Consider the following 230,686-nt stretch of genomic DNA (forward strand, 5'->3'; position numbering starts at 1 on the left):
CTGCTCAATGAGGGAAATGGTGGCGTTGGTGACACCGGCGCGCTTGGCCATCTCCCGCTGGGACCAACCGTGCATCTGACGCACAGATTTTAGCCGGGCGCCCACATCGTCACCGGTGGTACCGGTAGTGGGCGGCGGCGTTTCATCCTTTTCGGTCATCCGATTCTACCTGCTGAGGGAAACCTGCAGGGAGTCTACCGCCTGAACCTCGTGCTCGAAAGTACCCCGCACCGCGAGCCCAATTCCGAGCCCTTCACAACCGCCGCGCGTCACACCATATCGGCGAAGGGGTTTTCGTCCGGCAGAGACACAGAGCCCGCCACACCGGGCAGGGTCATGCGACCACCTTCCAGGGAAATGCCGGTTTCATCGATCAGCCCCTCCCCAAATCGGTAGATCGCATTCAGGTCGCCGCGGCTTGCGCGGGCATCGTATTCCGCAGCGCGTTCAGCGGGCGCTTCACTGCGCTTGCGGTAGGCCGTCATCGCCTGCTCGCCGTGGCGCTTGGCGAGCATTTTTTCGGTAATGTGCGGTGCCAGCACGCTGGCGGTAGCATTGTTACCGCCAAAGCCTTTGGAGTTCAGGAAGGCGACGTCCAACGACTCTGGATCACGCTCAATATGCGCCATGGAAAGACTGAGGTTATCGTGGTGCACATCATCGGCCACCCGATCAATAGTGGTAATACCCGGCAAAATGCCACGATTGAAGATGCCAAGACTGGAAATCAGCTGATCACCGCTGGCCGCGGCTACGGTATGGCCGACAAAGGCCTTGACCGCGCACACCGGCCAGCCTTCGATGCCAAAGGCGCCAGCAAGGCGATCAAAAATTGCAGACTCCGTCACTCGATTCTGCGGGGTACTGGAACCGTGCGCCTGAACGAAGCTGCGTTGGCGCAGACTTTCTTCACCGAGAATCGCACGCGCCTCTGACATGGCGCGCGCCACCGTTAGGTAGTTACCCGGCCCGGGGGCAGAAATCGATTTTTTCGGCCCATCAGCGTTAACAAACACGTTCGCCACTGCGCCGTGAATCGGCGCTCCCAGCTCCAGTGCCAGCTCGTCGTCCATCAACACGGCCCACTGGGTACCTTCACCTAGGGTAAAGCCACAGTTATCGCCAAACGGGCGGCTGGCACGACGGAAATCGATATCATCACCGAAAATTTTCCGTAACCCATCCAGGTTGGCGAGCGCGCCCATGGTGGTATACCCATCCACCACTTCGGGAACCAGCGGCGCTTCCGCGGCGCCCACGACGGCGACCCGCGCACGACCACAGCGAATATCTTCCACCGCAGCACGCAGGTTGTACAGGTAGGTGGCGCAGGCGCCGGCCACAGCCCCGGTGGTGCCCACGCTGCCAAGTACATAGGCATTCACAAAGTCCGCCGGCATACTGGTGAGCCCCAGGGCCAGCTGCTTGGAACTGACCCGCCCGCCGCGCAGCCGGGATTGCAGCAGCCCGCCGTTGCCGTTGACATCCAGCTGACTCATGGCGGAACTGGCATACACAGAAATTTTTTCCGGCCCCGCCTTCTGCGCCACCAGGTCCCAGTCGATTCCCAGAGACTGAACGGCATCCGATGCGCCGAGAATCGCCAGCTGCAATCCACGAGGATGGAAGCGGGAGTTGTACTGCTGCCCTGGCTCAAAGCCGGTAGGGAGCTGTCCCGCCGACGCAACGGAGATCTCTCTGTGGCTATCCAGCATCACAGACAGGCTGGCGGCGTGCACACGCACACGCCCGCTGTCGAGCGTTTCGACCGACCAATCCTCTGGCAGCGGCGCGGGAAGCTGGCGCGCAGACATCTCGAAGGTAAATCCGTTGTCGTTTTTGAGATCCGCGGCCTGATGAAAGTGACAGCGACGGTAGTCATAGAACCGCGACTCCAATTCCCGCACCAGAGTCCCCTGCAGAACCTGCTGCTCTAGCTCTACACTCAAAGGACCTTGAGCGGCATCACCGGTGCGCAGGCCCATCAGTGCGGCGAGGTCAGACAACACATCCGTACGTTCGGATGCGCGGAGGCTGTCGAGCACCAGCCGCTTGTAGCCGCGATGGAACGAACTGCGACCGGCGGGATTAAATCCACCAAACGCGGTAATTACGGGTAGGCGCTGCATCCTGACCTCCAGCCTGATTCAGAAACGGGGCGAATTTCTTGAGTAAATCCGATGGTGCGCCAGTGTATGGGCTGGCGATTCGGCCTTGTTATGGGCATACTGGCCAGCAAATTTGATCATCTGGCCAAGCAGGCCGATATCCGACCTGTCGCCCCTGACCACAGCGGATTCAGCGGGTCGACATCACGTCCGCGCAGCGGCCGCTAGACGTATGCAGAGAGTTACCCAATGCCCACCGTCACATTTATGCTCCTCGACCAGATGCTTTCCACCGGAACGGTGTTGCCGCTGGAAATGCTGCGCGGCGCCGACAGCCGCGCGCGGGTTGAACGCAAACGCCGTGATGGCGCGAAAGCAGAGAAAACGGGCGGTGCCGAGAATAAGCCAGACAGCAACAACGGGGCTCTGAACCTGATTACCGTCAGTGCTGACGGCAAGCCAGTGCAGTCCCGCTCCGGCTTCTCACTGGCACCGGATATGGCTCTGGCCGATGCACCGGATAGCGACATCATCTACCTGCCCGCCCTGTGGCGAAACCCGCGCCCGGCACTGCGGCGCAGCAAACCGCTGCTGAAGTGGCTGCGTGAGCAGGCCGAAAAAGGCGCAGCCATCAGTGCGGTCGGCACCGGCGTCTGCTTTCTGGCGGAAGCGGGCTTACTGGACGGTAAACCCGCCACGACGCACTGGCACTACTTCGACCAGTTTGCGGCAGATTACCCGGACGTAAAGCTCAAACGGCAGTACTTTATCACCCAGGCGAACAAACTATTCTGTGCCGCCAGCGTCAACGCTCTGGCCGACGTCACCGTACACCTGATACGCCAGCTGTATGGCCCTGCGATCGCCAGCCATGTAGAACGCAACTTCTCCCATGAGATCCGCCGTCCATTTGAGGAAATTGCCTATTCGGAAGGCGCGGTCCACCTCCATCCAGACGAAGAGGTGGTTCAGGCACAGACCTGGCTAAAACAGCACTGCAGCGAAGATGTAAAGCTCAGTGAAGTGGCAAAATACTTTGACATGAGTGTGCGCTCATTCAACCGTCGCTTCAAACTGGCAACCGGCCAGACGCCACTACAGTATTTGCAGAATGTACGTATCGATATGGCACGCGAGCTGCTTCAGTCGAGCAATTTGTCGGTCAACGAAATAGCCGAGAAGGTCGGCTACCAGGATATGGGCCACTTCACAGCCCTGTTCAAGAAGTTTCTGTCCACCACACCGAGCGAGTATCGCACCACCGTGCGCGCGAAACTGTTCAGGGTCAACACATAATTCAGCCAGCCATCTGGCTGCGCGTCGTCGTACTGATTTAACGCCGGTGTCACGCTGGTCGGCTCAGAAAAATGACGTCGTTACCGCTGAATTCCAACTTTGCGGACCAGTGCCCGGCAAGCCAGCGGAACGTCTCGCGGCTAAAGAAAATGACATGGGTCGGATCGCGGATGTAATGCCAGCTGGCAAAGCGCTCCTGCGAAGCGACCAGTTTGGTCATTATCGCCAACACACCACCCGCGTTGATCCGGCACCATAACATTTCCAGGGTTGCCATCGGATCCGCCAGATGCTCGACAACCTCCGTACTGACCACAAAATCAAAGCGATCATCCAGAACAGACGTATCCGGCTGAAAGAACAGGTCGTAGATCGCCATTGGGTGCCCGTGCTCCTCCAGCATTCTGGCAAGCAGCGGCGCGGGACCGCATCCAAAATCAAGCCCGCGGGCCCCCGGCGCCAATCGGCTCAGCAAGGGAGTTGCACAGCGCTGCAGGAATCGCCGGTATCCGGCATCCTCGAGATGGTTCTCGTGCAGTTCGTAATAGGCCTTTTCGGCCTGCGCGGAAAGATGAAACTCGGAAGGGACGAACACCAGAGCACAACGAGTGCATTGGTGATACTCGCGAAACTGATCGCGATGATACGGCTGTGCCGCCTGATGGCGGCACAGTGGGCATGAACCCGGTTGCCCGGCCACTACAGGGCCGGGCTTAACGGAAGACGATGCACGCTCAGGCAGCTTGCTCACCTACAGGCACGCTTTTTTTACTTGTCTCACGCTCGCCTGTCTGGGCTTCGTCGGCCTGGCTTGACTGCAGCAGGTTGCCACTGGAAATTTCGATTTTCCGCGGCTTCATCGCCTCCGGGATTTCGCGCACCAGTTCAATATGCAGCAATCCGTTGACCAACTGTGCGTCAGTCACTCTGACGTGATCGGCAAGCTGGAAGCGTCGTTCGAAATTACGCGCGGCAATGCCGCGATGCAGAAAATTCCGCTTTTCTTCGTCAGCGACTTTTTTGCCACTGACAGTCAGGCGGTTCTGCTCCATGTGAATATCCAGTTCAGACTGGTCAAAGCCTGCAACGGCCATAGAAATTCGATAGGCATCCTCACCGGTCAATTCGATATTGTACGGGGGATACGCGGGCTGATTCTGCTCACTGGTGGTCATGGTATCCAGCAGGCTGGCCAGACGGTCAAAACCAATAGCAGAACGGTAAAGTGGGGAGAGATCTAAGTTACGCATTGTCATATCCTCAATTCAGAGCAATATTAATAAAAGCGCCTGTACAACATGCACCAGGCTGTTTTTCTCCGGTGATACACTGACGATCTTTCGTCGTGACTCGCCGGGCTTGGGGGAGGCATCTCTGTCGAGCCTGCCCCCCTCACAATCAGATATAGGGGCTGCGCAACCGGCTTCAAGGGATCGTATTTAAAAAATATGAAAAAAAAATTTTCCAGCCAAAAAGGAGCCGCCACGATCACCGCCAGCGGCACGTCGGCGAGACTGTTTATTGGCATTGCGCCCGACCTGGCCACCCAGCGCTTTCTCAGCGCCACCTGTACGCACCTGGAGAGCCTGCGCCTACCACGGGATTGTCGCTGGATTGGCGATGCCAACCGACACCTGACCCTGGCGTTTCTCGGCGATACCGCGCTTGACCACATGGCGACCATCGAGCAACGCCTGGAGGATATTGCCCGGTCTACACCTGCATGTACCGGGCAGGTGGTCAGCACACACCCCTTCCCCAGGGACAGAGCCAAAATGCTGGCGGCGGAGCTGTTGCCCAATCCGGCGCTCGCAACTTTGCACGCGCGTTGCCGCGACCTAATGACCGCCATCGGTAAGCGACCTGAACGCAAACAGTTTCGTCCGCATTTCACCCTGGCCCGAAGCCGCAGTGGTTTTTCGCGGATCCCCGCAGTACCGGCAGACTTCATCTGCGCACTGGATAACATCACTCTGTACCAAAGCCTGCTCGCTCCAGGCGGCAGCCAGTACCAGCCGCTGCTATCACTTCGGCTGGCTGGCTAGCGTCGTAACTACCGCTCCTTTGACGATTGCCAGCGCAAGCTCAGGCATAAAACAGGCATAAAAAAAGCCCGCTAGGCGGGCTTTTCTAAACAACAGGAAGGCTTAGTCGAGTCTCGACAGCACATACTCCGGGTACATCACCAGACGGGGGCGAGCCAGACGCCTGGCATCAAAGATAAACACATAGCGGGTGCCATCATCGTCGGCGGGAATTGTCCGACGAAAACGCCAGGAATTGATCTTGTAAGTCTGGCGACCGGCGCTCACTGGCGCCACCAGGCGGTATTGGTTTTGCCCCAGGAACTCGAACTCGATTGCATCCCCGCCGGAAGGGCGCAAGGTCAAATTGCGGAATGTCTGCTTGCCCTGCTCTCCCTCCTCGAGCTCACCCAGCAGCTTTTCCAGGCGATCGCGCTCACCGCGAACATAGTCCAGCAGCTCCGGATCGATTTCCGGCTCCACCGTCGCGTCCTGCGGCGCTACTGCGGCTTCTTCGGGGAGCGCAGGTGCGGAGGGCTGCAGCGCAGCAAGGCTAGGCTCCGGCATTTCCGGCGCGGAGACTGGGGGCGCCAGTGACGCGGACTGTTCCGCCGCTTTCTGCTGTTCGGCCTCAACCAGCATGGCCTTGACTAACTTGTCCACGAGTACCTTCTGATTGGCAAGACGGGATTCACCAGCGGCGACTCCGTCGCGGGCCGCCTTCAGGCGCTCCTCAAGCTCGGCGAAGGTCGACTGCACGATCTCGACCCGACGGCTACGGCTATCCACGCCGCGCTCAGCCATCGCGTGGGCGTGCTTCGCCTTGTGCAGCGCTCGCTCCGTATCGGTGGATGCGGACAGCTTGTGCTCTCGCTCTGCCGCCTTGAGGGCCATCAGGCTTTCTTCGTAATTGGCACGAGCCTTTGACAATGACTCCTGAGCACGCTGAAGCTTGTACTCATAAGCGAGCATTTCGTTCTCAACATCTTCCAGTTCTACCAACCGGTTTTCCTGAGATTGCTCCATTCGCGCCAATTTATTTTGCTCGATCGTAAGAGATGATGCTGCCTGCACCAATCCGCAATAGCCGAACACCCCCAACACGCCCGCCAAAAACAGGGCGCAACCACGGTTTACCGCCATAGTCAAAAGTCCGTTGTTTGATTTTTTACTTCAAGAAGTCGCACGAAGCCCACCGATGATCGAACCATACGCTGGTTATCCCGAGGAACACCGAGGAAACGAAGGCCACATGCCAAGGAAGCCAATGTACCCCAGACGCAAATACTCAGCAATGACCATGCCAACAAGATTGATTCACCTCGATGATCCTTCCCACAAAAGAGCACATTCGGCGCCCCGAAAAAGTTCCCCGCGCAATACCAAATTTTTATGACATTTTATTGATCCAGGTGCTTGATTTTTTTTCTGAGAATCGCATTATGACCTACAGGGAGTTACTCCTGACCCAGTTGGGAAACCGGCCCGGGCGCAAAACACACACATTGCCACTACGGCAAATATTGATACTGCGACCTCTGGTGATCTGATTTTCCTTCTGAGCAGAAACTCTCTACAGGGCGCCCTACCTTCTTTCAGCAAACCGCACTTTGCGGCCTGCATGGACCCTTTATAACCGGAGGTATGTGCCCATGAAATCTGCGCCTTACGATAACATTGTGTTCCGTGATATCGACAAATCTGCCGCTCTGGCGAACACGGTCTCCCGGAAGTTACACAAGCTCGAACGTTATTGTGGCGACATCATACGTAGCCGTGTGGTCCTAGAAGCCCCCCACCAACACAAACACAAAGGGAAGCAATACAAAGCTTCCGTAGAACTCGCCCTGAGCGGAAACCCGGTCACCATTACCAACGAGAGCGATTCCATTCATCGCGCGGTTACCGGTGCCTTCAATTCAGTAGAACGCTGCCTCAAGGAGCGCGGAGATCGTCGCAAGGCACGTCGGCACCAGATGCCGGTCCTGGACAGCGTCGAGGACACCGAGTAGAAATCGACCAGACCGTTCATAATTTGCAGGATTCCTGTCACTGACGGGTTCAGGAGCACCTCGGGGCACAATCCCTGTGGTGCCCTATATGGGGCAGCGCCCCGACCTGAATGAGCCAACTGCCACCGGGCGAGGAGATATTCAGAATACGCAAAAGGCGGTGTCGGAATGTCCGACACCGCCTTTTTTAATGACACCTGCTTGATGGCGTCTGCCGCGATCCATCGGGGCCCGAGTTATTCCGCCACCGGGGTGCGCATGGTGACAAACTCTTCGGCTGCCGTGGGGTGGATACCAATAGTCTGGTCGAATACGGTTTTGGTGGCACCCGCCTTCATTGCCACGGCAATCCCCTGGATGATCTCTCCCGCATCCGGGCCCACCATGTGCGCGCCAATCACTTTGTCATTACCCTTGTCGACAATCAGCTTCATCAGGGTACGCTCGTCCCGCCCACTGACGGAATGACGCATGGCGCGGAAATCGGACTTGTAAATCTGCACTGGAATACCCGCCTGACGCGCCTCCTCTTCGGTCAATCCAACGGTGCCAATGTTCGGCTGGCAGAATACTGCCGTCGGAATATTGTTGTAGTCGATCTCCGCGGTCTTACCGGTTTGCCAGTGTTTGACCAGCGCCATGGCCTCTGCCAGCGCAACCGGGGTGAGTTCGGGCCCGCCAGTAACGTCACCCAGCGCATAAATCGATGTGACACTACTACGGAAGTTATCATCAACACCGATGGTACCGTCTTTGTGTAACACGACCCCCAGCTTCTCCAGGCCGAGCCCATTTGTGTTGGGCCTGCGCCCGGTGGCATACAGAACGGCATCTACTTCCAGCACGCTCCCGTCCGCGCCATGTACCTTGAGTGAGCCATCCTCCTGCTTTTCAATGGAATTCACCACGTGATTGAAGTGCAGGCTTACCTGTTTCTTGCCCATTTCATCGCAGACAAAGCGGCGCACATCGTTATCAAACCCGCGCAAAAAAAGTTCTCGGCGGTAAGAAAGATGGGTTTCCGCGCCCAACCCGGCAAAAATGCCCGCGAACTCCACCGCGATATAGCCTCCGCCAACCACGAGCACTCGGCGCGGGAACACTTCCAGCGCAAAAACCTCGTTTGACGTAATCACATGTTCACTGCCCACAAAGTCGGGCACATAAGGCCAACCACCGGTCGCCACCAGTATCCGTTCCGCACTGAAGGTGTCGTCGCCCACAGTGACCTGTTGTCGCCCACTCAGGGTGGCTCTGCCATCAATCACCTGGACACCCGCATTACTCAGCAAGTTGCGATAAATGCCGTTCAGGCGAGTGACTTCCCGCGCGTTGTTATCGCGCAACGTCGGCCAGGCAAAGGTCGCCCCGGCCTGCCCTTCCCATCCGAACGCCTCTGCATCTTCAAATGCTTCCCGGTAGCCGCTGGCGTAGACAAAAAGCTTTTTGGGTACACACCCGACATTCACGCAGGTGCCCCCCATATACCGGTCTTCGGCCACGGCGACACGCATACCAGTAGCAGCTGCCATACGTGCGGCGCGCACGCCACCGGAGCCGGCCCCAATGACAAACAGATCAAAATCAAACTCAGACAAAGCTCTCTCCTTTCGCCGACAGCAAACGACCATCCACGTTCGCGCCAGACTCATACTGCGCCAAAGCGCTCAAAAAACCTGCACATGGTCTGTTCATAACAGTCAGAACAGGCCATGCCTACACCTAACGTGCCCAAAATAAAGCGTACTGTTTCCGCAATTCGACCATTACTGACAAATCATACTTAAAAGCCGTTGACAGAAGATTGGCGTTTCGTTATTCATGTGATGTTTATCACAATAACAAGCCTGATAGCGAAAACAACAACAGGGCATTCAACAATGAAAACCCAGAAAACACCAAAACTACGGTTAGTAAAAACAACTTTTCTTCGTAAGGCTTATGGCATGGATGTGTATTTGTCATCGTTTAGAGCGGCGCTGATAACAGGCCTGTTCGCTGTCTTCGCCACTACCACTGCGACCGCCAAAACCCACCCATCCTATCTCACCGACAGCTACTGCAATTCTCTGGTCGAGCAATTTGTCGACTCCGGTATGCGCAGTCTGGGCAAGTACGTCAATGAGAACTTCAAGCCTCAGTACAAGGGTGGCATCCGTAATACCATCAACTTTCTGAACCAACGCGCAGAGTGGCTGGGAGAGTGCGACGCTTATTGGGCAGACACAGCCAGTACTCGTGTGTTTTTTGATGAAAAAAACACCAAGGCGATCTTCGATGCCATGCAGGCACTGGCGAAGGAACTGCAAATGGTCAGGGAGGGCGTTGAATACCCGGATGAGACCGGCGCAAACAACCCCCGCCCATTTATCAAGAGCCGGTACGACACCCTCGCCCAGCTGGTTGATCAGCATCACACCCGCATGCTGATGAAGAAGCAGTTCCAGTGAGCACCAGCCCCTGTCACGCTGTCGCCGGGCCGCCGTTATTCTGCGCCCGGTGACGGCTTCCTTTCGGCTCCCACTGCTTCACGCCCACCGCCAGCCGCACCAGCGGGCCATTGCTGCGGGTCTCGCCCCAGCAGACGCTCCTTGAGACTACCTGCAATGCGCTTGGTCAGCGCCCCCAAGCGGGGCCGCTGCTTCTCTGAAAAAGGTATCGGGCGACAGCTGTGCACGGCAGCGAGACCAATTCGGGCCATGAACAGGCTCGCGCCCATACCCTGTCCCAGTCGCGCGGACACCGTACTCAACATACTGTCCCCCACCAATTCCGGCCACAGCTCGCTCACCGCGTATTCACTGGCTCCACTGTAGGCCACCAGCGCGAGTATTTTCTTGAACAGGCGCCAGCGCACCACAATTGAAGGGCGCACGCCATAGATCTGCGCCACATCATCAATCATGCGCATGGATTGCCGCAAAGCGACAAGCACGTCCAGGGTAGTAAAAGGACTCAGACCGACCAGCGCGCCAGTGGTAGTGGCATGCCGCACAATGCGACGCAGCGCCTCCTGGTCCAGTGCTTCGAAAAAATTCAGCTCAAGGTGACGCAGCAGCTCGCTGTTGTCGTAATAATCGGGGGTTTCCGCCTGTACCCGCGCTAACAGCGCCCCCTGGGGCTTGCCCGCAAACAGTGCACGCAGTTGCTGATTCAGGGGCTCTACCGCGTCCGTCGCTCGGCTGTCCCGCACCTCGGCGGCCAACTCCTGGGTTTTCTGCAGCTTCCGCAGCGGTTTGCCGGCGCGAAAATACTCCCAGACCGCGCTGGCCATGGTCGCCACCAGCGCGAGAATAATGACACCCGCCAGCAGCCCCAGGCTCCAGTGCATATCTGACGCCCAATAGAAGAACTGTCGCAGCTCCCAAAATACCGCACCAAAGGCCAGTGCCAGGGCTGCCAGCAACGCGGGCTTCCACATGCGCAGTCGGAACACGGGCAACCGCAGCTCCGAGAACGAAATTTTGTCTGGCAGAGATTCACCGGTGGTGATGGAGCGCGGCAGCTCCGCTGGCTCTTCTGCGAGAGATTCCACCCGGGTACTGGCCCGCTCGTGTAACGGCGGTTCCTCCACCTCCAGGTTTTCGATCCGGGTCTGGCGGCGCGGCTTTGTCGCGCTGTCGCCGTTGGGCGTCTTGTCGAATTGATCGTCAGAAGTAGCCATTACACCTTGTCTCCCAGCAGCAGGTTCAACAGCGCATCCATACGGATATGCGGCAGGTACCCTTCCCGTCCAATGCCCGCAGGCGGGCGCAACTGCGGCGGCAACCCACCCGTGTAATGCTGCCACTCCTGATCCTGCGGCAGGTGCCCCATGATCTCGGCGTTTTCGAACCCCAGGTAACGACCATCCATGCCGTGCCCAACCAGCATTCGGCGACCATCGCGCACACTTTCATTGGAACAGCGCACGGCAGCGATGGCTTCGCAATAAAGTGGCAAGCCGCGATGCCGGGCACCGGAAAATACCTGTTGTAGCTGCTGGCCCAACAGTTGGCGCAAGGCATCGTGGTCAGCGGCCAGCACTTGATCCACTTTGGTAGCCGCAAAAATCAGCCGGTCGATGCGCGGGCGCCACAATTTGCGCAGCAGCCCACTGCTACCGTAGCGGAAGGTGTCCGCGATATGCCCGAACGCCTTGCGCATATCCTCCAGTGCCTCCTCGCCGGCAAACAGCGTGCTGATCAGGTCTACCAGCACCAGCTGGCGATCCAGATGTCGGAAGTGGGTCTCCACAAATGGGGCGACCTTTTTCTCAACGTAGGCGCGATAGCGGGCCTCGAGGACCTTGTACACGCTGTCATCCGGGAGTGCCCGCAACTCCTGCTCCGTCTGATGGTGTAACGCGGGCAACGGGAAAAATCCGTATTCATCGTTGTCGAGCAGCGCCCTGCCAGGCTGCAGATAGCTGAGTTTTCGCTCACTGCGGCAATCCCGGAGAAACTGCCGGTAGTTTTGCCAGAGACTGTCGAGCCGCCCTGCCTCTATCACCGCTTCTGGCGCGATCCCCCGCAACTCCCCCAGCAGCCCCGGGGCCAGGTCCGCGCGCGAGGCGCCGTCCAGCAGGTCCCGCTGGTGGCGACACCAGGTGGCGAAGTCCATCTGTAACAGTGGCAGGTCCATCAGCCATTCGCCCGGGTAGTCCCGCAACTCCAGAATCAGCTTCTGCCGATAATCACGCCCCAGCCGTCGCCCCCGTAGATGAACGTGTAACTCAAGGGCAGACAGATCCCGGGTAGACTCGGGCCAGCGCGGGGGATTGGCGGTCAGTGCTTCCAGGCAACGCGGGTATTCAAACAGCGGTAATCCGGTATCCAGGGCCGGATGCAGTTCCGCGCCGAGCAGGCGCCCGTTCAGTGCCGGGGCGAAACCGGGCAGCTGAGCCTGGTCCGGGTGACTGAGCTGGTAAATCAGGCTGGTGATGAGGGTAGACTTGCCGGCGCCACTCAGGCCAGTGATGCCGATGCAAATGCGCTTGTCCAGAAGGCGCTCCGCCGCCCAATGGGATTTATCCCGAGCCTCGTTACGAAATTGCTTCCAATGTCGTCGGAGGCTCCGCAATCGGCCCTCGCTTTTTACCCGCGTATCCTGCTGGCCTTCGTCGTCAGAAGCGCTCATAGGTTCTCCCTGCACCTGCCAGCGCGCAATGCGTGGCGATCTAAACATTGTGGAGGTCGAAATGACCGTTTCAACCCCTTAAGTCTATATCCCATCCGCCGACGGCAACCGTTGCCACCAACGAAAAACGCGGATCCCGCTGCCTTGGGAGAACAGCGGGATCCGCGTTTTTAAGCGCTTTCGCTACGTAAACGTGGGGGCAAGGACTACTCCACCAGCGCAACGTCTCCAGAGCCCATGACGGAGAAGGACTCACTGACAGGACGCTTCAGCACAATGTCACCGGAGCCCATAATCGAGCCGCCTGCGGTCTTGGCCACCAGGTTGCGTCCCATAAAGTCGCCAGACCCCATGACCGTCACATTCACGTTGGCCACCTTGCCGCCGACCGCTATATCCCCGGAACCCTTGATCTGGGCGGAAAAGTCCTCGCCCACAAAGTTCTCCACACGGATGTCACCAGAGCCGGTGACACCTGCCGATCCGTGAACCGCGAGTACGGTGCCCAGTAAGAGATCCCCGGACCCGGTTACGCCGGTAGACAGTGTCTCGGCAGCGACTTTGTTCACCCGAATCAAGCCAGACCCGGTCACGCGCAGGTCGAGTTTCTCGCTCTCCAGGGTATCCGCGGTCGCGTCACCGGAGCCGGTTACCCGCAGGCTGTCGATCACCGGAAGAGTGACCCGGTATTCCACGACGGGCTCGCTGCTGACGGTAACGATTCCGAACAGGCTTTTACTTTCCTGCTCCACGGACAGCACCAGAGTGTCGCCCTTCACCTCCGCCTTGGCGTGTATCAGGTCCGCCTCTTCACCTTCGGCCGTCACCGAGAAGGTATCCCCCTGAACAACCTGCAGGTTAGAGCCGCCTTTCAGGGCAATGGCGGTAAAGCCATTCAGCGGGAAGGTTCTGCTGCTCTGCTGGGCATGTACGGCGCTCGCCATCAGGGAAAGCGCCACCATCAGTGATACGAATATATTCAATTTGCGAAACATGAGCCGGTTACCTGTTGTTTGTTCAATACCAGTGGGACTGCACCAGCGGCTACTTTGGATGCATCTGTTGATGCAAATTTTCAGTAGGCCCCTCGTGCACTCAGTCGGCGCCGGTACGGTAACCGAGATCCGCCAGCGCCGCGCGCAGCTTCGCCGCCTCCGCCGCCAGCGCCTCGGGCTCCGCCGGTTTCTGCAGTGCAAAGTCCAGGTCGGCAATTTCGTTGATCGGTACCAGGTGATAATGGGTATGCGGCACTTCGATACCGGCCACCATGACCCCGACGCGTTTGGGCGAATAGACCTTCTTCTGAGCCTTCGCCACCTTGCTCGCCACCGCCAGCAAATGGGCCGTCACATCCTCAGGTACCTCATCCCAGTGATTGATTTCCTCCACCGGAATCACCAGGCAGTGACCGGGCTTGATGGGGGCGATGGTCATGATCGCCACCGCCACTTCGTCGCGCCAGATAAAGTGTCCCGGCAGATCGCCATTGATAATCTGGGTGAAAATACTCGCCATAATGCCGTGCCTCAGCTTGGTTTCTGCCGGATCTCGCCCCTGATCACCCCGCGGGATAGCGGACTGCCAGAGCGGACCCCATCATTGTTGCTATCGAAAACCCGCTAGTCTAACAGCGTGCCTTGGATGCGCGCCAATCATCGCGAGCTTTGTCGACGCCTGCGCGTCACACTGACGCGCACTGGGCAAAAAATGCCTCAAAAGCCGGCAACGGAGGCAACTCGCGCCCAAATTCGCACCTGTTTAAACCGTTTCATCACAACCCGTGGAAGAGTGTGACAATTTTCTGCCGCTTCATTGGCAGCCGTATTTCCATCCCGTAATCTTGCCGCCGATATCGCGACAGGCAGCCACACGCCCTCACCCGGGATTCCGTAGCACACGATCACTCCCCGGGTGACTGTTTATAAATGAGGCAATCCAGGCGCCAGCGAAATCGGGCAAACGCTATGTCAATGGGGGATCAGCAATGTCAAAACCAGTGCCTGCACGCACAGATTTCACACCCGCCAGTGGGCACCCGCCCTCGTCTGGCGCTGCTTCAGGACTCGTAGAAGACGGTCTACTGGCCCAGCTTGGCGGCCGACACTTTATCCAGGAAACGGTGTGCGAGTTTTACCACGCCATCGGCAAGCACTTGGTGGCAGAAGACTGTATGGACCACGGCAAGCAGCGCACCCGCCAGGCCCAGTTCCTGAGCCACGCCCTCTCAGACCAGCCGGAGCCGCTGCGCAGCGCTCGCGCCAGCTTCCTTGCACGGGGCATGAACCCGGCGCTGTTCGAGGCGTTGCTCGAGTACTTCGAAGGGCGACTGCTGGAACTTGGCTTCCCCGCCGCCATCTGTGACCGTGTGGTGCGCACGGCCAGCCACCTCTACGACAACAGCCAGGAACCACTGTCGATCGCCTGCTGACGCCCCGCTCCCCCCGGCCTTGGCCTTCCCCGGCAAACGCCGCCATGGCCATTTGGCCCCGCGGCAGATCCCTCTACGCTACCCGGCTGCCACCGTCACTCGGTTGCGACGGCCGGGGCCGCCCCATACAATGCCCCCTCACACAGCCTTTATCCCCGTTTGCTTTTCCTTGTGTAAGCGGTAAGCGCTACAACTCACTCTCAAGATACAAGAGATTATCAATGAAAATTGCTAACCACAGTGTGGTGGAGATCAACTACACCCTGAAAGATGCCGAAGGCACCGTGATTGACTCCTCCGAAGGTGGCCAGCCGCTGAAGTACCTCCAGGGTGTAGGCAACATCATCCCCGGCCTGGAAAAGGAAATGCTGGACAAAAGCGCCGGTGACAAGTTCACCGTAGTGATCGCACCGGAAGAAGGCTACGGCCCGCAGAACCCGGAGTTGATCCAGACCCTGCCGAGCAGCGCTTTCGGCGGTGTCGAGAAGCTGGAAGTGGGCATGGCGTTCCGCGCCCAGAGCACCGAAGGCCAGCCGATCGAGGTAGAGATCATCGACATCGATGGCGATCAGGTCACCATCAATGGCAACCACCCGCTGGCGGGCGTAGAGCTGCACTTTGACATCGAAGTGGTCTCCGTACGTGAAGCCACCGCTGAAGAAGTCGACCACGGCCACGTGCACTAAGTGATCGACTCGCGCAGGGCCGCCCGGCCCTGTCGCGCGCCAACGGGCCCCCAGCCCTGATGAATCAAGAATGGTCAGCCCCGGGCCAATGCCCATAGCACCCTCGCAACCATCAAACCCGACCAGCTCCCAACCAACCACCGACCGATTTCAAGCAGCAACTCCGGATTACACCCATGCCCCTCAGCGACTCCTATCTGCAACGTTTTGGCGGAATCGCCCGACTCTATGGTGAAAGGGCGCTGCCCGTGCTGTGCGACGCCCACGCGGTCGTCATTGGTATCGGCGGCGTGGGGAGCTGGACCGCCGAAGCGCTGGCCCGCAGCGGCGTGGGTAAACTGACTCTGATTGATCTGGACGACATCTGTATCACCAATACCAATCGGCAGATTCACGCGCTCGCCGACACGGTGGGCGATATCAAGGTGACCGTTATGGCGGAGCGGCTGCGCGCCATTAACCCGGAGATCACGGTCATCACCCGGGAGGACTTTATTGCCAGTGATAATTTTGGCGAGTTCCTCGACCCGGACACCGCCCGCATCGATGTGGTGATTGACGCGATCGACAATGCGCGCGTCAAGGCTGCACTGATTGCCTATTGCAAGGCGCGCAAGTTGCGTCTGATTAGCGTGGGTTCCGCCGGCGGCAAAACCAATCCTCTCGAAGTGACCTGTGCGGATCTCGGGCGCACAGTCAGTGATCCCATGCTCGCCAAGGTGCGGCAACATTTATACCGCTTCCACAATTTCCAGAAGTCCCGCAAGCGCCAGTTTGGCGTGGACGCCATCTACTCCAGCGAAGCCATGGTGTACCCCCAGCCCGACGGCCAGGTTTGCGCGCAGAAAAGCACCATGCAAAACGGCGTGAAGCTGGATTGCAGCGGCGGCTTTGGCGCTGCAACCATGATCACCGGCACCTTCGGTTTTGCGGCGGCCTCCAAAGCCATCGAACGGATACTGCAGCAGGCGAGCACGCACGCTTAGCGCGTCACTCCCCCATCAGCTCCAGCGCGCGTTCCAGTAGCGCCCGGAAGCCATTACTGCGGGACTCACTTAATTGCTGCGCCAGCCCCAGCTCGTCGAACATTGCCTGTACCCGCTGCCGGGCGTGGCCCTCGGCAGGCCGATCATCCAGCTGGGTAAGCAGCAGCGCGCCCAATCCTTTTACGATCCGGCTGTCGCTGTCGATGGCAAATCGGTGTACCCCGCGATCACAGCGGTGAACCAGCCAGGCGCTTGACTCGCAGCCTCGCACCAGGTTGGCCGGGGTACGGATCTCTTCCTTGCGCGTAATAGCCTTGGCCCAGCCCATCAGAATGCGATAGCGGTCTTGCCAGGTCGCGGTATCGCGCAACCGCTGGAGATCCAGGTCGGCGAGATCGTCGGGCGTCCACGCATCCGCGCTCGCCCCGCGCTCCGCGACCGGCAGCGAAGACGTGCCCTCATCCGCATCCAGCTGCGCCACAAACTCTTCCACTGCCGCGACAAACCGATCAATGTCTTGCCGGGTGTTATACGCGGCAACGGATGCGCGCAGGGTCGCCACATGCCCAGCGGCCTGCAGCAGGGGCTGGGCGCAGTGGTGCCCCACGCGCACTGCGATATCGCGCCCGTCCAGCCAGTGGGCCAGGTCAATGGCCGCACAGCGGGGATGAATCAGCGAGGCAATGCCGAGATTGTTTTCCGCCGTACTCAACAGGGTAAGCTCGGGAATTGCGTGCAACCGCTGGTGCAGCTCTTGCACCAGCGCCTGCTCGTGCCGGGCCATGGCGGCGCGGTCCTGCCGCCCCAGAAAATCAATACAGGCACCGAGGCCGGCAATCGACGCCAGTGAAGACGTACCCGCCTCAAACTTGTGCGGCAAGCCGGCATATTCACTCGCCAGCAGATCAACGCTGGCAATCATTTCACCGCCCCCCTGCCATGGAGGCAGTGCGGCCAATAGATCCTCTCGCCCAAACACCAGCCCGATACCGGTGGGGCCATAGAATTTGTGCGCGGAGCACACGAAGAAATCACAGCCCATTGCCTGCACGTCAATCAAATCATGCGCGGCCAGCTGTGAACCATCCAACACCCAGAAAAGATCACGCTCCGAGAGTGCCTTGTGTAGCAGGTCGAGGTCGGTGCGAAACCCCAGTGCATTGGAGCCGGCGGTAACAGAAACGATCCGGGTGCGCGCGGAGAGCACCTCGTCGATACGATCAAATTGCGGCACGCCCGCTACATCCGGCACAAAGCGCAAGCGCAGGTCGCGGCTCGCCGCCATCATTTGCCAGGGCACCAGATTCGCGTGGTGCTCGGCCGTGGACAGCACAATTTCATCACCGGGACGCAACTGGCTGCACAGGCTATTTGCCAACAGGTTCAGCCCTTCGGTGGCACCCCGGGTAAAGATAATTTCCTTCGGCGAAGCGGCACCGAGAAAGCCGGCCACATCCCGCCGCACCTGCTCCACCATCTCTGTGGCGCGCCTGGCCAGGCGATGACTGGATCGATGCGTGTTGGCGTTGGCGTGCAGGTAGAAATTACTGATGGCCTCGATCACACACGCCGGTTTTTGTGTGGTGGCCGCATTATCGAGGTACACCAGTGCGCGATTTTCGGGTTGCGCAAACAGGGGAAACTGTTGCTTGAAATGTTCGGCAGAAAAACTCATATCGCAAACAGGGCTCGGGTATTTTTTTCAGTTTGGCAAATGACATCGTCTACGGAAATACCACGCAGTTCTGCCAGAGTCTCCGCCACCGTTGGCAGGTACTCGGGGCTGTTGCGCTCACCCTGACGTCCGGCGTGGGGCATATCCGGCGCATCCGACTCCAGCAGCAGACTTTCCAGTGCAACGCCAGCAAGGGTGTTGCGGGTTTTTGCCGCACGCGTGTAGGTAATGGTGCCGCCCACCCCCAGAGAAAAGCCCAGCTCGATATACGCCTCGGCAATTTCCCGGCTACCGCTGAATGCATGAATCACACCGCCTTGCGGTGGTGTCAATTTCTTCAACATGCGAATTACCTCATTGTGTGCGCGTACCGCGTGCACGATCAGGGGCAGGCAACGCTCCCTGGCGGCAATCAGGTGCGCCTCGAAAACGGCCAGTTGCACCTCCATCGAGGTGTCAATGTTGGCATCCAGGCCACATTCGCCTATGGCCACACAGCCGCCGCGGCGCCGCTCCCGATCCACCCGCTCAATCAGCGCCCGCTGCAGCTGCTGCGGCGCAATCGCCAGATCTTTTATCCACCAGGGGTGCACCCCAACTGCGCCATACCAGTCGGGCTCGGAATCCACCAGTGCAAACAGGTGCCGCCACTGGGGGATGCTCACGCCCGGAATAATGAGCGCGCCAACACCGTTGGCGACAGAGCGCGCCCAGACTTCAGCGCGATCCGGCGCAAAGGCGTCAAAATCGAAGTGGCAGTGACTGTCGACCAGCGGCATCGCGAAAAACCCTCGGGGTCTTTGGGGGAATGCGTGGCATTGTAGGATTTTTGTCAGGCCTGTGCGCGACAAATTCGGCGGGGTGGGCATGGCCACACTGAACGCGGCCGCGTTGCTTTACGGCTACGCGAGGATGACAACCCCAGAGGGGATATTGGAAGGATTATTGGCCGCCCTGCTCCGCCAGTTTGCGGCCCGCTTCAAGCTCTACGCGGAAGTTCTTCACCATCTGCCGCAGGAATAGACGCGGCGCGAGCCGGTAAAGCCAGGCGCCGAGCAGGCTTTTGTCTTTCGCAAACAGGCGTTCCTTGCCGGCGCTTTGTGCGGCCACAATACGCTCGGCCATCCAGTCTGCACTGCGCACAACGCCAATGGTGCTCTGCGCGTGCTGGGCACGCCCACCATTTCCGGAGAGCGCATTCGCATCGATGTTGGTCGCCACAAAGCTGGGGTAGACCATCAACACCCGTACTCCCTCCTCGCGCACCTCTTCGCGAAAGGTTTCGAAGTACTGGTGTAGTGCGCTTTTCGCCGCACAGTATCCCGCGCGCCCGAGCACAGGCATCCAGCCCGCCATGGAGCTGATATTGATCACACAACCTGCGGCCGCCCGCAACGGTGCCAGTAATCCCTGAGCCAGCTCGACCGGCGCGTGGTAGTCCACCGCCATAACCCGCCGAATAACTGCATTGGATGTCTGACACGCGAGGCTACGGTGGGTGATCCCCGCGTTATTGATCAGCAAGTCGACTGCCGCATAGCGCTCACGCAACTGTGTGCAGAGTTCCGCCACGGCCACCTCGCTGGACAGGTCTGCCACAAACACTTCGGCGTCGATATTCTCGCACTGCAGTTCATGGCGGCGAGCGGCCAACGCCTCGTCATCCACATCCACAAGGGCAAAGCGCAAACGGCAACCGCCACCATACGCCTTGATTAACGCGCTCACTAGCGCCCAGCCGAGCCCCCCGGCGGCACCGGTCACCACAAAGGTTTTCACGGTATCTTCCCGACGGGTGCCCATCAGTGCTGCCCTCCGGCCAGTGCTGGCTCGGCAAGAGTGACCTGTGCGGTGTCGGCGTCAACCGAAATACTCAGGGCCTCGCGGGCAAAGTAGGCAAAGGCCTCAGCGGACGTTTTCTGTGGTTGATAACCCAGCTCGGTCTTCAAGCGCGTATTCAGCAGCACAGGCCGATATTGCAGGAACATCAGTTGTGCCGGATGCACATTGCCAAGCCCCAGGTAGTAGCTCAGCCCCAGCAGGGCTTTCAGCAACCAAACCGGCGGGCGGCGCAGGGGCTTGCCCAGCAGCCGCGCGATTTCTGCCGGGGTCAGGGCACCGTCACCCGCCAGGTTGTAGATGCCGCTCGCACTGCGTTTGACACCGAATTCAATCGCACCAATGACATCCTGGTCCCATACGAAGACGAATGGGGAGTTGTAGCCACCGGGGTCCAGAATACTGCTGCCCGCAAACAGATCACTGATCTTGCTGTTGGTGGTCGCGCCAACAATGGAGCAGGGACGGAAGATGAGCTGCTGGAGCTGCGGATACTTCACGCGATAGTCGGCGAGCATCTCTTCCACCCGGCGCTTGTGATCCGAATATGCGAACTCTGGGTTACCGCGCAGCGAGTCCTGCTCGTCGAGCCAGGCCGGGTTGTCGGCATGGTAGCCATAGGCCGCGCCGCTGCTGGTCAAGGTGAGATGCTCGACGCCCGCGGCAATACAGGCATCGAGTACGTTGCGGGTGCCCTCGACGTCGATCCGGTATTCCCGCGCGCGGTCTCGCCCCGGGGAAACCACTGAAGCCAGGTGCACCACATGGGTGATCCGTTCCGCACGCATCAACTCCACCAGGGCGTCGTCACAGATATCCATGACAAATAGCGGGAATGGGGTGTCCTTGTGCTGAATATCCACGCCCACCACCGGCATCTGACCACTCAGTAGAGACCCGAGCTGGCCACCCACGTAGCCGGCGGCACCGGTAATCAAGACTCGTTGTTCACGCATTTTCACACTGCTCTTATTGTTTTACGGATCGTACACGAGGCCTAGCCGGAGTATTCACCGGCGTTCACACGCACCGCCACACGACGCTGGCTCAAATTCCAGCAGCCCGCCAGGCACAGGCCGGAAATCAGATGCCACACGCCCCAGAACCCGGCGATTACCAGCATCTCCCCCGCCTCGGGGTAGAAGGTGAAAAGAATCGCCAGTGCCAGCCCCGAATTCTGAATCCCGACCTCCATGGTCACCGCCCGACGATCCCCCTGCGGCAGACGCGCCGCGCGGCTGGCCAGGTCACCAATCAGGAAAGCAATGGCATTGTGGGCCACCACCAGTACCAGCACCGCGCCCGCGATTTGCAGTGCGGTGTGCCAGTGCTTGCTGAATGAAATCACCACGAACAGCAGGAACACCAGCAGCGACGCGGCTCGAAAAAACGGCTCGCTGCGCGCGGCAAAGCGCGGCCATCGTGCACCAGCAATCATGCCCAGCGCCATCGGCAGGGCCAGCACCAGCACCACCATCATCACCATATTTTCTGCCGGCAACGCAATCGCCTGCAGGGCTTCGCGTGTGTGGGGGTTCAGGCTTCCGTACAGGGCGAAATTAAACGGGGTCATAACGACCGCTGCCACACTGGAAACGGCCGTCATACTCACGGAGGTAGCCACATTGGCGCGCCCGATCCAGGTCATCACATTGGAAAAAGTACCCCCGGGACAACAGGAGACCAGAATCATCCCCAGAGCCAGGCCGGGGCTGATGTTCAGTGCCCAGGTAGCCAGACAGGTGATGGCAGGCAGTAACAAAAACTGTGCAACCAGCCCGGTGAGCGGCGCCACCGGGCGCCTGAAAACCCGCGCAAAGTCGGCTTTGCGGAGCCCCAGGGAGACGCCGAACATCATAAATGCCAGCACGGCATTCAAGGCGACGAGGGCGGCCGGGGACATTTGGAAACTGTCGATCGAAGCGATGACTACCGGGTTGGATACATTCATGGGCTGGGTGGCCTCAGCGAGTCACTGCGGCCGAACTGGATGAAAAGTGCTCAGTATCCGCAACAGGCAGGTCCCGGAGCAAGTCTTTGGTGTGACCGGCCAGTGCTTTCAAGTAGGTATCCTTGTGCACGTAGTACGCCATGCGCTCAAGCTTGAGGTAGTTCATTCCGCCGTCGGCGCGTTGAGCGGCCTCTACTTGCTTGGTCCGCTGGAGTTTGTGGGCAGACGCCGCGCCGCCGGCGAGCTGTCGAATGTACAGCGCCACCATCTCCGCTTGGCGGTTGCGCCCTTCCCAGCCGAGTCCGGCCGCTTCCACCATCCCCATCACAAACAGGTTGTCGTACTGCGGATGGAACACATTCAGGTACAGCCGCGGTGCAAAACCCTCCCAGTTCAGGTGCACGCGATCAATGAACGGATAGTGCAGCTTGTAGCCGGTCGCCATCAGGACCATGTCGTAGTCACCACTGGCACCATCGGTAAAAGTCACTCTGTTCCCTTCCACCTCGGCAACGTCGCTGCGCGCCTTGATATCCCCATGACCAATATGGTGCAGAATCAGGGAGTTGATCACCGGGTGTGACTCAAACATCTTGTAGTCTGGCTTGGGCAGGCCGTACTGTTCCGGAGAGCCGAGCATGAGCTTGGACAGCGCTGCACTGATACGCTGCTGCACAAACCGCGGCAGCTTGATGCGCCCACCCAGGGCATCCGTGGCCTGGCCGCCGATGAACTTTGGCAGAAAGTAGTAGCCGCGGCGCAGGCTGATATCGACACTCTTGGCACGGTGCACGGCATCCACAGCGATGTCGGCGCCACTGTTGCCACAGCCCACCAGCAAAACACGCTTGCCCTCGAAGATCGCCGGATCGCGGTAGTCGCGGGAGTGCAGTAACTCGCCGGCAAATGTACCGGGCAGCGACGGCATATTGGGGTGATGGAGGGTACCGTTGGCGATGAGCAGGCCGCCGAACTCCCGGGTCTGCTCTTCACCACCGCGGCGGGTTGTAATGTGCCACATGTCCCCCACGCGCTCGCAGTGAACCACTTCGGTCTCAAATTCGTAGTGGCGATAGAGGTCGAATTCACGGGCGTAGGCGCGGAAGTAATCGCGCATTTCGCTGTGATGTGGGAACAGCGCCACATCGTCACCCATGGGAAATTCGGCAAACTCCGTCATCTTCCTGGACGAGATCAGGTGCGCCGACTCGTACATGGTGCTGGTGGGGCTGTCGATATCCCACAGGCCACCCACATCGCTGTGGGTTTCAAATCCGACACAGGGGATCCCATGTTTGGCCAGATTGCGTACACTGCACAGCCCCATGGGGCCGGCACCGATCACAGCGAAAGGCTTCATTATTCTTCTCCGGGCTTCTCTCTCAGCACACTGCCCGATACTCAAGCAGTGGCCAGGCGCGCTCTTTTAACATCGGCCTGTTGCCAATAGGTATTGGCGATCAATATAACGTGACATTCAGGGGCGCCGTCGTCATAATCGGGCAGCATCTGGTTAATTGCGGACAGACCTAGTGAACACGAGAGACAGCAGAAGCGTAACTTTAAGCTATACACGCGCAATTATAAGCGCTCTGGAAAGGCTACAGCTAAAACTCCCCGCTGAGGCCGAAGCGCTTCTGGCCGACATTAACGAGGAAGAGCGCGTCCCAATGCAGGTCCAGGAGGCGATCTGGCTCGCCGTCCAGGCTGCGCATCCCGACCCGCTGCTGGGCATCCGGCTCGGCCAGGCCATGCAGGGCAGCCAGATGGGCCTGGTGGGCTACCTGCTGATGACACAGAAAAACCTGGGTGCCGCGCTCGACCAGCTGCTCATCTACCACCCACTGCTGGGTGAAGGCGGCCAGTTTGAAATGCGCCGCGGCAGCTTCTACGTGGATTTCTGTTACCGCCCGAATTACCTGCGCTGCGCGCGCCTGCGGGTGGAAACCGTGCTTTCCATTTGCCTGGCCCAGGCCCGGGCCATGACCGGCCGGCACTTCCAACCCCAGAGTGTCCAGTTTGCCTACCCCACCCCTTCGCTGGCGGTACAGCAACAGTACCAGCAGCTGCTGCAGGCCCCGGTACAGTTCAACGCGGAATTCTCCGGTATTCGCCTGCGCCCGCAGGACCTGGAGATTCCGCTGGTGGCCGCCGATCGTCAGGTGATGGCCCGCCTCAAGCCAGAAGCAGACGCGCTGCTGAAGGCGCTGACCAGCAAAAGCCTGCAACTGCGCGTGGCGCACTTGCTGCAACAGGAGCCGCAGCTTAGCCGCGAGCAGGTCGCCGCAAGGCTTTGTATCAGCCCGCGCCACCTCGGGCGCAAACTGCTGGAAGAGGACGCCAGCTTCAGGGCCATTCAGGACGAAGTGCGCAGCCACTATGCCTGCCAGTGGCTGCGAGAAGGCGAAAAAACCAACGTGGATATAGCCGCGGCACTGGGCTATTGCGACGAGAGCGCCTTCGGCAAGGCGTTCCGGCGCTGGACCGGGCTGTCACCCAAAGCCTTCAAGGCAGAACGATCGGCATGACTCAAGACGGCGCCAGATGTGCGGCGAAAAATGCCTCCAGCTGGTGCCGGAATGGTGCAATGGACTTGTAGCGCGACTCTTCAGGCGACATGGAGGCGACTGCCGCCTGCAGTTGCCGGAGCGCACCCGGCACTCCCAGCAAGTCCTCGAGCGGATTAATCATCACGCGGATGGAGAACACCACCGCACCGGTTTGCGGCAGGCGCCGCAGAGACTGCCGTTCGACCCGCAGGAACAGGCTCTTTTCGACCTCTCGCCTATCCTCGTCCCTATTCTCCTCCCTATCCTCATCCTCCTCGCTGTCCGCCTCACTGCCCTCCCCTCGATGCAGCAGTTCCGCCGAGTCCACCACCGACCAGTTACCGCGCCACACGGGAAACTCCGGCAACAGGTGATCGAAGAAGCGCGCGACCTGGGCACCGATTTTTTCTGCAAAACCCGGTACCGGCCGGTGAATTTCCGCCAACGGCTGGCCGATTTTCTCCTCCAGCCGCCAGTAACTGGGCGCGGCCAGAGAAGCTGCAACCAGTGTATAACCGTGCTCACCGGGCATCAGCAGGCAAAGATCATCCGCCACCCATAGGCTCGCATTCCACAGCGGTTCATCGCTCCCCATGGCGGCCGCCGGGCCACCCCAGCGGAGACAATCCGCCCTGTGCTGCCACGCAAGACCGCCGCTCGACTCAAAATGGTACGCCGGGTGATGTTGCCGAAGATGCTGCGCCAACAGCGCAACCAGTTCCCGCTGCGCCGGCAAAGACGACGGCAGCTGCGCAAATACCCTGTCCCCCAGCCTGCGCCGGGCACTCAGTTTGTTGTGATGGTAGTGGGGCAAACGGGGGCAGTCCTGGAGCCAGAGGTCCGGGGAAAGCCGGTTCAGCCCCATATGCACAATGCGAGGGTCCCGTAGGAACGGGAGCACCCTGACGGGAGAAAGGAGGTCCTGGGCGTAGCGGCGGTGATCCCGGCCCGCTACCCCCATAGAGGCGAATTGCGCCCCAAGCAATACAGCCACCCGCTAGCGGGCCACCGTAGCCTGCTGAGCAGCGCGCGCCTGATTCAGCGCAGCCAGGTCCTGCAGCCATACAATGTCAGCGGCAACCACCGGCTGCCCCGTGAGCGCGCCCAGAGCTGCACCCACCTGCTCGAGGTTGGTCGCTTCCGTACCGCCGGTCACGGCATCGAGGGGCAGCTCGACCCACGCCTGGCCACTCTGATCCACTACCGGCTTGCCGTTGTCCATCAGGCGCGCCAGCTTGCCGTTATCATCATCCTGGCCCACTGCGCTGATGTGGCGATCAATGGCGGAAGAACCGCCCGCCGGCAGGTAGATGGTGCCGTTGGTAAAGTCCACCGCAAAGGCAACCACCCCTGGCAAGATACCGAACAGCAACCCGGCACCGTTCAGAATAACCACCACCGGATCAACCCGACCGCCGGTCTGCCCTTTCCGCTCCGGGTATAAAAAGTAACCGCAGGCGGTAAGATTCAGCATCAGGGTCAAAAGACAGGAAGCAGCAATGCCGCGCTTGATCGATTTATTCATGGATATTCGTTCCTGAAAGATAAGTTCACCACAGAGTTCAGGCTCGGAAGAATACCGATTTGTCTGCCCCCCCGAAAGTGGCGCCCATCGTATCTTTGTGCGCCAGGTCGCAGGCACACCGTTACTTCGCCGGTATTCTGGTCACAACCGTCGCAAAAAGCAGGTAGCTCCTGGCCATCACGGGCCAGAGTGTGCGAAATGACCACCTGATCAAGGCTTCAATAACAACCAATAAGACTGCAACAACCAACAAGACCGCGCCGATCAGGGCAGCCCCCATAACGGCCCTGCGGACACCAACGGAGACAACACCATGCGCCCCCACTTTCGATACTCCACCCTGCTGGTTCTGCTCACGCAGGTATTCCTGCTGGCCGCCTGTGCGGCACCCGGCCAGACCCGTGACGAGCAGCGCCAACACATCCAGCAAACCGAACGCGAAGTACTCGATGCGCTGTATCGACTGAAACCCGACCTGCGCAGCGACGTCGCCAAGGCACCGGGTTACGCAGTATTCAGCAACGTAAACGTCAACCTGTTACTGGCCAGCGCGTCCACCGGCTACGGTGTCGCGGTGAGTGGATCCGGTGAACGCACCTACATGAAAATGGGCGAGGTCGGTGTTGGCCTCGGCTTCGGAGTTAAAGATTTCCGCGCCCTGTTTGTCTTCGACTCACCAGCGGTCATGAATCGCTTTGTGGAACACGGCTGGTCCTTCGGTGGCCACGCAGATGCCGCTGCCAAGGCCCAGGACAAGGGTATGGCCGTTGGTGGCGAGGTTGTCGCGGATGGCATGCGGGTGTATCAACTGACCGAGAGCGGCATCGCACTGCAAGCCACACTCAAGGGCACCAAGTACTGGAAAGACAGTGCGCTGAACTTCGATTAAAACCAGACGCTTGCCCGCCGGCTGCAAAGTGCTCCGCAAGCTGATCAAAAGTTAACCAATCGTGCGCCAACTTTTGCCTCCGGCACGACGACGTGAACAGAGCCTGCCTAAACTTTAGACAGCACCTGCTGAGGAATGTCAGGGAGCAGTACAACGTTTCTGATGGTGCGGTTGTGGTTCGTACCGCGCATTGACCGGGCAGTGAGAAGTCGTCATTGGTCTGACGCCAGAAATTTCAAGGAGCAGTAGTCTCAGCAGGTGCCGCCATGGATTGGCAGGGGCGCGGTGTTCGCAAGAGCACCGCGCCTTTTTTATCTGTGGGCCTTTATTTTCACGCCGCCACTGTTAGTGCTCGTTAAGTCGCCATAAAAATATCTGGATACTTCGCTGTTTCAATATTTTGTTCTCACAAACAAAAGCGCGACAGGTATTTCCTCCAAGCTATCCCGGGCTATCCTGAACGTTTGATTCGAATCCGTATCCTGCAGCATTATGCAAATCAAACCGTTGGATACGATAACTCTATCTGACGTGAACCCCTTTTCGTCCACGACCAATGCGGAGCATACGCATGCACATCAGCAGCGCTTTCGACAGCGGCAATATCAAAGTCATCGACAAGAACAGCAGCCCCATCGAGCTCGCCATCCGGATCGACAACCAATCGGATTTCTACCAGTGGTTCCACTTTCGCCTCGAGGGTGAAGTCGGCAAAGAGTACGCCCTGCGTATCGGCAATGCGGGCAAGGCGGCCTACCCCGAGGGCTGGGAAAACTATCGACTCTGCGCTTCCTACGACCGCCACCACTGGTTCCGCATCGATACCCAGTACGATGGCAAAACGCTCGATTTCTCGGTTTCCCTCGAACAGCCCGCCATCTACCTGGCCTATTTCGCGCCCTACTCCTGGGAGCGGCACCTGGACCTGATTGCCTGGGCGCAGTCGGACGAGCGCGTACAAGCAGAAACCCTGGGCCTGACACTGGATAGACGGGAAATGACATTGCTGACCGTCGGCAATCCGCAAACGGCCAAACACAAAGTATGGATGATCGCCCGCCAGCACCCCGGCGAAACCATGGCCGAATGGTTTGTCGAGGGTTTCCTGGAAACCCTGCTGGACGAGTCCAACGCCGCCGCCATGCAGCTGCTGCAGGACACGGTGTTTTACGTTGTTCCAAATATGAACCCGGACGGCAGCGTACGCGGACACCTGCGCACCAATGCCGCCGGCGCCAACCTCAACCGGGAATGGCAGTCACCGAGCATGGAACGCAGCCCCGAGGTCTACCTGGTGCGCGAGCGCATGCTCGCCACTGGCGGAGATATGTTCCTCGACATCCATGGTGACGAAGCCCTTCCATTCAACTTTGTCGCCGCCTGCGAGGGCATCCCCGGCTATGACGACCAGCACGCTGCACTGGAAGACACCTTCAAACAGGCTTTCGAGCAGATCAGCCCGGACTTCCAGACCGAGCGCGGCTACCCCCTGGACAAGCCCGGTGAAGCCAACATGACCGTCGGCACCAACTGGTGCGGCCACCAGTTCCGCACCCTGGCGCTCACCCTGGAAATGCCCTTCAAGGACAATGACAACCTCCCGGATCCTCTGGAAGGCTGGTCGCCAGCGCGCTGCCGCACCTTGGCCCGGGATATGCTCTTCCCGATCCGCCAGACCCTGGCGTTTATGGACAACAAATAACACCAATCCCTTTCCTATAACCAGAAAAAGGAATCTTTATGCACACCCCCGATCATTGGCGGCGCCTGGCGCTGCCACTGGCCCTCGCCGGACTGACCGCGATTGCCGCCTGCAGCAAAGACGGTGCCAGCCCCAGTGCGGACAGCACTGCACCGGAGTCCCAGAATGCACCGGCAGAGGAACGTCAGCTTCCGGCGGCAAAAGACGCCTCTGGCGCAAACGCGACGGCCGAGCCGACACTCAGCGACGCCGACAAGACTGAGGTCGCGGAAATCGCCCGAGACCTGCACAAGCACATCGCCGTACTTGCGTCCGATCAATTTGAAGGCCGTGCGCCCGCCACCAAAGGTGAGGAGCTGACGGTCAACTACCTGGCCGACGAGTTCAAGAAACTCGGCCTGAAGCCCGGTGCAGTGGATGCCGATGGCAACCCAAGCTGGTTCCAGGACGTGCCTGTGGTCGAAATGCAGATCGAAAGCACCCCGATGGAAATCCGCGGCGAGGGTTTTGAACAGTCCCTGCAACCGCTCACCGATATGGTCGCCTTTACCCAGCGCCAGACACCACAGAGCCAGCTAAAAGACAGCCCGCTCGTGTTTGTGGGTTACGGTATCGTCGCCCCGGAAAATAACTGGAACGATTACGCCGGCCTGGATATGCAGGGCAAAACCGCCGTGATTCTTGTCAACGACCCGGGCTACGCCACTCAGGACAAAAACCTGTTCAACGGCAACGCCATGACCTACTACGGCCGCTGGAGCTACAAGTTTGAAGAGGCCGCACGCCAGGGCGCTGCCGGTGCCATCATTATTCATGAGACCGGCGCTGCCGGGTATCCGTGGGAAGTGGTGAGCGGCAGCTGGTCCGGCGCTCAAATCAGCCTCGAGTCTGAAGACAAGAACGCCGACCGCGTTGCGGTGGAGTCCTGGATGACCAGCGATGTGGCCAAGTCGCTGTTTACTGCCGCTGGTCTGGATCTGGCGAAAGAGATGGACGCAGCGAAACAGCAGGGCTTCCAGCCGAAGCCACTGAACCTTACCGCATCCGTGGACCTGAAAAGCGAAGTCCGCACGTCCAACTCACGTAATGTGATCGCCAAAGTCGAAGGTACTACCCACCCGGATGAAGCGATCATCTACACCGCCCACTGGGACCATCTCGGTGTCAACGACCACGCAGAGGGGCAGGACCACATCTTCAACGGTGCGGTTGACAATGCCACCGGCACCGCCGGCCTGCTGGCCATGGCACACCAGGTTGCCAAAATGGATAAGGCTCCACAGCGCTCCCTGCTGTTTGTCGCCGTGACAGCTGAGGAGTCCGGCCTGCTCGGCTCGAAATACTATGCCGCCAACCCGGTGGTTCCGCTGGAAAATACCGTGGCCGGGATCAACTTTGATGCCATGGGTGTTCTCGGGCCCATGCGCGATGTCATCGTCGTGGGATACGGCAACAGTGAGCTGGAGAAAATACTGGAAGATGTCGCCAGTACCCAGGGGCGCTATCTGGCACCGGAGGATCATCCGGAGCGCGGTTATTTCTACCGCTCGGATCACTTCAGCCTGGCGAAAAAGGGCGTACCCATGCTCTATTTCAGATCCGGCACCGACAGCTTTGAACACGGCCGCGAATGGGCCAAGAAGAAAGCCGACGTCTACACCGCCGATCACTACCACAAGCCGGGGGACGAATATGACCCCGAGTGGAACCTGGAAGGCGCTGCACTGGACCTGGCCCTGGGCCTCGACATCGGCCTGGCACTGGCCAACAGCCGCGACTGGCCGAACTGGTACAAGGGCAACGAGTTTCGGGCGATTCGCGACAAGAGCGCGGATAGCCGGAACTGATTAGCCTGAAACAGTTAATCAACACGCACAAAAAAACCCGCTGCAAGCAGCGGGTTTTTTTTGACGCCCAGTTAACCAAATCGGGCGGGGGCGCTACCGTCTCAGGCAGCGGTCACCTCTTCAATTTTTTTCAACTCTTCATCGCGCAGTTCACGCCGCAGGATCTTGCCCACATTGGTCTTGGGTAGATCTTCACGGAACTCGATGTTTCTCGGTACTTTGTACGCAGTCATGTTTTCCCGGCAGTAGGCAATGACTTCGTCTTCGGTCAGGGACGCATCGGTCTTGACCACGAACAGTTTCACCGCTTCACCGCTGCGCTCATCCGGAATACCCACGGCGGCGGCTTCGGCGACCTTGGGATGCGCGGCTACAATATCTTCAATTTCGTTGGGGTACACATTAAAGCCGGAGACGATAATCATGTCCTTCTTGCGGTCGACAATTTTGATGTAACCGTCATCCTGAATCACCGCCATGTCACCGGTTTTCAGCCAGCCCTCGGCGTCGATGGTTTCTTCCGTCGCTTCCGGACGCTCCCAGTACCCTTTCATTACCTGTGGGCCGCGCACACAGAGCTCGCCCGGGGTATTATTGGGCAGGTCATTGCCATTCTCGTCAATCACCTTTACTTCGGTGCCGGGTACTGCCACACCTACGGTACCAAGCTGCACAGCATCCGCCGGGTTGAACGACACTACCGGCGAGGTCTCGGTCATGCCGTAACCTTCGGTCACCACACAGCCGGTCATTTTTTCCCAGCGCTCTGCAGTTGCACGGGTCAATGCCATACCGCCCGAACAGGTGGTATGCAGTTTACTGAAATCCAGGTCGGCAAAATCCGGGCAGCGCATCAGGCCATTGAACAGGGTATTCAGACCGCAGAAACCGGTGAATCGTTTACCCTTCAGGGTTTTCACAAAACCCGGAATATCCCGAGGATTCGGAATCAGCAATGAGTGGTTGCCGGTGGTGAACAGGCACATGCAGTGAATGGTAAATGCATAAATGTGATACAGCGGCAGGGGCGCCACATAGTACTCTTCACCTTCCTTCATGGAGTCACCGAGCGCCTCGCGTACCTGCTCCATGTTCGCAACCAGGTTGCGGTTGGTCAGCATGGCGCCCTTGGCAACACCCGTGGTACCGCCGGTGTACTGCAATACCGCGATGTCGTCTGGGGTGCGCTGAACGTCCCGATGCTGCTGTGCCGCTCCGGCAGACATGGCATCGCGGAAATTGACACGATTGGTGAAGCTGAACTCCGGCACCATCTTTTTGACGTACTTGGCGACACTGTTAATCAGGACGCGCTTGAGCGGCGGGTGCAGGTCGGCAATCTCAGACACAATTACCTGCTCGACGCCCGTTTCCGGAATGACCTCTGACGCCACATCGGCAATGTTCGCCAACACAACCAGCGCCTTGGCACCGGAATCGTTCAGCTGGTGCTTCAGCTCGCGCTTGGTGTACAGGGGATTGGTATTGACCACAGTAAGACCGGCACGCAGGGCACCGAACACAACAACCGGGTACTGCAGTACGTTTGGCAGTTGCACCGCGATGCGGTCACCCGGCTTAAGGCTTGTCTTGTGTTGCAGGTAGGAGGCAAAGTTGGCGCTGAGCCGGTCAATATCACCGACACTCAATGTATGCCCAAGACAGGTAAAGGCCGGTCGATCGGCGTATTTAGCCGTAGCGGTGGAAAACACGTCAAGAATGCTGCGTTCGATGTCCAACTTATTTCTCCCAATATGTTGTTTTTTTGGTGCTATCCGCCTTGTACGGTGCGCGCCTTTCCCGGGATTATCAATCAGGTTCCAGAGCGAAGATACCACGAGATGCGCATTCATTGCCGCGAGGAATCGGCCGTGCTCAACGTCTTTGCGGTACTCAAGTCTCTATATAGACGAAATCTTCAGGAGAAGCCCCATTCGGGCAGATAATTATTGTAAGTTTTAGTAGTTATTTGGTGAATGTGGCCGGGAGGATACAATGCGCGCCGCGCGCTCCAGTCATCGCAAGGATTTACTCCCAGCGGGCTTCCACAGCCCTTTTAGCTACGACCGCGCGGAAAACAGGTCCGCCAGTGCCGCCGCCAGCTCCCGGTTGCCGGTGTAGCGGATATCCCCCAGCAGAAACGCGTGACGCGCGCTTAACTGCCCGTGGGTAATGTCTTTCAGCGTGTGATAAGACATTTCCAGCTCCAGATCGGCATCCGCAATCAGGCCAGATACCTGCTCGGCGGCAACCGCATTCGCAGCTTCGCTGCCCTTCTGTACCTGCAGGTAAAAATCGCTGCCGTCTGGCAATCGAAACTGTACCCGAGCGGTATTGGGCAAACAAGTCAGCTGCTGCAGCCGCTCAATGATGTGCACGGGTAGTTGCATCGGAGCTCCAGATAAAACACGCCCCGCTTTTGCCGCCGTTGGCAAAAGCCAGATCCAAAAACACCGCCGATGTCTCCAGCGGCGGTGCTTTATTCACATCAAGCTCAGAAAACGAAGTGTTCCGCGTCCAGGCTCATCAAATTGTCCGCGCCACTCTGCATGGCAGCCGCATGGGTGGCGGTGCGCGGCAGAATACGGTCAAAGAAGAACCGAGCGGTCACAAGCTTGGAGCGGTAGAAATCTTCCTCCGCTGTACCCGCTGCGATCTGCTCATTGGCCACCTTCGCTGACAGCGCCCACAAATAGGCCTGCACCGCGTAGCCGGAGTACATCAGGTAATCCACGGATGCGGCACCCACTTCGTCCGGGTTCTCCATGGCCTTCACACCGATATTCATGGTCAGCTCGCCCCACTCCTTGTTGATCTCCTGAAGCTTGGAGACGTAAGGCGCGAGCGCTTCATTGTCCACTTCTGCCTGGCAGAACTTGTGCACGATCTTGGTGAACTTACGCAGCAACTCACCCTGACTCATCAGTACCTTGCGGCCCAACAGGTCCAGAGCCTGAATACCGGTGGTGCCCTCATAGATGGTAGCGATACGCGCGTCACGCACGTTCTGCTCCATACCCCATTCGGCAATGTAACCGTGACCACCGAAGCACTGCAGGCCGAGGTTAGCCGACTCATAGCCGGTTTCAGTCAGGAATGCCTTGGCAATGGGCGTCAGGAATGCCAGCAGGTCGTCCGCATCTTTGCGCTCTTCTTCCGAGCCGCTGTGAGAGCGATCCACTTGCTGCGCACACAGCAGAACCAGCATGCGGCCGCCCTCGGCGAATGCCTTTTGGGTCATCAGCATGCGACGCACATCCGGATGCACGATGATCGGGTCAGCTGCGCCTTGCGGATTTTTCGGGCCACTGAGGGAGCGCATCTGCAGACGGTCTTTGGCATACGCCAGGGACTTCTGGAAGCCCGCTTCTGCGTGCGCCACACCCTGCAGTGCCGTACCCAGACGCGCAGTGTTCATGAAGGTGAACATGCAGTTCAGGCCCTTGTTCGGCGGACCAATCAGGAAACCCTTGGCACCATCGAAGTTCAGCACCGCGGTGGCGTTACCGTGAATACCCATCTTGTGCTCCAGGGAGCCGCAGGTCACGCCGTTGCGCTCACCCACGGAACCATCTTCGCTGGGCAGGAATTTGGGTACGATAAACAGGGAGATACCCTTGGTGCCCGCAGGGGCGTCCGGCAGGCGAGCCAGTACGATGTGTACGATGTTTTCCGCCATGTCGTGTTCGCCGGCGGAAATGAAAATCTTGGTGCCGTTAATGGAATAGGAGCCGTCGTCATTTGGCTCCGCCTTGGTGCGGAGAATGCCCAGGTCGGTACCGCAGTGCGGCTCGGTCAGACACATGGTGCCGGTCCAGCTACCTTCAACCAGCTTGGTCAGGTAGGTAGCCTTCTGCCCGTCGGTACCATGGGCTTCCAGGGTATTCATAGCGCCATGGGAAAGGCCCGGGTACATACCCCAGGACCAGTTGGCGGTGCCCACCATTTCGCTCAGGATGGTGCCCAGCGACGGCGGCAGGCCCTGGCCACCATGCTCTTCCTTGTGCGGCAGAGACGGCCAACCAGCCTCTACGAACTGCTGGTAAGCCTCTTTAAAGCCTTCGGGCGTTTTGACTTCGCCGTCAACCCAGGTACAGCCCTGCTGGTCACCGATCTGGTTCAGCGGTGCCAACACGTTTTCACAGAACTTGGCACCCTCTTCCAGAATGGCGTCCACTACGTCCGGGCTAGCATCCTCGTAGCCAAGCGCCGCATAGTGCTGATCCCATCCAAACAGCTCACGCATGGCAAATCGCATGTCACGCAGCGGAATCTTGATCTCGCTCATCCTGTGTACCCTCTTTCGATATTTGTCGTCGGTGGACCGGGCATGTCATCCCGGGAGTCACAGTGGCCAGGCAAAATCCGGCGCCTCAGCTTGTGACTCAACTTTTGGTTTTATTCATAGTAGTTCCAAATTGCAGAAACTCACTATGGCGAAAAGTGTCCAAAGCACTAACAAAATACGGCGGGTAAACCGGGGGAAAATACTGACGGGGCAGTCAAATACTCACAGCAGCAGGCGGCGCAATCGATGGACGCGAACCCGCAATAAAAGACGCCAACTGGCGGCATCAAAGACCGGCGGATGTAGCGCGCGGACTTTTGCGGTACTCCCCGGGGGTTACCCCAGTCCACTTTTTGAAGGCGCGGAAAAAGGCGCTGGCCTCGTCAAAACCGAGCATTTCCGCGATCTGGGTGTTCGACAGGTCCGGACAACTGAGATAGTGGAATGCGGCTTCCATCCGGCATTCGTCTTTCAGTTTCTGGTAGGAGGTATTTTCCTGCTGCAGCTTACGGCGCAGGGTGGTCACCGACATGTTCAGGCGCTCGGCCACGGCTTCCGCAGCCGGCATCGACTCGCTCACGTCGCGATTGAGGATAGTCTTGACCTTGGTCTTGATACTGCTGGCACTGCCGTCACTGATCACCAGGTGATAGGGCGCCGTACGAATAAAATCTTCCACGGTCTGTGGACTCTGGACGATGGGATAATCCAGGTAGCGGCTCTCGTATTCCAGGGCATTGGCCGATTGGTCAAATAACAGCTCACCCGCCTCACTCTGCGCCAGCGACAGGAACTCTTCCGGACAGGGAAACGAAAAGTGCAACTTGGCCAAAGGAATCTCTCGCCCCACCAACCAGCAATAGAAGCGATGCCAGACCGCCAGGGTGGTGCGAATCACTCCCGGTGTGGTTTCCGCGATCAGCTGGTCAAACTCTCCCGGCGCCAGAGAGCTGATTCCCTCAATCACCACCCGGTCCCTATCACCCTCCGGGTGCAGTACGGGTTTGACACGGAAGCCGCGGCAGATTTCATTAAATTCCGCGCTGAGGGTGATGGCCTGGCGAACCGTCGCGCAGTTGACCACTGTCAGGCACAACAGCCGGAAAGAGCCGGAACGCACCCGGCCACCGCTCAGCATGCCGAACCACTCATCCTGAGACAGCCACATTACACGCTGGTAGAGACGACCGTACTTCACTGCTGAAAACGCGGCCGTATCTTCCAGATCGTTTTCCGAAATCCCTACCGAGGAGAGCAGCTCCTCGCGGTCACAGCCGTGATTGGCGGCCTCATCCAGCAGTCGCTGCACGTAGGCAATGGGGATACGGATATCGTCGTTGGTGTTGTCCATTCTGGGGCTGGCAGTCCGATCCGTTGAAATCACTTATTTATCGCGACGATTGCGCAACCAGTTGAGTAGCGCACCAAACCCGAAGGCCACGGCCACGATCATTACCAGAAAAACCAGTAGCAACACCAGATAGCTAAGTAAATCAGCAACCGGGAGATCCCAGCTCCAGATGGCCGCGGCAATAAATGCGATGCAGGCCAGCACACTGGTAACAAATGAGCGGCGGCGTTTTGAGGCCATAACAGACACGCTTTGACTGGAAAATGAATGATTGGTCGGCGCAGAAGGACAATACTATCCTTATCAATATAGAGACTCACCTGCACTCGCGGCCACTCGAAAGACCTTGTGTATACCGACGAGAACCATAAGGTCAGGCGCCATGCACGGCGCAGAATCGTGCAGCATCAACCGCACGCTGTCAACGAAACCGCGACGCAAACCGCTGGTTGCCTGCCAGCAGGGAGGACAAGTCATGCACAAACGACTGCTCTACCGGCGCGAAGACAGAGCCATTTTACGCAAGCTCGCCATGTGGGTGGAGTGCATGATGCTGTTTATCGGCAGCATCCTGCTGGGTATTCTGGTGTTCGGCTGATTCCGGTTCGTGATTGCAACCCGCCAACCGACCGCTAGCCGCCCACGATTCCTCCCCGGCTTAGTCGCGCCGGGTCGAGCAACTGCTCCAGCTCACTTCTGGACAAATCCGTCATCTCCACCGCCACCTCAAGCACAGGCCGACCACTGGTGTAGGCAGCTTTGGCTATCTCTGCCGCCTTGCCATAGCCGATCACCGGGTTCAGCGCAGTCACTAGAATCGGGTTTCTCGCCAGCGCCTGTTGTATCCGATCTTCATTCACACTGAATCCGGCGATGGCCTTATCCGCCAACAGTCGGGTACTAGTGGCCAGGATTTGAATGCTCTCCAGCAACGAAAAAGCGATAACCGGAAGCATCACGTTCAGCTGAAAATTTCCGCTTTGCCCCGCCACAGAGATGGTAGTGTCATTGCCCATCACCTTCGCCGCCACCATGGCAACGGACTCCGCAATCACCGGGTTGACCTTGCCGGGCATAATGCTGCTGCCCGGCTGCAGTGCGGGCAATGCGATTTCGCCAAAACCGGCGAGTGGACCACTGTTCATCCAGCGCAGATCATTGGCAATTTTCATCAGTGCCACCGCAAGGGTTTTCAGTTGCCCGGAAACCTCAACCGCGGTGTCCTGACACGCGATGGCAGTGAACAGATTTTCTGCCGGGCGCAATGAGACACCGCATTCACTGCTCAGCCGGCAGGCAAACACTTCCGCAAACCGCGGGTGTGCATTGAGCCCACTACCCACCGCAGTGCCCCCCTGGGCCAGCTGCTCAAGGCGTGGCAACGCGCCCTCAACGCGCGCCTTGCACAAACGTACTTGGGCCGCCCAGGCGTAGAGTTCCTGCGACAGAGTAATCGGTACCGCATCCATCAGATGAGTACGGCCGGTCTTAACCACCCCATCTAACGAAGTCGCCTTTTCCTGAACCACGTCGATAAAGTGCACCAGTGCCGGCAACAGCTTGTTCTGCAGCGCCAGCAGTGCAGACAGGTGTATCGCCGTAGGAATCACGTCGTTGCTACTCTGGGACATATTGACGTGGTCGTTGGCCCCGATACTCAAACCGCTCTGCGCACAGGCAATATGGGCGAGCACCTCATTCACGTTCATATTGGTACTGGTGCCGGAGCCCGTCTGAAATACATCCACGGGAAACTGCTCGGCAAAGTCGGCAGCACTGAGCCCGTCGCATGCCCGAACGATCGCCACGGCCAGTTCCCCGTCGAGCAGGCCAAGGTGCTGATTGGATTCCGCGGCGGCTTTTTTAATCGCGACGACGGCTCGCAAAAACTCGACCGGCAAGGTATAGCCACTGACCGGAAAATTATCGACCGCGCGCTGAGTCTGGGCACCAAAGTGCGCCCAGCTGGGCACAGGCACTTCCCCCAGGCTGTCTTTCTCGATGCGGAAGTCTTGTGGCTCTTCGGACGGATTTTCAGGCAGGCTGTCGGACATGGGGCACCCCCGGTCGATCGGTAGACTGAATGGAAGGAAAAGCGCTGATTAGTAAGGTCGGCCAGAATACACTTACAGGACAATGGGACAGGATAGTGTGTGGAACGCGTGCGTCACATGCTGACGCGACCTTCCTGGGTCCACTCGCAGCGCACCTGCATGTCACCACAGCCTGGCTCGTGATAGAGGCCGGCCGCCTCCCAGGTAAACGAATGGGTACCCGATAGCTCGGTTTCAAGATGCACTGTGGCCGAAACCCAGTACATGCTCTGCAGTAACTCTTCGAATTTCTGAATCCAGTGGTTCCACTCATATTCCACGGCGCGGTATGAGGCACCAAAATGGATCACATCGGTCTGGTATTGCGACTGTTTCATCTTGATTGTAGGAACCGCAAACATGTCGCGGCAAAGAAACGGCCACTCGTCCGCGCTGGGCAGAGCCAGCACGGCTTCCCGGTTAACCCGACGCCGGTCGCTACCGCCGGAAAGGCTGTTACTGTCTTTGATACAGCCGTAAACAATGGATTCCTGATCGCCCTGAATCACTCTGCGCTAACCCCTACGCCGCCACCGCAACACGGTCCGGTTGCCAGTTGGCCAATTCAAAAAAACTAATTCGGTCAACTGTAACGGCGCAGCAATCAGAATTCTACAGCGGGCAAGCGACAAATTCGTAATCCGATCGCATTTTCGCTACCGGCGGAACACCAATAACGCACGGCTCGCTGCACAGTGCCTATCCACCCAACACTTTGTGCAGAAAACAGGCGAACGGATCAATTAGATTTCGATACCCTGGCCGCGCAACATGTCCATCAGCCCATCCTCGTCCAGCACGGGCAAATTGAGCTCCCGTGCCTTGTTCAGTTTTGAGCCGGCGCCGGGGCCAGCAACCACCGTGTGCGTGTTCGCCGAAACACTACCGGCCACTTTCGCTCCCAGCCGCTGCAGATAGTCCTTGGCCTCACTACGCGAGAGGGTTTCCAGTTTCCCGGTAAGCACCCAGGTCTGGCCCGCAAGGGGTTGGGAACCGGCCTCCTGTACTACCGCCTCCCAGTGCACGCCGGCCTGCCGCAGGGCTTCAATTTCTTCCAGGTTGTGCGGCTGCTGGAAAAACTCCGCCACGTAATGCGCCACCACCGGACCTACATCTTCAACCTGTTGAAGGGCCTCCTCGTCCGCCTGCATCAGCGGTGCCAGATCGCCGAAATGTCGCGCAAGATTGCGCGCAGTGGCCTCCCCCACTTCGCGAATTCCCAGTGCGTACAGGAATTTGGGCAGCGTGGTGTTTTTACTCATTTCCAGTGCGTCGAGCAGGTTCTGTGCGGATTTCTCACCCATCCTCTCCAGCGCGACCAACGGAGCCAATGACAGGTGATAGAGGCCCGAGACAGACTTTAGCAATCCCTCGTCCACCAACTGCTCGACAATTTTATCCCCCAGGCCATCGATATCCATCGCCTTGCGTGACGCGAAGTGTTTAATGGCCTGCTTGCGCTGTGCGCTACAAATCAGGCCACCGCTGCAGCGCGCTACCGCTTCGCCTGGTGTTGCCTCAACCGGGGATTCACACACTGGACAGTGCGTTGGAAACTCGATCGTACGAGCGCCCTCTGGCCGGCGACTCTCGACTACCGAAACCACCTGCGGGATCACATCACCGGCACGCCGGATCACAACCGTGTCTCCGATCTTCACGCCCAGGCGCGCGATTTCATCGCGATTGTGCAGCGTCGCATTGGAGACGGTCACACCGCCAACAAACACCGGTTCCAGCCTTGCTACCGGCGTCACAGCGCCGGTTCGTCCCACCTGGAATTCCACATCCAGCAGGCGGGTCATTTCCTCCTGCGCAGGGAATTTGTACGCGGTCGCCCAACGCGGTGCCCGCGCCACAAAACCCAGCCGCTTTTGCAGGGGAATACTGTTGACCTTGAACACAATACCGTCAATGTCGTAGGGCAATTGCGCGCGCTTCTCGCCAAGCTTGCGGTAATAGTCGAGGCACTCGGCAATGTTTTCCGCCACCGCCATTTCGCTGTTGATGCGGAAACCCCAGCGATTGAGCTGCTCAAGCACCGCGGTATGACGATCTGGCAAACTGCCGCCTTCGACGATACCTACGCTGTAGACACACAGCTCCAGTGGGCGCTGAGCTGTGATCCTAGGGTCGAGCTGCCGCAAACTACCCGCAGCGGCGTTGCGTGGATTCACGAACCCCTTTTCCCCGGCTTCACGTGCCTTTGCGTTCAACGCATCAAAGCCTGCCTTGGGCATATAGATTTCGCCGCGCACCTCGAGCACCGATGGCACATCGTCCGCGAGCAGTTTCAACGGCACCGAGTAGATAGTGCGTACGTTCTGGGTGATGTCTTCACCGACGCTGCCGTCGCCACGCGTGGCCGCGCGCTCAAGAATGCCGTCGCGATACAACAGACTTACCGCAATGCCATCCAGCTTGGGTTCGCAGGCGTACTCAACCGGAGCAGTGCTGTTCAAGCGGTCGCAGATACGGCGGTCAAAATCGTGCATTTCCTCATCACTGAACGCATTGTCCAGTGACAACATTGGCATCTCGTGGCGAATCTGGGTAAACGCAGCCAGTGGCTGGGCCCCTACGCGCTGCGTGGGTGAATCCGGGGTAATCAGTGCGGGATAATCGCGCTCCAGTGCCTGCAGCTCCCGCAAACAGCGGTCGTATTCCGCATCGGGGAGTTCCGGTGTATCGAGCACGTAGTATTGATAGTTAGCGCGATTGAGGGTTTCGTGCAGCTGTTGAACACGCTGCTGTTTTTCCTGGGGAATATTTTTTGTCATTTTCTATTCGCAAAAACAGGGAATTCTTGCCGGTGGGGAGCCAGGCCCTGTGCCGGGCGCCCGAGCCTGGATTTCGGCTTGGGCAGGCTCAGGCCTGTGCGCGGGCCAGCGCCTTGCGTCGCTGGAATTCCATCACGCGCTGGCGATAGTGTTCCGCGGTCTGGGCGGTAAACACGCTGCGATTTTCATCTTTCAATTCACCGCCCAGCTGTTCCGCGATGTAACGCGCAGTGGTGAGCAGCGTATCGAGAGCTTTCAGAGCCTCCACTTCCGCGGGTAGCGCCAGGAACAAGCTGATTCCCGGTGTGGTGAACTCCTCCATCTCAGACATATCGAAAGTGCCCGGCACAACGACATTGGCCAGGCTAAACAGCACCGGACCCTCTCCCGCCTCGCCACAGTGGTAATGGAAAATATTCATTTCACCAAATCGCAAACCACTGGACAGCAGCACGCGCAACAAGTCATTCCCTTCGAAGCAGTCACCTGCGGGCGCCATGATGTTCAGAATCAGCACTTCTTCCACATCGCGTTCCTTGCGGCTTGCACCTCGGGTATTGGTTCTGTCACCACTACCAGTTGCAGAGCCTGCGCGCTTTTTCTCGCGCGTTTCACGAGACGGAGTAACGGCTTTTTTAAGATCAGGAAATTTCAGCTCGGGGAACTTGATATCCGATGCCGACCAGCCAGCAGAGGCGGTGTTGCCCCGCTCACTGGGCGCCGCTTCAGTGCCGGTATACTCGTCCGTTTCCGGGATGGTTTGCAGGGACTCCAGGCTCACGGTTTCGTCCAGGGAGGGCTCCCGACGGTCACTGACCACAAGCTCCTCGGGTAACGTCGTCTCCGGGCCTGTCACCTCCACCATCGGTTCGCCAGCATCAGCTTCCGCGCTGGATGGCTCGCGAGGCTGTTCTGAATCACGCTCCAACGGCGCGTCCGCGATGGAGTCCATCAGCATCGGCACCTGCTCCTCCAGGTTGAGAGAAGCCTGTTCGGGTACGCTCGGCCGTACTCCCGCATCCACGGTTGCGGGCTCTTCCTCCCGGCGCTCGGGCTTGCTGCCAGCCAGCGGTTTGCGGGAGGACTGAAAGTTCTGCTGAACCTTACGGTTCACCTGTGTAGCGTCCTCGGGCTTACGACGCTGCACCACACGCACACTGCCGGGCAGTTCTGCAGAAATCTGGCGTCGCTTTTCCGCCTCTTCCGGATCGATGTACTCCAGTTCGGAATCGGCGAGCTTCGCCGCGCCCCGAGCCGAGGATTTACTGGCTGTACGCTGCTCAGCCGCCGGAGTAGCAGTGCGCGACGGGGTATGGGCAGAGCGCGGGGCAGAGAGGATATCCTCGTCGCGGTCATCCAGGTCCCGGCGCATGGATCGGGTCAGATTGCGAGAAACTTTTACCGTGTCTCTGTGTTTGAGGTAGGCGCGCCGTGCACCATCCACCACTACTGCCAGCAGAATCAGCGCCAGCAAATTGATCAGCCAGTTATCCATAGATGCTTCCCTCTCCCTAAGCCCACATCCGACGAATCCGCAGGCCCAGATTCCACCTGTTGCAGCCCACCGGGTCCACCCGCTTCTCACAACACTGCTTGCTCATTATGCGGACGCCAGCTCCGCGGCCTCTTCCACGTCGACCGACACCAGGCGCGAGACGCCCGGCTCGTGCATGGTTACGCCCAGCAGCTGATCAGCCATCTCCATGGCAATCTTGTTATGGGTAATGTAGATGAACTGCACATGCGCGGACATCTCTTTCACCATACGCGCGTAGCGCCCCACGTTGGCGTCATCCAGCGGTGCATCCACCTCGTCCAGCATACAGAAAGGCGCTGGGTTGAGGCGGAAGATCGAGAATACCAGTGCGATCGCCGTGAGTGCTTTTTCACCACCCGACAGCAGGTGAATGGTGCTGTTACGCTTGCCCGGCGGACGCGCCATGATCGCGATACCGGTATCCAGCAAGTCGTCGCCGGTCAACTCCAGGTACGCATGGCCGCCACCAAACACTTTCGGGAACAGCTCCTGGAGCCCGCTGTTGACCTGGTCAAAGGTCTCCTTGAATCGAGTGCGGGTTTCCTTGTCGATACGACGGATGGCGTTTTCCAGGGTTTCCAAGGCGTCGGTCAGATCCTCGTACTGGCGATCAAGATAGTTCTTGCGCTCAGACTCCTGCTTGTACTCGTCAATCGCCGCCAGGTTAATTGGCCCCAGACGGGAAATCCGCGCTGCCACCAGTTCAATATCCTGCTGCACTGCTTCGATGGTCAATTCTTCCGGGAGTTCCTCCAGCAGCGCCTCGACATCGTGATCGGCCTCGCGCAACTGCTCTACCAGCCCATTGCGCTGGGTCTCCAGGGTTTGAGCGACCAGGCGCTGCTGCTCTAGCTGCGCACGCACACCCTGCAGGGCAGACTCCGCCTTGTGACGCTCCTGCTCCTGATTACGCAAGTTGGATTCCACTTCCTCCAGTTTCTTGCGCGCTTCGCCCAGCTCATTTTCCACATCGATACGCTGAGCGAGTTTTTCTTCGAGCTCGGCCTGGAAGTCCTGCGATGGGTCTTGGGCTTCTTCCATCTGCAACTTCAATTGCTCGCGACGCTCCTGCAAGCGCTCGACCTGCTCGCGCAGCACCTGCAGGGTACGCTCCAGAGACACTTTCTGGGTGCGCACGGATTGCTCGCGCATGGCCAGCTCGTGGGAACGGTCTTTGTCTTCACGGGCGCGCTGACGCGCCGCATCCAGTGCCTCACGCAGTTCTTCACGGCGCGCCAGCAGGGATTCGCGACGATCGGTATCGTCGCTCATCGCCTCGACCGCTTCCTGCAACTCGATGCGGGCTTCCGAGATGGCTTCCGACTCCATCTCTTTCTGTTCTTTGACTTCGCTGATTTCGGCTTCGATACGACGGCGGCGCTCGTCCATCTGTTCCTGACGCGCGCGCTGGGCCGATAACTGGCTGCGCAAGTCGCCGGTGCGACGGTTTAGCTGTTCCGCGTTATTGCGGGACTGCTCAATGCCGGATTCCAGTTCACCGGCGCGGGTACGCAGCTGTTCACGCTGCTCGGTGAGCTCTTCGATCCGCCCTTCGCACTCTGCCAGGGAAGCTTCCAGGCTTTCCAGCTCTTGTTTGCGCGCGAGCACACCAGACTCGGCATCGGTTCCGCGGCTGACGCGCAGCCAGTTGGGGCCAACCCAGAGACCGTCGCGGGTAACGATGGATTCACCGGCACGCAGCTGGGCGCGTTGCGCCAGCGCGGCGGTCAGATCTTCGGCGGTGTAAATGCCATCAATCAGGCCCACCAGGGAGCCGGGCCCCTCCACCACGGCGGCCAGTTTCGGCAGGCTGCCATCCGCGCCTGCGCTGACCTGCTGGCCATCGACAAACACCGCCTGACCGCCGTCGAGGCTGGCAAGAGACTCCTGCAGCGCATCGATATGATCGATACACACCGCCTGCAGTTGGGCGCCGAGCACGGTCTCCACCGCAGTTTCCCAGCCGGACTGCGCACGGATCTGGTCCGCCAGACGCGGACGCTGGTGCAGCGCCTGCTGCTCCAGCCAGTTTGCCACCGACTTGCCCTGCCCCAGAGCCGCCTGCTGCAGGGCCTCCAGAGAGGCCTGTCGGCCGCGGCTGGTCTGCAGTTGCAGGCGCTCTTTATCCAGCTCGGAGGCGATATCTGTTTCCTGACGGCGCAACGCCGCCAGCTGCTCTACCTGCTCGGCGATGGATTCACGCAACTCCGCCAGCTGCATTTCCAGTTCTGCCAGCTCTTCGTTCTGCTGTTCCAGCTCACTGTCATCACCGGCGCCGGACAGGCTCTCGAGTTCCGTTTGCAGCTTGCTGATGCGGTCCTGTAGTCGTTGGGTGGAGGTTTCCAGGTGCTGGATGCGGGACTGCTGCACTTCGGCCTTTTGCCGGGAACCGGAGGCACCCTGGTTGAACTGGTCCCACTCGTTCTGCCAGTCGCGCATCTGGTCTTCCGCGGTCAGCAGCATTTGCGCAGATTCTTCCTCCGCGGCCTGCACCATTTCCAGATCCGGCACGATGACTTCGAGCTCAGCATCAAACTCGACCGCCTTTTCCTGATCGGCCGCCAGCAGGGACTGGGACTCGCTGTATTCCTGTTCGGTGCGCGAGAAGTCGGTCTGCAACTGGTTGTTGCGCTCGCGCGCGTGGGAAATGCTCTGCTCCAGACGCGCAATATCGGCGCCCACCGAGTAGAAACGGCCCTGCACCTCGTTAAACGCATCAGACAGGTCGTGATACGCCACGCGCTGCTCTTCGATACCGGTGTCGCAGCTAACCTGACGGGTCACCAGCTCTTCGACGGTCAGCTCCAGCTCGCCAATTTGCTGTTGCTTGGCCTTGGCCTGATCGTCCAGGTCTTTGTACTTGAGCGCCTGCAGGTGCGCCTTGTGTGTACGCTCTTCGTCTTTGAAGCGGCTGTACTTTTCAGCGGCCGCAGACTGGCGCTCCAGGCGAGACAGCTGGCGATCCAGCTCGTCGCGAATATCGGTCAGGCGCTCCAGGTTTTCTTTGGTGCGGCGCATACGGTTTTCCGTATCGCGGCGACGCTCCTTGTACTTGGAGATGCCCGCGGCCTCTTCGATAAATACCCGCAGTTCTTCCGGCTTGGCCTCGATCAGCTTGGAGATCATGCCCTGCTCGATAATCGCATAGCTGCGCGGGCCGAGACCGGTCCCCAGGAACAGATCGGTCACATCCCGGCGACGACACTTTTCACCGTTCAGGTAATAGTTGTTCTGCCCGTCGCGGGTCACCTTGCGCTTTACGGAGATTTCGCTGAATGCCGCGTACTCACCGGTCAACTTTCCGGCGGAATTATCGAACACCAGTTCGATGGAGGCCTGGCCCACGGGCTTGCGGCCGCTGGAGCCGTTAAAGATGACGTCGGTCATGGAGTCGCCGCGGAGGTTTTTCGCGGAGGATTCACCCATTACCCAGCGCACCGCGTCGATGGTATTGGACTTACCACAACCGTTGGGGCCGACCACGGCGCTGAGGTTGGAAGGGAAGTAGACGGTGGTCGGATCGACGAAGGATTTGAATCCAGCCAGCTTGATGCACTTCAAACGCATGGTCTTGAAACTCGGTAATACCCGGCGTCCGTACGGTCACAATTACCGCCGTCGAACGCTCTTCGTTGTCATCTCAGGGAGGACCAGGCAGCCATGCTGCCAGATCGCCAGTTTGTTTTTGCAAACCGCCGATTGTACATGGCTGCGGGCGCGGTTTCAGCGCTATTTTTGACCGGCCCACCCCCATTGCGAGGAAAGAGCCGCGATACCGTTACCCCAGTTTCGACTAGATTTTCTGGTCAATGGCGATACGGACAGGCTCACCCCACCGGGCGCGAGGCAGAGTTTTGACTTCGCCCTGCCAGTCTCCCGGCGCGGGGCGTGCGTTGCCGCCTATGGCAAGCCGCGCTACCAGCTGCACCTCGTCGACGGTGCTCAGGCTGCGGCCGGGCATCATTGCGCGGGACTCATCCAGCACCACTTCTGCCGGCAACTCGCCGGCCGTCAGGCGCACTATGGCCACCGGCATCGGGCTTTCTGCGGTACGCGCATAGACAAACACGGGGGTATCCGGGGCGGGCTGAACGGATCCTGACAACGTGACCTGTACGGCGATTCGGCTGGCCCCATCTGCAATATCGTCGCCATCGCCCTGCGACGGCGCATCAGAGACGGCCTCTTCAGAGGCCATTTGCCCGCCCGCATCCTGCAATGCCTTTTCCGCACGTGCAACCCCCGCGGCCAGGGCCTGTGCCGCGTTGGAGCCCGGCGTCAACTGGTCCAGAGCCCGCTGCCAGAACGCCCTGGCACCACCGTAATCCTTGCGATCAAACGCCGCTATACCTGCCAGACCCAGCGCGGTGGTGTTGTTCGGCTGCGCCTCAAGCACAAGGTTCACTTCACTCAGCACTTCCGGCGACATTTTTGAGCCGCCAGCGAAAAACAGTGCCTGCGCCAACTCCGCACGAACGTTCACCGCCTCGGGCTCATGGGCCACGATATACCGGTACTGCACCAGTGCGCCTTCAATGTCATTACTCACCAGTAGGCGCTGCGCAAGGGCATAGCGACTGGAGAGGTCTTGAGGATGAGTGCTCACGCGCTCCTGCAGCTGCTCGGTGATACGGGCTTCCAGCACCCTATCAGATTGGCCCGAATGGCTCGCGGCGATATCCCGATACAGGGCCAGGTCGTCATGCGCCCCCCAAGAGAAGTACAGGCCAACAGCCGTTAAGGGAAGCGCAAACGCCAGTGCAAACAGCAGTCCACGGCCACCACTGCGGACTCCTGACACCTGATAACCTGTGCCCTCTTCGGCCAGCAGCTTGCGCGCCAACTCGTTCTTGAGCGACGTGTATTGCTCGTCATCGACCGAGCCACTGTCTCGAGCAGCCTCCAGCTCAGCCAGATGCTCCCGGTAGAGCATGGCCTGTGCACTGTGGTCTGCTCCCTTCATCGATGACCGGGAACCCCGTGTCTGCGCGCGAAACAGGGGCCAAGCAATACACACAGCTAACGGCAAAAGAAGCAGCGCCAGCACCAACCACAGATCAATCATTGTTTTTACTTCCACCCTGTTCGCCGTTACTCAGCAATTGCGCCAGACGCGCCTGCTCTTCCGCACTCAATTCTTCAGACTCGTCTGCCTGCGAGCGGCCGCGGCCGCTGCGCGAGCGCGCCACCACCACGATCAGCGTCAGCAAGCCGAGCGCAGCAAACACACCCGGGGCTACCCACAGTGCCACGGTATTGCGCTGCAGCGGCGGGCGATAAAGGACGAAGTCACCGTAGCGCGCCACCATATACTCATTGATCTCCTGATCGCTGAACCCTTCCTCCAACAGTCGTCGAATCTCCCGGCGCAAATCCGTGGCCACCATGGAATCGGAACCCGCAAGATTTTGGTTCTGACATTTTGGACAACGCATTTCCTCGATCAGCACCAGGTATCGCGCCTGCAGCTCGGGAGTGGACAACGGCTCAACCTCGACCGATGCCTGCGCGGTGGAAAATGGCATGGCCAAAATGACCAGCAAGGCCAGTACGGTAACGGGGGATGTTGTGTAGATGTTCTTCAGCACTGACGTTCTCCAGCGGAAACTGCGCGGATTATAGCAGCGCAACCGCGCCCCTACACGCCCCGTGCCGCGTGGGCTTTGCAGGTCTAATCTGGGCTTAACTCATTGAATCACAAAAATTTTTTCAAAAAGCGTTGACGCCCCAAAAAATATCATTACTATACGCAGCTCCTGACGCGGGGTGGTTAGCTCAGTTGGTAGAGCGGCGCCCTTACAAGGCGTAGGTCACAGGTTCGACCCCTGTACCACCCACCACTCTCCTTTCATCTGCTTGGCAGATTTTTCAAAGGAAAGTCAGGAATGCGGACCGGTAGTTCAGTTGGTTAGAATGCCGGCCTGTCACGCCGGAGGTCGCGGGTTCGAGTCCCGTCCGGTCCGCCATATACAGGAAAGGCCCACACGAAAGTGTGGGCCTTTTTTGTTTGTCGCAATTGCAGATCGCGCCCGCGTGAGCGCTCGGTTTTTCAACCCGCCCTTCGCCCACTCAATGATGTGCGGGGCATCGAACAGTCACGAGCAGACACTAGGTCGGCGTGAGCGCCTCACACGCTATATTTTCTGCCTGTAGCTGCGCCTGCAAACACGGCCACTGATCGGCCGGCAGCTCTATCGGCATATCCACCCGCGTGGAGTATCGAGGCTCACCGCACACCCCTTTGGCGTGCGCCACCAGGAAACGCACCCGGGACTCCTCCGCAAACGCGCAAGTCACCTGAATCGTTAACAGTGGAATGAAGGTCGTCAGCTCAACAGTCTGCAGCGCGGCACCAACCGCACCACGATAGGCGCGCATCAGACCGCCAACCCCGAGCTTGGTACCACCAAAATATCGCGTAACGATGGCGCCAACGTTGCCTACGCCCTGCTTCAGCAACAGCTCCAGCATCGGCCGGCCGGCACTGCCGCCCGGCTCGCCGTCGTCGTCGGACTGCATTATCTGGGGGTTAGATGGATTGCCGATCACCAGAGCCGTGCAATGGTGCGAAGCGTCAGGATAACGGGCACGGATAGCGGTCAGCTCCCGCTGGAATACTGTTTTTTTGGTTACCGGCCCGAGCCAGCAGATAAAGCGGCTCTTTTTCTCTTCCGTCTCAGCGACAACGGGCGAGCAGGGAATCTGATAGCTCACCGGAAAACTCATTCCATTGCTGGGTCTGGAGGCGCTCGTAGAGGGGTTGCAGCTTGGTCTGCCACACTTTGTCGTCCACCACACCCACATGCTTGCAGCGGATGGTTCCGCCCGCATCCACCAAGAAGGTTTCCGGTGCGCCAAACACGCCCAAATCCATCGCCAGGCGTCCTTCCACATCGGAAACGGAAAACAGGTAGGGGTTATGGAATTTTTCCAGCCACTTTTGCGCGGCCTCGTTGTCATCTTTCAGGTTGACACCAACGATAGGCACCCCCTTCGCGGCGAGATCATTGAGGAACGGATGCTCCACCCGGCAAGCTATACACCAGGTGGCCCACACATTCAGCAACAGCGGCTTTTTGGGCAGATCGGAATTTTTGCGCTCGCGGTTGGACTCCACATCCAGTAACACAAACTGTGGAACCGGTTTATGCACCAGCGCCGATGGCATGTCCTGTGGGTTCAACGACAAACCCCGCCAGAAAAGCAGCGCCAGCGCGGCAAAAATAATAAGCGGGAGAAACAGTTTCAACCTGGCCATCGACAATGGTTATCCTTCTTGAAAAGTCTGGCTTGGGTGGTTACGCACTTTGATGACCGGGATCAGGTCCCGGCCAGTGAGCCCTCACTAGAGGCTGCAGTTGCCGAGCGCGCACGCGTCGCACGCACTTTGCGATAACGCTTGTCCGCCACCGCAATCACACCTCCCAGCGCCATCAGGGCTGACCCCAGCCAGATCCAGATGACAAACGCCTTGTAGTGCACCCGCACCGCCCAGTCACCACTCAGATTGTTTTTATCCATCGGGTCTCCCAGTGCGACGTACAGATCACGGAACAGACCGCTATCGATTGCGGCCTCCGTCATGATGTTGCCACCGGAAAAATAGCTGCGTTTCTGCGGCAGCAATTCAGCCACCACCCGGCCATTGTTGCGCACCACCAGAACCCCTTCGGATGCCTGGTAGTTGGGCCCCCGAACCTGGCGTACGCCTTCAAATGTAAACTCGTAGCCGGACATCTCCTCACTCTGCCCCGGAGACATGCGCAAGTCTTTTTCGACACTGTAGACCGTGGTCAGGGCCACGCCGAGCACCGATACCGCAAGACCGATATGTCCCAGATGCATCCCATAGTAACTCGCGCGCTGGCGCTTGAGGCCCGCCCAACGCGTCTCCGCATTGCGGGATTTAGCCAGTATGTCGGCAACACTGGAAGTAACCACCCACAGGCCAGCAAGCACACCCAGCATCGCCCCCCAGTGGAAATCGCCCGCCAACAGGGTAACTACCGGTGCGGCAATCACGGCAACCAGTGCCGGCAGCCCCCAGGCCTTAACCAGCCTATGCGCTTTGGTGTCTTTCCAGTTCGCGTGAATGCCGAGTCCGAGAAGCACGCACAGCACCACCATCAGGGGCACAAAAAACAGGTTAAAGAACGGGGGACCCACACTGATTTTGCCCCAGTTGAGCGCATCCGCCAGCAATGGGTACAGGGTGCCGGTGATGACCACCGCCATAATCAGCATCAGTACGATATTGTTGCTCAGCAGGAAGGTCTCGCGAGATTTCGCAGAAAACACGCTGCCCGCGCTCACTGCCGGCGCGCGCACCGCAAACAGCAACAGGGACAGGCCCACCACCACCGCCAGGAAGGCGAGAATGAAGCCACCGCGCAGGGGGTCTGTGGCAAAAGCGTGCACAGACGTCAGCACCCCGGAACGCACCAGGAAGGTGCCCAGAAGACTCAGACTGAAGGCAAATATCGACAGCAAGATGGTCCAGCTGCGGAAAATTCCGCGCTTTTCGGTCACCGCAAGAGAGTGCAGTAACGCGGTGCCCACAAGCCACGGCATGAAAGAGGCATTTTCCACCGGGTCCCAGAACCACCAGCCGCCCCAGCCCAACTCGTAGTACGCCCACCAGCTTCCCAGTGCAATACCCAGGGTCAGGAACGACCAGGCGATGGCAGTCCAGGGGCGCGCCCAGCGCGCCCAGGCGCTGTCCAGACGCCCCTCCAGCAGGGCAGCCACCGCAAAGGCGAATGCCACCGCAAACCCGACATAACCCATATAGAGTAACGGCGGATGGATGATCATGCCGGGGTCTTGCAGCAACGGGTTCAGGTCCGAGCCATCAGCCGGCGGAAACGGCAAAATACGGTCGAATGGATTCGAGGTAAGCAGGATAAACAGGAAGAAACCAATCAGCAGCATGCCCATCACGGACAGCACGCGCGCCACCAGCACATCCGGCAGTTGACGGCTAAACACGGCCACCGCCGCGGTCCAGCCCGCCAGCATCAACAGCCACAACAGGATCGAGCCCTCGTGACCACCCCACACCGCAGTGACCTTGTACACCATCGGCAGAATACTGTTGGAGTTCTGCGCAACATACGCCACGGAGAAATCACTGTTCACAAAGGCGACGGTTAAACAAATATAAGACAGGGTGGTAAACGCCAGCACGCCCATCGACAGGGGCCGCGCGGTACCCATCCAGAGTTCACGACCGGTGTAGGTGCCGAGCAGTGGCACCACCGACAGGGCCACGGACAGCAGCAGGCCGACGATCAGGGCAAAATGGCCCAATTCAGGACTCATATCTTGGGATCTCCATGGCAGTCGGCCTTGCCGACCATAGTCTCGGCGACTTCGGGCGGGGTATAGGATTCATCGTGCTTGGCCAGTACCTGATCCGCGCGGACGTAACCGCCCTGCTGCAACTTACCGGTAACCACTGCGGCCTCGCCCTCGGCGAACAGATCCGGCAGGATTTTATTGAATACCACTTCTAGCTCAGCCTCTCCGTCGGTCAGGGCAAAGCGCACATCCAGGGACTCACCGTCGCGCACCACACTGCCCGGGACCACGCAGCCGCCGGCACGAATACGCTTTTCAAACGGCACCTCTCCAGCCGCAAAGGCACTGGGCGCATAGAAAAAATCCATGTTCGCGCGCATCGCGTAGGTGACGAAACCGACGGCGACCGTGGAAAGTACCACCAGAAGGACCACCAGAATCAGACGTTGTTTACGAGCTGGGTGCATGTTTGACCTGTTGTAAATCTACCAAAAGGGTTACTGGGATCGGAGTATCAGACAGCGGACGCCGCTTGCGCCTTGTGTTGCGCCGCAGCGCGGCGGCGCGCCTCTTCCTGACGCAGCTGCCGACGGAATTCCTGGCGTAGCTTCTTCTGGCGCAGCAGTGGTGCCACCACCAGCGCAACCAGCACCACGGTTGTCACACCGTAGGCCGCCCAAACGTAGGGGCCATGGCCGTTCATGGCGAGGAAGTCGGCAACATTTTCAAACTGGAACGTCATATTAGCCCTCCCCCTTCGCCGTGGACTGTCCGAGCAGTTCGCGTACCCATTGGGTTCGCCACTCTCTTTGCAAAACCAGGCTGCGGGTGTGCAAGATCAGCACCCAGGCGTAGAACAGGTAAAAGCCCGCGATCATGGTGAGCAGCGGGTAGAACATACTCGGGTCGATGGTGCTCGCTTCTGTGAGCTTCAGGGTTGCCGGCTGGTGCAGGGTGAACCACCAGTCCACCGACTTGTAGATAATCGGGATATTTACTGTGCCCACCAGAGCCAGCAATGCGCTCGCCTTGTCGCCGGATTGCTCCCGCGCAAAGGCCCCGGACAGCGCCATCACCCCGAGATACAGGAAGAGCAGGATCAGCATGGAGGTAATGCGGGCGTCCCACACCCAGTAGGTGCCCCAGGTAGGCTTGCCCCACACGGCACCGGTAAACAGCGCAAGAAACGTAAGTGCTGCACCAATGGGCGCCGCCGCCCGCATCACCACGAAAGACAGCTTCATCTTCCAGATGAGGCCGATGGCCCCGGAAATGGCCATGATGTAATAGCCGGCCAGGGCGAGGAATGCCGCCGGCACATGGATATAGATGATGCGGTAGCTATTGCCCTGCTTGGCGTCTTGCGGCGCAAAGCCCAGCCCCCAGACCGCGCCAATCACAAGCACCAGTACGCTGGCCGCGCCCAACCACGGCAGCCAGGCGCTGGTCTTCTGATAAAACCAGCGCGGCGATCCCAATCTGTGAAACCATTGCCAGGACAAAATACGTACTCCTATGCCCTTCTCTCATCAATTGCTGAGCGAACCGGGTGAAAACATGCAGAACGGTCAGTTCTCGAGACTGATGCGGATAGCGCCTGCGGCCGCCAGCGGTGCCAGCGCCGCGGATGCCGCCAGAATTGCGCCAAGAATCGCCATTTGCGGGCCATAAGGGTACCCATCCAATGCCGCCTGCACCGCTCCGGTGCCGAAGATTAACACGGGCACATAGAGCGGCATAATAATCAGCGCAAGCAACAGCCCGGGGCGGCGCAGCGCCACCGTCAGGGCAGCCCCCACGGCCCCAATCAGGCTCAACGTCGCCGTACCGATCGCAAGGGAGGCAAACAGCGGCCAGTACCCCGCGTCTCCCAGATTCAACATCATGCCAAGCAACGGCGACAACACCGCCAGTGGCAACCCGGTCACCACCCAGTGCACCAGCACCTTCGCCAGTACCGGGAAGTACAGCGGCTGCGGCTGCAAAGCAAGCTGCTCCAGTGAGCCATCCTCATAATCACCACGAAACAGCGACTCCTGAGACAGCAGCGTCGCCAGCAGCGCCATTACCCAGATCAAGCCCGCCGCCATACGCGCCAGCATGTCCGGCTCCGGCCCGATTCCCAGCGGCATCATTGCCAACACCGTGACAAAGAACAGCAACGGATTGACGATATCCGAGCGCTGCCGCACCGCGAGGGTAAACTCGGTGCGCAGCAGCGTATAAAAGCTGGGCGCACTTACTGGCGCGGTCTGGCCCTGCGCGGAATATCGGGAGGTATCGGCCACAGAATCAACCCCCATAGCCCTGCTCCTGCAGCGCTTCCGTGGGAACCTGGAAAGTCGCCAGATCAACCTTTTGCAGCGGCGCCACGGCCACCGGCTGGTGAGACGTCAGCAGCACACTGCCACCACGCTGCAAATGACGGGTCATCTGGGCTTCCAGGCTGGCAACCCCGGCGACGTCCAGGGCCGCGAGAGGTTCATCGAGAATCCAGAGCGAGGGGGCATCAGGCAGGTACAGTCTCGCCAGAGCCACCCGCCGGTTCTGACCGGCGGAGAGCTGCTGGCATAACACATCTTCGAAGCCATACAGGCCAACGGACTCAAGTGCCGACATTGCATCGCCCGCTGAAGCCCCATACCAGGCCAGGTTCTCCAGTGGGCTTAGACCACGCCGCACGCCGGCGTTGTGGCCTATATAAAGCAGCGATGCACGCAGTGCAGGAAGGGCCTCGGGAAACGGGACACCTTGCCAGAGGATGCTCCCGGTGTAATCGGAGCTGGTGCCGATCAGGGTGCGAATCAGGGTACTTTTGCCGGCACCGTTGGCGCCCACGATTTGCAGGGCCATACCGGGCTCGAGGCGGAACCCGAGCCCGGCAAACAGAACGCGTCCGTCGCGCTCACAGGCAAGGTCGCGGGCGCAAAGCGCGCGATCGCCCACTGCCTCTGTCATTGATTCCGAATGTCCAGGCACCGTCGCCCACCGCAGCTGATGAAAAACTAGGCGGCATTATACCGGGAGTGGCGGGTTTTGCATGGCATTCCCACGCGTTTTGCCCGCATCGCCCCTGACGGGCCCCTTTCCCCAGCGAATGGTGGCCTCGATGCGGCTGCTACCAGGCTCGAAACGAACTTCTTCGCAGACCGTTTGCAGCAACTTGAGCCCGCGGCCGGCGTAAGCACCGGCGGCCTCCCGCACCTCCGGGAACCCGGAGCCACTATCCTCGACGACCAGCGTCAACTCCCCACCCGAGTCACCCTCACTACTGCTGAGCGAGATGCGCACCCAACCCTCGTCCAGTTGACCACGACGCTGGGCCATCAGGTCGTAATAGTGCACAAAACCTTCATCGGTGGACTTGATGGCCGAATCCAGCTCCAACACACCATGCTCAAGGGCATTGCGAAACAGCTCGCCGAGGGCAATGGCGAGATCTTCCTGAAACCGCACCGCACCGGGCATCTGCACCAGCACACTCAACAAGTGGGGCAGCGGATCCGTCGTCCGCAGCTCTTCATGGGACAAGGTGAGCTGTATGGACCACTCACCTACCCGACCACCCTTGCGCCCCTCCCCATTCCCGAGCGCGGGCAAGTCCGTTTTCCGCAATGAGGGGTGGGTGAGGTCCAGCTCCACAAGCGAAAGGTCATCGTGCTGCTCTGCTGCGTGCGCGTTCACCGCGACCAGAATCCGGTCGAACGACTGTGCGTCGTCCCCATTGTCCTCACGCAGCAGATTGAGCAGTCGGCTCTCACCAAAATGCTCCCCCTGGCTGTTCCGGGCTTCGTGAATACCGTCGCTCCACAGGAACAGGCGGTCACCCGGCCGCACACGAACATTCACAATCGCCGTATCGATCTGGTCAGAGGAAAGCACCCCCAGGGGTAAATGGCGCGACTCCAGCATGTACAGCTCTCCGCTGCTGCGCTTGAGGCACGGACTCGGCATGCCGGCATTGAGAAGACGCAGGTGTTGGCGACGAGGATCCAGTTCCAGCATCGCCAGACAACAAAACATTTGACGGGGAAGAATGCTGTACAGCTTGCGATTGATCTCCCGCAGCACCCGGCTCATGGCAAAGCCCCGGGGGATCATCGAGTAAAAAATCGAGGTCAGGGGCACCGCTCCCACCGCCGCGGCCAGCCCGTGGCCGGAAAAATCCCCCAGCATTAGCACCAGCTTGCCATCCGGGGTATGGGTCGCGGCCAACAGATCGCCGTTCAATACTGCTCGCGGTGACAGGTGGTAACGAATGCCCGGCGTATCATCCAGGCAACTTTCGTTGCCCAGGTTGCCGAAAATCTCCCGTGCGCTGGCCTGCTCCTGCAGAAAGTCCGCATGGTGCCGCCGCAACCGGTCCCGCTGCGCCATCAGGGAGCGATTAAATTCACCGAAACGGCGTATGGAGGCGAGCTTCAATTGCACCAGGGGCAAGCTATAGGGTTTGGTGAGGATGTCGTCGCACAGGGTGGGAGGCGCAGGCGAGGATTCCAGACCGGTCAGGTCCTGCACGAAAAGGATCGGTACCGGTTCGACACCGCCGCTTTGGCGCAGCCGGCGGATTTCTGCGGCGGTGGCCGTTGCCGCGGCCTGCGGGCCAAAAATGACCAGATGGGGTTGAACTTCGTTATAGGCGTCCAGTGCCGCAAGCACCGAATGGGACGTGTGTAGCGATGCAGGCAGCGTGTCGCCACTGGAACTGGCGTACTCCCAGCTCTCGATCAACTGGCACAGCTCCGCCATCTCGCAGGTATCGGACTCGACAATCAACACCCGGAAGGAAGGCATCAGGAACGAGCCCCCTTAGCGGATGCTGAAAATACGATCAAAATTGGACACGGAAAGGATGTGGGAGACGTGCGCATTTGCATTCAGCAGCTCCACCGTGGGCTGAACACCACCAGAGCCGAGCTCGGCGCAATAGTCCCGCAGCAGTAACAGCATTCCCAGGGCCGCGCTGTCCAGGTGATCCGTCTCGGAGAGGTCCACCAGAAAGCGCTCGGGGGGCGGGCTCACATTCCGATAAGCACGCTGAAACTCCCGGTGCATGTTGAAATCAAAATTCCCCGTAACACGAATAACCAGATCGCCTCCGCTGTCGGAGAAGACCGATGAAACCTTGCTTTCAAACCTGTCGGAAACCACCATCTGAAGGTCCTTTTTCCTTCCCTTTCCTGACTAAACCACCCCAATATACACCCGTGACGGGGGCGTGCAAACCAGCAGCTTTTGAGGTGGTGCGAGCTGGATAAACCCCGTGCCCACGCAATGAAAAAGGGTGCCAGAGGCACCCTTTGGGGAGCTGCCGCGGCGTGAGAAACGCAACGCTCACAAAGACCCGGCAGTGTTTCGGTAAGATAAACTCGGGCATTCCCCCGATTGGTGCTAAAAGGCCTGTTGATTCAACCCGACTTAGAACTCGTACTGATAATCCATCAGCTCCCGCCTGAGACGCATCTCCTCCAGTCGGTCTTCGACCATACGGCGAGCATCCCTTGGGCTCTGAGGTGTATACAGCAGTTCCTCGACCAGAGAGGAATCACCTTCATCAAAATCCATGTCATTTTCGATAACGTTGCCGCTCATAGAAAACTCCATAATCTCGATCTGCCAGGGCAGAAACACGTTGTCTGTTTTTGTTGTGCAGCTGCAGATTAGCCAGCCCGGACTTCTCCGGTCAAGCACCTTTTGCACCGCGGAAACAAGTTTTTTCACGCGGTTACACCACCAACATCCGCGCCGCCGAGTGACGGGAAAAGCCTCTCCCCAACACACCGCAGCTGGCGCAAAAATACCTGCTTTTTATGACCAAATAGCGACAATTTTCCTCAAGTTTTTCTCTGACAGAGTCACCGCTCCCACGCCCCAGACCGGTGCATTCCGGTAACCACCGGCATCCCTTCGTTACCCTTGGTTACAGCGAGCTTGAGCCGGCGTCAGAACCGGCATTTTGGGCGACGTAATCGCCGAATAAACGAAGGGCCGGAATCTCTCGATCCCGGCCCATGACACGCAGGGCTACAGTCGCTAGAATGTCCGCCCTTTCTGCGGCCCCCGTCGGTTAACAGGATAAACCACGGACCTCCTAAGTCCGGACTGGTGGTTCGAGTCCACCCGGGGGCGCCATCTTCCAATCTCGCCGCGCCAACACCGATCAATGACCAAAAATGGCGACTTCAGGCTTCTGCCCCGCCGCCCGGCTACCGCGGTACATGCCCTTGGTATTGAAGGTGAGCGCGATATTGCCTTTGGCATCCAGCACAATCACTCCGCCGGTGCCACCAATGGGCCGCAGCACCTGGTTGATGACCTCATCCGCCGCAGCCGCGACCGACTTGCCCTGATAGGCGACCCGGGTACAGATGTCCGCCGCCACGTTATAGCGGATAAAGTATTCACCATGCCCGGTGGCAGAAACCGCACAAGAGGTGTTGTCAGCAAAGGTGCCGGCACCGATGATCGGCGCATCGCCAATACGGCCGTAACGCTTGGCTGTCATACCGCCGGTCGAGGTGGCCGCGGCCAGGTTCCCATGCTTGTCCAGAGCTACCGCACCCACCGTGCCCATGCGGTATGGTGCCGGTAGCGCGTCCACCGCGGCGCGGTAATCCTTGTCCTGCTGATTTTCTTCATCGAGCTTCTTCTTCGCCCGCTCCAGTTGCTCGCGGCGCTCTTCGGTGTCGAAGGTTTTATTGTCCACCATGGGCACTCCCCGACTCTTGGCAAACGACTCCGCACCCGCCCCTGCCAGCATGACGAATGGGGAATCCTCCATCACCATGCGCGCCAGGTTGATCGGGTTCGCCACACGCTTGACCCCGGCCACGGCGCCGGCTTGGCGATTGCGGCCATCCATGATCGACGCATCCAGCTCGTGGGTCCCGTCATAGGTGTACACCGCACCTTTGCCGGCATTGAACAACGGTGAATCTTCCATCACGTTGACCGCCGCCACCACTGCATCCAGGCTGGCACCACCCTGCTCCAGTATCCGGTACCCCGCATTCAGTGCCTCTTCGAGCTTGGCCCGGTACGCCGCTTCTTTTTCGGGGGTCATACTGGATTTCTCAATCGTGCCGGCGCCGCCGTGAATCGCGATGGCGAATTTCTCCGCGGCTGCCTGCTGAGCATGCGCACCCACGCACAACAGCAGTGACCCTATGGCAATTCCGTATAGTGACTTCATGGCTTTTCCTGTTTGTTCATTTCAGAGCACAAACACTTTAGCTCCCGCACCCGCGCAACTCCAACCCTGAAACGAGCCGTCCAGCAGACGCGAAAGCCCTCTTTTAAAAAATATTTTCGGAGTACTGCATCCGAATCACCACGTGAGCCGGTCAGTAACAGTGTTAGCAAATGGCATTCGCCGCTGAACACACTCGGTCTGACGCCACCCCCGTTGTCAGGCTTTGCGGTTCCGTTGTTTTATGAGCATCACACACCAACGGGACAGTTGGCGGAAAAATCACAACAGGCAAGATGAAACCGATGAACAAAAAATATTTTAAGGCGGCGGCACCCGTCGCTGTCCTGATCCTGGGCTTTGGCGCGGTGCAACTGATGTCGGCGTCCAAGCCAGCCCCCGAGAAAAAGGAACACGAGCAACGCCTGGTTTCACTCGCCTACCGCGAGGCCAGGGAAGAGTCGGTGCACCTGACCGTCGCCACTCAGGGCGAGGTGCGCCCACACACGGAAATTGACCTTACCCCGGCTGTATCCGGCCGTGTTGTATCCGTTTCATCCAGCTTCTCTGAGGGCGCTGGATTCGAGCCCGGCGAGACTCTGCTGCAAATCGACGACTCCGACTATCGACTCGCGGTCACCCGCGCGGAAGCGGGCGTTGCCCGGGCTGAAGTGCTGCTGCTCCAGGCCCGCGCCGCCGCCTCGATCAAGCGCCAGCAGTGGCTCGACCTCAACCCGAACAAAGAACCCACGCCACTTCAGGTCAACAAGCCCCAGGTACTGGAAGCCGAAGCCAACCTGCGCTCGGCAAAGGCCGAGCTTGCCGATGCCAAGCTCAACCTGGCACGCACCAAAATTCAATTGCCATTTCGCGGTCGCGTAGCCTCGCGCGCAATCGGTGTCGGGCAGTATGTTACCCCCAGCACGGTACTCGGCCATGTATTCGCCACAGACCGGGTTGAGATCCGCTTGCCACTGACCGATGCACAACTCATGGAGCTGGACCTCCCCATGGGCTTTGTTGCCAGCGAAAAAACGCCGGGCCCGGAAGTCACCCTGTCAGCCCAGATTGGCGCTGACCGGCAACACTGGCGTGGCCGCATCGTCAGAACCCAGGCGGCCGTAGACCAGCAAACCCGGCTCATCTACGCCGTTGCCGAAGTCAAAGACCCCTATGGCAAGGGCGCGAGCAATGGCATGCCGCTGGCTGTCGGCCTGTTTGTTACCGCCGAAGCCGAAAGTACCCAGGCACGCACGGCCGTTGTGGTTCCCCGTGAAGCGCTGCGCAATGCCGACAAGGTGTATGTCGTCACTGAAAGCGACGAACTGCGTATCCGCACCGTGGATGTGCTGTCCACGTCCGAGGACCGAGTGGTGATCGACGGCGGTCTCGCCGACGGTGAACGCGTGGTGATCTCTGCCGTCGCCAATGCGGTGGATGGAATGAAAGTGCAGCCCATTACCCAGCTGGCCAGAAACTAACGGAGCCCACCGATGAACAGTTTAATCGCATGGTGGGCACGCAACCCTGTGGCCGCCAACCTCGCAATGATCGGCATTTTCGTCGCCGGCATGATCGGATTCATGAGCATGGAGCGGGAAATGGACCCGCAGGTGCGCTTTCCTGGCCTGGAGATTCGGGTTTCCTGGCCCGGCGCGGCACCACAGGAAGTCGAGGAGCAGATCGTCGCCCGTATTGAAGAGGCGGTGAGCGACCTCGACAACATCGACTGGGTGCGCTCGACCTCCGCCGAGGGCGTGGGCGAGGTGTATATCCTCGCGGAAACCAGTGTGGATTTTTCCCGTTTCATGAACGATGTGAAAATTCGCATCGACGGTATTTCCTCCTTCCCCCGGGATATCGAACCACCCCAGGTTCACCAGTGGGTGAACCGTCAGGAGTTTATCCGCGTCGCCGTGCATGGTGACCTCGGGGAGCGCGAACTCAAGCGACTGGCGGAGCAGCTGCGCCGTGAAGTAGCGGCGCTGCCGGCTATTTCTGTGGTGGAGCTCTTCGGCACGCGCATGGAAGAGGTTTCCATTGAGGTGAGCGAAGAGGCACTGTACCGCTACGGCCTCACCTTCCAGGAGATCGCAGACGCGGTACGCAAAAGCTCGATCAACCAGTCCTCGGGTTCCGTACGCACGGAAGCAGGCACCTATCAGCTCAAGGTACGCAACCAGGCCGACACCCAGCGGGATTTTTCCAACATCATCGTGCGCCAGACCAGTGATGGCGGCACCATTCGCCTGGGCGATGTGGCCACGGTGGTCGATGGTTTTGAAGACCAGGAGATTCTCGCCACCCTCAACGGCGAGCCCGCCGTGCTGCTGCAGGTCATGACCACAGAAATCATGGACATTGTCACGGCCTCAGACAGCATCCGTAAATGGATCGGCGAGCGCACTGATTCCCTGCCCGCAGGCGCCAAGCTCACGCTCTGGACTGACAACGCCGAGGCCTTCAAGGGTCGTATGGAGACCATCAGTAAATCGGCGCTGCAAGGCCTGTTGCTGGTGTTGCTGGTTCTGGTGTTCAGTCTGCGCCCGAAGGTCGCGTTCTGGGTTGCCATCGGTATCGCCACCGCCTATGCGGGCGCCTTTGTGCTGCTCCCCAGTGTGGGGGTTTCCCTGAATATGCTGTCCACATTTGCCTTCCTGCTGGTACTGGGGATCGTGGTCGACGACGCCATCGTGGTGGGGGAAAGCATTCACAGTGAATCCCACAACCCCGAGCACCAGCACCCTGGGGGCGGCCTGAACGCGGCGACACTGGGCACGCAGCTGGTGGCAAAGCCGGTCGTATTTGCTGTCGTCACTACCGTGCTCGCATTCCTGCCGTGGATTTTCATCAGCGGCTCTACCAGTGAATTCACCCGGCACATCACCTGGGTCGTCATACTCGCGCTGTTATTTTCCCTGATCGAGTCCCTGTTTATCCTGCCGGCGCACCTGAACAACCTGAAGCCGCGCACCAACCTCGGCCGCTTTGGACGCATCCAGAAAGGTATCGCTGACCGCATCGTTTACTTTGCGCAGCACCACTATCGCCGTATCGGCCAGTGGGCAGTTAATCGTCGCTACCTGATGGTAAGTATTTTCATCGCGGTGCTGATGATCGGGTTTGGCATGTTCGGCAATGGCTGGGTGAAGAAAAGCTTTATGCCGGAAATCGAATCTGACCAGGTCATCGTCAATGTGGTGATGCCCGAAGGCGCCCCCTACAGCCGCGCCCTGGAAGTGCTGGCACAACTGCAAGATGCGGAAAAGCGCCTGGAACAAGAAGTCAACCAGCGCGCCGCAGAACAGGGGCAATCCGGCCACCTGATCGAAAACTGGTATACCCGCTCTCGTCGCGACAGCGTGATGGCCATTGTTCAGCTGGCGCCGCCGGAAGAACGCGATATGTCTGCCAAGGACGCCGCGCTGCGGTTGCGCGAATTGCTGGGTGACATTCCAGATGCCAAGGAAGTCTCGGTGCAGTATTCCTTCAATAATAATGGCCCGGGCTTCGAGCTTTCCATCCGTCACCCGGATCTGGATGTGCTGCGCGAGGCCACCGCAGAACTGGAAACAAAGCTGCGCACCTACGAGAGCCTGTACGATGTACGCAACAATCTTGAGGGCGCCTCCGAGGAAATCCGCATCGACTTGAAACCCGGTGCCGCCAAGCTCGGGCTTACCCTGGCAGACGTCAACCGCCAAGTTCGTCAGGCCTATTTCGGGGAAGAGGTACAGCGCCTGCCCCGCGCCGGACAAGATGTGAAAGTCATGGTGCGTTACCCGCTGGAGTCTCGCCGCTCCATCGAGAGCCTGAAGGATTTCCGTGTGCGAACAAACGATGGCCGTGAATTGCCACTGCTGGCGGTTGCCGAGCTGGAGTACGCCCCGGGCATCAAGCGCATCCAACGCTGGAATGGCAGCCGCGCGGCGCGGGTGATGGCGGACCTGAAAGAGGAGGTGCGCGGTGAGATCATGAAGGACCTGGAAGAGAACTTCTTCCCCGACTGGGAAAAACGCTACCCGGGTATCTCCCGCGGTGCTGTGGGCCAGGCCGAGGGCGAAAAGCGCTTTATCCAGGAAGTACTCGGTCTCTACACCATGGCGTTCTTCGCGATGTACAGCCTGCTGGCCATTGCCTTCCGCAGCTACTCGCAGCCGATCCTGATCCTGATCGCGATTCCCTTCGCGTTCGTGGGCGCCATTTTCGGACACGCCGTGATGGGCATGACCATGGCCATTTTCAGCTACTTTGGTATCGCCGCGGCGGCCGGGGTGGTCGTCAATGACAACCTGGTGTTGATGGACCACTGCAATCGACTGCGTGACAGAGGCATGGAGCCCCTGAAGGCCATCGTCGAAGCCGGTGTGGCGCGCTTCCGTCCCATCCTGCTGACCACCGTCACCACCATTGTCGGCCTGGTGCCCATGATGCTGGAGCGCAGCATTCAGGCGGCCTTCCTGAAACCCATTGTGGTGGCTCTGGCATTCGGTGTATTTGTCGCCTTCTTTGTCACCCTGCTGCTGGTGCCCGCCATGTACGCTATTGGGGTGGATATCCACCAGCTGGGGGCACGCACAAAAGCCGCGGTGGCACGCCGCCTGGGCGGCAAACCTGCGCAGGAGCCAGCACTGAACCAGGTACAAAGCTAATCACTCGTCCCTGAACCGGGGCAAGCGTTGAAAAAGCCCGGGGGGCGAAAACCCCCGGGCTTTTTTTATGCCACGCAGAGCCCGCCGACAACACAGGTATCGCCGGTCGGCTCAAGCGTCACCGGCACCCATCAGGCTCCACCCGCGAATCGGTTAGCCTCTGCCCGCTATACTGTTTAAAATCCGCGCCTTTTTTCACGTTGCACCCTATGCGGTGTCGGCACTCCCCCACGGAAAAATGCGGTAACAGCGGTATCCATGACACCTCAATCATCTCAACAATCGCCCACACCAGCACCCAGCCCCTCTGCCATCGCCCTACTACCACTGGCCCTGTTTCTTGCGCTCTTTGTTGGTGCCGGACTCTGGTTTCAGACACAGGGCGTGGACATGGCGTTCTATCAGGTTTCCGCACCGGTCGCGATCCTGCCGGCCATCGCCCTGGCAATCCTGCTTGCGCATGGGCCACTCAGCCGCCGTATCGATACGTTCGTGCACGGAGTGGGCGACCCAACCATCGTCACCATGGTGCTTATCTACCTTCTTGCGGGCGCATTCGCCAGCGTCGCCAAGGCCGCGGGTGGTGTGGATGCCACCGTGAACTTCGGCCTGAGTGTGATTCCCCCCACGCTGGTGCTGCCGGGCCTGTTTCTGATCACTGCGTTTGTGGCCACCGCCATGGGAACGTCCATGGGCACTATTGCGGCGATTGCACCCATCGCGGCGGGCCTCAGTGATGCCACCGAATTACCCATGCTGCTGACCATTGGCACGGTGGTGGGCGGTGCCATGTTTGGCGACAACCTGTCGATTATTTCCGACACCACCATCGCCGCCACCCGCACCCAGGGGGTAAAAATGCGCGATAAGTTCCGCATGAACCTGCTGATTGCCCTCCCCGCCGCCATTGTGGCCCTGATCTGGCTGTACTTTGCCGGCAGCACCGCACAGGTATCCGCGCCCGGAGACTACGAGCTGATCCGGGTGCTGCCGTACCTTCTGGTACTTGTACTGGCGGTAAGCGGTGTGAACGTGCTGCTGGTATTGTTTGTGGGAATTTTGTTGGCGGGCGCGATTGGCATGGCGCTGCAACCAGATTACTCCATCATTGGATTTTCCAAAGACATTTACGCCGGCTACACCGGTATGCAGGAAATCCTGATCCTGTCACTGATGATCGGCGGCCTCGGCGCACTGATGCGCGCCGGCGGAGGTATTGCGTGGCTGGAGCAGCAGATCGATCGAATCAGCCGCCTCAGGGGCGGCGGCACCCCCGGACGGAAAACCGGGGAGCTGGGCATCAGCGCCGCGGTTGCCGTAACCAATGTCTGCACCGCCAACAATACCGTTGCGATTTTGCTTACCGGCCAGCTCGCCAGAAACATGGCCAACCGCTACGGTGTCGATCCACGGCGCAGCGCCAGCTTGTTAGACATCTACTCCTGTACCGTACAGGGCCTGCTGCCCTACGGTGCCCAGATACTACTGGCCTCCTCACTGGCCAAGGTTTCGCCACTGGCCCTGGCGGGCAGTATCCATTACTGCTGGCTATTGGGAATCGCCGCACTAATTTCTATTTTCTTTGGCGTGTTTCGCCGGAAAACTAACAGCCCAGGATAAACCGATAGGGAGCCAGAATTCGCCGCCGAGTGAAGGGAAAAAACCGGAGCCCAAATAGGGCTCCAATGCCAATTCAACAAGAGGAAATCCGAATTGGAAGTACAAGGTGAACGGCCTTGGCCAGGGTAAACCGAAGTTCGATGACCAAAACCAGAGTCCGCGAGACCGGGCTCACCACAAAAGTAATAATTCCAAATGCTAGCGGACAATAAGAATATATTATTCCTTGCCGCACAATTCAACCGGAATTTTCATCCCCAAACGCGGAACCGCCACTCAGCGCCCCACAATGACTGATCATCACTTGGAATGGTGTCTCAACACTTCAACCGCCTGCCGGCTGCGCTCAAACAGTTCATTGGCTTTTCGGTCTCTCTGGGAAATGAGAATAAACAGAAGGTCAATGACCATAAACTGTGCGGTGCGTGCAAGGATGGATGAACTGCGCGCCTCCGTTTCGTTTGCCACACAGTAGAGAGGAAAGGTCGCCAATTCAGTCAGTGGATTCCGGGTAAAGCGGGTCAGAGACAAAACTTCAGCACCCTGGGCAACGCCAGCCTGTGCAACCCTGACTACGTCTTGCGTGGTTCCAGACTCAGAAATCGCAAAAACCAGATCACCTTCACCAAGCGTTGCAGCATTGGCCACTTGCACATGGGTGTCACTTTCGATCAGCACCGACTTGCCCAGTTTCATCAGCTTATAAGCAATATCCCGAGCCACTAATGAGGACGCACCCACCCCAAACAACAGTATTCGCTGCGCCGTTCGCAAAGCCTCCGCAGAGCGGATCAACGCATCTTCCGAGTTGGCCATCACCGTTTCATTCAGGGCCATATTCTTCCGGCTAATGAGCTTTCGAGCGACCGTAGCCGGATCATCATCTGAAGCAATGTCACCATGAATCGCCTGAGGCAACATTGCTGAGCGGGCCACGGACTCACTGAGCGAAAGCTTGAAGTCCGAATAACCTTTATAACCCAGCTTCTGGCTGAACTTGACGACACTCGACTGGGAAACCCCCACTTGTTCCGCAAGGGCTTTTGATGAATGCGAGCGCACGATTTCCACATTATTCAGGAGAAAATCGGCAATACGACGCTCGTGATTTGACATGGAGTCGCGCATTGCGCGGATTTTGGCCAGTGATCCCATAACTACGGTCTATCTCGGTGTCGCAGTGTTCAACGCGACAAATGTAACAATGCCCAAAACCCCGGGCCGCTCATCGGGTACCTCAGCTGCCAGTCAGGTTACCACTATCGGTACCACCGATGGAAAATGCTTTGCACCCCATAAGAATAAATGATACCAATTGAATAGAATAACAGGAATAAATAATTATCCCGACTGCCCATAGCTGCGGGAAACTGAGAGTCGAATGATGGAACTGCAGTTTACCGGTCTGGACTGGGGAATTTTCGCGCTTTACCTGGCATTACTGGCCGCGTCCGGCTGGCACTTCAGCCAGCGCCGCACAAAAGATAGCCGCGATTACTTCCTGGCCCGAAACAGCATGCCGATGTGGATGGTCGCCATTTCCACTTTGGCGACCACGCAATCCGCCGCCACGTTTCTCGGCGGACCGGACCTGGGATATCGCGGTGACCTTACCTACCTGTTCACCAATGTCGGCGCAGTGATTGCCGCAATCATCGTTGCCCGCTATCTAATACCGCGCTTCTACGCCAATCGCGTCACGACCGTTTACGAATTACTGCAATCCCGCTTCGGGGAGCGAGCGAAACATCGCGCCGGCGGTATTTATCTGCTCGGCCGGGTGTTTGCCAGTGGCGCACGTCTGTATATGGCAGCCATCGCGGTATCCATGATTCTGTTTAACGACATTGCCGCAAACCACGTCATTGCCGCCGTCATTCTACTCAGTGCGGCAGGCTTGTTACAGACGCTGATCGGGGGCGTGCGCTCGGTGATTCAGAGCGATGTACTGCAGTGCGCAGTTTACGTCAGTGCCGCGATTGCGGTAGTGGCAGTGCTGCTCTGGCAAATTCCCGCTGATCTGGGTCAAATTGTTGGGGCACTCGCCGCCCCATCCGATGGCGGGGCTTCCAAACTCACGCTGGTCGATACCCGCTGGGACCTGAGTGACCCGTTTAATCTCTGGGCCACGCTAACCGGTTTTGTACTGTTGAACATTGCGGCCTTCGGCCTCGACCAGGATGTTACTCAGCGCATTCTTACCTGCAAAACCCCCCGCGATGGCGCCCGTGCAGTGCTGTATTCCGTGGTCATGGTGGTACCGGTCATGGCCGTTTTCATGGGTATCGGCTTGCTGCTGCATATTTTTTACCAGTCCCCTGAATTGATGGCCGGCGCCAATGTGTCTAAACCTAGCGGTGGCGATGTCACCGTATTTATGCACTACGTGTTGCATGAAATGCCCGCCGGTCTGCGCGGCCTGGTCACCATTGGTGTGATTGCTGCGGCACTGTCCACGCTCAATTCCAGTCTCAATTCCATGGCCAGCGTGCTCACGGAAGACCTGTACCGGCACTGGTTAAGTCAGCGCAAGGTACAAAAGCCGGCCGCGCATTTCGTGCGTGCCGGGCGCTGGGGCATGGCGATTGTGGCAAGCACCTTGGGCGGCATGGCAATACTGTGTTTTTACTGGCAACAGATGAGCGACCTGCCGCTAATCACCTTCGCACTGTCAGTGATGGTCTTCGCCTACTCGGGACTGCTGGGTGTATTTTTCACCGCCCTGTTTACCGGCCGCGGCAACGCCGGCAGTGTCGGCTGGGCCCTGGTTGTCGGGTTTGTGGTGACGCTGCTTCAGCAACCCTGGATGATCACCCTGCTCACCGGCACGGACGATCCGTTCGTTATCGCGTTCCCCTGGCAGCTTTGTTTGGGCACGCTGGCTTCCTTTGCAGTGTGCAACCTGGGTAAGCCATCTCCCGAGCTCTCAGCGGACAACGCAATCATCCGCAGTCAGACCACAGCCAATGGATAACCAACGTACGCAACCATGAACGGATATTTTCTAGGGATAGATGGTGGTGGCACAAAGACACTGGCCCGCCTTGAGGACGCGCACGGTGAGCGACTCACGCTCAAGTCCGGTGCAAGCTCACTGACCCAGGACCTAGACGGAGCGATCAACAATATTGCCGGCCTGAGCCGGCAGGTACTGGCGCGGGAGCGGGTTCACCCCAACCAGGTGCATCTGGCCTGCGGTGTCGCCGGCGCCGGCAATCCGACTTCCGCAGAAAAACTTCGACAGCGCCTTTGCGCACTGGGATTTGCCAGTGTGCAGATCGCGTCGGACGCACAGACTTCGCTGCTGGGTGCCGGTGCTGGGACCCCGATTGTAATGGTGGCGATTGGCACCGGTTCGGTGGCGATGCGCCTCGGGCGCGATGGAGAAATCCGTCAGTTCGGGGGGTGGGGACTGGCAGTGGGCGATGAAGGCAGCGGCGCCGCCATTGGCAAGAGCTTGGTACGCGCACTGCTTTGGGAGCTGGACACCCACGGCAAGGCCGTGAGCGCACTTTGCCAGCAGGTGATGACCGAAGTTGGGGAACAGCGCGCGCAAATCCTGCCATGGCTACAGCGGGCTGGATCCCGAGAATATGCGGCGCTGGCCCCGGCTGTGTTCAGTCACCTTCCAGAATGCCCACTGGCACGGGACATCATTGGAAAAACCGCCACAGAAGTCGATCGCCTGATTCAGGCTGCCAGTGGGGACGAGAATTTACCACTGGCCATTCTTGGCGGTCTCGCGGACAAGCTGAGTCCGCATTTGCACCCCGAACATCAACAGCGACAAATCCCACCCTTGGGAACCGCACTGGACGGCGCCTGTATGCTGGCACGACAGAAAGCACTAGTGCTCAGCATCGACCCACTCCGCTGAACCCTGGTCGCCGTCAGTGCTAAAGAACATTAGATGAATGGGGCGTATCCCCCAAGAGCATCAAGGAACAACCAAGCATGAATACGCAACTGATCAATGAGTTGGCTACCCTCGCCAGCGAGGCGCGCAACGCAGACACCCTGGACATCGATCTCTTGCCGAGTGAGCAGATTCTGGAAAAGATCAACGCGGCGGATCGGGAAGTACCCGCCGCGGTTCACCGCGAAATCCCCCAAATCGCACGGGCCGTCGATGCCATCGCGGAAGCCTTTAAACGCGGCGCGCGGCTCGTTTATATCGGGGCAGGCACCAGTGGCCGGCTTGGTATTCTGGATGCGGTAGAGTGCCCACCCACCTATGGCGTCAGTGAGAAGATGGTGGTTGCGCTGATCGCCGGCGGCGAAGAGGCTGTCTATCGCGCCCAGGAAGGAGCGGAAGACAGCCTAACCCTCGCTGGTGAAGATCTCCGCAAGATTCAACTGACGGAAAATGACGTGGTTGTCGGCATCGCCGCCAGCGGTCGCACGCCCTATGTTATTGGCGGACTGCGCTACGCCCGCGCCCTGGGCTGTACCACCGTAGCACTTTCCTGCAATAAATCCGCAGCCATCGCCACTGAAGCAGACATCGCGATCCTCCCCGAAGTCGGCCCGGAAGTGTTAACCGGCTCTACACGGATGAAAGCCGGTACGGCACAGAAGCTGGTACTGAATATGCTGACAACCGCCAGCATGATCCGCATTGGCAAGAGCTTTTATAATTTGATGGTGGATGTCAAAGCGACCAATGAAAAACTGGTGAGCCGCACCCGCCGAATTGTGATGGAAGCCACCGGTGTGGAGCTGGCGGAGGCAGATCGTGTACTCGAGGAATGTGAGCACAATGCCAAACTGGCCATCATGATGATATTGAGCGGCCTGAACCGTCACGATGCCGGAAGCGCCTTGGAAAAATCCGACGGTTTTCTACGCCAGGCACTCAGGCAAATCAGTGCATTCAAGCAGGAACAAAAGATTGACCAGGCTCGAAATACTGGCCGAACAGTGGAAGAACCTGTGACCTGAGTTCAATCGGTAAGAAAGCCAGCGCTTACTGCACCGGTTTTCATAGCACTTCGTGCAACTTCGGTAAAATTCACAACAGAGAAATACGCATCACAGGCGAATTACACCCTGCAGCCAGGATATCGACCAGTTTTTTGCTATTGGTCAGGGCTATAGCGCGACAGGAAAGTGCGAAACATCGTACTCAGGAGGGTGGCAGCCCGTCCGCCAGAATTTCCAGCCAGTGACGCACCGGCGTTTCGGTTCCCGCCTGTAAATGGAGCTGGCACCCGATATTCCCGGTGAGGATGGTTTCCGGGTGGCTCGCCTGCAGCGATTGCAGTTTCTCTTCGCGCAACCGCCTGGACATAGTGGGCTGCAAAATGGAATAGGTACCTGCGGAACCACAGCACAGGTGGCTATTGCCCACTACCGGCAGCTGCACTCCCAGTTTATGCAACAGAGCCTCAACCCGGCCGGGCAGCGCCTGACCGTGCTGCAGGGTACAGGGACAGTGGAACACGAGCTTTTGTGCACGCAGTTTTCCCAGAAACTCGGGCGTGGACCCGTCAAACACCGACTCCAGTAGCTCAACAGGATCACGTATCAGGCCGGCCAGAATCTGGGCTTTCTCCAGGTACTCCGAGTCATCCGCAAGCACATGGGGATAATCCTTCAGATGCACGCCGCAGCCTGACGCGGTCGACACAATGGCCCGCAACGGGGCTTTGTCCGCCTGTTGTTGCTCGTAAAGGGGCCACCAGGCATCGATATTTGCCCGCGCCAGTGCCCGTGCCTGGGCTTCGCCACTGGTATGAAAACTGGCCGCACCACAGCAGCTGACCGCCGCACTGATGCAGACGGGTACGCCGCATTGTTGCAGTATCTTTTCCAGTGCCACATCGGTTTGCGGTCTCAGCGACGGCTGTACGCACCCACGCACGATCAGCACCGTGCCACGCTCGAGGGCCGGAGGCCGAGTGTTTGCGGTGAGCACCGGGTTGGTCAGTGCCATCTTTTCTGCTTGCGGAGGAAAGTAAACACGCTTGACCGCTGCCGGCAACAGTGCCGAAAATTTCCGACTAATGTTGATTAACCCGGAAAAAAGCCCGGGGGTTACCAGCAAGTTGCGCAGTCCCCAGCGCAGTGCCTTCTGCCACGGGCTGCGGGGGGCAAGGCGTTCACTGGTGGTGCGCCCAATGGCCACCAGCTTGTGATATTCCACTCCGGAGGGACAGGTGGTTTCACAACTGAGACAGGTAACGCAACGGTCGAGATGGGTCCGGGTGGCATCGCTCGCAGTACCCTGCTCCAGCATTTCCTTGATCAGGTAAATGCGCCCCCGCGGGCTATCCAGCTCATTGCCCCCCTGCAGGTAGGTGGGACAGGTTGCAGTGCAGAACCCACAGTGCACACAGGCATTCAGTACCTGCTCGGCGCGTTGCTTTTCAGGCTCCTGCAGAAGCCCATCAATCAGATTGACCTGCATTTATTCCTGCCCCACTCCCTTTGCCACGCGTTCGGGCGCCCCGTCGCTGCTGCAAAACCGTGTGCGAAACTGTACGGGATTGAACAGACCCCTCGGGTCCAGAGCGTCGCGCAATGCACGATGCCACTCCGGCGCATCCGCCTGCACAGCAACCAGCGGTCCGCGCAGCACCTGTACGAAGCCGCCGAGATCGGCGGCGGCACGGGCGAGTGCGTGATGATCACCCTCTCGCACCCAGACCCGCGCACCTTCCCACTCGATCAGCGCCTGCCCAGCCGTTACCGGCAATCGGGCATAGCGGGGCACATGCACGCAGGCGAGCCGCTCACTGCAGAAAAACGGTAACTGAAGATTCGTCAACGCTGTCCAGTCGAAATCTGTGGCGTCGCCACCCAATTGTGTGAGCAGGTCCTGTACCGCGATGGCTCGTCCACTGATGCGCAGATACAGTCGCCCGTCCAGATAGCAGGTACCCGTCAGCAGTGGGCGCAGATTACGTGTGCGCCGCCACCATTGGCCCAGCGCCTCCGGCTCGACCTCAAAACTGACCGAGGTTGTATGTTCAGCGCGCGGTTGCAGCCGCAGGGTGACATCGAGAATCGCCCCCAGGGTACCCAGCGCGCCAACTTGCAGCCGCGCCAGATCATAGCCCGCCACATTTTTCATGACCTGCCCGCCAAAGTTGACGGTTTCACCACGGCCATTGATTAACCTGCAGCCCAGCAGGCTGTCGCGCAGTGCCATGCCAAACGCGCGGGAAGGTCCGTCCCATCCGCAGGCAATGGCGCCACCGAGAGTACTCTGTGGGGACGGCTGCGGTATCTCCGCGGCAAAGCACTGATTATTTTCTGCCAGTAACGCTTCCAGTTCGCTCAAGGGCGTGCCCGCGCGGGCGCGCAGCGTCAGTTCCTCGGGCTGGTAATCAATAATGCCCCGGTGCGCGCCCAGTATGAGTGTGGCGTCGCCGGGCATACCCAATGCGACACGGCTACCGTTGCCTCCCACCACCAGATGCGGCCGCGAAGTCGCTCCCACTTCAAGCTCTGCATTTGTGACATAGCATTCACGTACCTGAGCGGCGAGGCCTTCGGAACAATCCTGATTGGTATCCGGGTTTGTCATTTCAGCCACGGTCTTGCCTCAACGCGCGATACTCCTGGCACCGGGCCAGGGTAGGAATCTGCTTATCGGGATTCAGAAGCTGGAAAGGATCCAATGCGCGTTTGATCGCGCGAAACTGCTCCAACTCGGCATCGCTGAACTGCACCGCCATCTGATTGATTTTTTCGATACCCACACCGTGTTCGCCAGTGATCGTGCCGCCTACCGCAATGCAGTATTCGAGAATGTCCGCGGCCAATTTTTCCGTGCGCTCCAGGGCGTCCGGTTCACTGCCGTCGAACATGATGATCGGGTGCAGGTTGCCATCCCCCGCATGGAATACATTGGCTACCTGAAGCTTATAGTGCTCGGCGAAGCGCGCGGTTGCTTCCAGCACCTCGCCGATACGGTGCCGGGGCACGGTGCCATCAATACAGTAGTAATCTGGGCTCAGCCGGCCAATGGCCGGGAAGGCACTTTTGCGCCCTTTCCACCAGCGAGCCCGCTGTACTGCATCTGCCGCACGCTGCACCTGCACGGCACCAGAGGCACTCAAGACCTGTTCGACCACCGCGAGCTCCGCGTCCACCTCAAGGAGATGCCCGTCCAGGTCAATCAACAATATTGCCGCCGCTTCCAGGTTGTAGCCGGCATGACAAAACGCTTCGGTGGCAGAGATGGCGAGTTTGTCCATCATTTCCAGGGCGGCGGGGATCACGCCCGCCCGCACGATGGCGGACACCGCATCAGCCGCGGCGCGGACGCTGGCAAAATCCGCCATCAGGGTGTGTGTTTTTTCCGGTACCGGTGTCAGCTTGACGGTCACCTCGGTAATCACCCCCAGACCGCCTTCACTGCCGTGCACCAGCGCGAGCAGATCGTATCCAGGCTGGCTGAGGCAACCGCCGCCGAGGCTCAGTACCTCGCCCACACTGCCGGCAGCGGCAGATACTACCCGCACTGCAAGCACGTTCTGTACGGTGACGCCGTATTTCAGGCAATGCACACCACCGGCATTTTCCGCAACGTTGCCACCAATGGAACAGGCGATCTGGGAAGAGGGATCCGGCGCATAGTACAGCCCGTGTGGGGCCGCAGCGGTGGAAATCTGCTGATTGATGACACCGGGCTGCACCCGCGCCGTCATCGCCTGGGGGTCCAGATCGAGAATCCGGTTCATCGGTGCAGTGACCAGAAGCAAGCCCTGCGCGATCGGTTTCGCGCCGGCGGAGAGGCCGGTGCCGGCGCCGCGGGAGACCAGCGGCACACCATATTCATGACACAACCGAACCGCTGCCACCACATCCTGCTCACTGTGCGCGAGGGCTACCGCCAGCGGCGCCTCACAGTAGACCGGCAGCGCATCACACTCGAAGGGTGCGGTATTTTCGCGCCCGCAAAGCAAGCGCTCACCCGGGAACACTCGACGGAGTGCGGCGAGAAATACCCGTGTACTGGAATCCACACCCTCGGCCACACGATTCACCTTTACCAATGAGTCCAAAAATCAGCCCAACCAAAGCCCCAGCACACAGCCACTCATACTTTCCAGATAATACGGCGACGATACATCTGCCACATCACCAGGTAGAACAGCGCCAGGCTGGACACCGCAAATGCCAGTGAACCGCCGTAGCTGCCAAACAAGGGCTGAAACACAGTATGGAACAGCCAGCCTTTGAGTGTGGTATCCCCCACCGGCAACATGATCAACAGCCGCCCCACCACCCCCGCGAGCATAAACAGGGCGATGGCATTGACGCCGAATACCAGCAATGGCGCCAGCGCGCGGCGGCGTTCGCGAATATCCACCAGATAATAGAGTCCGGACAGCAACAGGGCAGACACACCGGCGGTAACCAGCACAAAACTCGGCGACCAGAGCGCCTTGTTGATGGGCACCAGAGGATGTAAGCACTGCCCCACCAGCAACATCGCCGCGCCACCCAATGCCCAGTTGCGACACAATCGCAGTTGCGAGGTGCGGTCCGCTGCCGAGTGCTTCCAGACCAAACCGGCCAGAACACCAAGCAGGCAGGTAGATGCCGCAGCAAAGGTGGTCAGCACCCCCTCGGGGTCAAACGGGAAAGGCTCGGCACTGCGGTAATAGACATGCTCTGCGCCGAGCAACCACTGGTCCAGCCAGGCAGAAAAATGATTGCCGAACGCCAGCTGCCCCTGAAAGGTTTCTCCAGCGGCATTCTGGTAGGGCAAAAATAGCATCATCAGCCAGGGGATCAGGCTGCACAGCACCGCCGCGATCACCAACCCGGGCAAAGAAAGCCAGCGCACCAGATAACAGCAAAGGATGTAAACCAGCGCGATCCGCTGTAACACACCCATCCAACGAATGCCTTCAAGCCGATCCTGTACCCAGTTGTAGGTGTCGTCGCGAAAATTATAGAAAAACACCGCCAGAAACAGCCCCAGTGCAAACAACTTGAGCGCCCTGCTCCACTGCCCCCAACCGACTGCGGGGAAAGGCCGGCTGCGACCACATGACAGTACCATCGACAGGCCAACGACAAACAGAAACAGCGGGAAAATCACATCGGTCGGAGTCCAGCCATGCCACTCCGCGTGGGCCATGGGCGCATACACGTAAGACCAGCTTCCGGGGTTGTTGACCAGAACCATGGCGGCGATGGCCAGCCCCCGCAGCAAATCGACCGACATCAGTCGGCCGCTGGGTACCTGCTGTAGAATATCGTTAATATGCCGCTGCACACTCATTACTCCGGGTACAACAGATAGGGCTGCCGCAGTTGACGAAAGGCCGCGAGATCAGACTGCCAGGACGCGCGAATCTGTCCCGCTGACGCCCCCGCCATAACCGCCTTGCGTAACTCATCGGTGCCAGCGAGCTTGTCAAAAAAACCGGCGCGGGAAAAGAAAGCCTCGGGTGACTCGCCCGTGCGCTGAGACCAGGAGAGTAACGGCTCCAGTGAAAAGCGCACCTGCGCATCCGCATTGCGCAGATCGTCACCGTTCAGGGGCGTACCCTTGTGCTTTGGATTCTCGCTGGCACCGGCGATTGGTTTTGGGGTAAACGAAAACACGCCCCGGGTATCGTCCGGATGCCCCAATGCCTGGAACGGGAAATCGGTACCACGCGCAACACTCACGGTGGTGCCCTCAAACAGTCCCAGGGAAGGATACAATCGGATAGATAGATCATTCGGCAGGTTCGGCGACGGTCGCACGGGCAGGCTGTAGGCCATGCGCTTGCGATAATTCGCCACCGGAATGACCGTCAGTGGACATTGCACACCACCATCCAGCCAGCCCTCACCATTGATCATTTGCGCCAGTTCTCCCACCGTCATGCCGTGTACCAGCGGGATGGGGTGCATGCCCACAAAGCTTTGAAAAGATTTTTCCAGCACAGGACCGTCGATGTAGTCACCATTCGGGTTCGGACGATCCAGTACCAACAACGGGATCTGGTGATCGGCGCAGGCCTGCATCAGGTAGTGCAGGGAGCTGATGTAGGTATAGAAGCGCACCCCCACGTCCTGGATATCAAATACCAGCCAGTCCAGCTCCGCCAGGGCCTCCGCGCTGGGTGCGTAATTACCGCCATAGAGCGAAACGATGGGCAGTCCACTCGGGCCGTCGATACCATCTTCTACCTTGCCACCGTTTTCCACGTTGCCGCGCACACCGTGCTCCAGTGCGAAAATTTTCTGCAGGCCAACCTTTCGCTGGCGCAGAAAATCAATCAGGTGTGATTCGCCCACACGGGAAGTCTGATTGACCACCAGTCCCACCCTCTGCTCACGCAGTAATGGCAGGTAAAGATCAGCCTGCTCCGCGCCGGTTTGCAACGCCGATACTCTGGTCTCATCTTTTGACTGTGATGCCAGAGAAACCGGCACATCAAAATAGGTGTCCGGATAGGGCTCGGGCTTGTAGGTGTAGTGCCACCACTCCTGTGCATAATTGACGAAACTCTCGGCGGCCATGACATCCCGCAGGCGCAGTCGATTGACGCGTGCGCTGGCATCATCCAGCGGATACTCTGTCGCCGAGCGTGTATCCATAAAATCAAACCCGGTGCCCATATCCAGCGCTTCACCGGTATCCAAACGGTAAAGCGTCAGATCTACAGTGGCTCCGCGACTGTGGCCGGAGCGCTCGGCAATATAGCCTCGTTCAAACATCTCGGACTTTTTCTCCCGCGGATAAAAGTCTGCCTTGGTGCTGTGATCTTCCGGCGCAGCGGCCCAGCGCACAAAGTGGTTGACGGCCTGCTGCGGGCGGTAGCAGTCAAACAGTTCCAAACCCAGCCCCTCTTCCGCCAGCCGCAGCGCGACCTTTTCCAATGCATGCGCAGCTGGCGCTGCCAACATACAGAGATTATCCCGGTACCCGTCCAGCGACTCGCCAACCAGGTTGTCTGTGGTCACATAGCGCATGGCAACCTTGATATTGCTACCGCGCACCGATACAAAATCCGGCTTGCTCTGATCAGCGCTACTGGCTTCTTCTGCCGACGGGATTTCTCCCGGTGAATAGAGCGTCGAGAGCGCAACGCCAGCAATCACCAGTACACCGACGAGGGCAAATAGCGTAACCTGCTTCCACACTGTGTTCATACGGCCTCCCGCGATGCATCAATCTTTGATACCACCACCTCTGACACCTCACTCCCGGACGACGTCCCGGCATTTTCCTGTGTAAACAGTTCCTCGTATTCCTTCATCGCCGATGCGGTCTCGCTTTCCGTCAATACCCGTATTGCCGGAAAGCCGTCCTCACGGCGCAAGCCGTGCATTTCCAAATCCGCACGTTCACAGGTAAAAGCAATAATGGCGTCCAGAATTTTTTCGGTAATTTTCTGGCCAGGCACCAGGAGGGGAATACCCGGTGGATAGGGCACCACCTCATCACAGGCAATACGGCCAATCAGTTGAGCGCGCCCATCGCCTTCCCAGGCCAACTTTTCGCCTCTGGCAAAGTACGCCGTGCGTGGCAAAGCAACAATTGCACTCAGATTTGGCAGGCCCTGCCCGCGCACCGGTTCTTCCTCGTTGCCCGCGGCGGCAACCCGGCGCACCCGAACACGACATGCACCATCTGACAGCTTGCGTAGAGCCTGCTTCAGACGCAATACCTTGCTCTCCGTGGTACCAATGGTGACCAGAAACGACAGCGTATTGTGGGTGTTCTTCTCCACCTGAATGCCAAAATCGGAAAACAGTGTGGCCTGTGCGTGCGGTGCGCTGACGCCCGCTTGCCCTACATCAATGGTGACTTTTGTCGGGTCGAGGCGAATGCCGTCGTTGGCCAGCGCACGGCCGCATAAATCCTCTGCATTCAGACTGCGAAAAACCGTATTCTGATCAACAAACTGGCGTATTTCTTCGGCGAACCCCAGGGTGCGATCCAGCACCTCATAACCCTCAATACTCATCTGCTTGCGGGCTACATCGAGGCTGGCGATCATGCCGTACTGGGGACTGGTAGAGGTGTGCATATTGATGTCTTCGCGGAAACCGGCTGCATCAAACACATCGTGAATCTCGTCATCACAGGACGATTGCCAACTAAAATCGCCCACGTGAATCATGCTCGCCTGAGAAAAGGCCGAGAGCATCTTGTGCGTAGATTGGGTAACAAAATCCGCCCCACACTCCAGCGCGGTCGGGCGCAGGTCGGGGTGAAAGCGGCCATGGGCGTACCAGGCTTCATCAATGAGGACGAACAATCCAGCCGCGTGTGCGTAGTCGATAATCGGGCGCAGGTCATAGCGCAGGCCGTCGTACGTACAGGATGTGAGCACCAGCAACCGTGCGCCCGGATTCGCATCGATGGCCGCGAATATTTCTCGCTGAGGTACCGGCCCGTAAATGCCATAGTGCTGATTGACCGCAGACTCCAGATAAACCGGCTGCGCACCACTCATGATCATGGCGTGGTGCACAGACTTGTGGCAGTTGCGGTCTACGATAACCCGGTCGCCGTGGCGCAGCAGGTGCTGCAGTACGATCTTGTTCGAAGTGGAGGTGCCGTTGGTCACAAAGTAACTCTGGTGTGCACCAAATGTCTTTGCAGTAAGGTGCTGGGCCTGACGAATCACACTGATGGGGTCCATCAACGAGTCCAGCATTTTCACACTCACCGAGAGATCGGTATTAAAGATGTGCTCGCCCATAAAGCGATAAAAGTCGGCGATCCACGGGCTGGTGCTGAGACTATCGCCACTGGAGTGCCCGGGGGTATGCCAGGAGTCGCGCGCCGCGTACACATATTCCCGCAGTGCATCGGCAAAGGGCGTTGCAATACGCTCCAGCAGGATACGTCGCAAGGTGCGGTACACCACACCATAATTGGACTCGCCCCGGGAAATCACGCATTCAAAACCGGTACCCGAGGCTTCGTCGGCGCCGGTAAGCAGTACACAGTCAATCTCTGCACGCTGCGCCCGCACCCGGGCCAGGATCGCGGACACATCGCCTTCATCAAGCCCCTGATCGTCCACCACCAGAACCTGTACTGCGCCCCGTGCCAGCGCAAGCTCCAATCCGCCCTCACTGGCATGCGCAAATGCCAATGCAATAGGCGCGTCCATATCGTGCTCGGCGAGCGGCGTCAGCTCTTGGACCCAGCGACTGGCAAATGCGCTATCCCCGGTAAATAGCACTACCTCACAAGGGCTCTTTGTCATTTTGTTTCACCCTGTTTGCAATCCTCGTCATTCATCCGCAAGTCTCCCTGAACCGTGCTACAGCATCACATAACCAAGTACGACAAAACCCACCGCGCTTACTACACCGGCGCGCAGCGCATAGGGAATCTGTGTACGCACATGCTCGATATGCTCGGTGCCGGCCGCCAGGGATGACACAATGGTGGTGTCGGAGATCGGCGAGCTGTGGTCGCCAAAAATGCCACCAGACAACACCGCGGCGACGAACAGTGCCGGCTCCGCACCCAGTGCGCTGGCCACGGGAATGGCGATGGGCAACATGATGGAGAAGGTCCCCCAGCTGGAGCCCACAGAAAAAGCAATCACGCCGGACACCAGAAAAATGACTACCGGCAGCAATGCCAGAGGAATCGCATCCCCCACCATGCCAGCCACGTACTGGCCCGTGCCGAGGGTTTTGGAAATGGCACCCAGTGCAAGTGCCAGCACCAGAATAATCGCCAGCGGCAGCATACGCCCGGCGCCTTCCATCCAGGTATGGCTGAGCTCGTCCAGCGACATACTGCGCTGCAACAGCACCATCACCGATACGGTGGTCAGTGCAGCCAGTGATGCCCAGAGCACAGACGTAGAGCCAGAGCCCTGGAAAATTTTGCCGTCACCAGTGATCCAAAGGCTCAGTGGCATCGCCAGAATCAATACCAGAACGGGCAAGAGCATATTGATGGCCCGAGGTTTGATATGGCTTTTCTCACCGGTACTTTCGCTGATGTCGATACCATCCAGATCGCCACCACTGGTACGCGCCTGCACATCCGCCATCGGGCCCGGATTATAGTTGCGGGAAATCGTGTAGGCCGTGAGCGCGACGGCGGCAATCGCGTACAGGTTTAGCGGGATACTCGCCAGCAATACTTTCAGTGGATCCTCCACACCGAGCCCGTCCAGCAGCCCGAGGTTAAATGCACCCCAGGCGTTCAATGGAATCAGCATGCAAACCGGCGCGGAAGTGGAATCAATGATGTACGCAAGCTTCTCTCTGGCAATCCGGAAGCGGTCGAACAGTGGGCGCGAAACGGTGCCCGCCACCAGCACAGTGATGTTCGATTCGATAAAGATGACGATGCCCACCAGCCACGCCATCCACTGCGCGCGTTTGCCATTGGTGACCCAGCGACTGCGCTCGAGAAATCGCACAAAACCGCTCACCGCGCCACAACGCTCCAGCGTGATGATGAAAGCACCGATTACCAGCGTGAAGGCGACCACCCGGGCATCCCCCGGATTCGCCAGTACCGCCAGCACCCCATCCAGCGCCTGCGCCAGTGAAGCGAAGAACCCATCGTGATTGAGCAGGAAAAACCCAAGCCAGATTCCGGAAAACAGGGCCAGGTAAACCTGTCGGGTAAGAAGCGCCAAGCCAATCGCGATAAAAGGCGGCAACAGTGTAAGCCAGGAGAGTTCAGTCATAAGATGTAAAGCTATTGTTATATTTTTAAAGCAGATGCACGGTTGCCGAAAGCGGTGTCCTGCATACTAACAGCTGACCGCCAATCAAGATTGGCGGCAGTTATCGTTACGGCCGATAGCTGTCGCCCTCTCTTGAATGAGAACCCAATCAGCTGACAACCGATTCCCGCAGCACCAGCGTGCCGGCATCGCCATCCAGCTCTGCCATAGCGCCCACTGGTACCGTGGTCTGGTCTTCCACGTGTCCGATCATCAGACCACGCACGACCGGTATGCCAAGATCTGCGGTGCGCTCGCGCAGTACGTGTTCCATGCTGAAGGTATTACCGCTGGCTTCCGCATCCGTGAATTTGCCAAATACGATACCTGCGACCTGCTGTAATTTTCCTGCCAGCCAGAGCTGGGTGAGCATACGATCCACCCGGTACGGTGCTTCGCTGACGTCTTCCAGAAACAGAATTTTGCCGCGATAGTCGGGCTCGAAGGGCGTACCGACCAAGCTCGTCATCAGAGACAGGTTTCCGCCAATCAAGCGTCCGCGAGCGCGGCCACCAGCGAAACGGGTGATGCGATTGCGTTTTTCGACCCGACCCGGGGCCGTGTCAAAGGGTGGCGGCGCGCCCAGCGGGACTGGTCGCTCGCCATGTACCAGCACCTTTTGATACTCGGCCAGGGTGTAGTCGGTGAAGTTCTGTGCGGCAATCGGACCGTGGAAGGTCATTACCCCACTTCGGTGATAGATCGCATTCAACAGCGCGGTTATGTCGCTATAGCCAAGCAATACTTTGGGATTGTTGCGAATCAATCCGTAATCGATCATGGGCAGGATGCGTGGCGTCCCATAGCCGCCGCGCAGACAGAACACGGCATCCACATGGCTGTCTGCAAACATCTGGTTGAAATCTTCGGCACGGGCAGCGTCCGGACCCGCGAGGTACTGGGTGCGGCGATACAGGTGCTTGCCCTCTTTCACCTCGAACCCCAATGAGCGCACGACATCGCCGGCGAAACGAATATCCTCGTCCTCCCAGGCGTTACTCGCCGGTGTAACCAGCCCGACGGTCATGCCCGCTTCGAGCCGCTTGGGACGCAGCAGACCCATACTCTTCTGGCTGGAATCGCTGCTGCTGTAGCCGGCAGACGCCAATGGGCCACTGTCTCTGGCTGCACTCGCCGCGGCCGCCCCCAACAGGGGTGTTGACATCATGGACTGGATCAAGGTACGCCGCTGCATGACTACTCCTGAAAATTATGTCGATAAGTGAAATGTTTTCCGGCCCGTCGCTCGCTAGTAGCCAGCGGCCGTTTCTACCCGGCTGTCCTGCGGGATCTTTGCAAAGCGCAGATCATGAAAATCGTAACTGAAATCTGTACCGCGAGACTTCGCCTGCATGGTGAGTAATAGTGAGCCGGATTCACTGCGATCCGCGATCATCCACGCATCCGCATTCAGACTGCGATCGTCCCAATGCAGCGCCCAGACACCTTCACTGGCGGACGTCAGGGTTCCCGTCAGTCGCGGTGACTTGAGCGCGCGCCAGCGCAGTGTGTCGCTTTCCATGGAGATGTGAATATCACCAAACCAGGGGTCCCGATAGCGCCCGGTCAATTCCGTATCAGGCACCTGGGTAAAGCCTACCGGGGCAGTCAGCTCTTCCGGCTCAACCGCCTCTGCAGGCGTACCGTATAAATCCTGGAAGTACGCCAGCCAATCCCGCTCTGGCGCTCCCAGATAAGGCTTGAGCAGCCCATAGATCAGTGCCTGGCGTGCCGCGCCGGCGCTGCGGTTCATCAATACCACCAGTGCCAGATCCTCTTCCGGCACCACCGCCGCCCAGGCATACATGCCAGAAAGGGAGCCGGTATGATGGATGACTTTTTTGCCGTGCATGTCCTGCACCCGCCACCCCAGGGCATAGGCATAGAAGTGTCCGCCATCGCGCGCGGCGCGTTCGCTGGAAAAGGGCATCAGGGTTTCCGGACGCCACAAACGATCGCGGGTCTGCTCGCTGAACAGTTGCTCCCCATTGGCCAGTACGCCGCCATTCAGCAATACGCGCAGCCAGGTCAGCATGTCGCCGGCACTACAATGCATTCCACCGGCCGCAGCCAATACGATGGGCTCGTGGCCGGCCAGGTTGGGGGTATCCACCACCAGACCCGCGTCCTCGAGCCGGTGCGGATCGGCCAGGTTGTCGCGGGCATCACTCGGCACAGGACCCGCATAGCAATTTTGCAGCCCCATGGGTGCAAGCAGGCGTTGTTGTACAAAGTCTTCGTAAGACAACCCTGAAAGTTCGGCGATCAGTTCCCCGGCGACAATGTAGAGCAGGTTGTCATAGGCGTAGTCCGCACGAAAACTGCGGGTAACCGGCAGGTGCGCCAGCCCGCTCATCACATCCGTGCGGGTATAGGTGTTTGGCTGGGGCCACAGCATCAGATCGCCGGCACCCGGGCCCAGTCCGGAGCGGTGGGTGAGCAGGTCCACAACACGAAATTCGTTACTGATCCACGAATCGCCAAGGCGAAATTCCGGCAGATAGTCCACCACACGCCCATCCCACTCCAGCTTGCCCTCTTCCACCAGCAGTCCCAAGGCGGCAGTGGTAAACGCCTTGGTGGTGGACGCCAGCTTGAACAGGGTATCGCCGTCGACGGCTTTCGGGCTCTCCACATTGGTGACCCCGAAGCCGCGCACCAGTAGCGGCTCGCCTTGATGCCAGATCGCCACCGCAGCGCCGGGCACCTGCTCTTCCCGCAGTACGCGCTCCACGTAAGTCTCCGCATCGCTGTGGCTCAGGGGTTCCCGCTGACACCCGGCGAGCAGGGCGAAGGCGAAAACACAAACAAAAGTAGCGGATGCGAAAAATCGGTTCATAGAGCCAGGGTCTCCGTTAAAGGGCGCGGATTACTGGAAGCGGACTTGACGCCGCGCGCGCATCAGAATAATTTATCAACCATAGAAATTTATGTAAATAATAAATTATTCCGCACGCTGGCCTGCTCCCCCTCGGAGCTGGAGCGTCTAAAGCGTGCCCATCAAATTGCCTACAAAGGAGTGGACCGTGAGCCGACAATCCCCCCCTGACACAAAGACCCGCCCACGCTCATACCTTTACGCCGCCATCCTTGCAGCGACTATTCTGCCTTCCTCGACCGTGATGGCAGCGTCGGATGCTTTGGTAGAATTACAAGCACAAATCGACAAGGGGCATTACAAAACGGCGAAACTGGAAATCAGCGCGATGCAGCAAAAGGAACCGGATCATCCCGACAACTCGACGCTGGCCTTTGAAGCCGAGCGCATGCGCCGGATCGAAATGGAATTCACCATCCCCCCGGAGCAGCTACTCACCTCCATCCGCCGCTATATTCCCGACGCCACCGAGGAAGACCTATCGCGCTGGAATACAGCGGGCCTTCTGGAATACAAAATCATCAATGGTGAGCAACGCTACTTCAACAAGGCCGCCTACAACCTGGTGCATATCTCCGATGAAGCCGCCGCACGCACCGCGGACTACCGGCGCTTCACCGACCGGGCGCCGCTCTACCGCCTGCACCCGCACCACAGCGCCGTGATTGAAGCGCACACTGGTGGCGAAGCGCCACTGCGCCAGCGACTGGCCATCACCTATTCCCTCACGGTCGATGCCGACGCGGTACCGGACGGAGAAACCCTGCGCGCCTGGATTCCCTTCCCCAAGGAACTCCCAGGACGGCAGGAAAACATCACCCTGCTCAACAGCACCCCCGCGGAACACCAGCTGGCACCCGCAGACACTCCCCAGCGCACCATTTATTTTGAGAAAACCGCGCGCGCCGGAGTGCCCACCGAGTTTTCCGTGGAGTACGCGTTTGACAGCTTGTCCCGCTATTTTTCTATTGATCCGGCCAAGACCGAGCCGGTGGATGGGCAGGCTCTCAGCGCTTTTTTAGAAGAGCGCACCCCACACATACAGTTCACCCCCGAGTTACGCGCCCTGTCCCAGCGTATCGTGGGCGACGAAACCAACCCCTACCGTATCGCGCAGAAGCTGTTTACCCATGTGGATCAGATCCCCTGGGCGGGCGCACGCGAGTACTCCACCATCCGCAATATCAGTCAGTATGCTGCTCACGCAGGCCATGCCGACTGCGGCCAGCAAACCCTGTTGCTGATAACCCTGATGCGCATGAACGGCATTCCCGCGCGCTGGCAATCCGGCTGGGAATTTTCACCGGAGTCCTTTGACACCATGCACGACTGGGGGGAGTTTTATCTGGCCCCGTACGGCTGGATGCCGATGGATGTCACCCACGGCGTGCTGGAAAGCGCGTCAGACGCCGAGCGCTGGTTTTACCTGGGTGGACTGGATAGCTACCGGCTGATTTTCAATACCGACTACAGTCAACCTTTCACACCGGCCAAGCACCATTTCCGCTCGGAAACCGTCGACAGCCAACGCGGCGAGGTCGAGTGGCGTGGTGGCAACCTGTATTTTGATCAGTGGGATTACAAGATGCAGTGGCAGCCGGTAACCGCAGAGAACAAAAATTTGCAGACCGCCGGCCAGTAACGGCCGACACTTAGCGGCGACTCTTCAATGCAAAAATTAAGGCCGCCGGATGCTGATCCGGCGGCCTTTAAAATAGTTAAAACTGGAAGGGATCCTCTTCGCCGACCGGTTACTTCGCCCCCTCGAGCAACCCACTGACAAGCGCCTCAATCACATGCAGCTGTGCGGAGCGGAACAACAAGCGCTGCAGCGCCTCTTCGTCCTCCGAGGGCACCACGTACAGGCGGATGTCGGAATGGATACTGGCGGCGTTATAGTTGTACCGGGTGAGGCTCAGCACCTTCACCCCGTGCTCTCGCGCCCGGTTCGCCACCTCGACAAGCGATTCCTCGCCGCCGAAATCGCACAGAATACACAGTAGATCCTCATCCCGGAGAGAATCCGCAATGCGATTTTGCAAGGGCCCACCCTCGTCAAAAACCGCCCAGCAGCCGAGTTCCAGCAGCTGGTGCGTAAGATACCGCGCAACCGATACCGAGCCCGAACAGGCGGATATCTGAATACAGCGCGCCTCGCGGATAGCATTGATTGCCGCCGACAGCTGCTCCGATTCATTGATGCTGACCGTATTCTCCAGTACCTCGAGCTTTTTTTGCCCCAGGGTACTGAGCACGCTATCGGACTGGGTGAAGTGCCGGGATTTTTCCTCATCTGCCGCGATACCGGCGCCCGCGTACGATTCGTACACCGCAAGCTTCAGGCTGGGATAGCCCCGGTAACCGAGCTTTTGCGAGAACTTGACCACACTGGACTGGCTTACCCCCACCGCATCCGCCAACTGGGATGAAGAGTAATCGCGCAATAATTGCGTGTTTTCCAGAATAAAGTCCGCGAGCTTGCGTTCGTTTACCGACATCTGATCGCGCATGGCGCGCATTTTCAAAAGACAGGTCATGGGGTGCTCTATCACTCCGCTTCATGCTGGCCCTCAGGCCAGCAGCTGCAGGCCTTCGATCTTTTCAATACCGAGGCCCGGGGTTTCGTTCAGAATGATATCCGCATCCTTGTAGGAAGCGCCACCGACTATCGGGTCGTATTGGCACAGCGACGGTACATCCAGATCCAGCTTAGACACCACCGGCGCCTTCGCTGCCGCCATATGCGCCGCCGCTGAGACACCGATACTGGTTTCCAGCATACATCCGACCATACACTCTACGTCGTGCAGCTCTGCGATATCGGCGATCTTCAGCGCATTGGAAATACCGCCGGTTTTCATCAGCTTGATGTTAATGATGTCCGCCGCGCGCTGGTCGATGACCTTCATCACCTCCTGCGGGCCGAACACGCTCTCGTCCGCCATGATCGGCGTTCTGACGCGCTCCGCGATATAGCGCATGCCCTCAAGATTATTGGCCTTCACCGGCTGCTCTACGAGCTCCAGCAGCACCCCGGCCTCTTCCAGACCGCGAATGGCAAGTACCGCCTGCTTGGGGCTCCAGCCCTGGTTCGCATCCAGGCGCAACAGCGCGCGCCCTTTTACTGCGGCATACACCGCGCGAATACGCTCGATATCCAGCCCGATATCTTTACCCACCTTGAGCTTCAGAATCTCAAAACCGCGATCCACCGCACTTTCCGCGTCGGCGACCATCTTTTCGATATAGTCGACGCTGATGGTGATATCGGTGGTCAGGCTATTTTCTCCACCACCGAGAATACGGTAGAGCGGCGTTTTATAGCTCTGCGCAAACAGGTCGAACAGCGCAATTTCCACCGCGGCCTTGGCACTGGTGTTGTTGATCATCGCCCCCTGAATCTGCCGCGTAAGGCGGTTGAGATCCGCCACCTCGCGATCCAGCAGCAGGGGCGTAAATACCGTGCGCACCGCTTCGATCACAGAGCCGTGGGTATCACCAGTAATCACCGCCGTTGCGGGCGCATTACCATAGCCAATATGCCCGGTGTCCGTCTCCAGCATCACCACCACATCCTCTACCGCGTCCACGGTTCTCAATGCAGTCTTGAACGGGGTTACCAGAGGAACCCGCAACATGCCCAGCTTTACGTCTACGATTTTCATGGCGGCACCAATCAGATAATAGTTTTGATGGCATAGATGCCATCGATATAGCTTTTTTCTTCACTGAGCCGCATCGGACTCAACGGAGTAATGGAAACGCCGGAAAGCGTACCCCGATACATGGATTCGTCGGTCTGGTAGTAGCTGAGCCCGGTGACATCGTGAATCACATAGGGCTCACCATCCACCTGGCCGATGTACATCATGACGTGGCCGGGGATATAAATCAGATCCCCAACTCGCAGCGCAGCAATGGCCTCAGCGCGCGCAGCGTGATCTTCCGGCCCAAATCGCTTCGTCGGTGCAAAGTCACTTTTACCCTGCTGGCCAGAATTGCGCGGCATCAGGATGCCAAAGGACTTGTACACCTCGCCCACGAAGCCGGTACAGTCACGCCCGTTGTAGTCGTGGCCCCACCCGTAGCGCTCACCAAGAAATTTGAACGCCTGCTGCAGCACCAACGACGGCCGGTACTCAAGCAACCCCGGCGTAACATCCTGAGCGCGACCGATCAGCGTGGGCTCAAAAGCCAGCGCACCCTGTGCATCGCGCACCGGCAAGGCAACGATGTAACTGGCGTGCGGGTTCTGGCCATTTACGTTATGCCCCACATCCGCCGCGCTTAACAGCGGCAAAGATACCCCCATGTCCAGCACAACCTCAGACGTGCGTGGATCCACCGGGTTGTAATTGGTTCTCACCTGGGCGCCAGTCACAGTCAAGCGGGGCGACTGCCTGTGCCACCGATCAATCGCACCGCGCTCCCCAATGGCCACCGCCCGTTTGGGCAGCCAGGCGGCATAGTGATAGTTCACCGCAAACCACCATTCACCATCGGCACTTTCGTGCAAAATCGCCAGGCGCTGACCGGGGAACACGCCGGTTTCCTGGAAGCGATCGAGATCCATGTCGCCCGCGTTTTTCAAGACCCGAGTATCTGTGGGATAGCTGCGCATACTTGCGCGCTCTACTACCACACCCCAGCGAACCTTGACCTGCTCAGGCACCGCGGAACGCTGGACAGCAGCATCCAGCTGCGCGTAGTCCCTCTCGGTAAACAAAGAGCCGTCAACACGATAACGCGGCGAAGATGCCGGGCGGCTCACCTGATTGATCATATCGATGACGCGGTCCCCGGAAACATCGCTGGGGAACTGATCGAGGTTGTTGAGAAAGGGATCGCTTCCCAGGCTTTTTGCGTTCAGGGTCTGAATTTCTTCGGCTCTCAAGCGCGCGGCATCACTACTCAGACGGCGCTGCCAGAATTCAGGCCGCAACATACGCTCCTGCAATTGCGGAACGTCTGTCTCGAACTTGACGGAAGCAAAAGAGAGGGGAACCGATGCATTTATTTTCTGAGGTTCTACAGAATGTGTATCGTGCGGCTTATCACAGGCAACGAGAACCAGACCAAGCGCGCTGAACGCCCATGCTCGAAGAAATGATTGCGACTTCACCGCTCCACCCCACTTGCAGATCATGTCTAGCCAGTATCCATTATTGCTCTTAAAACTTATGCCATTCTAAAACAAAAACGGCACCGAATACGAATAAATTATTCAAAAAAAATAGCTATATATAATTTAATAGTCACAGCGAAAACGCTCTCAAAAAAGTCTACCCACAAAGAAAAAAGCCCCGGCAAAGCCGGGGCAAGTACGTACGATCTAGGAGAGTTATTCGTGCAGCTAATCAAACTTAGAAGTCGACACCGAAGGACAGCTGAGCGCGACGAGATTCATAGTTACGACGGTAATCCATGAAACTGCTGGAACGCACACGCTGCTCCGGGTCGTAACCGGTTTGACGATCAAACACATTGAACAGGTCCGCGCGGAACTTAAGTGTGTAGTCATCAAATACTTGGAAGTTCTGCGTATAGCTCAGGTCCAGCTGCCAGTGCGCCGGAGTACGACGCGAGCCAGCTTTTTCTCCATAAGCGCCACCGTCATTGCTAAGCGTTGGCGAATAGCCGTACACGGTTCCATCCATGATCTGCCAAGCGTGACCTGACTGGTAAATCAAGTAGGCACCGATATTTGCGTTCCAGTCGGTATTATAGTAACCGTAGGTCTTGAAAATATGTGGACGATCGCCGGTCAGCGTTCCCTCACGGTTATCCCAGATATTCAGCGTTTCCCAATCCATCAAACTGGACGAACCGAGGAAGAGTGCCTGATCATTATTGGATGAGGAAGTGTTATCCTGATCAAAATTACCGGAATATCTGCTGCGCACATAAGAAGCATTAAGGTACGTGCGATCACCGATCCACTCTGCCTCAAGGGACGCCTCCCAGTATTTAGTGTAGGCACCGTCGATCTGAGCGATCACATAGCTGCCACCACCAATTTCAGAACGAATATCAACCATTTCTTCGTAGGAATACGCATAGTATTCCTGGGCCGCCACTTCTTCGGGGATATTCTCAGGCATATTGAAGTACCAACCTGAAGGCGTGTAGTACGGCGTATCTTCCCAGAAATTCTCATTCTCGCGGTACCGTACATGCGCTCTCAGATTGAACCCGTCGGTAACACTGCGGGTGGTACCAATGGTAATTTCGTCCATGAAACGCGGATCCATATCCTTCTGGAAGACTTTACCTGAAGAACCTTTGCGCGGCTGGTAAGCAACCGCCTCACCCTGCTCATCGAAGTACACATTCAACGTCGGGTGAGCGTTACGCGCCCAAGAGGCAGCCCGTGCGAGAGAACTGGCTGCCGGGTTATAGCGAGCGTAGTTTGCAAAGATAGTATCTTGTGCATCATTGTAGCGCCAGGTAACGCCAAGACGTGGCTGAATCATATCTTTCCAGTCCACCTTGTACATCTCGTACTTATTACCCTCAGCCAACTCGTACCCAGAATAATTAGCGCCATTCTTTTTCAGGCCTTCACCAAAAAGTCGATCCTGACTGATGAGGAAACCCACGTTGAACGTGAAATCATTCCAGTCAATTTTATCATTGACTTCGAAGTTCAGGCTTTCGGTATATGAATTGATAGGGTCGACGAATCCAGTTTCGTTATCCAGGGTGGTCTGACGTACGACAGCCTGAAAATAAGGTGCAAAACTCAGATCCTCTACGCCAGATAAGAAAATCAGATCACCCGGATCAATACCATCGTCCTCGAGAGCTACCAGTCCGCCCGGAACGGTAATGCCACCCCAACCATTGGAGCGGGAGATCAATTCCTCTTCACCCTCCTCCCACTGGAAGCCAACGTGAATTTCATGACTTGTGGAACCCCAGTCGAGGTTATGCTCAAGCGCAATTTCAAAACTATCTCGATAAAAGTTTTGCTCCCAAAAGCCACTGTAAACGCCGGTTCCACCGGTGCCCACGCGCTCTCCAGCACTATTGATATAACCGTACTGGTCGATGAATGGCTGCACAAATGCATTGTATGTCGGGTCATCGCCAATTCCTGGGACGTTGACGTAACCCATACCAACAAGGTTATCTACATCTAGACCAGTGGAGAGGCTTGGCACAAATTCAGCAAGGACATCAGGCTTATCAGTACTTTCCTGTGCATAGCTTGTCAGTTGAGCAGTAACAGTAGTGCGATCATTAACAACCCAAGAGCCGTCCAAGGTAGCAATTTTCATTCCCGAATCAGTTCCATAAGAAACACTGTCGGTCTCATATTCACCCACTGACTGGCCACGGTCTTCACGATCAGAAGTGCGGTAACTACCATTAATCAGAATATTATCTGTGGGAGCCCAGGTCAGTTTAGCGAAGTACTCGCTGCGATCACTTGAATAGTCTTTAACACTGCCATAGGCGTTTTCGCGATCTTCCTGAGCCTTAGTTGGACCAAAATAAGATCCGTAAAAGAACAGTTGATCCTCAACAACCGGACCGCTTGCGTAAACGGTAGTCCAGCTTTGGTCCTGCTCGAACTCGACACCATCTTTGTTTTTAGCAACCAATTCTTTAGGCATGAGTTTGTGCTCGAAACCTGCCTGGAATTCGTTAGTACCCGATTTGGACTTGGAATCTACAGAAAAACCACCAGAACGATTAAATCCAATCGCCGTCGCGCCGCCGCGCTCAACTGTGACCATTTCAATATCGTGATTGGATGGTTCCGCAGAGAGGGTGCCAAACATTGGCAATGTAATGTTCACACCATCAAACGCGTACACATTGTCTTGCCCGCTACCACCGGCATTCGCTCCACGCACGGCATTCTGATGGAACTGTACACCCGGAATCAGCTTCATCATATCCCGATAGTTATTGCCAGTCGGGATACCCTTTACAACATCAGCCCCAAGGGCGTTAGACACGGATGAATCCCCACCGAGCACCACTTGCTGCCCTACAACTGCCACCTCTTCCATGGCCTCGCTATCCGGGGCCATCATGACCGAAATCGTGGAGTTCTGATCAAGGAGAACTTTCGTCTTTACAGTGCGAGTAATACCATTCTCGGTGGTCAGGGTGAGCGTATAGGTGCCCGGAATGAGGGCCGGCATTCTGAATTCACCGTCCTCATCGGTCTCCACGCTCCGACTTCTAGGCATAACAGAACTGGTGGCTGTAATGGTTACGCCCGCAGCTTCAACGTTATCGTCGAGGTAAACCTTACCTTCAATACTCCCGGACTGCTGCGCAGCCACAGAAACCGAGAACAGTACACCGGCGACTGCTGCCGCCGAACGTGAAAGCGTTGTTGAAGTTACACTCTGGAGAGAGGAACTCAGTTTGGTCTTCTGGAACATGGATGGCCTCCCAGGCTTTTATTGTGTTTGTCCCCACGGGGAAATGTTGAACACAGTTCTCGACTTCCCATCAGCGCCGGCGGTGGTGCGTAGTTATTGGTTCTCAGTCGATAGCTCCTATCGGTCAAACCGATAAAATATATCTTTAGCACTCAACGCAAGGAATAAGATATTCCAAGGCCATTCTGCGAAAAAAATTCCAGCTGCGCGAGAGGCAAATCATAAAAAATTCAAAAAAATTTCTTTTAATGCACCATAAGACAGGTTAGCGACAAATGTAGACGCCAATTTCCACATGCAGAGCATCATTCCTTGGTCGAATTGCGATCTAAATAAGGCTGGAAGGAATAATTCATCAGATTCTGCAGTAGCCACAATAAGGAAATCTGCGCCAGCCCCACCCCAATGGAGAGCTCTCGCAGAAAGAAATTATTCATCGCCAACACAGCGCTCAAGAAATGAGTAGTGAGGTTGGGTGCGCCACTTATTCCCCCTTGCAGAAGGCCTGCACATCTCGAAGTAATTGTGTATCCGCCTCTATCGCTGAGGAGTACGTTTGTGGAAAGCGGCCATTCTCACAAGCTCGCAACACCAACTGCCCCTTTTATGCTCATCAGCTTCCCAGCGCCCAAACTGAACAAAGCGACATCACTATCACTTTTGCCCCAGGCAGACAGAGATACCTCAGCTCCCATAGCCCTACAATCCTGAGCGAACACCGCATAGCCACTTAAAAAATTCCCTAAAAAACACACATTTGGAATTTTTTATTTGTACAATCGACAGGAAGCCCAGGTAAACGGCAGATAAGGCGACCTAAAAAAACATTAATACGCCAATATGAATAACTTATGCTGAATTCACTGGGGGGCGGGGATCGATCGATGATGGGGGCGCACCTATCGCTCTAACCGATTGCCGGTGATTCGCCCTGGTGGAATACGTCGCTACCATTGAGATCAAAAGAGCACCCGTTTCCGCGACTACCAATAACGAATAACGCCCGGTATGAATACAAATACATCTCAAGGCAAGCATCTGCCCCATCTGGCCAGCTTGCTATTTGTCGCCATGATGGGCGCTTCCATTCTGACGCTTCTCCCCCTCTGGGTGGGTGCACTCACGGATCAGGGGGTGTTTACCGGGCAACAGATTGGCTGGCTGGCTTCGGCCGACGTGATTGGAATTTTTCTGAGCTCTGCTTCGGCAATTTTTTGGGTGCGCCGGCTCCCCTGGAAGCCGATAGCACTTGTTGGCCTGGCTTTATTCGCCTTGGCCAACTTGGCGAGCCTCGGGATTGAACACTTCGGTCCGCTGATGGCCACACGTATTATTGCCGGTATCGGGTGTGGCTCAGCGTATGCCATCGCCCTTGCCGGACTCGGAGACCGGCGCAACCCGCAGCTGGCCTTCGGACTGATGGTTACCGCCCAGGTGGCGTTTGGAACCATCGGTTTCTTCGCCGTTCCACGCATTATGGGTGAGGCGGATATCAGCGGTTTCTTCCATTACCTGAATGCCTGGTTGTTGATCACCATTGCCCTCTGCCTATTCGCTTTCCCGCGTTCTGAAAAGGCCAACGAGCCAGGCGAGAGCATTTTTGCAACCTTGCTCTCGGGCCGGGCGATACTGGTGTTTGCCACCACCGTGGTTTACTACTGTGGCGTATCCGCTGTCTGGGCTTATCTGGAGCGGATTGGCGTAAACCTGGGTCTGGAGAGTGCAAAAGTGGGCGACCTTCTGGGCATCGGGTTTGCAATTAGTGGTCTGGGGTCACTCGCGACTCCCTGGCTCAGCCGCTATGCGGGCCGAGTGGCCACATTGCTCATCGCAATGACAACCCAGATCATCACCATGGCGCTGCTGATTGGCGAATTCACCCTGGACGCCTATTTGCTGTATGCCGCCACTTCCATTGTGTTCCAGTTCTTCTGGAGCTTTTCGCTCCCTCTGCTGATGGATCAATTCAATCGGGTGGACGATACCGGGCGTTTTATTGTGCTATGCGCCAGCGCATTCAAGGTGGGCGAAATTGCCGGCCCACCTTTGGCGGCAGCGCTGATTGTAGAGGGCGATTTTTCTGCAGTGTTGTGGCTCGGTATCGCCTGTATGGCGGCTACATTACTGATGGGGCTGCTTACCGAGCGGCGTCGCACCGGAACAACCTCTGCACTGGTGGCGCCGGTATGAATTACCGCTCCATAGGGACACGTACTCGGATGCAATGGATAGGCGTCACTGCACTCCTCATGACGGGCGTGTCGGTACATGCTGACGACCCGTTCCGCAAGTTGACGCAGGTGGAGCTGGGCCTCGGCGCCTACCGCACCGCCAACGGGCTACCGGCGCCAAATTACTGGCAGCAACAGGTGGACTATCAGATCTCGGCGAGGCTCGACCCAGCGGATAACCGAATCAGTGCCAGCGCTGAAGTGACCTACCACAACAACTCACCGGATCCACTGCAGCATCTGTTCTTTGCCCTGGACCACAATGCCTTGAAGCCGGATTCTGCCGCTGCTTACGCCCTACTCGCACAAGAAAATGAACGCAGCCGCATACGTTCCATAGCGCATTCAGCAGCAACCGGTTTCGATATCCTCGCCGTAACAGACGCCGTGGGCATGCCACTGCGCTGGCGGATAAACGACACGCATTTGCAGGTATTCCTGCCTCATGAGCTGTCTCCCAAATCCCGCAAGTCGCTGAAAATCGAATGGGCGCTCTCTCTTCACGACAAAATGGCCACTGGTGCGCGTAGCGGATACGAACGCCTTGAGGACGGTGCCCCCATTTATGTGGCTGCACAGTGGTTTCCCCGCGCAGTCGCTTACACGGATTACGCAGGCTGGCAACTCAAACCGTTCCTGCAGCAGGGAGAATTTTCCACCGAGTTTGGCAACTATAAAGTGAATATTTCGGTACCGACTAATTACGTCGTGGCCGCAAGTGGATCACTGCAAAACGCATCGGCGGTGCTCACTCGAGAGCAATTGGCTCACTGGAAAGACATTGCACCGACTGCGACACATATCATCAGCCACACTCAGGCACAACAGCAGCGTAGCGAGTACTCACAGGCATTCGTTCAGTGGGCATTTGCCGGCGATAACGTGCGCGATTTTGCGTTCAGCGCCTCACCCGCGTTCCTGTGGCAGGTAAAGCACGACGCACGCGGACGCAGATTGCAGCAATTTTATCCCCACGAGGCGGCACCACTGTGGGAGCAATTTGGTCTGGCCGCGATTGATCATACGCTCACCACATTCGATGCTGCGCTGTTTCCCCTGGATGCCGCCGATATCAGTATCGTCAATGCTGCCGGTTTCGGCATGGAATACCCGGGCCTTGCAACGATTGCCACTCGGCCAGAGCGCACGACATCCAATGAGGAGTTGCCGGCCTGGGACAGGCTCACTAAATACGATTTCATCGGCACAGTGATCCATGAGGTGGGTCACAACTATATTCCCATGCGTATCAATACGGATGAGCGGGAATGGGCGTGGTTGGATGAGGGGCTGGTCAGCTTTATCGAATATCGCGCGGAACATAGCTGGGAAGTCAATTTCGACGTTATTTACGGCGAACCCCGCTCGGTGGCGGAATACACCAGTGACGCCATCAGCCAGCCGGTTATGAGTAGCGCCGATTCCCTGCACCGGAAAATCGACAACGCTTACAACAAAACTGCAAGCCTTTTGAATGTCCTACGACACCTGGTTGCGGGAGCAGACGTATTCGACCTGGCACTGACGGATTTTGCGCGCCACTGGCAAGGCAAGCGCCCGACACCCGGGGACTTTTTCCGGGCGATGGAAACAACAGCCGGTACTGATCTCAGCTGGTTCTGGCGCAGTTGGTTTTACCAGAATCACACCATCGACCTCGGCATCCGCCAGATTAGCCTCGCTGATCAGGCGCTACCGATATCCCGCACGGAATCGCCCGCACCCGATGCGCTCGCCTATACCGTCGGCGGCATTCAAGATTTCGTCGTCGATCAGTTGCCCGAGCTCGCGGACCCCTATACCGAGAAACGCAGCTTTGCTTCTGTATCGTTACCGGCAGCACACGAGCCTCATACGGGTGAAACGGTGCAGTGGTACACATTCGAAATTGTTAATCACGGAGAGGGGCTGCTGCCGATTCCCTTGGCACTTTCCTTTAAAGATGGCAGCCAACAGATGATGAACGTACCGGCGCAAACCTGGATGCGGGCACAGGAAGGTCGTGTAGCCCTTCAGCTGCCGTTACCTGGAACACTCTCCGGAGTATGCATCGACCCGCTGTGGATTATTCCGGATACCCAAAGAAACAATAACTGTGTGGAAGTTCAGGCACCATGAATAAAATTTTTCCTTCGCTTGTCTTAGCGGCCTCATTCACGGTCTTTGGCTGTGAACAGGTAACATCTCCGGAAGCGGGCGCAATGCCGGTAGAAGTCACAACCGCGCAGTTCAGCTCAGAAGCTTCGGCGCCCACTGCCACTATGGCTGAAAAACTGGTGGCCGAGGCACTGCCCTGGGAGAACCGCGAGTACCGCGTCGGCACGGCGGAACAGTGCATGAACTGGACGCGGGAAATTCTGGTAGCTGCCTGCGGCGAGCACTTTGCCACACTGGAAACACACAATCCCTGGGACAAACATCTACTGGGACCGGACGATGAGTTGCTGCCAGAGCATGTAGATTCACTGGCCTCCGATGAATTTGGCCAGAAAATCACGTCGATCGCAGCACTGCAGCCCGGGGACCTGGTATTCCTGAAGAATACCTATGGCGATTGGGCTGAAGGTGTCCTGACACATGTCGGCATCGCTGTTGGCGAAGGCCGCTATATCCACCGCATGACCTCCAACGACGGGCTGGTAAAGATCAATACGATCCCTGCTGAGGATTTTGACTCAGGCATTCGACTGAAGGATTCACTATGTCAAATACAATAAGACAGTCACTGGGCCAAGCGGCGCTACTCGCCACCGCGGTATCCGCTGCGCTTTTCAATTTCGGTTGTGTTGCCACCAGTGCCGGCCTCAATCACCAGAGCGATGCGTATAAAATTGAAGTGGTCGAATCGCAAAACGCCAGCGAGCGCGTGCGCTTTCTGGTCATGCACTTCACGGCGATTGACTTCGATACGTCATTACGGGTTCTCACCCAACCAAGTTCCTCGCCGGTCAGTTCGCACTACCTGGTCCCCGAAAGTGACGACCCAAGCTACCCCCATGAAGATCTTCGGGTGTATCAACTGGTGGATGAGACGCGCCGGGCCTGGCATGCGGGCCCAAGTATCTGGGAAGATCGCAGTCAGCTAAACGACCACTCGATTGGTATCGAAATCGTCAACAAAAGCCACTGCCACCCGCCCGCGGAATCCACCCCGGAAGCGGAAACAGAGGCAGTCTGTTTTTTTCCCGACTTCGATCCGAAGCAGATGGAGCTGGTGATCGCACTCTCCAAGGATATTCTGGCGCGCTACCCGGACATTACGCCGACCCGTGTCGTCGGTCACGGTGACATTATCCCGCAGTGGAAAATCGACCCCGGCCCGAAGTTTCCGTGGCAGCAGTTGGCAGAGGCCGGTATCGGCGCCTGGTATGACGACGCTACCGTCAAGCGCCACCTGGACTTCCTGAATGGCAATACCACCAGCGACCGCGACAGCATACGGCTGCGCTTCGCCCAGTGGCTGAGTGACTATGGTTATGGTATCGATCCAGAAACCGCGACGGATGCAGAAATCACACTGTACACCCGGGCCTTTCAGTATCACTTCCGTTCCTGGAAAGTTGACGGTGAGGTGGATAACCACAGCCGCGCTATTTTACTTGCGCTGTTGGAAAAGTACTTTCCGCAAAAGCTCAGTGGCTACCCGGATATCAATCAGGCAGTACTGGCGGCAAAGGACGCCTGAGAAGTGACCGGCGGACCTCCTCTCTGGGGGATCAGAGAGGAGGACAATGCCCGGATCCCGGCGTAGATTGACTGACTGCGCACCAGTGGTAACCCATCCTCGGTGGCGATATTACAGCCCGTCACTCCATCTACCATCCCTGCGGCCACTAGGGCCTCAAGACAATCCGTCAAAACGAATTCGCCCAGTAGCGGGCGCCGTATGCAGACCGATGCCAGCCCGAGCAAGCCATAGGCTCCCCAGTTCGACACATCGGCAATAACAAGCTGGTCCGTGATGGCCGTGGCACAGGACACCGGTAGGTTCTGCAATTGTGCGCGCAAGCGCCCCATTCCCAGCTCATTGCCACCGTCAGCAATGGCCAGCGATGGGCATTCTGCCAGCGAGAGCAACTGCTCCCACGGGAGGGTAGCTCCGTCGACCGGGTCGAATCGCATATTGCGATAGAGACCATCTGCACCGGAACCAGGTACCTCGATAAAGATGATTAATGTCGGAGCGAACGTTTGTATAAAACGAGGTAACTCATCTGAAAAGGTTTCCCGATCAAACGCAACCACAGAATCCACAAGGGCTGCGCCCTCACTGACCGCCGATGGTAGTGCGCAGGCCAGTTGCACCGCGTATTCACGGATGCCCAGCAAGGCCACCTCTGAACCCAGCGCACGCAAACTGCGTGCCATTGCGATAGCGCCTGCTGGGCCATCGGTTTCATACTGCCCTGCTACGGGAAAGCCGCTGACAATGGCTACGCGCTGTCGATTCTGCAGCAGTGACTGTGCAGCGGGTAGCAAGTAACCGCGATAGCCGCTACTGCGCACCGTTTCCATACCACGCAGATTTCCCGCCACCAGCAAACCCTCTATCTGGTTGGCAAGATGCACAGTGTCCGGACGCCGAAAAATATTCAAAGAATAGTTGACCATAGATTGTCACTTCCGTGCTGAGTCAAACTGCGGTTTGTCTTTCACCCCACCCCAACACCCGGATATCGGTCAGCGATTCCAGCGCATCGTTCAGGCGATCCGTAATCAGCATGTGTCCGGGGGCATGGGTAATAAAAAATTCCAGACCGGCATTCCGCAGCGCCTCAATGGCAGTCACGCCACAAGCCCAGAATGCCATCACTTCTTCAGGAAAAACGGTAACCGCCTCCCCATACTCGGGTGCGGCAATATCATTGACTCCCAGTTCCGAGGGATCCCCCAGGTGAACCGGTGCACCGTGTACCAGCGGGTAGCGGCCTGAAACATCACTGGCCAGCGCAATAGAATCACTTGAGAAAGGCCGCATGCTCACCACCAGATTGCCGTGAAACGGCCCGGCGGGCTCGCAGGGTTTCTGTGTGCGATACATGGGTACATTGCGCCCCTCGGTGATATTGCGCACTTCCAGGCCCGCGCCGATCAACGCTTCCTCAAAAGAGAAAGAACAACCCAGCGCAAAGGTGACCAGGTCATCTCGCCAGACATCGTTAATATCGGTAACTTCCTGTGCTTCCCTCCCCTGGCGATGCACCAGGTAGCGCGGAACATCGGTGCGAATATCGATGTCATCGCCCAGCTCAGGCATGCGGTACTCACCGGGCTCCGTGCGGTGCAACAAAGCGCAGGCGCGGTTGTTCAGGGTGCAGAATTCAGCAAACGCATCAGCGAACTTTTCTGGGACCATGGCGATATTGGCCTGCACATAGCCCGCCGCCAGACCTGAAGTCGGGCCACAGAATCGGCGGGCTCGGATTTCTGAGCGAATCACACGTGCGCATTGCTTGATCATGCCTTTACTACCTGTAAATCCAGTGGTCGATTGCCCGCATGGAGGAAGACACCCAGCTCCGCTTCGATACCCAGGCCGAGCTGCAATAATCGGGTGTCGGCATAAGGCTGCCCCACCAGCTGAACTCCCGTGGGCACACCGTTGGCCGCAAACCCGCTTGGCACGGAGAGTACCGGGCAGCGGCTCAAGGTATTGAATGGATAGGTCATAAACCAGCCTTTCACCGGATCTACCTCAACACCATCGATTTCCAGTGTGTCGCGGCTGTAATCAAAATCCGCCGGGACGCGTGTAGAACACACCGTCGGGCACAGCAGGAAGTCGCAGGTCTGGAAGACTTTTTCCAGTGCTTGCCACATATGCTGGGCATAGTCATTCGCTTCGAGAATCCGTTGAGGTGACGCGGCAGAAGAGAGCGAGAAATAGTGCTTCACATAACTGGTCAATTGATCGTGGTATTCGGCACGATCGTATTTTTCTCGCAGCATATGCCCCATCTGTGCGCCCTGGTGGATCTGCGCGGTGCGGATACAGCGCGCATCCCAGTCGAGGGTAACTAGCTCAACGTCCGCCCCGAGGCCCCGCAGCGTTTCCGCGTAAGCCAGCGTATTACTGCGCACGTCGTCGTCCAGTGAGAAAAAACCGAGATCCAGCGAAACCGCGATTTTCAGTCCACGCAGATCCAGCGGTACCGACGCCACCGGCTCTTTGGCCATCTGCGACATAAGATCCACCGGGTGCGGGCCGGAAATCAGGTTGTACAGTAAAACCATGTCCCGCACGCTGCGGGTCAGCATGCCGTGGTGTACATAGGGATCCACGTTGTACGGGGGGATTTCGGGGATACGTCCATGGGAGGCTTTGAGCCCCACTACGCCGCACTGCGCCGCTGGAATACGCACGGAACCACCCATATCTGTGCCGTTCGCGATGGTACAGAGCCCAGCGGCCAGAGCCGCTGCAGAACCACCGGACGATCCTCCGGGAGTGATGTCCGTATTCCAGGGGTTACGGGTTACACCCCACAGGTCGGACCAGGTGTAGGAGGCAACCGAGAATTCCGGGGTGGCGGTGCGGGCATGAAAGATACAACCGGCCGCGAGCAGGCGCTCCGGTACTGGATCGGTAACGTCCGCTATATTGTTTTGCAGCAGGCGTGATCCGTTCGTGGTGACTTCACCGCGAATGTAGGTCTCATCTTTAATCGCAGTAATCACACCCTCAAGTGGACGCGCTTTCTTGCGTTGATAAGCCTGTTCGGCAGCCCGGGCCTGCTGCAGCGCGCGCTCAAACATACGCTGGGTAAACGGATTGATCTCGGCACCGACCTGCTCGTAACGCTCGATGTGTGCCTGCAACACTTCAACCGGAGAAATTTTTCCGCTTTTATAGTGTTTCAGCACCTCACAGGCATCTAGGTAACACAAATCCATTTCCATGGCGCACCTGTTATTGTTTTTCTGACTTCGATACCCGCAAGTGTGAAGATTCAACCAGCCATTACTAAATGACTAACCAGAGGCGGAACCGATAGAAGCGGCGAGCTTCGTATCGATATCAGCCTTCGTTGTCGACGGATGCATCGCTTACCTGCAGGTTCGCCGGTGTCACCACGGTGACCGGCAACTGGCCGGCAACCGCCTCTCGGCTAACCAGCGCATTGGCGATCGCACGGTATATCGGGCCTTCCAGTGTATCGCCCGGACCGATATAGGCTTTGTAATCGAAACTGGCCAGATGCACGTCCGCGAGTGATTCAAATTGTGCCGCCTCGTAGGGAGAGCGCATGCTGATAAACACCGTCTTCGCGCCCCGTGTATTCGCCGCACTGAGGGACTGGCGATAGATTTCATAGAGCGCATCCTGGTCGGTAATCCGCTCGCGTAAGATGCGCAAATCCTCTATTCCACCGAGTTCTACCGCGCTTTCTGTCGGTACAATACTCGCTACGATCAATGTATCCGCATCGGAGTCTCTCACCGCGGACTCTGCCTCTTGAGGGACCAGCAGTGAAATCTCGGCGTCACTCACCTGCTCTAGTGCAATACGAAAGGCTTCTCCAACTGCCCTGTTTGGCGTCAGTACCTGGATCTGCCTGGCGTGCGAGCCGATCACCGGTAGTGCCGATGGTTGTGGAGGGAAGATATGGGTCAATGCAGCATTGGCCAGAGTCAGCGCAAGCGTACGATGTTCTGTGGTTGCCAGCACGGCCTTTGCCCGGCTTATCACTTCGGCCTCATCGCGCTGTGCCCATTGCGCATCGATATAACGCTGTTTCAGGCGCTGTACCCGTGCGACAGATGAATCTAACTCATCGACGGAAATCTCCCCCGCGTCGAGTGCCTCAACAACGCGGTCGATCAGCTTATCCAGTTGCACCAGGTCTTCTGGATAACGGACCTTGATTGGCATCAGTGCAATATCGGCACCCGCGGCGAAGGTGTTTACCACCGCTTCTTCCGGCGTAAAGTAATCGCTGATTCCCGCCATATTGAGGGAATCGGTCACAATGACCCCGTCATACGCCATTTCCCCACGTAAAATGCCAGTAAGGATTTTTCGGGATAAAGTGGCCGGGGCAAGCATTTGCTCACCGGAACGGGATCTCAGGGTCGTGGTGTCCAGCGCTGGGTACTGGATATGCGCGGTCATGGTCAGTGCCGGCTGCGCGTTGTGGATCACCTGCCGGAAAGGCAGCAGGTCAACGGCCTGCGCTTGCTCGAGGGAACGCTCTACCCGCGGCAGCCCCGTGTGACTGTCTACGCTGGTATCGCCGTGCCCGGGAAAATGCTTGACCGTCGCGGCCACGCCCTGCCGCTGAAATGCAGCGACACTGGCAGACCCGAGCTCCGCCACTACCTGGGGGTCCTCACTGTACGAGCGCACATTGATGACCGGATTATCGGGATTGCTGTTTACATCCAGCGTAGGCGCAAAATTCACGTTAAAACCCAACGCACGCAGTTGATCCGCCATGACTTCAGCAGTGGCACTGGCGAAGCGATCTCCCTCGCGGGCATGAGTCGCGCCGATGGCCATATTGCCGGCAAATGCCGCTGCCTCTTCCCGCGGCAACCGATTGACCCGGCCGCCTTCCTGGTCGATGCCGATCAATAGCGGTAGCCCGCTGGCAGACTCCGCCGCGGCCTGTTGCAAGGCGCGATTGAGCCTTACGATCTGCGCGCTGTGCTCGAGGTTGTCCGCAAACAGAATAATACCGCCAAGATCGGAATCCCGGATCATCCCGGCCAGCTCCGGAGGGAGTTCGGTCACCGGCTGATCACAGTACCGGTTGCCGGCTTTACCTGCCGCCGGTCGCTGCTGGTCCGGGCAGAAATAGCGGATATCGAGCATCAGCTTTTGCGCCACCTTCTGGCGCAGACTCAATGCGTCCACTGCAGCTGACTCATTCAGCGGCACAGAATCCGTACAAGAAGCCACAGTCGCGGCCAGTGCGACCACCGAGCAGGCTGCCACTACCCTTCTGAGCGAGCGTCTTACCAGCATAATAAATAACCAATCTTATTCTTTAGCACCTGATGGAATAATTTATTCTTCACATTTGGCGCTGTTGTGCAATAGAAAATTCGCAAAAAGAAAAAAGGGGGCGAAGACGCCCCCAATAGTTCACAAGATGTGAGCGAGATCAGAAGTCGTAAGAGACGTTCAATCCAAGCGTGCGAGGCATGGTCTGGATCAATCGATTCCCCACGTAGTTTTCAGACTGATAGGAAACCTCGGCACGTTCGTTCGTGAGGTTTCTGGCCCAAAGCCCCGCACTCCACTGATCACCACTCAGGCCAACATTGGCGCTGTACAGTGTGTAGGAATCGTATCGGTAAGGTTCCTCATCAGGAGAATCCGCGCGATCGCTTTGAACCTCACTGCTATAGGAACCACGAACGCTTGCGAAAAGGGTCAAACCATTGCTCAGATCACGATAGAAATTCGCCACCAGATTGTGACGCCACTCTGGTGCGCCACCCAAGAGCCCACCTTCCGACCAGGTGCGACATTCCGAGCCATCCGCGTACAGGCAGACCTCTTCAGTCTCTGCCCACTTCGCCTCTGTTGTGGCGGTCGAGTAAGTCAATGAAAGATTGTCATTCACGCGAAGACGACTGGAGAACTCCCAGCCTTGAGACTCTGCGTCCGGTCCGTTTGTGGTGCCATTCAAAGGGAAGCCGTTGATCGATTGGCTGTAGTAGGTCTGCGTATTCTCCCAGGCAATCTGGTATACATTTGTTTCGATGTACAGCAGGTCATCAAAAAATGAACCCTTCAAGCCGAGCTCAAAATTGTTCACCGAGTCTGGTTGATAATTCTGCGCAGCAGCCGATACATTCTGGTCGCCTTGCCCCTTGAATCCATTTACACCACCTCGACGAAAACCCTGCGATGCTGTTGCATACATGAGCACATCATCGGAGAGCTCATAAGAAGTATTCAGCTTGTAGAATTTCTCGCCTGACGCCGAGTTTTCAACCGCGCCCTTGGTATCTACCAAACCAAACGCGTAATCGGTGATACGCGGATCCGCCTCGTCGGAGTAATTGAACACGCGTGTTCCGACGGTTACGTCCCAACGATCAGTGACGGCGTAAGTCAACTCACCAAATAGGGCCAGCTCCTTATATTCCGTATTGATATCCTCGGCATATCCAACATTCTGCTCGCCGCCGATAGCCTCTCGATCCAATCCACCAACCGCGTCCAGAGTCGGAAAATACTCTCGAAACGCCAGACTGCGTTCCTGCTGGGTATAGTAGATTCCCCCAACCCAGCTAATCGGGCCATCGCCCATGGAAACGAACCGGGTTTCATGGCTGATACCTGAATACGTGTTATCGAATACCATATAGGGCGATTCGTCGGTTTCCTCTGGCGTGAGTGCACTCCAGCCCCAGTCACCATAGTAGACAAACCCAATTCCGTAATTTGCCCGCCCCTCGCGGGTGTCTTCAAAGTGAGAGGTGCTGGATTTCATGGCGAAGCGTTCGAAGTCCCACTCCAGGTCCAATGCGTCCAAGTTAAAGGATCGGTCGGCGTATTCGCGATACCGCCCCACAACGACATCCTGGCCGTACTGGAACACATCACCATCCTGAGTCGGGTCAAGCGTAGAGCCCCGGGAACCATTTGCCAGCTGGCTTTGCTGCGCATGTGTGAAAGTCAGTTTGGCATCGGGGTTGAAACGCCATGCCAGGGCAACTTTTCCGGTGGTCACATTCTGATAATCATCATTTTCGTAGCGTGTTTTGTCCGTCCCATTGGGATTTGCCCATGGGTTCTCCGATCGAAAGGACGGGGAGACGACACGATCAGTGAAACCGGCTTCATCCAGGTAGGCCAGCGACGCACGTATCGCCAGATTCTCTCCAAGGGGTTGATTGATCACTACATCCGTGTCCGTACTCATGCCCCCGCCCGCCGTTTGGTAAATGCCGGAATTGAGACGGACAGTGGACTCTTCAAAATCCGGCTGGTTGGTAATATATCGGACAGTTCCACCAAGGCTGCCAGAACCATACAGCGTGCCTTGTGGTCCCAACAGGGTCTCTACACGCGCGATATCTTTAATCCGATAGCCAATATTGGGAAGGGGCGTCTCATCGAGATAGTAAGCGAGCGTCGAGCGAACAAAGAACTCGAGGTTATTCTGATTTACCGCAGATACATTCAAGCCGCGAACCGTTACGGAATCTGCGAAGCGCGCCGAATTAGCCGGTGCACTAATCGTTACTGAATCCTCTATAAGGCTTTTCAGATCGGTAATGGCACGCTTGCGCAGCTCCGCCTCACCGATGGCCGAGATATTAATTGGAATATCCTCGAGGGAGGCTTCGCGGCGTGTCGCTGTAACCACGACGTTTTCCACCAGCCGACTTTGCTGCTGCGAATTTTCCGTTTCCTCTTCAGTATCGTCCTGCGCAAACACCATCGGCGTAACGCTGAGCGCAAACGCCGAAATGAGATAAGCAATCGGCTTCTTATTGAATGGCAACATACCCTGGTTCCTTATTATTAAATTGAGACTCTGTTCGTGGGCGCGCGAACTCATCCACCCTTAAGTCAGGATCTCGTTAGCCAATAAGAAATGGAAAATATCAAGTATCGGTACTGGCGATAGTTTAGAGGCCCGGATCGCCAGATGGCGTGAATAGCTAGCCCTAAATGGAACTCAGCTGAGTATGACTGGCTGCTACTGGTGGGGGGAATGCGCCGGATAACACGTGCCAATGCGGTTAAATTCGGACATATACCCGGTTAGATAGAGACGTGTTTGTGCTCTCTGCTTTACTCGGCCGTCGGCTTTGTTAAAGTCGCTCTCATAGGTTAAACCGATACAAGGTATTACCACGATAGGGCCGGGAGGAAGGTACCGTAAGCCAGTCATTTCGTAACCGTAATAGACAAAGCAAACGTGCAGGGCAATGGAGATGGGGCGGTAGCAATGGATGTACCGAAACCACACCTCCGGTCACAAACGTCAATTGACAGCGCCACTCCCCCAGCCATATCAGCGCCACCCTGTCAGAACAATAGTCAGTAAAACATTCAGGCAAATTATGGAATCGCGTTTTTTTATTGCTCCGGAACAGCTGGAAGCGTTTGAGGCGGCGGCACGCAGTGGCTCGTTTTCAGCGGCTGCACGGTCACTGGGTAAGGCGCAGTCCACGGTTTCCGGTCTGATCAGCAACCTTGAAATTGATACCGGCCTGACACTTTTCGATCGCTCAGGCCGCGAGCCTAAACTCACCGCACAGGGTCGATCCCTGCTGCACGATGCACGCTCGCTCCTGAACTCTTACTCCCGCTTCGAAGCCAAGAGCCGCAGCCTGAATGCTGGGCTGGAAGAGTCGCTGACCATCGCGATCGATGAGTCTTCTATCGATCTGAAGGCACTGACAGAAAGCCTGCAAGCCTTCTATTCCAAGTTTGGTACCGTTACCGTTACCCTCCTACATGCGTCTGGCGATAGTGCAGCAAAACTAGTACGCGAGGGCAAAGCCGATATCGGGATCGTTTTAAGCCAGAGCGACTACCCGGAGGACTTTGATTTCCGCGGTGTCGGCAATTGCTCGTTTGTGATGGTGGCAGGCAAAAACCACCCGCTCACCGCGCTGGATACGGTGGGCGTGCAGGACCTGCACAATCACCTGCATCTGCGCATCAGCGCCAGTAGCGATCCGGCTTCTATGCCGGAAAACGATCTGAGTGATCGCATCTGGTACCTGGAGAGCTACTCTCTGTTTATGACCATGCTCACCGCCGGCTTGGGCTGGGCGTTTACGCCCTTGCACATTGCGCGACCACATATCGAGCGCGGTGCAATCACGGTACTGAATACCAACTTTCAACTGACCCCTTACCCCTACTGCACAGACCTGATCTGGTCGCGCAGAAAAACTCTGGGACCTGCGGGGAAAAAACTGATTGATGAAGTATCGCGCGTACTCTCCGCAGAAAAGGTTGTGACAGAGCCCGCATGACGGGCTCTTTGGTGCACCGCAGATCAGGCGATCAGCTTTCGGGGGCTCGGTAGCAGCCCTTCTCTGCGCAGATCGTGGTAGGCGTGCTCGATCGCTGCGCCCAACTGCTCCACCACAAAGTCCACTTCAGCGCGACTCATGGTGAGTGGGGGCGACATCACATTCAGATGTACGATGGGCCGAACAATCAAGCCGTTCGATTCTGCCCGATCGGATATCCACTTACCGATGTTGAGTTCATCGGGCAACAATTGCCTGGTGGACTTGTCCGCGACATTTTCCACACACATCATGAAACGCTTACCCCGGACATCACCGACCAGGGGCAAATCCCGCAGGGTTTGCAGGCGCTGTTCGAAGTAGGCTCCCACTTCAACAACACGCTCCAGCAAATTTTCCCGCTCGATGATCTCAATATTCTTGAGTGCTGCCGCACAGGCAACGGGATGCCCTGAGTAGGTGTAGCCGCTGGCAAAGTAACGATCAGCATCACCCGTAGAAATAACCTCGTATATACGATCGGAAAAGAGCGTCGCGCCCAGCGGCAGGTAGCCCGATGTCAGTCCTTTCGCACAGGTGATGATATCCGGCTGCACACCAAACAGATCTTCCGAGGCAAACCAGTGGCCCACTCTTCCAAAAGCGGTGACCACCTCATCGGCAACGAACAGAATGTCGTTGTCCTGGCAAAGCTCCCAGATACGGCGATTGTAGCCCTCCGGCGGTACGATCACGCCACCAGAACCAAGGATGGGCTCGGCAAAAAACGCCGCGATATTATCAGCTCCCAGATCCGCAATCTTCTGCTTGCACTCTTCTACGAGGAAATCACAAAACTGCTGCTCGTCCATGCCCGTGGGCGCACGATAAGGGTTGGGGCAGCTCAGGTGGTGAATGGAGTCCTGGATATAGTCGAACTCCGGAATCTTGTCGCCGGACTTACCGGTTATCGACATGGCCGCATAGGTACTACCGTGGTAACCACCCTTGCGCGCCAGGATGTGTTTCTTATGCGGTCTTCCTCGGCAGTTCTGGTAAAAGTGCACCAGGCGGAAGGCGGTATCGATTGCCGTAGAACCCCCGCAACTGTAAAACACCCGGTTAATATCTCCGGGCGCCAGCTCCGCCAGTTTCTTCGCCAGCTGTGCTGCGGGTACGTTGGAAATGTCCACGAAAGGATTGGCGTAGGCCATTTCCCGAACCTGTTCGGCGATGGTTTCTGCCATTTCCTCTCGGCCGAGACCAATGTTGGTACACCAGAGGCCACCCACCGCATCAAAGTAGGAATTACCCTGCTCGTCCCAGACCCGGGCTCCCTTGGCACGGGCCATCATCAGGGAGCCCTCTTCCTCAAAAGAATCGAAGTGGGTCCACGGGTGCATCCAGTGGCGCTTGTCCGCCTGCCAGTTTTTGCTGCTCATCGCATTGCTCATTTTCAACTGTAGTGAAAGACCGCCACAATTAAGCAGCGGGTATCGAGCTCAGTTTAAACAGCGTGGTGTTCGGTGACAGTTTGCAACTATCGTCGGCGCCGATAGTTATTTTTAACATGATTACTTTACAGTGCCGGCAAACGCCACTGTGACTGTAATGCCCGGTACTGTTGCCTGGGCAACGCTAAGTACACCGGTTGCTGGTCGGCCTGTAGCCACTTGAGCACTGTATCCATCTCCGGCTCCCCCATGGCGGTACATCCAGCGGTAGCGCTGCCCGCGGCTTTCCAGAGGTGCACAAATATACAGCTTCCGGCACCCGGCACATTGGCCGGGTTATGCGCTACGAAGATTCCTTTTTTGTACTGCTGGTCACCGTAGTGGATGTCCCGGCGCATACCCTCGGAAGAGCCCTGCACCGCCTGCTTGCCGACCAGTTCCGCATCCACCGTCTGGTTATATAGGGGGGAAGCAGGCACATCGATACAGTAGTGGGAGGCCGTCATGGGTTGGTAACCCAGACCGGTATTTACTGCGTTGGGGTATCCGAATGCATCTCCCAGACGAAAAATACCCGCCGGGGCCTTGCCGTCCCCCTCCCGCTTCTGCGGATCCTCCTTGCCTACGATGGATTCAGGGTGCAAGCCAATTCCCCACGCAAGTCCGGTACGACCAAGGTTGACGGGTATCGGTTCCAGTACCGGCCTCCAGCCACTCTCAGTGCGGCTGAACGCATAGAGTTCACCGGTATCCGCATCCCAACTGTTGGTGATGGTCACCAGTAATTGCTGACTATTTTCGGGAACCTGCGCATGGGCAGCGGCGATGCCGATGACGGTAAAAAGAAGTAATACCAATTGCTTACCCATGATCGCCCTCCAGAGCGCAATTATTAGTGTGGGTCAGAAGCCGTCCGATTGCTTTGGGCCTGCCAGTCCCGGATGACCATCGCAACCGGTGAGAGGCACCTCGGGTAAACGACAGAAGCAAATCGCCGCCCCTTCGTCCCGCGGGTTTCACGGATCTACACCAGTAATTCTGGTTGGCGCACAGAAGAAGGGTGTGGCACACCCAGGAGAATAAAAGTAACACCGCGCTAGTGGCTTGCCAATGCATCGAGAAATTGATGGTAAACCGTACTCAATGACTGTACCGGCTCTTTCAAGCGCGAGAATGGATGTGAGATGCGCAACGGCGTGGAGAAATTTTGGCACTCAGGTTGATCACAATCGGATCGGGGGCGATGTCAGCTATGGGGCTTTCACAGCAACCAGGCAATTCACTTTTCAGGAAGAAGTATTCTGCGGGGAGCGGCAATTGCTCTGGGACAGTTTCGCACCATCGCCAAGAGGAGCGTGCCTCCACTCACCCGATCTTAAGGATACGTCGGCCTAGGGCGCGTCACAGGGCATCCACCTCTCAACCACAATCCTGCCCAACAACCAAAACCCTGCCCAAGGGAGAGCTGGATTAAAATTGGATGGATTGGCTTTGCGTACATGGAAAACTACTTCCAATGCAACTGAACCCTGAGTGGAGAGGTGTCATCCGTCAGACCACACATTTCCTCGTAAGGCGTTCTCTGTTCGAGCCACACTTCATCAAACGCCCGCGGATTAAAATAATCACGAATTTCTTCGAGGCAATGAAACTGGCGCGGCTTGTGGTCATTGCCGATCAACAGGTGTGCCCCGTTTTCATCGACGGTATTGACCACATAAATATGCCCTTCCAGTGAAATGATTTGCAGGTTCATAGCGCCTCCCGCCCCCACACAAAGGGGTTTGCGGTGTGGAAGCCTATTCAAGGGTAAGGTGGGGGTATCCCGACAGGAAGTATTCACTTCTTAAGGCAGCCTCTCGGTACCCGCAGGAGAACCAGCCGGTCAACATACCCCCGGATACTGCACGGCTCGACGTGCAATGTCTGCGGGCAGATAGTGGTTTACAGCGACCTTTGGTATCCTCTGCGCCAATTCAAGCCGTGCCAGCCCGCGCATCGAGCGAAACCGCCGTTTCGCCCTAACCGATTGATTTAAAAGAATTTTCCCCAATGCCAGCCACCAGCAAGACCGCGAAGCCCGAACATACCCCGATGATGCAGCAGTATCTGCGGATCAAGGCCGAACACCCCCAGGAGCTGGTGTTCTACCGCATGGGCGACTTCTACGAGCTGTTCTACGACGATGCCAAACGCGCGGCGGAACTGCTGGATGTCACCCTGACCGCACGGGGAAAATCCGGCGGACAGCCGATTCCCATGGCCGGGATTCCCTACCATGCGGCGGAAGGTTATCTGGCGAGGTTGATCAAGGCCGGCGTCTCCGTCGCCATCGCCGAACAGATTGGCGACCCGGCCACCTCAAAGGGCCCGGTTGACCGGAAGGTGGTACGGATTGTTACCCCCGGCACCGTCACCGATGAGGCGCTGCTGAACGAGCGCCGGGACAACCTGCTGGCCGCCACGGTGCAGCTGGGCGATCACTTCGGGCTGGCGCTGCTGGATGTGGGCACCGGCTACTTTGCGGTGCAGGAAGTGGCGACGCTGGAGGGCCTGGTCGAACAGATCCAGCGTTTCAGCCCCACCGAATTGCTGGTGTCTGAAGATCTCGTGCTCCCGGCGGAGATCGAGCGCCGGGCGGGCCTGCGCCGGCGCGCCCCCTGGGAATTTGACCTGGAGAGCGCCCTACGCCTGCTGAACCGCCAGTTTGGCACCCTGGACCTGGAAGCGTTCGGGTGCAGCCAAATGCACGCGGCACTTTCCGCCGCCGGCTGCCTCTTGCAATATGCCCGCGATACCCAGCGTACCGAGCTGCCCCATATCCGCACCCTGCGCACCGAGCGCAATGAAGACACCGTGGCCCTGGACCCGGCCAGCCGCCGCAACCTGGAAATCGATACCAATCTCAACGGTGGTGACGACAACACACTGCTGTCGGTATTCGACGCGTGTAAAACCGCCATGGGTAGCCGCCTGCTGCGCCGCTGGCTCAACAACCCACTGCGCAACCTCGACACCCTGCAGCAACGCCAGCAGGCCATTGCGGCACTAATTGCCGATTACCGTTTTGAACCCCTGCGCGAAGCGCTCAAGCCCATTGGCGATATGGAGCGTATTCTCGGCCGCCTGGCCCTGCGATCTGCGCGCCCGCGCGACCTGTCACGTCTTGGTATGTCTCTGGCGCAGTTTCCGGAACTGCAGCGCCAGCTGCGCGAAACCGACGCCCCCCTGCTCGCCCGCTTGCATCGCGAAATGGGTGAGTGGCCAGAGACGGTGGAGTTATTGACCCGCGCACTGGTGGAAAACCCACCGGTGGTGATTCGCGAAGGTGGCGTGATTGCCGATGGCTTCGATGAAGAACTGGACGAGCTGCGCGGCATCAGCGAAAACGCCGGCGATTACCTGGTGCAGCTGGAAGTGCGCGAAAAAGAGCGCACCGGCATTCCCACCCTGAAGGTGGGCTACAACCGGGTGCACGGCTACTTTATCGAGATCAGCCGCGGCCAGAGTGACAAGGCGCCCGCGGACTACATCCGCCGCCAGACCCTGAAAAATGCCGAGCGCTTTATCACCCCGGAACTGAAGGAGTTTGAAGACAAGGCGCTCTCGGCCAAGAGCCGCGCGCTCGCGCGGGAAAAATTCCTGTATGAGGAATTGCTCACCCAGCTGAACGAACACCTGGCCGCACTGCAAAATGCCGCCGCCGCGGTTTCTGAACTGGATGTACTGGCGAATATGGCCGAGCGCGCCGACCAGCTGCGACTGATCCAGCCAGAGTTGAGCGAACAGCCGGGCATTCATGTCGAGGGCGGCCGCCACCCGGTGGTGGAGCAGGTACTCGACGACCCGTTTGTAGCCAACGACATCGAGCTCAATGAAAGCCGCCGCATGCTGGTCATCACCGGCCCGAACATGGGTGGTAAGTCCACCTACATGCGCCAGACCGCGCTGATCGCCCTGCTCGCCCATTGCGGCAGCTTTGTACCCGCCGACAGCGCGCGTATCGGCCTGCTGGACCGTATCTTCACCCGCATCGGCAGCGCCGATGACCTGGCCGGCGGCCGCTCTACCTTTATGGTGGAAATGACCGAGACCGCCAATATCCTGCGCAATGCCAGCGAGCACAGCCTGATCCTGATGGACGAGATTGGGCGCGGCACCAGCACCTACGACGGCCTGTCCCTGGCCTGGGCCTGCGCCCAGTTCCTGGCCGACCAGGTGCGCGCCTTCACCCTGTTTGCCACCCACTATTTCGAGCTCACCGAGCTGCCCGAACAGTGCCCCGACGCCGCCAACATCCACCTCAATGCCACCGAACACGGGGACTCCATCGTGTTCCTGCACCGCATTCAGGAGGGGCCAGCCTCCAAAAGTTACGGCCTGCAGGTCGCCAAGCTCGCCGGTATCCCGCAACCGGTACTGGATGAAGCCAAGGCGCGCCTGGCGGCACTGGAAGCCGGCCACACCACCCGCGACTCCGGGCCCGGTGCACCAACGGCAGCCAGTCCTGCAACCGCGCCTGTATCAGCTCCCGTAACAGCCCCTGTAACAGCCCCAGTGAAACCGGCAAGCACCGCACCGGCACAGGTAGACCTGTTCGGCAGTGCTCCGCACCCGGCAGTGGAAGCGCTGGAATCCCTGGACCCGGATGACCTCACGCCCCGCCAGGCACTGGAGCAGCTCTACGCCCTGCGCAAATTGTTATAAGCACCCAACCAATTCGACTCAAAAGCCACTACAATTCGCGCCAGTTATTGCTAAAATCCGCTGCTTTCAGAATCAGGCACGGCTCGCGCACGGCGGACTGGCCGATTCGCGGCAACGACACTGCATTATCGAGGGACAAAGATGACATTCGTAATTGGGGAAAACTGCATCAAGTGCAAATACACCGACTGTGTGGAAGTTTGCCCGGTAGACTGCTTCTACGAAGGCCCCAACTTCCTGGTGATCCACCCGGACGAATGTATTGACTGCGCCCTGTGCGAGCCGGAATGTCCTGCCAACGCCATCTTCTCCGAGGACGAGGTGCCGGATGACCAGCAGGAATACATCGAGCTGAACGCGGAACTGGCCGAGGTTTGGCCGAACATTACCGAGAAGAAAGACCCGCTGCCCGATGCAGAAGAATGGGATGGTAAAACCGGCAAGCTGGAACTGCTTGAGCGCTGAGAATTAAAGCCTGAACTTCGACCGAAAGCCGTCACCAGGACGGCTTTTTTGTGCCTGCCGTCTACCGCTCGGGACATTTACTGAGCCCGGAATCAGCAAGACCTTTGGGCAATATCAGTCCGACGGGACCGCGAGAAACGCAGCGGTGTGGCTCAATTCTGCGGCCAATCCGGCCACGGCCAGCGCCTCCAGAATTTCTTCATCGCTGGCTCCTCTCTCCCGCGCCGCCTCTACAAACCGCTCAGCATGATCGTGCGGGCTTTTGTTTGCGTGTCTCGCCACTTCGAGCAACGCATGATCTTTGGGCTCGTAATGCGCATGATCCGGGTCGGTGCGGATGCGCAGTACTTCGTGCGGGTCCACCCCGAGTTTCTGCAGGGCAGTACTGTGCAAAGCAATGCCATAATCGCTGTGCTCATCTGCCGCCACCATCAGCGCGATTCCCTCCTTTAATTTCGGCGACAGGCTGCCGGTCAGCATCACGTGCTGATATCGCTTCCATAAAACGGACAGTATCGTCGGGTTACCCCCGTTAACCCGGAAAATAGCCGGCACCATGCCCAGCGTGGTTCGAATATCGTCGAGCACCTCGGTCACCCGCGGGTCCGAGTGTGAATCCGTCAGCGGCAAAAGACTCATGCTGCACCTCCTTGAGAATGGGGAACATCTTTAATGGTTGGTTCAATTAGTCCGTGGCGAGCGACCAAATACTGTATATAATCCCAGCATGCGAAAAATCATCCACTGCGACTGTGACTGCTTCTACGCATCGGTAGAAATGCGGGACGACCCGAACTTGCGCGGTCGCCCCATTGCCGTGGGCGGCTCCAGTGATCGCAGAGGTGTGATATCCACCTGTAACTATGAGGCCCGCAGTTTTGGCGTACGCTCGGCCATGCCCACATCCCAGGCCAAGAAGCTTTGCCCAGAGCTGATTGTAGTGCCGGGCAATATGAAGAAATACCGGGAAGTCAGCGCGCAGATCCGGGAAATATTTCTCAGTTTCACCGAAAGTATAGAACCTCTATCTTTAGACGAAGCATTTCTGGACGTTACCGACAGCCCCCATTGCAACGGCAGTGCAACCCTGATCGCGCAGGAGATACGCGCACGGGTACACCAAGCGCTGGGTATCACCATTTCCGCCGGCGTGGCCCCGAATAAGTTCCTGGCAAAAATCGCCAGTGACTGGCAAAAGCCGGACGGTCTCACCGTAATCCACCCGGACGCAGTGGAAGATTTTGTCCTGCGGTTGCCGGTAAAAAAAATCCACGGTGTCGGTCGGGTCACGGCCGAAAAAATGCATCGTCAGGGGATTCATACCTGCAGTGATTTACGTCGCTTTAGCCTGCTGGAGCTGGTGGAGAAGTACGGAAAGTTTGGCAACCGCCTCTATCATCTTTGTCGCGGGATCGACGACAGACCCGTCAATGGTGATAGTGCCCGCAAGAGCGTGAGTGTGGAACGTACGTTCAGTGAGGACCTGAAGGACTTCGACCACTGGCAGGAGCAGATGGTCGGTCTCTATGGGCGGCTACAGGAGCGCCTCGAAAGCCTCGGTGATCGCTACGAAATCAGCGCGGCAATCATCAAGGTAAAATACGCGGACTTCACCCAGTCCACCCAGGAGCGCGCCAGCCGCGCGGGTCGCATCAGCGAATTCAAACAGCTGCTACAGCAATGTTGGGATAAGCGCAGTGATCCGATCCGACTGCTGGGTGTCGGCGTCAAACTCAGGGATTTACGCGCCGAATTGGGCCCCGAGCAGCTGCCGCTTCCGTTCCGCGACCGACGCCTATCGACCGCCTGAAACTGCTCACTTTTCAGACTACTGCAGCGCCTTCGATGGTGATCCGGAAGCACTACCGGGGGAATTTCTACGCCATTCACCGCGTGTTTTTATACTTGGAACCTTTCCTCCCGCAGATGGTCGCGCAGACGCGGGCTATACTCCCAACACGGTCTCGAAAGCAGTTTCAATCACTCTATGAAGCGCGTACTACCCAGTGCCCTGGTCGGTTGGTTCCTCAACTATGCCCGCCGCCTGAAGCATCCCCAGTTATTCAAATGGATGTGCGCACTCTTCCTGATTGACCTGATCATTCCCGACCTGGTTCCCTTTGTGGATGAGATTCTTCTCGGCCTCGGCACCCTTTTCCTTGCTGCCTGGAAAAAAAGCAGTCATGTCACCAGCGACAATTCTGATGACAATCAGGGCCGGCAAGAAAAGGTGGTCAGGGGGTCCGCGGAGAAAGTGACCGGTGCAGAAGAGACACCGGAGTCCCGGCGAAAATAAGGTTAATACTGAGTCAAGGTGTGGTATTTGCCCCCAAGCAGTTACGGGCAAAATAACGTTAACAGAACATTTACTCGATTTACGATGTACTCCTGTCATGGCCAGTGAAGGCCAGAAATGATTTTCCAGGAGATGGACAGCCGGGTAAGTAGCATTGGGAAGTAGCGCCAAGGAGGCAAATCCCATGTTTACGGAGAATTTGTGCAGTCTCAGTGATGAAGATCTGGTTTCTCGGTTTTACGAGGCGCGTCACCACAAGGTCTTTCAGGAAATTTACCTGCGCTATAAAGATCAGCTGTTTCGCTACTGCGCGCAGATGGCACCGGAATACTGCGTGTCGGCAATGGAATCTTTCTGGAAAAGCTTTCTGGATGCACCGCCAAAGTTATATCGTCAGCAGCTAAAAAACTGGCTGTATATTCGACTCTGCAGAACCCTACGCTCCCCCTCGGCTAACAGAGATAATCCCCAGGCTGAAGAAGCCCGTCTCAGTGAAGCGCTGGCCAGCTCAAGCGTGCTCAGTGCAATTCAGACGCTGCCGCGTCAGCAGAGAAACATTTTCCTGCTGGTGACCGAGTGCGGCCTGTCACTAGCGACGGCGGCGGACATCGAGCAAATCCCGCTTTCTACCTGCCGTGCTCTGCTGCAGCAGGGTAGAGAGCACATGGAACATGCGTTAAACGGGAGCGCGCGCAAGCCGTGGAAGTCTGCAGCAACGCTGGCCCGCGAAGCGGCAGCGCAGGCTCAACGAGCCGACGAGCCGGCTACCGAGCAGCGCGGCAATGCCTTGCCGACACCCACCAGTTCCAGCCCGATTTTTTCCTGGAAAAAATCCCCGAATTTGGCACCCGCAAGTGCCGCTGGTGCCAACCGCTCTGTTGAGGTAGTTTGAACATGAACAGAAAATGCTGGGAATCATCCTATCACCACGACTCGGGTCAGCTTCAGATCCCCGCGTCACTTGATGAAAAATTGCTTGCGAGTGCTCGCGCCATCAAGCCCCGCAGATCGGTCAATAGTCCAAGTAGCAGACTACTGTCAAAGGCCGCTTCCGGGTTTGGCGCCATCGCTATCGCCATCGTGCTGTTGCACCCTGCGCAATATATTGGGGCAACGCCGGGGCAAATCGGCCACCAGAATAACAGCCGTGAGCTGGGCCTGGAGCGCTACCGAACCAAGCCTGGGAACCAGGCTGCGACACAAGATGCGTGGCACGCACTGCGAACCGAAGTGAAGGCAGGCAATTACATGGAACTCTGTGCCCAGTGGCGGCGACAGCAGCGCTCGGTCGGCGATAACCCCCTGCCCGTAGATCTCGCCAGCAAGGCACGGGCGCATTGCCGTATTCTCCCCTGAGGATCGCTTGTCCCATAAATGTAAAAAGGGCGTGATGCAAACCGCATCACGCCCTTTTTTTCGACCGGCACTCCCAAGGTCAGGGATGGGTCATGGTTAGAACCACCTTACCCTGCGCACGACGCTCACCAATCACGGTAAACGCCTGCAGAAAATCTTCCAGAGCGTAAACTTCGGTCGTCAATGGCTGCAGGCTGCCATCCTGCACAAACCCCAGTAGTTCACTGAAATTCTGCATATTGCCTCTGGGATCACGCGCAGCCCAGCCCCCCCAGTAGATACCGAGGATATCCCCCGCTTTCAGCAGCGGCAGATTCAGCGGAAGCTTGGGAATATCGCCGGCAGCAAATCCAACCACCAGGTAGCGACCGCCCCAGGCAATTGAGCGATACGCCTGTTCAGTGAATTGGCCACCCACGGGATCATAAATCACGTCCGCGCCCTTATCGTCGGTCAACGCTCGGATACGATCCTTGAGGTTTTCCTTGCTGTAGTTAATCGTCTCATCCGCCCCCAGGTCCCGGCAGAAGGCGAGTTTCTCATCGGTAGAGGCACAGGCGATTACCCGAGCCCCCATCAGCTTACCCAGCTGAATTGCCGTTACCCCTACACCACCGGCAGCACCCAGAACGACCAGGGTTTCGCCTTCTTGCAACTGTGCGCGTTGTTTGAACGCATAGTAGGAAGTCGCATAGGTGATACAGAACCCCGCCGCCTGCGGGAAATCCAGCTCACTGGGCATCGGCATCAACAGCTTGTGATCCACATTGACCTGTTCGGCAAAAGCCGCAAGCCCCGGCATGGCAATGACCCGATCACCAACGGTGAACCCTTTAACGGCATCGCCCACTTCCCGGATGATGCCGGCACATTCACCACCGGCAACAAACGGAAGCTCAGGCTTCACTTGATATTTTCCCTGTACCATCAGGCCATCGGGGAAATTGACTCCGGCCGCATGGACTTCCAGCCGCACCTCGTTGGGTTTCAGGTCTGGCAATGACCAGTGGCGGATTTTCAGGTTTTCCACGGGGCCGAAGGCCTCGCATACCAGTGCTTGCATATCGCTCTCCCTGATTGCTATGGCAATTACGCTTGGGTAAAAATCAGTACGCGGACACACCACCATCCACAGCCAGTGCTTGCCCGGTGACGTAAGTCAGCGCTGGTGAGCAGAGCATCAACATAGCACTGACCACCTCTTCCGGTTTACCCAGGCGCTTCATGGGGCAACCCGCCGCAAACGTCGCGTGCAACTGATCCGCGGTGGCACCTTCCGGGGCCTGCATATTGGTAACCATCGGGGTCAATGTGAAAAAGGGGCAGATGGCATTGACGCGCACATTGTGGCGGGCGTATTCCACCGCGGCGGTGCGTGTCATTCCGACCACAGAATGTTTGGCGGCAGAATAAGAAGAGGCTTTGGGAGCACCGCCGAGGCCGGCCATGGAACTGACATTCAGAATCACACCACTGCCCTGGGTGCGCATCACCTTCAATTGATGCTTCATACCGAAAAACACCCCTTTCACATTTACCCGGTGTTGCAGGTCAAAGATTTCCTCATCCACATCTTCAAAATGCTGCATGGGCGGGGCAATGCCAGCGTTATTGATAGCGATGTCCAGGCTGCCAAAATTTTCCCGTGCCAGAGCCACCATCGCCGCACAGTCTGTTTCGGAGGAAACATCGCAAGTCATTGCCTGAACTTCGACACCCGAAGCAGTCAGCTTCTCTACCACCGACTGCAGACCGGCTTCGTTGATGTCACCCAGCACCAGGCGTGCGCCGCGACGTCCCAGCTCTTCGGCAACCAGAGCGCCAAAGCCGCTGGCTGCACCAGTAATCACGGCGACCTTGCCGGTAAAGTCCAGAATCGGATCAATACTCAAGTCCATCATCACATCCCCCCGCAAGAAGTCAGGCCGCCATCCACCACGACGCATTCGCCGTTGGTATAGCTACCGGCATCGGAAACGAGATACAGCACGGTCCCGGCCATTTCCTCCGGTTCCGCGTGGCGATGCATGGGAATGTGGCTGATGGCGGTGTTGTAGATTTCTTCATGGGAGAAGAGTGCACCGGCAAACTTGGTTTTGGTGAGACCGGGCAACAGCGCATTAACCCGAATATTGAACTGCGCGCATTCCTTGGCAAAGGCCTTGGTCATATTGACTACGGCGGCCTTGGTGATGGAGTAAATCCCCTGCCCCACACCGGGCTGGAGCGCATTGATCGATGCTGTATTGACGATGCATCCACCGCCGTTTTCTCGCATCAGTTTGCCCGCTTCCACAGACATGAAAAAGTAACCCCGAATATTGACGTCTACGGTTTTTTCAAAAGCGCCGATATCGGTATCCAGGATGTGACCAAAATAGGGATTGGTCGCGGCATTATTCACCAGAATATCCAGTTTTCCGTACTGGGCGCGAATGTGGGCAAATACCTGCTCTATATCTTCCATATTGCCAATGTGGCAGGGCAATGCTTCGGCTTTACCACCGGCGCGGTTAATCGCATCTGCCACTGCCTGACAGCCCTCGATTTTGCGACTGGACACCAGCACATGTGCGCCCTGCTCGGCCAGCAGCTTGGCAATGGCCTCGCCAATGCCGCGGCTGGCGCCGGTCACCAGCGCAATTTTGCCGCTCAGATCAAAAAGATTGGTCGCCATAAGATTCTCCCAACAGTCGGATTATTTGTTTATCTGTTTATGTGTGTAAGGATCGTTCTACCCACGTCAGTTTCAGGACTCCATTTCCACGACATCTAATGCGAGGCTGGCAAGCGGGCCAACAAATGCGCTGAGCTTCACTGCATCCTTACTGGATGCATTCCCGTCGTGCGCACGCTTCACAACCCCCTGGATGATCGCCGCCAGACGGAAAAAACTAAAGGCCAGGTAAAAGGCCCAGTTGTCGATATGCCCGATTCCCATACGTTCGCAGTAGCGCGCCACATATTCACGCTCCGTGGGTATACCGAGCTTGCCGCGATCTACCCCCATTAACCCGGAAATATTGCCGCTGTCTGCGGGCATGCGCAGCTGCATACACTGATAGGCAAGATCCGCAAGCGGGTGACCCAGGGTGGAAAGCTCCCAGTCCAGCACCGCAATGGCGCGCGGCTCGGTGGGATGGAACATGATATTGTCGAGGCGGTAATCACCATGCACCAGGGATACGCGGCCGTCGTCGGGCGGCAGGTTTTTTTCAAGCCACAGAATCAACTGATCCATGGCGCTGATGGTTTGTAGTTCTGATGCCCGGTATTGCCCCTGCCAGCGGTCGAACTGCCGCTCGAAATAGTTTCCCGGGCGCCCGTAGTCGGCAAGCCCCACTTCCTCCAGCTTCACACTATGCAGTGCCGCCAGAACACGGTTCATTTCCTCGTAAAATGCACTGCGCCCGGGGTTGTCCAGCTCCGGCAGTGCGGCATCCCAGAAGATCCGCCCCTCACAGTATTCCATCAGGTAAAACATGGAACCAAGCACATCGCGGTCTTCACACAGATGCAGCACCCTGGGTACTGGCACGGCGCTATCGGCGAGCGCCTGCATCACCCGATACTCGCGGTCAACCGCATGGGCGGACTTCAGCAACTTTCCCGGAGGCTGGCGACGCAGCACATAAGTACCCGCACCCGTCTCAATTTTGAAAGTAGGGTTGGACTGGCCACCAGCAAATTTACTCGCCTGCACGGGACCGTCGAACCCAGGCAATTTGCCGCTCAAATAGCCGGACAACGCGTCCGTATCCAGCTGGGTGACTGCTGCGGGGCTTTTTATGTCCGACATTCAGCCCTCCTCGGCCGCTTGAGCGGCGTACGCGGCGGCCAGGTTGCGCCCCAGCTGCATCATATGCACCTGGTCCGGGCCGTCGGCCAGACGGATGGTGCGAGCGTAAGCGTAGGCACGCGCCAAGTGGAAGTCTTGGCCAAGGCCAGCCGCACCGTGAATCTGTATCGCGCGGTCAATAACATTGCAGGCCATCTGCGGTGCGACGATTTTGATCATGGCGATCAGGTCGCGGGCGGCCTTGTTGCCAAGACGGTCCATCTGATCCGCGGCCTTGAGTGTCAGCAAACGCGCCTGCTCGATTTCACAGGCCGACCGGGCGATATCTTCACGCACGGAGCCCTGCTTAATCATCGGGCGCCCAAACACCACACGATTTTCTGCACGTACTGACATCATTTCGAGCGCGCGCTGCGCCAGGCCGATCAGACGCATGCAGTGGTGGATACGACCAGGCCCAAGACGCCCCTGGGCAATTTCAAAACCACGCCCCTCACCGAGAATCAGGTTTTCTTTCGGCACCCGCACATTGTCGAAAATAATTTCCGCGTGGCCTTCCGGTGCATCGTCGTAACCGAACACGGTCATGGGACGGATTACTTTTACGCCCGGGGTATTCATCGGCACGAGTATCTGCGACTGCTGACGGTACCGGTCTTCGCTGTCCGGTGCCGTCTTGCCCATAACGATCATGATCTGGCAGCGTTGGTTCATCGCTCCGCTGATGTAAAACTTGTGCCCATTGATGATGTAATCCTCGCCATCGCGCACGATTTCTGTCTCGATATTGGTGGCGTCACTGGACGCCACCTTCGGTTCAGTCATGGCAAAGGCGGAGCGTATCGCGCCGTCCAGCAATGGCTTCAACCAACGTTCTTGCTGCTGCGGTGAACCGTACTGGGCGAGCACTTCCATATTGCCGGTATCCGGCGCGCTACAGTTAAAGACCTCGGAGGAAAACCCCACCCGTCCCATTTCTTCCGCGAGCGGCGCATACTCGAGATTGCTGAGGCCCGCGCCCCACTTGCTGTCCGGTAAAAAAAGGTTCCACAGCCCAGCATCCCTTGCTTTCTGCTTCAGGGTTTCCATAACCGGCGGCTCGCCCCAGCGATCCTGCTCAAGCTGTTCGTAATAGGTCTGTTCGACGGGGATCACCTCCTCCGCCATAAACCGCTTCAGGCGAATGAGCAGATCCTGGACTTTCGGGGAATATTCAAATTTCATCGTTATGTTCCCTTGTTATTCTCTTTGGGTTCTCAGCTGTAAGTAATGAAGGTGCGGCGTTCGCGGTTGTCCAGATGCGGGACGTGATTGAAACTGTGCAGCGTCATACCACTGCGGCCGGCAAAAAAATGACTGACCGCGGTATTTTTTATCTGCATGTTCAACTGCGTAACACTATGGGACGGCGCCCCCAGTATTTGCCGCACCATCATGGCAATGGCCCCGCCGGAACTGACGACCAGCGTGCGGCCTCCCTTGGCACCCGCCGCCAGCACACCCAGCACTTCTTCAATGCGTTGTTCGAACTGCTGCCAGCTTTCCGTCCCCTCAATTTCGCCAGCAGACCAGGCGTGCATGGCCAATTTCAGAAACCGGTAATAGTCCCCCCGCGCGGCCCCGGGCGGTGGCGCGGCCTTCGGGTTCTTTTCGCCAAACGCATGCATTATGTGCTTGAAATCAAACTCATTGAGCTGGGGGAGCTCTTGCACCCGATGACGATCCAGCCCGAGCCCCTCACAAATACCCTGGGCGGTTTCCCGGTGGCGCCTCAGGTCACCACTGACAATATGATCGAACGGTTGCTCTTCTCCCGCCCAGTGCTCGCCCAGCCAGCGTGCTTGCTGCCAGCCAAGCTCCGAGAGCTGATCGTAGTTGTCGCTGCCAAACGAGGCCTGCCCGTGGCGCACAACGAAAATTTCTGGCACTGCCTGTCCTCCCCTGTTGCGGCACCGTAATGGATACGCTGCCGCATGCGAATTACGGCGCGGGTGACTCACCTGCGCATCTTGCCGGGGATAAAGCTAACGATTCCCCATGGATCATCAAAGTTTATTATGTAAATATCCAATCATTCACAGTGGTGATAATGAGCCCCAGGGGTGAGGAGAGCCTGAACCGTGCAATTACAACAAATTGATATGAATCTCTTCCCGGTGCTGGATGCCATCTACAACACCCGTAATCTGACCCGGGCGGCAGAGCGCCTGCACATTACCCAGCCGGCAGTGAGCAACGCCCTGGCCCGCCTGCGCCGGGCACTGGACGATCCGCTGTTTATTCGCACCCCCAGCGGTATGAGCCCGACACCACTGACCGAGAGCATCATGCCCAAGGTGCAGCAGGCACTGGCGCTGCTGGGAAGCAGTGTCACAGAGCACCACCGGTTTGACCCGGCCACGGCGCAGCGGACGCTGCGGGTTTCGATGAACGACATGGCGGAGACCCTGGTATTACCCCAGCTACTGGAGCACCTGCAGGCGGTGGCACCGGGGATCAGCGTGGAGTCTTACTATGTGCCGCGGGATCAGCTGGTGAAGGAGCTGGCGGCCAATAGTCTGGATTTTGCGCTGGATGTGCCGATGATTTCTGCGACCCAGTTAAACCAGTACCGTCTCTCCGCAGACCGCTATCAGTGCATGGTTCGCCCCGATCACCCCCTCGCGGGAGCCTCTAGCCTGACGCTAGAACAGTATCTGGCCTTGGAGCATATCCACGTATCGAGCCGCCGCAGCGGCCCGGGCATTGCGGATATCGCACTGAACAAACTGGGAAGGCGCCGCAAGGTGCGGTTGCGGGTACAGCATTACCGGGTGGCACCACTGGTGGTCCTGAAAACGGATCTGGCGCTGACGGTACCGGTGAGTCTCGCCCAGCAGTACCCGGCCAAGCGCTTCGAGCTACCCTTTCAAATCCCCCAGATGGACTGGCACCTGTTATGGCATCGCAGTCAGGATGAAGACGACGCCCACCGGTGGCTGCGGGAGCAGGTGCTCAACCTGCTTGGCTAGGGTTCGAGTTGCCCAGTGCTTGTCTTGATATGCGACAGCTTCAGTGCAATGAAAGCCAGAGCTTTCGGTTGGATTGGTCACTGCCTGCTATGTGGGAGACTTGCTATCCTTGATCGATATATGCAACTTTTTGCATAGTGAAACATCGAAAAACGGACATCGAACAGACAGTATCAGGCCTCGTCGGCATACAAGAGTCGGACAAAAAGAGAATGACCACCATGACAAACGCCTATCCCCACCTCCTCGCTCCACTGGATCTGGGCTTTACCACCCTGAAAAACCGCGTCCTGATGGGCTCCATGCACACCAACCTGGAAGAGCACCCGGGTGGTTTTGACCGATTGGCGGCCTTCTACCGTGAGCGCGCCCGCGGTGGCGTTGGCCTGATCGTCACCGGCGGAATCGCCCCAAATGAAGAAGGTGGGGTATTCCAGGGATCATCGAAGATGACCACCGTGGAGGAAGCCGAGGAGCACAAAGCAATTACCGCAGCGGTTCATGATGAAGGCGGCAAAATCTGTATGCAGATCCTGCATGCGGGCCGCTACGCGTATAACCCGAATCTGGTCGCACCCTCGGCCATCCAGTCGCCAATCAACCCGTTCACGCCCAAAGCATTAAGCGACGAAGAGGTTGAACAGCAAATTGAAGACTATGTGCGCTGTGCCGCCCTGGCCAAGGAAGCGGGCTACGACGGCGTGGAAGTGATGGGCTCCGAGGGCTACTTCATCAACCAGTTTATCGTCACCCGCACCAACCACCGCGATGATCGCTGGGGCGGCAGCTTCGAAAACCGCACGCGCCTGCCCATTGAAATTGTCCGGCGGATTCGCGAAGCCGTCGGCGAAGACTTCATCATCATCTACCGACTGTCCATGCTGGACCTGGTGGAAGGCGGCAGTGATTTTGACGAGGTGGTTGCCCTCGGTCAGGCCATCGAGAAGGCCGGTGCCAGTATCATCAACACCGGTATTGGCTGGCACGAAGCGCGAGTGCCGACCATCGCCACCAGCGTGCCGCGCGCGGCATTTGCCGACATTACCGCCAAGGTCAAACAGCACCTGAGCGTGCCGGTGATCACCAGCAACCGCATCAATATGCCCCAGGTGGGCGAAGATGTACTGGCCGCCGGCAAGGCCGACATGATTTCCATGGCTCGCCCCTTCCTGGCGGATGCGGAGTTCGTCAACAAGGCGGCCGAAAACCGCGCCGATGAAATCAATACCTGTATCGGCTGCAACCAGGCCTGCCTGGACCACACCTTCGAACTGAAGCTCACCTCGTGTCTGGTCAACCCGCGCGCCTGTCACGAAACCGAGCTGAATTACCTGCCGGTACAAACGGCAAAAACCATTGCTGTGGTTGGTGCAGGGCCCGCTGGCCTCGCCGCATCCACGGTCGCGGCAGAGCGCGGTCACAAGGTCACCCTGTTTGAAGCCAGCGACAAGGTGGGCGGCCAGTTCAATATTGCCAAGCAGATTCCCGGTAAAGCGGAATTTGAAGAAACGCTGCGCTACTTCAAGCGCAAACTGGAACTCACCGGTGTCGAGGTGCGCCTGAACACCGTCGCCACGGAAGAAAACCTGAAGGGCTTCGACGAGGTCATCATCGCCACCGGTATTTCCCCGCGCACCCCACCCATTGACGGTATCGACAATGCCAAAGTACTGACCTACCTGGATGTGCTCAGAGACAAAAAACCGGTGGGCAAAACCGTGGCCATTATCGGCGCCGGCGGCATCGGCTTCGATGTGGCAGAGTACCTCACCCACAGCGAAGACCACGCCGACGAGCTGATTGCCAGCAACAAAGACGAGTTCTTCGACGAGTGGGGCGTGGATATCGCACTGGAACACCGTGCTGGCCTCAAGCCACAACAGCCGGTAACCAGCCCACGGCAGATCTTCCTGCTGCAACGAAAAGCCTCCAAAGTGGGCGCGGGCCTCGGCAAGACCACCGGCTGGATTCATCGCACCAGCCTCAAGCACCGCAAGGTGCAAAACCTGGCCGGCGTGACCTACGAAAAAATCGACGACCAGGGCCTGCATATCCGCCTGGGGGATGAGCAAAAGCTGCTCGAGGTCGACAACGTAATTATCTGTGCCGGCCAGGAGCCCCTGCGCAAACTGCACGACCAACTGCAGGCACGGGGTCAATCCAGCCACCTGATCGGCGGTGCCTTCGAGGCCGCCGAGCTGGACGCCAAGCGCGCCATTGATCAGGGTTCTCGCCTGGCCGCAGAACTTTAATCTCCACTTAGCCTGGTGCGGGCAACGACATTCCGGTTGCCCGCACGTTCTATCCCCTGACATCCCCTGAAGCCGGTTTAACATCGCGCTCTCTCCCCCTGCGCACCCTGCGCCAGCGCCGCAACTGTCCTTCCCTCGCCCGGCAGAACCCGATCACCAAATCTATACTGGATGATACGGATTGATCTGCCAGGGATGCGCGCCAGTCCTCCGCGATACGCCGCAAGCTACGTTTCTTGCACGGTGGTTGTGGCCTTCCCTGCTCGTCACAATAACGACCGACAGGAACGTATCTGCGCCATGGCCAACCCCAACTCCTTGTCTGATTTACTGTCCCGTGCACGCCCGAAGGTAGAGCGGGAACTGCAAAACCTGCCGCCCCCCTACACGCTGTTTTTTTCCATCAGTGATGGCAAACAGCGAGCCAGGGTGTGCCACGCGCGCGGCAAAGACCTCGACGCCCTCTGGCGCAAGCTTGCCGCCCAGGCCCGGAAGCTGCTCGCATCGGCAAAGATGCACGGGCGCTGGCTGCGTATCGACTGGGTAATGCACGCCGAGCCCATGGACTGGCGCACCCTGCGGCAGAAATTCGAAAATACCAAACGCGGTTACTTCCGCTATGGGCTGGCACTGGACAGTGATTGGAAAATTGCCTTTCTGGAGCAGGAGCTCAATGGCAATGCCATGCTGTACGGAGGCAATAAAGTGGCCTACGCCACGGTCAATGAAAGCCGTTTCCGCGCCTATACCAACCTGCGTTTTGGCCGCAAGACGCCGCTTAATTTCGATGACGATACCCCGGTCACCCGCCTGCATATGGAAGGCCTGTTCGTCGATGCCAACACCGACCCGCAATTACTGTACGGCCCCGGCCGCAATGCCGGACGCCGGCGGATCGACACACTGGATGAGCCAACGGCCTATCACGTGGTTGACACCAGTACCCGTTATCTCGCCTCCCAGGTATTGAAAAGTGGGCGCTTTGAATACGGCTGGCATTGCTGTTTCGACCGCCCCATTGGCACCTACAACACACTGCGCCACGCGAGTTCTACCTACGCCATGACCGAAGGCTGGGAAGTGAACCGCGATACCCACACCAAGCGCGCCATCGACCGCGCGCTCAATTACCTCACGCAAAAGCTCATCAAAACCGCGCTGTTGCCGTCGGGCGAAGAAGCCGCCTTTCTGGTGGAAGCCAATGGCGAAATTAAACTCGGCGGCAATGCGGTGTGCCTTCTCGCGCTGGTGAAATACATTGAGCTCAACGACAGCGACGCGGTACGGGATCAATACACCGGGTTACTGGAGAAACTGGCGCTAGGTATCCGCTTTATGCAGGACCAGGCCACCGGCAAGTTCGTGCATGTACTGCAGTACCCGGAACTTACCGTCAAGGATGAATTCCGGATCATCTACTACGATGGCGAAGCCGCTTTTGGACTGATGCGGCTGTATGGACTGACCAAAGATGCGCGCTGGCTGCACATTGTGGAAACGGCCTTTGAATACTTTATTGCCAACAACCACTGGCAGGCCCACGACCACTGGCTCAGCTACTGCGTCAATGAGCTGACCCTGTATCGCCCGGAAGAACGCTACTACCAGTTCGGCATACAGAATGTGGTTGGCCATCTGGACTTCATTATCGAGCGCATCACAACCTTCCCCACCCTGCTGGAGTTGATGATGGCCGCCGAACGGATGGTTACCCGGCTTCGTCAGGAAAAAACATTTTCCCATCTGCTGGCGCAGTTAGACCTGGACAAGTTCTACCACGCGTTGCATACCCGCGCCATGTACCTGTTGAATGGCTATTTCTGGCCCGAGTACGCGATGTTCTTCAAGAATCCGGCGAAGATCGTCGGCAGCTTTTATATTCGCCACCATGCGTTCCGGGTGCGCATTGACGATGTAGAGCATTACCTCTCCGGGTTTGTGGCCTTCCGCAAATATCTGCTGAACGGCGGTTGTCCAAAAGACATCGGCCCCTATCAGCAAATGCCGCCGGTGCCGGCACTAAACGAAAGCCGGTTATCCACCCTCGCCTGGGGCGGCGATGTAAACCTGGCTCGCCGCCAGCACTACCGCACCGAGCAACTGGGCGAAGAGCAGGTCCTCGGTCGCATTCCCGCGCTCAGCAATGCGGACCTGAGTCTGGTCAATCTGGAATGCGTCGTCGCCACTACCGGTGAACAGGGCGTCGACAAGGGCGAGAAATCGCCCTACTACTACCGGGCACGCCCGGAGATGCTGAAACTCCTGTGCAGGGCCCAAATCGACGGCGTCACTACCGCCAACAACCACAGTGGCGACTACGGTAATCAGGCCCTGCTGGAGCAGGGCTTCTGGCTCAATGCCGTAGGCATCGGGCACACGGGCAGCGGCGCCAACCTGGAGGCGGCACTGCAGCCGCTGATTCGCCCTGCGGGCGATCTGAACGTCGCGATCTTTTCACTGGATGCAACACAGGCAACCTTTGCCGCCGGCACCCGCCAACCAGGATGTGCCTTCCTGTCGCTGCGCAACCCGCAAGCCTGGGCACAGCTGCTGCAACCGCGCATCGCCGCCGCACGCCGGCGCGCACACGTCGTTGTCGTCGCGGTGCACTGGGGGGACAATCTGGAAACCGAACCCGGTGCCGCAGAAATCGCCGTGGGCCACCAGATTATTGACGCCGGTGCGGATGCGGTGCTCGGCACCAGTGCGCATATTCTACAGGGCATTGAAATTTACAAGCACCGGCCAATCATCCACGATGCCGGCGACCTGCTGTTTGACTCGGTGCGCAAAACACTGAAAGACAGCGGGATTTTTCAACTCTCCCTCAGCCATCGCGGTGTCGAGAAAGTGCTCTTCTTTCCGGTGGGTTCCGGGTTCGGCTTCAGCCATCAACTCACCGGGCTGGGTGCCGGCGCGGTCACCCAACGTTTCGCCGAACTGTGTGCGGCACTGGGCACCAACCTGCAGCCCTTGCCGGATGGCAGTGGGCAAATCCTGCTGACACCACCGGCCCGCGCGCAACATACCCTGCCCGCTGCCCCCGGAACACAAACGCATCCGGAAAAGCTGGATAGTATTCAGCGCCCACTGCATCCGCACTGGTTTACCGATCAGGTTCCACTAGATGCACGCATTACGCAGCGGGACTTCGGACCGCTGCGCTTGCTCGGGCTGCGTTACCGGCCCGCAAACATTGAACAGCGCCGGCTGCTGTTTGTGGAAACCTTCTGGACACTGAACCCCGAGCGGCAGGCACCACTCACGGAGAACTTGCGGCTCGATATCCGTGCAGTGCCGATCCAGGATCCACAGGCACACTGCTGGGGAAAATCCATGGACCACGACCCCTGCGACTGGCAGCTGCCCACTAGCCGTTGGCAACCAGGGGTCATCTACCGGGATTTTTATGGCCTGCGCCCGCCGGCCAACAAACATCTGCGCAACGGCGACCTCCGCCTCGAGATAGGACTGATCGGGCCGGAGACACAACTTCGCCCGGTGCCCGTGCTCGAATCTCCCATACCGGTGAACATCGCCGGATTACCGGAAAACCCCAATACCATCGACGGGCGAAATCCGCCGGTCTATCGTAGTGAATTCCCCCCCTGTGCCTTCGAGCACACCCCCGGTCAAACCTGGAATGCACAGCAGCTGGCCGAAATTACCGGTGGCCAGTGGATCGTGAAGCCACCGCAGGGCTGGTATGTACGCAGCGTGGTTTCCGGGCAGAGTTTTATCGCACAGTCCCTGAATCCAACGCTGTTTGTGGCCCACCGAAGCAGTGACCGCGCCTATCATGAACGCAGCTCGCTGAGCAAATACACCAAATGGGACCTGCACGATAAGCTGCCCGAAATCGTGCAGCAGGCCGGCGCCCGGCTCGGTGCCGTGATGGTAGAAAAACCCGTACCGGGACTGCCGCCGGAGTTACCCGTGCTGCAGGTCAGCGATCCGATTCAGGCGATCGTGGAGCTGGGTCTGGCGGCGCGGCAGCGCTACCAGGGTGATGTCATCGCCGTGACCGGCACCGCAGGAAAATCCTCCACATTGAAAATGCTCGGCACCATGCTGGGCGGCAAAGAAAAGGTTCTCACCAGTCTGGGCAACTACAACTCGCGGGTAGGCGCACCCTCAATGCTGGCCAGCCTGAGTGCGGACCATCAGGCTGCGGTGATCGAGGTTGCCCAGAGCGCATTGTGGATGCGCCAGGGCCCGATCACCCGGCGCATTCAGCCGACCATTGCCCTGATTACCGGTATCGGCGTTTCGCAAACCACCAGCCAGGTAAAAACCACCCGGGATACGGCCAAGTGGAAATCCCGAATCTTCGATGGGTTGAGCGGCCGCGCGGTGGCGATTGTCGGTGAGCACCTGTTGCACTTCGACTACATCAAAAAGCAAGCCAGCCGTTTCGCCAAACGGGTGATCGTCTTCGGTCGCAGTGAAGCTGCGGAAGTGCGGATTACACGTATCGATGCAGATAACTTGAGTAGTCGGGTAACCCTGCAAATCGCCGGTAAACAGCTGCAGTTTACCGTGCCGGCGCCGAGCCTGGGGATGGTCTACAACGCGGTGGCGTCTCTGTGTGCGGTGTATGCCATGGGCGAATCTGCCGAGCAGGCAGCCGAGGCCCTGCAGAGTTTCGTTCTCGACGAGGGGCACCTGGACCAGGGAACACTCTACCTCCCCGACGGTGAGGTGCGTGTGATTGATGACAGCTGGAATGCGACCGTCAGCTCAATGCTAAATGCATTCTCGGTGCTTGCGGATACACCACTTTCCGGGAATGGAAGGAAAATTGCCGCTCTGGGACGCATCGTGCAGCTGGGTGACCAGGCCGCGGATTTGCACCGCAGCCTTGCGCAGCCCCTGATCGAAACCGGTGTACAGCTGGTGGTGACCCACGGTAGTGAAATGCAATTCCTTCGCGACACATTGCCCGAGTCCCTGTTGGGGCCACACTTCTCGACTGCGGAAGCGCTGGCCCGCTATCTCGCGGACGCGCTGCGCCCATCCGACCTGCTACTGATCAAGGGTTCCCGACGGGACTCCGACTTCGGTTCACTGCCGCAGCTTCTCAAGCAGTTGATGGCACGGGAGGAGCCCGCCTGACGCGGCGCTTCTTCCCGTACTTTGGTTGGGTTGGGATTGATATGGCTAGGACGATGGCGCGTCCGTCTCCGCCATTGCAAACTGCTGTGCCTTTTGCAATGGCAGCATCGTGCCCCCGCGACGTTTTACCGACTGGCTTTCGATTTTTACATTAAAGGCGATACAAATACGCAGTGAATCGTCTTCCACCGGATTCACATAGTGGAGCAGCCAGTGCGGGAAAATCACCAGCCGGCCAGCGCGGGGCACCACACGCACACGGCTGCCGAAGCTGCTATTGGGGAGCTCCGCCTGAATGCACAGCATCCGCGGGTCGAGAAACTCAATATTGCCACTACTCACGCTTTTCTCTTTTACCAGGTCGGACTTTACGTAATATACACCCGACCAGGTACAGGATTCGTGATTGTGGATTTTGCGATAGCTGTCTGCGCGCGACACATTCGCCCAGGCGTGCGCCAGCATATCCTGCGCTTTCGGATTGTACTTCTGCTTGGTCGCCTTCAGGGTAATTTCCTTGATGCCGTTGATCACCCATTTCTTGAAAAGAGCGATTTCTTCATATGGCCACTCGAGAAAATCTTTCTGTGAATCCCAGCTGCCGATATTCGACCGTTTCATCCCCGGCGTGCGGGATTCCATGTCCAGGATGATCTCCATGAGCCGGTGATTGACCGGTCCGGACTCCTCCATATCGCGCACCAGAATGGGAGTGCTGAATGCGGTCCTGATCGTATGCATAGTCTTGCCTCAACTATTTCCTGCCAGCTTCCCTGCAACCTTCCCTGCAAGGTAAATAAAACCGATTATCCAATGATGTTAAACCGGGTTTTACCGGTACAGGGTTGTTCGCTGCGTTCTACAGACTCGACCCTGGCCAAATCCGGACCCTGCCGGCACAAGGCGTCGAGGCTGTCTATGGCCGCGGGCGTACCCTCCAGCACCGCCTCCAGTATGCCAACGTCATTTTGTTGCCGGTTGCGCGCCCAGCCACTAATACTGTGCAATAGTGCTTTGTTTTTGAGCCAGCGCCGAAACCCAACCCCCTGAACAGCACCGCGAAGTACAAACCGTTCGCACACTTTCTGTACCCGGGGCTCCATCTTCAATGCGGACCGAACCAGGGCACCGGCAACATCGCGGCCATCGCCCTGATCCGGGAAGTGATGCCAGTAGAGCCTGGGATTACATACTGCATCGGTGACCTGCCACGGTTGCTCTCCCATGTCCCGGCTGATATCCGCCGCATACAGGTCGATGCCGACGAAGGGCGGATCGAAAATGGCCGTCAGGGTCTGATCAATAATCGGCAGCACACTCGCATGCACCAGGTCACCGACCTCAATCCGGGTACTACTCTCACCCCGTTCCCCAGGGCGAATTAACAGGGCCGACACCAGCTTCCCGTCGATCACCAGCAAGCGAAAGCGATGCAAGCTCTGCCGGTTGGCGGCTTTGTAACCGGCGCTGGCTGGCAGTATGTCATCCAGCCAAACGCGGTTGCGGGTCACCTTCCGTGAAACCATGCGCACACCTTCCGGCATGCCACTCAGGAAAAGGCACTGGCGGGTCGGCCCGACAAGTCGAAATACATTTTTCGACAGCGGTTCCACCGGTACATTCTGCGCATAGGCCGCCTGCTGTATCAGGCTGACCTGAGATGCCTCGCCTTCGGAAAAGACCTGTTCGTAGTGATGACTGGCATAGGACTCTGCCAGCGCAATGACGGGCTCGGCATGCCCGGTGGCGAGCCCGGCGCCCTCTGGCGAAAAAGCCTGCGCGATCAATCGATCGGGCACGTCAATGGCACGACCATAGGAAGGAAAGACTGCATCACATATCCCGGGATTGGAATTGACCTCAATGATGTACCCACGGGGTGAGCCCGCCTTCCACACCGAGGGAGCAACCTGAATCAGATCGACACCCACCTGAACCAGACCGGGAAAACACCGCGCGGCCCGCTCCGCGGTGGTCAGCAAATCCTTGTGCAGATGGTCAAATACCTGCACGGTTTCACCGCCTGCCGATGTATTCGCCACACTGGCGAGCTGCACCTTTTCACCGGCCGCCGGCACTGTATCCAGCGAGATACCTTTGCGCTCCAACAGGTCGAACCGTTTGATCAGATCGAGACGGAGGCTCGGATTTTTCTTTCGCACCGCATTCTTTTTATCCACCAGCACGCGAATACTGTGCTGCCCGTCGCCCACCACATGGGCCGGCTCACGCACGTAAGCGGCTTCTGCCTTCCCGGCAATCACAATGATCCGAACATCCTGGCCAACAATATTCTGTTCCACAACAACCGTTCGGCTCTCCTTGCGGGCAAAGGTCCAGGCGTTGGCAAACTCCGCTTCGTCAGCCACCCCGCTGGTCACACCTAGCCCCGACGAACCGTTAGCGGGCTTTACCGTTACTGGCACTCCGGCCTGCTGAAAGAAATACAACGCCGTTTCATAGTCCTGAAAGACACCACCGGACGGGACTGGCACGCCCTCAGCCGCCATTATCTGCTTGGCAATGTGTTTCTGCCGGGCGCAATAAGTGTAAACCGCCGAATTGGCTGGCGAGTTTTGACGAAAAATTACCCGGCGTTGCCTGTTGAATACTTCAAATATCAAACGGCGGTGGTACCGGACATCCAGCCCTTTCGCCACCGCCGCATTGCAGAGCAGCTGGATGCCTATGTCATCCTGGCTGTGCAACAGCGGGGAAGAAGAGTAATCGTTTTCAGCGCACGCCTGCATGATCGCAGCGACCGGTAGCGCTTCCTGTGCCGCACTCCGCGAACCGGGGTCCGCGGTGGTCGCTGTGCCCTGGTCTTCGCCCACGGCCGCACCGGGAGACCTCGTCGGATCTGTAGCAGCCTTTTGATCACCAGTCATCTCGTGCATTACTCTGCTCCCTGCATTTCCAGGATACGCCACTGCATATCCACATCGACCTCCCCCCGACGCTTGCTGACGCCGCGAGGAAAAAGGTTCGACCAGACCCAGACAGAATTTCGGTTCAGTACGATTTTGCTATGACTGCCCACACCGAATCCGTAGCCAAAACGTGGGTCCAGCGCGAGATTCGCGTCCACGGGTATCCAGCGGCCTTCCAGATACACCTCCGCCGCATGGTGGTTTGGCTGGCTGAACTCGCGGTGCTCGGTAAACAGGAACTCGGAAGTCATACGCGCGGGATAGCCCATAGCCCGGGCAATCGCCACGAACAACGCCGCATATTCGGTACAGTCACCTTGGCGCGCCGATACCGCGTACAGCGCACCGCGAGTCGACTGTCGGCGGTATTGAATCATTTGTTGGGGGGTTAGAAATGCGGCGCGCAGACGCGCCTCGGCATCGGCGTAACTGCGCTCAATATGGCGCGCGAGCCGCACAATTTCATCGGCTTCGGATTCGATGTATTTCGCGGGCCGAGTATAGACATCATGAGGGCGCGGCTGGCGAGGGCGTCGATCCAATTGCTGCGTGCTGGCGTGCAGCTGATAGTCTTGTACCAACAGATCAAAATAAATTTTCTTTGTGGACGTACTGCGTGCCGGAATCGTCCACTCCAGCTCCACATAATCGCCGGCACTATGCTTGAAAGGCTTGCGCAAAAAGCGCTGCACGTCATCGTGACGGATACCCAGCAGGCGCTGCTGCATGTGGCCCTCAACGGGCACAGCCACTCGATGCACATAGCCCTCAATCGGCTCTGCGGTACCATTCTCAATGGTGATTTCGGCAACCAGCGTCAGATACTGCGCATCGTTTCGGGTATCCGCAGATAGCCGGCTCGAGGCGGCCAATACCACAGGAATCAGGGGCAATAAGGCAATGAATTTCCACAACATTCGGTTTCCTACCCTGGCCGGGATCAGCGCTCACGCAACGCCTCGCCGGCCTGATTGAAGGGTTTCACCAGATAATCGAAAACGGTCTTGGACCCGGTGCGCACATCCACCGTTGCCACCATGCCCGGGACAATCGGAAACTCCTTGCCAGCCCGGTTAAGCAGGCCGTCGTTCTCGGTAAGAATCAATACGCGGTAAAAGTACTCACCGGGCCGGGTTTCATCCTGAATCGTATCCGGTGAAATACTGGTCACCTTGCCATCCAGGCCACCATACACCGAAAAGTCGTAGGCCGTGATTTTCACCTTGGCATCCTGCCCGGGATGAATGAACGCGATATCCCGCGGCGATATTTTTGCTTCAATCAGGAGGCGGTCATCCAGCGGTACAATTTCCATCAGGCGGCCATTGGGTGGTAGAACACCGCCAATGGTTGTTATTTCAATGTCATTGACGATACCGCGGACCGGAGATTTCAAGGTAAGCCGCGTGAGGGAATCCGAGCGCCCTTCGATCACCGAGCGCAGAGCTTCTACCTCGGCGCTCACCGATGCCAGCTCCTCGCGGGCGCGCACCATATACTCCGAGCGCACATCCTTGATCTTCAGGTCAATTTCCGATTTCTGGCGACTCAAGCGCAGGACTTCGACATTGCTCGCCGCACCGGAACTCACCAGCGAACGGGTAATGGATAATTCGCTGTTAATCAGATCGCGGGATTCTTCGAGGCTGCTGAGCGAGTCACGCAGGCTTTTCTGCCGGGTCTGGTAGAGCCTGCGCTCCTTGGCAATCAATTCACTGTGCTGCTGCAAAGAATCGGGAAAGGCCAGCTCGGTACCATTGACCTCTGCACTCAAGCGCGCCGCACTGGCCAGTGCCGCACGGTACCGCGCTTCACTCTCCTGCACATTGGAACGTACCTTGGTGGGATCCAGCTGTGCCAGGATCTGCCCGCGCTCGACAATGTCCCCCTCGGAGACATTCAAACGCGCGAGAATCCCGCCCTCCAACGACTGGATCACCTGCGCCCGGGATGTGGGAATCACTTTTCCGGCGCCCTTCGACACTTCATCCACCGTGGCGAAATACGACCAGGCAACAAAGCACGCCAGTAACAGGAAGAAAATCCAGATTACGCGATTAGACCTGGCCAGACGGGAGTCGTCCGAATCTTCGCTGTAGTGGGCACCGGCATTGTGAAAGTCCGCTTCCAACATCGCCACGTTCGCGGCAACTGCCGGTGTCCCGGCTCGGTTACTGATGGCGGACTCATGTCCCGCGAGTGCATTGTCTTGCGCATTCTTGTGTACCTGCTGAGGTTTGCGTTCCGACATCAGCTCACCTGCTCGTCTTTACGGCGCCTGCGCGCATCCGTGGATGCCGATGCTTCGCCCTCATTGGTCGAGGCCGTTGTGTCTCGTGCATTGGCCTGAGCCAGTTTTTGCAGGGCGATGGCTTTGGGTTCGTCCAGAATCAAGCGGCCGTTTTCCACCACCAGAACGCGATCGGCCAATTGCAGGGTACTGCTGCGATGGGTGGCAAAAATCAAGGTCCGTCCCTCGGCCCAGCGTTGCAGCTTCGCGATAAAACGCTTTTCGGTGAGGTCGTCGAGGGACGCGGTGGGTTCATCCAACAGCACGATATGTGGATTGCGGATAAACAGCCGCGCCAGAAGCAGTGACTGACGCTGGCCACCGGACAAACCCAGACCGCCCTCCAGAACAAGGTGTTCCATCCCTTTTGGCAGTTTGCGGACAAATTCCAGCGCCCCGGACATATCCAGCGCTGCAAGAATTTCCCGGTCCGTCGCCCCGGGCGCGCCCAGTGTCACATTTTCCCGCAGGGTGCCGTGAAACAGGTTGGCATTCTGGGTGAGCAACCCGATGTCCCGTCGGATATCTGCCGGGTCGATATGCGCCAGGCTGACGCCATCGAGGGTAATTTCCCCGGCACTCGCCTCCATAAAGCCCGAAAGTGCCTGTAGCAAGGTTGACTTGCCTGCACCGTTGCGCCCAAGAATGGCAATTTTTTCCCCGGCCTTGATCCGCAGGGAATCCACTTGCAACGCCGGTACACCATCGTCCCCGGCAGAATATTTGAACGCCGCCTGTCGCAACTGGTAGTTGCCGCGAATGGAAGGCAAATGCACCCGGCGACTGCCCTCCGGATGATCCACTGGCAGGTGCATGATCTGATCAAGCCCCTTGAGCGCATATTTTGCCTGCTGCCATCGGCTGAGCACCTGCGTGATCTGCGACATGGGCGCCATCATTCTGGACCCGAGAATGGAGGCCGCCACCAGTGAGCCAGTGGTCATATCCCCGGCCATCACCATCGGCGCACCAAACAGCACAATCAGCGCGAACACCGAGGATTGCACATTGTGGGTCCAGGTCACCAGGCGACCGATCAATCCGCGCAAACGCAGATTGGATTCTGCGGTGACCGCATTGTAATGATTCCATTGTTGCTGAAAGCGCTGCTCCGCCTGCAACGCCTTGATGTCTTCCATACCCTGTACAGTTTCCACCAACATGGCATTGCGCAGGGAGGATTCACGAATGGATTCGCCAGCCAGCCGAGCTAGTTTTCGCTGGGCAAGCAGGCCGGGAATAATCAGTGCAGCAAGCGCTGCGAGCGGCACCAGCGCCAGCGGGCCGGCGATGTACCACATGAAAAAGAGAAACAGAAAAAAGAACGGCATATCCGCCAGAGCAAGAATGGTGGTGGACGTGACCATTTCCCGCACGCGCTCCAGTTCCCGGATTTGGGAAATAAAGGCACCGGTGGACTTCGGTCTGGCACTATTGCGCAGGCGAACCGCGTGCCCATAAACCAGATCGGATACACGAATATCGGCGCGCTTACCCAGCAGATCGGTCACCCGGACTCGATTGACGCGCATGATGAAGTCAAAAATCACCGCAATCATCACCCCGCTAAACAATACATACAGGGTGGGAGTAGATTCCGCGGGGATGACCCGGTCGTACACCTGTTTGGAGAACAGAATACCGGCAAGTGCAAGCACATTCGCCACGGTAGTGGCGATCATGACATGACCGTAGGGCTTGAGATCCCGCAGAATAATGGAGCGGAACCAGTGTTTTTCCTGCGGCTTGACGTAGTCGTCCACACGCGCGTCCGCAACATTATTCGCCGGTCGCAGAATAACGACCGCTGAGATCTGGGCGACCAGCGCATCCGCTTTCAGTTGGGATATCGCCCCCTGGTCTCCGCTAAACGCAACGGAAAGTTCTCCTTTACCATCCGACGCTTCGATGACACCCAATTGACCATCGCGCAATTGAATGACCAGGGGCAGTCGCCATGGACTCAGCATACCTGCCTCAAAGTCACAAAATTTCGCCACCAGGCCAGCTTGCCGCGCCATACTGCGCACCACATTTTCGACCGGTTCCGCGCTACCCCAATGGGAAGCGATGCGGACATTTTCTTCGGAGAACTCCAGCCGGTAGTGCTTCGCCACCGCCACAATCGCGGTGCGCCAGGGTGCGTACTCTATACCTCCACCTGACATCTGCGCGTTTGCCTGCGAGGATGCCCCTGCCTGTTCCTGCGAATGTGGCGTTTCCTTCATGGCAGAACTTCCACCCCTTGTATGGCGCGCCCCTGAAGATCAAAAGCACTGCGTATTTCACCCACGGTGTACAGGCAGTCGACGTTTAACTGGTACAGGTCATACTGAGTATTACTCTTCTCGATCCGTGCCTGCTGCACTTCCTCTTCCGAGTTCAACAGCTCGACCAATGTGCGCGTTCCGAGTGCCGAATACTGTTTGCGATACAGGTCCCGCGTTTCTTCGATGGCGCGAAGCCGCGTGTCCAGAATATTCAGGCTGCGCTCCAATCCAATACTCTGGCTCTGCGCGATACGCAGGTCCCTTGCCACCGTCAGCCTGGCACTGTCCTTGGCGGCCTCAGCCGAGCGCATGGCAAAATTCGCCGCGTCCCGATTGGCGTAGATGCGCCCCCCCTGGTAAATCGGCATCGAAAGGTTCAGGAAAATGGCACTCTCGTTATCATTGAGTGCATTGGTATCAATATATTGCTGATCGAGATAGCGGTTGACGCTGCCATCCAGAGAAAGGGTCGGCCAGGATTGTGCGCGCGCTTCTTTCAGCTGCGCCACAGCCTCAGCGCGCTCCGCCTCCGCCAGCAAAACGGCTGGAGCCGTATTGGCCAGCATGGGGTCAATCATGCAACCACTGACCACAGGTTGCGGAACCCCATTGGTCAAGGCGACTGGCTGCTCTGTGCCCATCAAGTTCTGCAGAACACTGCGCCAACGATTCAGTTGTGCGAGCGTCTGCTGACGGTTGGCTCGGGCAGATTCGATACGTGCCTGCGCCTGCAACACATCCGAGCGGGAGCTGGCTCCACGCTTGTTGCGCATGGACACCAACCGAGAAATGGATGACACCCCTTCCACCTGGGCATCGGCGGACTCCACCAGGGCCTGGTAGCGCATTACCTCAAGCGCTGCCTGAGCGGTGTCTCGCGCAATGGTATCGATCTGTTGCAGCACCCTCGCCTGGGATGCACGTGCGCCCGCCGTCGCCGAATCGATGCTTCCGGAGATTTTTCCGAAGTCGTAAATGACCTGCGAAATATACAGCTGTACCGCATGCCCTTCGCCATCACCATCGTTCTCCGTGTCATAACCACCGACAACGCCAAGACTCACTTGCGGAAAATAGCCGGCGCGTGCTGAGCGAATATTTTGCTGCTGACGCTGGAGTTCACCCACCGACTGCCCCACGGCCGGGTGCCAGGCCACTGCTTGCTGAACCGCATCCGTCATCCCGATGGTTACACCAGCGCTGCTGGCAGATATACCGGGATTCAACGGTTGCGCTGAATAGAGCGGACTGACCGTTACCTCGCCTTGTAGGCGACTCGGGCTAATTGACTCGAACGCGGATTCATTTGACGGGTCGGCAAACGCTGGGGAAGACAGCGCGACAATAACCGCGATCAGCAACCGGAAGGCGGAATAGGTTTGGCGGCCTGGAGAACACTCAGCCGTCCCTAGCTTGAGAATCGTGTATTGGTGACTCACTGTTATTCACTTGTTCGTGCTGCGTACGGACCACTTCCTGTAGATCCCACACCCAACATTTATTGCTATTGGTGCTTAAAGTTTAGCCCAATAAAAAAGCACCGGGTTTTCAGCCCGGTGCTTGTGGCGCCCAAAAAATCTGGGCCAGTTCAGTGAAGCGCGTTACAGATCGTGATTCCCATTTTGAGACCAAAGGTCCCTCATTGGGTCATCCATATCTGGCGGCAACATCTCCGGAGTATCACTCTGCTGGAGGAATTCACCCAGGTCCTGACCGAGGGAATCACTCATTCCCAATCCTGGCAGTGGATCACTTTCCAGGTAGTCAGCCAACAGGTCTTCCAGCGTTGGTGGTGACTCGAGCTCGCCCGCTGAGGAGGAGTCGTGGCATCCACAGTCTTCTCCGTCGTCGGCGATCTGCTCTGCCAGCTCGATGATGTCGTCAAGCGCATCTTCCAATGCCTCTTGCAGAGCAGCCTCGAGCATCGCTTCAAGTTCCGGGTTGTCGTGCAGCGCACTGCTGTCGACATCCAGATCTTCAGCCAGGGCAGACGTCATGCTCGATTCTACCATCGACATTTCTGCATCATCACAGAGGTCGGCCACGTCGATCGAGCCAGAGACACCATCGCCTCCCACATTTCCGGATGGATTGGTGGGCCAACCCGCGGTCGTGACTTCATTGCCATCCGGGTCGTAATGCCCATTGCCAATGCCATCAGACCCGGCCTTGATGATGTAGGGATCTCCAGGGCCATCGACATCGACCGCAGAGCCGTACTCTTCCTCGATGCAATCGTAAAGTGACTCTGGGTACTTGGGATCCTTGATGTCAGCGAACTCGCCTTCAAAGCCCTCAACCTTAATCACCCTGCCGTCTTCCAACCGGAACGCGACGTAGGAGATACCGCTGTCGAGATCCGAGTCGGCATCTGCGTCGGCGTCCGCATCTGCATCCGCATCTGCATCCGCATCGGCATCGGCATCCGCGTCGGCGTCCGCATCGGCATCTGCATCCGCGTCGGCATCCGCGTCCGCGTCCGCATCGGCATCGGCATCGGCATCGGCATCCGCATCCGCGTCGGTGTCGGCGTCGGCATCCGCATCTGCATCTGCATCGGCATCTGCATCGGCATCTGCATCGGCGTCGGCATCAGCGTCGGTGTCGGCATCCGCGTCGGCGTCCGCATCGGCATCTGCATCTGTATCCGCGTCGGCATCGGCATCCGCATCCGCGTCGGCGTCGGCGTCGGCATCGGCGTCGGCATCGGCGTCGGCATCGGCATCGGCGTCGGCATCGGCGTCGGCGTCGGCATCTGCATCTGCGTCGGCGTCCGCGTCGGCGTCCGCATCGGCATCCGCGTCGGCATCGGCATCCGCGTCGGTATCGGCATCCGCGTCGGCGTCGGCATCCGCATCGGCGTCGGCATCCGCATCCGCATCGGCGTCCGCGTCGGCATCCGCATCCGCATCGGCGTCCGCGTCGGCATCCGCATCAGCGTCCGCATCTGCATCGGCGTCCGCATCGGCATCCGCGTCGGCATCCGCGTCGGCATCCGCATCGGCATCTGCATCTGCATCGGCATCAGCGTCCGAATCTGCGTCCGCGTCACATTCGATATCAATGTCGATGTCTATATCGATGTCGATTTCACAATCGCCATCCTTGTGACTGCCGGACTTTTCAATGTCCACATCGACGTCGATATCCACTTCATAGCCGTGGAAATCAAATTCGTAGCTGAAGTTGTAGTCGGCGTCGGAGTCAGCATCAGCGTCCGCATCTGCATCAGCGTCTGCGTCTGCGTCTGCGTCTGCGTCTGAATCGGCATCGGCGTCGCACTCGCAGTCGATGTCAATATCTATGTCGATATCGATATTGATGTCGCAGTCGGCATCCGCATCCGCATCGGCGTCGGCATCGGCGTCGGCATCGGCGTCGGCATCGGCATCGGCGTCCGCATCCGCATCCGCATCGGCATCCGCATCGGCATCCGCATCGGCATCCGCATCTGCGTCGGCATCCGCATCGGCATCCGCATCGGCATCGGCGTCGGCATCGGCGTCCGCATCGGCATCGGCATCGGCATCCGCGTCGGCGTCGGCATCGGCATCGGCATCGGCATCCGCGTCAGCATCCGCATCCGCATCCGCATCCGCGTCGGCATCGGCGTCAGCGTCGGCATCCGCATCGGCATCCGCGTCGGCATCCGCGTCGGCGTCGGCGTCGGCATCCGCATCGGCATCTGCATCGGCGTCGGCATCTGCATCGGCATCTGCATCGGCGTCGGCGTCGGCGTCGGCATCCGCATCGGCGTCCGTATCCGCATCTGCATCTGCGTCGGCGTCCGTATCCGCATCAGCATCTGCGTCGGCGTCCGTATCCGCATCAGCATCTGCGTCGGCGTCCGTATCCGCATCGGCATCCGCGTCGGCGTCCGTATCCGCATCGGCATCTGCATCGGCGTCCGTATCCGCATCTGCATCCGCGTCGGCGTCGGTATCCGCATCGGCATCCGCGTCGGCGTCCGCATCGGCATCTGTATCCGCATCGGCATCCGCGTCAGCGTCGGTATCCGCATCCGCATCCGCGTCCGAATCCGCGTCTGCGTCTCCTTCGGGTGGTGGCACGGGCACCGGCGGCTCTGGCTCCGGTGGCGGTACGGGCGGATCTGGAGGGGGCGACGGCGCGGGTGGTGATTGTGGCGGGGGCGGTGGCGGGGGCGGGGGCGGTACAAACGGCTCGAATCCGCGACCGCTGGAGTCATCATCCGCTGATGCTGCGATTGCGGCGATACCTAGTGCCGCCAGGCCCGCCCACACCCAGGGGCAGACGTACTCCCCTCCGGATGGAACCACGCCTGCCAGGTCCGCACTGCTACTGACCTGGGCCATGGAAAAAATGGAGCCATCTGCACCCTGCTGAGCAAGCATCACTGTGCCCGACTGCGGATCTTCAATAAAAAGATCACTCTGGGTACTGGTGGCATCCGCCAAATAAAAGTTTGCGATCGTGACTATTTCGCCGTTATCCAGCTGAATAATCAGATCGTCACCAGCCCTGGAGAAAGAAACAATGTCTTCTTGTGCCAGAGCAAGCTTGACGAAACCTGGTGAGTTTAAAACCACGTTGGTGGAATCAAACGAACTCAGGACGCCGCTCGACTTATCGACTACCTGGGTTTGCATCCTGCCTACCTACTCACTTCCCACCATCCACTGATGAGATACTGACCAATGTTGACGAAGCAGTACCCAAACCCTCAGCAAGAGTACAAACTTCACTCTAAATGCCCATTTTTTAATCAGGCATATATTGGTATGGATGAGTTATTCAGATTCTTCAAGCAATCAGACGCTAAATGAGAAAGGGAATATAAGTCTCTGCAGAAAATCAGGCGCCGAATCGACAATAAAGACGACCAGCACCTGAACCCGTTCTCACTAGTTACAGCGCCGCTGGCCCATTCGCGGGCTGTCCACTGACTGGCGCGGCGATACGTTTCTCCCCTTCACTCAATCGCTTGCTGTAGCGATAGAGCATCAGGACAAGGCCACAAAACACAAACATGCTCCAGTAGAGAACACTTCCACCAAACCACTGAATGACATAGCCGCCAACCAGTGGTGCGCTCGACCAGCCAAACGTATAAAAAGATGCAGCACCAAAGTAACTGCCCCTCAGATGATTTGGAGCCATTCTGTCTATCTGAATACTCATGGTGGGAAACAAAACTGCTTCAGCAATACTCACCACAAACGTCGCGCCCAGCCAGCCGTAGAGCCAGTGAATGGGGTTCAACGCGAACCAGGCTTGGCCCAATGCAAGAATAATGACGCCGATTATCATCCGCTGATTTACATCCAGCCGGCCCATGACACGCAACAATGGGAACTGCAAAAGCACAATGGTCATGGCATTGATCAGGATCATGCCCGAGATCAGCCCCACTAAAGATGGCGCCTGCATTTGCGTCAGGTACTGAACCAGGCTGGTATCAAAATGTGCGTAGATAAATAACGTCAGCACATTCGCCAGTACGATCACGAGGAATACACGGTCCTGGCGCAACACTTGTAACGTCTCTGCCAAACCACTGGCGGCGTGCTGTTGTCGACGGGACTGTTTTCCCGCTACGGAATACTGGAAGCCCCATACAAGCCCGATGCACAACAACAAATAGCTCAGCGCGGTCAGTCCGAAGGTGGACTGTTGCGCGCTGATACCTGCCCACACACCAATGATCGGGCCCAGAGCCGCGCCCACATTAATCAGGAAGTAGCGAAATTGCAGTGCCAGTTCACGACTTCTGGCATCAGGTATCAGGTCCCCAAAGAGTGCACTCGCAGGTGGTTCCCAGATTGAGCGCCCTATAGAGCAGAGGGTGATCGCAATCACAAAAGCCATCAGGGTTTCAGCCTGAGACAAAATCACGAAGGCAACGGTATTGATCGCAGTGCCGAGAATCAGCACACCCCGCCGACCATAACGATCTGAAAGTGCACCGACAAAAAAACCGAGCAGCGCGGACGCCATGGCTGACGCACTGAGAATCACACCGATCACACCGGGTCCCAGTGCAAATTTCTCGTGCAGCAAAATAGCCAGGAATGGCCACACCATAAAATAGGTGCCGCGACCAAAGAAGCTACCCAGTAAAATAATCCATATCAGGGGCGGTAAGCCGTAAAGTGATTGCCACCATTGCCTGTCCATTGCCGTATCTCCCAATTCATCGGCACAAAAAAACCCGGAGGGCAGAACCCTCCGGGTTTTCGCCTGAAGGGTTTTCATCTAACCCTCCAGCACATATAAAAATTGTTTACTGTCAGGTAATCATGCGGCGCACACCAGTGGACACCACCGCACAGATACGCTTTGCGCACAGGTGCTTACACAGGGTAATGGATAGACAAATACAGAAGGAACGGAGCCACGAGGAAGGCACCATTGCACGCAGACCAAGCGCAGCGGCGGAATACATTCCACGGCGGCCGGGCAAGCACAACTGGATGACGATCTGGCTCATGAACTATCTCAGAAAATTATGATGGTTAAAACGTGACAGCGAACGACCAATAATATCGAACTAACTTTTGGTTGCAACCAGGATCTCGATTTTCTTTTCTTTTTGCATTGCCCATCAAGGCATGACCGCACTGGGCTGGCCCAATTCCGTTATCATGGACACACGCCCACGCTCAAGGAGACCAGTCCGTTGCACGAGATCATACTTATCAGACACGGGGAAGCTGCGAAGTCAGCAATGGATCCCGATCCGGGCCTGACGACACTCGGGCAACAACAGGCGCAGGCGTTGGTGGACATTGTCGGCGGCCGTTACCCCGGTGGTGAAGGCGTGCAAATCATCAGTAGCCCGAAATCCCGCGCTCTGCAGACGGCACTCCCCCTGGCGACACATTGGGGGCATGAGATTTTGCAGGCACCAGACGTGGTAGAAATCCCCTCCCCCGAGGGCATGCCACTCGCTCAACGTGGCGACTGGATCCGACAACTTCTTCACAGCGAGTGGGGCAGCCTGTCGGCCACCCAAGCGCTATGGCGGGAACGGCTGATCGCATTCCTGATGTCCTTGGGGTCCCACTCAGGAGAAGCCGCCGGAGGTCCAGATAGCACCTTCAGTGCTAACGCGCACACCTCTCTGGTTTTCTGCCATTTCATGGTCATCAACTCGGTGATTGCCCAGTTGCGGGGCGATGGCAAAATCACGCAGTTTTATCCGGACTACACCTCGCAGACCCACCTCAAGCTCGACAACGGAACCCTGTCCATCGTCGAACTTGGGCGAGCGCGCTCGCCTCAGGGCCAACACCGCATTCAGTGAAATCACGTGCCAAAGAAAAGGGGCCAGAGGCCCCTTCGTCTATATATGTGTATGTATGAAAAACCGCTAGGTAAGACTCTTGCTCACCACCTCATAAAGATCAGGCGATAACTCACCACTGTCGGCAATGCGCTTGAGTGCACCCTGTATCTGCTCCGCCTCACGGGCGCGATACTTTTTCCAGCGCGTGAGGGGCGTCACCAGCCGCGAGGCGATCTGCGGGTTCAATCCGTCCAGTGCAATGACCTGATCCGCCAAGAACTCGTAGCCACTCCCATCTTCACGGTGGAATTGCTTGAAATTCCGCATGGCAAAACCACCGATAACCGCGCGCACTTTGTTGGGGTTTTTCAGTTCAAATGCCGGGTGCGACAGCAACTGGCGGACACGCCCGAGGGAACCAAAACTGGCGCTACTGCTTTGCATGCCAAACCAGCTTTCCACAACCTGGGTATCGTGCTGCCACTGCTGATAGAAGGACGCCAGTCTCTCCTCGGCCACGCCTTCTGCACCGTACTCCACCAGGGCAGCCAGTGCCGCGGAAACGTCTGTCATGTTTTCGCCGCGCTCGAACTGGGCCTGTGCGAGTGTCAGCGCGTCCTCGTCGCCGGTGTTACACAGGTACGCCAGGCAGGTATTTTTAAGGCTGCGCTGTGCGATATCTTCCGCCGTAGGCTGGTACGCCTTGCGCTCATCCAGCGCGTGGTAGCGAGTCAGGAAGCGCGACTTGAGTGCCCCCGCAATGGTGCTGCGGACAAATTCCCGCGCGGCAACAATCGCCTCGGCATCAATTTCACTGCCCTGCTCTGCCATCTCCTGCGCACTGGGCAGGGTAAGCATTTTTGCCACCAGGGCGGGATCCAGCTCGGTATGCCCGAGCACCGCAGAAAAGCCATCAATAAGCGCGGTGGGAGATTCCAGTACGTCACCGGCCCGGTACTGTGTTTGCAATTGTTCCAGCGTCCTCAGCGCCAGGCGCTGGCAGGCATCCCAGCGGTTAAAGGCGTCGGTGTCATGCTGCATCAAAAACAGCAGTTGCGTGTTGCTGTAGTCAAACCGCAACTTTACCGGGGCAGAAAAGCCGCGCAGTAACGATGGCAGGGGGCGCTCGTTAATCCCATGCAAGGTAAACGACTGCGTTGCCTCGGTAAGGTGGAATACCTTTTCTTTACTGTCCGACTCATCCAGTGCAAGCGCATCTCCATTCGCACCCAACAAACCGACCGCTACGGGTATGTGCAGGGGTAGCTTCTCCTCCTGACCGGGAGTCGCGGGGGTATGCTGGTGAAAGGTGAGCGTGTACGTGGCATTTTCAGCGTCGTATTCGTCTTGCACATCCAGCACCGGTGTACCCGCCTGGTCGTACCAGCGACGAAACTGCTTCAGATCGGCGTTGTTGGCGTCTTCCATCGCCACAACGAAGTCTTCACAGGTGACCGCGCACCCGTCGTGACGCTCAAAGTACAAGTCACTGCCCCGGCGAAACGCTTCCGCGCCCAGAATGGTGTGGATCATCCGCACCACTTCCGCGCCCTTCTCATAGATGGTCAGGGTATAGAAATTGGAAATCTCCATATACGAATCTGGTCGTACCGGGTGCGACATGGGACCGGCATCCTCGGCAAACTGTGCCGTACGCAACAAAGTGACATCTTCTATGCGCTTGACCGCACGGGAATTCATGTCCGCAGAAAATTCCGCATCCCGAAATACCGTAAACCCTTCCTTCAGGCTCAACTGAAACCAGTCCCTGCAGGTGACTCGGTTGCCGGACCAGTTGTGGAAGTATTCGTGGGCGACGATGGCTTCAATACGTTGAAAGGCGGTATCGGTTGCGGTTTCCGGGCTCGCCAGAACACACGCGGAATTGAATATGTTGAGCCCCTTGTTTTCCATGGCGCCCATATTGAAGTGATCGACCGCGACGATCATAAAGATATCCAGGTCGTATTCACGGCCGTACACCTCCTCGTCCCAGCGCATGGAGCGCTTCAGCGAGGTCATGGCATGGGCGCACTTTCCGATATTGCGCGCCTCGGTAAACAGCTGCAATTTGACGTTACGGCCGCTGCACGTGGTAAAGGTGTCTTCGACATACTGCAGGTCCCCCGCCACCAGGGCAAACAGGTACGAGGGCTTGGCAAAGGGGTCCTCCCAGGTTACCCGCAACCGTCCGTCTTCGGTTGTACCGCTATCCACCTTGTTGCCGTTGGAAAGCAATACCGGGTAGGTGGCCGGTGCGACGATCGTTGTGGTGAAGACAGACATCACATCCGGACGGTCCGGATAAAAAGTAATCTTGCGGAACCCTTCCGCCTCGCACTGGGTACAGTACATACCATTAGAGAGGTACAGGCCCTCCAGCGAGGTATTGCTTTCCGGTGCGATTCTGGTCTGAATCTCCAGAAGAAACTCGGGCTTGTCGACGGTTAGCGAGAGACCACCGGCTTCCTCCCGAAAGCGCTGCGCGGGAAGCAAAGCCCCATCCACTGCAATAGACAGGAGTTCGAGGTCAATCCCGTCCAGCCACAGAGCGGGCAGACCGGCTTCATCATCCTTCACTGCATCGGGATTACGGCGCACCAGCAGCCGCGAGGTCACCAGGGTCGCATTGGGCTTCAGGTCGAACAGCAACTCGGTGCGATCAATCAGGTAATCCGGTGCCTGATAATCCTTGAGATAAATGGTATGGGGCTGAGCATTTTTCATTGGTTTACTTCACTTCACCTGTAGATTAATAGCCAGCGGCCTGGCCGTCTTTGCGGCTTTCCGAGGCACCGTGATACACGCCGTTTTCCGCCTTTAAAATGGCCTGGTACCCGCCGTAGGGCCCACTCTCAAAGCGAACCTGGTGCCCCATTTGAACCAGCTTGCGGCGGGTTTCCATGGGGAAGCCATCCTCCAGACTCAGATAGCCACCGTCTTGCATGATTTCATCGGTGGGCTGGCTGGAGCCGCTGTGCAGAATGCGCGGTGCATCTCCGGCTTCCTGCACGTTCATGCCGAAGTCCACCATATTGATCACGATTTGCGCGTGCATCTGTGGCTGAGTGGCACCGCCCATCACACCGAAACTAAGCCATGGTTTGCCTTCTTTGGTGACAAAGGCCGGGATAATGGTATGGAACGGACGTTTGCCGGGCGCATACTGGTTGAAATGACCCTCTTTCAGGCTGAACATTTCTCCGCGATCCTGCAGGATAAAGCCGAGCTCCCCCGGGGTCATACCCGAGCCCATTCCACGGTAGTTGCTCTGGATCAGAGAAACCATATTACCGTCTTTGTCGGCGGTGGTGAGATAGATGGTATCGCCATGACGCAGTGCGACGTTGCCGGCGTCGTAACGCTTTGCGGCCTTGTCCGGATTGATCAGTTTGCGTCTTTTATCTGCGTAGGATTTGGAAATCAGCTCTTTTACCGGCAGCTTGTTGAAGTCGGCATCCGCGTAATATTTTGCCCGGTCTTCAAACGCCAGCTTCTTTGCCTCCGCAAACAGGTGTACATACTCGGGACTCAGGCGGCCCATTTTGTTCAGGTCATACCCTTCGAGAATGTTCAGAATCTGCAGCGCAGCGATACCCTGGCCGTTGGGCGGCAGCTCCCAAACGTCATAACCTCGGTAATTGGTAGAGACCGGCTCCACCCAGTCAGACGTATGACTGGCGAGGTCCTCATAGGAAAGAAAACCGCCATTGGCCTTCATGTACCGATCAATTTCCCGGGCGATATCGCCTTTGTAAAACGCATCGCGACCACCATCGGCTATTTTCTGCAGGGTTTTGCCAAGACGGGGATTGCGAAACATCTCCCCCTCTTTAGGCGCACGCCCACCTGGCATATAGGTCTCGCGAAAGCCGGGAAACTTTTCCAGAATCGGCACAGAGCGATTCCAGTAGTAGGCCACCAGCTGGGTCACCGGGAAACCTTCGTTGGCATAGTCGATGGCGGGTGCCAAAAGCTCACTCATTGGCAACTTGCCAAATTTCTCGTGCAACTCAAACCAACCATCCACGGTGCCGGGTACCGAGACTGGCAGTGGCCCATGCGAGGGTATTTTTTCCAGGTTATTGTCAGCGAAATAGCGAAATGGCAGAGACTTGGGTGAGCGACCACTGGCATTCAGGCCATGGAGCTTTTTGTCTTCCGCGCTCCACACAATGGCAAACAAATCCCCGCCAATGCCGTTGCCCGTTGGCTCCATCAATCCTTGCACCGCATTCGCCGCAATTGCGGCATCCACGGCACTGCCACCCTTCTTCAGGATATCCAGCGCCACCTGGGTGGCAAGGGGCTGACTGGTGGCAGCCATTCCCCGGGTTGCCAGTACCGGTGAGCGGCTCGCGAACCCTTCACCATTTACACGGTCATAGGCACTGACACTGCCGGCCACACACAGGGTACCAACCAGCGCCACGGTAATCGCAGCAAGGAAATCCCGGCGCTTTCGGCCACCTGAGAGGAAAACTGTCATCATGTATTTCACAAGTACTGCCCCTTTCATTATTCTCAAAACAAGTTTCTCTATTTAGACGTTGCTTCTCAAGTCGGTCAACAGAGGTTTTTGTGCGCACTGCCACCCGCCGCTTTATCCTTATTGCAGGAATCCTGCTGTTGCTCCTGCTGGCGGGCGTTTCTGGCTGGCTTTCACGGCACCACTGGATCCCTCCTCTCGTCAGCGGCCAACTGGACGGCGTTACACTCAGTGAGATCCGTGGCTTCACCCTGGCCCGCCAGAAGCATCAGGTTAGCGCACACATCGCGTATTTGGCGCTGCACACCGATGAGGGCCTGCACATCGGTATTGAAAACCTGCAACTCACCCAGTTGCACGCTGTTCTGAGCAAACGCCGCGCAAGTGTTTCAGCGCCGCCGCCCCGGAGTCAACTGCAGATCGCCCGGCTGGAATTGCGCTCTCCCGAGCCCCAGCAAGGTGATACGCGCAAACCTACCGCTCCGGATCTCGGAACCCACTCTTCCAGCCAACCCCCATCGCCCGAATCGTCCAACTCACCCACGGCAGAAACAGCCGCCGAAAATGGAATTTCCATTAGCGACACGCTGCGCACTCTGCAAAACCTTCCACTGCGTACAGTCGAAATAAGGCATATCTCTTGGCCGGATAAATTTGACGGCGACCTGGCACTGAACCTGCTGAACACCCAGCACACCTTGGGCGCAGAACCGCGGATCACTGGCGAGATCACCAGTTCCCAGTGTGCCGACTGCACGATCCGCTGGCAGTTTGTGGGGACAGAGAAGCACCGGGCAAATCTGGCGCTTTCCCTGCAGCACACGGACAATCCGGTCGCGAACATTGAAATCGGACTGGCCCCGACAGAGACACAGTTGCCGGGAGATGAACGCTGGGCGCTACAAGGTCGAATCCGTATCAGCCCGCAACAGGCAGGCCCACTGCTAGAGCGACTGGACCTCAACCTGACAGGCACGCCAGGCACAAACACACCCATAGACTGGACTGCGCTCGTCCAGTCCATAACAGGCCCCGTTGAGCTGGGCCTGACCGGCGAACTTCCGGACACCATTCGCGGCAGTGCAGACCTGCGCAATCTCCGCGGGGCGCTGATTGCTTCGACATTTTCGGCAACACTACCACGCAATATCGCCGGCGCCCCGCTCGTAGTGGAATACTCGGCCAATGCTCCCCTGATCCTGGGAATCGCCACCCTTTCCCCACTTGCGCTGGACACGGTGCGCGGCGCCTTTACCCTGCGGGTCGCCGTCAAGCAGGCATCACAGCCAGCACAACTGGCCCTCGACACACCGCTGCTGGAGACCGACATCCAACTCAGTACCGAACGACAAATCCCCAAAGCTGTCTTCCGTGGCCACTACAACCTGGGTCAGCTTGCCCCGCTCATCGCCAGCACAAAGTGGCAATCCGCCTTTGGACAATACCGGGTCAGTGACGTATCGGGCCAAACCCTCTTCTCAGGGCGTACCAATCTGCCATCACTGGAAAGACTGGCAAACAACAAAGCAGCTTCGAAATCCACGACAGTACTCAGCGATTTTTCAATGCAGGTTACCGCCGTGGAGCCCCTGGCGTTTCGTCTGTCGCTGCCGCAGCAGGAAAATCCGCTGGCGGCGATCGGATGGAAAAGCGTCGCCGGGCAGATTCAGATGCAGCAACCCCTGACTCTCGACGCGGACAAGATACCGGGCATCATGCTGGCTAAAATTCCACAACTGGAACTCGAAGCCACCGCGTCCGGTGCATCTCCTGGGCATACCTCGCTACTCTCGGGAGAACTTGTCGATACACAGTGCGCCAATCTTTCGCCCCTGGATTGCACCTTTTCATTGACGGCGCAGTTGAGCAACCTCGATTTTGCCGATGCGGCTTCCGCACTGCAGAACCTCACACTGGAGACTGCGGGTGCCATCTCACTCGCCGACGCCACAGAAAGCGCACGAGTCACCCTCACTGATCTCAACCTCGCGGCGCAATCGCTCAGCTCCGGGCCAGTCATTGTCTCAAACCCCGAAATGTTTTCACCGCAGGCTGACTGCACGCTAAAGCCGCAACTGACGCGCTGTCACAGCCCCCGATTGGCCCTGAACCTCGCGCCACTCCGCTTAGCAGAAAATCAGATTGAAGGCGCCGTTTTCTTGCACGATGCCGCCCTCAACAACAAGGCAGGGAAAAAACACGGGTTGGAGATTCGGGCAGACTATAAAGGGGACGACCTCAAGATTCAGGCGCTCGAACAGTTCCAGACCCGTATCGACACCAGCGGAAACATCGCCCTGTCTGACGGCCAGGTATCCGGTAATGGCACGGTTTCCACTGGCCCAATGGAAATGACAACAACATGGAATCACAGCCTGGAAACAGGCCAAGGCAAGCTGCAACTGGCTTTGCCCGAAACCACGTTCTCACCCAACAACAGCCTCGATCGGGCAATCACCGGTTTGCCCGTCAATGTCGTCGGCGGTGTGCTTTCGGGAGGAGTACAACTGAACTGGCCGGACCAGGGGCTGGGTAAAGCCCGCATCGCCATGCGGGACATCGGTTTTCAACTCAACAAAAGCTTTGCGTTGGGCGTGAATACAGAAGTGACATTGCAGCAGAGCGGTGACGAATGGATTACTACACAGCCCGCGCCGGTCTCCATCGATACCATCGATGCCGGTATTGCGCTCAAGAACCTGCACTTTTCCGTCGCAATGCAACCCGGGGGTGAGCTCGCGCTTAAAAATTTTGCCGCCGAACTACTGGAAGGCGCCTTGACGTCTGACGAGCTGCGCTGGCATTTAGGGGGCGAGGAGCGCCGCTCAGAACTACAGTTTACCGGGGTGTCCATTCGTGCCCTCGCCCGGGAAATCGAGTCCGAGAATTTTGCCGCCAGCGGCTTGCTCGACGCCACAATTCCCCTGGTCACGGACCAGCAGGGCATCACGATCGAAAACGGCACAGTTCAGTCCCGCCCGCCCGGGGGCCGGCTGCGTTACTACGGCGCCTTCTCCCCCGCCATGCTCGGCAGCAATCCCCAGCTCAAACTGCTGGCCGGTGCGCTGGAGGATTACAACTACCGCGACATCCATGGCACCATCAACTACCCCCTGAGCGGTGACCTGCTGCTTAACCTGAAGCTAACCGGGCGCAGTGATGCGATCGACGCCAACCGGGATCTCATTATCAACCTCAACCTGGAAAACAACATTCCAACCATGCTGCGCTCATTACAGGCCAGCCGAGACCTGACCGATGTTCTCGAGAAGGAGGTACGTTAGTGCAGGGGCCCCGTTGCGCAGAACACCGCTTCTTTCGGTACACTGTTCAGTTACGGTTAATCTCACAGTATCTATAGTAATCATCATCCGCCGTCCGGTGCGTCCGCGATACCGGCCTGGCAGTACCAGCCTGAGCAAGTGCTCAAGTAAAACGGGAGTATCCAGTGAATCAGACAGGAATCCTCAAGCGCGCGGCTCTTTGCCTGCTGTTGGCGCTTGGCTTCACGGCCACCAGCGGCTGCACGCCGACCGTTGCCGTGCAGGCACCCAGTGAACCTATTACCGTGAATCTGAACGTGAAAATCGAACACGAAATCCGCGTCAGGGTAGACAAAGAGCTGGACGACCTGTTCGAAGATAAGGAGGGCATTTTCTGATGAATCTGAATCTGACGAACAAAACTCTGACCCACGCAACAAGGAAGCCGTTACCCGCCATGAAGCCACTGCTTAAAAAACTATTTTCAGGCCTCTTTGCGCTCACACTGCTGATCGCACTTCCCGCCAGCGCCATCTCGCTGAAAGAAGCACAGAGTAAAGGCCTGGTGGGTGAGGCCAACAGCGGATATATCGCTGTGGTTCAGGGCAGCTCCCCGGAAGTCAACGCACTTGTGGCGGAAGTGAATGCCAAACGCAAGCGGGAGTACGCAGCCATCGCCAAGCGCAATAACATCGATATCAGCCAGGTGGCCGCGCGCGCGGCAGAAAAGTTGGAGTCCCGTTTGGCCAAAGGCGAGTATTATCAGGACAACTTGGGACGCTGGAAGCAGAAGTAGGCCGGAATGGATTCGAGTCACTGGGAAACTGACATGAAAAAGCCCGCAACCTTCCGGTGCGGGCTTTGTTGTACGGAATGAGAGGGCTGCTCTCCAGCGGGCGAAGCCACCGATCTTTGGCAGCAGACTGCCAGCAGACCGGCGCAGTCGGTCAGAGATTGGCGAACAGGGACATACCATCCAACCCCTGACTTTCCATCACTTCCCGCAGGCGCTTGAGCGCGTCCACCTGTATCTGACGCACGCGCTCGCGGGTCAGACCAATTTCACGCCCCACCTCTTCCAGAGTGCTGGCTTCGTAGCCACGCAGTCCGAAACGACGGGAAACCACTTCACACTGCTTGTCCGGCAGTTCACTTAACCAGCGATTGATACTGTCGAACAGATCCTTGTCCTGCAGTAGCTCCGCGGGGTCAGACTCCTGCTGGTCCGGGATGGTGTCAACCAGCGTTTTTTCCGACGATGGGCCAATTGGTGTATCCACCGAGGTGACGCGCTCGTTCAAGCCGAGCATTCTCTCCACATCTTCTACCGGTTTTTCCAGCAGATTCGCGATTTCTTCGGCACTGGGCTCGTGATCCAGTTTCTGTGCCAGTTCGCGAGATGCGCGCAGATACACATTGAGCTCTTTCACCACGTGAATTGGCAGACGGATGGTCCGCGTCTGATTCATGATGGCGCGCTCAATGGTTTGTCGAATCCACCAGGTGGCGTAGGTTGAGAAGCGGAATCCGCGCTCGGGGTCGAATTTTTCGACGGCGCGAATCAGACCGAGATTACCTTCTTCAATCAGATCCAATAAAGCCAATCCACGACTGACATAACGGCGGGCGATTTTTACAACCAGTCGCAGGTTGCTTTCAATCATGCGCTTGCGCGCAGCCGCGTCACCTCGCAGGGCCTTACGGGCGTAGTAAACTTCTTCCTCTGCAGTCAGCAGAGGGGAAAAACCGATTTCGTTGAGATAAAGCTGGGTAGCGTCGAGGTTCTTTTGCCCGTGGGCATCATCCGTTTTGCGGATGGTTGTTTTTTGCGTTGAGGTCTTAGCGGTAGTTTTCGCTGAGCTTGATTTATGAGAGATTGTTTCAGAGTTTTTTTTTGCCGTTTTACTGGGAGTACGGCTCTTCTTGGTTTTGGTTTCTACGATGGGTTCAGCCCGATCCACTGTCTCGGGTGAAAGATCTGTTCTGGCGCCGAACGCCAATTGATCGTGTCGTTGTGCTTCCATTTCCCCAACTCCTTGTACTTTGCCTGTATCAGCCGCGTTGACAGCTCGCGATCGCTGAATCGGTCGCTGTCATTTGCGACAGCCTCCGTTCCCGGCAACTCACCTTCCAACATCGTGGTGAGCAGTGTCACTGCAGGGCAGTTGGTGCCGATCCCGGTGACTACCTCAAGTGGTTATAAATAAAAGTCCATTTTTATTGCACAACAGCATTAGGCAATGGGGGAATTGTGCACCGAGGTAAGCAGACACTTCCCGGGTAAAAACCCTTAAGGGAGGTATGCCAACGGGTCTACCGGCTGACCATTCCGACGAATTTCAAAGTGGAGCATATCGCGGTCGGTACCACTCGAACCCAGTTCCGCTATCCGTTGCCCCGCCTTGACCTTCGCACCCTCACCAACAAGTAGTTTGTCGTTGTGGGCATACGCACTGAGGAACTCCTCGCTGTGCTTGATGATCAAAAGCTTGCCGTACCCTCTCAACGCACTTCCGGCGTAAATCACTGTGCCATCCGCTGCTGCCTGAACAGATTCCCCCTTTTTCCCGGCGATATCAACACCCTTGCGCAGGGGGTTGTTTGGCTGGAAGCGGGCAATCACCCTCCCCTTCGCAGGCCACCGCCAATTTATGTCAGTTTTGTTACTGACCTTTTTTGACGGTTTCCTCGTCACTTTTGGTGCACTTTTTTTAACAGCGGGAGGCCGTGCGGAAGCAACTTTACGGGTCTTCGCCGGTGCAGCCGGAGGCTGCTGCACGACCGCGGGAGGAACCCGACCATTCAGTTTCAGACGTTGCCCGGGGAAAATCCGGTAGGGCGCAGGAATCCGGTTTATATATGCTAACTCTTTGAAATCTTTACCATATCTCCAGGCAATCGAATACAGGGTTTCGCCGCGACTAACAGTGTGATGGTGAATTCTTTGGCTGGGCGGCTGCCCAAGTGAAGACGTTGGGGCAAGATTACTGGCGCAGCCCACCATGCCAAATACGAACAGGAATACGGCAATTATTTTAAACACGGCAAGAAAAGAGTGACGCGAAAAACACCCCATAATTCTGGCGATGGCGGAGTTTTTTTGATGATTTTTGCGCCGTTTCATTATTCTCTTTTTACATCAAAGGGGTACATTTATGGAAAAAGTGTCTAAAGAAAAGTGCTGATTTCCCCCTCATCGGCGGCGAAAAAATCTGGCCACCCTTCCCCTTGGAGTCAAAAGCTTTTCTCCAGAACAGCGGTCACGTCAGACCCGTAAGTCAGGCGACAATTCCCGCTGCGGAAGGTCACACCGGGCTTGTGCGCCTTTTCCTGTTATCGGTGTACGACTTTTCCGACAAAGCGCCAGTGTAGCCACTCAAGCCCCAGCACTAACACCACCGCAAGCAGCGCTGCGAGAACCGCTTCCGCTATAAAGGAAGGCTGTCCAGAACTTGCGGCAAACTGGGCGGGCAGCACATTGGACATCAAGGGGGCAACTTTGTCCCCCACGCTGGCGGAGCCCTCTACTGCCAATTTCCAGGGCCAGACGATTTTCAAGCTACCCAGTAAGACCCCCACCAGAAACGTCAGTGTCACGGAAGGAAATCGGTGCATGAGCCAGGAGAGCAGACGGCTAAACAACAGCAGGCCGGCGATGGCACCAGCGGCAAACCAGGTGAGTGCACTGAGCTGCAGCTCATGCACTGCCGCAATGACCTTGGGATAAATACCGATCATCAGCAGAATAAAGGAACCCGAAATCCCCGGCAGGATCATGGCGCAGATCGCCAGAGCACCCGAGAGAAAGAGGGTATAGGGGTTAGCGGGGACTTCCGTTGGGCGCATTTCACTGATCAACACTGCCAGTGCCACACCCAGTAACAGTGCCAGCCAACACGAGGCGCTCCAGCGGGGCACCCGGCGCATGATGGGCACCACAGACGCGAGTATCAGTCCGAAAAAGAAGCTCCAGACGACAATGGGATACTGATCCAGTAGATAGCTAATCAGGCGCGCGAGACTGAAGATACTCACCAGAACGCCCGAGAACAGTGCCAGTAGAAACGTACCGTTAATCTGGCGCCAGGCGGCTGCAACCCCTTGCTTACGCAGAACAGTCAGTGTGTGGGGGCCAATCCGGCTGAGGGAGTCCAACAGTTCCTGGTAGATACCGGTAATAAAGGCAATGGTGCCTCCGGAGACACCCGGTACGACATCGGCCGCCCCCATGGCCAATCCTCGCGCAGCAATCCCCCAGTAGCGATTTTTCAGTAGCCCGGCCATCAGCGCACCACGCCGCTGAGCAGAGGAACGAACCGCACAGGCTCCGCCTTCTCCACATCAAACCGGCTGCCATCTTCGCTGCGCGTAACAATAGTCAGATACTGCCGGTCGCTCCCGACCGGTATCACCAGCACCCCACCCGGCGCGAGTTGCTCCCGCAGCTCATCGGGAACGCTGGCCGGAGCCGCCGCGCACAAAATTGCGTCGAAAGGCGCTTGCTCGGGCCAACCGAAGCCACCGTTGCTCAGGCGCATCTCTACATTGAAGATTCCCAGCTCCCGCATCCGTTGCCGGGCCTTGATCAACAGTGGCTCAACCCGCTCTACCGAGTACAGCTTGTCGACCAGGCGGGCCAGGATGGCAGTCTGATATCCGGAACCGGCGCCAACCTCCAGTACCCGCGCACGGGAGCGGGCACGACTCATCAGCAATTCGGTCATGCGCGCGACGATATAAGGCTGGGAGATTGTCTGTCCGTATCCGATCGGCAGTGCCGTATCCTCATAGGCACGAATGGCCAACGCCTCATCCAGAAACAGGTGACGAGGGGTCGACGCCATCACATTCAGCACTTCTTCGCTGCTGATACCTTCATCCCGCAGCCGTTGAATCAGGCGATTACGGGTGCGCTGGGAGGTCATACCCAGGCCTTCGTGTCTAAATCGATCCATAAGGACGCACAGTCTCCCTGCAAGCGGACCGCCGGCTACCGCTTCCAAAGCGGCAAATTTATAACGTCCGGCGATTGGCCGGGGCCACGATTGTGCCACCGGTCACATTTTGTTGTCGTTTATTTTATTGTGCTGGCGGACAGATTGGCTAGTTCCGCCAATTCCCGCAATACCGCCGTCGCAAAAGTGCCGGGCGGCAAGGCAAAATTGAGCGTGAGGTCGTCCCCTTCCCAGATGGCCTGAAACCCTTGTGGTGCCAGCAGTAACGCACGTCGCTCCTGGCTGAGACCGCAGTGCTCCAGCCAGTCACACCAAGGTTTCCACGGTGCCATCGCCGCCTCCTCCAGTGCCAGCTGCACATCACTGGACAGGTTGCGCCCCCGCCCCCACAGCGGCCCTGACCCTTGCGGCTGCGGCTCCCCACTGAGAGCCTCAAGCCAATTTCCCTGCCGGACACGCGATGCCAGTACCTGATTGAACAACCAGCTGCGCGCGGCGGACATGGCAAATGCTTTCTGGTTGCGGGGAACTCGGCCGCGTTTGCCGGCCTGCTGGTCGGCAACCAGGCGATTGACCAGGTCCAGGTTCCCCCCGTTGTGACCAAAGCGCTGCTCACCAAAGTAGTTGGGCACCCCGCCCGGCATCTGTGCCAGCACCTCGTTCGCCTTTGCCCGGTCCCCCTGTACATTGCGCAAGCGAATCTGGAACCGGTTCCCCAGGTGATCCCCACGCCGCAGTTTGCGCGACCCACGATAATGCTGCAGAACCGTGATTTCGTCACTGTTTACACGGTGCCATTCAGGCTCCGGTTTTTGCGCCAGCCACACGCTGAACCACTGGGTGGTGACCGCGTGGCGGTCCTTCAGCCCGTAATAGCCCACATCCTTGCTCTGCACTCCGGCCAGCTGTGCCAGTTGCTGGGCCACAAAGCCCGTGTTGGCACCGCGCTTTCTGATCTGTACCAGAACATGCTCGCCCTCTCCGGACGCGGTGGCCCGCTCTGGTGCCGCAATCTCATCCACCACGAAGTCTTCGGGCTCGGTGCGAAAATCAGCGCGAATGGCGGCACCGCCGAGAGCACGCGGCCAGTCGAGATCCCAGTGCTGGGTATTCACTTCCGTCACGAGGTCACTCCTGGGACAGAGCGCTGCTCTAATAGCACCACGGCCTGTGCCGCGATGCCTTCCTTGCGCCCGGTAAAGCCGAGCTTTTCGCTGGTAGTGGCTTTCACACTAATGGCGGTAATTGGGGTCTGGCAGTCAGCGGCAATGTTTTCCCGCATGGCGTCGATATGAGGTGCCATCCTGGGTGCCTGCGCGATCAGGGTGGCATCGGCATTGATTAACCGGTAACCGTGCGTGTGAATCAATGCAACCACATGCCTCAGCAATGCGCGGCTGTCGGCACCGGCATAACGCGCATCGGTATCCGGAAAGTGCTTGCCGATGTCGCCCAGCGCAAGCGCCCCCAGCAGGGCATCCGCCAGGGCGTGCAGCAGTACATCACCGTCGGAGTGGGCTACCAGGCCCTTTTCATGGGGAATGGTGACACCCCCGAGGACAACCTGGGTACCGGGGCCGAAGGCGTGCACATCAATGCCCTGCCCTATTCTGAAACTCATTGTTCGATTCCTGACTGTATTTGATCCAGTGTTTGCCGATGCTGCAGCAGGGCTTCCGCGAGCATGAGGTCGGCGGGATGTGTGACCTTGAAGTTGCTGCGGCAGGCTGCCACCAGTTCAGGTTCATCGCCTGCCAGCTCCAGTGCACTGGCCTCATCGGTGATGGCTTCCGGGTGCTGGGCGAGCCCGGCCTGCAATGCGCCGCGCAAGCGCTCGAGCGGGGCTTTCTGCGGTGTCTGCGCCAGCCAGATCTGCGCGCGCGGCAAGGTCTGGCTGACCCGGGGGCTGCCCTGATCGGCTTGCGTTCGTTTTACGGTATCACTGGCGGGCTGGGCGAGCAGCGCGATGGGGCCGGCGGACAGGAGTTTGGTGATATCGCCTTTACTGACCAGCGGGCGAGCCGCATCGTGGACCAGTACGGTGGTATCCGGTGCGGTGCGCGCACTTAAATACTGGAGTGCGGCGAGGACGGAATCTGCCCGCTCTGCGCCACCGGTTACGGTGTGAACTTTGGGGTCCTGTGCCGCCGCGAGGGTAGCAAACTCGTGGTCGTCCGCTGCGATGGCGACAACAACGCCGGCAACGCCGGGCCAGCCGAGTATGTTGTCCAGGGTGTGGGCGATCAGGGGTTTGCCAGCCAGAGGCAGGTATTGTTTGGGCTTGTCTGCGCCCATACGCTTGCCGGATCCGGCAGCGGGGACTATGACCCAGTAGCCCGTTTCAGGCGGGGTTTCTACGGTAGTCATTCTTTTTCTCGCTGTGACTTCCCAGGGTTCTTATGCTGGTCCTGGTCGAGAAAAATAAACAGGGTTTCACCTTCTTTGATGAGACCGAGGTCGTAACGCGCTTTGGCCTCGACGCCGTCCGTGCCTTCCTTGAGGCTGCGCACCTCGCGTAACAACTGGCGGTTTTCCCGCGCGAGCGCGGCATTTTTTTGTTGCTGCTCATCCAGTTGACGCTCGAGTCGCGTCACTTCGGCAAAGCTGCCCTCCCCCACCCACAATCGGTATTGGGTCATCAGCAAAAGTACTGTAAGGATTGCCAGCAGCCATTTCATTTCTTTTGTTCTCTTCTGGCTTTCGGGGTATCCACGGTTCTGATTCCGTGGCGGCTACGCCGCCGGTGGTTACTCGCTAGACACGCCGTAAACGCTCCCATCTGACCGCCATGGATGGCGGAAATGCAGATTTTGCAGGAGCAAAAATCTGCCATGGGGGCTCTGCACCGCCATCCATGGCGGTGCAGGTCTAGCGAGTAACCACCGGCGTCGAAGCCTTCGCATCGGAGTTTTGCTTTCGAACTCCGATGCGATTTACCGCCAGTTTACCGGGCTATCTGAATTACTTGAACTCAGCAATGCCACGGTAAGGCGCCTTGCCTTCCAGCTCGGCCTCGATGCGCAGCAGACGGTTGTACTTGGCTACGCGGTCGGAGCGACAAAGAGAGCCGGTTTTGATCTGGCCAGCAGCAGTAGCAACCGCCAGGTCAGCGATGGTGGTGTCTTCGGTTTCACCGGAACGGTGGGAGATAACGGCGGTGAAGCCGGCATCTTTAGCCATTTTGATCGCGTCCAGGGTCTCGCTCAGGGAGCCGATCTGGTTGAACTTGATCAGGATGGAGTTGCCCACGCCCTTCTCGATACCTTCTTTCAGGATCTTGGTGTTGGTAACGAACAGGTCGTCGCCCACCAGCTGGACTTTCTTGCCGATTTTGTCGGTGAGGATTTTCCAGCCGTCCCAGTCGCTTTCGTCCATGCCGTCTTCGATGGAGATGATCGGGTAGTTTTCAGACAGTTCCTGCAGGTAGGAGGCGAAGCCTTCGCTGTCGAATTCTTTGCCTTCGCCAGACAGGTTGTACTTGCCGTCTTTGTAGAATTCGGAAGAGGCGCAGTCCAGGGCGAGGGTAATGTCGTCGCCCAGTTTGTAACCGGCCGCTTCAACGGCTTCGGCGATCACTTTCAGTGCGCCTTCGTTGGACGGCAGGTTGGGAGCGAAGCCGCCTTCGTCACCCACGGCGGTGTTCAGACCTTGGGCAGACAGTACTTTTTTCAGCGCGTGGAAGATCTCAGCACCCTGACGCAGGGCTTCGGAGAAGGTTTTGGCTTTCACCGGCTGGATCATGAATTCCTGGATGTCGACGTTGTTGTCGGCGTGCTCACCACCGTTGATGATGTTCATCATCGGTACCGGCAGGGTGTATTCGCCGGCAGTGCCGTTGACTTCGGCAATGTGCTGATACAGGGGGATGCCCTTGGAGATGGCCGCAGCCTTAGCAGCAGCGAGGGAGACGGCCAGAATGGCGTTGGCGCCCAGCTTGGATTTGTTCTCGGTGCCGTCGGCGTCGATCATGGCCTGGTCGAGGGCGCGCTGATCGGTCGCGTCTTTGCCCACCAGCAGGCTGGCGATTTCGCCGTTGATGTTTTCTACCGCTTTCAGAACACCTTTACCCAGGTAACGGCTTTTGTCACCGTCGCGCAGTTCGAGGGCTTCGCGGGAGCCGGTGGAAGCACCAGAAGGTGCGCAGGCAGAACCTACCGCGCCGCACTCGAGAACCACATCGGCGTTAACGGTGGGGTTACCACGGCTATCCAATACTTCAAAAGCTTTAACAGCAACAATCTTGCTCATGTTTACAACGGGCTCCTTGTTAAACGGAAAAATGTGTCTGTGAAGTTGAGGTTTGGTGGCCCACTGCTCGGAGCCACTCGTTTTAGTTATTTGTTACTACTTGGTGTCCAGCGGCTCCAGGCCTTTTACCAGATCGTCCACGGCTTTCATCTGCGCCAGGAAGGGCTCCAGTTTTTCCAGGGGCAATGCACTGGGGCCATCGCACAGCGCTTTTTCCGGGTTCGGGTGCGCTTCCAGGAAAAGACCGGCGATACCGATGGCGAGACCGGCACGGCCCAGCTCGGTAACCTGGGCACGACGACCGCCAGAAGCAGCACCACCCGGATCACGCATCTGCAGGGAGTGGGTTACGTCAAAAATCAGCGGTGCGCCGCCTGAGGCGTCGATCATGGTGCGGAAGCCGAGCATGTCGACAACCAGGTTGTCGTAACCGAAACAGGCACCGCGCTCGCACAGGATGATGTTCTCGTTACCGCCTTCAGCGAATTTTTCCACCACGTTTTTGACCTGCGGCGGGCTCATAAACTGCGGCTTCTTCACGTTGATCACTGCACCCGTGGCGGCCATCGCGGCAACCAGATCGGTCTGGCGCGCAAGGAAGGCGGGCAACTGGATCACATCCACCACCTCGGCCACCGGAGCGGCTTGATGGGGCTCGTGCACGTCGGTAATCAGGGGGACGCCAAAAGTCTTTTTGATTTCTTCAAAGATCTTTAACCCCTCTTCCATTCCAGGGCCGCGATAGCTGTGAATCGAGGAACGGTTCGCCTTGTCAAAGGACGCCTTGAATACGTAGGGAATACCCAGTTTATCGGTCACATTGACATAGTGCTCGGCCACTTTCATGGCCATATCCCGAGATTCCAACACGTTCATGCCGCCGAACAGGGTGAACGGTCTGTCGTTGGCAACCTGCAGGTTGCCTACTTCAATAAGCTTCATTTTTATCGTTTCCCAAGCCAGAGATGCTCTGGGCATCGCTCAATGCGTTTTGAATTCACCAGACGCGACCGCGATTGTGCGGCCGTGCCTGGGGACCAACCATCAGGCCTGCTTGTGTTTCAGGGCTGCGGCAACAAAGCTCTCAAACAGCGGGTGACCGTCGCGCGGGGTCGAGGTGAACTCCGGGTGAAACTGACAGGCAACAAACCACGCGTGTTCCGGCAGTTCAACCATTTCCACCAGGGTGTCGTCCGCAGACCAGCCACCAATTTTGAGGCCGGCTTTCTGCAGGCGATCAACGTAATTGTTGTTGACTTCATAGCGGTGACGGTGACGCTCGACAATCACGTCCTTGCCATAAATCTCACGGGCCTTCGAATCTTTCGCCAGTCGGCATTCCTGCCCACCCAGACGCATGGTGCCGCCAAGGTCAGACTTTTCATCGCGTTTTTCGATATTGCCTTCGCTATCGATCCACTCGGTAATCAGGCCAATCACCGGGTGCGGTGACTTGGCATCGAACTCGGTACTGTTGGCCCCTTCCAGGCCGAGTACGTTGCGCGCGTACTCAATCACGACGGACTGCAGGCCCAGGCAAATGCCAAGGAACGGCACATTGTTTTCGCGGGCGTAGCGTACGGATTCCAGCTTGCCTTCCAGGCCGCGCTCACCGAAACCACCCGGCACCAAAATCGCATCGGCACCTTTGATCAGGTCCAGGCCATTCTCGCCTTCAACATCTTCCGCATTAATGAAATCGATATTCACCTTGACGCGGTTTTTGATACCCGCATGCACCAGGGATTCGATCAGGGATTTGTAGGCGTCCAGCAGCTCCATATATTTGCCGACCATGGCAATCTTGACTTCGTGCTGCGGGTTCAGTTTGCCGTCAACCACGGCGTCCCATTCGGACAGGTCGGGCGCGTCGGTGTCGAGCTGGAGTTTTTCCACCACAATTTCGTCCAGACCATATTCGTGCAGCATGCGCGGCACGCCGTAGATAGTCTTGGCGTCGGGCAGCGGTACCACCGCGCGCTCTTCCACGTTAGTGAACAGCGCGATTTTGCGGCGGGAGTCGTCGTCGATGGCGCGCTCGGAGCGGCACAGCAGGATGTCCGGCTGCAGGCCGATGGAGCGCAGCTCTTTCACCGAGTGCTGGGTAGGCTTGGTTTTGGTTTCACCGGCTGTGGCGAGGTAGGGCACATAGCTCAGGTGCATCAGCAGGGCACGATTAGTCCCCATTTCCACACGCAGCTGGCGCACGGATTCCAGGAACGGCTGGGATTCGATATCCCCCACGGTACCGCCGATCTCGACGATGGCCACGTCCACGTCGCGGCCGCCTTCAATCACCCGGCGCTTGATCTCGTCGGTGATGTGCGGAATCACCTGCACGGTGCCACCCAGGTAGTCACCGCGGCGCTCTTTGCGCAGCACAGTTTCGTATACCCGGCCGGTGGTGAAATTGTTGCGCTTGGACATACGCGTGCGAATGAAGCGTTCGTAGTGGCCCAGATCCAGATCCGTCTCGGCGCCATCTTCGGTCACGTAGACCTCGCCGTGCTGGAAGGGGCTCATGGTGCCCGGATCAACGTTGATATAAGGGTCGAGCTTCAGGATAGTGACCTTCAGGCCACGGGCTTCGAGGATAGCGGCCAGAGAAGCGGAGGCGATACCTTTCCCCAATGAGGAAACCACGCCGCCAGTGACAAATATATAGCGCGTCATGCAAAACCTTGGTCAGTTGAATGCCCGACGGGTACGGGCGTGCGGGACTGGCTCGGGCGTGCAGACTGGTGCATCCCGGTGCCTTTGAGATGGGACGCCAGACTACCAGAAAGGCAGTTTCTGCTCAATCTAAAAACCGCCAAATTGGTGGCTTTGCGGGCCCATCTGCCGTGACAAACAGGTCGCCGACAGCCACCAGCTCCTGCGCCCGGTAGATCAGTGGTACACGATCCCGCAGCCACGGCGGAAGACCATACTCCTGCAACAGCTTTTTCAGGGTCTGGGAGTGATGCCGCTCTCGCGGTTTGGCTCTTTCGCCGCCAATACGGAAGCGAACCCGATAGTCGGCCACGGGCCACTGGGCACTGGGCAAAAGCACCCAGTGGCCCGGCAATACCAGCTGGCTTGATCCGTCCCACCGAATCTCACCTCCATCAATAGCATCCAAAGGTTGCAATTGTGGTGTGAGATACAGGCGATCGCGATAGCGGCGCAACACCCGCTCTCCCAGGGAGACAGCCGGCGCTGCATCATCATCCGCGCCTACCTGTTGCAAGGCCTGCTCCAGCTGGGCCGCTTCGGGCATACCCGTCCCGACCCGCCGCAACCATTCGCGCAGGGCGTTTTTGCGGCGCGCACCGGAGAGTTTGGCAAACGCCGCAAGGTCGATACCTTGCCCGAACGCCTCAGGGCGACAATCGCACGCCTGCAGGTCTTGCTCCGCCAGCTCACCCAACAGAGCCGCAGCCTCGCGCAGATTTTCCGTCGCCCGGGCTACCCGCGCATGCACCGGCCAGCGCTGCGCCAGCGGGGGCAACACCTGACTGCGAAGATAATTCCGGTCAATCGAAAGATCGGCATTGCTCTCGTCTTCAATCCACGGCAACCCCTGCGCGCGGGCGTAGGTTTCCAGTTCCGCTCGGCTTGCCGCCAACAATGGCCGAAGCAGGCTTTTGCCATCCCGCTCGGGCCCCAGCAAACGCCATTCCGGCATACCACCCAGGCCGAGCACCCCGGCACCGCGCAACAGCCTCAGTAAAAAGGTCTCGGTCTGGTCATCGGCGTGGTGGGCAAGCAATATCTGGTCGCCCGGCCCCATGACCTGCTCGAAGGCGCGGTAGCGGGCGTGCCTGGCCCCCTGCTCGAGACCGCCATCCGCCCGGTCCACATCCACCGACCGGGCAACAAATGCAACGCCCAAACGATCCGCCAGCGCCGCGCAGCTCGCCTGCCACGCCGCTGCGCGCGTGCTCAAGCCATGATTGATGTGCAGCGCGGTGACCGGAACGTCGGCCTTGGCAAGCAGGTGCAACAGCACGGTGGAATCCAGGCCGCCGGAAAAACCCAGCCACCGTTGCCCCGATACCGGGTAACGCTGCAGCGCGCTCTGCAGTGCAGCGGTCAATTTAGCGGCAATGTCGGACATAGGCAGGCAGCTGAGGTGGTGTATTGGCGGGACAGAGTATACCCGGCATCCGGTGATGGCAGGTGGACAGCACCTGCCATCACGCTATCCAGCGCTCAGGCGATTTGCGGAACGGCATCCGCACGGCGGTACTGGGATGGCGTCATGCCCGCGGCCTTCTTGAAGAAGGTGTTGAACACAGATTTACTGTTGAAACCCACCTCCAGGTAAATGTCGGTAATGGTCTTCCCTTCCCCATCGGCACTGCGCAGCAGACGCATGGCTTCCTGAATGCGGTAACGGTTAATGAACTCGTAAAAATTCATCTTGAAGTGCCGATTGATCACCATCGACAGGTCACGGGTGGGGATCTCCAGGCTTTCGGCCAGCAGGTCAATAGTGACATCTGGCTGCAAATAGAGCTTCTCGGCGTGCATCTTGCGGTCGATGTCTTCCGCCAGAGCGGGGTTGAACACCTGCTCACCAGACGGCTTGCGCACTTTCTCGGGCTGGCGCAGGGATTCGAAGCTGGCGAAATAGCGCACACCGGTAAACACCAGCAAGTTCACCAGAACAAATACGGTGTAGTAGCCGGTCAGGCCGATTTTTTCGAACACCCCCAGATCGTAATGCTGATACAGGCTGAACATTTTGGCGATGCTCAGCACCACCTCCATCAACATCACCAGCATAAAACCCGCGACCAACACCTTGACCCAGGTGACATCCACCTTCTCCACATTGGAGTGGGTGGACTTCAGGCGATGGGTGTAATGCACGATCAACCACAGCGACCACAGGCAATAGGCCACACGCAACACCTTGCACAAAAACTCCACCAGCACGTAGTGCCAGCCATACACCAGAGACTCGCTGCTGATGAGCTCAAGGCGCTGCTCCAGGGGCAAACGGAAGAAGACCGCACTCATATACACCAGCGCCAGCACAAACGGCAGCAGGTGCATCGCATCGCGCGGGCGCACGCGAAAGTCGCGAAAGATGAGGGATTTCACACAGAAGAACAGCAGCATGCCATCGAGATAATAGGCAAAGCCGCCAAGGAAATAGACCTGCGGTAACCATTCGCGTACCGCAAACTTGAACTCGGCGCCCCACAATACCAGCTCGTGCAGGGGGATAAACGCATGCGCGAACAGGAAGGCCGCGAGGAAGTAAGTGCTGGCCTGCCGACTGGTATTCGTGGCCAGCAACAGCACCGCGAAGAACAGGCACTGCATCGCAGTCATCAGCAGCACCACGTCATGGAAATTAAAAAGAACCAGGTTCATTTGTAGATTTTTTTTCTAATTTTCCGGACACACCAGGAAGTTCGAGTCCCGCGCGGCAGCCGAACGGGTTCGACTGATCACACACCCAATATTTCACGCCGTCAGAACGACGCAACACGCCCCGCCTCTTAGGGTGCAGTGGGCGATTCACTCGCCCGACATTCTCAACATCAAACGCATAATAAAGGAAAGCATGATGAGATTTAACTTTGCAAGCAGGCTGGGCAGTTTATTGACGCTGCTCGTTTTCGTGTCGACGGTTACCGCCGTTGGCAAGTCCCACGCGCAATACGTGCACACTGACGGTACCGAGATCGTGGACGGCAATGGCAATCCCATCCACCTGAACGGTATCAACCTCGGCAACTGGTTGCTGTGGGAAGGCTACCTGATGATGGGCGACTTTAACTACCGCACCCACACCCAGTTCCTCAACAGCCTGGCCGACACCTTCGGCAGTATGGCCCAGGCGAAGGAGTTCGAACACCAGTGGCGCCTGAATTTCGTGACCGAACGGGAGATCGCCGACCTGAAGAGCCTCGGCTTCAACACCGTGCGGGTGCCCTTCCACTACAACCTGTTCTGGGAGAACGGGCAATTGTCGGATCACGGCTTCCAGTATTTTGATCGCCTGATCGATTACTGCCGCACCCACGGGCTCTATGTGCTGCTGGATATGCACGCCGCCCCCGGCTACCAGAACCCCGGCGACCACAGTGACAACATCGACTCCAACGCGGGCCAGCCGCGGGACTCGGTCAAATTCTGGGATGGCAACAATGTACAGATTGCCAGTCAGGTGTGGCGGCACATTGCCGACCGCTACAAAAATGAACCAGTAATCTGGGGCTACGACCTGATCAATGAGCCTGTGCCCCAGGCCGGGCGCGAGTTCGAGCTGTTGCCGTCGCTGATTGCCATGCGCGATGCCATCCGCGAAGTGGACAATAACCACGCGATCATTGCCGAAGGCAGCTGGTGGGGCTCGGATATGCAGAAGATCGACTGGACCGACTCTGCCACCCAGACCAACACTGGTATCAGCGCCCGCTGGGACCACAACCTGGTGTACCAGACCCACCACTATGTGTTCGGCAATACCGCATGGATCGCCGACCTGTATCCCCGCGTGGACATCACCAATGCCATGGGTGTGCCGATGATCCTGGGAGAATACGGCGAGGACAACAACGATATCATCCACCAGCTCACCGACTGGTCAGTGAACAATATTGCTGGCCAATTCCCCTGGTCGTTCAAAAAGATGAGCCACGACCGCACCCTGTGGACCATCGCCCCCAACAGCATCTACAGCCAGGTGGTGAATTACATCAACCACGGCGGCACCCCGCCGGCCAATGCCTATGCGGGCATGATCGACTTTGCCCAAAACCACATCGGCAACGGGGCCAGCAACGTCAGCTGGCACCAGGGCTTCTACGATGCCATCAAGACCAGCGGCGGCAGCAACCCGCTTCCGGCCGGCTGTGATTCCGCCACTGCACAGGCCGCCGGCCGCGTCGAAGCGGAGAGCTACTGCGCCATGTCCGGCATCCAACTGGAAGACACCAGCGACAACGGCGGCGGCCAGAATGTCGGCTGGACCGACAGTGGTGACTGGCTCGATTACCGCGTCGATGTACCACAAGATGGCGAGTACACGCTGACCTACCGCGTCGCCAGCACCGCCAATACCGCGCAACTGCGCTTACTGGCCAACGGTGCCCAGGCGGCCGACACCAGCCTGCCCAACACCGGCGGCTGGCAGAACTGGCAGTCCGTTTCTACCAGCGTGAGCCTGAGCGCCGGTACCCAGACCCTGCGCCTGCAGGTAGCGGGCCCCGGTTTCAACCTGAACTGGTTCGAGCTGGAAGCGGGCAGCGGGGAGGAAGAACCCGTGGACCCCACCCCACCGCCATCTGGCACCCTTGCCGATGGCGAATACCAGATCCGCAACCTGGCCAGCGGCCTGTTGCTGGGCGTTGCCAACAATGCCACCAGCAACGGCGGCAATGTGATTCAGGGTGGTAGCCAGTCCTGGCAGGTCACCACACTCAGCAACGGTAACTACCGCATCGAAAACCGCTACAGCGGACTCGCGCTGGATGTCCAGGATGTGTCCTCCAGCAACGGTGCCAACATCCAGCAGTGGGAGTACGGCGGCGGCGACAACCAGCAGTGGATTGTCGAACCGGTCTCCGGCAACCGCTTCCGCATTCTGTCAGCCATGAGCGGCAAGTCACTGGATGTGCAGGATGGCTCCACCAGCGCCGGCGGCAATATCCAGCAGTGGACCTACCACGGCGGCGACAACCAGCTGTGGCTGTTTGAAAACTAACCGCTACTGACAGACTCTCTCGCCTTGGGCCGCCGGAACCACTCCCGCGGCCCTTTTTATGACTGACTTCCAACCGACTTTTGGAACGATTCTCGACGCATAGCCAGCCCGCCTCTTCTGCCAAACACAACTGCTAAACCATTGATTTTCAAACGTTTACTCGAGGTTCGACTGCGCTTAGGATAGTCGAACGCCAAAAAAATCCGGTTTTTGCGTTCGAGTAACCGCATTCGGACGCCGGCTCTGCCGGCATTTGGCAAATTTCCTCCGTCGCTCACATGGCGACCCAAAACAATAAACATGAGAGGAATACCGATGAAGAGACTGCACACGCCACTGGCGCTCTCCATTGCGCTGGTGAACTCCGGCTGGGCCTACGCACAACAGGACGCGCAGGAAGAAACACAAAGCGCGTACGCGACCACTGCACTCGAAGAGGTCACCGTTACCGCCACCAAGCGCGAAACCAATCTGATGGAAACCCCGATTTCCATTACCGCGTTCAGCCAGGAGAAGCTGGACCGCGAGGGCCTGACCAACATCAAGGACATGGCACAGATGGTGCCAAACATGGAAATCTCCATGGACTCCTCGCAGACCGCGCCCGTGGTTGCCATGCGCGGTGTACGCTCCACCAACATTACCGAACTGGGTGACCCGTCTGTGGGCCTACACCTGGACGGCATTTACTCACCTCGTCCGCAGGGCGCCATGGCGCTGATGTTCGACGTGGAGCGGGTGGAAGCCATGCGCGGCCCCCAGGGCACCCTGTTCGGACGTAACTCCACCGTGGGTAACGTCAACATCATCTCCAAGCGCCCGGACTTCAACGAATTCGATGCGTCCCTTGGTATTGAAGCGGGCCGCTGGAATCACCAGCAAACCCGCGGCATGCTCAACATCCCGGTGAGCGAAACCTTCGCCCTGCGCGCGTCCTTTATGCAGGAAACCCGCGACTCCTACCTCGACGGTTACTACGACCCCAACCAGTGGGACGTGCGCTACCTGCCGGAAGAAATCCAGAATGCACCGGTCTACACCGGCGCCGATGAAGACCGCAGCCTACGCCAGCGCGAGCGCTGGGGCAGTGGCGAGGTACAGGAACTGGTCAAAGCCGATCCAGCCGATTTCTACAACAATTCTGACCAGTACGCGTTCCGCGTGAGCGCCCTGTGGGAGCCCACCGAATCCCTGTCGTGGATGCTGGCGTACGAGCAATTCCAGGACAACAGCGCCGGCGGTGCCGATACCCTGAACTGCGACATGGCAGACAAGCGGATCAAAAAGGACTGGGACGGCAACTATGTCGATGCCGACGGCAACATCTCTGCCACCCCGGTTACCGGCCTGCTGGGCTGTGAGAGTGTTTACGGCCCCGGTGCCGACGACTACACCGTCAACGTCAGCGTGCCCGGCTTCCTCGATCTCAGTATCGACTCGGTGCGTTCCAACCTGAGCTGGGACCTGTCGGACGAAATTGCCCTGGTCTACAACGCCGGTTGGGCAGAGCAAGTGCGCTCACAGCATTCCGACCAGGACCGCGGTATCACTGGCTGGGATATGTCCATCTTCTTCCGCGATGCCACCTTTGTTTCCCAGTCCCACGAGCTGCAGCTACAGTCGACCGGCTCCGGCCCACTGCAATGGATTGCCGGTGCTTTCTACTTTGAAGAAAACAACAATATGCAGGGTGGCTGGATCAACAGCGGCAACAATGCGGATTACTGGAACCAGCCCAACCGCACACTCAAGTCCCAGGCCTTCTTTACCCAGGGAACCTACGCAGTCACCGACCAGCTGAACCTGACCCTGGGCCTGCGCCACACCGAAGACACCAAGCAGGATGTGGGTGGCCACAACATGACCTGTAACGGTGACACCATTAATCCGCAGACCGGCGAGCGCTGCTTCCCCGCGTGGGATCGCGATGCGTTCAATCAGCTGCCCACGGATTACTTTGACGACCCCGCCATCTACACCGAGATCAGCGACAACCAGACTAAAGGCAGCTGGGACTTCACCAACTACCGTGTGGGCCTGGACTACATCGTGAACGACGACCTGATGGTGTTCGGCTATGTGGCCAACGGCTTCAAGTCCGGCGGTATTGGCGACGTGTTTGTGCAGTTCGAGCAGGATCCCGCCACAGCGGAATATCTCCTCGACGCCAACGGCGATCGCATCATCAAAGAGCGCCACCGCAACACCTACGACCCGGAAGTGGTCACCACTTACGAGCTGGGCACCAAGGGCACTTACCTGGATGGCAGCCTGAACGTGATGGCGACCCTCTTTTACAGTGACTACGAAGATATGCAGGCGGCCTCCGCCAAGGGTATCTTCCCCTACTACGTGGAAGAGCGCGCGGACGAAACCGGTGAACTGACCGGTGAAATCACCACCGAAACCCAGGTCGTGTTCCAGACCGACAATATCGGCACCGCCATTATTCAAGGCCTGGAAGTAGAGTTTGACTGGGCGCCGATCGAAAACGGTCGCTTCGACGGTTACGTCACCTGGCTCGACACCGAAATTACCAGCGACTTTATCTATCACTGGGATTTCGCCGCTACCGACCTGTTCGAAGTGGATCACGGTGCCGCGACCAATCCAGAAAACGATGCCATGAAGGTCAACCTGAAAGGCAACGAACTGGCCGCGTCACCGAAGCTCAGCGCCAAGCTGAACTACACCCACACCTTCCGCTTCAACAACGGCTTTGCCATCGTTCCTCACCTGAGCTATTTCTGGCGGGACAAGTCGTACCACACCTTCCAGAACGTGGATAAACACTACGACGCCTTTGTCACCGAAACACCAGACGCCTTTAGCGACGTGCGCCCGGCATTCCACAGTGTGAACAGCACCCTCAAGCTGGAAGCACCGGACAATAAGTGGAATGTGGAAGCCTTTGTTTACAACCTCACCGACCAGAAAGAAACCTACTGGGCTGGCGGTGGTGACCATGTAATCAAGGGTCCGATTTCCATGCCCCGCTTCTACGGCATTCGCGGCAACTACAACTTCTAAATTGTTGCCGGATTAAATCCAAAAGCGATCGTCATCTTCGCTTGTCTCCCTCGCCCCCTCTCGATGAGATGGGGGCCTTTTTCCCCGCGCCTGCCACAGGCACCAAGGCGTGCAAGCGAACAGATGCCCGCAAAGCAGTATCTGAGAGACGTCCAAGAGACAAGAAATATCAGAGTGAGCACCATGAAAAAGCACCCCCTTTATGTCGGCGTTATGGCCGGGCTTCTATCCCTCGCCGCAACCCTCCCCCTGCAGGCTGCCAACCAAACCATTGCCGTCGAGACACCCCAACAGCAGCAACAGGAATCCATCGAGTCACAAATCCAGAGCCTGCTCGCGCAGATGTCCACTCAGGAAAAAATCGGTCAGCTGGCCCTGCGCGACTGGGGCACCTTCGGCGCCTCTGATATGAAGGCCATCAAGCAGGCCGTGCGCGAAGGTCGTGTCGGTGGTTTTTTGAACGTTAACTTCAGCTCCGTGGACAAACATGCATTCGCAGAGCTGCAGCGCCTCGCGGTCGAGGAAAGCCCGCTGGGCATCCCGCTGCTGTTCGGCCAGGACGTGATCCACGGCTATGAAACCATCTTCCCGATTCCCCTCGGCCAGGCCGCCAGCTGGAATCCGGAACTGATCAAAAACGGCGCGCGTATCGCCGCGCAGGAAGCCAGTGCCGACGGCATCCGCTGGACCTTTGCGCCGATGATCGATATCAGCCGTGATCCCCGCTGGGGCCGTATTGCAGAAACGTTGGGGGAAGACCCGCTACTCACCTCGGTACTGGGTGTGGCCATGGTAGAGGGTTTCCAGACCGACAACCTCGGTGACCCCACCAGCCTTGCTGCCTGCGGCAAGCACTTTGCCGGCTACGGCGCCGCAGAAGGTGGCCGGGATTACAACAGCGCGTATATTCCCGAGCGCCTGCTGCGGGACATCTACCTGCCACCATTCAAGGCCGGTATCGATGCGGGCATGCAGAGCATCATGAGCACTTACAGCACCCTGAACGATGTACCCGGCACCGGTAGCCCCTTCCTGTTCAAGCAAATCCTGCGTGACGAATGGGGTTTCGACGGTTTTGTGGTGAGCGACTGGAACGCGGTGATGGAGATGGTGCCCCACGGTTTCGCCCGCGACGGCAAACACGCGGCGACCCTCGCCGCCAATGCCGGCATCGATATGGAGATGCACACCGATACCTACGAGCAATTCCTGCCGCAGCTGATGGACGAGGGCAAGTTCTCAGAGGCTCAGCTGGACACCGCCGTGGCCAATATCCTGCGGGTCAAACTGCGTCTCGACCTATGGAGCCACCCCTACCCCCGCGCCCAATCCAAAGCTGAGCGCGAGCAGATTATCCGCAACGGCCAGTTCCTGAACGCGGCAAAAGAAGCCGCCAAAGAAACCTTTGTACTGCTGAAGAACGACAAGCAGCTACTGCCCCTGAAAAAAGGCCAGACCGTTGCCGTGATCGGCCCGCTGGCGGAGGCACCGCACGAACAGCTCGGCACCTGGATCTACAACGGCGACAAGCAACACTCCCGCACCCTGTTGCCCGCCTTGCGGGACATGGTGGGCGATGGAGGCGAAATCCTCTACGCCGCCGGCCTGGATTACAGCCGTGACACCAGCACCCGTGGCTTCAAGGCCGCCATCAAGGCCGCGAAGAAAGCCGACGTGGTGCTGTTTGTGGGTGGTGAGGAAGCGATCCTCTCCGGCGAGGGCCACAGCCGCGGGGATATCCGCCTGCCCGGCGCCCAGGCCGAACTGGTGGCTGAGCTGGCGAAAACCGGCAAGCCACTCGCCATGGTGCTGCTGGCCGGCCGGCCGCTGCAGCTCGACGAAACCCTCGAGCAGGCAGATGCGGTGATGATGGCCTGGCACCCCGGCACCATGGCGGGTCCGGCGCTGGCCGATGTGCTCTACGGTGAATCCTCGCCGTCCGGCCGCCTGCCTCTGACCTGGCCGGTGGGCGCAGGGCAGATTCCCATCTACTACAACCACCTGGCCACCGGCAGGCCGGCGACCGAAGACAACTACACCCGCATCGAAAAGATCGGCCGCGAGGTGTTCCAGCACCAGCCGGGCAACTCGTCCAATCTGCTGGATTACGGACACAAGCCGCTGTTCCCCTTCGGCTATGGCCTGACCTATAGCGAGTTTGAATACCGTGATCTGGAACTCTCCGGTCCCACTCTGGATGCCAACGGTCAGCTCACGATATCTGCCACCATTACCAACACCGGCAAGACCACCGCCACCGAAACCGCCCAGCTGTACGTGCGTGACCTGGTGGGCAGCGTGTCGCGACCGGTGCGGGAGCTAAAAGGGTTTGAGCGCATCACACTCAACCCCGGCGAGTCCCAGCGGGTGCAATTCACACTGACTCCTGAGCAGCTGGCGTTCCACAACGCCGACATGCAGCCGGTGGTGGAGCCAGGGGAATTCCGGGTATGGATTGCACCAGATGCGGAGTCCGGCCTGGAGAGCGCCTTCTCACTGCGCTAACTGGCCGCGCAACACCAGTTCCCGAGTCCCAAGTCCCAGTTTGGCCGGCGCTTCGGCCAAACTGGGACACCTGAGAGCCCATGCGCGTGTCCAACTTTGTGCTTTTTACTCAAAGTAGGACGCTTTCTGCCCGCCTCAGGGGCACAATCCGGGAAGGCCGCGATTTGCGAGCAGCAGGTAATCGCGCCAGCACAATAACAATCACACGAATAAAAGCAGGAAGTAACCATGCAAGCGTATGAGAACTCGATTCAAAGTGACCTGGAGGCCATACAAGGTCATCAGGATGCGCCACCTTTGTCTTACATTGTCCTGATCTGCGGTGTTGCCACCCTCGGTGGCTTCCTGTTCGGTTTCGACAGCGGTGTGATCAACGGCACCGTGACCGGCCTGCAGCAGGCGTTCAACTCCAATACGGCGGGAACCGGTTTCAACGTCGCGTCCATGCTGCTGGGCTGCGCATTCGGTGCTTTCTTTGCCGGTCGCCTGGCAGACCTGTGGGGGCGCAAGACCTTGCTGCTGATCTCGGCGGTGCTGTTTATGGTCAGCGCCTGGGGCTCCGGCATCGCTGCCAGCTCCCCGGAGTTCGTGTTCTACCGCGTGCTTGGCGGGCTTGCCGTGGGCGCGGCCAGCGTCATGTCGCCGGCCTATATCAGTGAAATTGCCCCGGCGGCGATTCGAGGGCGACTGACCACTATCAACCAGATCGCTATCATTTCGGGTCTTTTCGCCGCGTTTGTCAGCAATTACTGGCTGGCGAATACCGCAGGTTCCGCGGTCAATGAATGGTGGATGGGCTACAACGCCTGGCGCTGGATGTTCTGGATTGAAATTGCGCCCGCCGCCCTGTTTTTCCTCGCCTTGCTGCTGATCCCGGAAAGCCCCCGTTACCTGGTACTGTCCAAGCAGACTTCCCGCGCCACCGAGGTACTGCGCAAACTGTACGGCGAAGCGGCGGTGGCCGGTAAACTGGAAAGCATCCGCAACTCCGTGGCCGGCGATCACCGCCCGCGCATGGCGGACCTGCTGGAAGCCGCAGGCTCCCGCGTGGGCAAGGTACGCAAGATTGTATGGGTGGGTATTGGCCTCGCCACTTTCCAGCAACTGGTCGGCATCAACGTGGTGTTCTACTACGGTGCAGTTCTCTGGCAGGCCGTGGGCTTCTCCGAGTCCGACGCCCTGATGATCAATATCATCTCCGGTGGTGTCAGTATCGCCGCCTGCCTGATCACCATGACCCTGATCGACAAGATCGGGCGTAAACCGCTGCTATTGGTCGGTTCCATCGGTATGGCCGCGACCCTCGGCCTGGTGGCCTTTGCCTTCGCCAACTCGAACCTGGATGCCAACGGCAACCTGCAGCTGTCCCAAAGCATGGGCCTGCTGGCACTGATCGCCGCCAACGCCTACGTGTTCTTTTTCAACGGCTCCTGGGGCCCGGCCATGTGGACCATGCTTGGTGAGATGTTCCCCAACCAGATTCGCGGTTCCGGGCTGGCGGTTTCCGGCCTGGCGCAGTGGGTGGCGAACTTCGGCATTACCATGACCTTCCCGATCATGCTCACCGGTATCGGCCTCGCCGGTGCCTACGGCATCTACACCCTGTTTGCACTGCTGTCCGTCGCCTTTGTGCTGTACATGGTGCACGAGACCAAGGGCATGGAACTGGAAGAAATGCGCGGTTGATCCGACCCTGGACCGCCTTTCGCGGTGGTCTGCAGTGCAGCATGCCTGTCTCTGCAGACCACCACTGTCCCCGTCCTTTCGAACACCCCCTCACCAAACGTAACAACAGTTGCCCGCAGCAAGGGCAGTACCGATCGGTCACAAAACACACTGCAAAATCGTCGCCGCGAGCTGTCGAACGAGCGGCAAAGTGCTACATTTGACGCCTCATGCCTCCGGCAGTGAACCAGACAATAAGAGGTACTCCCATGGTTCAATTGGTCGTCGATTCCGGCTGCGATCTCCCCGATGAGTTTCTGCGCAAATATAAGATCCCGGTTCTGCCCCACCGCGTGAGCATGGGTAAAGACGAATTCGGTGATCAGCGCAACCCCGCGCAGATGAGCCACTTCTATACCCTGAACCTGCTGGATCGATCCCGCCCGGTGAAAACCGGCCCGGCCGGTGAAACGGAGATTGAAGGCATTCTCGCCAAGTTGGTGAGCCAGGGTCACGAGGACATCGTGGTACAGACCATCAATGGTGCCAACAGTCCAACCTACAATAACGCCGTGAACGTCGCAGAGAAGTTATCTGGCGACAAGGCCCAGATTACCGCGGTCGACTCCCACACGGTGTTTTCCGGTCAGGGATTGCTGGCACTCTATACCCTTGCACTGATTCAGAAAGGGCTCAACGGCGCACAGATCAAGTCCCGCACCGAAGAATTCGGGCGCAAAACGGTGGGCTACGCAGCAATCAAGGACGTGTACTACCTGCGTGAGCGCGGCAGGCAAAAGAATGAAAAAAGCGTGAGCTGGCTGAAAGCCTTTATGGCGCGCTCACTGAACCTGCACCCGATCGTCTCCATGACCCACCAGGGGTCGGATGTTGCCGACACGGTGAAAACCTTCGACGGCTGCACCCGCCGCCTGTTCCAACTGGCAGAAGAAAAGATGGTGGCCGGAGAACTGTTGATGCCCGCGGTGGTGGTCAGTTTTGCGGGCCCGCTCAAAGATCTGGACAAAGTCCCAGGATTCAAAGCGTTTGAAAAAACAGCCACCGAACACAAGGTACGCGTGTATCGCTCGGTCATGAGTCTGTCCGGGGGTATTAATCTGGGCCCGGGCACCGTATCCCTGGCCATTGCCGCCAAGTAAACCCCGCCTTTCGCCGGGGCGGGGACTTCGAACACCGCCCCGGCACTCTGCTGGCCGCTGTTTCTTCAAAACAGTTGAGCCCCACGACGTAACGCCACAATTTTCACCAACGGCTTCTAGACTGAGGAAAATCGTTTCAAGAAGTCACTGCACGGGTGAAAAAGATGTTGCGCTGTTTTGCTCTACTGGTTGCCCTACTAGCGGCCAGCGTTCCGGCCCTTGCCGATCAGGACCTGGCCAAGAAACTCAGTAACCCGGTTTCGGACCTGATCAGTGTGCCTTTTCAGGGCAACTGGGATAACCGCGTGGGTCCGATAGAGGGTGGACGCCGCTTTACCCTGAATATTCAGCCGGTAATTCCCATTTCCATTAGCGATGACTGGAATCTTATCAGCCGCACCATCCTGCCCGTTATGAGCCAGGAGGCAATTTTCCCCGGTAGCGGCGACCAGACCGGGCTCGGCGACACGGTACAAAGCGCCTTCTTTTCCCCCAAGGAACCCACCGCTGGTGGGGTGACCTGGGGTGTCGGCCCCGTCTTCCTGCTACCCACCGCGACGGAGCCGCTTCTGGGTACAGAAAAATGGGGCGCCGGCCCTACCGGCGTAGTGCTGAAGCAGGCAGGCCCCTGGACCATTGGCGCGCTGGCCAACCACATCTGGTCTTTCGCGGGCAGTGACAACCGCGCGGATGTCAACAATACATTTCTGCAGCCGTTTGTAGCGTACAACACACCCACCGCCTGGACCTTCGCCATAAACACTGAATCCACTTACAACTGGGAAACCGAGCAGTGGAACGTGCCGGTGCACTTTCTGGTGTCCAAGCTGTTTCAGGTGGGCAAGCAAAAGTATCAGGTCCAGGCCGGCCCACGCTACTACGCGGAAAGTCCGGCAACCGGCGCCCAGGACTGGGGCTTCCGGCTGACCTGGATCATGCTGTTTCCGAAATAGTCACTGAGTGATTCCGAACACCGAATTTGTGCCCGCCTACCATCCAGAGGGAACTGGTCATGCCTTACAACCGCGCCGCATCGAAAGTTTTGCCATTGCTCGTTGCCGCTCTCTCTGCGCCCGCTGCCCACGCCGGGGGCATCATGTTGTGGCAGATCGGCACCCCGACACTGGGTACCGCCAGTGCCGGCTGGGCGGCCATGCCGGAAGATGCCTCCACCGCCTTCACCAACCCGGCAGGGACGGTATGGCGAGACGAGACCCAGGTACGCGCAGCAGCCCAGGCGCTTTATGGCGACCTGGAGTTCAGCGAAGGTGGACTGAGCAATGTCCCGGGCAATGATGGCGGCAACCCCCTCGAGTGGCTCCCCGGTGCCGGCGCGTTTGCTGCGGGGAAAATCACCGACAACATCGGCTGGGGCTTTGCCATGGCCGGCAACTTCGGCCTGGGGCTGGATTATCATGACGACTGGCAGGGCCGCCGGTTTGTGCAGAACGTCGACCTGCTCGGCATGAGCCTGATTCCATCACTCAGCTGGCGCGCCAACGATTGCCTGTCCATTGGCGTCGGCCTGAACGCAATGGCCGGCTACTTCAGTTTCCAGTCGGCCCCCCGCGCCGGGCTGGTGGATGACGACGCGTTTCTGCGCCTCAAGGACCTGGACATGGGGTATGGCGGCAACCTCGGTATCATCTACCGCCCCAAATCAGGCACCACCTTTGGTCTCAGTTACACCTCCAAAGTGGATTTCGAATTCAAGGATCACCTGAAGCTCCGGAATTTCACGCCGCCCCTGAACGCGATTGCCGAAAACCTGGATGGCACCCGCACAGAACTCGACATTCGCGCACCCCAGACCGTTACCGCGAGCCTGCAGCAGGCGCTGACGGACACCACCACGCTCTACGTGAATCTCAACTGGCAGGACTGGTCGGAATATGCTGGCGTCACCCTGTCGCTCGACAATCCCATGCAGACCTCACTGCGAGTCGACCGTGGTTACCGCGACACTGCGGGCTTTGCCGTTGGTATACGCCACGAGTTTCAGCAGGGGATGTTAAATGGCTGGCGCCTGTCCACCGGGCTTTCTGCAGAATCCAGCATGGCCAATACCTCTGAGATTACCGCCGATACCATCACCAATGAAAATGTGACGGTGGGCTTCGGCGCGGGCAAGGAACTGTGCCCCGGGGTAAACCTGGATGTGGGATACAACTACATGTATCTGGGTGACATTGATATCGATCAGCAGGGGCGCCCCCCGTTCAGTCCCCGACTACAGGGCACTTACGAGGACTCCGCCATCCACTTCGTTGGCGGCTCCGTGCAGTTCTCGTTTTAGCTGGAGACTTTTCACCAGCGACGCTGGCAGGCTGCTAGATCTGGGACTCGACCGGCAACCACCCCAGCAACCAGGCAAGGGTGCGTTGCCACCAGTGGGTCTCCGGCTCTCGGTGTTTAATCAGGGTGTCGCCGTCTTTGTCTTCTGCGCGCCACGCCAGATTGCCCGAGTCCAGCAGCTGTACCGACCAGGCAGAATCTGGCGCAACCCATTCGGTGAATAGCGAATTTAACTGCTGGTTGATTTCGGCATTGTCCATCAGCAATCCAATCTCCGTGTTTTGCAACAAAGATCGGCCATCGAGATTGATCGACCCTACAAATCCGAGATTGTGGTCAATCACAAAGGTTTTGGCGTGCAGCGTCGCCTTGGACTCCCCGTGAAACCATTGCTTGCGCCGCTCCTCACCGGCTTGCGTGCGCAACTCCCACAGGTCAACACCCGCTGCCAGTAACCGTTTGCGATAGCGCGCATAAGCCCCGTGAACAATAGCCACGTCATTACTGCTCAGGGAGTTGGTCAGGATACCCACCTTGACCCCCTGCTTTTCCAGCCCAGTAAAAAGCTCGGTGCCGATCACTCCGGGGATGAAATAGGCTGCAGTAATCTTCAGCCGCTCCGTGGCGCCGTGGAGAATTTTCTCCAGCTGAACCCCGGGATATTCATCGCGCGGGATATCGTCCTTGCCCAGTGCCTTCTCCGGCGGGTCCGCCAATAACCTGGCCTTTCCCCACTGGAACGGAATGTCGCCATCGGCGAGTGCCGCTGCCATTTTCGATTGTTTCAACGCGCGCGCAAATTCGCTGTCCTGTTCATCCGCCAGCAATTTCCGGGTGCGTTTGCGCAGTTCGTCCAGTGTGTGTGTATCGTCCTCGTCCAACAACAGCTCGGTTACCTGAACCGATACCAGGTGGTTCCAGTACTCGTCGAATACCTTGCGGGCCTGCGGTAGCGCTTCACCAACAGCCAGCACATCGACATCCAGAAACTCCACCGATGAGCGGGAAAAATACCCGTCGGCAATATTGCGGCCGCCGGTGATCATTGCCAGCCCGTCAGCCAGCAATAGTTTGTTGTGCATGCGATGGTTGATACGCCCGAAGTTGGCCGCCTGCTCCAGCGCACGCCGGAAGCCACTGCGCCCGCCCACCGGATTAAACACCCGGATCTGCATATTCGGGTGTCGATCCAGTGCAAGTATCCAGGGGTTGACCACGCGCGTCCCCAGATCATCCACCAGCAGGCGTACGCGCACGCCGCGATCCGCGGCCCTCAACAGCAGACTGGTGAGCAAGTGCCCGACATTATCGTCTTCATAAATGTAATATTTGAGATCGAGCGAAACCGTCGCTTCCTCAATAAGCACCGCCCGCGCAACAAACGCCGACAGGCCATCATCCAGCAGATGGAAGCCAGACAACTCATCGGACTTGCCGGCCGCCACCCCGCGAATACCCTCCGCGAGTGGGGAATCCGAGGGTGGCTCCAGGCTAACGGTGACTGGTCTTTGTTTTGCGGGCATATCACTGTCGTTGGAATTTCCGCACCCCGCAAGTAGCGCCACCAGCACACTCAGGCAGAGTACCAGGAGTGCAGGTTTAGATGTGGGTGTCATGACATTCAGGAACCTGCCGTTTGCTCGTCATCCGCGCTATCGCTCACAGGTCGGATCACACGCTACGCAGTACGCTGCATAGTGCCCAGTGAGCGGAAGACGTGTGCAAGTAAAGCTTTACCACAGAGTCTAGCTGCTCGCAGCTACCAGAGGGCTTATCTATTGGCACCGGATTAGCCCCAGCCTGGTAAACACCCAACTAAGCTTTCCGGGAAACTTTATGCCGGTATAAGGAGTCCCCTTGAAAGCGATACCGTTGTTTGCCTCCGCCGCGTGCCTGCTCATCGGGCTGGCCACATCCATCGGTGCACAGGCCGCTGAAAAGCCCAATATCCTCGCCATTATGGTGGATGATGTGGCACAGATTTCGCTGAGTGCCTATTCCCACGGTATGACCTATCCCACCCCCAATATCGATCGGATCGCCAACGAGGGCGTGCTTTTTACCGATCACTACGCGCAGCCCAGTTGCACCGCAGGCCGCGCCGCCTTCCTGATGGGGCAGCTGCCGGTGCGCACGGGCCTGACCACGGTGGGGCAACCCGGCAATCCACTGGGCATCAAAGAGGCGGACCCAACCCTGGCAGAGTTTCTGAAGAAGCAGGGCTACATGACTGCGCAATACGGTAAAAACCACCTGGGGGATCTGGACGAACACCTGCCCACCCGACACGGGTTTGATGAATTCTATGGCAACCTCTACCACCTGAATGTATCGGAGGAACCGGAGCAGGAGGATTATCCGAAGGACCCGGAGTTCAAGAAAAAATTTGGCCCACGCGGTGTCATTGAATCCTACGCCGACGGCAAAATATCCGATACCGGCCCCCTAACCCGCGAGCGCATGGAAACCTTTGACGAGGATATTCTCAAACGCAGCCTGGACTTTATGGAGCGGGCAAAAAAGGCGGGCAAGCCGTTCTTTATCTGGCACGCCACCAGTCGCATGCACGTCTATACCCACCTGAAGCCGGAAAGCCGTCACCTGGCCACCATGCTCAGTTCGGAAGACGACGTGTTCGGCAGCGGCCTGATCGAACACGATGGCCATGTTGGCCAACTGCTGGACAAGCTGGATGAGCTCGGCATTGCCGAAAATACCATCGTTATCTACACCACCGACAACGGCCCGGAGCAAAGCAGCTGGCCGGACGCAGGCACCACCAAATTCCGCGGCGAGAAAATGACAACCTGGGAAGGCGGCGTGCGCGTACCCTTCCTGGTGCGCTGGCCCGGAAAGATTCCCGCGGGCCTAAAGCGCAACGGCATCTCCTCCCACGAAGACGTATTTCCCACCATTGCCGCCGCACTGGGTGAATCGAACCTGCGGGAAACGCTCAAGAAGTCGGACAAGGTGTATATCGACGGGGAAAATAACCTCGACTACTGGATGGGAAAAACCGAAAAATCCGCCCGCAACAAGATCTTTTATTATTACGAATCCCAGTTGACCGCGCTGCGTGTAGGACCCTGGAAAATGCATTTTGCCACCAAGCCCGGTGGCCGCTATTACGAGGATATGATTACCCACACCATGCCCAAGCTGTTCAACCTGCGCAAGGACCCCATGGAGCACTACGATGGCGTCACCGGGTTTCACCAGATTATGCGCAAAAGCTGGGTCATGCAGCCGGCTATTCAGATCCTGAATGAACACCTGGAAACCTTTAAAGAGTTTCCACCCCGCCAGAAGGCCGCTTCGCTGAATATCAACAAGGCCATTGAAGCAGCCATGCAGGTCAACGAAAGCCGCTAGGCCCGCTTACCCACACTGATTACAACAAAAAAGCGCGGCCCATTGGCCGCGCTTTTTTGTTGGCATGATCAACTATTGCAACTGCTGCTGGTAGCGTTGTGCCGCCGCCTCGTTGCCTTGCTCGTGGTGGATCGACACCAGCGCCGAGAGAATCTGCCGGTCCCCCGGGAAACGCGCCAGCCCCCGCTCCAGCTCCGCGATCGCCTGCGCCGGTTCGCCCTGTGAATTGAGTGCAATGGCGTACACATAGATATACCGGGCCGTAGCAGATTCACTGTGGGCGGCCGCCTGCAACATCACAAGCGCTTCTGCCATTCTCTTCTGCCGCACCAGACCAAGCCCCAATGTATGCTGGATGGGCGCCTTGTCGAGCGCACCGCGTAATGCATCGCGTAACAGCGCTTCACTATCCGCCTCGCGACCACTGGCTCGGTACAGGTCCGCCAGGTTGATAACCCCGGGGGTAAAATACGGGGCAAGCGCAACCGCCTCTTTCAACAAACGCTCCGCCTCCACAAGATTCCCTTCACGGCCCCGCAGCGAGGCCAGGTTGACGAGACTTTCCGGGCGATCGCTGTTGAATTCCGCCGTGGCCACATAATCCGCCAATGCCGATTCATAACGCTTGCGCACTTCTTGCGGATACTGTCCGAGCGGCGCGCCCGCCATGGCGCTGGCGGCGAGGGACGCGGTGACCCGCTCATCTTCGTACAACAGCGGAATGGCCAGCGCCGGGCGCACTTGCTGCGGCACCTGATCCAGTGACTGCGCCAGGCCCAGGTGTAGGAGCGCATCGTCTCCCTGGGCGATGACCTGCAGTACCTGCGCACTGGTCTGCGACAGATAACGGGGCAACATGGACACCGCAGTTGCGCGGACGATCTCCGGCTGCTGCTCGTCCATCACCAGTTTCAGCAACTGGCTCTCCGCATCTGCAGCGCCGGTACGGGCTGCGTATAGTGTCTCCCCATAATGGGAGTCCGGCAGGCCGAATTTTTTCTCCAATACTTCCGCAGCCCAGGCGTTGGTCTGGTCGGTATGGCAGCCGATACAGGCATTGGGGGAGCCAATTTTTTCCGACAGGTCCGGGCGCGGCACGCGGAAACTGTGGTCCCGGCGCGCATCCACCTGCATATACACCTTGTCCGGCATATGGCAGCTCACGCACTGGGCGCCTTCACTGCCCGCAGGGTGAAAGTGATGTTCCGCGGTATCGAACTTGGTGGGCAGGTGGCACTGGGCGCACACATCGTTTCCCGGGGCGCGCAATTCCAGGCTGTGCGGGTTGTGGCAATTACTGCAGGTCACACCAGCGCTGTGCATCTTGCTCTGCAGGAATGAACCCCACACGTAGACCTCATCGTTGATCTGGCCGTCGGCGTGGTATAGCCCATCGCTCAACAGCGCCGGATGAAAGAAATCCAGGTAATCGTCCGCAGGCCGTACACCGGGGTGCTGGGTGCCGCGCCGGGAATGGCACTGGGCACACACCGGAATTTCCTGCTGGGTTGGCACATCGTTCTGCAGGTGGGCGATACCGGTCGCCGCATCCATAGCCCAGCGCCCCTGGCGGCGGCCGTCGAAACCAATATCAAAGCCCCGGCTGGCATCGGATGCCCGTTGCTGTTCCGATTGAGCGGCCCACTCCAGATGCTTGCGGCCCGGCCCATGGCAGGACTCACACCCCACATTAATCTCGGACCATTCCGTAGAAAAGGTCTGCGATGCCGGATCGTAGTTTTTATGCAGATTGGTGGAGTGGCAGTCCGCGCACTGGAAATTCCAGTTCTGGTTGATACCGGTCCAGTGCAGCGGATCATCCGGTTTGATTTCCTCATCCGGGTACAAATGGAACCAGCGCTGTCCTCCCTCCTCTTTCGGACGGGAATCCCAGGAAACACTCAGCGCCTGCAACCGGCCACCGGGGAACTCGATCAGGTATTGCTGCAGCGGGTAGACACCGAAGGTGTAGGCAATGGGGTAGTCGTGTAGTTTCCCGTCCGGTCCGTCGGTGCGCACAAAATATTTGTCATCGCGCTGGTAGAACGTGGACTCGGTACCGAAGTAGTCGAAGGTTGAGTTGTCGAAATTCCCCACCACGGTTTCTGCGTTCGGGGTTTTCATGGCCAGGTCGTGATGGGATTTCTGCCAGTCTTCGAAGGCCTGCTGGTGACAACTGGCACATTGTGCCGCGCCCACGTAATCCGGGTGCGCATCCGCCTGAGGCTGCTGCCCGGTCTTGCCGCCCGCTTGCGTGGGCATAGACGCAGACGACACTGGTGCGGCATCCGGCACTGTGGTCGCCACAGGGGCAGAACGCGCACTGCGGCCACCCTCCGTTTCACCCGAGCCCGCTTCTTTGTCACAGGCACTGACCAGCAGTGTCAGCAGCAGAAAGAGTATTGGCCGACGCATCGAGACTCCAGATCTTATTCTTTATTCGCATCGAGTATAGCGACTTGCGCCCTCTTCCTCAGCTTGCGATCTGCTAGCGTTAATGAGAACAGAAGTATCGATGGCCGGGCGACGATCGATGGCCGGACGAATAACCATGGCCAAGGAAGGAAACGCCATGACCGCAAGGGAACAAATTGCAGCGCTGGAAGACGGTATGGGCCGTACCATTGTCGGCCAGCGGGAGGTTATCCGGCGCCTGATTATCGGCCTGCTGGCCAACGGCAACCTGCTGGTGGAAGGCCTGCCCGGTCTTGCCAAAACCCGCGCCATCAAGGCGCTGGCAAAAAACCTGGAGGCAGATTTCAGCCGCATCCAGTTCACCCCGGACCTGCTGCCGGCGGATGTTACCGGCACCGATATGCTTTACCGCGACGGGGGGAAATCCGAGTTCCGGTTTCACCCGGGCCCGATCTTCGCCAACATCGTCCTCGCCGACGAAATCAACCGCGCCCCGGCCAAAGTGCAATCCGCATTGCTGGAGGCCATGGAAGAGCGCCAAGTCACCGTGGCCGGCAACACCCACAAAATGCCGCCACTGTTTATGGTGATGGCCACCCAGAACCCTATCGAACAGGAGGGCACCTATCCCCTGCCGGAAGCGCAGATGGACCGCTTCCTGATGCACGTGCTCATTACCTACCCACCGGTGCAGGACGAGGTACGGGTGATCGAACTAGTACGCAGTGAGGAGATTGCCGCGGCTCAAAGCAGTGACGATGGCAGTGGCAGTCTCGATGGCAACGCAGCGCAGACTGCAACACCCGCGCCGGCGGCAGAGGTGATTCCGCAACAGGCGATCTTCGACGCGCGCCGGGAAATCGCCGACATCCATGTCTCTGCCGCCATGGCCCGCTATATGGCCGACCTGGTTGCCGCGAGCCGTCACCCCGACAATTTTTCTCCAGAGCTGGCCCGCTGGATTGAGATCGGCGCCAGCCCGCGCGGCTCCATTGCCTTGGATAAAGCCGGGCGTACCAATGCCTGGCTTGAAGGACGGGATTATGTGGACCCGCAGGATATTCACGCGATTATTCACGACTGCCTGCGCCACCGCCTGGGGCTGAGTTTCGAGGCACAGGGTGAGGGCATCACCGCCAACCAGGTGATTGATCAGTTGCTTGAAAACGTCGCCCTGCCCTGACCGCCATCGCTATGTTCAAACCCTTCATACGCCGTCGTAACCGCAGCCGTGCAGGTGTCAACGAAGTCACCGCGCCGGCGACCGCTAACGACCCACGGATTCACGTGGACCTCGCCCACCTGCAGGCGCTGGAGGGCCCAGCGGAAACCCTGAATTTACTGCCGCGACAGCCCGCCCGCAGTGTGCTGGCCGGTCGCCATGGGTCGCACCTGCGCGGGCGCGGGCTGAACTTTGAAGAGCTGCGAGAATACTGGCCATCAGACGATGTACGGGCCATCGATTGGAAAGTCACCGCGCGCACTGGCGAGCCCCATGTGCGCGTGTACAGCGAAGAGCGCGATCGGCCGACGCTGATTGTAGTGGACCAGCGTATGTCGATGTTCTTCGGCACCCGCTACGCAATGAAGTCAGTTACCGCCGCCGAGGCCGCCACCCTCGCCGCTTTCGCGGTGCTCAATCAAGATGATCGCGTCGGCGGCGTTGTGATACGCGACGACGGACTCTACACCCAGCGCCCCAAGCGCAATCGCCGGGCACTGACCCGTTTTGTCAGCGAAATTGCACGCGCCAATAACGCCCTGCACGCCGACACGCCGCCCATCCCCCCAACGTCGCTGGATACGGTGTTACAGGCGGTGGCCCATATCGCCCGCCGCGATCATCTGGTGCTGCTGATCAGCGACTTCGACGTGGTTGGCCCCGCATCCGATCGCCTGCTCGCCGGCCTTGCGCGCCACAACGATGTGATTCTGGTACCGGTAACCGACCCCACCGGTGAAGTCACGCCGACAGATTTTGTCAGCGCCATTTCCGATGGCTATCAGCAGGCCACACTGGATACGGGCAACCGCGAAATCCACGACGCACTGGAGCGGTTCAATCGCGAACGCCACGAGGCGATCCAGCGCTGGCATCGCCGCTACGGTGTTCCGCTGGCACCGCTGTCGGCGGGTGAAGAAACGCTGCCGCAGTTGCGTCGGCTGTTGGGCATGACCACTCCGACGAAGGAGGCGGCACGCTATGCAGGGTGACACGCCACCACCCACGGAGACCACACTACCGGATCTGATCGCGCAGCTGGCACCGCCACCGGTGCCAGAAAGCGTTTCCCTGTGGCCGCAGACACCGCTGGCCCAGCTGTTACTGGGTGCGGTGCTGTTACTATGTCTGTACGTGGCATGGCGGACCTACCGCCATTACCGCGCCAATGCCTACCGGCGGGCGGCCCTCAAGGCATTGCGCCACGCTGGCGACAACCCGGGGGACATTGCTGCCCTGCTGCGCCGCACCGCGCTCGTGGCCTACCCCCGCGCGCAGGTGGCCGGACTCACCGGCGAGCGCTGGCTGGCGTTCCTGAACCGGCAGTATCCGGGCGATGCCTTCCGCAACGACATCGGTGAATCCCTGCTGCGCGGCGCCTACCGCAGCTGCCCGTCAAACCCCGCGCTCACACAGGCGGCGCAAGACTGGATTCGCCATCACCGCCGTGAAATTTTGTTGGCACACACACCGGTAAATCATCCCAAGGCATCGCCCAATACCAAGGCATCGCCCAATCCCGAGGCATCGCCGTGAGCAGCCTGTTCGCCGGTGTCAGCTTTGCCGCGCCCTGGGCCTGGTTGCTCCTGCCCCTGCCATTGCTGGTGTGGTGGCTGGCACCGCCCCACCGCGAGCGCGTACCGGCAATTCGCGTGCCTTTCTTCCAGCGTATCAGCGAGCGCCTGGGGTTAACCCCCAGCGCCGGTGCCATCGTGCGTGGCCGCCGTCTGTGGCAGCTGGTATTCGGCGCGCTCACCTGGTTGCTCCTGGTCACTGCACTGGCGCGCCCGGAGCTGGAAGGTGCGGCGGTGACGCTGCAGAAGCCTGCGCGAGACCTGATTCTCGCGGTGGATATTTCCGGCTCCATGGAGCAAGAAGATTTTGTCGCGGTAAATGGCGCGCGCCAACAGCGCCTCGCGGGTGTCAAACAAGTACTGGCAGAATTTCTCAAAGAGCGCGAGGGCGAACGGGTGGCGCTGATTGTGTTTGGCTCTCGGGCATTCGTACAGGCACCACTCACCACCGACCTCGACACGGTACTCGAGCTGCTGCAGCAGACAGAAGTCGGCATGGCCGGCCCACATACCGCCCTCGGCGATGCCATCGGCCTGGCCATTCGCCAGTTTGAAAGCAGCGAGGTGACGCAGCGGCTGCTGATTTTGTTAAGCGATGGCAGCGATACCGCGAGCCGGATGAGCCCGGTGAATGCCGCCGCCATCGCCGCGCAACGTCAGGTGAAAATACTCACCATCGGTGTCGGTGACCCACAGGGAGAATCAGAGAATAGACTGGATCAGGAAACGCTCACCGCCATTGCCCAGCGCACCGGCGGCGAATTTTATTTCGCCAATGACCAGCAGGCATTGACCCGTGTCTACCAGCAGATAGACGCGCTGGTGCCGAAGAAAATCGACAGCGAAACCTACCGCCCGCATCGCAGCCTTGCCTACTGGCCACTGGGCGCGGCGCTACTGGTGTCACTGCTTGGGTTGGGCCTGCACCTGTTGAGCCGCCGGCACTGGCCACCGGGGGCTACCCCGTGAACACACTCAGCGGCGAACTCTCCGCGTTCGTTAGCGCCTTCCATTTCCTGCGTCCCCTGTGGCTGCTGTTCCTCCCGCTGATACTCATTGTCTGGTGGTGGTTGCGCCGCCCGGGCGACAAGGCGCTGCACACCCGGTTCGCGCATATCGCCCCGCACCTGGCACGCGCGCTCAGCGTGGGAGAACGTCACAAACGACACTGGCCCGTTTTTCTTCCCATCGACAGCCTCGCACTTCTCCTGACGTTACTGGCCCTCGCCACCGCAGGCCCGGCGTGGACGCGGCTGCCCGATCCTTTGATGGCCCGCACTGCACCGCTGGTGGTGGTGATGCAGGTCAATCAAAGCATGACGGAAAAAGACGTCGCGCCCAGCCGTCTGGAGCGCGCCAAACAAAAAGTCTACGACCTGCTGGAGCGCCGCGACGGCGCCCCCACTGCCCTGATCGCCTATGCGGGCACGGCCCACCGGGTGGTGCCGCTCACGGAGGACCAGAACCTGTTGCGGCCGTACGTCGAGGGGTTGGCCGCCGACGTCATGCCAAGGGAAGGCAACAACGCCGCCGGCGCGCTTGAACTGGCAGAACAGGTGCTGAAAAGCGCACAGATGCCCGGCGGTATTCTGTTCCTTACCGACGGCATTGAATCCCGTGAGCTCGATGCCTTCAATCAGCGCGACCGTAACAATGGGCTGGGCTTGCTGATCCTGCTCCCGGGCAACGCGCGTATTCCCGGTGCAGGGCAAGTGAGCGCAGCAAAGGTCTCCCGCGTCACCCCAGACCGCCGCGATATCGACGGCTTCGTGCGCTACTTTGACCGTAGTTTCAAACAGACGCTGGCGCGGGATAAAAACCTGCAGTGGAACGATCGCGGCTGGTGGCTGGCGTGGCCGGCTGCGTTACTGGCATTGCTATGGTTCCGCCGCGGCTGGGCGCTGCAGCAATCCGGCCACGCGCACGCCCAGTCGCGCACCCAGTCGCGCACTGCACATCGAGCCAGTACGGTCGTGTTGATGCTGCTCGCCGGCAGTATCGCGGCAGATTTCTCCCACCCCCGGGCCCGCGCGCAGTCGCCCACGTCGGCGGTGGCCGATAAAGACATACCGCCAGAGAACGCCTTTCTGTCCCGGCTGTTTACTCCCGACCAGCTGGGTCAGTGGCGGATGGGGCGCAAGGAATATGCCCGCGCCGCCAACGCCTTCGTCGATCCCTATCGGCGCGGTTATGCCCAGTACCAGGCGGGTCATTACCAAGATGCCGCCAATACACTGGCCACACTCACCCGCCCGGAAGCCGTATTTACACGCGCGATGGCTCAGGTAAAAAGCGGCCAGTACCAGGATGCGATCGCCGGCTTTAAGCAGGTGTTGCGCATGGATGCGACCTTTCCCGGCGCACAGAAAAACTTGCAGCTCGCGCAGGAAATTCTCGCCTACATACAAAAATCCCGCGGTGATGAGGATGAAAAAGAACAACAGACAGACAGTGATGACGACAGCTACGACAAACAGCAACAGAAGGAAGTCCAGTCGCCGCAAACACCGGGGAATGAAGCACCGGTAAACCCCGAGCAGTGGATGTCGACACTGGACACCAGCACCGGCGAATTCATGAAACAGCGGTTTGCCGCCGAGGTGGCTGCCGGCCAGGCCGGGGGAGACGTACCATGACCGTGTTACCCCGGCACGGGCGTTTGGCAATCGACGGCATGGTCTGGCTACTGTTGACAGTCATCCTCTCATTCATCTTCACACGCGCAGTAACCGTCAGCGCCCAGACAGCCACCGCCAACCCTCCACCAGAGCCTTCGAACAAGCCCATGGTGCAAACGAAGCTGTCGCAATCAGACATCGTGCCCGGGCAGGCGGTCACCCTGCAGATTACCGTACTGGTGCCCACCTGGCTCACCCAGCCACTGGCGTTGCCCTCCCTCGACCGCCCCAATCTCTCGGTCACATTGCCCGAAAAATCCACGGTGTCCACCAGCCAAACCATCAATGGTGCCACCTGGTCCGGGGTTATTCGCGAGTATCAGCTGGTGCCACTGACCCCGGGCACGTTTCAGCTCCCGCCCACTACCCTGGAGGTCCACTACCGCAACCCGGATGGCAATGGTGACCTTATCGCACAAGTCCCGCTCAACGCCGAGGTACTGACGGCGTCGGCGCCGAAGGGCGCAGAAACCCTGAAGCCTTATATTGCCGCCCGTCAATTGACCCTGGAACAACGAATCGAGGGCGACCCGCAAAGCCTGCAACCCGGCGACAGCTTCAGCCGCACGGTCATTGCCACCATTGAAGGCTCCACAGTCATGTTCCTGCCGCAAATGCTGGGCACCACCACCCCCAGTGGCCTCGCCGCCTATGCAGACACCCCCAGCGCTGAAGATGGCGGCACAGGTAATGGCAACAGGGGCACCCGGGTGGAGAAAGTCACCTACGTGGCGGAATCACCGACACGGGGCACGCTACCGGGCATCACCTTGCGATGGTACGACCTCGACGACGGCAGCATTCAAACCAGCACGCTGGACGCCATAGACGTACGCGTAAAAGGCGCCCCCATCACACGCCCGCGCTCGCCGGAGGCCTGGCTAATCACACTGGCACTAGTGGGTGGCCTGGGGTGGCTTGCGTGGCGCTACCTGCCGCCCTTCATCACGCGCATTCGAAAGCGCCTCATCAAACGGCAACAGGCGGATGGCACCGCACAGGTGCGGCAACTACAGTCTGCCATCAAACAGCGCAACTACTCGGCTGCTCTGGCCGCTGCCACCTCCCTGCACAACGACACCGACTACATCCGCTCCGAGATTCCGTCCGCCCTGCTGGCCCTGGGCCGCGCCCAGTATGGCAACACCCCCGCGTCCGCCAGCACCGCGCCGTTATGGCAACGGCTGGAGCTGGCCACGGACGCCTTCGCGGCGAGGCGTCGCTCGCGCAAGGACCGGCAGGCACTCCCCCCAATGAACCCGTCCTGAGCAGGCCAAAGCGGCGGCATAATCGAAAAAACCGACAAGTCATTCCCCAACCCCGCTGCTTATGAAAAAAAAATATCACGCCCCAACCGCTGGGATGAATAAGGCGAGCTAAGGTTTAAAAAGCACTGTTTCGCCCGTGCACTTCACTGCCGTACTTTGGGAAGTTCTATGCGTTTTGTGAATGTTTTTCCCCGACTGGTCTGCGCTGGCCTGCTGCTACTGCTCAGCACGGCTCTAATCAGCACCAGCGCCCACGCCGACCCGTTGCCCTCCTGGCAGGATGGCCCCACCAAGCAGGCCATTGTCGACTTTGTCGATAAGGTCACCAAGAAGGGTTCCCCGGACTTCGTACCCCCCAACGAGCGGATCGCAACCATCGACAACGACGGCACCCTCTGGTCGGAGCAGCCCGCCTATTTCCAGCTGTTTTACGCCATCGACCGGGTAAAGGAGCTTGCGCCAAAGCATCCGGAATGGAAAACCCAGGAGCCGTTCGCCTCGATTCTCAAGGGGGATATGAAAGGTGCCCTGGCGGGCGGTGAAAAAGGCCTTCTGGAAATCGTTGCCGCAACCCACGGCAACATCACCACCGAGGAATTCAACAAGAGCGTCAAGCGCTGGCTGAAAACTGCGAAACATCCCACCAAGAAACAGCCCTACACCACCCTGGTATTCCAGCCCATGCTGGAATTACTGGACTACCTGCGTGCGAACGGATTTAAAACCTTCATTGTATCCGGCGGCGGCATTGATTTTGTGCGGGTTTTTTCCGAGGAAGTTTACGGCATTCCCCCAGAGCAGGTGGTCGGCAGCAGCCTCAAGGCCCGCTACGAAGTGCGCGATGGTAAACCGGTTCTGGTAAAGCTCCCGGATATCTACCTGATCGATGACAAGGAGGGCAAGCCAGTGGGCATTCACCAGATCATCGGGCGCAAGCCAATATTTGTCGCCGGCAATTCCGACGGCGACTACCAGATGCTGGAGTGGGCCACCGCCGGTGACGGCCCGCGCTTCGGCATGATCGTGCACCACACGGATGCCGAACGCGAGTGGGCCTATGACCGCAACTCCCCCATCGGCAAGCTGAACAAGGCGCTCGATGACGCCGGCAAAAAAGGCTGGACCCTGGTCGACATGAAAAGTGACTGGAAAGTTGTGTTCCCCTCAGACAAGCAATGACCTTACCGGCTCACCACCAACCGGATTCTCAATGAACTCAAGCCACAGGAGTACGTCCATGAAGACACTCAGTTTACGGCAACTACTCAAGGTGCCGCTGTCCATCACCGCCGCCGCCCTGCTGTCGGTGTGCCACACCGCCGCCCAGGCCCAGGAAAAACCCAATATCCTGGTGATCTGGGGCGATGATATCGGCGTGTGGAATATCAGCCACAACAGTCGCGGCATGATGGGCTACAAAACCCCGAATATTGACCGCATTGCCAAAGAAGGCCTGTCATTCACGGATTACTACGGTCAGCAATCGTGTACCGCAGGACGCGCCGCCTTTGTCGGCGGCAATGTGCCCATTCGCACCGGCATGACCAAGGTCGGGCTCCCCGGCGCCAAAGAAGGCTGGCAGGAAACCGATGTCACCGTCGCCACGGTGATGAAGAGCCTGGGCTACGCCACCGGCCAGTTTGGCAAAAACCATTTCGGTGACCGGGATGAACACCTGCCCACCAACCACGGTTTCGATGTGTTCTTTGGCAACCTCTACCATTTGAATGCGGAGCAGGAACCAGAGAACCGCGACTATCCGAAGATGCCGGAGTTTCGCAAAAAATTTGGGCCCCGCGGTGTAATCAAGGCCTCCGCCGATGGCAAGATTGAAGATACTGGCCCGCTCACCATGAAGCGGATGGAAACCGTGGATGAGGAAACCCTCGCTGCGGCCATGGACTTTATCAAACAACAGGCCAATGCCGGCAAGCCCTTCTTTGTGTGGTGGAATGCCACTCGCATGCACTTCCCCACTTATGTGAAGGAAGCGCACAAAAACCTGGCCGGCCCGCAAAGCAATATGTATGCCGATGGCATGGTGGAGCACGACCAGCATGTGGGAAAACTGCTGGATCTTTTGGATGAACTGAAGATCGCAGACAACACCATCGTGTTCTACTCCACCGACAACGGCCCCCACTTCAATACCTGGCCGGATGCGGGTACTACCATCTTCCGCAGTGAGAAAAACTCCAACTGGGAAGGAGCCTATCGGGTACCGGCCTTTGTGCGCTGGCCTGGCAAGTTTCCCGCGGGCGTAACCCTGAACGGCATCGTCGGCCACGAGGACTGGTTGCCGACATTCGCCGCAGCGGCCGGTAATACGAAGATCAAGGATCAACTGCTGAAAGGCGTGAACCTGAACGGCCGCAAGTACCGCAACTATATCGACGGTACCAATATGCTGGACTACTTCACCGGCAAAACCGAGGAGCCGCCGCGCAAGCAGTTCATTTACGTCAACGACGATGGCCAGATTGTCGCCATGCGCTACGATGCGTGGAAAGCGGTCTTCCTGGAAAACCGTGGCAAGGCCTTTGGGGTATGGATGGAGCCCTTCACCGAACTGCGTGTGCCACTGATTTTCAATCTGCGCCGCGACCCAATGGAGCGCGCCCAGCACAATGCTAACGGCTACTACAACTGGCTGATCGACCGTGCCTTTGTACTGGTCCCCTTGCAGAAAATGGCCGCTGACTTCCTCACGACCATGAAAGACTATCCCCCGAGCCAGACCCCGGGCTCGTTTAACCTCAAGAAAATTGAGGAGCAGTTGAAACAGGGGACGGATGGCGTTACCCATTAACCAACCGCAATCCCAACCCTGAAAACAAAAAAGGCCCCATATTTGGGGCCTTCTTTGTTTAACGCATCATCGTGATTACGGCGTATACCAGATCGGGCTGGAAAAGGCGCGCTCCTGGTGAACCAGGGGCACTTTCTTGTCCATCTCAAGTTCGTTTCTTACCTTGTCATACAGCGTCCAGCGCGGCGTGGGAATCTGCAGCACCCGCACGTAGTACACCGCCTTGTGCTGTGGATTAAAATCCTTGTCTTCGAAATAGCCGATCAACTGCGCATCGCCGATATCATTGGTGTACTCGGCGGTTTTCAAGTCGACGGTATCTCCCACATGCTGAATGTGGCCCTGGGTATCCATTTTCCGGTTGCCGGACCATTCCACGTTGTACACTTTTTCATGGGTTTTGCCTTTTCCGTCCACCCACCCCTTGATGATCTGGATGCGATCCAGGTTCGCGCCTTCCGGATCTTTCATCGCTGCCACCAGAAACCTGATCCGTTTATTGCCTACGCCACCCTTTAGCTTGCCACCCATGGGAACACCCTTGGCGTAGCCCACTTGAGCCAGGTCGCCGCTGGTGTCTTCTTCCGAGAAATCAAAACCACCAAAAAAGCGCAGGGTCATACGCGGGCCGGTGGTGGCGAAGGTTTCCTTGCGCATCATCGCGTCCCAGATGGCTTCGCGGGTATTTTCGGTGGCCCATACACCCATGACACCAGACGCCGCCATTTCCCAGCCCATGTAGGTATCGGTGGGACCGCTCAACAGCGGAAAATCCCAGCGCGTCTTATTGCTCGGTTCCAGGGTTTTGAACTTGCCGAAAAAATTGTCTTCGTCCGGCGTCGACAATCCGGTATGAGTATCGGTTGCCGCATTCACTCCGTACTGGAAAGGATTGGTGCCCAGCTCGTCTTCAAGGCGCATTCCCGCCTTGAGAGCCGGGCGCCAGTATTCATATTGGAGAGAACCGGGTGGCTTGGGTTTCAGAATCAGGTTACCGCGGTCCCACAGGTCCCAGTCCGCAAATTCGTCCTCCGGAGAAAGGCTGGGGTGGGATTCACTCTGCCCCTTGATCTGGGTGACTTCATACAGTGGCTCGTAGCGGGCGCGCATTTCGGCCCATTCTTTGGTCATCGGCGAGCCGTCAAAGCGCTTTTCCTCGAACATGCGGCCATTCGACATATTGCCGTTGTGGGGAATGGCCAGTACACGGCCACCGGTCTTGTCTTCGTAGGCCTTCATCCAGCCCCAGAGTTTCTCCGGGTCCTGGGTTTCAAAGGTTGTCAGCGGTAACAGGCTACGGGTTTTACTGGCGTCATCGCGAAAAATCACATTGCGATGCAGGTTATCCCCGCCATCGGCGTTGACCGTCCACTCGTAGGCAATGAAGGTGGTGAATTCGCCGGGTTTATAATACTTCTCTGCCGCATCCACGGTTTTTTCCCAGGCGGACTTCATCCATTTGGGGTCCATCACGGCCTTGGGCAAGCGGCCCTCAGACTGCATGACAATCAGTTCGCTCTTGGCGGCAGCCGCCTGTTTCTCGTCGCCGGAATTCAGCGCTTCATTCCACTTTTTCAGGGTGGCATCCGCCATCATCTCAGGGTTGCCCGCAACCAGCTCGTTGATCACCCCCATGCCATCGGAGTGATCAGTGATCATGAACCAGTCGTAAGGCCGCGCGAGCTTAGCACTCAGGCCACTGTTGGATTTCACCTCCTCGCCGAGGGCAAAGCGGTAGGCATCCTCCGGCGTGAGAATGGCACCATCCATCCCCGCATCGGCAGACCAGCCCGTGTGCACGTGGGAGTCACCAAAGAAGGCCTGCGTAGGATAGGACATGCTGCCACTTCCGGCGGTTTGCGCGGAGCGCGAAGCCGGCGCTGTGCCGTCCGCATCCGATGCCCGAGGTTCTGAGGAGCCGTACTCTTCCTCGATCAGAACCTCACCTTTCCCGCCGGCGGCATCAGCGGCGCTTTCCTTTTGCCTTTCTCGCTCGCCGTCGCCGCCACAGGCAGACAATGCAATCGCAGTAGCCAATAACGACAGGGTCAATCCATGCTTATACATATCTACCTTCCTTGGTAATCGATTTTTTCACTCTGTTACCATGCCTTGAGACACAAAAACTAGCGCTGCTGGTGCGCAAGTGCGTTGATCAGCTTGCTGATTTCACCAACCTGAACCGACATGCTTTCCTGCACCGGTGGATACTTCTCAAAACTCTTGACGAATTTTCCGATTTGCTCACCTGCCGGCCCCAGGGTCCAGCTGCGGTTTTCCGCCCACTCGTCATAGCCCCGAGCATCGATAAAGCGCTCAAACGGATCCAGCTTAAGGTTGATGATGTAGGGCGTAGTCAGTGGTATCTGGGTGCCGCGAAACCATTCTTCTTGCTCCACAAATAAAAATTTCCAGTCGCCATGTCGCATGCCATGAAAGGTGGTTTCGGTGAAGTAGTAGAATTCTTTGCGCTTGGTCTTTCCCTGATTCAGCAGTATGTCAGTCTGGTCATAACCGTCGAGGTGTACCTTGAAACGCCTATCGCCAATCTTGGCCCCCGAGAGGAGATTTTCTTTGAGGTCTTTATCACCAACAATGGCCATGATGGTGGGCACCCAGTCTTCCATGGCCATGAATTCGCCAGTGGATACGCCGGCGGGAATGTGCCCTTTCCATTTCACCAGCATCGGTACGCGGAAACCGCCTTCCCAGCCGCCAACACCTTTTTCCCCGTGAAATGGCTGGTTTCCACCATCCGGCCAGGAATTTGACGCAGCACCATTGTCAGTGGAAAACATGACCAGGGTATTATCTGCCACATCCAGTTGGTCGAGGAGGTCCAGCAGTTCGCCTACGTCGTCATCCAGTTCCATCATGCCGTCGGCGTAAATACCGTACCCACTTTTTCCCAGGTATTCCCTGGTCAGGTTGGTGCGATAGTGCATGCGTGTGGTGTTGTGCCATACGAAAAACGGCTTGCCGGCCTTTACCGCGTCGGTAATAAAGCGCTTGGACTGTTCAAGCACCTCCTGATCCAGGTTGCGCTGGCGCTCCTGCCCCCAGGTACCCAAGTCCTTGATGTCCTGCTTGCCGTTGGCAAGGGCTTTCGAGTGAATAACACCGCGCATTTTCAGCCCATATTTTTTCTGGACTTCTGGATCTTTCGGATAATCGTACTGCTCTGGATATTCACCGGCGTTCAGGTGGTAAAGAATGCCAAAGAATTCATCAAAACCATGATTGGTGGGCAGGTGCTCGTCCCGGTCACCCAGGTGGTTTTTACCGAACTGGCCGGTGATGTAACCCTGTGCTTTTAGCATTGCTGCCAGGGTTGGCGTCTCCTCTTTCAGGCCCTGCTCAGCACCAGGCAGCCCCACGGTACTAAGACCGATGCGCATGGGATACTGGCCGGTAATAAAAGACGCACGACCGGCGGTGCAGGAGGCGTGCGCATAGTGATCCATAAAAATCATGCCTTCACTGGCGATGCGATCGATATTCGGTGTAGAACCACCCATCATTCCCCGGTGGTAAGCACTGATATTCCACATGCCCACATCATCGCCCCAGATAATGAGAATATTTGGTTTGTTGGCATCCTGCGCCTGCGCAAGTGAAAAACACGACAGCAGCACAATATAAAGCACTGCATGAACGGCATTCCTCATCGGTAACCTCGACCTAAACTTGTTGTATCCAAAGACAATGACGCCTGCTGATCCGGTGTAGGGAATTTGGCCTTGGAAGTATAGGCATAGAATGCATGCGGACTTTCGCGATGGCATCCAAGGCTTCACCGTGTACTGTACCCAGAGGAATAGAGGTGTACCCGGAGGAATAAACGGTTACTGGACCACTCGCAGGGCTAAACTTTCATTCCAATATACGCAATCCAGCTCAGCACCAAGGATCAAGCAAACAAGGCGATTTCATGGCACAGGGTTCAAAAAAGGCTGTCCTATACGCGATTTCCGTCAACGCCATCATCACGGTGTTAAAAGGTATCGCCGCCGTGGCGACACATTCCGCCGCCATGATGAACGAGGCGGTGCACAGCCTGATGGATACACTGAACCAGGTGTTCCTGCTGATGGGCATCCGGCGCGGAAGCCGCCCGGCAGACACCCAGTACGCCTTTGGCCATGGGCAGAAAAAGTATCTGTGGAATCTGTGGAGTGCGATTGGCCTGTTTTCCATCGGTTGCGGTCTGGGCCTAGCCCACGCCTGGCATGCATGGCAAAACCTCGCGCACTTTGAGCGCCCGGAGACCATTACACTGCTCGGCCTCGACATCGCGCCCATCTGGATTTCCGCCGCAGTACTGACCATCGCTTTTTTACTGGAAGGCTATGTGCTGCTCATTGCTGGCAAAGAGTTTTTTTCCCGCATGCGCGCCGAAGGCAGGCGCAATCCCTTCCGCTATCTGGTGGATGCCGATGACCCGACCCTGATCGCGGTCCTGCTCGAGGACTCCATCGCGGTTACCGGCGTCATCCTCGCGGCCACCGGTATTGGCATGACCCAGTCTACCGGCAACCCCATGTGGGACATCGGCTTTTCGGTTGCGATTGCGCTGATGCTCGGGCTGACGGCGATTTTCCTCGGCATGATCAACATGCGCTATCTCACGAATATTCGCGACAAAGACGCCGAGCGTGCCTTCCATGAAATCATCAAGCACCACCGGGAAGTCGAGGGCTACCACGATCTGCGATCGACGATTGTGGATGACACCCACACGGTCGTCGTGGCGGAAATCGAGTTAAGGGAGGAGGTGTTGATGCGGGGCATGCGCGAGCGTATTGCTGCCCACGAGCGACAGCTACTGGACCGCGTCCCGGAGCACCGGCGCACCGAGGCGGTACTGGAATACGCGGAAACCCGCGCGATTGTTCAGGCCACCCTGGAGGCGACCGAGGAATTGATTGACGAGCTGGAAGCAGAGCTCAAGCAGCGCTGCCCCCGGGTATTCCACCTCACCATCGAAATAGACGGTATTGCGCCACCGTCCAAACTCGACACGCCGGAACAATTAACTCAGCCTTAGCCCCTTCGACTCCAGATACCAGTGCGTCAACTCAGCACCCGGCCCTTGTGGTCAGGTGCGAGGCGCGCTAGTGACGACTGGGTTAAGCGAGTACTTTGAGCGAGCCATTTCAGCGAGCGCGGACAGTCACTTGGGTGGCAGGGAACCGGCGAATTCCGCACCGCGATTGACCCAGCCATCCAGATCTTCGGCGATGGCATCTTCCTCCACATACACCATGCCCTTGAGCGGACGCCCGGTGTAGTCCATCGGCCGGGTATAGCGTTCGCCCAGTGCCGCCTGGTAATTGTCTGGCCCCACCCGCACCATCAGCTCCTCGCCGATAACGCCGCAGGCCATGTTGCCATTCAGCATAAATGCCAAACCGCCGAACATCTGTTTCTCCGACAGGCCATCACTGGGCGTCAGAAGTTCGCGTACCTTTTCTGCCAGCTTTTCGTCATATGCCATTGTCCTGCTCCTTGCTTGACTCTGCTCGAAAACTTAACCGCGCTTCCATCAGACATTACTGATAGAGGCCGTTGTGATTTTTTCAGGCAGACTGGACGCATTTTCAGGGAACGACGAGCAGAGAAAATGTGCAGGTACTCCGAATTCCCCTTCAGCAAAAAGCAACATCAAGCGCTGATCTCAGAACCAGTCCGCAAATGCGCGAGATTCATTTTTTAGAATTTTTTCCGCATTTATTGTTCTAAGTGTAGCAAACATTCCGGATTTTTCCGGTCGAGGATGCAGAAACCGGAGGGCTGGGGTAGCATGTTTTGATACCCGCATAAAAAACAACGCTAACCAGGGTTCCATGGCCAATCAGATACAAGCACTGCTCGACATCTGGCATACCGACCGCAACAGTCGCCAGTGGGTTCTCGGCACGATTTACCAAACCTCCGGTCCCTGTTACCGCAAGGCCGGGGCCATGATGCTGTTTGACGACCTGGGAAAATATTACGGTCTGCTCAGCGGCGGCTGCCTGGAGGCAGATATCCAGCGTCATGCACAGCAGGTGCTCAGCACGGGAAAATCCAAAACCCTGTGCTACGACGGCAGTGATGAAGACGACTTTGCCTTCAAGCTGGGAATCGGCTGCGGCGGCACCGTATTCATCCTGCTGCAGCCGGTGCTGCCGGAGAATGACTACCTCAAACTCGAGCAACTGCGCAACAGGCTGCGCGACGGCCACCCATGCGGCTATTTGCAGAAAATCCCCGACAATGGCGAGACCGAGACTGCCATTACCGACGCCCGCCAGTCCGGGCTAAATGGTCGCGCCAGGTTGCTGGAAACGGCGGACGGCAACTGGCTAGAGACGCCCCTGTGCCCGGCTCCGCATATCCTGATTGTCGGCGCGGGTGTCGATGCCCGCCCCATGGCGCAACTGTGCCACAGCCAGGGTTGGCAGGTCAGCCTGTGCGACCCCCGCACAGCCAATGCGCGCCAGGCGTACTTTCCGCAGTGCCGACTCTATCCCTGCCACCCGGAGGCTCTTCCATCACAGCTGGCACTGCCACAGTTAGATGCCGCCATTGTCATGAGCCACAACCTCGAGCTGGATGCGGCCGCATTGCGGGTGCTGTGTGGCCTGCCGCTCAAATACCTCGGGCTGTTGGGGCCGGTCTCGCGCCGAGATCGGGTGCTGGCTCTGGCCGGCATTGAGCTCGAAGCCCTTAATCGCGCGCTGGCGGTTCCCTTGCGGGCCCCCATTGGGTTGAACCTTGGCGGCGAACTGCCAGAGAGCATTGCCCTCGCCACCTGTGCCGAGTTGCACGCGGTACTGCACCACGCCGATGGCAAAAGCATGACCAGACCATCTTCCAACATGGAAGTGATTACATGCTGAAGGAGTCTGCGCGCCCATCGATCAAACCGCTAATCCAGCCGATCATCCTTGCCGCTGGCGCCTCGCGGCGCTTTGGTAGCTGCAAGCTACTGCAGAGTGTGCGTGGGCAAACACTGCTGGAGCGCTGTGTAGAGAGCCTGAGTGACACCGATCTGCCGCCCCCCATCATTGTCAGCGGCGCCTGGCACACGCAACTGCGTGATCGGCACCCGACGCTGACGCTGGTGGAGAACCCGCACTGGCAGGCGGGCATGGGCAGCTCCCTTGCTTTTGGTATACGCCAGGTGCCGGATACATGCGATGCCGTGCTCATGCTGCTGGCAGACCAGCCCGCGGTCACCGGCAGGGATCTTCAAAACCTGATCACTGCCTTTACCCGGCGCGCGCGCATCACCTGCAGTGTCTACCGCGGTCACCACGGTGTACCGGCAATTTTCCCCCGTCGCACCTTCCCCCTGCTACACAACCTGCAGGGCGATCAGGGTGCACGCGCCCTGCTGCGCGACCCCCAGACCCCGCTCAACCGTGTACCGCTACCCGGTGGAAGCATCGACATCGACACCCAGCAAGACTGGCAAGCTTATGGAGAACAACTATGCAGATAACCGTTAACGGCTCCACCCACCAGCTCGATGTAGACGAAGATATGCCACTACTGTGGGCATTGCGCGACGAGCTGAACATGACCGGCACTAAATTCGGCTGCGGCAAAGGGCTTTGCGGTGCCTGTACCATTCATCTCGATGGACAGGCGGTGCGCTCCTGCTTAACCCCGGTTGGCGCAGCGGTGGGGAAATCAATCACCACCATTGAGGGGCTATCCAAAGACGGCAAGCACCCACTGCAAAAGGCCTGGATAGAACACGGTGTCCCCCAGTGTGGTTACTGCCAGTGCGGCCAGATCATGAGCGCCGCCGCACTACTGGCAAGAAATGCCAGCCCGAGCGATACGGAAATTGACAATGCCATGAGCGGCAACCTGTGTCGCTGCGGCACCTATCCGCGCATCAAGATCGCAATAAAAAGCGCGGCCAGCCAGAGCGCGGCTTTTTACAATGCCGATGACACCACCGAGGAGGCTACATCATGAGCCAGAAGAGCATTGAAAATGTCGATCGCCGCCGCTTCCTCAGGTTAACCGGGCTCACCGCCAGCGGCCTGGTCCTCGGCGCTGCGCTGCCAAACACGCAACCGCTGTGGGCACAGAGCAGCACTGCTCACCAGGAACTCAATCTGTTCGTGGGAATCAACCCGGACGATACCGTATCCATAGTCTGCCACCGCTCGGAAATGGGCCAGGGCATTCGCACCGGCCTACCCCAGGTGGTGGCGGACGAGATGGAAGCCGACTGGGCCAAGGTAAAAGTGATTCAGGGCCTGGGCGACAAGCGCTACGGCAGCCAGAACACCGATGGCTCGCGCAGCATCCGTAGGTTTTACGACACCATGCGCAACATGGGTGCCAGTGCGCGCAGCATGCTCGAGTCCGCAGCGGCACAAGAGTGGCAGGTACCGGCGTCGGAATGTGCCGCCAGCAACCATACCGTCGTGCACACTCCCAGCGGCCGTAAACTGCGCTTTGGCGAGCTGGCCGAGCGCGCTGCCCAGCAGCCGGTGCCCGACGAAAGCACGCTGCGGCTAAAGAGCAGTGATCAGTTCAACTATATCGGCAAGTCGGTCAAGAACTACGATACGCCGGACATGGTGATGGGCAAGGCGAGATACGGCCAAGATGTCCAGCTCGACGACATGCTGATTGCCACCATCGAACGCAGCCCGGTTCTGGGCGGCAAGATCGCGAAGCTCGATGACCGTGCTGCGCGCAAGGTAAAAGGCGTTGTCGCCATCGAACGTCTTGAAATTGCCACCGAACCGCCGGTTTTCAACCCCCTGTCCGGGGTGGCCGTCGTTGCCCGCAACACCTGGAGCGCCCTCAAGGGGCGGGAAAAACTCGCGATTCAATGGAGTGAATCCCCGCACCAGCAACACAACAGCGCGAGCTATCTCGACACCCTGCGCTCACGGGTGCAGAAACCCGGCAAACGGGTCACCGGTCGCGGCGACCTGGATGCCACTCTGCAAAACGCCGACCAGGTATACAAGGCGAACTACTCGGTGCCCTACCTCGCCCACGCCACCATGGAACCGCCCGCCGCGACTGCCGTGGTCAATAGCGATGGCTGCGAAGTATGGAGCTGTGTACAGGACCCACAGTCAGTCCAGCAGCATGTGGCCAATGCGCTGAAGATCAAGCCGGAGCAGGTTCGGGTCAACGTGACCCTGTTAGGTGGCGGCTTCGGGCGCAAGTCCAAGCCAGACTTTGTGATCGAGGCCGCACTGCTTGCGAAAAAACTGGGCAAACCGGTGAAGGTGGTGTGGAGCCGCGAGGACGATATCCGCCACGATTTTTACCACGCCATCAGTGCCGCGCACTTCGAGGCGGCGATGGACAAGCAGGGCAATGTCACCGGCTGGCTACAGCGCACGGCCTTCCCGTCGATTTCCGGAACCTTCAGCGCCGGCGTTGAGCACCCCTCCTCCGGCGAGCTGGATCTCGGCTTCACCGACCTACCCTATAACATCGAGCATTACCGCACCGAAACCGCCCCAGCGGAATATCACACCCGCATTGGGTGGCTGCGCTCGGTGTGCAATATTCAGAACGCGTTTGGCGTGTGCAGTTTCGCCGACGAACTGGCGCACACCGCAGGTAAAGCACCCGATACTTTCCTGATGCAATTGATTGGCCCGGATCGCCTGGACGATCCCAGCGAAGGTGAATACAAATACGGAAATTACGGCGAACCACTAGAAAAATTCCCCCTGGATACGGCGCGCCTCAAGCATGTACTGCAGCGCGCGGCAAAGAAAGCCCGGCTGACTCCGCGATCTGCACAAGCGGATGATAGCGGCGAAGCCTGGGGTATCGCGGTGCACCGCAGCTTCCTGTCCTATGTCGCCGTTGCCAGCAAAGTGCGTGTGACAGGAGATAAACTTGAGGTACTGGAAATGCACTGCTGTGCGGATGTGGGGCTGGCCGTGAACCCGGACCGTGTTGTATCGCAAATGGAGGGCTCAATGATTTTCGCCCTGAGCCTCGCTTTAATGGGAGAAATCACCATGCAGGATGGGGCCGTCAATAACGGTAATTTTGACAGCTACCCCCTGCTGCGTATCAACCAGAGCCCGAACATCACCGTGGATATCGTCGAATCCACGGCAGCACCCGCCGGGGTTGGCGAGCCGGGCGTACCGCCGGTAGCGCCCAGCATTGCCAACGCGATTTTTGCCGCGAGTGGCCAGCGGATCCGGGACCTTCCGATCAACAAGCACCTGACTCTCGCCTGACCACTGGCGTAAAACCAATACTCGCCACAAAAAAGCCCGCCATTCTGGCGGGCTTTGCATGGAAACCATTGGGTGAGAACGCCAGGCATTGCAGGCGTTACTATCGTCAGGCGAGCATTTCCAATCGACCATCGCTCAGGTGATACATAGCGCCAACCATTTTTATCTTGCCCTCTTTCTCCAGCTTCGACAGCACGGCGCTCTGAGTGCGAATTTGTTTGATCGAACGACGCACATTGTTGGCGGCCACAAGGTCCACAAAGGCCTCGTTCTTGCTACTGCGGTCACCCTCGTAGTCAGTCGTTTTTACCGCCGGCTGGATTTGATCCAGCAAACCGGTCAGCTTGCCCAGCTTCACATTGTCGATGGCACCTTTCACGGCGCCACACGCGGTATGCCCCATCACCAGAATCACTTTTGATCCCGCTGCGGCACAGGCAAACTCCAGGCTGCCGATAATGTCATCGTTGCAGATATTCCCGGCAACGCGGGCGTTAAAGGATTCGCCCAGTCCCATATCCAGCAAAATTTCCGCCGGCGTCCGCGAGTCGATGCAGCTCAGAATGGCCGCCGCGGGGTACTGCCCTGTGGCACTGGCACGTTTTTGCGCCAGGTAATCGTGCTGCTCCATCTTGCCGGAGCGAAAGCGTTCATTGCCCTCCTTCAGCATCGCAATCACATCGTCCGGGCTCATGGCGTCACGCTCTTTCTTTGTAAGCGCTGCCGCGAAACTCACGCCAGAAAAACTCATAAGGCCGGTACCTGCAGCCAAACTGGCTGCACCGACGGCCAACGCGGTTTTCATGGCCTGACGGCGGCTAGTACAGGAATGGGGTTTATTGCTCATGGGATTATCTACCTGCTCCAGGTTAAAGGTTTACGCGGCTTCGAAACCAATCAGATGGCTTTAGCGTCGTCGCATCGAGCCTGTAAATCAGTCTAGACAATCCCGGTACCGGCACTGCCACCAGATGGCGTAAGTGCACAGCATTGAGGGTAAACAGGGGCGTTCTTTTTATTCAGGGGGGGAGGCGCAGGTTTGGCAGGGACAACTAACTGAACACAGCGGACTGCTGCAGGAAAACCACAGACACGTAGCGCAGGCCCTTGCCTATTCCCACCAGCAAAATAAACAGCCACAAGCGCACCCGCATGATGCCGGCGATCAGGGTCAGCGCATCGCCACCTACCGGCATCCACGCCAGCAACAGGCTCCAGAAGCCATAGCGTTGGAACCACGCCTGCGCCCTGGCAATCTGCTTGTGGGAAAAATAAAACCAGCGCCGATCCTGAAAGTGCAGCAGGTAGCGCCCCAATACCCAGTTCACCACCGCACCCAGAGTATTACCCAGAGTGGCCACCGCAACCAGTAGTAGCGGATCGCCACCATCGCGCAGCATTGCAAACAGCACGACCTCGGAATAGAAAGGCAGAATGGTTGCAGCGAGAAATGCAGACGCAAACAGAACCAGATAGCTGATCACTTCGCTGCCTGCTTTTTCAGCCAGCGAAACAGGGCAAATTGGGCTGGCAAATAGAAAAGATATTCGGGATGCCATTGCACACCGATAATTGGGCGTCCGCTATCGCTTTCCACCGCCTGAGTAAACTCGTCAAGGTCGCGCCCCACTACCCGCAGGCCTTTGCCCAGACGCTTGATCGCCTGGTGGTGCAGACTGTTAACCCGCAGTTTACGCCTTGAGAGCTGCGCCAGGGTTGAGTCCGGCTGTACGAATACCTGCTTGGTTGGCAACAGGCCGGGACGATTGTACGTGCGGCGACGTAGGTTGCGGATATCGCTGTGTAGATCCCCCCCAAGCACGACATTGATCAGCTGCGCGCCGCGGCAGATACCCAGCAGCGGCAGCCGCTGCTCCAGGGCAGTGTTGATCCAGTGTATTTCCAACTGGTCGCGCTCAGGATCGGACTTCACTTTTTCCCGCAGGTCACCGTGATAGTGCTCGGGACTGATATCGTCACCGCCTCCGATCACCAGCCCTTGCAGGGGCTTGCCCGAGGGCTTGTGTCGCACACTGATCCGTTCCGGCGTGGCGCCCGCCAGCCACAGCGCTGCGGCAGTGCACCACCAACCCGGCGACCAGCGCCGCGCGGTCCCCGTTACACCAATGCGTGGTCGTTCAGCCATTGCTCGACAAATTCAGTCCATTGGTTGCGATTGACACCCAGTATTGGCTGGCTCCGCGCCAGAAACGCCTCGCCCAGTTGTGCCTGTAGCTCTGGCTGCGCCGCCAGAGCTTCCACCGCACACCAGGTATTCCAGCTGCTGGCCAGCGACCAATCGGGCTTTTCTATCTGGCAGTTGGGCAGGCGATAGTGGAATGCCGGACGCGGCTTGATGCGCGGATCATCCACCGCACGACGCACCCGCGTCTCATCGATTTCCGCCAGCAAAGGCAACAGATCAAGAGCGCGATTACGCGATGCATTGTATTGCAGGTAATCGGAGAAAATATCATCCATCGACGGCTGTTTTTGCTCACACAACAGACGCACATAAGCCTCTGGATACAGGTCAATGTAGGGACTTGCCCGCCGGGCAATATCGACTTTGTGCGCATCCACCAACCACCATTGCAGCAATGCAAAAGCGCGCAGGTAGCCGAACAGCGTTTCCGCGTCCAGCCGCGGGATCTCCGCGTTGATGTGCACACCGTAAGCCGCAATCAATGATTCTTCCGTGCCACGCGCACCGGCATCGCGCAGCGCAGGCACCAGCGCTTGCAACATGGGCAGCCGATCGAGCGGCAGTGGTGGGCAGACCACTTCAATGGGAACCACCAGCGCAGCCACCTGGCCCAACAGGTCGAGCCAACTTTCACCGCCCTCTTTGGCGCCGCTCTCAGACGCGTGGCGCTTGAGAAAATCCCAATCGATTTCGATATTGAAGCGGCCCTGCGCGTGATGCAGGGACATTTCTGCCGCCGAGTCTTGTTGCAGCTCGCCGCCCAGAGCTTGCGCTACTGCATTGGCGGCGGCTTGCAAAGTCAGGCCAGAAAATTCCAATTCGAACCCTACTCGCCGCGGGTTACCGGACGCGGTTTCCCGCACCGGGGGCATGTTAAACGCGGGCTCCTCTGTACTCATCGCTACTCCCCCAAACTGTGGTTGCGATCGTATCTGAAGTATTACCCTAACATGTGCCACTGCCCGATGTCGCATGACCGGCACACTGCGAACCAACACCGAACCGCTTCAGTATCCCGCCACACAAAAAAAAGCCCCGGCAAACCGGGGCTTTTCATCACTTGCGCGAAGCCTGTCGATTAGTCGACAAACACCCGCGCATTGCGGAACAAGCGCATCCAGCCGGAGTCCTCTTGCCAGTCGTCCGGGTGCCAGCTGTTGCTGACCGCACGGGCGACACGTTCCGGGTGCGGCATCATGATGGTGACGCGGCCGTCTTCGGAACACAGGGAGGTAATACCGTTCACCGAGCCATTGGGGTTGGCCGGGTACGTCTCGGTAATCTGCTGCTTGTTGTTCAGGTAGCGCATGGCGATGGTGCCGGACTGCTCGCAGTCTTCCAGCTGCTGCTGGCTGGCGAACTCCACACGACCTTCGCCGTGCGCAACGGCCACCGGCATGTAGGAACCAGCCATGCCCTTGAACAGCACCGACGGAGAGTCTTCCACGCCCACCAGCGCGAAGCGCGCTTCGTACTGCTCAGACAGGTTGCGCACAAAGCGCGGCCAGTGGTCGGCTCCCGGGATCAGTTCCTTGATCACGGAAAACATCTGACAACCATTACACACGCCGAGACCGAAAGTGTCCTTGCGATTGAAGAAGCCTTCGAACTGGTCGCGCGCGCGATCGTTGAACAGGATGGTCTTGGCCCAGCCTTCGCCGGCACCCAGTACATCACCGTAGGAGAAGCCGCCGCAGCCGACCAGGCCCTTGAACTGATCCAGTTCTACGCGACCGGACAGGATATCGCTCATGTGCACGTCGACGGCGTTGAAACCGGCGCGGTGGAAGGAGTGTGCCATTTCCACCTGGCTATTGACGCCCTGCTCGCGCAGGATAGCAATTTTCGGGCGTACACCTTTTTTGATGTAGGGCGCCGCGATGTCTTCGTTGATGTCGTAAGACAGCTTCACCGACAGGCCCGGATCTTCCTTGGCGCTCTTGGCGATCGCATCGAATTCCTGCTTGGCACAGTCGGCGTTGTCGCGCAGGGACTGAATGCGATAGCTGGTTTCAGACCAGATTTGCTGCAACTCGGCACGGCTGCGGCTGAAAATCTCTTTTTCTTCGCGCAGGATGCGCAGCTGTTCGTCTTCGTTGAGCGAACCAATTCGGTGGGCGGGAACACCAACGGACGCAAAGCGCATTGCCAGCATATCCGCATCGGCAGCGGGTACCTGCAATACCGCACCCAGCTCTTCATTGAACAGCGCAGCGATGGGGTCGTCACCCAGGTCGAAGATTTCCACATCAACGCCCACGCGACCGGCAAAGCTCATCTCCGCCAGGGTAGCGAAGAGACCACCGTCGGAGCGGTCGTGGTAGGCGATGACTTTTTCTTCTTCCAGCAATTCCTGCATTACATCGAAGAAGCCTTTCAGGCGCTTGGCGTCGTCGAGGTCTGCGGGGACATCGCCGAGCTGGCTGTAAACCTGCGCCAGGCAGGAGCCGCCCATGCGGTTCTTACCAACACCCAGGTCCACCAGCAGCAGTTCGCTCTCGCCCTTCTTCATCTTGCGCAGCTGCGGAGTGACCACCTTGCGCACATCGCTGACCGGGCTGAACGCGGAAATCACCAGCGACATCGGCGCGGTCACCGCCTTGTCGACACCGCCATCATTCCATGCGGTGCGCATGGACATGGAGTCTTTGCCCACCGGGATGGTAATGCCCAGCTCCGGGCACAGCTCCATGCCCACCGCTTCCACGGTGCGGTAGAGCTTTTCCTCTTCGCCCGGGTGGCCGGCGGCACACATCCAGTTGGCGGAGAGCTTGATATCCGACAGTTTTTTGATCGGCGCCGAGGCGATGTTAGTAATCGCCTCACCCACCGCCAGACGACCGGAAGCCGGAGCATCCAGCAGTGCCACCGGGGTGCGCTCACCCATGGACATGGCTTCACCGGCGGTGCTGTCATAGGCCACGGTGGTTACGGCACAGTCGGCCACCGGCACCTGCCAGGGGCCGACCATCTGATCGCGGGAAACCTGGCCGGTTACGGTGCGGTCGCCAATGGTGATCAGGAAGCTCTTGCTCGCCACGGTGGGCAGGCGCAGTACGCGTTCTGCGGCCTCGTTCAGGTCGATGCTGCTGGTATCAAACGCGCTGGTCTCAGGTTCGCGCTTCTCGGCTACCCGGTGCATCTTCGGCGGCTTGCCGAACAGCACGGACATGGGCAGGTCCACTGGCTTGGCATCGAACTGCTTGTCGTTCAGGGTCAGGTGCTTTTCATTGGTGGCTTCGCCCACCACCGCAAACGGCGCGCGCTCGCGTTCGCAGATTTTCTCGAAACGCGCCAGGTCCTCTGGCATCACCGCCAGTACGTAGCGCTCCTGGGATTCGTTGCACCAGATTTCCAGAGGGCTCATGCCCGGCTCGTCCGAAGGCACGTTGCGCAGCTCGAAGTTGCCACCGGTACCGCCGTCTTTGACCAGCTCCGGGAAGGCATTGGACAGGCCGCCGGCGCCCACATCGTGAATAAACGCAATCGGGTTCTTGTCACCCTGCTGCCAGCACTGGTCAATAACCTCTTGGCAGCGACGCTCGATTTCCGGGTTCTGGCGCTGTACCGAGGCAAAGTCCAGGTCTTCGGAGCTGGAACCGCTGGCCATACTGGAGGCGGCACCGCCACCGAGGCCAATCAGCATCGCCGGACCACCCAGCACAATCAGCTTGGCGCCGGCCTTGAATTCGGGCTTGTCCACGTGCTCTTCGCGGATGTTGCCGTAGCCACCGGCGAGCATGATCGGCTTGTGGTAACCGCGGCGCTCGCCATCAAAGTCTTCTTCGAAGGTACGGAAATAACCGCAGATGTTCGGGCGACCGAACTCGTTGTTAAACGCCGCGCCGCCAATGGGGCCTTCGATCATGATGTCCAGCGCGGTCACGATGCGCTCGGGCTTGCCGTAGTTCACTTCCCACGGCTGCAGGGCGCCAGGAATCTGCAGGTTGGATACGGTAAAGCCGGTCAGCCCCACTTTGGGCTTGGAGCCACGGCCCACGGCGCCCTCGTCGCGGATTTCACCGCCGGCACCGGTGCCCGCACCAGAGAAGGGTGCAATGGCTGTCGGGTGGTTGTGGGTTTCCACCTTCATCAACAGGTGGATCGCCTCGTGGCTGAAGCCATATTCCTTGGTGACCGGATCCGGGTAGAAGCGGCCTGCTTCGTGGCCGACCACCACCGCCGCGTTGTCCGCGTAGGCCGAGAGGACGTCTTCACCGCCCTTTTGATAGGTGTTCTTGATCATGCCGAACAGGGAGTTGGGCATGTCTTCGCCATCGATGGTCCAGCTGGCGTTGAAGATCTTGTGGCGACAGTGCTCGGAGTTCGCCTGGGCGAACATCATCAGCTCGACATCGGTGGGATTGCGCTCCAGCTCTTCAAAGCTGGTGAGCAGGTAATCAATTTCATCGTCCGCCAGAGCCAGGCCGAGGCTCACGTTGGCCGCCTGCAGCGCACTGCGGCCGCCTTCGAGCACATCCACACGGCCCATCTGGCGGGCCTCTTCCACCACAAACAGCTGCTCGGCCTGCTCCATCTCGGAGAAGACACTCTCAACCATGCGGTCGTGCAACAGGGCCACCAGATCGCTCCGTTCAGCCTCGGTTAAGTTGACCCCGGTAATGTAGTAGGCGACACCCCGCTCAAGGCGATGTATATGCGTCAGACCCGCGTTGTGCGCGATGTCGGTCGCCTTGGAGGACCAGGGCGAAATGGTGCCGGGGCGCGGTACCACGAGGATCAGCTCGCCTTCCGGCTGATGCTTCTCTTCGGTAGGACCGTACTGCAGCAGGCGCTCCAGAAGAGCCTGGTCCTTTTTGCCCAGCGTGTCGCTGTCGGCAAAGTGCACAAACTCGGCGTACACATCTGCAATCGCTGGCTGCAGGGCGCGGAGCTGGGTGAGGAGTTTTTGATGGCGAAATTTCGACAGTGCGGGAGCACCACGCAGAACTAGCATCGCGGGATTTGGCCTCTTGTCTGGATTTGAGCGCCTGCGGGCGGAAATATCTGGGTTACGAAGACGTTGCCACACAGGTACACCGGGTATCGGAGCGCGCGCATTGTACCCGAAGCACCGCCGCTCCAACACTGCCCCGCGCCATCTATTGACGGTTCTGCAACAGTAAAGTTGACCACCGCCGTCACGACCACCATACGCAGCCACCAGAACACAATCTCTGGCGCCTGCGGCTTCCCGAGATTGGCGCCACAGCCCCTGTTGCGGGCGCGAACTACTACACTTGATAGGTCAAGACAAGCCGATTGGTCACAAAGTGAAACCACTGTTTTAGCGCCTATTGGTCAGCGCACCGTGGTTTGAGGTAAAATTGCCGCGCTTTTGACCCGAGCCTGCGCAAATAATAGACAGCAGGCTTTGCGTGCGGGCGGCAAAGGAGCCGCCGCCCGCAGGAAATGGTGCTCTGGCGCGGGGTTTCCCCACGCGGCGAGCGCCCAAAATAAAGCAAGAACGGACGCAAGGGGACAACCTATGATCATGAAAAGCCGACTGTTGCGATACGGCCGCCGCCTGCTGAAGGGCGCGGCGCTGGCTTGCTGCGCCTCCCTGTTGGTGGCGAGCAAGGCCCCCAGTCTGCTGGAGCAGGTCAAGGCCTCTGGCAAGCTGGTCGTACTGTCCCAGAACGGGCCCACCACCTACTACGAAGACGCCAACGGCAACTACACCGGCTTCGAATACGGCATGCTGCGTGCGTTTGCCCGGGAACTCGGGGTGAAACTCGAAATCCGCGATGTGCACGATCTCAGCCACCTGTTCCAGGAGCTGGGCGACCCGGAGTCGGACGCGCACCTGGCGGCAGCCGGGCTCACCGTTACACCCGAGCGCCGTGATCAGGTGCGCTTTGCCCCCTCCTACTTCGAAATCCGCCAGCAGGTGATCTACCGACTGGGCGAATCCCGACCCCGCAGTGTGGCTGATCTGGCGGGCAAGAACATTGCCGTGATCGCCGGTAGCGCCCATGCCGAGCAGCTGCGCAAACTCTCCCACCGCTACGAAGACCTGCGCTGGGAAGAAATCTCCGACGTCGATGCCATGGAGCTGGTAGAAATGGTCAACGAGGGCAAGTACCACTATGCCATCGTCGATTCCAATGCCTACGCGGTACATCGCGGGCTCTACCCGAACACCCACATCGCCTTCAACCTGACCCAGTTCCAGCCGGTGTCCTGGGCCTTCCCGAGAAGCAACGACGACACCCTGTATCGCGCCGCGCGCAACTTTATGCTGCGCGCCAATACCGGCGGCCTGGTCGCCGAGTTGCGCGAGCTGTACTTCGGGCATGTCAGCAAAATGAACGTGGGCGGGGCCCAGACCTTTGCCCAACTCACCCGCAACCGGCTGCCCAAGTGGCGCGAAGAGCTGCAGAAAGCCGCCGATAAATACGATCTCGACTGGGAGCTGCTGGCCGCACTCAGTTACCAGGAGTCTCACTGGAACCCCCGCGCCAAATCACCAACCGGTGTGCGCGGCCTGATGATGCTGACCCGCACTACTGCCCGTGAAATGGGTGTGAACCGGCTGGATCCGGTCGAGAGTATCGACGGCGGTGCGCGCTACTTCCTGCAGGTGCGCGACAAGATTCCCGAGCGTATCCGCGAGCCGGACCGCACTTGGATGGCGCTCGCCGCCTACAACGTGGGCTATGGGCACCTGGAAGATGCGCGCATCCTCACACAACAGATGGGCGGCAATGCCGACCGCTGGTCCGATGTACGCGAACACCTGCCACTGCTGGCCAAGCGCCAGTACTACAAGCACCTGAAGCACGGCTATGCCCGAGGCTGGGAGCCGGTGACCTATGTGCAGAACATTCGCCATTATCAGGCACTGCTGACCTGGAGCAGCCGTATTGAAGAGCAGCGCCTGGCGGCGGCCGCAGCCAATGGCGATAGCGAAGCACTGGCAGACGCGCCGGCAGCGGAAGCCAGCGGATCCGCTCCCGCACTTTAAGTCCTTCGCTGTTGGCCCCGCCCCTGCCCCGTATTGAAAATCCCGGTCATCCGGGATTTTTTCGTTCTGCCCCCTCCCAATTCCCTTTCCGCATCGAAGTCCTGTGCACGCCTGCACACAAGAACCCTCAACATAAGAAAAAAGTACCGCGCAAGTCGAAAAAATCCTCCTATGCTTACTTCCAGTAGCCCGATCAATTCGGCGCCACCGCAACCTTGTCGCGAGGACTTCTTATGATGCGCTTTCTATTACTTGCCAGCTTGATGACCGCGCTCGCCCTGTATGGCTGCAGCCGCAAGTCCGAGACCCACGACCCCGACCAGGCCGCCGAACCGGCGGAGAAAACCGAAGTCATCGAGGAAAGCAAGGACACCGGAACCGGTGCGGCCGATGACACCAGCGTGCCCGGAGACAGCGCCTCCTCCTCAGCCGATGAAACCGATACCCGTTCTGACAACCCCAACAGTGAGGGGCAGCTGATCTGTAACGCCGAGTGGTTTGCCTGGGTCAATGGAGAGGTGATGCGTACACAGAGCGAAGCCATTACCGAACAATACCCCAGCGGCCTGCCGGAAGTGGGGTCGGCAGAGTGGTTCACTGCGATGGACAAGCTCACCGGTGGTGATGGCGCTCACGGACCGGACGGTGGCAGCGACGAGTGGTGTTTTATGATGCAACAGCGTCTTGGCAACCAGGACTGAGCGACGGATATCTTCCGGAGGAATCGATGAAAAATGTAAAGAACTCACTCCTCGCGGTCACCCTGAGCGGCATCGCGGCAGTGGCCGCATCGCAGGACAACAGCAAAGAGGAGATGCCGCCACCGGGCGCCATGGCGTTATCTACCATTGTCACCAAACTGGAACAGCAGGGCTATGTGCCTGTGGTTGAGGTTTCCCTCGATGGTGGCCGCTGGGAAATCGAAGCCTATAAGGAGGGCAAGCGCTGGGATCTCGAAGTGGACCCCAATAGCGGAGAAATCGTAAGCGCCAGGGAGGACGAGAGCTAACCCCGTTCCTCGTGACCTGTCACCTGTCACCTGTCACCTGTCACCCGCAACCGTAGCTGCAGTAACGGCAGCTACGGTTAAAAGTCTATTCGCACCAAACTGACGCGCGCCTTCAAGGTGAAACTGCGGGGCTTGACCTGCGCTCCGAGCCTGCATCTGCTAGCAATGGTTTCAGGAGACATGCATTGCCTCACCTGACCACGAACTGCCATCATCACTTGGGATTCCCCCCCACCGAGCCTATCAATGGCAGGATAAAGGCAATTTGGGGAAATCCATGCTGTATGCCGCTGTATCACGTGACCCTTTCACGCTCAGCCGTCCACCAAGCAATCCAGCACATCGCTCGCGGCACGGGCGGTTCACCGCTCTCGCGGCCGGACTGCTGATGTGCGGAGCCATCGTCGCCCACGCCCAGCAACCCGGGCCATTCACGGCCCAGGACTTCCAGTTCCCCGGGCAGGCCACAGGCCCCGAAATACCCCCGCACCTGCACGGGCCAGACCTGGATGGCAGCACGCCATCAGAAGTCGACCTGAGTGCCGCGGCGGTGCGCGCGCGCTTGCAACGACTGGGCTTTCACCGCTTTGACCGTATGCAGTTTCGCCACGGTTACTGGAATGTGGTGGCCTACCACGGCAACAAAAAACGCCAGCTGACGGTGCACCCGGCAACTGGCGTCATTCGCTCAGACAAGCCCTACTGCAACAACCGGTGCAATCGCTACCAGCGCAGCGACGAGTTCTGACACACCCTCAATCGTCCGCGGCAATCGCAAACAGCAGGTCACTGAAGGCGCTGTTTGCCGACAGGGACGCCGACTCTTCCATGGTGTGGTAACCCGTGGTGGGAATCTGCAGGGTGGTGCCCTGCACAAATCCCGATGAAGCACTCACGATCCGCCCCAGCTCCGTACTGCCAAGGGACTGGGGCTCCTGCCCCTCTGCGACCACCTTCTGGTTCAGCGCCTCGATATAGCTGTCTTTAAAGCTGTAGCGGATGCCCTGCGCCTCACACAGCTGTGCCAGGCGCGCCGTGGTTTCTGGGTGGAACTCGGCGTTGGCGTCGCGGCGACGCAGCACAACCTGCTGCGCATCCGCACTGGCGCGATCCGGGTAAGGACTGGTATCCACCACCACCAACTTGGTGGTACCGCCATTGAAGCGGCGAAACCACTCCAGCAAGTAGCGCCAGCTGCTGCCCGATTCCTCCTGGGCGGTAAAAAATGTCGTGCCCTGAAAGCCAAGGCTGTACAGGTGGACCAAGTGCGCGGCAGTGAGTACATTGTCCAGCTGCGCGCTCAGAATACCGTCGTTGATTTCCAGCCGGTCGGTAAACGCCACCGGCGTGCCAGCCACCAAATGCTCCAGACCCGCCACCTCAAAAATCAGGTTATTGCGGTAACCACACACATACGCGCGGCGGATTTCCCCGGAACCGAAATAAGAACCCGACCAGGGCTCGTAGGCGGTTACCGGGACCCCCTGAAAGCGGTCGACGATCTTGGTCATGAGTTTTTCGGAAACGGAATTGCCCAACAGGTCGGAGCGGCGGCCAGACACAAAAGCCGCATACTGAAACTCATTGGGGCCAGTGCAGATCAAGCCGTGGCGATCAATATGCGCCGAGAACTTGGCACTGTTGGGGCGCTGACCCTGAGCAACCAGCAAGCCCTCATACCAGGTAACCTGTGCCCCGCGCTCTTCCAGCTCGCGCTGCAATACGCGGAAAAAAGAGTGCTCCGCACCCACCACACTGGGGCTGCGCACGAGTAACTTCAGAAGATCGACAAACTGCTCGGCTTGTTGCATTGGCAAACTCCTCACCGCCGGACACCGGCTACCTGGCGCGAGTATAGCGAGCAAAATCCTCGGCAAGCGACTGTTTTCTGATACCGAATCACTGGGAGGGAATGCCCCCCAATCCCGGCAACACACCGCGCAACTGGCCAGGAGCGCTGCGCGGTGCTTATTTGGCACCGCTTACCGGTCGTGGGCTGGCGCTGCCAGCCCGAGCTGCCCCATCAGGGCAGCTTGCGGGGCTCGCCCTGCCCCTTGTCGGCTTCACTGCCATCTGCAGATGTGGAAGCTTCCGCCGCCAGATCACCGTGATCGGAAAGCTGATCCGACTGGGTCGACTCCTCAATCGGCGCGCGGCGCAAAATCAGGAAGCCCGATACACCGGCAATCACCGACGCCAGTATTACCCCCGCTTTCGCCTGAATCAGCATCTCGCTCTGGCCGGCAAATGCCAGTTCCGAAATGAAGATCGACATGGTGAAGCCAATACCACCCAGCAGTGCCACACCGATGATGTGATGGAAGGTCGAGTGCTTGGGCAACTCGCCCCATCCGAGCTTCCAGCCAATCCAGGTGGCGCCCACAATACCAATCAACTTGCCGAACACCAGGCCGCAAATCACGCCCAAGGTGAGCGGGTTGAACACCGCTTCGGAACTGGTAAAGCTGTCGAACGGAATACCCGCATTGGCAAGGGCGAAGATAGGTACCACGATGAACGCTACCGGAGTATGCAACCGGGTTTCCATTCGCTGCAGCGGCGACTGCACCAGGTGAATGCCGTTGTCTAACGCAGTGACCCGCGCACGCAACGCATCATTAGCAATAATCTTGTCACCGGGACGGAAGCAGCGATCAAAGCTGCGGATGATGTCTTTCACGAACGTACTGAACGCCACCGGGTCGTACTTGGGCTTGGCTGGAATTGCCATCGCGGTAATTACCCCCGCGAGCGTAGCGTGGACCCCGGTGACATAGAGTGCATACCACAAGAGGATCCCCACAAATATATAAGCTGGCAACCGGCGCACCCCGGCAACCTTCAGCAGCCAGAGAATACCCACCAGAACACAGGCAGTAACCAGCGCAGCCATGTTGACTTCTTCGGTGTACCAGATGGCAATCACCAGAATTGCGCCCAGGTCATCCACAATCGCCAATGCGACCAAGAATGTCACCACAGCCCGCGGTACGCGATTACCGAGGATTGCGATACACCCCACAGCGAACGCAATATCCGTGGCCATGGGAATACCCCAGCCACGCTCGGATGGCGTGCCGCCGTTGAGTGCATAAAAAATGAGCGCCGGCACAACCATGCCACCGACCGCCGCCATCACCGGCAACACGGCATTCCTGATCTCGGACAGCTCGCCAACCAGGAACTCCCGCTTCAATTCCAGCCCCACCAGCAGGAAGAAGATGGCCATCAAGCCATCGTTGATCCAGTGATGGAAACTCATAGAAAGTGACCAGTCGCCGAAGTTGTAACTGACCGGCAGATGCAGAAGGTGCTTGTAGGCCTCCTGCCAGGGCGAATTGGCGATAATCAGGGCGATCACCGCACAGATCATCAGCAATACACCACTGCTACTTTGGCGGTGTATAAACTCTTCAAATGGCGTCACAAGACGACCGAATGCGTTCTCCAACGGGGCCTCGAACACCTTGCCCTTACGCACTCTAAACTTGCTCAGCACATTATTTGCCATCGAAAGCCGACTCCTGTGATTTTTTACTGCCTGTGAGAAGTATGGAACTCTACAGCGACTTCTCTGTTCGCGGCGCAGAGAGTAGCATGACAGCCAAATATACCGCTATCCCGATACTCGCCCAATACCGCCAACGAATTTGAGTCACTCCAATCATGATACGCCTCGACCTGCTGCTGGTTCAGCAGCAACTCGCCAGTTCGCGCACCCACGCCCGCAAGCTCATCGACGCCGGGCGTGTTTTCCTGGCAGACGGCCATCAATGGCGACCGGCCACCAAAGCCAGTCAGTCCCTCAGCGAAGACACGCGCCTTCGGGTCGAGGCCATGCCGGAAGACCAGTACGTGTCTCGTGCGGGCCTGAAACTCGCCGGTATCCTCGATCATACCGGCCTGGACCCCGCGGGCTGGCGAGCCCTGGATGTGGGCTGCTCCACCGGCGGCTTCAGTGACTGCCTGCTGCAACGAGGTGCCGAGCAGGTGGTAGGCGTCGACGTGGGACATGGCCAGCTAGCCAAGTCTCTGCTGGAAAACCCGCGCATGCACCTGTTTGAGGGCATCAACGCCCGCTATCTTGCTGCCGAGCAGATAGCCCCGTTCGGCGCGAATGGCTTCGATGCCGTCGTCATGGATGTGTCGTTCATCTCACAAACCCTCATCCTGCCTCAGCTTCCTGCCTTGCTGAAGGCTGGTGGTCACCTGTTGAGTCTGATCAAGCCCCAGTTTGAGGTGGGCCCGGAGGGCATAGGGAAAGGCGGGCTGGTACGCGACAGTGCGCTTTACCATCAGGTACAGAATAAAATTTGTACACTTTGTGGTGAGCTGGGTCTGGATACCCAAACCTATCTTGAAAGTCCGATTACTGGCGGCGATGGTAACCGGGAGTTTTTACTCTGGGCGCGCAAACATCAGTAACGTGAACCTGCTGCCTGACACCGCTCCTGTCAGGGCAGGATGGTTTCCAGCTTCGCCTTGAATCCGGATTTGGCGACCGCCGTTGGGGAACTGCGGCGCAACGGCCGGAGCACCAGGTTTCCCTGGCAGTTGGGGCATTGCCGCCTCAGCGCTTCGGTACACTCCGGGCAAAACGTGCACTCGTAAGAGCAAATAAAGGCCTCATCGGCAAGACCCAGTTGTGCACTGCAACGCTCGCAAGTGGCTTTCATCTTCAGCATTGTAGTCCTTCTCGTTTCCTTGCAAACCATTGAACGAGTCTGGCTGGACGCAGGAGAACCCGGCGGCAATACCCACCGGGATCCCGCCAACTGAACAGCGGGAAAGACCGCACTTGTGACCGCTGGCCGCTTAATCAGCGTCCAGCTGTTTATCGGTCCTTGCCGCCATGATGAAATCATTCTTGTGCAGGCCACCGGCCTCATGACTCCACCAGGTTACGGTAACCTTGCCCCATTCCGTCAACAGTGCAGGGTGGTGACCCACCTCCTCTGCAATCTCACCAACACGGTTGGTAAACGCCAGCGCCTGCTTGAAGTTACGAAACTTGAAAACACGCTCTAACTGCATCACGCCGTCACGGGCAATGGGTGTCCAATCCGGGATTTCCCGCATCAGCTCGGCGAGCTCCTCGTCCGAGACCAATGGCGCATCCGCCCGGCAGGCTTCACACGCCTGTGCTGCCAGTTCTGTCATACCAGACTCCTTTGATAATCATATAAATTTGATCGACTCGAATCGCGGCACTCCGCCACAAATTCCGGTTTTGCCACTTTAGCCGCCGCCAGAATGCGACACAAGGCGACCTGCATCACACAAAATAAATCCCGCAGGAACTCCTAACTATAAGTTGACTGTGCTAGTTTTTGAGCAGATTCCGCCAAAAGCTCGAGAAGCAACATGAAATACCTGTTCACAGCCCTACTTCTGACGACCTTCGTTTATGGATGCGGGGAGAAAGGCTCGCAATCAACGCCGACCGAACCCGAGAGCAGCGCCAGCGACATGTCAGGTGCCAACAAACCAGCATCCGATGAAGTGGGCGCTAACCCCGAGCCCGCCGATAAAACTAACGCAGCAAACACAACCACCGAGGCAGAGTTCCAACAGCTCAGCAATCAGATGGTAGAGCGCATGTGGCACCTGTTTCCCTCTTGGGCCATTAGCAATGGCTATTACGAAGTCGCGGAACGCCTGGAAGCGCCAGACGAAAACTACCGGCGTAAAGTGCTGGCGTTCGCGCGGGACTACCGCAACCAGTTCTCGCGTTTCAAGCCCGAGTCCCTGAGTGTCAATGCACGCACCGATCTCGCCCTGATCCAGAACTTCCTCGACAAAACCGTTTGGGATCTAAAAGAGTTCAAATCCCACGAATGGAACCCGGCAAACTACAACGTCTCCCATGGCTTCGCACTGATCCTTAACACAGACTACGCACCACTGGACGAAAGACTGCGTGTATTCAGTAACCGCATGCAACTGGTGCCCGCCTACTATACCGCCGCCAAACACGCCCTCACAAAACCCGCCGCCCCCCAGCTACTGCTCGCCATACAACAGAATGAGGGCGCGCAGTCTGTATTTGGCGAGGATACAGAGAAAAAACTCGCAGGGAGCGGCCTATCCGACAACGAAAAAGAACTCTTTAAAACCCGCCTGACCCGGGTTCGCGAAGCTATTACCGACTACGTCACCCACTTGCAGACGATGCATGCGCAAATGGACAAGGTTGATAGCTTCCGCGACTACCGCATCGGAGAAAAACTCTACGAAGAAAAATTTGCCTACGACATACAGATCGGGATGAGCGGAAAAGAACTGTATCAACGCGCGCTGCGAGAAAAAGATCGCCTGCACCTTAAAATGGACGAGCTCGCAGACAAGTTATGGCCGAAGTATTTCAAAGGAGAAAAAAAGCCAGACGACATCCTTGAGAAAATCGCCAAGGTTCTGGAGAAGCTTTCGGGAACCCATGCCACAAAGGAGGGCTTCAAAGCCGCTATAGAAGCACAAATTCCAGAGCTGGAGCAATTTGTCAACGAGAAAGACCTGTTGACTCTGGACCCCGAAAAACCGCTGATCGTCCGCACCACACCACCCTACATGCGTGGATTCGCAGTTGCTTCGATCAACGCACCCGGTCCTTACGATAAAGACGCGAATACTTACTATAACGTCATGCCCGTAGAAGAACTCCCAGACGATCGTGCCGAGAGTTTTCTCCGGGAGTACAACACCTACCTGATGCAGATTCTGAATATTCACGAAGCGATTCCCGGGCACTATACCCAGCTGGTTTACGCCAACCGATCACCGAGCCTGATCAAAAACATTCTCGGCAACGGCGCCATGATTGAAGGCTGGGCCGTATATACCGAACGCATGATGCTGGAAGCCGGCTACGGCGATTTTTCGCCGGAACTCTGGATGATGTATTACAAATGGAACCTGCGTACCGTCGTCAACACGCTCCTCGACTATGCCATCCAGGTCAAAGGCATGACCGAACAGCAGGCCATGGACATGATGATGAAACAGGCCTTCCAGCAGAAAACCGAAGCCCAAGGAAAGTGGCGCCGCGCCACCCTCAGCCAAGTACAGTTAACCAGCTACTTTGCGGGTTACATGGACATCATGTCCCTGCGAGATGAGATCAAGAAAATTCGGGGGGACGACTTTGTTCTGAAGCAGTTCCACGAGAAATTTCTTAGCTTTGGAAACTCCCCGGTGCCGGTTATTCGGGAACTTATGCTGGCGGAGATAAACCAGTAGATTTTACAATTTAGCAGATCCCAATAATCCGAAACGAAACCTCGCCCGCTATTGCTAAACATTCAAGATCAATTAAGTGCAAGAGCGGGTTAGGTTCCGAACAAACTGCTTGCGATTGTTATGTGGCATCACCGAGCCGAGAACCACTATTGGCTGCTGGCTCGTGTACTCTTCACGCCGAAAATCCATATTATTGAAAATATGATATTGATAAATATAACTTTGACCAAGAACTCTGGCGATGGCGAGTGCCGGCTAAAGGCTGAAAGTGCGTAGAATACAAAGAAGTTCATGCCGGAGGTAAACGCAAACATTAGCAGGGTAATCTTGATCGGATAATTACAAGCCAACTCTAAAAAGTCTTTTCGATAGGATTTCATTATTTACTCACATAACGCCTTGCTCACCTGCACATACTGCGGAGAGCGTTTTTGTGTAAAATGGAGCGCAGCGACAGACACAAAAACGAGCCTAGCGGTATGTGTCAGCGTGCAGCAACTTGTTAGCTTTTTTTGGCGCTCACAAATTCCATTAGCTCCGCGTACCCATTAAGCATATTTGAGCACCAGATTCTGCCTATACCCTCAACGACGATATAATCAGCCTGCATTAACCACGAATATCCAACTTTGGAAAGATTGCCCCATTGCACAGTTCGATTACCGCAAATCGGACTTCGGTAGTAAATGTATTCATCATCGTACTTAAACGAAACCAAAAACGCTTGATACGGGAAAAAAATTGCGGCAGCTAAAAATCCACCTCCAACAAGCCCTGCAGCCAACTCCTGCCCCTCATAAGATTGACTCATCGCGTAAAGGATAAATACAGCAAATGGAATTAATGCAGCCGAGAATATTTTGAAAGGTTTTGAGTACGCTACAGTTCTTACTCCACCCTCTACCTCCGCAGAATATTTTGTGTATCTGACAAGAAAATAAACGGCTAAGCCACCAATAAGACCACTGATCAAAGGCCGTGCCCAATTTAATATTTCTTCCATAAATCCTCGAGAAAGCTAACGCCTGGATAAGGCGCGACGCACCGGCGCGCCACTTTTGTGTTAATTTGCGAGCCTGCGAGCAACACAAAAGTGAAGCAAAGGTTTAGGCGTCGCCCTTCATTCATTTGTTATGGCTGCCGACCTCAATGCAGGCTCACTACTCTGGATATTTCCCACTGCTCCTGACTTTTCTTCCAAATCAAGATAAATCTAGCCGGATTAGTTATCTTTGTTGGATCACTTTTTAAGCGAAAGCTGTGGAGGCCCATCTGAATGGCACCGAAATTCTTGATCTCATAGACTTCTATGCTGCCCGGGACCAACACTCTTTCGACTTTCCCACAGATATTGTTTTTAATCCCATCAATCACTTGCTTCTTAGAGTCAATTAAGCCGCCCTGATCATGATAGAACTCTATATCTTCTGCGTAAAATTCAGAGATTAAATCTACGTTTTCGCCGCATGAGTTGTATTCAGAAAAGTGCTTTTTATCCAAATCTACAATCTTGTTATAGAGCTCTTCGTTTGCAGGGGAATACTGGTATTGGAATTCATTAGTTTCTGAATATGCCCCACTAACGCAACCCAGAGAAATTCCTACCCCAAGAATTACGTTCCCGAAGTTCCTAAGCAGTTCCGATTTCATATCCCTTTCCTCTTCTCTTGCTTTGATTGATTGCAGTCCATAACGCCGCCAGCAGGGGCAGCTTACTTTATGCGCGTTTTGCGCAAAAATGGGAGCGAAGCGACCTGCGCAAAATGTGCATAAGGTAAGCTGTCCCGCGGAGGGCCGAAGGCCCGTAGCATACTGCCTGGCATTGTTATACCTGCCTCGGCGCGATGCATTCAACGACTAAACGATCAAACACTAGAGCAAGAACACCCACTGTTTTAACACTTGGATCATATACTTCTGTGCTTTCTACACTTACGCTATTTTCGTGCATTTCTAAAGTAACTCCGATCATTTCAGTTGAAAAGTGGTATCCATTCCCTAATTTCTTCACCATAAAGAACTTTGAAAAATCTTCAGCTTTACGATCTATGCAGCTAGAATCAAAATTTCCACCGTCATTGTGGTGATATTCAAATTTTTTACTTTCTTTGACTATCTCATCTTCCGTATAGAGGCTTCCACAAGAAGTATTGATCGATACCACGAGACTGAAAATGATCGGTGTGATTTTTTTCATTTGTATTTTTACTTTTCAGGTATAACAGTTTTATTCATACGCCAAAGGCTTGTGTTCATTTGGCTTTTGTTCACCGACACTATTATCCACACAGCGCAGAATATCTATATAAATCAAAAGCTTAAGCCGAAAAATTTACCTCAACCTCAAAAAAAAGAAGCCTATAGCTTTTGTTCTTCTTTTTTAAATGGCTCCATTGTTCTTCCGAAGCCTTTGGAAATCAGTAACTTAGCTTATCCTGCTCCGTGCACACAAGCCATTGGCTGCTGAACAGCGGACTTTTTTATGTAATATGCTCAATTCGATAAAGTGAGAGCAACTTTGTCTCTCTTCCGACGGATACAAAAAAGGCCAGGCTCAAAATTGAGGCTGGCCTTTTTTGTATCCGTAAAGAGAACTCGGTCTTACACCGCACCCTCTTCGATCTTGTGCTTCCAGATTACCGGGCCGGTGTTATGCACCGATTCGCCGTTGCTGTCCACGGCGACGGTGACCGGCATGTCTTCCACCTCAAATTCGTAGATGGCTTCCATACCCAGCTCCGGGAAGGCGATGACCTTGGCATCCTTGATGGCCTGGGCCACCAAATACGCAGCACCACCAACGGCCATCAGGTACACGGCTTTATTGTCACGGATCGCTTCAATGGCGGCGGGGCCGCGCTCGGCTTTACCGATCATGCCCAGCAGGCCGGTTTCTTCCAGCATGGTGCGGGTGAACTTGTCCATACGGGTTGCGGTGGTGGGACCTGCAGGGCCGACCACTTCTTCACGCACCGGATCCACCGGGCCCACGTAATAGATGAAGCGGCCAGTCAGATCTACCGGCAGTTTCTCGCCACTGGCCAAGATATCCACCATCTTCTTGTGCGCGGCATCGCGGCCGGTGAGCATCTTACCGTTCAGCAGCAGGGTGTCTCCGGGCTGCCAGCTCAGCACGTCTTCTGCGGTCACTTCGTCCAGATTTACACGACGGGTGTTGCCGCCCGCTTCGCGAGTGATTTCCGGCCAGTCTTCCAGCTTCGGTGGAGTCTGGCGCGCAGCGCCGGAACCGTCGAGGGTGAAGTGGGTGTGGCGGGTGGCCGCGCAGTTGGGGATGATCGCCACCGCCTTGTTGGCGGCGTGGGTGGGGAAGTCTTTGACTTTCACATCCAGCACGGTGGTGAGACCGCCCAGGCCCTGGGCGCCGATGCCCAGCTTGTTGACCTTGTCGAACAGTTCCAGACGCAACTCTTCGGCACGGTTGGACGCACCGCGCTCCTGCAGCTCCTGGATATCGATCGGGTCCAGCAGGGACTCCTTCGCCAGCAACATGGCCTTCTCGGCAGTACCGCCAACGCCGATGCCGAGCATACCCGGTGGGCACCAGCCAGCGCCCATCTTCGGCACCATGTCCAGTACCCAGTCCACCACCGAATCGGATGGGTTCAGCATGGCAAACTTGCTTTTGGCTTCACTGCCGCCGCCTTTTGCTGCCACATACACGTCGACGTTGTCGCCGGGTACGATTTCGTAATGGATGACCGCCGGGGTGTTGTCGCCGGTGTTCTTGCGGGCGCCATCCGGGTCTTCCAGGATAGAGGCACGCAGCACGTTGTCCGGGTTGTTGTAGGCGCGACGTACACCTTCGTTGACCATGTCGGTCACGCTCATTTCCGCATCCCACTGCACATTCATGCCCACCTTGAGCTTGACGGTCACGATGCCGGTGTCCTGGCAAATGGGGCGGTGGCCCTGGGCACACATGCGGGAGTTGATCAGGATCTGGGCCATGGCGTCTTTCGCCGCCGGGTTGGCTTCCTTCTCGTACGCCTTGTTGAGGGCCTGGATAAAATCTTGCGGGTGATAGTAGGAAATGAACTGCAGCGCGTCGGCCACGCTGTCGATCAGGTCGTCCTGGCGGATAATCGTCATTGCCGGCTCCGGTTGTCTCTCGTCTCGAAGGCGGCGATTTTACACGAATTGGCCGACAGTGTTGGACTGGGGTTATGGAGCGTGTGAAGGGATGTAAAAGAATCGATCTGCACAGGCAGCGCAGATGAAAATGAGAATTATTGGCGAAATTTGTTTTGCGCTTGAACAGGTTCCGGGGCCAAGTAGCCCCGAAACCCTGCTCGAGCATCCTACCCCGTATTAGGGGGTAGATGCCGTAGTCGAGCTTGACTGCAGGCTGCGAATCGCGTCGCGCAGCTGTACCAGATCCTTGTTCACGGTGCGACGGTAGCTATCGATAGACTGGACCGCTTCCTCATTGGCACCCACACGGGCAGTCAGGTCTGCGCGCACGGACGACAGCTGGCGCTCCAGGCTCGCTACCTTGTCTTTGGTTTCACGAGAGGCGCTCACCGTGGACTCTTTCAGCTTGGCGATATCACTCTCAAGCGCGGCCACTTTTTTCAGGCTGCTTTCGAAGCTCCTGATCTTGCTGGAAAGCGCCGCCACGTCTTTTTTGGCCGCGTCTGCGGTCGCCTTGTTGGCGGCAATGCTCTTGCGGTTGGTATCGTAGGAAACGCCCCACAGCTTGCGGATCTCAGAGGCATTCTCTTTCACCTTGGCATTCAGCACTTCAACCGAGGCCGCGGATTCTTCACCAGACATCTCGAAGCGCTTCTCCAGCTGCACGATACGCGCTTCCGCATCCACTAGCTGTGCACGCGTGTCCTGCCACTGGGTGTACAGGAAGCCGGCGCCGCCCACACCCGCGAGGCCCAGCAGAAGCGCCACAATCGCGAGGAAAGAAGAGCCACCACTGGAGGATGACTCGGCAGCCGGAGGGGGCGGCGGGGCATGACGTGGCCGGCCAGCCGCCGGGCTATTGGCGATCTGAGGGTCCATAGAAGATGCGCTGCTGCCATCGAATGTGGGCTCTCTGCGTTGCATGATGTCGTCCTGCGTTGGGATGCGGCCAGTTCGGGCCGGCAATCGGTAGAAATAGGCGGCAGTTATACCAAAAATTGACGAAAAAGTAACCGGTTACTGTTATCAGAATAGGACAACGGAACTCCGGGAACATTCAGTTATTGATAATCATTCTCGAAATTAACCGCAAATCACAGCACCTTTTGCCTCTATGGGGGCGTTTCCGCGCATTCCAACGGCTTAATAATGACACCAAGCGGGTGTAGAATGCCTGCCACCAATAACAGACCTACTACCGTACTTGGGTCGGTACAGGTCCCGGACAAAGGAAGGAATATTACATGGCACACGTTCTCCCCGAACTTCCCTATGCTATGGACGCGCTGCAGCCGCACATCTCTCAGGAGACCCTGGAATTCCACTACGGCAAACACCACAAAACCTACGTGGACAAGCTCAACGGTCTGCTGGACGGCACCCCGGACGCCGACAAGTCTTTGGAAGACGTCATCAAATCTTCCTCTGGTGGCGTATTCAACAACGCCGCGCAGATCTG

179 protein-coding genes, 3 tRNA genes and 1 pseudogene (2 of these 183 cut by a window edge) are annotated in these 230,686 nt (G+C 58.0%); 68 read left to right on the top strand and 115 right to left on the bottom strand.

Going from position 1 to position 230,686, the window contains the following annotated elements:
- Positions 1–159: the beginning of a cupin domain-containing protein gene (locus tag JF535_RS13780; protein ID WP_207003131.1), read on the bottom strand. Its footprint begins 432 nt before the window's first position; only the first 159 of its 591 coding nucleotides appear in the window; its start codon is at positions 157–159; its stop codon lies beyond the left edge, outside the window.
- A 110-nt stretch (positions 160–269) separates the two neighbouring features.
- On the bottom strand, positions 270–2,129 hold the full coding sequence (locus JF535_RS13785) for a beta-ketoacyl synthase N-terminal-like domain-containing protein (RefSeq protein WP_207003132.1): 1,860 nt from the start codon (positions 2,127–2,129) through the stop codon (positions 270–272).
- A 228-nt stretch (positions 2,130–2,357) separates the two neighbouring features.
- Here JF535_RS13785 and JF535_RS13790 point away from each other — a divergent pair, with 228 nt between their 5' ends.
- Positions 2,358–3,404: a GlxA family transcriptional regulator gene (locus JF535_RS13790; RefSeq protein WP_207003133.1), complete on the top strand. Its 1,047-nt coding sequence runs from the start codon at positions 2,358–2,360 to the stop codon at positions 3,402–3,404.
- 49 nt (positions 3,405–3,453) lie between these two features.
- Here the strand turns inward: JF535_RS13790 and JF535_RS13795 are convergent, their stop codons facing one another.
- Together JF535_RS13795 and JF535_RS13800 are read right to left on the bottom strand one after the other, a co-directional pair.
- A complete protein-coding gene (locus JF535_RS13795) occupies positions 3,454–4,155 on the bottom strand; it encodes a class I SAM-dependent methyltransferase (RefSeq protein ID WP_340674181.1) in 702 nt (233 codons plus the stop codon).
- Entirely contained in the window at positions 4,139–4,654 is a 516-nt protein-coding gene (locus JF535_RS13800) for an Hsp20 family protein (RefSeq protein WP_207003136.1), read from the bottom strand. The genes JF535_RS13795 and JF535_RS13800 overlap by 17 nt, the downstream gene beginning before the upstream one ends.
- Positions 4,655–4,852: 198 nt before the next feature.
- On the opposite strand from JF535_RS13800, the gene thpR reads away from it, so the two are divergent.
- Positions 4,853–5,449, top strand: coding sequence for an RNA 2',3'-cyclic phosphodiesterase (thpR, locus tag JF535_RS13805; RefSeq protein WP_207003138.1), 597 nt, complete (start codon positions 4,853–4,855; stop codon positions 5,447–5,449).
- A gap of 102 nt (positions 5,450–5,551) precedes the next feature.
- On the opposite strand, the gene JF535_RS13810 is transcribed toward thpR, so the two are convergent.
- The gene (locus JF535_RS13810) at positions 5,552–6,571 is read right to left on the bottom strand and encodes a prolipoprotein diacylglyceryl transferase (RefSeq protein WP_207003139.1); all 1,020 of its coding nucleotides are present in this window, start codon (positions 6,569–6,571) and stop codon (positions 5,552–5,554) included.
- A gap of 509 nt (positions 6,572–7,080) precedes the next feature.
- Here JF535_RS13810 and JF535_RS13815 point away from each other — a divergent pair.
- Positions 7,081–7,440: an HPF/RaiA family ribosome-associated protein gene (locus tag JF535_RS13815; protein ID WP_207003140.1), complete on the top strand. Its 360-nt coding sequence runs from the start codon at positions 7,081–7,083 to the stop codon at positions 7,438–7,440.
- Between the two features lie 236 nt (positions 7,441–7,676).
- Here the strand turns inward: JF535_RS13815 and gorA are convergent, their stop codons facing one another.
- Complete coding sequence (gorA, locus tag JF535_RS13820; protein ID WP_207003141.1) at positions 7,677–9,038, bottom strand: glutathione-disulfide reductase; 1,362 nt, start codon at positions 9,036–9,038, stop codon at positions 7,677–7,679.
- A 282-nt stretch (positions 9,039–9,320) separates the two neighbouring features.
- Between gorA and JF535_RS13825 the strand changes: the two genes are divergently transcribed.
- Positions 9,321–9,890: a hypothetical protein gene (locus JF535_RS13825; RefSeq protein ID WP_242523829.1), complete on the top strand. Its 570-nt coding sequence runs from the start codon at positions 9,321–9,323 to the stop codon at positions 9,888–9,890.
- 35 nt (positions 9,891–9,925) lie between these two features.
- Here JF535_RS13825 and JF535_RS13830 read toward each other — a convergent pair whose 3' ends face one another.
- The 4 genes from JF535_RS13830 to JF535_RS13845 form a co-directional block, all read right to left on the bottom strand.
- A complete protein-coding gene (locus JF535_RS13830; protein ID WP_207003142.1) occupies positions 9,926–11,104 on the bottom strand; it encodes a TIGR01620 family protein in 1,179 nt (392 codons plus the stop codon).
- Positions 11,104–12,558 carry a YcjX family protein gene (locus JF535_RS13835; RefSeq protein WP_207003143.1) on the bottom strand — a complete coding sequence of 485 codons (1,455 nt, stop codon included), beginning with the start codon at positions 12,556–12,558 and terminating at the stop codon, positions 11,104–11,106. Before JF535_RS13835 ends, JF535_RS13830 begins: the two co-directional genes overlap by 1 nt.
- Positions 12,559–12,764: 206 nt before the next feature.
- Entirely contained in the window at positions 12,765–13,553 is a 789-nt protein-coding gene (locus tag JF535_RS13840; RefSeq protein ID WP_207003148.1) for a GIN domain-containing protein, read from the bottom strand.
- 100 nt (positions 13,554–13,653) lie between these two features.
- A complete protein-coding gene (locus JF535_RS13845; RefSeq protein ID WP_207003149.1) occupies positions 13,654–14,073 on the bottom strand; it encodes an HIT family protein in 420 nt (139 codons plus the stop codon).
- 469 nt (positions 14,074–14,542) lie between these two features.
- Between JF535_RS13845 and JF535_RS13850 the strand changes: the two genes are divergently transcribed.
- The 3 genes from JF535_RS13850 to tcdA all read left to right on the top strand — a co-directional run bounded on the left by JF535_RS13850 (position 14,543) and on the right by tcdA (position 16,658).
- Positions 14,543–14,986, top strand: coding sequence for a globin family protein (locus JF535_RS13850; protein WP_242523830.1), 444 nt, complete (start codon positions 14,543–14,545; stop codon positions 14,984–14,986).
- Between the two features lie 221 nt (positions 14,987–15,207).
- Positions 15,208–15,672, top strand: coding sequence for an FKBP-type peptidyl-prolyl cis-trans isomerase (locus tag JF535_RS13855; protein ID WP_066963733.1), 465 nt, complete (start codon positions 15,208–15,210; stop codon positions 15,670–15,672).
- A gap of 176 nt (positions 15,673–15,848) precedes the next feature.
- Positions 15,849–16,658: a tRNA cyclic N6-threonylcarbamoyladenosine(37) synthase TcdA gene (tcdA, locus tag JF535_RS13860; protein ID WP_207003150.1), complete on the top strand. Its 810-nt coding sequence runs from the start codon at positions 15,849–15,851 to the stop codon at positions 16,656–16,658.
- Positions 16,659–16,662: 4 nt separating this feature from the next.
- Here tcdA and JF535_RS13865 read toward each other — a convergent pair whose 3' ends face one another.
- The 6 genes from JF535_RS13865 to JF535_RS13890 form a co-directional block, all read right to left on the bottom strand.
- Positions 16,663–18,333, bottom strand: a complete 1,671-nt coding sequence (locus JF535_RS13865; RefSeq protein ID WP_207003151.1) for an aminotransferase class V-fold PLP-dependent enzyme — start codon at positions 18,331–18,333, stop codon at positions 16,663–16,665.
- Entirely contained in the window at positions 18,330–19,112 is a 783-nt protein-coding gene (locus tag JF535_RS13870) for a TatD family hydrolase (protein ID WP_207003152.1), read from the bottom strand. The genes JF535_RS13865 and JF535_RS13870 overlap by 4 nt, the downstream gene beginning before the upstream one ends.
- Positions 19,113–19,275: 163 nt before the next feature.
- A complete protein-coding gene (locus tag JF535_RS13875; RefSeq protein WP_207003157.1) occupies positions 19,276–20,136 on the bottom strand; it encodes an SDR family NAD(P)-dependent oxidoreductase in 861 nt (286 codons plus the stop codon).
- On the bottom strand, positions 20,136–21,128 hold the full coding sequence (locus JF535_RS13880; RefSeq protein WP_207003159.1) for an SDR family oxidoreductase: 993 nt from the start codon (positions 21,126–21,128) through the stop codon (positions 20,136–20,138). The genes JF535_RS13875 and JF535_RS13880 overlap by 1 nt, the downstream gene beginning before the upstream one ends.
- A gap of 41 nt (positions 21,129–21,169) precedes the next feature.
- Positions 21,170–22,123: a bile acid:sodium symporter family protein gene (locus JF535_RS13885; protein ID WP_242523831.1), complete on the bottom strand. Its 954-nt coding sequence runs from the start codon at positions 22,121–22,123 to the stop codon at positions 21,170–21,172.
- Between the two features lie 13 nt (positions 22,124–22,136).
- Positions 22,137–23,483, bottom strand: a complete 1,347-nt coding sequence (locus JF535_RS13890) for a flavin-containing monooxygenase (protein WP_207003161.1) — start codon at positions 23,481–23,483, stop codon at positions 22,137–22,139.
- Between the two features lie 172 nt (positions 23,484–23,655).
- Here JF535_RS13890 and JF535_RS13895 point away from each other — a divergent pair, with 172 nt between their 5' ends.
- Positions 23,656–24,651 carry an AraC family transcriptional regulator ligand-binding domain-containing protein gene (locus tag JF535_RS13895; RefSeq protein ID WP_207003162.1) on the top strand — a complete coding sequence of 332 codons (996 nt, stop codon included), beginning with the start codon at positions 23,656–23,658 and terminating at the stop codon, positions 24,649–24,651.
- A gap of 1 nt (position 24,652) precedes the next feature.
- Here JF535_RS13895 and JF535_RS13900 read toward each other — a convergent pair whose 3' ends face one another.
- Both JF535_RS13900 and JF535_RS13905 read right to left on the bottom strand, forming a co-directional pair.
- The gene (locus JF535_RS13900) at positions 24,653–25,633 is read right to left on the bottom strand and encodes a heme-dependent oxidative N-demethylase family protein (protein WP_340674200.1); all 981 of its coding nucleotides are present in this window, start codon (positions 25,631–25,633) and stop codon (positions 24,653–24,655) included.
- A gap of 36 nt (positions 25,634–25,669) precedes the next feature.
- Entirely contained in the window at positions 25,670–26,197 is a 528-nt protein-coding gene (locus JF535_RS13905) for a hypothetical protein (RefSeq protein ID WP_207003166.1), read from the bottom strand.
- Positions 26,198–26,510: 313 nt separating this feature from the next.
- Between JF535_RS13905 and JF535_RS13910 the strand changes: the two genes are divergently transcribed.
- The 3 genes from JF535_RS13910 to JF535_RS13920 all read left to right on the top strand — a co-directional run bounded on the left by JF535_RS13910 (position 26,511) and on the right by JF535_RS13920 (position 30,635).
- Entirely contained in the window at positions 26,511–27,086 is a 576-nt protein-coding gene (locus tag JF535_RS13910) for a lipid-binding SYLF domain-containing protein (protein WP_207003168.1), read from the top strand.
- Between the two features lie 571 nt (positions 27,087–27,657).
- Positions 27,658–28,788, top strand: coding sequence for a M14 family metallopeptidase (locus tag JF535_RS13915; protein WP_207003170.1), 1,131 nt, complete (start codon positions 27,658–27,660; stop codon positions 28,786–28,788).
- A 38-nt stretch (positions 28,789–28,826) separates the two neighbouring features.
- Positions 28,827–30,635 carry a M28 family metallopeptidase gene (locus JF535_RS13920; protein WP_207003172.1) on the top strand — a complete coding sequence of 603 codons (1,809 nt, stop codon included), beginning with the start codon at positions 28,827–28,829 and terminating at the stop codon, positions 30,633–30,635.
- Between the two features lie 101 nt (positions 30,636–30,736).
- On the opposite strand, the gene JF535_RS13925 is transcribed toward JF535_RS13920, so the two are convergent.
- From JF535_RS13925 to JF535_RS13945, 5 genes are all read right to left on the bottom strand, one after another.
- Positions 30,737–32,374 carry an AMP-binding protein gene (locus JF535_RS13925; RefSeq protein ID WP_207003174.1) on the bottom strand — a complete coding sequence of 546 codons (1,638 nt, stop codon included), beginning with the start codon at positions 32,372–32,374 and terminating at the stop codon, positions 30,737–30,739.
- A 321-nt stretch (positions 32,375–32,695) separates the two neighbouring features.
- Positions 32,696–33,025 (bottom strand): SCP2 sterol-binding domain-containing protein, encoded by a 330-nt coding sequence (locus JF535_RS13930; RefSeq protein WP_207003176.1) that lies wholly within the window; start codon positions 33,023–33,025, stop codon positions 32,696–32,698.
- A gap of 104 nt (positions 33,026–33,129) precedes the next feature.
- A complete protein-coding gene (locus tag JF535_RS13935; protein ID WP_207003178.1) occupies positions 33,130–34,923 on the bottom strand; it encodes an acyl-CoA dehydrogenase C-terminal domain-containing protein in 1,794 nt (597 codons plus the stop codon).
- Between the two features lie 286 nt (positions 34,924–35,209).
- Positions 35,210–36,274, bottom strand: coding sequence for an AraC family transcriptional regulator (locus JF535_RS13940; RefSeq protein WP_207003179.1), 1,065 nt, complete (start codon positions 36,272–36,274; stop codon positions 35,210–35,212).
- A gap of 33 nt (positions 36,275–36,307) precedes the next feature.
- Positions 36,308–36,514, bottom strand: a complete 207-nt coding sequence (locus JF535_RS13945; protein ID WP_207003180.1) for a hypothetical protein — start codon at positions 36,512–36,514, stop codon at positions 36,308–36,310.
- 235 nt (positions 36,515–36,749) lie between these two features.
- Between JF535_RS13945 and JF535_RS16900 the strand changes: the two genes are divergently transcribed.
- Positions 36,750–36,872 carry a hypothetical protein gene (locus tag JF535_RS16900; RefSeq protein WP_277987247.1) on the top strand — a complete coding sequence of 41 codons (123 nt, stop codon included), beginning with the start codon at positions 36,750–36,752 and terminating at the stop codon, positions 36,870–36,872.
- A 34-nt stretch (positions 36,873–36,906) separates the two neighbouring features.
- On the opposite strand, the gene JF535_RS13950 is transcribed toward JF535_RS16900, so the two are convergent.
- From JF535_RS13950 to JF535_RS13980, 7 genes are all read right to left on the bottom strand, one after another.
- Positions 36,907–38,328, bottom strand: a complete 1,422-nt coding sequence (locus JF535_RS13950) for a class II fumarate hydratase (RefSeq protein ID WP_207003181.1) — start codon at positions 38,326–38,328, stop codon at positions 36,907–36,909.
- Positions 38,329–38,441: 113 nt separating this feature from the next.
- On the bottom strand, positions 38,442–38,876 hold the full coding sequence (locus JF535_RS13955) for a hypothetical protein (protein WP_066963682.1): 435 nt from the start codon (positions 38,874–38,876) through the stop codon (positions 38,442–38,444).
- A 234-nt stretch (positions 38,877–39,110) separates the two neighbouring features.
- Positions 39,111–41,147, bottom strand: a complete 2,037-nt coding sequence (gene ligA / locus JF535_RS13960; protein WP_207003182.1) for an NAD-dependent DNA ligase LigA — start codon at positions 41,145–41,147, stop codon at positions 39,111–39,113.
- 88 nt (positions 41,148–41,235) lie between these two features.
- Entirely contained in the window at positions 41,236–42,642 is a 1,407-nt protein-coding gene (gene zipA / locus JF535_RS13965) for a cell division protein ZipA (protein ID WP_207003183.1), read from the bottom strand.
- Positions 42,643–42,747: 105 nt separating this feature from the next.
- On the bottom strand, positions 42,748–46,251 hold the full coding sequence (gene smc / locus JF535_RS13970; RefSeq protein ID WP_207003189.1) for a chromosome segregation protein SMC: 3,504 nt from the start codon (positions 46,249–46,251) through the stop codon (positions 42,748–42,750).
- Positions 46,252–46,477: 226 nt separating this feature from the next.
- The gene (gene ccmI / locus JF535_RS13975; RefSeq protein WP_207003197.1) at positions 46,478–47,749 is read right to left on the bottom strand and encodes a c-type cytochrome biogenesis protein CcmI; all 1,272 of its coding nucleotides are present in this window, start codon (positions 47,747–47,749) and stop codon (positions 46,478–46,480) included.
- Positions 47,742–48,272 carry a cytochrome c-type biogenesis protein gene (locus JF535_RS13980; protein WP_340674182.1) on the bottom strand — a complete coding sequence of 177 codons (531 nt, stop codon included), beginning with the start codon at positions 48,270–48,272 and terminating at the stop codon, positions 47,742–47,744. The genes ccmI and JF535_RS13980 overlap by 8 nt, the downstream gene beginning before the upstream one ends.
- 176 nt (positions 48,273–48,448) lie before the next feature.
- On the opposite strand from JF535_RS13980, the gene JF535_RS13985 reads away from it, so the two are divergent.
- Together JF535_RS13985 and JF535_RS13990 are read left to right on the top strand one after the other, a co-directional pair.
- Positions 48,449–48,524 (top strand) — tRNA-Val (locus tag JF535_RS13985).
- A 49-nt stretch (positions 48,525–48,573) separates the two neighbouring features.
- Positions 48,574–48,650: transfer RNA gene (locus tag JF535_RS13990), tRNA-Asp, on the top strand.
- A 142-nt stretch (positions 48,651–48,792) separates the two neighbouring features.
- Here the strand turns inward: JF535_RS13990 and JF535_RS13995 are convergent.
- The 11 genes from JF535_RS13995 to JF535_RS14045 all read right to left on the bottom strand — a co-directional run bounded on the left by JF535_RS13995 (position 48,793) and on the right by JF535_RS14045 (position 57,576).
- On the bottom strand, positions 48,793–49,398 hold the full coding sequence (locus JF535_RS13995; RefSeq protein ID WP_340674183.1) for an IMPACT family protein: 606 nt from the start codon (positions 49,396–49,398) through the stop codon (positions 48,793–48,795).
- Complete coding sequence (locus JF535_RS14000; RefSeq protein WP_207003199.1) at positions 49,361–49,942, bottom strand: DsbE family thiol:disulfide interchange protein; 582 nt, start codon at positions 49,940–49,942, stop codon at positions 49,361–49,363. The genes JF535_RS13995 and JF535_RS14000 overlap by 38 nt, the downstream gene beginning before the upstream one ends.
- 62 nt (positions 49,943–50,004) lie before the next feature.
- Positions 50,005–52,005: a heme lyase CcmF/NrfE family subunit gene (locus tag JF535_RS14005; protein WP_207003200.1), complete on the bottom strand. Its 2,001-nt coding sequence runs from the start codon at positions 52,003–52,005 to the stop codon at positions 50,005–50,007.
- Positions 52,002–52,451: a cytochrome c maturation protein CcmE gene (locus tag JF535_RS14010; protein WP_207003201.1), complete on the bottom strand. Its 450-nt coding sequence runs from the start codon at positions 52,449–52,451 to the stop codon at positions 52,002–52,004. Before JF535_RS14010 ends, JF535_RS14005 begins: the two co-directional genes overlap by 4 nt.
- 47 nt (positions 52,452–52,498) lie before the next feature.
- Positions 52,499–52,726 carry a heme exporter protein CcmD gene (gene ccmD, locus JF535_RS14015; RefSeq protein WP_207003202.1) on the bottom strand — a complete coding sequence of 76 codons (228 nt, stop codon included), beginning with the start codon at positions 52,724–52,726 and terminating at the stop codon, positions 52,499–52,501.
- 1 nt (position 52,727) lies between these two features.
- On the bottom strand, positions 52,728–53,486 hold the full coding sequence (locus tag JF535_RS14020) for a heme ABC transporter permease (RefSeq protein WP_277987248.1): 759 nt from the start codon (positions 53,484–53,486) through the stop codon (positions 52,728–52,730).
- A 66-nt stretch (positions 53,487–53,552) separates the two neighbouring features.
- Entirely contained in the window at positions 53,553–54,287 is a 735-nt protein-coding gene (ccmB, locus tag JF535_RS14025) for a heme exporter protein CcmB (RefSeq protein WP_207003203.1), read from the bottom strand.
- Complete coding sequence (gene ccmA, locus JF535_RS14030; protein WP_207003204.1) at positions 54,277–54,942, bottom strand: cytochrome c biogenesis heme-transporting ATPase CcmA; 666 nt, start codon at positions 54,940–54,942, stop codon at positions 54,277–54,279. The genes ccmB and ccmA overlap by 11 nt, the downstream gene beginning before the upstream one ends.
- Positions 54,943–54,999: 57 nt before the next feature.
- Positions 55,000–56,778 (bottom strand): ATP-binding SpoIIE family protein phosphatase, encoded by a 1,779-nt coding sequence (locus tag JF535_RS14035; protein ID WP_207003206.1) that lies wholly within the window; start codon positions 56,776–56,778, stop codon positions 55,000–55,002.
- 15 nt (positions 56,779–56,793) lie between these two features.
- On the bottom strand, positions 56,794–57,138 hold the full coding sequence (locus JF535_RS14040) for an STAS domain-containing protein (protein ID WP_207003208.1): 345 nt from the start codon (positions 57,136–57,138) through the stop codon (positions 56,794–56,796).
- A gap of 264 nt (positions 57,139–57,402) precedes the next feature.
- Positions 57,403–57,576, bottom strand: coding sequence for a PA3496 family putative envelope integrity protein (locus JF535_RS14045; RefSeq protein WP_207003210.1), 174 nt, complete (start codon positions 57,574–57,576; stop codon positions 57,403–57,405).
- A gap of 464 nt (positions 57,577–58,040) precedes the next feature.
- On the opposite strand from JF535_RS14045, the gene JF535_RS14050 reads away from it, so the two are divergent.
- A tRNA-Arg gene (locus JF535_RS14050) sits at positions 58,041–58,116 on the top strand.
- Positions 58,117–58,144: 28 nt separating this feature from the next.
- On the opposite strand, the gene JF535_RS14055 is transcribed toward JF535_RS14050, so the two are convergent.
- On the bottom strand, positions 58,145–59,176 hold the full coding sequence (locus tag JF535_RS14055) for an isoaspartyl peptidase/L-asparaginase family protein (RefSeq protein WP_207003212.1): 1,032 nt from the start codon (positions 59,174–59,176) through the stop codon (positions 58,145–58,147).
- Between the two features lie 302 nt (positions 59,177–59,478).
- Between JF535_RS14055 and JF535_RS14060 the strand changes: the two genes are divergently transcribed.
- The 3 genes from JF535_RS14060 to JF535_RS14070 all read left to right on the top strand — a co-directional run bounded on the left by JF535_RS14060 (position 59,479) and on the right by JF535_RS14070 (position 65,445).
- A complete protein-coding gene (locus JF535_RS14060; RefSeq protein WP_207003214.1) occupies positions 59,479–60,654 on the top strand; it encodes an efflux RND transporter periplasmic adaptor subunit in 1,176 nt (391 codons plus the stop codon).
- A gap of 12 nt (positions 60,655–60,666) precedes the next feature.
- Positions 60,667–63,825 (top strand): efflux RND transporter permease subunit, encoded by a 3,159-nt coding sequence (locus tag JF535_RS14065; protein ID WP_207003216.1) that lies wholly within the window; start codon positions 60,667–60,669, stop codon positions 63,823–63,825.
- A gap of 258 nt (positions 63,826–64,083) precedes the next feature.
- Positions 64,084–65,445 carry a Na+/H+ antiporter NhaC family protein gene (locus JF535_RS14070; protein ID WP_207003218.1) on the top strand — a complete coding sequence of 454 codons (1,362 nt, stop codon included), beginning with the start codon at positions 64,084–64,086 and terminating at the stop codon, positions 65,443–65,445.
- Positions 65,446–65,745: 300 nt separating this feature from the next.
- Here the strand turns inward: JF535_RS14070 and JF535_RS14075 are convergent, their stop codons facing one another.
- Positions 65,746–66,600: a MurR/RpiR family transcriptional regulator gene (locus tag JF535_RS14075; protein WP_207003219.1), complete on the bottom strand. Its 855-nt coding sequence runs from the start codon at positions 66,598–66,600 to the stop codon at positions 65,746–65,748.
- Positions 66,601–66,826: 226 nt separating this feature from the next.
- Between JF535_RS14075 and JF535_RS14080 the strand changes: the two genes are divergently transcribed.
- The 3 genes from JF535_RS14080 (at position 66,827) to murQ (ending at position 70,386) form a co-directional block, all read left to right on the top strand.
- Entirely contained in the window at positions 66,827–68,419 is a 1,593-nt protein-coding gene (locus JF535_RS14080; RefSeq protein ID WP_242523833.1) for a sodium:solute symporter, read from the top strand.
- A 15-nt stretch (positions 68,420–68,434) separates the two neighbouring features.
- On the top strand, positions 68,435–69,322 hold the full coding sequence (locus JF535_RS14085) for a glucosamine kinase nucleotide-binding domain-containing protein (RefSeq protein WP_207003220.1): 888 nt from the start codon (positions 68,435–68,437) through the stop codon (positions 69,320–69,322).
- Between the two features lie 77 nt (positions 69,323–69,399).
- Positions 69,400–70,386 (top strand): N-acetylmuramic acid 6-phosphate etherase, encoded by a 987-nt coding sequence (murQ, locus tag JF535_RS14090; RefSeq protein ID WP_207003221.1) that lies wholly within the window; start codon positions 69,400–69,402, stop codon positions 70,384–70,386.
- A gap of 184 nt (positions 70,387–70,570) precedes the next feature.
- On the opposite strand, the gene glcF is transcribed toward murQ, so the two are convergent.
- The 10 genes and pseudogenes from glcF to JF535_RS14135 form a co-directional block, all read right to left on the bottom strand.
- Positions 70,571–71,854 (bottom strand): glycolate oxidase subunit GlcF, encoded by a 1,284-nt coding sequence (glcF, locus tag JF535_RS14095; RefSeq protein ID WP_207003222.1) that lies wholly within the window; start codon positions 71,852–71,854, stop codon positions 70,571–70,573.
- Complete coding sequence (locus tag JF535_RS14100; RefSeq protein WP_242524018.1) at positions 71,855–72,976, bottom strand: FAD-binding protein; 1,122 nt, start codon at positions 72,974–72,976, stop codon at positions 71,855–71,857.
- A 1-nt stretch (position 72,977) separates the two neighbouring features.
- Positions 72,978–74,459, bottom strand: coding sequence for an FAD-linked oxidase C-terminal domain-containing protein (locus tag JF535_RS14105; RefSeq protein ID WP_242523834.1), 1,482 nt, complete (start codon positions 74,457–74,459; stop codon positions 72,978–72,980).
- A gap of 35 nt (positions 74,460–74,494) precedes the next feature.
- Positions 74,495–75,682 (bottom strand): heparan-alpha-glucosaminide N-acetyltransferase domain-containing protein, encoded by a 1,188-nt coding sequence (locus JF535_RS14110; protein WP_207003224.1) that lies wholly within the window; start codon positions 75,680–75,682, stop codon positions 74,495–74,497.
- A gap of 5 nt (positions 75,683–75,687) precedes the next feature.
- Entirely contained in the window at positions 75,688–76,833 is a 1,146-nt protein-coding gene (locus tag JF535_RS17025) for an exo-beta-N-acetylmuramidase NamZ family protein (protein ID WP_422880018.1), read from the bottom strand.
- Positions 76,822–77,457: pseudogene (locus JF535_RS17030) on the bottom strand (M15 family metallopeptidase); the annotation flags it as partial. The pseudogene JF535_RS17030 and the gene JF535_RS17025, both read right to left, overlap by 12 nt.
- A gap of 92 nt (positions 77,458–77,549) precedes the next feature.
- Positions 77,550–79,625 carry an aminotransferase class I/II-fold pyridoxal phosphate-dependent enzyme gene (locus JF535_RS14120; RefSeq protein ID WP_207003225.1) on the bottom strand — a complete coding sequence of 692 codons (2,076 nt, stop codon included), beginning with the start codon at positions 79,623–79,625 and terminating at the stop codon, positions 77,550–77,552.
- Positions 79,626–79,682: 57 nt separating this feature from the next.
- Positions 79,683–81,077 carry a Na+/H+ antiporter NhaC family protein gene (locus JF535_RS14125; RefSeq protein WP_207003226.1) on the bottom strand — a complete coding sequence of 465 codons (1,395 nt, stop codon included), beginning with the start codon at positions 81,075–81,077 and terminating at the stop codon, positions 79,683–79,685.
- A gap of 148 nt (positions 81,078–81,225) precedes the next feature.
- The gene (locus tag JF535_RS14130) at positions 81,226–82,311 is read right to left on the bottom strand and encodes a S66 peptidase family protein (RefSeq protein WP_207003227.1); all 1,086 of its coding nucleotides are present in this window, start codon (positions 82,309–82,311) and stop codon (positions 81,226–81,228) included.
- Positions 82,312–82,365: 54 nt separating this feature from the next.
- Positions 82,366–83,955, bottom strand: a complete 1,590-nt coding sequence (locus JF535_RS14135; RefSeq protein ID WP_207003228.1) for a serine hydrolase — start codon at positions 83,953–83,955, stop codon at positions 82,366–82,368.
- A gap of 187 nt (positions 83,956–84,142) precedes the next feature.
- Between JF535_RS14135 and JF535_RS14140 the strand changes: the two genes are divergently transcribed.
- Entirely contained in the window at positions 84,143–85,636 is a 1,494-nt protein-coding gene (locus JF535_RS14140) for a transglutaminase-like domain-containing protein (protein WP_340674184.1), read from the top strand.
- A 109-nt stretch (positions 85,637–85,745) separates the two neighbouring features.
- Here JF535_RS14140 and JF535_RS14145 read toward each other — a convergent pair whose 3' ends face one another.
- The 4 genes from JF535_RS14145 to JF535_RS14160 all read right to left on the bottom strand — a co-directional run bounded on the left by JF535_RS14145 (position 85,746) and on the right by JF535_RS14160 (position 92,396).
- Entirely contained in the window at positions 85,746–86,531 is a 786-nt protein-coding gene (locus JF535_RS14145; protein WP_207003229.1) for a MurR/RpiR family transcriptional regulator, read from the bottom strand.
- Between the two features lie 33 nt (positions 86,532–86,564).
- Positions 86,565–87,659 (bottom strand): dipeptide epimerase, encoded by a 1,095-nt coding sequence (locus JF535_RS14150; RefSeq protein WP_207003230.1) that lies wholly within the window; start codon positions 87,657–87,659, stop codon positions 86,565–86,567.
- Between the two features lie 11 nt (positions 87,660–87,670).
- On the bottom strand, positions 87,671–88,939 hold the full coding sequence (locus JF535_RS14155; protein WP_242523836.1) for an NlpC/P60 family protein: 1,269 nt from the start codon (positions 88,937–88,939) through the stop codon (positions 87,671–87,673).
- 418 nt (positions 88,940–89,357) lie between these two features.
- On the bottom strand, positions 89,358–92,396 hold the full coding sequence (locus tag JF535_RS14160; protein ID WP_207003232.1) for a TonB-dependent receptor: 3,039 nt from the start codon (positions 92,394–92,396) through the stop codon (positions 89,358–89,360).
- Between the two features lie 1,008 nt (positions 92,397–93,404).
- On the opposite strand from JF535_RS14160, the gene JF535_RS14165 reads away from it, so the two are divergent.
- The 4 genes from JF535_RS14165 to JF535_RS14180 all read left to right on the top strand — a co-directional run bounded on the left by JF535_RS14165 (position 93,405) and on the right by JF535_RS14180 (position 98,312).
- A complete protein-coding gene (locus tag JF535_RS14165; RefSeq protein WP_207003234.1) occupies positions 93,405–94,586 on the top strand; it encodes an MFS transporter in 1,182 nt (393 codons plus the stop codon).
- 29 nt (positions 94,587–94,615) lie between these two features.
- Positions 94,616–96,745 (top strand): M1 family metallopeptidase, encoded by a 2,130-nt coding sequence (locus tag JF535_RS14170; RefSeq protein WP_207003236.1) that lies wholly within the window; start codon positions 94,616–94,618, stop codon positions 96,743–96,745.
- Positions 96,746–96,828: 83 nt separating this feature from the next.
- Positions 96,829–97,344 (top strand): NlpC/P60 family protein, encoded by a 516-nt coding sequence (locus JF535_RS14175; protein WP_242523837.1) that lies wholly within the window; start codon positions 96,829–96,831, stop codon positions 97,342–97,344.
- Positions 97,329–98,312: an N-acetylmuramoyl-L-alanine amidase gene (locus JF535_RS14180; protein WP_207003238.1), complete on the top strand. Its 984-nt coding sequence runs from the start codon at positions 97,329–97,331 to the stop codon at positions 98,310–98,312. Before JF535_RS14175 ends, JF535_RS14180 begins: the two co-directional genes overlap by 16 nt.
- Here JF535_RS14180 and JF535_RS14185 read toward each other — a convergent pair.
- The 5 genes from JF535_RS14185 to JF535_RS14205 all read right to left on the bottom strand — a co-directional run bounded on the left by JF535_RS14185 (position 98,282) and on the right by JF535_RS14205 (position 106,095).
- Positions 98,282–99,238 carry a glutamate cyclase domain-containing protein gene (locus tag JF535_RS14185; RefSeq protein ID WP_207003240.1) on the bottom strand — a complete coding sequence of 319 codons (957 nt, stop codon included), beginning with the start codon at positions 99,236–99,238 and terminating at the stop codon, positions 98,282–98,284. The two genes, JF535_RS14180 and JF535_RS14185, sit on opposite strands and share 31 nt — an antisense overlap.
- Before the next feature lie 22 nt (positions 99,239–99,260).
- On the bottom strand, positions 99,261–100,088 hold the full coding sequence (locus JF535_RS14190) for a putative hydro-lyase (protein WP_207003241.1): 828 nt from the start codon (positions 100,086–100,088) through the stop codon (positions 99,261–99,263).
- Positions 100,085–101,527, bottom strand: a complete 1,443-nt coding sequence (locus JF535_RS14195) for an amidase (protein ID WP_242523838.1) — start codon at positions 101,525–101,527, stop codon at positions 100,085–100,087. The genes JF535_RS14190 and JF535_RS14195 overlap by 4 nt, the downstream gene beginning before the upstream one ends.
- Before the next feature lie 118 nt (positions 101,528–101,645).
- On the bottom strand, positions 101,646–103,484 hold the full coding sequence (locus JF535_RS14200) for a glycoside hydrolase family 3 N-terminal domain-containing protein (RefSeq protein ID WP_207003243.1): 1,839 nt from the start codon (positions 103,482–103,484) through the stop codon (positions 101,646–101,648).
- Positions 103,485–103,734: 250 nt separating this feature from the next.
- A complete protein-coding gene (locus JF535_RS14205) occupies positions 103,735–106,095 on the bottom strand; it encodes a TonB-dependent receptor (RefSeq protein ID WP_207003245.1) in 2,361 nt (786 codons plus the stop codon).
- A gap of 562 nt (positions 106,096–106,657) precedes the next feature.
- On the opposite strand from JF535_RS14205, the gene JF535_RS14210 reads away from it, so the two are divergent.
- A complete protein-coding gene (locus tag JF535_RS14210; protein WP_207003246.1) occupies positions 106,658–107,581 on the top strand; it encodes a LysR family transcriptional regulator in 924 nt (307 codons plus the stop codon).
- A 23-nt stretch (positions 107,582–107,604) separates the two neighbouring features.
- On the opposite strand, the gene JF535_RS14215 is transcribed toward JF535_RS14210, so the two are convergent.
- The 3 genes from JF535_RS14215 to JF535_RS14225 all read right to left on the bottom strand — a co-directional run bounded on the left by JF535_RS14215 (position 107,605) and on the right by JF535_RS14225 (position 110,770).
- Positions 107,605–109,002: an aminotransferase gene (locus JF535_RS14215; protein WP_207003247.1), complete on the bottom strand. Its 1,398-nt coding sequence runs from the start codon at positions 109,000–109,002 to the stop codon at positions 107,605–107,607.
- A gap of 137 nt (positions 109,003–109,139) precedes the next feature.
- Positions 109,140–109,883 carry a L,D-transpeptidase family protein gene (locus tag JF535_RS14220; protein ID WP_242523839.1) on the bottom strand — a complete coding sequence of 248 codons (744 nt, stop codon included), beginning with the start codon at positions 109,881–109,883 and terminating at the stop codon, positions 109,140–109,142.
- 638 nt (positions 109,884–110,521) lie between these two features.
- Entirely contained in the window at positions 110,522–110,770 is a 249-nt protein-coding gene (locus JF535_RS14225; protein ID WP_207003248.1) for a DUF6482 family protein, read from the bottom strand.
- Between the two features lie 296 nt (positions 110,771–111,066).
- Here JF535_RS14225 and mutS point away from each other — a divergent pair, with 296 nt between their 5' ends.
- Positions 111,067–113,721, top strand: a complete 2,655-nt coding sequence (mutS, locus tag JF535_RS14230; protein ID WP_207003249.1) for a DNA mismatch repair protein MutS — start codon at positions 111,067–111,069, stop codon at positions 113,719–113,721.
- 141 nt (positions 113,722–113,862) lie between these two features.
- Positions 113,863–114,186 carry a ferredoxin FdxA gene (gene fdxA / locus JF535_RS14235; protein WP_066963462.1) on the top strand — a complete coding sequence of 108 codons (324 nt, stop codon included), beginning with the start codon at positions 113,863–113,865 and terminating at the stop codon, positions 114,184–114,186.
- 114 nt (positions 114,187–114,300) lie between these two features.
- Here the strand turns inward: fdxA and JF535_RS14240 are convergent, their stop codons facing one another.
- Positions 114,301–114,825 (bottom strand): carboxymuconolactone decarboxylase family protein, encoded by a 525-nt coding sequence (locus JF535_RS14240; protein WP_207003250.1) that lies wholly within the window; start codon positions 114,823–114,825, stop codon positions 114,301–114,303.
- Positions 114,826–114,913: 88 nt separating this feature from the next.
- On the opposite strand from JF535_RS14240, the gene dinB reads away from it, so the two are divergent.
- The 4 genes from dinB to JF535_RS14260 all read left to right on the top strand — a co-directional run bounded on the left by dinB (position 114,914) and on the right by JF535_RS14260 (position 117,838).
- A complete protein-coding gene (dinB, locus tag JF535_RS14245) occupies positions 114,914–115,996 on the top strand; it encodes a DNA polymerase IV (protein WP_207003255.1) in 1,083 nt (360 codons plus the stop codon).
- A 177-nt stretch (positions 115,997–116,173) separates the two neighbouring features.
- Positions 116,174–116,482, top strand: a complete 309-nt coding sequence (locus JF535_RS14250; RefSeq protein ID WP_207003257.1) for a DUF6116 family protein — start codon at positions 116,174–116,176, stop codon at positions 116,480–116,482.
- A 184-nt stretch (positions 116,483–116,666) separates the two neighbouring features.
- Positions 116,667–117,374 carry an RNA polymerase sigma factor gene (locus JF535_RS14255; protein ID WP_207003258.1) on the top strand — a complete coding sequence of 236 codons (708 nt, stop codon included), beginning with the start codon at positions 116,667–116,669 and terminating at the stop codon, positions 117,372–117,374.
- Between the two features lie 2 nt (positions 117,375–117,376).
- Complete coding sequence (locus tag JF535_RS14260) at positions 117,377–117,838, top strand: hypothetical protein (protein ID WP_207003259.1); 462 nt, start codon at positions 117,377–117,379, stop codon at positions 117,836–117,838.
- 79 nt (positions 117,839–117,917) lie between these two features.
- On the opposite strand, the gene JF535_RS14265 is transcribed toward JF535_RS14260, so the two are convergent.
- From JF535_RS14265 to JF535_RS14290, 6 genes are all read right to left on the bottom strand, one after another.
- Entirely contained in the window at positions 117,918–118,901 is a 984-nt protein-coding gene (locus JF535_RS14265) for an NADPH:quinone oxidoreductase family protein (RefSeq protein ID WP_207003260.1), read from the bottom strand.
- Positions 118,902–118,944: 43 nt separating this feature from the next.
- A complete protein-coding gene (locus JF535_RS14270) occupies positions 118,945–119,739 on the bottom strand; it encodes an SDR family NAD(P)-dependent oxidoreductase (RefSeq protein ID WP_207003261.1) in 795 nt (264 codons plus the stop codon).
- Positions 119,739–120,515, bottom strand: coding sequence for an SDR family oxidoreductase (locus JF535_RS14275; protein WP_207003262.1), 777 nt, complete (start codon positions 120,513–120,515; stop codon positions 119,739–119,741). Before JF535_RS14275 ends, JF535_RS14270 begins: the two co-directional genes overlap by 1 nt.
- A gap of 72 nt (positions 120,516–120,587) precedes the next feature.
- Positions 120,588–121,637, bottom strand: a complete 1,050-nt coding sequence (locus tag JF535_RS14280) for a phosphotransferase (RefSeq protein WP_207003263.1) — start codon at positions 121,635–121,637, stop codon at positions 120,588–120,590.
- Complete coding sequence (locus JF535_RS14285; RefSeq protein WP_207003265.1) at positions 121,638–122,861, bottom strand: acyl-CoA dehydrogenase family protein; 1,224 nt, start codon at positions 122,859–122,861, stop codon at positions 121,638–121,640.
- A 32-nt stretch (positions 122,862–122,893) separates the two neighbouring features.
- Positions 122,894–123,565 carry a histidine phosphatase family protein gene (locus JF535_RS14290; protein ID WP_207003267.1) on the bottom strand — a complete coding sequence of 224 codons (672 nt, stop codon included), beginning with the start codon at positions 123,563–123,565 and terminating at the stop codon, positions 122,894–122,896.
- A 192-nt stretch (positions 123,566–123,757) separates the two neighbouring features.
- Between JF535_RS14290 and JF535_RS14295 the strand changes: the two genes are divergently transcribed.
- The 3 genes from JF535_RS14295 to JF535_RS14305 all read left to right on the top strand — a co-directional run bounded on the left by JF535_RS14295 (position 123,758) and on the right by JF535_RS14305 (position 132,015).
- Positions 123,758–124,648: a LysR substrate-binding domain-containing protein gene (locus tag JF535_RS14295; protein ID WP_207003269.1), complete on the top strand. Its 891-nt coding sequence runs from the start codon at positions 123,758–123,760 to the stop codon at positions 124,646–124,648.
- A 221-nt stretch (positions 124,649–124,869) separates the two neighbouring features.
- Positions 124,870–126,900: an NADPH-dependent 2,4-dienoyl-CoA reductase gene (locus JF535_RS14300; RefSeq protein ID WP_207003849.1), complete on the top strand. Its 2,031-nt coding sequence runs from the start codon at positions 124,870–124,872 to the stop codon at positions 126,898–126,900.
- A 300-nt stretch (positions 126,901–127,200) separates the two neighbouring features.
- On the top strand, positions 127,201–132,015 hold the full coding sequence (locus JF535_RS14305; protein WP_207003270.1) for a CapA family protein: 4,815 nt from the start codon (positions 127,201–127,203) through the stop codon (positions 132,013–132,015).
- A gap of 45 nt (positions 132,016–132,060) precedes the next feature.
- On the opposite strand, the gene JF535_RS14310 is transcribed toward JF535_RS14305, so the two are convergent.
- The 9 genes from JF535_RS14310 to JF535_RS14350 all read right to left on the bottom strand — a co-directional run bounded on the left by JF535_RS14310 (position 132,061) and on the right by JF535_RS14350 (position 145,974).
- Positions 132,061–132,756 (bottom strand): TIGR02466 family protein, encoded by a 696-nt coding sequence (locus JF535_RS14310; RefSeq protein WP_207003271.1) that lies wholly within the window; start codon positions 132,754–132,756, stop codon positions 132,061–132,063.
- A 65-nt stretch (positions 132,757–132,821) separates the two neighbouring features.
- Positions 132,822–134,912: an acylphosphatase gene (locus JF535_RS14315; protein ID WP_207003272.1), complete on the bottom strand. Its 2,091-nt coding sequence runs from the start codon at positions 134,910–134,912 to the stop codon at positions 132,822–132,824.
- Positions 134,912–135,862 carry a transglutaminase-like domain-containing protein gene (locus JF535_RS14320; RefSeq protein ID WP_207003273.1) on the bottom strand — a complete coding sequence of 317 codons (951 nt, stop codon included), beginning with the start codon at positions 135,860–135,862 and terminating at the stop codon, positions 134,912–134,914. The genes JF535_RS14315 and JF535_RS14320 overlap by 1 nt, the downstream gene beginning before the upstream one ends.
- A 23-nt stretch (positions 135,863–135,885) precedes the next feature.
- Positions 135,886–137,196, bottom strand: coding sequence for a beta-barrel domain-containing protein (locus JF535_RS14325; protein WP_242523840.1), 1,311 nt, complete (start codon positions 137,194–137,196; stop codon positions 135,886–135,888).
- Complete coding sequence (locus JF535_RS14330; protein ID WP_242523841.1) at positions 137,196–139,463, bottom strand: type I secretion system permease/ATPase; 2,268 nt, start codon at positions 139,461–139,463, stop codon at positions 137,196–137,198. Before JF535_RS14330 ends, JF535_RS14325 begins: the two co-directional genes overlap by 1 nt.
- A complete protein-coding gene (locus tag JF535_RS14335; protein WP_242523842.1) occupies positions 139,460–140,686 on the bottom strand; it encodes a TolC family outer membrane protein in 1,227 nt (408 codons plus the stop codon). The genes JF535_RS14330 and JF535_RS14335 overlap by 4 nt, the downstream gene beginning before the upstream one ends.
- 420 nt (positions 140,687–141,106) lie before the next feature.
- Positions 141,107–144,133, bottom strand: coding sequence for a BapA/Bap/LapF family prefix-like domain-containing protein (locus JF535_RS14340; protein WP_207003278.1), 3,027 nt, complete (start codon positions 144,131–144,133; stop codon positions 141,107–141,109).
- A 259-nt stretch (positions 144,134–144,392) separates the two neighbouring features.
- Positions 144,393–145,739: an MDR family MFS transporter gene (locus tag JF535_RS14345; protein ID WP_242523843.1), complete on the bottom strand. Its 1,347-nt coding sequence runs from the start codon at positions 145,737–145,739 to the stop codon at positions 144,393–144,395.
- 34 nt (positions 145,740–145,773) lie between these two features.
- Complete coding sequence (locus JF535_RS14350; protein WP_207003280.1) at positions 145,774–145,974, bottom strand: hypothetical protein; 201 nt, start codon at positions 145,972–145,974, stop codon at positions 145,774–145,776.
- Positions 145,975–146,163: 189 nt separating this feature from the next.
- Between JF535_RS14350 and JF535_RS14355 the strand changes: the two genes are divergently transcribed.
- Positions 146,164–146,790: a histidine phosphatase family protein gene (locus JF535_RS14355; RefSeq protein ID WP_277987249.1), complete on the top strand. Its 627-nt coding sequence runs from the start codon at positions 146,164–146,166 to the stop codon at positions 146,788–146,790.
- Between the two features lie 66 nt (positions 146,791–146,856).
- Here JF535_RS14355 and pepN read toward each other — a convergent pair whose 3' ends face one another.
- The gene (pepN, locus tag JF535_RS14360) at positions 146,857–149,499 is read right to left on the bottom strand and encodes an aminopeptidase N (RefSeq protein ID WP_207003284.1); all 2,643 of its coding nucleotides are present in this window, start codon (positions 149,497–149,499) and stop codon (positions 146,857–146,859) included.
- Positions 149,500–149,524: 25 nt separating this feature from the next.
- Positions 149,525–151,264: a gamma-glutamyltransferase gene (gene ggt, locus JF535_RS14365; protein ID WP_242523844.1), complete on the bottom strand. Its 1,740-nt coding sequence runs from the start codon at positions 151,262–151,264 to the stop codon at positions 149,525–149,527.
- 89 nt (positions 151,265–151,353) lie between these two features.
- On the opposite strand from ggt, the gene JF535_RS16970 reads away from it, so the two are divergent.
- The 3 genes from JF535_RS16970 to JF535_RS14380 all read left to right on the top strand — a co-directional run bounded on the left by JF535_RS16970 (position 151,354) and on the right by JF535_RS14380 (position 155,320).
- Entirely contained in the window at positions 151,354–154,545 is a 3,192-nt protein-coding gene (locus JF535_RS16970) for an intermembrane phospholipid transport protein YdbH family protein (protein ID WP_207003286.1), read from the top strand.
- 164 nt (positions 154,546–154,709) lie between these two features.
- The gene (locus JF535_RS14375; protein WP_422880011.1) at positions 154,710–154,922 is read left to right on the top strand and encodes a YnbE family lipoprotein; all 213 of its coding nucleotides are present in this window, start codon (positions 154,710–154,712) and stop codon (positions 154,920–154,922) included.
- Positions 154,922–155,320, top strand: a complete 399-nt coding sequence (locus tag JF535_RS14380) for a YdbL family probable chaperone protein (protein WP_242523845.1) — start codon at positions 154,922–154,924, stop codon at positions 155,318–155,320. Before JF535_RS14375 ends, JF535_RS14380 begins: the two co-directional genes overlap by 1 nt.
- 151 nt (positions 155,321–155,471) lie before the next feature.
- Here the strand turns inward: JF535_RS14380 and rpoS are convergent, their stop codons facing one another.
- From rpoS to JF535_RS14445, 13 genes are all read right to left on the bottom strand, one after another.
- Entirely contained in the window at positions 155,472–156,548 is a 1,077-nt protein-coding gene (gene rpoS / locus JF535_RS14385; RefSeq protein WP_242523846.1) for an RNA polymerase sigma factor RpoS, read from the bottom strand.
- 266 nt (positions 156,549–156,814) lie between these two features.
- Positions 156,815–157,648 carry a peptidoglycan DD-metalloendopeptidase family protein gene (locus JF535_RS14390; protein ID WP_242523847.1) on the bottom strand — a complete coding sequence of 278 codons (834 nt, stop codon included), beginning with the start codon at positions 157,646–157,648 and terminating at the stop codon, positions 156,815–156,817.
- Positions 157,649–157,857: 209 nt separating this feature from the next.
- Positions 157,858–158,808, bottom strand: a complete 951-nt coding sequence (locus JF535_RS14395) for a DUF368 domain-containing protein (RefSeq protein ID WP_207003288.1) — start codon at positions 158,806–158,808, stop codon at positions 157,858–157,860.
- Complete coding sequence (locus JF535_RS14400) at positions 158,808–159,479, bottom strand: protein-L-isoaspartate(D-aspartate) O-methyltransferase (protein ID WP_193754314.1); 672 nt, start codon at positions 159,477–159,479, stop codon at positions 158,808–158,810. The genes JF535_RS14395 and JF535_RS14400 overlap by 1 nt, the downstream gene beginning before the upstream one ends.
- A 119-nt stretch (positions 159,480–159,598) precedes the next feature.
- Positions 159,599–160,603: a tRNA pseudouridine(13) synthase TruD gene (gene truD / locus JF535_RS14405; protein ID WP_340674185.1), complete on the bottom strand. Its 1,005-nt coding sequence runs from the start codon at positions 160,601–160,603 to the stop codon at positions 159,599–159,601.
- The gene (gene ispF / locus JF535_RS14410; protein WP_207003290.1) at positions 160,600–161,100 is read right to left on the bottom strand and encodes a 2-C-methyl-D-erythritol 2,4-cyclodiphosphate synthase; all 501 of its coding nucleotides are present in this window, start codon (positions 161,098–161,100) and stop codon (positions 160,600–160,602) included. The genes truD and ispF overlap by 4 nt, the downstream gene beginning before the upstream one ends.
- On the bottom strand, positions 161,097–161,846 hold the full coding sequence (ispD, locus tag JF535_RS14415; protein ID WP_207003292.1) for a 2-C-methyl-D-erythritol 4-phosphate cytidylyltransferase: 750 nt from the start codon (positions 161,844–161,846) through the stop codon (positions 161,097–161,099). Before ispD ends, ispF begins: the two co-directional genes overlap by 4 nt.
- Positions 161,843–162,157: an FtsB family cell division protein gene (locus tag JF535_RS14420; protein WP_066963393.1), complete on the bottom strand. Its 315-nt coding sequence runs from the start codon at positions 162,155–162,157 to the stop codon at positions 161,843–161,845. Before JF535_RS14420 ends, ispD begins: the two co-directional genes overlap by 4 nt.
- A 283-nt stretch (positions 162,158–162,440) precedes the next feature.
- Positions 162,441–163,727: a phosphopyruvate hydratase gene (gene eno / locus JF535_RS14425; protein ID WP_207003294.1), complete on the bottom strand. Its 1,287-nt coding sequence runs from the start codon at positions 163,725–163,727 to the stop codon at positions 162,441–162,443.
- Positions 163,728–163,823: 96 nt separating this feature from the next.
- Positions 163,824–164,669 carry a 3-deoxy-8-phosphooctulonate synthase gene (kdsA, locus tag JF535_RS14430; protein WP_242523848.1) on the bottom strand — a complete coding sequence of 282 codons (846 nt, stop codon included), beginning with the start codon at positions 164,667–164,669 and terminating at the stop codon, positions 163,824–163,826.
- Positions 164,670–164,771: 102 nt separating this feature from the next.
- Complete coding sequence (locus JF535_RS14435; RefSeq protein WP_207003296.1) at positions 164,772–166,400, bottom strand: CTP synthase; 1,629 nt, start codon at positions 166,398–166,400, stop codon at positions 164,772–164,774.
- Between the two features lie 124 nt (positions 166,401–166,524).
- Complete coding sequence (gene tilS / locus JF535_RS14440) at positions 166,525–167,826, bottom strand: tRNA lysidine(34) synthetase TilS (RefSeq protein ID WP_242523849.1); 1,302 nt, start codon at positions 167,824–167,826, stop codon at positions 166,525–166,527.
- Positions 167,827–167,921: 95 nt separating this feature from the next.
- Entirely contained in the window at positions 167,922–169,094 is a 1,173-nt protein-coding gene (locus tag JF535_RS14445) for an AraC family transcriptional regulator (RefSeq protein ID WP_207003298.1), read from the bottom strand.
- A 193-nt stretch (positions 169,095–169,287) separates the two neighbouring features.
- Between JF535_RS14445 and JF535_RS14450 the strand changes: the two genes are divergently transcribed.
- The 7 genes from JF535_RS14450 to JF535_RS14480 all read left to right on the top strand — a co-directional run bounded on the left by JF535_RS14450 (position 169,288) and on the right by JF535_RS14480 (position 182,088).
- Positions 169,288–171,432 carry a carbohydrate-binding protein gene (locus JF535_RS14450; protein ID WP_207003300.1) on the top strand — a complete coding sequence of 715 codons (2,145 nt, stop codon included), beginning with the start codon at positions 169,288–169,290 and terminating at the stop codon, positions 171,430–171,432.
- Between the two features lie 315 nt (positions 171,433–171,747).
- Complete coding sequence (locus JF535_RS14455; RefSeq protein WP_242523850.1) at positions 171,748–174,462, top strand: TonB-dependent receptor; 2,715 nt, start codon at positions 171,748–171,750, stop codon at positions 174,460–174,462.
- 183 nt (positions 174,463–174,645) lie between these two features.
- Positions 174,646–176,967 (top strand): glycoside hydrolase family 3 N-terminal domain-containing protein, encoded by a 2,322-nt coding sequence (locus tag JF535_RS14460; protein WP_242523851.1) that lies wholly within the window; start codon positions 174,646–174,648, stop codon positions 176,965–176,967.
- Between the two features lie 228 nt (positions 176,968–177,195).
- The gene (locus JF535_RS14465) at positions 177,196–178,653 is read left to right on the top strand and encodes a sugar porter family MFS transporter (protein ID WP_207003303.1); all 1,458 of its coding nucleotides are present in this window, start codon (positions 177,196–177,198) and stop codon (positions 178,651–178,653) included.
- Between the two features lie 248 nt (positions 178,654–178,901).
- The gene (locus JF535_RS14470) at positions 178,902–179,792 is read left to right on the top strand and encodes a DegV family protein (protein ID WP_207003305.1); all 891 of its coding nucleotides are present in this window, start codon (positions 178,902–178,904) and stop codon (positions 179,790–179,792) included.
- A 164-nt stretch (positions 179,793–179,956) separates the two neighbouring features.
- Positions 179,957–180,745, top strand: a complete 789-nt coding sequence (locus tag JF535_RS14475; protein WP_207003307.1) for a transporter — start codon at positions 179,957–179,959, stop codon at positions 180,743–180,745.
- Positions 180,746–180,804: 59 nt separating this feature from the next.
- Positions 180,805–182,088, top strand: a complete 1,284-nt coding sequence (locus JF535_RS14480; RefSeq protein WP_207003309.1) for an OmpP1/FadL family transporter — start codon at positions 180,805–180,807, stop codon at positions 182,086–182,088.
- 34 nt (positions 182,089–182,122) lie between these two features.
- On the opposite strand, the gene JF535_RS14485 is transcribed toward JF535_RS14480, so the two are convergent.
- Positions 182,123–183,703 (bottom strand): phospholipase D family protein, encoded by a 1,581-nt coding sequence (locus tag JF535_RS14485; RefSeq protein ID WP_242523852.1) that lies wholly within the window; start codon positions 183,701–183,703, stop codon positions 182,123–182,125.
- A 241-nt stretch (positions 183,704–183,944) separates the two neighbouring features.
- Between JF535_RS14485 and JF535_RS14490 the strand changes: the two genes are divergently transcribed.
- A complete protein-coding gene (locus JF535_RS14490) occupies positions 183,945–185,459 on the top strand; it encodes an arylsulfatase (protein WP_242523853.1) in 1,515 nt (504 codons plus the stop codon).
- A 72-nt stretch (positions 185,460–185,531) separates the two neighbouring features.
- Here the strand turns inward: JF535_RS14490 and JF535_RS14495 are convergent, their stop codons facing one another.
- A complete protein-coding gene (locus JF535_RS14495) occupies positions 185,532–187,874 on the bottom strand; it encodes a multiheme c-type cytochrome (protein WP_207003311.1) in 2,343 nt (780 codons plus the stop codon).
- Positions 187,875–188,010: 136 nt separating this feature from the next.
- Here JF535_RS14495 and JF535_RS14500 point away from each other — a divergent pair, with 136 nt between their 5' ends.
- The 8 genes from JF535_RS14500 (at position 188,011) to JF535_RS14535 (ending at position 197,425) form a co-directional block, all read left to right on the top strand.
- Positions 188,011–189,057, top strand: coding sequence for an AAA family ATPase (locus JF535_RS14500; RefSeq protein ID WP_422880012.1), 1,047 nt, complete (start codon positions 188,011–188,013; stop codon positions 189,055–189,057).
- A gap of 11 nt (positions 189,058–189,068) precedes the next feature.
- Positions 189,069–190,088, top strand: a complete 1,020-nt coding sequence (locus tag JF535_RS14505; RefSeq protein ID WP_207003313.1) for a DUF58 domain-containing protein — start codon at positions 189,069–189,071, stop codon at positions 190,086–190,088.
- Positions 190,078–190,632 carry a DUF4381 domain-containing protein gene (locus JF535_RS14510; RefSeq protein ID WP_207003315.1) on the top strand — a complete coding sequence of 185 codons (555 nt, stop codon included), beginning with the start codon at positions 190,078–190,080 and terminating at the stop codon, positions 190,630–190,632. Before JF535_RS14505 ends, JF535_RS14510 begins: the two co-directional genes overlap by 11 nt.
- On the top strand, positions 190,629–191,639 hold the full coding sequence (locus tag JF535_RS14515) for a VWA domain-containing protein (protein WP_340674186.1): 1,011 nt from the start codon (positions 190,629–190,631) through the stop codon (positions 191,637–191,639). Before JF535_RS14510 ends, JF535_RS14515 begins: the two co-directional genes overlap by 4 nt.
- Positions 191,636–193,306 carry a VWA domain-containing protein gene (locus JF535_RS14520; RefSeq protein ID WP_207003317.1) on the top strand — a complete coding sequence of 557 codons (1,671 nt, stop codon included), beginning with the start codon at positions 191,636–191,638 and terminating at the stop codon, positions 193,304–193,306. The genes JF535_RS14515 and JF535_RS14520 overlap by 4 nt, the downstream gene beginning before the upstream one ends.
- Complete coding sequence (locus JF535_RS14525; protein ID WP_207003319.1) at positions 193,303–194,616, top strand: BatD family protein; 1,314 nt, start codon at positions 193,303–193,305, stop codon at positions 194,614–194,616. Before JF535_RS14520 ends, JF535_RS14525 begins: the two co-directional genes overlap by 4 nt.
- Before the next feature lie 168 nt (positions 194,617–194,784).
- Complete coding sequence (locus JF535_RS14530) at positions 194,785–195,795, top strand: HAD family hydrolase (protein ID WP_207003321.1); 1,011 nt, start codon at positions 194,785–194,787, stop codon at positions 195,793–195,795.
- A 58-nt stretch (positions 195,796–195,853) separates the two neighbouring features.
- The gene (locus JF535_RS14535; RefSeq protein ID WP_207003322.1) at positions 195,854–197,425 is read left to right on the top strand and encodes an arylsulfatase; all 1,572 of its coding nucleotides are present in this window, start codon (positions 195,854–195,856) and stop codon (positions 197,423–197,425) included.
- 75 nt (positions 197,426–197,500) lie between these two features.
- Here JF535_RS14535 and JF535_RS14540 read toward each other — a convergent pair whose 3' ends face one another.
- The gene (locus JF535_RS14540; protein WP_207003323.1) at positions 197,501–199,492 is read right to left on the bottom strand and encodes a DUF3604 domain-containing protein; all 1,992 of its coding nucleotides are present in this window, start codon (positions 199,490–199,492) and stop codon (positions 197,501–197,503) included.
- 59 nt (positions 199,493–199,551) lie between these two features.
- The gene (locus JF535_RS14545) at positions 199,552–201,072 is read right to left on the bottom strand and encodes an arylsulfatase (RefSeq protein ID WP_340674187.1); all 1,521 of its coding nucleotides are present in this window, start codon (positions 201,070–201,072) and stop codon (positions 199,552–199,554) included.
- Positions 201,073–201,356: 284 nt separating this feature from the next.
- Here JF535_RS14545 and JF535_RS14550 point away from each other — a divergent pair, with 284 nt between their 5' ends.
- Complete coding sequence (locus tag JF535_RS14550; RefSeq protein WP_207003325.1) at positions 201,357–202,472, top strand: cation diffusion facilitator family transporter; 1,116 nt, start codon at positions 201,357–201,359, stop codon at positions 202,470–202,472.
- 126 nt (positions 202,473–202,598) lie between these two features.
- On the opposite strand, the gene JF535_RS14555 is transcribed toward JF535_RS14550, so the two are convergent.
- On the bottom strand, positions 202,599–202,922 hold the full coding sequence (locus tag JF535_RS14555; protein ID WP_066963298.1) for a TfoX/Sxy family protein: 324 nt from the start codon (positions 202,920–202,922) through the stop codon (positions 202,599–202,601).
- 349 nt (positions 202,923–203,271) lie between these two features.
- Here JF535_RS14555 and JF535_RS14560 point away from each other — a divergent pair, with 349 nt between their 5' ends.
- Genes JF535_RS14560 through JF535_RS14575 form a run of 4 tightly spaced genes read left to right on the top strand, consistent with a single transcriptional unit; the run spans position 203,272 to position 207,657 of the window.
- Entirely contained in the window at positions 203,272–204,309 is a 1,038-nt protein-coding gene (locus tag JF535_RS14560; RefSeq protein WP_207003326.1) for an XdhC family protein, read from the top strand.
- Positions 204,303–204,914 carry a nucleotidyltransferase family protein gene (locus tag JF535_RS14565; RefSeq protein WP_207003331.1) on the top strand — a complete coding sequence of 204 codons (612 nt, stop codon included), beginning with the start codon at positions 204,303–204,305 and terminating at the stop codon, positions 204,912–204,914. The genes JF535_RS14560 and JF535_RS14565 overlap by 7 nt, the downstream gene beginning before the upstream one ends.
- Entirely contained in the window at positions 204,905–205,399 is a 495-nt protein-coding gene (locus tag JF535_RS14570; protein ID WP_207003333.1) for a (2Fe-2S)-binding protein, read from the top strand. Before JF535_RS14565 ends, JF535_RS14570 begins: the two co-directional genes overlap by 10 nt.
- The gene (locus JF535_RS14575) at positions 205,396–207,657 is read left to right on the top strand and encodes a xanthine dehydrogenase family protein molybdopterin-binding subunit (RefSeq protein ID WP_207003335.1); all 2,262 of its coding nucleotides are present in this window, start codon (positions 205,396–205,398) and stop codon (positions 207,655–207,657) included. Before JF535_RS14570 ends, JF535_RS14575 begins: the two co-directional genes overlap by 4 nt.
- 106 nt (positions 207,658–207,763) lie before the next feature.
- On the opposite strand, the gene JF535_RS14580 is transcribed toward JF535_RS14575, so the two are convergent.
- From JF535_RS14580 to purL, 5 genes are all read right to left on the bottom strand, one after another.
- Positions 207,764–208,504, bottom strand: coding sequence for a carbonic anhydrase family protein (locus JF535_RS14580; RefSeq protein WP_207003336.1), 741 nt, complete (start codon positions 208,502–208,504; stop codon positions 207,764–207,766).
- 205 nt (positions 208,505–208,709) lie between these two features.
- Complete coding sequence (locus tag JF535_RS14585; RefSeq protein WP_207003338.1) at positions 208,710–209,141, bottom strand: VTT domain-containing protein; 432 nt, start codon at positions 209,139–209,141, stop codon at positions 208,710–208,712.
- Complete coding sequence (locus tag JF535_RS14590) at positions 209,138–209,803, bottom strand: gamma-glutamyl-gamma-aminobutyrate hydrolase family protein (RefSeq protein WP_207003339.1); 666 nt, start codon at positions 209,801–209,803, stop codon at positions 209,138–209,140. The genes JF535_RS14585 and JF535_RS14590 overlap by 4 nt, the downstream gene beginning before the upstream one ends.
- Positions 209,776–210,762, bottom strand: a complete 987-nt coding sequence (locus JF535_RS14595) for an amidoligase family protein (protein ID WP_207003340.1) — start codon at positions 210,760–210,762, stop codon at positions 209,776–209,778. Before JF535_RS14595 ends, JF535_RS14590 begins: the two co-directional genes overlap by 28 nt.
- A gap of 179 nt (positions 210,763–210,941) precedes the next feature.
- Positions 210,942–214,820, bottom strand: a complete 3,879-nt coding sequence (gene purL, locus JF535_RS14600) for a phosphoribosylformylglycinamidine synthase (protein ID WP_207003342.1) — start codon at positions 214,818–214,820, stop codon at positions 210,942–210,944.
- Between the two features lie 531 nt (positions 214,821–215,351).
- On the opposite strand from purL, the gene mltF reads away from it, so the two are divergent.
- The 4 genes from mltF to JF535_RS14620 all read left to right on the top strand — a co-directional run bounded on the left by mltF (position 215,352) and on the right by JF535_RS14620 (position 218,587).
- Positions 215,352–216,830 carry a membrane-bound lytic murein transglycosylase MltF gene (gene mltF, locus JF535_RS14605; protein ID WP_207003343.1) on the top strand — a complete coding sequence of 493 codons (1,479 nt, stop codon included), beginning with the start codon at positions 215,352–215,354 and terminating at the stop codon, positions 216,828–216,830.
- A 233-nt stretch (positions 216,831–217,063) separates the two neighbouring features.
- Complete coding sequence (locus tag JF535_RS14610; protein ID WP_207003344.1) at positions 217,064–217,531, top strand: hypothetical protein; 468 nt, start codon at positions 217,064–217,066, stop codon at positions 217,529–217,531.
- Positions 217,532–217,557: 26 nt separating this feature from the next.
- Complete coding sequence (locus tag JF535_RS14615; RefSeq protein ID WP_207003345.1) at positions 217,558–217,839, top strand: PepSY domain-containing protein; 282 nt, start codon at positions 217,558–217,560, stop codon at positions 217,837–217,839.
- Between the two features lie 388 nt (positions 217,840–218,227).
- Positions 218,228–218,587 carry a hypothetical protein gene (locus JF535_RS14620; RefSeq protein ID WP_207003346.1) on the top strand — a complete coding sequence of 120 codons (360 nt, stop codon included), beginning with the start codon at positions 218,228–218,230 and terminating at the stop codon, positions 218,585–218,587.
- 7 nt (positions 218,588–218,594) lie between these two features.
- Here JF535_RS14620 and JF535_RS14625 read toward each other — a convergent pair whose 3' ends face one another.
- Positions 218,595–219,650, bottom strand: coding sequence for a peptidase M42 (locus JF535_RS14625; RefSeq protein WP_207003347.1), 1,056 nt, complete (start codon positions 219,648–219,650; stop codon positions 218,595–218,597).
- A gap of 212 nt (positions 219,651–219,862) precedes the next feature.
- Positions 219,863–221,350: a Na+/H+ antiporter NhaA gene (gene nhaA, locus JF535_RS14630; protein ID WP_207003353.1), complete on the bottom strand. Its 1,488-nt coding sequence runs from the start codon at positions 221,348–221,350 to the stop codon at positions 219,863–219,865.
- Between the two features lie 155 nt (positions 221,351–221,505).
- Between nhaA and JF535_RS14635 the strand changes: the two genes are divergently transcribed.
- On the top strand, positions 221,506–222,264 hold the full coding sequence (locus JF535_RS14635) for a TlyA family RNA methyltransferase (protein WP_207003355.1): 759 nt from the start codon (positions 221,506–221,508) through the stop codon (positions 222,262–222,264).
- Positions 222,265–222,293: 29 nt separating this feature from the next.
- Here JF535_RS14635 and JF535_RS14640 read toward each other — a convergent pair whose 3' ends face one another.
- Positions 222,294–222,524 (bottom strand): DUF1272 domain-containing protein, encoded by a 231-nt coding sequence (locus JF535_RS14640; RefSeq protein ID WP_207003356.1) that lies wholly within the window; start codon positions 222,522–222,524, stop codon positions 222,294–222,296.
- A gap of 130 nt (positions 222,525–222,654) precedes the next feature.
- Positions 222,655–222,999: a 4a-hydroxytetrahydrobiopterin dehydratase gene (locus tag JF535_RS14645; protein ID WP_207003357.1), complete on the bottom strand. Its 345-nt coding sequence runs from the start codon at positions 222,997–222,999 to the stop codon at positions 222,655–222,657.
- A 204-nt stretch (positions 223,000–223,203) separates the two neighbouring features.
- On the opposite strand from JF535_RS14645, the gene JF535_RS14650 reads away from it, so the two are divergent.
- Positions 223,204–225,075, top strand: coding sequence for a DUF885 domain-containing protein (locus JF535_RS14650; protein ID WP_207003358.1), 1,872 nt, complete (start codon positions 223,204–223,206; stop codon positions 225,073–225,075).
- 502 nt (positions 225,076–225,577) lie between these two features.
- On the opposite strand, the gene JF535_RS14655 is transcribed toward JF535_RS14650, so the two are convergent.
- From JF535_RS14655 to JF535_RS14675, 5 genes are all read right to left on the bottom strand, one after another.
- Positions 225,578–226,078: a hypothetical protein gene (locus JF535_RS14655; protein WP_207003359.1), complete on the bottom strand. Its 501-nt coding sequence runs from the start codon at positions 226,076–226,078 to the stop codon at positions 225,578–225,580.
- 143 nt (positions 226,079–226,221) lie between these two features.
- On the bottom strand, positions 226,222–226,725 hold the full coding sequence (locus JF535_RS14660) for a nuclear transport factor 2 family protein (protein WP_207003360.1): 504 nt from the start codon (positions 226,723–226,725) through the stop codon (positions 226,222–226,224).
- Positions 226,726–226,900: 175 nt separating this feature from the next.
- A complete protein-coding gene (locus JF535_RS14665; protein WP_207003361.1) occupies positions 226,901–227,272 on the bottom strand; it encodes a hypothetical protein in 372 nt (123 codons plus the stop codon).
- Between the two features lie 404 nt (positions 227,273–227,676).
- Positions 227,677–229,185, bottom strand: a complete 1,509-nt coding sequence (locus JF535_RS14670; protein ID WP_207003362.1) for a fumarate hydratase — start codon at positions 229,183–229,185, stop codon at positions 227,677–227,679.
- A 219-nt stretch (positions 229,186–229,404) separates the two neighbouring features.
- Positions 229,405–230,151, bottom strand: a complete 747-nt coding sequence (locus JF535_RS14675) for a hypothetical protein (RefSeq protein WP_207003363.1) — start codon at positions 230,149–230,151, stop codon at positions 229,405–229,407.
- A 320-nt stretch (positions 230,152–230,471) separates the two neighbouring features.
- On the opposite strand from JF535_RS14675, the gene JF535_RS14680 reads away from it, so the two are divergent.
- On the top strand, positions 230,472–230,686 hold the start of the coding sequence (locus tag JF535_RS14680) for a superoxide dismutase (RefSeq protein ID WP_207003364.1). The gene runs 367 nt beyond the window's last position; only the first 215 of its 582 coding nucleotides appear in the window; it begins with the start codon at positions 230,472–230,474; its stop codon lies beyond the right edge, outside the window.

It is taken from the genome of Microbulbifer salipaludis (assembly GCF_017303155.1).
GTDB lineage: Bacteria > Pseudomonadota > Gammaproteobacteria > Pseudomonadales > Cellvibrionaceae > Microbulbifer > Microbulbifer salipaludis.

What these genes read in the sequence shown, in the direction of transcription:
- JF535_RS13785 (WP_207003132.1), bottom strand. Translation starts at nt 2,129, where the DNA reads ATGCAGCGCCTACCCGTAATTACCGCGTTTGGTGGATTTAATCCCGCC.
- JF535_RS13790 (WP_207003133.1), top strand. Translation starts at nt 2,358, where the DNA reads ATGCCCACCGTCACATTTATGCTCCTCGACCAGATGCTTTCCACCGGA.
- JF535_RS13800 (WP_207003136.1), bottom strand. Translation starts at nt 4,654, where the DNA reads ATGCGTAACTTAGATCTCTCCCCACTTTACCGTTCTGCTATTGGTTTT.
- thpR (WP_207003138.1), top strand. Translation starts at nt 4,853, where the DNA reads ATGAAAAAAAAATTTTCCAGCCAAAAAGGAGCCGCCACGATCACCGCC.
- JF535_RS13810 (WP_207003139.1), bottom strand. Translation starts at nt 6,571, where the DNA reads ATGGCGGTAAACCGTGGTTGCGCCCTGTTTTTGGCGGGCGTGTTGGGG.
- JF535_RS13815 (WP_207003140.1), top strand. Translation starts at nt 7,081, where the DNA reads ATGAAATCTGCGCCTTACGATAACATTGTGTTCCGTGATATCGACAAA.
- JF535_RS13825 (WP_242523829.1), top strand. Translation starts at nt 9,321, where the DNA reads ATGAAAACCCAGAAAACACCAAAACTACGGTTAGTAAAAACAACTTTT.
- JF535_RS13830 (WP_207003142.1), bottom strand. Translation starts at nt 11,104, where the DNA reads ATGGCTACTTCTGACGATCAATTCGACAAGACGCCCAACGGCGACAGC.
- JF535_RS13835 (WP_207003143.1), bottom strand. Translation starts at nt 12,558, where the DNA reads ATGAGCGCTTCTGACGACGAAGGCCAGCAGGATACGCGGGTAAAAAGC.
- JF535_RS13840 (WP_207003148.1), bottom strand. Translation starts at nt 13,553, where the DNA reads ATGTTTCGCAAATTGAATATATTCGTATCACTGATGGTGGCGCTTTCC.
- JF535_RS13845 (WP_207003149.1), bottom strand. Translation starts at nt 14,073, where the DNA reads ATGGCGAGTATTTTCACCCAGATTATCAATGGCGATCTGCCGGGACAC.
- JF535_RS13850 (WP_242523830.1), top strand. Translation starts at nt 14,543, where the DNA reads ATGTCAAAACCAGTGCCTGCACGCACAGATTTCACACCCGCCAGTGGG.
- JF535_RS13855 (WP_066963733.1), top strand. Translation starts at nt 15,208, where the DNA reads ATGAAAATTGCTAACCACAGTGTGGTGGAGATCAACTACACCCTGAAA.
- tcdA (WP_207003150.1), top strand. Translation starts at nt 15,849, where the DNA reads ATGCCCCTCAGCGACTCCTATCTGCAACGTTTTGGCGGAATCGCCCGA.
- JF535_RS13865 (WP_207003151.1), bottom strand. Translation starts at nt 18,333, where the DNA reads ATGAGTTTTTCTGCCGAACATTTCAAGCAACAGTTTCCCCTGTTTGCG.
- JF535_RS13870 (WP_207003152.1), bottom strand. Translation starts at nt 19,112, where the DNA reads ATGCCGCTGGTCGACAGTCACTGCCACTTCGATTTTGACGCCTTTGCG.
- JF535_RS13875 (WP_207003157.1), bottom strand. Translation starts at nt 20,136, where the DNA reads ATGGGCACCCGTCGGGAAGATACCGTGAAAACCTTTGTGGTGACCGGT.
- JF535_RS13880 (WP_207003159.1), bottom strand. Translation starts at nt 21,128, where the DNA reads ATGCGTGAACAACGAGTCTTGATTACCGGTGCCGCCGGCTACGTGGGT.
- JF535_RS13885 (WP_242523831.1), bottom strand. Translation starts at nt 22,123, where the DNA reads ATGAATGTATCCAACCCGGTAGTCATCGCTTCGATCGACAGTTTCCAA.
- JF535_RS13890 (WP_207003161.1), bottom strand. Translation starts at nt 23,483, where the DNA reads ATGAAGCCTTTCGCTGTGATCGGTGCCGGCCCCATGGGGCTGTGCAGT.
- JF535_RS13900 (WP_340674200.1), bottom strand. Translation starts at nt 25,633, where the DNA reads ATGGGGGTAGCGGGCCGGGATCACCGCCGCTACGCCCAGGACCTCCTT.
- JF535_RS13905 (WP_207003166.1), bottom strand. Translation starts at nt 26,197, where the DNA reads ATGAATAAATCGATCAAGCGCGGCATTGCTGCTTCCTGTCTTTTGACC.
- JF535_RS13910 (WP_207003168.1), top strand. Translation starts at nt 26,511, where the DNA reads ATGCGCCCCCACTTTCGATACTCCACCCTGCTGGTTCTGCTCACGCAG.
- JF535_RS13915 (WP_207003170.1), top strand. Translation starts at nt 27,658, where the DNA reads ATGCACATCAGCAGCGCTTTCGACAGCGGCAATATCAAAGTCATCGAC.
- JF535_RS13920 (WP_207003172.1), top strand. Translation starts at nt 28,827, where the DNA reads ATGCACACCCCCGATCATTGGCGGCGCCTGGCGCTGCCACTGGCCCTC.
- JF535_RS13930 (WP_207003176.1), bottom strand. Translation starts at nt 33,025, where the DNA reads ATGCAACTACCCGTGCACATCATTGAGCGGCTGCAGCAGCTGACTTGT.
- JF535_RS13935 (WP_207003178.1), bottom strand. Translation starts at nt 34,923, where the DNA reads ATGAGCGAGATCAAGATTCCGCTGCGTGACATGCGATTTGCCATGCGT.
- JF535_RS13940 (WP_207003179.1), bottom strand. Translation starts at nt 36,274, where the DNA reads ATGGACAACACCAACGACGATATCCGTATCCCCATTGCCTACGTGCAG.
- JF535_RS13945 (WP_207003180.1), bottom strand. Translation starts at nt 36,514, where the DNA reads ATGGCCTCAAAACGCCGCCGCTCATTTGTTACCAGTGTGCTGGCCTGC.
- JF535_RS16900 (WP_277987247.1), top strand. Translation starts at nt 36,750, where the DNA reads ATGCACAAACGACTGCTCTACCGGCGCGAAGACAGAGCCATTTTACGC.
- JF535_RS13950 (WP_207003181.1), bottom strand. Translation starts at nt 38,328, where the DNA reads ATGTCCGACAGCCTGCCTGAAAATCCGTCCGAAGAGCCACAAGACTTC.
- ligA (WP_207003182.1), bottom strand. Translation starts at nt 41,147, where the DNA reads ATGACAAAAAATATTCCCCAGGAAAAACAGCAGCGTGTTCAACAGCTG.
- zipA (WP_207003183.1), bottom strand. Translation starts at nt 42,642, where the DNA reads ATGGATAACTGGCTGATCAATTTGCTGGCGCTGATTCTGCTGGCAGTA.
- smc (WP_207003189.1), bottom strand. Translation starts at nt 46,251, where the DNA reads ATGCGTTTGAAGTGCATCAAGCTGGCTGGATTCAAATCCTTCGTCGAT.
- ccmI (WP_207003197.1), bottom strand. Translation starts at nt 47,749, where the DNA reads ATGATTGATCTGTGGTTGGTGCTGGCGCTGCTTCTTTTGCCGTTAGCT.
- JF535_RS14000 (WP_207003199.1), bottom strand. Translation starts at nt 49,942, where the DNA reads ATGGCCAGGTTGAAACTGTTTCTCCCGCTTATTATTTTTGCCGCGCTG.
- JF535_RS14005 (WP_207003200.1), bottom strand. Translation starts at nt 52,005, where the DNA reads ATGAGTCCTGAATTGGGCCATTTTGCCCTGATCGTCGGCCTGCTGCTG.
- JF535_RS14010 (WP_207003201.1), bottom strand. Translation starts at nt 52,451, where the DNA reads ATGCACCCAGCTCGTAAACAACGTCTGATTCTGGTGGTCCTTCTGGTG.
- ccmD (WP_207003202.1), bottom strand. Translation starts at nt 52,726, where the DNA reads ATGACGTTCCAGTTTGAAAATGTTGCCGACTTCCTCGCCATGAACGGC.
- ccmB (WP_207003203.1), bottom strand. Translation starts at nt 54,287, where the DNA reads ATGGGGGTTGATTCTGTGGCCGATACCTCCCGATATTCCGCGCAGGGC.
- ccmA (WP_207003204.1), bottom strand. Translation starts at nt 54,942, where the DNA reads ATGACAGAGGCAGTGGGCGATCGCGCGCTTTGCGCCCGCGACCTTGCC.
- JF535_RS14035 (WP_207003206.1), bottom strand. Translation starts at nt 56,778, where the DNA reads ATGCCTTCCTTCCGGGTGTTGATTGTCGAGTCCGATACCTGCGAGATG.
- JF535_RS14040 (WP_207003208.1), bottom strand. Translation starts at nt 57,138, where the DNA reads ATGGTGGTTTCCGACAGGTTTGAAAGCAAGGTTTCATCGGTCTTCTCC.
- JF535_RS14045 (WP_207003210.1), bottom strand. Translation starts at nt 57,576, where the DNA reads ATGAGCGGCAACGTTATCGAAAATGACATGGATTTTGATGAAGGTGAT.
- JF535_RS14055 (WP_207003212.1), bottom strand. Translation starts at nt 59,176, where the DNA reads ATGAAGTCACTATACGGAATTGCCATAGGGTCACTGCTGTTGTGCGTG.
- JF535_RS14060 (WP_207003214.1), top strand. Translation starts at nt 59,479, where the DNA reads ATGAACAAAAAATATTTTAAGGCGGCGGCACCCGTCGCTGTCCTGATC.
- JF535_RS14065 (WP_207003216.1), top strand. Translation starts at nt 60,667, where the DNA reads ATGAACAGTTTAATCGCATGGTGGGCACGCAACCCTGTGGCCGCCAAC.
- JF535_RS14070 (WP_207003218.1), top strand. Translation starts at nt 64,084, where the DNA reads ATGACACCTCAATCATCTCAACAATCGCCCACACCAGCACCCAGCCCC.
- JF535_RS14075 (WP_207003219.1), bottom strand. Translation starts at nt 66,600, where the DNA reads ATGGGATCACTGGCCAAAATCCGCGCAATGCGCGACTCCATGTCAAAT.
- JF535_RS14080 (WP_242523833.1), top strand. Translation starts at nt 66,827, where the DNA reads ATGATGGAACTGCAGTTTACCGGTCTGGACTGGGGAATTTTCGCGCTT.
- JF535_RS14085 (WP_207003220.1), top strand. Translation starts at nt 68,435, where the DNA reads ATGAACGGATATTTTCTAGGGATAGATGGTGGTGGCACAAAGACACTG.
- murQ (WP_207003221.1), top strand. Translation starts at nt 69,400, where the DNA reads ATGAATACGCAACTGATCAATGAGTTGGCTACCCTCGCCAGCGAGGCG.
- glcF (WP_207003222.1), bottom strand. Translation starts at nt 71,854, where the DNA reads ATGCAGGTCAATCTGATTGATGGGCTTCTGCAGGAGCCTGAAAAGCAA.
- JF535_RS14100 (WP_242524018.1), bottom strand. Translation starts at nt 72,976, where the DNA reads ATGACAAACCCGGATACCAATCAGGATTGTTCCGAAGGCCTCGCCGCT.
- JF535_RS14120 (WP_207003225.1), bottom strand. Translation starts at nt 79,625, where the DNA reads ATGACAAAGAGCCCTTGTGAGGTAGTGCTATTTACCGGGGATAGCGCA.
- JF535_RS14125 (WP_207003226.1), bottom strand. Translation starts at nt 81,077, where the DNA reads ATGACTGAACTCTCCTGGCTTACACTGTTGCCGCCTTTTATCGCGATT.
- JF535_RS14130 (WP_207003227.1), bottom strand. Translation starts at nt 82,311, where the DNA reads ATGCAGCGGCGTACCTTGATCCAGTCCATGATGTCAACACCCCTGTTG.
- JF535_RS14135 (WP_207003228.1), bottom strand. Translation starts at nt 83,955, where the DNA reads ATGAACCGATTTTTCGCATCCGCTACTTTTGTTTGTGTTTTCGCCTTC.
- JF535_RS14145 (WP_207003229.1), bottom strand. Translation starts at nt 86,531, where the DNA reads ATGACCTGTCTTTTGAAAATGCGCGCCATGCGCGATCAGATGTCGGTA.
- JF535_RS14150 (WP_207003230.1), bottom strand. Translation starts at nt 87,659, where the DNA reads ATGAAAATCGTAGACGTAAAGCTGGGCATGTTGCGGGTTCCTCTGGTA.
- JF535_RS14155 (WP_242523836.1), bottom strand. Translation starts at nt 88,939, where the DNA reads ATGTTGCGGCCTGAATTCTGGCAGCGCCGTCTGAGTAGTGATGCCGCG.
- JF535_RS14160 (WP_207003232.1), bottom strand. Translation starts at nt 92,396, where the DNA reads ATGTTCCAGAAGACCAAACTGAGTTCCTCTCTCCAGAGTGTAACTTCA.
- JF535_RS14165 (WP_207003234.1), top strand. Translation starts at nt 93,405, where the DNA reads ATGAATACAAATACATCTCAAGGCAAGCATCTGCCCCATCTGGCCAGC.
- JF535_RS14170 (WP_207003236.1), top strand. Translation starts at nt 94,616, where the DNA reads ATGCAATGGATAGGCGTCACTGCACTCCTCATGACGGGCGTGTCGGTA.
- JF535_RS14175 (WP_242523837.1), top strand. Translation starts at nt 96,829, where the DNA reads ATGCCGGTAGAAGTCACAACCGCGCAGTTCAGCTCAGAAGCTTCGGCG.
- JF535_RS14180 (WP_207003238.1), top strand. Translation starts at nt 97,329, where the DNA reads ATGTCAAATACAATAAGACAGTCACTGGGCCAAGCGGCGCTACTCGCC.
- JF535_RS14185 (WP_207003240.1), bottom strand. Translation starts at nt 99,238, where the DNA reads ATGGTCAACTATTCTTTGAATATTTTTCGGCGTCCGGACACTGTGCAT.
- JF535_RS14190 (WP_207003241.1), bottom strand. Translation starts at nt 100,088, where the DNA reads ATGATCAAGCAATGCGCACGTGTGATTCGCTCAGAAATCCGAGCCCGC.
- JF535_RS14195 (WP_242523838.1), bottom strand. Translation starts at nt 101,527, where the DNA reads ATGGAAATGGATTTGTGTTACCTAGATGCCTGTGAGGTGCTGAAACAC.
- JF535_RS14205 (WP_207003245.1), bottom strand. Translation starts at nt 106,095, where the DNA reads ATGTTGCCATTCAATAAGAAGCCGATTGCTTATCTCATTTCGGCGTTT.
- JF535_RS14210 (WP_207003246.1), top strand. Translation starts at nt 106,658, where the DNA reads ATGGAATCGCGTTTTTTTATTGCTCCGGAACAGCTGGAAGCGTTTGAG.
- JF535_RS14215 (WP_207003247.1), bottom strand. Translation starts at nt 109,002, where the DNA reads ATGAGCAGCAAAAACTGGCAGGCGGACAAGCGCCACTGGATGCACCCG.
- JF535_RS14220 (WP_242523839.1), bottom strand. Translation starts at nt 109,883, where the DNA reads ATGGGTAAGCAATTGGTATTACTTCTTTTTACCGTCATCGGCATCGCC.
- JF535_RS14225 (WP_207003248.1), bottom strand. Translation starts at nt 110,770, where the DNA reads ATGAACCTGCAAATCATTTCACTGGAAGGGCATATTTATGTGGTCAAT.
- mutS (WP_207003249.1), top strand. Translation starts at nt 111,067, where the DNA reads ATGCCAGCCACCAGCAAGACCGCGAAGCCCGAACATACCCCGATGATG.
- fdxA (WP_066963462.1), top strand. Translation starts at nt 113,863, where the DNA reads ATGACATTCGTAATTGGGGAAAACTGCATCAAGTGCAAATACACCGAC.
- JF535_RS14240 (WP_207003250.1), bottom strand. Translation starts at nt 114,825, where the DNA reads ATGAGTCTTTTGCCGCTGACGGATTCACACTCGGACCCGCGGGTGACC.
- dinB (WP_207003255.1), top strand. Translation starts at nt 114,914, where the DNA reads ATGCGAAAAATCATCCACTGCGACTGTGACTGCTTCTACGCATCGGTA.
- JF535_RS14250 (WP_207003257.1), top strand. Translation starts at nt 116,174, where the DNA reads ATGAAGCGCGTACTACCCAGTGCCCTGGTCGGTTGGTTCCTCAACTAT.
- JF535_RS14255 (WP_207003258.1), top strand. Translation starts at nt 116,667, where the DNA reads ATGTTTACGGAGAATTTGTGCAGTCTCAGTGATGAAGATCTGGTTTCT.
- JF535_RS14260 (WP_207003259.1), top strand. Translation starts at nt 117,377, where the DNA reads ATGAACAGAAAATGCTGGGAATCATCCTATCACCACGACTCGGGTCAG.
- JF535_RS14265 (WP_207003260.1), bottom strand. Translation starts at nt 118,901, where the DNA reads ATGCAAGCACTGGTATGCGAGGCCTTCGGCCCCGTGGAAAACCTGAAA.
- JF535_RS14270 (WP_207003261.1), bottom strand. Translation starts at nt 119,739, where the DNA reads ATGATGGACTTGAGTATTGATCCGATTCTGGACTTTACCGGCAAGGTC.
- JF535_RS14275 (WP_207003262.1), bottom strand. Translation starts at nt 120,515, where the DNA reads ATGGCGACCAATCTTTTTGATCTGAGCGGCAAAATTGCGCTGGTGACC.
- JF535_RS14280 (WP_207003263.1), bottom strand. Translation starts at nt 121,637, where the DNA reads ATGTCGGACATAAAAAGCCCCGCAGCAGTCACCCAGCTGGATACGGAC.
- JF535_RS14285 (WP_207003265.1), bottom strand. Translation starts at nt 122,861, where the DNA reads ATGAAATTTGAATATTCCCCGAAAGTCCAGGATCTGCTCATTCGCCTG.
- JF535_RS14300 (WP_207003849.1), top strand. Translation starts at nt 124,870, where the DNA reads ATGACAAACGCCTATCCCCACCTCCTCGCTCCACTGGATCTGGGCTTT.
- JF535_RS14305 (WP_207003270.1), top strand. Translation starts at nt 127,201, where the DNA reads ATGGCCAACCCCAACTCCTTGTCTGATTTACTGTCCCGTGCACGCCCG.
- JF535_RS14310 (WP_207003271.1), bottom strand. Translation starts at nt 132,756, where the DNA reads ATGCATACGATCAGGACCGCATTCAGCACTCCCATTCTGGTGCGCGAT.
- JF535_RS14315 (WP_207003272.1), bottom strand. Translation starts at nt 134,912, where the DNA reads ATGCACGAGATGACTGGTGATCAAAAGGCTGCTACAGATCCGACGAGG.
- JF535_RS14320 (WP_207003273.1), bottom strand. Translation starts at nt 135,862, where the DNA reads ATGTTGTGGAAATTCATTGCCTTATTGCCCCTGATTCCTGTGGTATTG.
- JF535_RS14325 (WP_242523840.1), bottom strand. Translation starts at nt 137,196, where the DNA reads ATGTCGGAACGCAAACCTCAGCAGGTACACAAGAATGCGCAAGACAAT.
- JF535_RS14330 (WP_242523841.1), bottom strand. Translation starts at nt 139,463, where the DNA reads ATGAAGGAAACGCCACATTCGCAGGAACAGGCAGGGGCATCCTCGCAG.
- JF535_RS14335 (WP_242523842.1), bottom strand. Translation starts at nt 140,686, where the DNA reads ATGACGGATGCGGTTCAGCAAGCAGTGGCCTGGCACCCGGCCGTGGGG.
- JF535_RS14340 (WP_207003278.1), bottom strand. Translation starts at nt 144,133, where the DNA reads ATGCAAACCCAGGTAGTCGATAAGTCGAGCGGCGTCCTGAGTTCGTTT.
- JF535_RS14345 (WP_242523843.1), bottom strand. Translation starts at nt 145,739, where the DNA reads ATGAAAACCCTTCAGGCGAAAACCCGGAGGGTTCTGCCCTCCGGGTTT.
- JF535_RS14350 (WP_207003280.1), bottom strand. Translation starts at nt 145,974, where the DNA reads ATGAGCCAGATCGTCATCCAGTTGTGCTTGCCCGGCCGCCGTGGAATG.
- pepN (WP_207003284.1), bottom strand. Translation starts at nt 149,499, where the DNA reads ATGAAAAATGCTCAGCCCCATACCATTTATCTCAAGGATTATCAGGCA.
- ggt (WP_242523844.1), bottom strand. Translation starts at nt 151,264, where the DNA reads ATGATGACAGTTTTCCTCTCAGGTGGCCGAAAGCGCCGGGATTTCCTT.
- JF535_RS14380 (WP_242523845.1), top strand. Translation starts at nt 154,922, where the DNA reads ATGAATCTGAATCTGACGAACAAAACTCTGACCCACGCAACAAGGAAG.
- rpoS (WP_242523846.1), bottom strand. Translation starts at nt 156,548, where the DNA reads ATGGAAGCACAACGACACGATCAATTGGCGTTCGGCGCCAGAACAGAT.
- JF535_RS14390 (WP_242523847.1), bottom strand. Translation starts at nt 157,648, where the DNA reads ATGAAACGGCGCAAAAATCATCAAAAAAACTCCGCCATCGCCAGAATT.
- JF535_RS14395 (WP_207003288.1), bottom strand. Translation starts at nt 158,808, where the DNA reads ATGGCCGGGCTACTGAAAAATCGCTACTGGGGGATTGCTGCGCGAGGA.
- JF535_RS14400 (WP_193754314.1), bottom strand. Translation starts at nt 159,479, where the DNA reads ATGGATCGATTTAGACACGAAGGCCTGGGTATGACCTCCCAGCGCACC.
- ispF (WP_207003290.1), bottom strand. Translation starts at nt 161,100, where the DNA reads ATGAGTTTCAGAATAGGGCAGGGCATTGATGTGCACGCCTTCGGCCCC.
- ispD (WP_207003292.1), bottom strand. Translation starts at nt 161,846, where the DNA reads ATGACTACCGTAGAAACCCCGCCTGAAACGGGCTACTGGGTCATAGTC.
- JF535_RS14420 (WP_066963393.1), bottom strand. Translation starts at nt 162,157, where the DNA reads ATGAAATGGCTGCTGGCAATCCTTACAGTACTTTTGCTGATGACCCAA.
- eno (WP_207003294.1), bottom strand. Translation starts at nt 163,727, where the DNA reads ATGAGCAAGATTGTTGCTGTTAAAGCTTTTGAAGTATTGGATAGCCGT.
- kdsA (WP_242523848.1), bottom strand. Translation starts at nt 164,669, where the DNA reads ATGAAGCTTATTGAAGTAGGCAACCTGCAGGTTGCCAACGACAGACCG.
- JF535_RS14435 (WP_207003296.1), bottom strand. Translation starts at nt 166,400, where the DNA reads ATGACGCGCTATATATTTGTCACTGGCGGCGTGGTTTCCTCATTGGGG.
- tilS (WP_242523849.1), bottom strand. Translation starts at nt 167,826, where the DNA reads ATGTCCGACATTGCCGCTAAATTGACCGCTGCACTGCAGAGCGCGCTG.
- JF535_RS14445 (WP_207003298.1), bottom strand. Translation starts at nt 169,094, where the DNA reads ATGAACCTGGTTCTTTTTAATTTCCATGACGTGGTGCTGCTGATGACT.
- JF535_RS14450 (WP_207003300.1), top strand. Translation starts at nt 169,288, where the DNA reads ATGATGAGATTTAACTTTGCAAGCAGGCTGGGCAGTTTATTGACGCTG.
- JF535_RS14455 (WP_242523850.1), top strand. Translation starts at nt 171,748, where the DNA reads ATGAAGAGACTGCACACGCCACTGGCGCTCTCCATTGCGCTGGTGAAC.
- JF535_RS14460 (WP_242523851.1), top strand. Translation starts at nt 174,646, where the DNA reads ATGAAAAAGCACCCCCTTTATGTCGGCGTTATGGCCGGGCTTCTATCC.
- JF535_RS14465 (WP_207003303.1), top strand. Translation starts at nt 177,196, where the DNA reads ATGCAAGCGTATGAGAACTCGATTCAAAGTGACCTGGAGGCCATACAA.
- JF535_RS14470 (WP_207003305.1), top strand. Translation starts at nt 178,902, where the DNA reads ATGGTTCAATTGGTCGTCGATTCCGGCTGCGATCTCCCCGATGAGTTT.
- JF535_RS14475 (WP_207003307.1), top strand. Translation starts at nt 179,957, where the DNA reads ATGTTGCGCTGTTTTGCTCTACTGGTTGCCCTACTAGCGGCCAGCGTT.
- JF535_RS14480 (WP_207003309.1), top strand. Translation starts at nt 180,805, where the DNA reads ATGCCTTACAACCGCGCCGCATCGAAAGTTTTGCCATTGCTCGTTGCC.
- JF535_RS14485 (WP_242523852.1), bottom strand. Translation starts at nt 183,703, where the DNA reads ATGACACCCACATCTAAACCTGCACTCCTGGTACTCTGCCTGAGTGTG.
- JF535_RS14495 (WP_207003311.1), bottom strand. Translation starts at nt 187,874, where the DNA reads ATGCGTCGGCCAATACTCTTTCTGCTGCTGACACTGCTGGTCAGTGCC.
- JF535_RS14500 (WP_422880012.1), top strand. Translation starts at nt 188,011, where the DNA reads ATGGCCAAGGAAGGAAACGCCATGACCGCAAGGGAACAAATTGCAGCG.
- JF535_RS14505 (WP_207003313.1), top strand. Translation starts at nt 189,069, where the DNA reads ATGTTCAAACCCTTCATACGCCGTCGTAACCGCAGCCGTGCAGGTGTC.
- JF535_RS14510 (WP_207003315.1), top strand. Translation starts at nt 190,078, where the DNA reads ATGCAGGGTGACACGCCACCACCCACGGAGACCACACTACCGGATCTG.
- JF535_RS14525 (WP_207003319.1), top strand. Translation starts at nt 193,303, where the DNA reads ATGACCGTGTTACCCCGGCACGGGCGTTTGGCAATCGACGGCATGGTC.
- JF535_RS14530 (WP_207003321.1), top strand. Translation starts at nt 194,785, where the DNA reads ATGCGTTTTGTGAATGTTTTTCCCCGACTGGTCTGCGCTGGCCTGCTG.
- JF535_RS14535 (WP_207003322.1), top strand. Translation starts at nt 195,854, where the DNA reads ATGAAGACACTCAGTTTACGGCAACTACTCAAGGTGCCGCTGTCCATC.
- JF535_RS14540 (WP_207003323.1), bottom strand. Translation starts at nt 199,492, where the DNA reads ATGTATAAGCATGGATTGACCCTGTCGTTATTGGCTACTGCGATTGCA.
- JF535_RS14550 (WP_207003325.1), top strand. Translation starts at nt 201,357, where the DNA reads ATGGCACAGGGTTCAAAAAAGGCTGTCCTATACGCGATTTCCGTCAAC.
- JF535_RS14555 (WP_066963298.1), bottom strand. Translation starts at nt 202,922, where the DNA reads ATGGCATATGACGAAAAGCTGGCAGAAAAGGTACGCGAACTTCTGACG.
- JF535_RS14560 (WP_207003326.1), top strand. Translation starts at nt 203,272, where the DNA reads ATGGCCAATCAGATACAAGCACTGCTCGACATCTGGCATACCGACCGC.
- JF535_RS14565 (WP_207003331.1), top strand. Translation starts at nt 204,303, where the DNA reads ATGCTGAAGGAGTCTGCGCGCCCATCGATCAAACCGCTAATCCAGCCG.
- JF535_RS14570 (WP_207003333.1), top strand. Translation starts at nt 204,905, where the DNA reads ATGCAGATAACCGTTAACGGCTCCACCCACCAGCTCGATGTAGACGAA.
- JF535_RS14575 (WP_207003335.1), top strand. Translation starts at nt 205,396, where the DNA reads ATGAGCCAGAAGAGCATTGAAAATGTCGATCGCCGCCGCTTCCTCAGG.
- JF535_RS14580 (WP_207003336.1), bottom strand. Translation starts at nt 208,504, where the DNA reads ATGAGCAATAAACCCCATTCCTGTACTAGCCGCCGTCAGGCCATGAAA.
- JF535_RS14590 (WP_207003339.1), bottom strand. Translation starts at nt 209,803, where the DNA reads ATGGCTGAACGACCACGCATTGGTGTAACGGGGACCGCGCGGCGCTGG.
- JF535_RS14595 (WP_207003340.1), bottom strand. Translation starts at nt 210,762, where the DNA reads ATGAGTACAGAGGAGCCCGCGTTTAACATGCCCCCGGTGCGGGAAACC.
- purL (WP_207003342.1), bottom strand. Translation starts at nt 214,820, where the DNA reads ATGCTAGTTCTGCGTGGTGCTCCCGCACTGTCGAAATTTCGCCATCAA.
- mltF (WP_207003343.1), top strand. Translation starts at nt 215,352, where the DNA reads ATGATCATGAAAAGCCGACTGTTGCGATACGGCCGCCGCCTGCTGAAG.
- JF535_RS14610 (WP_207003344.1), top strand. Translation starts at nt 217,064, where the DNA reads ATGATGCGCTTTCTATTACTTGCCAGCTTGATGACCGCGCTCGCCCTG.
- JF535_RS14615 (WP_207003345.1), top strand. Translation starts at nt 217,558, where the DNA reads ATGAAAAATGTAAAGAACTCACTCCTCGCGGTCACCCTGAGCGGCATC.
- JF535_RS14620 (WP_207003346.1), top strand. Translation starts at nt 218,228, where the DNA reads ATGTGCGGAGCCATCGTCGCCCACGCCCAGCAACCCGGGCCATTCACG.
- JF535_RS14625 (WP_207003347.1), bottom strand. Translation starts at nt 219,650, where the DNA reads ATGCAACAAGCCGAGCAGTTTGTCGATCTTCTGAAGTTACTCGTGCGC.
- nhaA (WP_207003353.1), bottom strand. Translation starts at nt 221,350, where the DNA reads ATGGCAAATAATGTGCTGAGCAAGTTTAGAGTGCGTAAGGGCAAGGTG.
- JF535_RS14635 (WP_207003355.1), top strand. Translation starts at nt 221,506, where the DNA reads ATGATACGCCTCGACCTGCTGCTGGTTCAGCAGCAACTCGCCAGTTCG.
- JF535_RS14640 (WP_207003356.1), bottom strand. Translation starts at nt 222,524, where the DNA reads ATGCTGAAGATGAAAGCCACTTGCGAGCGTTGCAGTGCACAACTGGGT.
- JF535_RS14645 (WP_207003357.1), bottom strand. Translation starts at nt 222,999, where the DNA reads ATGACAGAACTGGCAGCACAGGCGTGTGAAGCCTGCCGGGCGGATGCG.
- JF535_RS14650 (WP_207003358.1), top strand. Translation starts at nt 223,204, where the DNA reads ATGAAATACCTGTTCACAGCCCTACTTCTGACGACCTTCGTTTATGGA.
- JF535_RS14655 (WP_207003359.1), bottom strand. Translation starts at nt 226,078, where the DNA reads ATGGAAGAAATATTAAATTGGGCACGGCCTTTGATCAGTGGTCTTATT.
- JF535_RS14660 (WP_207003360.1), bottom strand. Translation starts at nt 226,725, where the DNA reads ATGAAATCGGAACTGCTTAGGAACTTCGGGAACGTAATTCTTGGGGTA.
- JF535_RS14665 (WP_207003361.1), bottom strand. Translation starts at nt 227,272, where the DNA reads ATGAAAAAAATCACACCGATCATTTTCAGTCTCGTGGTATCGATCAAT.
- JF535_RS14670 (WP_207003362.1), bottom strand. Translation starts at nt 229,185, where the DNA reads ATGACGATTATCCGCCAGGACGACCTGATCGACAGCGTGGCCGACGCG.
- JF535_RS14675 (WP_207003363.1), bottom strand. Translation starts at nt 230,151, where the DNA reads ATGCAACGCAGAGAGCCCACATTCGATGGCAGCAGCGCATCTTCTATG.